Raw genomic sequence first — 224,338 nt, 5'->3', positions numbered from 1 at the left:
GCGGTCATCTAGAGTATTGATCCAGAGATGGACATTCAGTCCAAGGCCTTGAGGGAAGGGCTTCCCGTGGACGAGCCGGCTGACACCGCGGCAGCCTCCGCCGAGGCCGATGAGCATCTCGTCCGCGAGGCCGAGAAGATCGCCGTGGCGTTGGGCCGCATGTTCCCGGGACTGTGCGAGGTCGTGCTGCACGACCTGAGGGATCCGCGGCATGCGATCCGGGCGATCGAGAACAACCTCTCCGGACGCCAGGTGGGGGACTCCGCCACCGAGCTGGGACTGGCCCGCATCGAGGACCCCGACTACCCCAGCGTCATCCAGAACTACCCCAACCAGTTCCCCGACGGCCGCCCCGCCAAGAGCACCTCCATCGGCATCAAGAACGCCGCGGGACAGTACATCGCGGCCCTCTGCCTGAACCTGGACGTGTCCGTCCTGTCCCCGGTGACCCTCGCGTTGTCCAACCTGGTGGCCACCGGGGCCGAGCACGGCGAGCAGCCCCTGGAGACCCTCCGGGACCGCAACGCGCGCGCCCTGCGCCGGGCGGTGGAGGCCCACGCCGCGGAGCGCGCCGCGACTCCCAGGTCCCTGAGCCGGGAGGACAAGAAGGCACTCGTACGGCAGTTGCAGCGCGACGGCTACTTCGACTCCCGCGATGCCGCCCAGACCATCGCGGACCTGCTGGGCGTGTCCCGGGCCACTGTCTACAACTACGCCAAGTAGCGGAGGCAGTTCGACGGCCAGGAGCCCCGACCTCGCCGACATCACCCACGCCGTCGGCGTCGAGCCCCGCAAAACCGATGTCACCTGCGGGGACCGCTCCGGTAGCGTCGGCGTCGTGACTCCAACAGATCTCGCGGCCGTCATCTCCGACGGCATTCACACGGCCATCCAGTCCGGACACATCTCGGCACAGCTGCCCGACGAGATCCGCGTGGAGCGCCCCCGTCACCGTGGCCACGGCGACTACTCGACCAACGTCGCCCTGCAGCTCGCCAAGTCCGCGGACCTGCCCGCCCGCGCCGTCGCCGAGGTGCTGGCGCCGCTGGTGAGCGCGGCCCCCGGAGTCGCGAAGGCCGAGGTCGCGGGCCCCGGTTTCCTGAACATCACCCTGGAGAGCGCGGCCATCGGCGCGTTGGCCCGGGACATCGTCCTGGCCGGCGACGCCTACGGCCGCACCGACCGGCTGGGCGGCCTGCGGCTCAACCTGGAGTTCGTCTCCGCCAACCCCACCGGCCCGGTACACATCGGCGGGGCCCGCTGGGCGGTCGTGGGCGACGTCCTCGCCCGGCTGCTCGAGGCCGCGGGCGCGGACGTGTCGCGGGAGTACTACTTCAACGACGCCGGAGCGCAGATCGACCGCTTCGTCCGCTCACTGCTGGCCGCGGCGCACGGCTCGCCGGTGCCCGAGGACGGCTACAGCGGTGCGTACATCGGGGACATCGCGGCCGCCGTGCTGCGTCGGCGGCCCGACGCGCTGGACCTGCCGGAGACCGAGTCCTCCGCGGTGTTCCGGGCGGTCGGCACGGAGCTGATGTTCGCCGAGATCAAGACATCACTCGCCGCGTTCGGAACCCACTTCGACACCTACTTCAACGAGAAGGACCTGCACGACCGCGGAGACCTGGACGCGGCCGTCGCCCGGTTGCGCGAGGGCGGCCACGTCTTCGAGCACGAGGGCGCGCTCTGGCTGCGCACCACGGACTTCGGCGACGACAAGGACCGGGTGCTGGTCAAGAGCGACGGCTCCTGGACGTACTTCACCGCGGACTGCGCGTACTACCTGAACAAGCGGTCCCGGGGCTTCGAACGGGTCGTCATCATGCTCGGCGCCGACCACGCCGGCTATGTGGGCCGGATGCGGGCCATGGCGGCCTGTTTCGGTGACGACCCGGACAGGAACCTGGAGATCCTGATCGGCCAACTGGTCAACCTGGTCAAGGACGGCACACCGGTCCGGATGAGCAAACGGGCGGGTACGGTCCTCACGCTCGACGACCTGACCGAGGCGGTCGGCGTCGACGCCGCGCGGTACGCGCTGGCGCGGGCCAGCGTGGACACGATGATCGACCTCGACATCGACCTGCTGACCCGGCAGTCGAACGACAACCCGGTCTACTACGTCCAGTACGCGCACACCCGGCTGTGCTCCGTCCTGCGCAAGGCGAAGGAAGCCGGCATCGGCAAGGGCGACCCGGAGGACTTCGACCCCGCCCTGCTCACCCATGGGCGGGAGACGGACCTGCTGGCCACGCTGGCCGAGTTCCCGCAGGTCGTGGCCACCGCGGCCACACTGCGCGAGCCCCACCGGGTGGCCTACTACCTGGAGGCGCTGGCCGGCACGTACCACCGCTTCTACGACGCCTGCCGGATCCTGCCCAGGACCGGCGAGACCCCGGACGACCGTACCCGGGCCCGGCTGTGGCTGACGGATGCGAGCAGGCTGGTCCTGAGCAACGGACTGCGCCTGCTCGGCGTCTCCGCACCGCACCGCATGTAGGCGCCCGGGCCCGGCGCTACGGAACGGGTTGGAAGAGGCCCGCGACGGCATCGCACCCGGATGCCGCGCGGACCTCGACGAACCACTCACGGCCGAGCAGCCGACCGACGACAGGCAACGGGAGACGAACCAGCACCCTCATCACGGGAGCAAGCCGGCCCGTGCCCGACACCTGGGACCGGTGGGCGGCCAGAGCCGCCCGTTTCCGCGCGGCGAAGCGCCGGACATCGACGGAGTGGGTGATGGCCTCGCGCGGGGTGTAGGAGGTACGCACCGCGTCCGGGTCGAACCGCACGGGGATCCTCAGCACCCGCACCAGCCTCACCAGGCGCGCCACCACATCACGCGGCATGGTCGCCTCCAGCACGCGGGGCACCCCGGTGAGCTCGGCGGCACGCCTGCCGACCTCGTGCACCTTGACGTGGTCGCGGTGGCCGTATCCGCCGCGCGCGTCGTAGCTGAGGAGCACGCCCACGTCTTCCTCGCGCAGGACGGCGGCCAGCCGTTCGGCCGCTTCCTCCGTGTCCGCCCGCGCGAAGCGTGCCCGGTCCGGCGGATCCGGGCAGAGGATCGCGCCGTGGCCGCTGTTCGCGTACCCCAGATGCACCACGCGCTGCGCTCCCAACGCGGCAGCGTCGGCGCGGAGTTCGGCCAGGCGTGGCGGTCCGCCGTCCGGCGCGGCCTCCATGAGGCCGTCCGTGGCGACCACGATCACCACGCGGTGCCCCTCGGCCGCGGCCCGCGCGAGCGTGCCACCCGTGAGGAGCACCTCGTCGTCCGGGTGAGCGTGAAAGGCCGACACGGTTGTCATGAGCGGACTCCACTACCGTTCTGTCGCATGAACATGAGGATGCCGCTGCCGGCGGTCCCCAGACTGGCCTGCGCCGTGGTCGTCGGAGCGGCGGTCGGTGCGACCGTGGCCCTGGCGACGAGTCCCCCACTGGGGATCCTCGCCGGGACCGCGTCGACGGAAGCCTTCTTCGTCGTGGCGGGCTGGCTGGTGCTCTGGCCGATGGACGCCGAGACGACCCACCACAACGCCCTGCGCGAGGACCTGCGTCCCCTCCTCGAAGAACTGGTGGTGGTGGCCACCTCACTGTGCGGGCTGGTCGGCATCGTGCTGTTGCTCCTCCTGAACGGTTCCAGGACCGGCGATGCCGCTGCACTGACCGCGCTCGCCGGTGTGTTCCTCGCGTGGGCGTCGCTGCATCTGATGTACGCCACCCGCTACGCCCACCTCTACTACGACGTGTCCGCCGGCGGCATCGACTTCAACTCCCAGCAGCCGCCCGCCTACCGGGACTTCCTCTACTTCAGCTACAACCTCGGCATGACCTACCAGGTCTCCGACACCGCCGTCTCCAGCCCGCTGATCCGGGCGATGGTGCTACGGCACACGCTGTTGTCGTACGTCTTCAGCACCGGCATCCTGGCCACCACCCTCAACCTGGTCGCGGGCATGGTCACCAGCTGATCCGGCCGAGTAACGCCCGGACGCGGTGGTCACCGGCGTACGGAGCCGAAGTCCAGGAACGCGTGCCGGAGCGTATACGGGCGCCCGGCAGCGCGGGCGAGCTTCATCCGACCTGTCGGGCGATGGTCCGTGCGCACTCCATCGACTCCGCGACCGTCGTGTCCACTTCCAGGTCATAGGCCACGCCCTGGTGGACCAGTTCCGCCTGGGACGCGGCCATGCCGACGGTCCGATCGCCGCGCGCGACCTCACGGCCCGCTGCCACGGCGGCGTCACACCTGACGCCGACCCACAGCACCTGCAGGTCAGCCAGGGCTTTCTGCCATCGCTGCTGTGAGGAGGCCCCACCGAGGAAGACCTCGTCGACGATGACCCGGGCGCCCGCACGGGCCATCGCGGCGACCCCCTCGATCCATGCCGCTTCCATGGTCCGGAACTCCGGGCCGACGGTCACCTCTCCGTCGGCGGCGAACCCGATCCCGCCGTCCGAAGTCCGCAGGGACGGCGGCATCGCCTCGACCAGCGTGTCCGTCCCGAGAGCCAGCCACGCGTCCGGCAGGACCGCCTGCAGGCACCGCACGATCGCGGACTTCCCCGAGCTGGAACCACCGTTGACCACGATCACCTGAGTCGTCACCGCGCCACCGTAGAGGCACCCGGGCACCGCCCCCCACACATTTCTCCCGTTGACGCCCACGGTCATGTCCGAATCTGGCCAGCACCGGGACCGGCTGATCGCCTAGAACAGGGACATGACGACTTACTCGGCCGTGGTCACCACCGGTATCTACTGCCGGCCGGGCTGCGGGTCGAAGCCGCTGGCGGAGAATGTGCGCACGTTCGAGCTCCCGGCGGCGGCGGAGGCGAACGGCTTCCGGGCGTGTCTGCGGTGCCGGCCGTACCGGGTGGCCGGGCCGATCGCCGCGGACGTCCCCGAACTGCTCTGCAGGGCCGTGCAGTTGATCATCGCGGGAGCGCTGGACGCGGGTACCGAGGCCGCGCTCGGCGCCCGGCTCGCCGTGTCACCCCGGCACCTGCGGCGGCTGTTCACCCAGCACCTCGGGGTGACCCCGGACCAGCTCGCCCGCTCGCGCCGCGCGCACTTCGCCCGCCGCCTGCTGGACGACACGGACCTGCCGGTGGCCGATGTGGCGTTCGCGTCCGGATTCGGCAGCGTACGGCAGTTCAACCGGGACATGCGGCTGGTGTTCCGGGCCTCGCCGGTGGAACTGCGCGGCCGGCGCCGGCGGGCGGACCGGCTCGTGGCGGACGGCGGACTCGAGATGCGGTTGCCGTTCGCCCCGCCGCTGCACTGGCCGGCACTCCTGGCCTTCCTGGCCGAACGGGCCGTACCGGGCGTGGAGTCGGTGCGCGAGGGCGTGTACCGGCGCACGATCAGCCTGGACGGCGAGGCCGGGCTGCTGGAGGTGCGTGCCGGCGGCGAGGACCATCTGCTGCTGCGAGCCCATCTGCCGTTCTGGGAAGGGCTGATCCACGTCGTCGAACGCGTCGGCCGGATCTTCGGCGTGGACGCCCACATCGCCCCGGCACAGGCCGCCCTCGCCGGTGATCCGCTGCTCGGCCCGCTCATCGCGGCCCGGCCGGGGCTGCGGGTGCCCGGCGCCTGGGGAGCTTTCGAGATCGCTGTGGACGCCGTACTCGGCCAGTACGCCGAACGGCCGGGGGCGCGGCAGCGGATGGCCGCTCTGGTCGCGGCCGCCGGACAGCCGGTTCCCGGGCTCGGCCACGGCCTGACCCACCTCTTCCCGTCCGCCGAGACCGTGGCCGCGACCGACCTGAAGGGCGCCGGACTGCCGCGGGAGACGGCGGACACGCTCGGTGCCCTGGCCCGCGCCGCCGCACAGGACGACACGTTGTTCGACGGGGGCTCGCCCCTGGCGGACTTCGTGCGCGCCGTGGGAACCGTGCCCGGCGTCACCGAGGACACCGCACACCGCATCGCGCTGCGACTGGGCTACGACGACGCCTTCCCGGCCGTGGACCGCGCCGCTGCCCACACCGCGGACGCGGCCGGATGGCGCCCCTGGCGCGCCCTCGCCGCCACCCACCTGGCCGTGGCGGAACTCGCCACGGCGACGGCCTGACCCCTCTGCTCGACCGTCATCCGTACCGAAGGGATCGAACATGCGAACTGCCCGGCGAGAACTGGCCGACGCCCTGCGCGCGCTGCACACACCCTCCGACGGGCGTGCGCTGGTGCTGCCCAACGCGTGGGACGCCGCGAGCGCGGCGCTCATCGCGCGGGCGGGCGCCCGGGCGATCGCCACGACCAGTGGAGGTGTCGCCTGGTCGGCCGGCCGGCCCGACGGCCACGGCCTGACGCGGGGGGAGATGACCGCGGCCGTACGGCGGATCGCCGAAGCGGTCGACGTGCCGGTGAGCGCCGACATCGAAGGCGGCTACGGGCCCGGCGCCGACGACGTCGCCGCCACCGTTCGCGAGGTGATCGCGGCCGGCGCCGTCGGTGTCAACCTCGAGGACTCGCAGGCGCCGGGCGGGCCGCTCTACGACGTGCCCGCTCAGGCCGCACGGCTGCGCGCGGCCCGTTCCACCGCCGCGGAGACGGGGCTGCCCGGCCTGTGGATCAACGCGCGCACGGACGTGTTCCTGTTCGGCATCGGCGCTCCGCAGGGCCGCGTGGAGAACGTGCTGACCAGAGCGAAGGCCTACGCCGCAGCGGGCGCCGACAGCCTGTTCGTGCCCGGCCTCGTCGACCTGGACACGGTGGCCGAACTGGTCCGGCGCAGCCCGCTGCCGGTCAACGTCATGGCCGGTCCGGGCGCGCCGCCGGTGCCGGCGTTCGAGGCGGTCGGCGTCCGCCGCGTCAGCGTGGGCACGGCGCTCGCTCAGACCGCGTACGGCATCATCCAGCGTGCGGCCGCCGAACTGCTGGGCGCGGGGACCTACGACGCCATGACGGGCGCGGCCGACTTCGGCACCGTCAACGACGCCGTCACCACCGAACGCCCGGTGCGGTGACGCCTGACCCTCCGTCATCCCTCGGCATCCGGGACATCAACGGCATCGCATGTGAAAGTTAAGGATTCCTGCTGTATTCGTAATGCCATGCGCGCTTCCCGTACACAAGCGGGCAGAGGTTGCAGGGTGTGGGCGTGCGGCCGACCGGCCGCCGCCTGTGCGCAAACCTCGTGAAGGAGGACCTCGTGTCCGTTTCTTCTTCCGTCCGCCGTACGACCGCCGTCGTCGCCACCGCCGCCGCCCTGGTGGGTGCCGTGACGCTCCCGGCAGCGGCTGCCGGTCACCGGCCCGGCCGTCCGCACGCCATGGTGTTCATCAGCGGCGTGCGGCACGACCGGCTGGACGGGAACGGCCGTTCCCACCGCTCCCTGAACGAGCAGTGGGTCGACCTCACGAACGGCTCCCGCCGAGCCATGAACCTGGACAACTGGACCCTGTCCGACCGGGACGGCCACACCTACACCTTCCATCACGTGCGGCTCGAGGGCCGGGCCACGGTCCGCGTGCACACCGGTGCAGGCAAGGACACCAAGACCGACCTCTACCAGGACCGCCGCACACGCGTCTGGGACGTCAACACCGACACCGCGATCCTGCGCGACGCGCGCGGCCGCGTCGTCGACGTCGTCTCCTGGGGTCACGAAGGTGGTGCCGGCGCCCGCCGGCACCACATCGACGGCCACCACGGCCTGCACGGCGACCACGGCCTCCACGGCCGCGGCACCCGTCGCTGACGCCTCTTTCGACAGCGTACGGGTCCGGCCCCGGACGGCGTCCTCGCCGGCCGGGGCTGACTCGTTCCCCGCGTGCGGGGCCCGAGCTCACACCCGGCCGCGCCGGACTCGCGGGGCGAGGACACGACGAAGGTGCGGACGGTCTGCTCGTACTGCGGGGTGGGCTGCGAACTGGCGCAGTGGTCCTGGAGACGGCAGGCCGTCGACGTCGTCGCCGAGTTCGCTATCCGGGCCGGGGCACAGGAATGGGCGGACGTGCTGGGCCGCCTGCAACCCCGCCTGTACTCGATATCCTCGAGCCCTCTCACCGACCCGCACCTCGTGTCGCTGACGGTCTCCGTCGTCCGCTACGAGAAGCCGGCCGGCCGCGCCCGCCAGCGCGTGTGCTCCCCGTTCCTCGCCGACGCCGAACCGGACACGCCGGTGCCGGTCCGCGTCCAGCGGGCACCGCACTTCCGCCCGCCCGCCGACCCGGCCACACCGGCGGTGATGGTGGGCCCGGGCACGGGCGTCGCGCCCTTCATCGGCTTCCTTGCGGAGCGCCGGGCCCGCGGCCACCGCGCGCCGAACTGGCTGTTCTTCGGCGAACAGCACCGCGCGACGGACTTCTACCACGAGGAGGAACTGACCGCGTTCCTGTCCGGGGCACGCTCACCCGCCTGGACACCGCCTTCTCCCGCGACCAGCGCGCCAAGGTCTACGTCCAGGACCGGATGCGCGAACACGGTTCCCTGCTGTGGTCCTGGCTCCAGGACGGCGCCCACTTCTACGTCTGCGGCGACGCCACCCGCATGGCCAAGGACGTCGACCGGGCCCTGCGGGACATCGCCGTGATGCACGGCGGCCTGGACGAGCCGGAGGCGGCGGCCTACGTCAAGCAACTCGCCGCCGACAAGCGGCAGTGCGTGACGCGTACTGACTTGGCCGTACCACCGCGGAGTCAGGTCTGCCGGGCGTGTACCGGGTCGTGGGCGACTTCGTCGGGGCACTTCCGGTGCCGTGGGCGTGTCCGCCGGTCGCGGTGCCAGTCGAATGCCGCCAGAGCCAGTGACGCCCCCATGCCGACGAGGGCGGCAGCCAGCGCGGCGGCGAGGGTGCCCCGGTAGTCGTCGGTTCTGCCCAGCACCAGGTAGAAGAGGGCGGGCAGAGCGGCGGTCCCCACCGCGGCGCCGAGCCGCTGTCCGGTCTGCAGGGCGCCGCCCGCGGCCCCCGCCATGCGCACGGGCACGTCCCGCAGGGTCATGGTGATGTTGGGGGAGACCACGAAGCCGCCCCCGACGCCCCCCAGGAACAGCACCGGGGCGGCCACCCAGGGAGCGATACCGAGCGGGGCGAAGCGGAGCAGCAGCGCGGTTCCGCCGAGGCCCAGGATCACGCCCGCCAGACCGCACACGGTGAGCAGGCGGCCGAACCTGTCCACCAGCCGGCCGGCGACGACGGCCGCGCTCGCCGTGCCGAGGGCGAACGGGGTCACCGCCAGACCGGACCGGAGCGGGGAGAAGCCGAGACCGTGCTGGTAGAAGAGGGCGAAGACCAGCCAGACGCCGCTGAAGCCGATGAAGTACAGCGTGCCCACACCGGCTCCGACGGCATAGCCACGCACAGTGGTGAACAGGCGCGGGTCGAGCAGCGGCTGGGTGCCACGGGCGACGAGCCGGCGCTGCCACCGGGTGAACCCGGCGAGCACCGCGCCGCCCGCGAGGAACAGCCACCAGAGGCTGCCGATGCCGCCGGAGTCAGCCTGGACCAGCGGGTACATCAGCGCGAGCACGCCGAGGCCGAGGAGCAGCACGCCGGGCAGATCCACGTGGCCCCGCCCGGAACGCCGGGTGCGGGGCAGCAGACGGCGGCCGAGCAGCACGGCGAGGATGCCGATGGGCACGTTGACGTAGAAGATCCACCGCCAGCCCTGGTCGCCGGAGGCGAGGGCGAGGACGAGACCGCCGGTGAGGGGTCCGACGGCGGACGAGATACCCACCGTGGTGCCGAAGAGACCGAAGGCGCGGCCGCGTTCCGCGCCGCGGAACATCTGCTGGATCAGCGCGGAGTTCTGGGGTGCCATGAAACCCGCCGCCAGCCCCTGGGCGAGGCGGGCCATCACCAGCACGGTGATGTCGGGGGCCGCTCCGCACGCCGCGCTGAAGACCACGAAGCCGCTGAGGGCCAGCAGGAAGATACGGCGCCGGTCCAGGGCGTCGCCGAGACGGCCGGCGGTGACGAGGGCGAGGGCGAAGGCCGGGGCGTAACCGGAGACCACCCACTGGACCTGGGCAGGGGAGGCGTGCAGGTCCCGTTGGACGGTGGGCAGGGCGACCGCCACGATCGTCACGTCCAGCAGGCTCATGAAGCCGGCCACCAGGGTGACCCACAGGGCACGCCACCGGTGCGGATCCGGCTCGTACCCGTCCTGGGGGGCGCCCGTGTTCCGGCCGCTCTCGGCTGACGCTGTCACCGGGGCTCCTCTCCCCGGGCCGGCACCCGGCTCACCAGGACCGCACCCGGGCGAACCAAGTTCCCGCACCGCGGCGTGACCACACCTCCCGGACGGCTGCCGCACGTTTGAGCGGGCGAGAACTGTGCAGGCGTGCAGAACACGACCGGCGAAAGGAAACACCGTCATGGCGGCGACCGACCAGGACGAGTCGGTGGACCCCGCTGCGGTCAGGCGCCACCGGGTGCTGTTCCGCGCGATCGAGAAGCGACGCCACCCGAAGCTGCGCCGCAGCGACATCACCGTGACCGACGAGGCGGCGGTCAAACGCGCCACCAGGGCCGCCGCGCTCGGCAACGCGATGGAGTGGTACGACTTCGGCATCTACAGCTATCTCGCCTCGACCATCGGCAAGGTCTTCTTCCCTTCGGGGAACGACACCGCCCAGCTGCTCAGCTCGTTCGCGACCTTCGCGGTGGCCTTCCTGGTGCGTCCCGTCGGCGGCATGGTCTTCGGGCCGCTCGGCGACAAGGTCGGCCGCAAGGCCATCCTGTCCATCACCATGATCATGATGGCGGTGGGCACGTTCGCCATCGGCCTCATCCCCTCGCACACGGCCATCGGTCTCTGGGCCCCGGCCCTGTTGATCCTCTTCCGGCTGGTGCAGGGATTCTCGACCGGTGGGGAGTACGGAGGTGCGTCGACCTTCATCGCGGAGTACGCCCCCGACAAGCGGCGCGGCTTCTTCGGCAGCTTCCTGGAGATCGGCACGCTCGCGGGGTATGTCGCAGCCTCCGGCCTGGTCGTCACCCTGAGCAGCGTCCTCGGTGAGGACCAGATGCTGCACTGGGGCTGGCGCATCCCCTTCCTGGTCGCGGCACCGCTCGGCCTCATCGGCCTCTACCTGCGGCTCAAACTGGACGAGACGCCCGCCTTCCAGAAGCTGGAGGGCGGTCCCGTCAAGGCGAGTGAGGCCGCCGACACGGTGGAGACGTCGGCCGCCGCCGACCTCGGCGAGATTTTCACCCGCCACTGGCGGCCGCTGCTGCTGTGTCTCGCGCTGGTCGCGGCGTACAACATCACCGACTACATGCTGCTGTCGTACATGCCGACGTACCTGTCCGACGAACTGGGCTACGGGACCGACCACGGGCTGCTGATCCTGCTCGTCGTGATGGTCGTCCAGATGTGCGTCATCAACCAGGTCGGACGGCTGTCGGACCGGTACGGCCGCAAGCCGCTGCTGATGACGGGCATGCTCGGGTTCCTGCTCCTGTCCGTGCCGTCCTTCCTGCTCGTCCGGCAGGGCGACGTCCTCCTCATCACCCTCGGGCTGCTGCTGATGGGGCTCTCCCTGGTGGCGATGCTCGGCACGATGTCGGCGGCGCTCCCGGCGATCTTCCCCACCCACATCCGCTACGGCTCCCTCTCGGTCGCCTACAACCTCTCCACATCGGTCTTCGGCGGCACGACTCCGCTGGTGATCACCGCTCTGATCAGCGCCTTCGACACCAACCTCATGCCGGCCTACTACGCCACGGCCGCCGCGGTGGTCGGCGTCGTCGCCGTCCTGTGCATGAGGGAAACCGCCAACCGGCCGCTGGCCGGCTCCCCGCCCTCCGTCGAGACGGAGGAGGAGGCGGCCGAACTCGTCCAGGTCCAGTTCCCCGAGCCCAGGTTCTGATCAGTCCCGGCCGGCCGTTCCTCGGCACCGCACCGGTGCCGAGGAACCCCGCGGTGAACTCCGTCAGCCGTCCCCGCAGCTCCTCGCGGGGCAGTCCCCTGTCGCGGGCCAGGTGCTCGACGAGGCCGGCCCGCGTCGCGGCGAGCAGAACGGGAGCCGACACGAGGCGGCTGAGACAGGACGTACCCTGACCGCGCGATGAGGGAGGGCGCATGAGGGACGACACCTGCCCCGGTGCGGTACTGGTGGTCGACGACGACGCGGCGATCCGGCGGTCGCTCGAACGGGGCCTGCGGCTGAACGGCTTCGAGGTGCGGACCGCGGCCGACGGACCCGGAGCGCTCGCCGTGGTCGAGCAGGCGCCGCCGGACGTCGTCGTGCTCGACGTGTCGATGCCCGGCATGAGCGGCATCGAGGTGTGCACCCGGCTGCGCGACTCGGGCCGGGACCTGCCGGTGCTGATGCTCTCCGCCCTCGACGAGACCGCCGACCGTATCGCCGGACTCCAGGCGGGCGGCGACGACTACCTGGTCAAGCCGTTCGCCCTGCAGGAACTGGTGCTCCGGCTGCACGCGCTGCTGCGCCGCAGGCCGCCCGCCGACCGGACGGTGCTGCGGGTGGCGGGCCTGGTCGTCGATCCGGCGGCGCGCACCGCCGAGCGGGACGGCCGCCCGCTGGACCTGACCCGTCGAGAGTTCGAGCTCCTCGAGGTGCTGGCCCGCAACACGGGGCTCGTCATGACCCGCGACCAGCTCCTGGAACGCGTGTGGGGCTACGACTTCGACGTGCGCACCGACGCCGTCGACACCTTCGTCAGCTATCTGCGGCGCAAGCTCGAGGCGGACGGAGGCGCCCGGCTGATCCACACCGTGCGCGGAGTCGGCTTCGTGCTCAGGCAGGCCCGGGACACACCGTGAGACTCTCGACCCGCATCGGCATCGCCGTCGGCTGCACCGTCCCGCTGCTGGTCCTGGCCTCCGGCTGGCTACTCCTGCACCTGGTCGCACGTGACCTGCACCGCGCCGAGGACCAGCATCTGCGGCAGCGGGCCGCCGCCATCGCCCCGGACGCCCGGTCGCTGCTGCGGGCCTCGGAGAACGGCCGGCCCAGGGCCGCCGACACCAGGGAACGCAAGCTGTTCAGCGCGGCCCTCGACGTCGGCGTACGCGTCGTCGGACCGGGCGCCGACTTCAGCGGCGGCCCGCAGCCCGGCCCCAGCGTGGCCCTCCCGCCACGGACAACCGGCCCGGTCACCGTCCGCGACGGAGCCCGCAGCTGGCGGGCCCTGGCCCGGCCCGTCCGGGGCACCACCGGCGCCGGCACCCTGTGGGTCTTCTCGACCGACACTGCCGACCGCACCCAACTCCGGCTGGTGCGGCGCCGCGTGCTCCGCACCGCGCTCCTCGCCGCGCCCCTGTCCGGTCTGCTCGCCTGGGGGCTGGCCACCGGCGCGAGCACCCCGCTGCGTCGCCTCACCCGCCGCACCGCCGGTCTCGACCCACGCACCAGCAGCGCCCGCCCGGCCGACCGGCGCACCGGCGTGACCGAGGTGGACGAGCTGGCGGCCACCCTGCGGACCGTCCTGGCCCGCTACGACGAACAGGCCGCCCGCACCGCCGATGCCCTGGACACCGCCCGGTCGTTCTCCGCCGCCGCCGCGCACGAACTGCGGACCCCGCTGATGAGCATGGGCACCAACCTCGACATCCTCGCCGACCACCCGGGTCTGCCCGCACCCGACCGCGCCGAGATCCTCGCCGACCTGCGGCGCGAACACGCCCGGCTGTTCGGTCTGTTGGTGATGCTGCGCGAGCTGGGCCGCGGGGATCTGGTGGAGGCGGAGGCGTTCCGCCCGGTCGACCTCGCCGAAGTGGCGGACGCGGCCGTAGCCGAGGCCCGCCGCCGGGTCCCGGACGCCGAGATCACCCTGGACGCCGCTCCCGGGCTCACGGTGCACGCCTGGGAGCCGGGACTCAGGCTGCTGCTGGACAACCTGCTCGGCAACGCCCTGGCACACGGGCGGGACGCGACGGGGCGGCCGTGGGTCAGGGTGGGCGCGAGTGCGACCGCGGGCCGGGTCGTGGTCACCGTGGACGACCACGGGCCCGGCGTGCCGCCCGACGCCCGGGACCGGGTCTTCGAGCGGTTCCAGCGGGGCCCGGACAGCGCGGGCTCCGGGCTCGGGCTGACCCTCGTCGCCCAGCAGGCGGCGCTGCACCGGGGGAGTGTCACCGTGACGGACGGACCCGGCGGCGTCGGCGCCCGCTTCGCCGTACGACTGCCCTCAAGTGGCGGCGGGCTGCCGGCCCGGCGGGACTGGCTCATCGGCACAGCCGGGGCAAACCGGTCACAGAGTTTCCCCAAAGACGTTCCCTAGCCTCCCTCGCGACGGACGGACGACCTGGCCGTCCGCCGGAAGGGAACGGAGAGGCAGATGGACGTACGACGACGGACGCGCACGCTGCTCACGGGGCTCGCCGTGACGGCTGTCCTGGCGGGCACGGCGGGGGCGGCTTCCGCGGCCGACAGCACGCCCGCCGCGAAGCCGGCCGGTGACGGGGCTCGCGCCCTGTGCAAGCGGGTGCCGAAGATCGACCACCGGATCGAACGGGCCCTGAAGCGGCTCGACGCCGGAGCGGGAACGCGCGGGTCGGTGGCGCGGCTGCAGAAGCGGGTCGACAACGCGAAGAAGGCGGGCCACACCGAGATCGCCGGCTTCCTCCAGGACCGGCTGGACTTCCGCAAGTCGCTGCGGACCAACCTGGAGCAGCGTCAGAAGGATCTGGCGACCGTCAAGACGTGGTGTGCGGCGGACGGCAACGGGAAGGCGGCGAGCTGATGCGGGCCCGGCGCCGGGCCCTGACCCTGACGGCGGCCACCGCACTGGTGCTGGTGCTCGGCACGGGCTGCGCCCACCACGACAGCGCCTCGGGGAAGGCCACGCCCGACACCGCGCCCTCGCAACTGGCGCAGATGCAGAAAAAGGTGAACGACGCCGAGTCGGCGGCCGCCGCCGCCGACCGAGACGCCTCGAGCACCGCCGACCGCTGACACGGGAAGCACCGGGCACTGCCTCGCGCGGGGAGTACCAGGCACTGCCTCGCGCGGGGCGATCCGGGCGCTGACCGACGCGGGGACCGCAGAGCGCTGCCGGGGTGGGGACCTGCGGGGGCGGTGACCAGCAGGCGTGGTGATCTGCGAGTGTCGGCATGTGCGGAAGTGCCCAGCGGGTAGGGCCGCTCGGCGGTGGCCGCGCGGGGCGGCCGTCGGCTGTGCCTGCACGTCAGCCGTAGGTGCCCCGCAGGCCCCCACAGAGCGCCGTCCGCCCCGGCAGGGCTACGCCTGCGTGCCGTGCGCCCCCGCGCGCAGGCCGTCCATGACCAGGTCGAGGAGGCGGGTGGCGCGTGAGCGCCAGTCGTCGTGCGGGTCGAGTTGCCAGAGGCCCGCGATGGCGAGGAGGAAGTCGTCGGCGGTGACCCCGGGCCTGATGGTGCCGGCTTCCTCGTTGGCGCGGAGCAGGAGTTCCGCCGCGGCCGCCACCGGCGTGGGGGACGGCTTGCCGGGGCCTCCCGGTGCACTGGTGGCCTGCCGGATCGCCTCGGCCAGCCCGGCCTTGGTCATGGCGAACTCGGACAGCCGGTCCATCCAGGCACGCAGGGCCTCCTCGGGCGCCCGGGTCCGGAGCAGGTGGGCCGCGGCTTCGGCGACCTGCTGCATCTCGTGGCGGTAGATCTCCAGGACGAGCGATTCCCGGTTGGGGAAGTTCCGGTAGAAGGTGCCCTGTCCGACACCGGCCTTCTTGGCGATCGCACTGAGCGGGGCGTCCGCGCAGCGCGACAGTTCGGTGATCGCCACTTCCAGGATGCGCTCGCGGTTGCGCTGTGCGTCCGAGCGCCGGGGCGATTCCTTCTCCTGCGGCACTCGTCCTCCTCGGGGGGCTTGGCCGAACCTCGCCCTTGCTAAGCGGACAGCTGTCCGGTACGTTTTCCAGGTATCGGACAGCTGTCCGCTTATGTCCACCATAGCCGCGGACGCCGCCCCACGGCAGTCGCCGCCCACTGCGCCGCCCCGGCACCCCCGCGTTCGCTTCGCCGCCCACACCCCCCACCCGGCCCGGTACCCGAACCGTCCTGACCGTCCTGGAAACGCGAAAGAAGCAGCTCATGGCCTCATCGACGTCCAGTGTCATCACCTTGAAGATCAACGGCGAGAAGTACGCACTGCCCGTCGATCACCGCACCACCCTGCTCGACGCCCTGCGCGAGCGCCTCGATCTGACCGGCACGAAGAAGGGCTGTGACCAGGGACAATGCGGTGCCTGTACGGTCCTGTTGGACGGACGCCGGGCGGTCGCCTGTCTGCAGCTGGCCGTGGCGGCCGAGGGCCGTGAGATCACCACCATCGAAGGCGTGGCCGACGGTGAGACCCTGCACCCCGTGCAGCAGGCCTTCCTCGATCTGGACGGCTTCCAGTGCGGTTACTGCACGCCCGGACAGATCTGTTCGGCGATCGGGATGATCGAGGAACACGCGGCGGGCTGGCCCAGTGCCGTCACCGAGGACGTCCGCCCCGAAGCGGGACCACCACCCCTGACGGCCGGCGAGATCCGGGAGCGGATGAGCGGAAACCTGTGCCGCTGCGGCGCGTACGTCTCCATCGTCGAGGCGGTGGCCCGCGCGGCCGAAGCGGCGAGCGGTGCGGAGCGCACCGGCACGGTCGCGGCCCCGAAGGAGGCCGTGGCATGAGGGAGTTCGACTATCAGCGGGCGTCGGACGTCGCCGGCGCCGTGGCGCTGCTCGGCGCCGATCCGGACACCCGCTTCCTCGGCGGCGGCACCAACCTCGTCGACCTCATGAAGACCGGCGTCGAGCGCCCCACCCGGCTCATCGACATCCGCGAACTCCCGCTCGACGACATCGAGCCGACGTCACAGGGCGGTCTGCGCATCGGTGCCACCGTCACCAACGGCGACCTGGCCGCCCACCCCGAGGTCCGGCGCCGTTACCCGGCGCTCGCGCAGGCGGTGCTGGCCGGCGCGTCCGGGCAACTGCGCAACATGGCCACGGTCGGCGGGAACCTGCTGCAGCGCACCCGCTGCGGCTACTTCGCCGACGTCACCAAGGCGTGCAACAAGCGTGCCCCCGGCAGCGGTTGTCCCGCCATCGAGGGCGAGCACCACAACCACGCGATCCTGGGCGCGTCCGGTCACTGCGTCGCCGTACACCCCTCGGACATGGCCGTGGCCCTGACCGCCTGCGACGCCGTCGTCCACTTCGAAACGGCGGACGGCCCGGGGGAGTTGCCGCTGGCCGAGTTCTACCTGCCGGTCGGTGGGACCCCGCACCTCGAGACCGCCCTGCCGCCGGGCGCGCTGATCACCGGTGTCACCCTGCCGCCCGCCCCGGTCGCCGCCACCTCCCGCTACCGCAAGGTGCGCGAGCGCGCCTCGTACGCGTTCGCCATCGGCTCGGTCGCCGCCGCGCTCGACGTCCGTGACGGTGTGGTCCGCGACGCACGCCTGGCCTTCGGCGCCGTCGCCTCGCGTCCGTGGCGGGCCGTGGCCGCCGAACGTGTGCTGACCGGTGCGACGGCCGATGCCCGCACCTACGCCGCCGCGGCGGACGCCGAGCTGGCGGCGGCCCGGCCGCTGCCGCACAACGGATACAAGGTGGACCTCATGCGCAACCTCGTGGTGGCCGTCCTGTCCGAACTCGCCGAGGAGGGTGCGCGATGACCACCGTCACGACCGGAACCCACACCCACGCGCCCGCCGTCGGCACCGCCCACACGCGCGTGGAGGGCCGGGACAAGGTCACCGGAGCGGCGCGCTACGCGGGAGAGGTGCCCTTCGCCGACCTCGCGTACGGCTGGCTGGTGCTGTCCAGGGTCGCCCGTGGCCGTGTCCGTGCCCTCGACACCGAGCCCGTCCTCGCCATGCCCGGGGTCCTGGCCGTCCTGGACCACCGCAACGCCCCGCGCGTCGACACCGACTACACCGGCCTGATGGGCACGCGTCCGGACCCCACCTGCGCGGTCTTCCAGCACGACCGCGTGCCCCATCTCGGCTGGCCGGTGGCCCTGGTCGTGGCCGAGACGTCCGAGCAGGCCAGGGAGGCCGCCGAGGCTCTCGTGGTGCACTACGAACAGGAGCCCCACGACATCGACTTCACGGGCGAGCACCCGGACGCCCGTCCGGTGGACGGCCATATGCCCGCGGTGACCCAGAAGGGCGACCTCGACGCCGAACTGGCCGCCTCGGCCGTCGTCCTGGACGCCGAGTACACCACGCCCGAAGAGCACCACAACCCGATGGAGCCGCACGCGGCGACCGCGCGCTGGGACGGCGGCCGGCTCGAGGTGATCGACTCCAACCAGGGTGCCACCTGGGTCGTAGGCGAACTCGCGAACCTCTTCTCGCTGGACCCCGCCTCGGTGCGGGTACGCTCCGAACACGTCGGCGGCGGCTTCGGCAGCAAGGGTCCCCGCGCCCACCAGGTGGCCGCCGTGATGGCCGCGACCGTGCTGCAACGACCGGTGCGCGTCGTCCTGACCCGCCGTCAGATGTTCTCGCTGACCGGATACCGCAGCCCCACCGCCCAGCGCGTCAGGCTCGGTGCCGACGCCGACGGCCGGCTGCGCGCCCTGGAGCACCGTTCGGTCGGCCTCACCTCGACGGTGCACGAGTTCGTCGAACCGAGCGCCGGGGTGGCCCGGGTGATGTACGACGCCGACGCCCACCACACCGCCAACCTCGTCGTACCACTCGACGTGCCGACCCCGACATGGATGCGCGCGCCGGGCGAGGCACCGGGGTCGTTCGCGCTGGAGGCGGCGCTCGACGAACTCGCCGAGCGGTGCGGGATCGACCCGATCGAGCTGCGCCTGCGCAACGAACCCGACAAGGGCCCGGTGTCCGGCCTGCCCTTCGCCGGCCGCAATCTCGCCGTCTGCTTCCGGGAGGGCGCCCAGCGGTTCGGCTGGGCCGACCGGGACCCGCGCCCCGGGCTGCGCCGGGACGGCCGCTGGCTGCTCGGCACGGGCACGGCGGCGGCCTCCTTCCCCGCTGGTGCCGCACCGTCCACCGCGTCGGCGACCGCGCACCCGGACGGCACCTTCACCGTCCGGATCTCCGCGGCCGACATCGGCACCGGGGCCCGTACCGCACTCACCCTGGTGGCCGCGGACGCGCTCCAGGTGCCGCCGGAGCGTGTCCGGGTGCGCATCGGCGACAGCGACTTCGGCCCGGCGATGATCGCGGGCGGTTCCATGGGCACCCGCTCCTGGTCCTGGGCCGTCACGGCCGCGGCCCGCGAACTGCGCGAGCGGCTGGCCCTCGGTGCCGAGATCCCGGCCGAGGGCGTCACGGTTCGGTCCGACACCTCCGCGGCCATCGGTGCCCTCGCCCCGGCCGAACGGCACTCGTTCGGGGCGCAGTTCGCCGAGGTCGCCGTGGACACGGCCACCGGTGAGGTGCGGGTGCGGCGCATGCTCGGTGTCTTCGCGGCGGGCCGGATCGTCAACCCGCTCACCGCCCGCAACCAGCTCCGGGGCGGGATGATCTGGGGCATCTCCATGGCCCTGCACGAGGAGGCCGTACGGGACCGCGCCTCGGGCGGTCATGTCGGCGCCGACCTCGCGGGCTACCACGTGGCGACGCACGCCGACGTACCGCACATCGAGGCCGAGTGGATCGACGACACGGACCCGAACGACCCGGTGGGGATCAAGGGCATCGGTGAGATCGGCATCGTCGGCGCCGCGGCCGCCGTCGCCAACGCGGTCTGGCACGCGACCGGCGTACGCCACCGCAGCCTGCCCATCCGCCCCGACCGCGTGCTGTCGGTCGCCGCGGGGGCGCCGGATGCTTGACCTCGCCGACGAACTGCACCACTGGATGGAGGAGGGCCGGGAGTTCGCCGTGGCCACCGTGGTCGCCGTCGGCGGCAGTGCGCCACGCGGTCCCGGCGCGGCGCTCGCCGTCGACCGCGCGGGCACCGTCATCGGCTCGGTCTCCGGCGGCTGCGTCGAGGGGGCGGTGTACGACCTGTGCCTGGAGTCGCTCAGGACCGGACAGAGCGTGCTCGAACGGTTCGGTTACAGCGACGAGGACGCCTTCGCCGTGGGGCTGACCTGTGGCGGGACGATCGACGTGCTGATCACGCCCGTGGCCGGACGGTCCGGGACGGTCCTGGCGTCAGCGCTGTCGGCCGCCGCGCGCGGCGATGCGGCGGCCCTCGCCCGGGTCGCCCGCGGTCCGGCCGAACTCCTCGGCCGCGCCCTGCTGGTCCGGCCCGACGGCACCTGCGAGGGCGGCCTAGGCGGCCGTCCGGACCTGGACCGGACGGTGGCGGCCCAGGCCCTGGCCCTGCTGGAGGCAGGCCGCACCGGCACGGTGGACGTCCCGGCGAGCGAAGCGACTTGGGGGCTGCCCCGGGCGGAGTCCGGGGGCGGCTCCGACCGCCCCGGCGGTCTCACCCTGCTGGTCGAGTCGCACGTGCCGCCGCCGCGCATGGTCGTCTTCGGCGCCATCGACTTCGCGGCGGCGCTTGCGCGGGCGGGCAAGTTCCTCGGCTACCACGTGACCGTGTGCGACGCCCGGCCCGTCTTCGCCACCCGGGCCCGCTTCCCCGACGCCGACGAGGTCGTGGTCGACTGGCCGCACCGCTACCTGCGGCGCACCGGCACCGACGCCCGTACGGTCCTGTGCGTGCTCACCCACGACGCGAAGTTCGACGTGCCGCTGCTGAAGGAGGCCCTGCGCCGGCCCGCCGCGTTCGTGGGCGCGCTGGGCTCGCGCCGCACCCATGAGGACCGCAACCGGCGCCTGCGGGCGGAAGACGTGACCGAACGGGAACTGGCCCGGCTGCGCTCGCCGATCGGCCTCGATCTGGGCGCCCGTACCCCGGAGGAGACCGCCGTGTCGATCGTCGCGGAGATCGTCGCCGCCCGGCGGGGCGGCACGGGCGTTCCGCTGACCGATTCCGGGACGCCGATCCACCGCGCGGGAGTACACTATTCACCGAGCGATGAATTAATGCTGTCCTGAAGGGCAGGACCGTCATGGAACAGACCACCTGCTGTGTGGTGGGCGGCGGCCCCGCGGGCATGGTGCTCGCCCTGCTGCTGGCCCGGGCCGGCGTCGATGTGACGGTGCTGGAGAAGCACGGCGACTTCCTGCGCGACTTCCGCGGCGACACCGTCCACCCCTCCACCCTGGCGCTGCTGGACGACCTGGGCCTGGCCGAGCGTTTCGCCCGGTTGCCGCAGCGCCGCGTGCGCACCGTCCAACTGCCGGCCGGAGCCGGCCGGCCGGCGGTCACGGTCGCGGACCTCTCGGTGCTCCGGGGGCCCTACAACTACGTGGCGATGGTGCCCCAGTGGGACCTGCTGGACCTGCTCGCGGACGAGGCCCGGCGCGAGCCGTCCTTCCATCTGCGCATGAACACCGAGGCCACCGGCTTCGTGACCGAATCCGGACGGGTGACCGGAGTGCGCTACCGCACCTCCGACGGCCGTCCTGGCGAGTTGCGCGCCCTGCTCACCGTCGCCTGCGACGGCCGGGGATCGCTGGCCCGCTCCCGGCCGGAACTGGGACTGCGCCGCTTCACCTGCCCGATGGACGCCTGGTGGTTCCGGCTGCCGCGCCGGGAAGACGACCCGCAGGGACTCGTCGGTGCCGTAGGTGACCGCTTCCTGACCGCGATGATCGACCGCGGCGACTACTGGCAGTGCGCCGCCCTCATCCCCAAGGGTACGAACGCCCAGCGCCGCGCCGCCGGCCTCGACCGTTTCCTGGCCCAGTTCGCGGCCGCCGCTCCCTGGATGGCCGACCGGGTGCACGCCGTGCGCTCCTGGGACGAGGTCAAACTGCTCGACGTGCGCCTGGACCGGCTGCGCCGCTGGCACCGCCCCGGCCTGCTGTGCATCGGCGACGCCGCGCACGCGATGTCCCCGGTCTTCGGCATCGGCATCAACCTCGCGGTGCAGGACGCCGTGGCCGCCGCCCGCTGTCTCACCGAGCCGCTGCGCCGGGGAACCGTGGGCCTCGGCGACGTCCACCGTGTGCAGCGCCGCCGCCGTCCCACCGCGGTCGCCACCCAGGCCCTCCAGCGGACGGCCCACGCCCGCTTCATCGCCCCCGTCCTGCAGGGCCGGCCGCCCCTCGGGAGCGCGGACCGGGCCCGTCGCATGGCACGCCTGCTCGCGGAGTCACGCTGGGTCCGCCGGGTGCCCGCGTACTTCGTCGCCTACGGCGCCCTCCGGGAACGCCCGCCCGCGGCGGCCGTCCGCTAGCGGAGGCGCCACGATCCTCCGGCCTCCGGGTCACCGGAGGATACGAACCGAGCCGCTTCGGTGCCCGGTGGACCTGGGGCGCGCGTGCGCCGCGCCCGTCCCGCCGAGGCCCGTGTCATAATTGCCTTGACAAGAGTTGTCGTGACAACGATGCTGGATGTGTGAGTAAGCCAAGCGGACTCCACGACCACCTCGGCTACTGGCTCCGTCGGCTGTCCGACGAGGTCCACAGCCGGTTCGAGGCCGAACTCGCCCGGCATGACGTCACCGTCTCCCAGTGGGGGGTGATGGTCAGCGTGTTCCACGGGCACGACACCACCAAGGCCGTGGCCGCACACATGGACATCGATCCGGGAGCCGTCTCCCGGCTGGTCGACCGCCTCGCGGCCAAGGGGATCGTCCGCCGCGAACCCGACCCGGTCTCCCGGCGCACGGTCCGGCTCGTACTGACCGACCGGGGCCATGCCCTCGTACCGGAACTCGCCGAGCTGGCCGACCGCAACGACGCCCACTACTTCGGCTCCCTCGACGCAGGCCGGCGCCGGCAGCTGGAGGCATGGATCCGGCGTCTGGTGGGCGAGGCCCACCCCTCGGCACCGCCCGACACACCCTGAAAGAAGCGCACCATGAGCATCAGCCCCTCCGTCACCAAGACCATCGGCATCGAACGCCCCTCGGAGCAGGTCTTCGCCTTCCTCGCCGACCCCGCGAACTGGCCCCGGTGGGCCGTGGTGAACGTCCGGTCCATCGAACCCACCGACGACCCCGACTGGTGGCGCATGTCCACCCCGCTGGGCCCGGCAAGGCTGCGCCTGCACGCCGACGCCGCGTACGGCATCCTCGATCACGACTACGTCGACGACACCGCCTCCTGGCGGGTACCGGCCCGCGTGGTCCCCAACGGCGACGGCGCCGAGTTCATGATCACCTTCCATCGGCCGCCGTCGCTCACCGACGCCGACTTCAAGGCGCAGACCGACCTGGTCGACACCGAACTGGCCGCCCTCAAGAAGGTCCTCGAGACCGGCGGCCAGGACGACGTCACAGCATGACGTGCTTGACCTGCGTGTAGTCCAGCAGACCGGTGAGGGAGAGGTCGCTGCCGTACCCCGAGTGGCGTACACCGCCGTGCGGCATCTCCGAGACCGTCGTGCCGTGCGTGTTGACCCAGACGATGCCGGTGTGCAGCGCCCGGCTCGCGCGCATGGCCCGGTCGTGGTCGCGGGTCCAGACGCTCGCGGCCAGCCCCTGGGGAACCGCGTTCGCCATCCGCAACGCCTCGGCCTCGTCGGCGAAGGGCTGGACGGTGACGACCGGCCCGAACACCTCGCTCTGGACGATCTCGTCCTCCTGCCGGGCCCCGGCCACCACCGTGGCCTGATGGAAGTAGCCGGGGCGAGCCAGGGTCGTGCCACCGGTGACGATGTCCGCGTGCGCCGGCAGCCGCTCCAGCAGGCCCTGCACGGAGGCCAGTTGGGCGGCGTTGGCCAGCGGGCCGAAGCCGGCCCCCTCGTCGTCGGGAGGGCCGGGCACGCGCTGTGCGGCCCGCCGGGCGAACGCGTCCAGGAAGGCGTCGTACCTGCGCTGATGGACCAGGATCCTGGTGGCCGCCGTACAGTCCTGGCCCGCGTTGTAGAAGGACAGGTACGACAACTGCTCGACCGCCGCATCGAGATCGGCGTCCTCGTGGATCAGCACCGGTGCGTTGCCGCCGAGTTCGAGGTGCAGCCGCTTGAGGCCGGCCGCCGCGGCGGCCGCGATCTCCTGTCCGGCGCGCACGCTCCCGGTGACGGCGACCAGCCGGACGTCCGGGTGGGCGACGAGCGCACGCCCGGTGTCACGGTCGCCGCACACGACGTTGAGCACACCGGGCGGCAGGTGCTCGGCGGCCATCCGGGCGAGGAGCACGGCCGAGGAGGGCGTGGTGTCGGACGGTTTCAGGACGACCGTGTTCCCGGCGGCCAGCGCGGGGGCGACCTTCCAGACGGCCATCATCAGCGGGTAGTTCCACGGCGTGATCTGGGCGCAGACACCGACGGGCTCGCGGCGCAGGACCGACGTGCGCCCCGGTGTGTACTCGGCCGCCGCGGCGCCCGGCAGGTTCCGCGCGGCTCCCACGAAGTACCGCAACACGTCCACGATCGCGGGCAGTTCGTCCGCCAGGAACAGGGCCCGCGGCTTGCCCGTGTCGGCCACCTCGGCGCTCGCCACGGCAGCCGCCTCCCGTTCCAGGGCGTCGGCGATGCCCAGCACGGCGGCCTGCCGCTGCGCCGGAGTCGTGGCCGACCAGCCGGGAAAGGCCTCCCGCGCCGCCCGGCAGGCCGCGTCCACGTCCTCGGGTCCGCAGAGCGGGGCCGTACCGTGCGGGAGCGCGGTGGCCGGGTCGACCAAGGACAGCGTGGCCCCGCCGGCGGCGGCCACGTCCTTGCCGCCGATGTGGTTGAGGCGGTCGGTGTCAGCCACGGCGCAGTGCCTCCTCGGCGGCGGCGCGGCCGGTGCGGACGGCGCCCTCCATGTATCCGGCGACCCACTGGTCCGAGCCGCAGACGTAGAACGGTGGTTCGTGGGTGCCGTGCAGCGGGCCGACCGCCGTCACCTCGCCCGGCGGCCACTGCGTCACATATCCCTGGGTCCACGGGTCGGTTCCCCACAGCCGCAGATGACTGGCGGCCGGCCGCAGCGCCTCGTCACCGAACATGACGGCCATCTCGCCGAGCAGCTCGGGGACGCGCAGCTGGGGCGGGGTGCCCAGCAGGACGCCGTAGCGCTCGGGCGGCACCAGCGCCGACAGCACGCCCTCGTTCTGTGGCCAGGTACTGCCCAACACCCCTTCGGCCTCGGACAGTCCGCTCAGGCCGTCGGCGCGCCAGAAGGGACGCTCGTACACCGCGGCGAACTTGGCGGCCGTCGCCTGTCGTTGCCGGTGCAGCGAGGCCAGGCGGGCATCGCTCACACCGGTGACGGCGACCGCCCGCAGCGGACCCACAGGCAGGGCGCTCACCACGGCCGTCGCGGTGAGCACCTCGCCGGTGACCAGGCGCACGGCGCAGCGGCCGGGGCGTACGTCCAGCGCGGCGACGGGCGAGCCGAGGCGGATGCGCGGGCCCAGCTCGCGGCCCATCACCTCGGCGAGCGTGGCCGACCCTGCGGCCAGCCGCAGCCCCTCCCAGTCGTCGTAGTCGTAGTCGCCCGCACCGGGGACCGCCGCGCTCTTGCGGAGCGCGGCCAGGAGCGAGATCCGCTCGTACGATCCGCCCGCCAGGGCCAGTTGGCCGATGTCCCACAGCCGTACCACCGCGGGACCGGCGTGGCGGGAGCGCAGCCACTCGGCCACGGACAGCCGGTCCAGGGCGGCCGCTTCCGGGTGCGACCAGGGATCGCCGGGGTCGACCGTGGCGGCGAGTTCGCCGAACTCCTTGCTCAGCTGCTCGTGCCGCGCCATGTCACCGGGGCCGAACCAGTGCGGCGGATCGCCCGCCGAGAGACCCTCGGGTGTGGAACGGGTCATACGGCCGGGTTCGGCGACATAGCTGGGGACCAGCTCCAGGCCGAGTTCCCCGGCCAGTCGCAGGTACGCGGTGTGGGCACGGCCGACCACCTCGCCGCCCAGCTGGACGGTGCGGCCGTCGGGGGTGCGGGTCTGCTCGACCCGGCCCCCGACCCGGTCCCGGGCCTCCAGGACGAGCACGTCGGTGCCGGCGGCCGCCAGATCCCGGGCGGCGGCGAGCCCGGCCAGCCCGGCGCCGAGCACGATCACGTCGTGATGCATCGCATTCGCTTTCTCCAGGGGTGGGCTCAGGCCAGGACCAGGCAGTGCTCGGGCCGCCAGCCGAACTCCACCGTCTCGCCGCCGCTCCAGCGGTCCTCCATGCGCGCGCGGGACGTGTTCTGCTCCAGCACCGACAGCGTGACGCCCGGGGCGAGTTCGATCAGGTAGGTGGTGGTCGGACCGCTGTAGACGGTCTCGCGGATCACACCGCTCAGCATCGACATGCCCGGCTCGAAGTCCGACAGCCAGATCTTCTCCGGGCGCACGGAGACGCTGACGGCGGTGCCGTCCGCGATACCGGACCGTGCGCCGACCGGCAGGGCCGGGCCGCCGTCCAGGGCGACCTCGCCGCCCCGGTAGGTGCCGCTCATCAGGTTCGAGGTGCCCATGAAGGACGCCACGAACCGGCTGGCGGGATGCTCGTAGACGTCCTCGGGGGTGCCGCACTGCTCGATGCGCCCCTCGTGCATCACGGCGATCCGGTCCGACATCGTCAGCGCCTCGTCCTGGTCATGGGTGACGAAGACGAACGTGATGCCCACCTCGCGCTGGATCTGCTTCAGCTCCACCTGCATCTGCCGGCGCAGCTTCAGGTCCAGCGCGGCCAGCGGCTCGTCCAGGAGCAGCACGGCCGGACGGTTGACCAGCGCCCGGGCGAGCGCGACGCGCTGGCGCTGACCGCCGGAGAGGGTACGGGGCTTGCGGTCGGCGAGGCCGGCGAGCTGGACCAGCTCCAGCATCTCGCCGACACGCCGCCGGATCTCGGCCCTGGCGACGCCGTTGCGCTTGAGGCCGAAGCCGACGTTGTCGGCGACGCCCAGGTGGTCGAAGAGCGCGTAGCTCTGGAAGACGGTGTTGACGTTGCGCTTGTTGGGCGGGAGCGCGGTCACGTCCTCACCGGCCAGCAGCACCGCACCCTCGGTGGGATCGCTGAACCCGCCGATCATGCGCAGCGAGGTCGTCTTGCCGCAGCCGGAGGGCCCCAGCAGGGAGAAGAAGTGGCCGGCCTCGATGTCGAGGTCGAGACGGTGGACGGCGTAGGAGTCCCCGAACCGCTTGGAGACGCCGTCGAGCCGGACGGCGGGGGTCGCGTCCATGGATCACTCTCCGGAGAGGATGTCGAGGCCACCGCGGCGGCCGAAGAGGCGCGGGATGAACAGGGCCAGCGCGATGAGGGCGATGGACGCCGCGAGCATCAGCGTGCCGACGGCGTTGATGGTGGGCTGCAGCCCGAAGCGGATCGCCGAGTAGATCCGCACCGACAGCGGCTGGGGGTCGACGCCGGTGGTGAAGTAGGCGAGGACGAAGTCGTCGAAGACGAGCGCGAAGATGAGCACGGCCGAGGCGAGTACGGCGGGCAGCAGGGCCGGCAGGGTGACCAGGCGGACCGCCTGCCAGCGGGTGGCGCCCAGGTCCAGCGCGGCCTCCTCCACCTCGGGGTTCAGCGCCGCGACCCGGGAGCGGAGGATGACGGTGACGTAGGAGATGGAGAAGGTGATCTCCGAGAGCATCACCGTGCCCGTCGACAGGGCCACGCCCAGACCCTTGAACAGCAGCATCGAGGCCACGCCGGTGACGATCTCCGGCGTGATCAGCGGCACCAGCATGATCAGGCCGGCCAGCGAACCGAGCCGGGTACGGCAGCGCACCAGGCCGAGCGCCAGCGCCCCGCCGAGCACGACCGAACCGGCCGTCGCCACCAGGGAGATGCGCAGACTGGTCCCCAGCGAGGCGATCAGCACGTCGTCGTGGACGAAGGCGCGGTACCAGCGCAGACTGAAGCCGCCGAACACGGTCAGGGACTTCTTGGAGTTGAACGAGAACAGGGCCACCACGGCGATGGGCAGGTAGAGCACGGCGAAGAACAGCCCGGTGACGGCGATCAGGATCCGTGGCCTCCGGTCGGCGCGCCCGCGCCGGGCGCGGGCCCGGCCGGTGGCGCGGGCGGGTGCGGCGGCGGAGGGCAGACGCAGCAGGGTCATCGCCGGGCCTCCGCCTCGTCCTTGCGGGTGCGCCGCAGATACCCGAACATCCCGATCAGCAGCACCAGCATCAGCAGCATGGTGAGCGCGGAGCCCAGCGGCCAGTTCTGGCCCTGGAAGAACTTGTCCTGAATGAGGTTGCCGATCATGATCTGGTCCGGTCCTCCCATGAGCTGTGCGCTGACGAAGTCGCCCATGGCGGGCAGGAAGACCAGGACGAGCCCGGCCGCCGCGCCCTGCCGGGTGGCGGGCAGGGTGACGAAGAAGAAGGTGCGGACGGGGCCGCCGTACAGGTCGCGGCCGGCCTCGATGAGGGAGACGTCCAGGCGTTCCAGGGCCGCGTACAGCGGGATGATCATGAAGACGACGAAGCCGTAGACGAGCCCGGCGACCACGCCCACGCCGGTGTTGAGGATCTTCGTGTTCCCGTCGGCCAGCCCGACGGCACGCAGGGCGCGCAGCACCGGTCCGTCGTCGGAGAGGACCACCGACCAGCCGTACATGCGGACCAGGTAGTTGGCGAAGAACGGCACCACGATCGCGGCGATCAGCGCGTGTTTGCAGCGTCCGCCGTGCAGGGCGATGGTGTATGCCACCGGGTAGGCGATCAGCAGACAGATCGCGCAGGTCAGCAGGGCGTAGCCGAGCGAGCGGGCCAGGACCTCGGTGTAGGCCGGGTCGGCGAGGGCGCGGACACCGGACAGGTCGAAGCCGAAGCGCGGGTTGCCGAGGTCGTCGGTGGTGCCGACCGCGAGGACGGCGACGAGCGTCAGCGAGGCGATCAGGAACCCGGTCATCCACAGGGTGCCCGGCAGCATGAACCAGGTCCAGATGCGGGTGCCGGTGGCGCCTGGGCCCCGGCGGCGGGGGAGAAGTGCCATGTCAGCCCGCCTTCACATGGGTCCAGGCGGTGTCGCGGGCGTCCTCCGCCGCACGGCTGCCGTTGCGGAAGAACAGGTCCCCCTTCAGCTCGTCCTCGGTGACGAGGCACTCGGGGAAGGGTTTGACCAGCTCGGCATAGGTCTTCTCGGAGCCGGCCACCGGCATCGGATAGCCGATGTACTCGATGTTCTTCTTCACGTTCTCCGGTCGCAGCATGTAGTCGATGAACAGCATGGCGGTGCCGGGGTGCGGGGCGTTCCACGGGATGGCGTAGCAGTCGGAGTTGATCGGCGTGCCCTCCTTCGGGGCCTCGAAGCCGAACACCGAGGGGTCCTTGGCCTGGTTGAGCATCGCGGCCATGTCGCCGCTCCACGCCTGGGTCATGACGGCGTTGCCGTTGAGCAGGTTGTTGTAGCTGTCGCTGGAGAAGCCGCGCAGCCGCGGGCGGAGAGTGCTCAGCAGGGAGGTGATGCGGTCGAGGTCACCGGTGTCGCCGGTGCTGACGCCCAGGCCGAGTTCGAGAGCGCCCATGCCGAGCACCTCGTCGCGGTCGTCCAGCAGGAAGACCCTGCCCCTGGCCTTGTCGCTCCACAGGTCCCGCCAGGAACCGGTGAGTTCACCGATCCGGTCGCGGCGCCAGCCGATCCCGGTCTTGTACGCGGTGAAGGGGACGGTGTGCGCGGAGCCGGGGTCGTACCAGGGGTCGGCGAAGTAGGTGTACGTGCCGAATATCGCGCCGGCGTGGGCTAGCCGGGAGTGGTCGATCCGGCGCAGCCGGCCCGCGTGGGCCAGACGCTGGGCCCATTTGGCGGAGGGGAAGACGATGTCGTAGCGGTTGCCGGCGTTGAGCTTGGCGACCATGCCCTCCATCGAGTCGAAGTTCGACTGGATGACCTGGACGCCGTACTCCTTCTCGAAGCCCTTGAACACGGACGGGTCGACGTAGTCGGCCCAGTTGAAGTAGACGAGATCGCCGTCGACGCGCGGCTCGACCGGCGCGAGCGCCCGCGCGTCGGGTCTCTTGGCGGGCATGAACCCGCAGCCGCCTGCCGCGGCGCCGAGCAGTCCGCAGACACCGGTCCGCAGCACGGCGCGTCGGGTGGGTGGGGGTACCTCGGGGGACACGGAACGTCCTCTCCGTCGAGGAACGGCACAACTCCAGGGCTGGACCGGCGGGTCGGCTCACGGAGGCCCTGACTCCGTAGGAAGGACCGGTCTGGGGAGGGTGCGAGCGTGCGTCAGCGGGGGAGGGGTAAGTCCGTCCGGGGGCCCATGGCGTACGGCGTGGGGGAGGAGGTCACCGGGCGTCCCCCTCCAGGTCGTCCCGGCCCCGGGTGTGCCCTGCCAGGTCGTCCCGGACCCGGCGGGCGAACCAGCCCACGGCGGCCTCGCGCTGCGACAGCGGTCCCGGCTCGAAACCGGGTGTGGTCAGTCCGGCCTGCACGCGCTCCACCAGCTCGGCGTCCTCGTCGTTGGTGACCCAGCCGATGTGGATGTTCAGCCGCCGGGCCAGCCGGGTGCGGACGCTCTCGCCGTGCTTCGTGTAGAAGCCGCCGGGGATCGCCGCCCGGTCCTGGGCGGTGGGCAGGGCGGTCCACGCGAGCACGTGGTCAGGGTAGAAGTCGATGAGCGTGTTCGGATAGATCACGGCGTACCGCCACACACGCCGGTCGGCCTCGGCCAGCCCCGGCATCGGGGTCGCCAGGCGCTGGTAGAGCCGCTCGGTCCAGTTCGAGGAGGGCTTGTCGCGCAGCGGTGACTCGAACAGGACGTAGTTCTCCTGAACGTCCACCGTGTACGCCTGGTAGTCCAGCAGTCGCATCAGCGCGGGGTGCGCGACCGGGACGTGGTACCCCTCCAGGTAGTTGTCGACGATCACCTTCCAGTTGGCGTTCTGCTGCTCGCCGCCCGCCAGGTCGTGGATGCGGTGCCTGCCGACGGGTACGAGGCCGGGCCCGGCGTAGCGGCCGACGGCCTCGGCGAGCCCCGCGCAGCTCTCCGTCAGCGGGGTCGCCTCCATGTCGAGGTTGACGAAGACGAAGCCGAGGAACGACTCCACGTTGACCGGGTGCAGGCCGAGCCGGGGCTTGTCCAGGCAGGGGATACGGCGTGCCTCGGGGGCGCCGACGAGACGTCCGTCGAGCTTGTAGGTCCAGCCGTGGTACGGGCAGCGGATGGCCTTGCCGGACGGCTCGGGTTCCGTGACGAGACGGGTGCCGCGGTGCCGGCAGACATTGAGGTGGGCGGCGAGGCCGCCGTCCTCGGTCCGGACCACCAGCACCTCCCGGCCCGCGGCGGTCGCGGTCAGGCGGGCGCCGGGTCCGGGGAGGTCGGACTCGTGGCACACGAGCTGCCACGACGTGGCGAAGATGTGCTCGGTCTCGGCCTCCGCGATGGCCGGATCCGTGTAGTAGCGGGCCGGGAGGGCCTGCCCGGGGTGCTCCGGGGGCGGCGGCTTCGGCGGGGCGGGCGAGACGGCGGCTGCCCGGGTGGTCGAGGGGTGCACGGGAATCCTCCTCCGCGCCGCGGCGGCGGCGATGGGCGGTGAGGCGGCGCCGGGACATCGGGCAGGTTCGGCTTGCGACCTGCCGGGATCCGGCTGACTAATTGGTTAGTCAGAGTGCGACCGGGGCGGCGCCAAGTCAAGACTTGTGGGCTGACTAATTAGTTAGTTAGTGTCGTGGCAGGTGGACGGCCAGGCCCGCGGAGGGCTCCTCGGCCCTCTTCCACCGAGCCCGTGGATCCCGGTCCACGCCACCAAGGTGTCCGGCCGTGCGGCCGGCACCCGCGCCCGCCTCCCGCCCCACCCGGGCGCGGAGCACCCTCCCGTCCTCCCGCCCCACTCGGGCGCGGAGCACCCTCCCGTCCATGCCATCGCCGCGCCAGCCCGTTCCGGCCCGTCCGGACGCGGTGCGACCGAGGAGGCACGCATGAGCGCTCGCCGAAGTCTGGTATGGCTCGGCCTCACACCGGAGCCCGAACAGGAACTGCCCACCGCGGTGGCCGCCCTCCGGACGCCGGCGGCCGCCCGCCCGCCGTCGGCCCTGGTCGCCGCCGAGCGCCGACGCGTCCAGCGGCTGGTGCTGCGCGGCACCCAGGACAGCTGGCTGCGCTACCTCCGCGAGGTCACCGACCTGGTCGTCGAGGCCGCGGCGGGATCCCCGACCACCGACCCCCGTCCGGCGCTGGTGGCCGGCGAGGTCGTCCTCGACCACCACCGCATGCTGATCGGCCTGCCCGGCACCGCCTACGCGCGCACCGCAGCACAACGGCGGGACCTGGAAGCAGCACTGACCCGCCTGAAAGCCCGCAGCCGCCCCACCCCCTTCGGCCGCACCGAGCCCAGGAGCACCGCATGACCGGCGTCCACTGCCTCCTCCCCGAAGGACAGCCCGGCCTGCTCGTCTCGCCGGTGTTCGGCGCCGAGCCGTACCAAGGTGTCGAGGACCTCGCCCGGTATCTCGCCGTGGGCGGGTACGCGCCGCTGACCTCGCACGACCGGCTGCTCGACTGGATCGCCGACCTCGGACTGCGGGGCCGCGGGGGTGCCGGCTTCCCCGCCGCCGTGAAGCTGCGCGCGGTCCGCGACGCGCCCGGCCGGCCCGTCGTCGTCGCCAACGGGGAGGAGGGCGAGCCCGGCTCGGTCAAGGACCGGTGGCTGCTGTGCCACCGGCCGCATCTGGTCCTTGACGGGCTGCGGCTGGCCGCGGCCATGACCGGCGCCGGACACGGCTTCGTCTACCTCTCGGACCCCGTCGCCGAGCACGTCGTCCGGCACGCCCTCGCCGAGCGTCCCACCGGGCTGCGCATCGACGTCGTACGGACGCCGCACGCGTACGTCGCCGGTGAGGAAACCGCGGTCGTACGACGCATCGAGGGCGGTCCCGCGCTGCCCACGGCGAAACCCCCGCGCCCCTTCGAAGCGGGGGTCGGCGGCGCACCGACCCTGGTCGCCAACGTGGAGACACTGGCGCGGATCGCGCTGATGCACTCGTGCCCCGACGCCGCGGCGGCGGTCTCCGGTGCCCATCTGGTGACCCTCTCCGGATCAGGCGGCCGCGCCGCCGCGCTGGTCGAAGCACCCGTCGGCGCCCACCTGAAGCTCCTCGCCGACCTGTGCGGGCACGGCAGGGCGGAGGCGGTCCTGCTGGGCGGCCTGTTCGGCGGGCTGTACGGCCCCGGCTGGAGGGACCTGCCGCTCGACCACGACCGCCTGAAGGCCGTCGGCGGAGCGCTCGGCTGCGCGGCGCTGCACTTCCTGCACCCGGAGGACTGCCCGGTCGCCCTGGCCGCCGAGGCCACCGCCTACCTCGCGGCACAGAGCGCGCGGCAGTGCGGTGTGTGCGTCTCCGGAACCGGGGCGCTGGCCGGCACCCTCACGGCCGTCGCACGCGGCGCGGCCGGCGATGACACGGCCGGACAGCTGCACCGCTGGTCGCGGCAGCTGCCCGGCCGCGGGGCCTGCGGGCTCCTCGACGCGGCCGCCCGCATCGTCGCCACCCTCCTCGCCCACTTCCCCGCCCGGATCGACGCCCACCGCGGCTCCGGCTGCCCGGCGTGCACGGCCGTGACACCCGACGACGGCCGCCGGTTCACGGTGACCGTGCCCTGACCCGCTCCACGTCCCGCCCCAAGCCCAGCGCACCCGAAAGGACCCCGTCGTGAAACTCCTGCTGGACTCCACCCGCTGCCAGGGCTACGGCCTCTGCCAGGAACCCGCGCCCGAGCTGATCGAGCTCGACGAGTGGGGGTACGCCCAGGTCCGCGTCAGCGAAGTGGCTCCCGGTGACGCGGACGCCGCCGTCGCCGCCTGCCCCAACTCCGCGCTACGACTGGCGAAGTGACATGGGACGCGACCTGTCGGCACTCTTCGACCCCGTATCCGTCGCCGTCGTCGGAGCCAGCGACGACCCGGCCAAGTACGGCCACGCCATCGCCGCACAAGCCCTGCGCGCGAACGGCCGCCGCCCCCTCCACCTCGTCAACCGGCGCGGCGGCACGGTACTCGGCCGCACCGCCGCGCCCAGCCTCGGCGCGATCGGCGAACCCGTCGACCTGGCGGTGGTCTCCGTACCCGCCGCCGGATTCGAGGACGCCGTCGACGAGGCCCTCGCCTGCGGGGCCCGGGCCATCGTCGCCATCACCGCCGGCTTCGCGGAGACCGGCGACGCGGGACGAGCACGCCAGCGCGCCGTCGCCGAACGCGTACGCGCCGCCGGTGCCGTGATGGTCGGACCGAACTGCCTGGGGCTGGCCGACAACACCACGGACCTCTTCCTGGCCTCCGACACCTTCACCCCCGGCGGTGTCGCACTGCTCAGCCAGAGCGGGAACCTCGCCCTGGAACTCCAGCTCCGCTTCCGCCCGCACGGTCTGGGCTTCTCCCGGTTCGTCTCGCTGGGAAACCAGGCCGACGTCACCCTCGTCGACCTGCTCGCGGACTGCGCACGGCACGAGGGCACCCACGCCATCGCGGTCTACGCGGAGGACTTCGCCGACGGACGCGCCTTCGCCGAGGCGGCCGCCGACGCCGGGAAACCCGTGGTGCTGCTCACCGGCGGACGCGGTGACGCCTCCGCGCGCAGCGCCCAGTCGCACACCGGCGCGCTGACCACCTCGGCCGACGTGGTGACGGCGGCGTGCCGGGACGCCGGAGTGGAACTGGTCGCCACCCCGCGTGAACTCACCGTCGTCCTGGCCGCGCTGAACGGCACCCGGCGCGCGGCCGGACGCCGGGTCGCCGTCCTCACCGACGGCGGCGGCCACGGCGTCATCGCCGCCGACGCCGTCGAGACGGCCGGCCTGACCGTCCCCGAACTCCACCGCCCGACACAGGAATCGCTCCGGGACATCCTGTGGGAGCAGTCGGCCCTCGCCAATCCGGTGGACCTCGCCGGAATGGGCGAGCGGGACCCGGGTTCGTACGCCGGGACCGTCGCCGCGCTGCTGGCGGCCGAGGAGACCGACGCCGTGCTGATGACGGGCTACTTCGGCGGGTACGCGGCCGCCGACGGCGGGCTCGGCGGAGGCGGCACGGTCCTCGCGGACGGGGAACAGGCCGCCGCGCGCCTGATCGCCGCCCGTCACCGCGCCACCGCCAAACCGCTCGTGGTGCAGTCCATGTACCCCGCCTCGCCCAGCTGCCGTACCCTCGCCGCGGCCGGCATCCCGGTCTTCTCCGCCACCGAGGACGCCGCCCGCGCCCTCGCCGCCACGGCACCCCGCGCACCGCACACCGGCGTCACGCCCCTTCCCCGCCCCGAGGCACCGCTCGGCGAGAGTGGATACCTGGAGACCCGCAGGGCCCTCGAAGCCGCCGGACTGGCCTTCCCCGCCGCGCGGGAGGTGCACCACGAGACCGAACTGCTCGCCGTCACCGAGGAGTTCGCCGGGCCGTACGTGCTCAAGGCCCTCCACCTCCTGCACAAGTCCGACGCCGGCGGCGTGGCCCTGGGCCTGGCCGGCCCCGCCGAACTCCTCGCCGCCTTCCGCGAGATGCACGCCCGGCTCGGCGCCCGCGCCTACTCCGTCGAGGCCATGGCGGACCTGACCGACGGCGTCGAACTGATCGTCGGCGTCAACCGCGACCCCCGCTTCGGCCCCGTCGCCATGGTGGGTCTGGGCGGAGTGCTCGCCGAGGCCCTGCACGACATCGCCTTCACTCTCGCCCCCGTGACCGCCGACCGCGCCCTGCACCTGCTGCGCGGACTGCGCACCGCCGCCCTGCTCGACGGGGTGCGCGGCAGGCCCCCCGTCGACGTCACCGCGGCCGCGGCGGCCGTCGAGACGATCACCGCCTTCGCCGCGGCTCACCCGGAGATCGCCGAGATCGAGGTCAACCCGCTGCTCGTGAGCCCGCGCGGGGCCCTCGCCCTGGACTCCCGCGCCGTGCTCGCCTGACACATCCCCTTGTGCCCCGACCGAAGAGGCCCCCCCATGGACATGCGCTACACCCCCGAACAGGCCGACCTCAAGCGCCGCGCCGCCGGCTACGCGCGCCTGCTGATGCGGTACGAGGACCAGTCCGAGCAGGCCGGCGGCCCCCTGCCGCAGCAGCTCGTCGCCGAACTGACCCGGGCCGCCATGGACGCCGGCGTCTACGCCATCAACATGCCCGCCGAGTGGGGCGGCGCCGGTCTCAGCCTCCTCGACCAGGTGATCGTGGAGGAGGAGTTCGGCAAGGTGACCAACTGCCTGTGGGACATCCCCTGGCGCCCCGCCAACGTGCTCGCGCACGGCGACGAACGGCAGCGCGAGAAGTACCTGCTGCCCGTGATCCGCGGGGAGAGGTTCGACGCGTTCGCCGTCACCGAGCCGGGCGCGGGCTCGGACCCCTCCTCCGGCACCTCCTGCGCCACCCGCACCGAAGGCGGCTGGCTGCTCAATGGCGAGAAGTGGTTCGTGACCTGCGGTGACATCGCCGACTTTCTGCTGGTGCAGGCCGACGCCGGCCCGGACCGGCTGCCCACCCTCTTCTTCGTGGACAAGGCCGCACCCGGCGTCGAGATGACCCGCGTGCCGCGCTTCATGCACTCCGCGGTCAACGGGCACCCCGAGTTCACCTTCACCGACGTCTTCGTGGCCGACGAGGACGTGCTCGGCGGGGTCGGCAACGGCTACGAGCTGACCAAGGAATGGTTCACCGACGAACGCCTGATGATCGCCGCGCGCACCGTCGGCGCCGCCGAGCGCGCGCTGGAACTGGCCCGGGACTGGGCGGTGGAGCGGGAGCAGTTCGGGGCGCCGATCGCCTCCTACCAGCTGATCCAGGGCATGCTCGCGGACTGCGCCGTGGACATCGCCGTCAACCGCGCCTACACCCACCAGGTCGCCTGGGAGGCGGACCAGCCGGACACCGACCGCAAGACGCTGCACGCCAAGGCCTCCACCGCCAAGCTCGCGGCCAGTGAGGCCGCCGGCCGGGTCGCCGACCGCTGTCTGCAGATCTTCGGCGGCCGCGGCTACGACCGCACGTACCCCGTCGAGCGCATGTACCGCGAGCTGCGCGTGGACCGGATCTGGGAGGGGACCTCCGAGATCCAGCGGCTGATCATCGCCAACGAGCTGATCAAGCGCGGCACCCGCGCCCTGGCCCTGCCCACGCACTGAACCCACCCCTGCACCGAAAAGCGAGGACCTCCATGGACTTCCGTCTCACCCCGCGCCAGGCACAGCTCAAGGCCGACGCCCGCGCCCTCACCGACGTCATCGCCGCCTACGAGATCCAGTGCGAGGAGAACAACGGCCTGCCCGCCGACGTGCACGCCAAGATCCGCGACGCCGTCCTCGACGCGGGGCTCCAGGCAGTCAACATGCCGGCCGAATGGGGCGGCGCGGGCCTAACCATCGCCGAGCAGGCCACCGTGCAGGAGGAACTGGGACGGCTCACCGGCGCCCTGTGGGACATGGTGTGGCGGCCCGCCAACGCCCTCCGCTTCTGCACCCCGGAGCAGCGCGAGCGCTTCCTCATCCCGGTGATCAGGGGAGAGCGCCGCGACTGCTACGCCGTCACCGAGCCCGGCGCCGGCTCGGACCCGCAGAACCTGGCCACCACGGCGACGAAGAACGACCGGGGCTGGGTGCTCAACGGCGAGAAGTGGTTCGTCACCGTCGGCGACCACGCCGACTTCATGATCGTCCTCGCCGCCGCCGGGCCCGAGCGCGCGCCGACGCTGTTCCTCGTCGACAAGGACACCCCCGGCATCGAGATGACCCGCGTCCCGCGCTTCATGCACACCTTCGTCTACGAGCACCCCGAGTTCACGTTCACCGACGTCCAGGTGGGGGAGGACGCCGTGCTGGGCGGCATCGGCGAGGGGTACGACATCACCCGGTCGTGGTTCACCGAGGAACGGCTGATGATCGCGGCACGCACCGTCGGCGCCGCCGAGCGCGCGCTGGAACTGGCCCGGGACTGGGCGGTGGAGCGGGAGCAGTTCGGGGCGCCGATCGCCTCCTACCAGCTGATCCAGGGCATGCTCGCGGACTGCGCCGTGGACATCGCCGTCAACCGCGCCTACACCCACCAGGTCGCCTGGGAGGTCGACCAGGCATCGGCCGACGACCGCAAGACGCTCCACGCCAAGGCCGCCATCGCCAAGCTCTCGGCGAGCGAGGCCGCGGGCCGGGTGATCGACCGCTGCCTGCAGATCCACGGGGGCCGCGGCTACGACCGTACGTACGCCGTCGAGCGGCTCTACCGGGAACTGCGCGTGGACCGGATCTGGGAAGGCACCTCCGAGATCCAGCGGCTGATCATCGCAGGCGAACTCATCAAGCGCGGGCCGGGGGTCCTGGACCTGCCCACCGCCTGACCGGACGCCGGCACAACGGCCGGCACAGATCGAAGGGAAGCTCGGATGACCGACATCGAACGCGTCGGAGTCGTCGGCTGCGGACTGATGGGCGCGGGGATCGCGGAGGTCTGTGCGCGGGCCGGCCTGCCGGTGACCGTCGTGGAACGGGACGCGGAGGCGGCCCGGGCGGGCCTGGAACGCATCACCCGCTCGCTCGACCGGGCCGCGGCACACGGAAGGCTCGGCGCCGAGGGCCGCGAGGCCGCCTCGGCGCTGATCACCGTGGTCGACCAACTCGAGGCCCTGCGGGAGAGCGACCTGGTGATCGAGGCCGTGGCGGAGGACGAACGGCTCAAACTCGATGTCTTCACCCGCCTCGACTCCGTGGTCACGGGCGAGGACACCCTCCTCGCGACGAACACCTCCTCCATCCCCGTCATCCGGCTCGCCTCCGCGACCGGCCGCCCCGACCGCGTCATCGGCGTGCACTTCTTCAACCCCGTACCGGTCCTGAGCCTCGTCGAACTCGTCCCGTCGCTGCTCACCTCGCCCACCACCGCGGCGCGGGCCGAGACCTTCGTGACCGGCACCCTCGGCAAGGAGGTCGTGCGCACCCGGGACAGGGCCGGGTTCATCGTCAACGCCCTGCTCGTGCCGTATCTGCTGGCCGCCGTCCGCATGGTGGAGTCGGGCAGCGCGAGCGTGCAGGACGTCGACCGGGGCATGGTCCTCGGCTGCGCCCACCCGCTTGGCCCGCTGGCCCTGGCCGACCTGATCGGCCTGGACACCACGCGGGCCATCGCCGAGTCCCTGTACGCCGAGTTCCGCGAACCGCAGTACTCACCGCCGCCCCTGCTGTCCCGGATGGTGGAGGCCGGACTGCTGGGGCGCAAGTCCGGCCGCGGCTTCCACACGTACGACGGACCGCCGCGGCGTGAGACGGCGCTGCCGCGGTGAGCCAGGGGTGAGGGAAGATGGTCATGGCGTACGACCACCGAACGAGGGGAGTCGCAGGGTGTCCACCAAGGTGCGCACGGCAGACACGCGCGAGCGCATCCTGACCGCGGCGTGCGAGGCCATCGCCGAGATCGGATTCGAGAAGATCCGGATGCGCATGGTCGCCGAACGGGCCGGCGTGTCGACGGCGCTGCTGCACTACCACTTCGACACGCGCGAGAAGCTGTTCACCGAGGCGATGACCCACTCCTTCGCCAACACCGCCACCGACGTGGAACGCGACGCGGGGACGGCGTCGGCGGCGGTCATCCTGGCCCGCATCCTGCGCAACCTGCTGCCGACCGATCCCGAACTCCACCAGGACTGGCGGCTGTGGCAGGAACTGTGGGTCCGGGCCCTGCGCGACGAGGCCACCCGCGCCTACGCCGTGGACCTGTACGCACAGCTGCACACCTGGGTGGCCGACGCGGTACGGCGCGGCATCGCCTCCGGCGAGTTCGAGGCGACCGACGTCGACGAGCTCTGCACGCTCGTCCTGTCCCTGAGCGACGGCTACGGCATCCGCCTCATGCTCCGCGACCCGACGGTCACCCTGGACAGCGCGCTCGCATCCATCTGGCGCCATGTGGCCGCGGCCCTGGGCCTGCCCGCGACCGTGCCGGTGGAGTGACTCCCGACCCCGTTTCCGGGGCACCCCTGTCCTGTGGGCGCCGGCTTGTTCGTCGTGAAGGCAGAGAAGTCATGACGGCCGAGGAGGACACCATGAAGTACGTACTGCTGCTGACCCGTGGCGCCTGGCAGGAGGACGGCTCCGAACAGGAGCGCGCGCGGGTGTTCGGCGGAATCGTGGAATGGTTCACGAAGCACCGCGCCGACGGGACGATCGTCGAGGCCAACCAGCTGCGCGAACCCGGCACCGCGACCACGGTGGTGGTCGAGCAGGGCCGCGCCACCATGATCGACCGCCCGCTGCTGGAGGCGAAGGAGGCGATCGGCGGCTACGCGATCGTCGAGGTCCCGGACCTGGACGCCGCCCTGGCACTGGCGGCGAGCTTCCCGGTGCCCGACGGCAAGGTGGAGGTGCGTCCGGTTGTCGAGCACTGACCCGCTCGGCGCCCGGGACACCCGGTCGCTGATCGAACGGGTCTTCCGCGAGGAGGCGGGCCGGCTGACCGCCAGCCTGGTCCGCCTCCTGGGCGACTTCGACCTGGCCGAGGAAATGGTCAGCGAGGCCGTCGTCGAGGCACTGCGCAGCTGGCCGAGCACCGGCCCGCCCCGACGGCCCGGCGCCTGGCTGCTGACCTGCGCGCGCAACAGGGCCCTCGACCGCATCCGCCGTGAGGCCCGCTTCCAGGACCGGCTGCCGCAGCTCGCGGCCCGGATCGAGGCCCTGCCCGACTCGGTCGAACGGGAGCCCGACGACCGGCTGCGGCTGATCTTCACCTGCTGCCATCCGGCACTGGACCCCGACGCCCAGGTCGCGCTCACCCTGCGCGCCGTGGTGGGCCTGACCACAGCGGAGATCGCACGCGCGTTCCTGGTGCCCGAGGCCACCCTCGCCAAGCGGGTGACCAGGGCCAAGCAGAAGATCCAGGCGGCCGGCATCCCCTACCGCACGCCCGAGCCCGAGGAACGCGCCGAACGGCTGCCCCAGGTCATGCGCGTGGTGTACCTCCTCTTCAACGAGGGCTGCTTCACCACCGGAGGAGACCTCGGCACACGGCGTGAGCTGGTCGACGACGCCGAATGGCTCGCCGCCCTGCTGGCCGGCTCACTGCCCCGGGAGCCGGAACCCCTCGCCCTGCTCGCCCTGATCCGCCTGTACGTGGCCCGCTGGCCCGCCCGCCTGGACACCGATGGACGGCTCGTACCGCTCGCCGGCCAGGACCGTACGCGGTGGGACACCCGGCGCATCCGCAGCGCCGTCGCCCTCATCGAGCGGGCCGCCTCGCTCGGCAGGCCCGGCCCCTACCAGATCGAGGCCGCCATCGCCGCCGTGCACTGCGAGGCACCCAGCTGGAAGGAGACCGACTGGCCCCAACTCCTCCGGCTCTACGACATGTTGCTGGCCGTCGACCCCTCACCGGTCGTCCGCCTGAACCGTGCCGTCGTACTCAGCCACACCGCCGGCCCGGCCGCCGCGCTGGCCCAGGTCGAGGCGCTCGCCGGCCGGCTGAGCCGCTACCATCTCTTCCACGCCACCCGGGCCTCGCTGCTGCGCGACCTCGGCCGCGACGCGGAGGCCACCGAGGCCGACCGCGAAGCCCTCCACCTCACGGCCAACCCCGCCGAGCGCTCCCTGCTCACGGCCCGCCTGCGGGGCAACGACACACACCCCGGCGGGATGTGAGGCCGAGCGGCGCCTGCTTACGCCTCGTCGTGCCCAGGCTCGAACGGCTGAACGGTCACTCCTGGATCGTCAACCGGCCCCGCGGGCCAGAACGCGGCGGGCCGCCTCGGCCTCCGCCGCCGGAGGGGACAGCTCGTCGAGCGTGTCGAGCTCGTCGTCCGCCTCCAGTTCCCGTTCCCAGGCCGCCGCGAGCCTTTCCTGCTCATGGCGCGGCCTGGCGCCGATCGCCTCCCGGTGATCCGGGTCCAGGGCTGCCAGGAATCGTCCTACCGGATCCGTCGGCATACCGTGCTCCTTGTCGCATGGAGGGGTGCCACTCTGGGTCAGTATGGCCGAATACGCGCATACCGGCCGCCCGAAGGGGTGTCCCGGCGCCGGCTACTCGACGGCCGGGTCCTCCTGGGAGTGCCGCACGGCCTTCTTCACGGCCTGCTCGACCTCGAACCGGCTGGCCTCGGTGGCCGCGGCGTGCGCGGTGATGGCCGCCTGGACCGCCTCGGACGCCTCGCGCCAGCGGCGCAGCTGGGCTTCGTACTCCTCACCGGTCAGGCCCGCGAGCTTCGCGCGCTCCACCTCGGCGGATCGTTCCAGCTTGATCAACTCATCGGGAACCTCTGCCACGGGCACGGATCCTAGACGGTGGGTGGGCCGCGTCGACCATAGGACTTACCGGCCGAACGGGTGGAGCCGCTCATCGAACCCCCGCTCCACCGGCGATCGCCGTACAACCCTGCGACCACGTGGCGGGTCTTTATCACCGTACGAACTGATCCGCCCTTTCAGTGCGCCTTGTACCCATGGGGGACCGTATGAACTTCGTCCGTCAGCACACCCGCGGCGCCGTGACCGCAGCCTGCACCGTCCTCATGGCGGGCGTGCTCGGGGCCGCGGGCGCCGGAACGTCCAACGCCGGCACCGCGGCACCGCGGACCCGGGTGATCGCCTCCTCCGTCCTCGGGAGCGACTACAAGGTCACGCTGACCGCGGTGCGGTCGACCGAGGACCAGTACGCCGCCTCCGTGCGGCTGCAGGTCTACACGCACACCAAGGGAGCCTGGAAGGAGTCCGACTGGGTCACCGTGGGCGCCGTCGACGGGTGGTTCTGGTACCCGCTCACGGGCAGCGGTGCCGTCTGCGACTTCTCGACCGCGAGCACCGACCCCGCGCCGCTCACCGTGAGCCTGCTGATCACCCCGTCCATCGGCTGCTCCGAACCCGCGCACTACGTGGTGAAGCAGGGCAGGGTCTTCACCGGCTGACCGGCGAGCGGCCGCCGTGGCGACAGCGGGGCACACCCGGCTTCGCGATCACCCGATGGAACGAGAAGCGGCGGGAACGACAACCGGCGGCGTGACACGCCCCTGCCCGACGTCGTTGACCGGGCTATGAAGAAGATCAGTGCACTCGCCGCGCTCACCATGGCCGGTGTCGCCCTCGCCACCCCGGCCCACGCCGACACCGACGGCAATCACGGCAACCACGGCCGCATCAACGTCGCCGGGCGGCCACTGACCGCCGCCGGCCTCTGCAAGCAGGCTCTCGGGCTCGTCCCGTTCGCGGCCCCGTGGACCGGCTCCTCGGTGGACGACGCCTGCAACAACCGCGACCACACCCATCGCGTCCGCGACGGGCTCGAGCGGGAACACCAGGAATAACTGACCTGGAACAACTGCCTTTGAGACCAACGGGATTCGTCTCGACGCGCAAGGGCCACCGGGGCCGGCCCGCGTCTGTGGCCGGACCGGTGGGCTGCCCACGGCTGCTGCGCCGTCGACGGCCCACCGGACGTGCGAGCCGGGAGGTTCCGCCCCGGCAGCCGGAAAGGGGGCTGGATGTCTACCAGTAGTGCCGCCGGCCGGCGACCGCGTGCCCCATCGAGCCCAGGATCCAGAAGACCGCGCCGATGATCACGAGGATGATCCCTATGGTCCACAGGATGGAAAGCCCTGTGACGAAACCGACGACGAGCAGAATGATACCGAGGGCGATCATGACGCGCCTCCTGTTGGTGAATCGCTCCTACCAGTGCGGGTGCCCCGAAGCGGAAGATGTCATCGTCCGCGGGCCGAAAATCTGAGAAACCGGAAATCCGAGAAATCGGGACAGGGCGGCTGGCGGCGCCGGCTCAGAGGGAGTGGCCTCAGGAGGGGGCGCCGTTCGGCAGCTGCTGCTCCGCCCAGATGGTCTTGCCTGTGGCGGTGTACCGCGTGCCCCACCGCTGGGCGACCTGCGCGACCAGGAAGAGACCGCGCCCTCCCTCGTCGGTGCTGTGAGCACGGCGCAGATGGGGAGAGGTGTTGCTGGCGTCGGACACCTCGCAGATGAGCGCCCGTTCGTGGATCAGACGCACACTGATGGGCCCGCCGGCGTGCGTGATGGCGTTGGTGACGAGCTCGCTCACGATCAGCTCGGTGGTGAAGGCGATGTCCTCCAGGCCCCAGGCGGCCAGCCGTCGGGCGGTGTTGTCGCGGGCGTCGTGCACCGCCCGCGGATCCGCGGGCACTTCCCAGGAGGCCACGCGGTCGGGGGCGAGGGCCCGCGTCCGGGCGATGAGGAAGGCGACGTCGTCGTGCGGGTGGTCCGGCAGGAGGATGCGGACCATCGTGTCGCAGATCTCCTCAAGCGGCTGGTCGGGGTGGGCCAGGGCGAAGCAGAGCCGCTCGAAGCCGACGTCGACATCGCGGTCCGAGGCCTCGATCAGGCCGTCCGTGTAGAGGGCGACGACGCTGCCCTCCTCCAGCTCGATCTCGGCCGACTCGAAGGGCAGACCGCCCAGGCCCAGCGGGGGACCGGCGGGGATGTCGGGCAGTTCGACCGGTTCGCTGAGGTGGGCGATGGCGGGGGTGGGATGCCCGGCGCGTGCCACGCTGAGCTTCCGTGAGATCGGGTCGTAGACGGCGTAGACGCAGGTCGCGCCGATCACCACCGGTCCGTCCGTGGCCGCCTCCGCCTCGTCCGCCAGGCGCAGGACGAGATCGTCGAGGCGGGCGAGCAGCTCGTCGGGGGGCAGGTCCAGGTCGGCGAGCGTCTGCACGGCCGCACGCAGCCGGCCCATGCTGGCCGCCGCGTGGATGCCGTGGCCGACGACGTCCCCGACGACCAGGGCGACCCGGGCGCCGGACAACGGGATGACGTCGAACCAGTCACCGCCCACGCCGGCCTCGGCGTCGGTGGGCAGATAGCGGTAGGCGACGTCGACGGCACAGTGTTCGGGCAGATCGGGCGGAAGGAGACTGGTCTGCAGGGCGAGGGCCGCGTGGTGCTCGCGGACGAAACGCCGGGCGTTGTCCACGCACACCGCCGCACGGGCGACCAGTTCCTCCACGAGCAGCAGGTCGTCCTCGTCGAACGGGTTGGGGTTCTCCCAGCGCAGCAGCGTGACCACCCCCATGGTCACGCCTCGTGCCCGGAGCGGCACCACCAGGTGCGTGTGCACACCGAGAGCGAGGAGCTTGGCCAGCCGCTGCGGATCTCCGGCCAGCCACCAGGTCGTGGGTTCCAGTACCGGATCGAGGATCGGCCGGCCCGTGGCGAGGCACCGCCGTTGCGGGGACATGGACGGGTATCCGGTGGGCTCCCCGATCGGAACGATCGCCTCCGGCACCTCCTCGCGGATCGACAGGTGCACCGCCCGCTGGAGCGAGCCGCCGGTGATCGGCCCGGGGGTGAGGTCCCGGGCCGCGAGAACGCCCTGGAAGAGGTCGATCGCCACGAACTCGGCGAGCTGCGGCACCAGGACCTCCGCCAGTTCCCGCACCGTGCGGTCGAGGTCAAGGGTGGTGCCGATGCGCTGCGCCGCCTCGTTGAGCAGGGCGAGCCGCTCGCGTGCCCGGTCCTGGGCGGTGAAGTCGACGGCGGTGTGACACACCCCGAGCGTCCTGCCGCCGACGTCCCTCAGCGGGAAGGACGAGCGCAGCCTGAGGTGTCCCTGCGCGGTGCGGCGGGACCTGCCGTGCGGGGGTGGTACGTGCTCCACGGCGGGTGTCACCCGGCCCGACAGCAGCGCCTGACGCGCCTGCCAGTCCACGGCCGACGGCACCGGACCGGGCCCCGATCCGGATCCAGGGCCGCAGGACGTGGCTGCACGGCCGGCATCGAGGTGGGCCGGCAGGCCCTCCATGGCGACCAGCGCCTGGTTCACCCACTGGAAGCGCAGCTCGCTGTCGAGAACGGCGATACCGATCGGTGACTCCTCCAGGAGGCCGCGCACCACCGCCTGATCGAGCTCCCACCGGCGCGAGTCGGAGACCTCACAGGCCACGGCGAGCCAGGCGGAACCCTGCTCCGCGCTCAGCGGACACGCCCGCAGGGCCAGCTCGACGGGGTGGCCCGCACGGTGGCGCGCGGTGATCAGGCCCTCCCAGCCCTCGCCGACCCGTTGCGCCGCGGACAGCGTGGACGTCGGGGATCCCTCGGTCATGAGGACGGAGGTGGCGGGCCGTCCCAGCACGCTGGGCGCCGGATAGCCGAGGAGGTCCTCCGCCCGCTGACTCCAGTAGCGGATCAGGCCGTGCGCGTCCACGAGGGCGACGGCGGCAGAGGTGATGCCGAACGGATCGTCCTGCTGCTTGTTGTCCAGATCCCTCAGATCCATGGTGTCGGCCGCATCCGCAGGCAAGTTTTCCACCCACCACGGTCTCACATGGACCCGGGTGTGTCTTCGGGCCGACCCCACGCCCGCCCGGGGCGCGGGGCGGCATCCGGTGGCCGAGCGGGGCCGGACACTCCCGTGCCCGGCCCCGCTCCGCGAGCGTTACGCGCGCGGGCGCTCGAAGGTCAGCAGCAGCCCCTCCACCGCTCCGGGACCTATGCGGCCCTTGACGTCGGCGGAGGTGATGGCCTTGAGGCCCCAGCCGTCCTCGGCGTGCTTGTTCAGGACCTTCTCCAGCTTGTCGCTGTCCAGCGCGTCGCCGATCAGCGACTCCCGGAAGGTGACGACCTTGTACTCGTACGCGTAGCCGCTGCTCATGGTGCGGAGTCCTCCTGAACCCGGGCCGGGTGGTGGGGTGATGGCCGGGGCAAGCTAACCATCCCGGGGCCGCGCGGCAGAAGGCCGTGGCGAGGCCGACGGCCCGTGCGGGGACCCGCGACGGATCCCCGCGGTCGCCTTTGGTCCTACGCGGGCTGTGGCGCGGGTGTTGCCGGAGCGGTGGCCGCGACCTTGCGGGTCTCGCGCATGATCAGCAGGCCGTTGCCCACCATCAGGGTCGCGGTCAGGCCGTGTACGCCGAGGGCGGTGGCCACGGAGCCGTGGTGGGCCACCACGGTGGCCATGTCGCCGTACGCGGCGAGGGCCTCCACCAGCAGCACCCAGCCCAGCGCCCGGCGATGGCCCGTCACCAGCAGGATGCCCAGGACCAGGGCCAGGACGACGTCCCGGATTCCCTTGATGACCAGGAAGCCTCCGCCGTCGCCGGACGGCCAGCTCGGCAGGCCGAAGGTCGGCGCCGTCGTCTGCGGGCTCAGGATGAACTCTCCCCCGAACCAGAGGATGAAGAGGATGAAGGCGGCTGCCAGGACGGTGTTGATCTTCTTTAACGACATCGTTCTTCTCCTTGCGAGTGGCGAGTGGCGAGTGGCGAGTTGCGGGTCTTTCGCCGGCTCGGTGAGCATCGTGGAGCTTGCTGACTCGTGTGGGGCCCGAGCAGGCCGCGCGGAGGCTGCGGCCCACTGCATGTCGGGCGGCTTCGGGGTCAGACGAGGGCGGCGACGAGCAGGGTGAAGGCGGCGATGATGACGGCGACGCGGACGTAGTGGAAGCGGTCCCAGCGCTTCATCTGCTGCATCCAGTCGTCGGGCCGGTTGTCAGGGGTCCACGTCTTGCCCCGGTTGTTGATCGGGACGAGCAGCAGGAGCGACATGATCACGCTGACGATCAGCAGCGCGGCGGCGGTGACGACAAGGGCGGTGCCGTGGTGGTGCCGTCCGGCGACGGCCCAGATCGCGCTGAGGACGAGTGAGCCGATGTACCAGAACGGCATCACCGCGCCGAGCATCCGGCCCCCGTGGGAGTGGGCCATCTGGTTGCTGTCCTCCGGGAGGGCGTTGAAGATCGGGTTCATGACGAAGGCGACGGAGAACTCCACCCCCACCATCAGGCCGACGACCACGGTGGTGATGACCTCGAGTGCGCTGAGCATGGTGCCCCTCCCGGGATCTAGCGTTGCTAGCCGATGTGAGCAACGCTAGTACTGCTGCCGCTCGATTGTCTAGCGGTGCTAGGATCGAGTTATGTCGGTACAGGAACGCAAGCAGCGTGAACGGGCGGTCCGTGAGCGCCTCATCGTGGCCACGGCCCGCGAACTGGCGGAGCAGCAGGGGTGGGACGCGGTCACCACGCGCCGGCTGGCCGAGCGCATCGAATACAGCCAGCCCGTCCTCTACAGCCACTTCCGCGGCAAGCGCGAGATCATCGGCGCCGTCGCCCTCGAGGGCGCCGCCGAGATGGCCGTGGCGGTGCGGGCCGCGGCGTCCGCCGCGAACAGCCCGCGCGAGCGGGTCGCGGCCCTCGCCCGCGCCTACCTCGACTTCGCCGAGCGCAACCCGGCCGTCTACGACGCCTTGTTCCAGCTCGACGGCGGCCTGGCGTACGCGCAGGAGGACACCCCGGAGCCGCTGAAGGACGCCTTCGCCGCGTTGATGGAGAGCCTGGGCGAGGTCGCCGGGGACGGCGTCGACCCTGGGCTGTTCACCGAGGTGTTCTGGGCGTCCCTGCACGGACTCGCGACCCTGACCCGGGCGGGGCGGCTGCCACCGGAGTACACCGAGCAGAGGGTGGAACTGCTGGTGGACCGGCTCGCTGTGCTCTGACACGGCATCCCGGCGGGCACACGGCCGGGGCCCTCGGACCCCGCCGTTGCCTGCCCACGCCAACGCTTCGGGTCACTCGCACCCGCACGGCGCAGCCGCAGATCCGATGGGCGCCCTGACACCGCGTCATTCTCCGGTGCCCTCGTCGTCCTCGTCGAGGTGGACGGCAGGATCGCCGTGCTGGGTGGTGCCGGTGGCGCCGCCGTAGTCCGCGGCCGGGGCGCGACGGCAGGACGACTCGACCCAGTCGGTGATCCGTCCCTGGCCGTCGGCCCGCCGGCTCCGCCGAACGCCCCGCCCGTGCCACGGCCGGTACCGCCCAGCACCACGTACTCCAGCGCGCCGCCACCCGGTGTGGCCTCAGTGCGGAAGCACCGAGGCGTCGTTGAGGCGGACCGCACACTCCAGCAGGAGGGCGTGGACGAACGCCTGGGGCAGGTTGCCGCGCAGCTGCCGCTGCCGGACGTCGTACTCCTCCGCGAACAGTCCGGGCGGCCCGCACGCCGCCCGGGTCCGTTCGAACCAGCGCAGCGCGCCGGCGCGGTCACCGAGGTGGTCGGTGGCCAGCGCCATGGTGAACCCGCACAGCAGGAAGGCCCCTTCGGCCTCGCCCGGTGGGATCCCGTCATGAACGAAGCGATACAGGTACCCGTCCTCGGCCAGCTGTTCCTCGATGAAGCGGCGGGTGATCGCGTTGCTCGGGTCGTCCGCGGAAGGGAAACCGCGCGCCAGAGGCGTCAGCAGAGCGGCCTCCGGTCCGTCGTCGTCGGCGGCCCGCCGCCACCGGCCGTCCTCGCGCAGACAGCGGCGCCGGGTCTCCGCGAAGACGGCCTCGGCGAGGTCGGCGCAGCGCCGTCCCGTCCGTCCCGGCAGCACCTCGGCCACGCGTCGCAGCCCGCAGACCACGCTCAGCCGTGACTGGGTCCACCACCGTTCGTCCAACTCCCACAGACCCGCGTCGGGCCGCCGCCAGTTGTGCTCGACCGCCCGGACCGCGACCGTGACCGCCTGCTCGGCCTCGGGCGTGAGCCGGTCGTGGTGAGCGGCGGCGGCGAACAGCTGGAGCGCCTCCCCGAACGCGTCGAGCTGGAACTGCCCGGCCGCGCGGTTCCCGATCCGGTCATGGCCTCCCGGGTAGCCGGGCAGCGGAAGCCCTCGCTCCTCCGGTACGGGACCGCCGTCGACGGTGTACGCGGGGTGCAGGCCGTCTCCGTCGGCGAGAATGCGGTCGGTGGTGAAACGTACCGCGGTGTCGAGCAGCTCGTGCGGCCCGTGAGCGGCGACCGCGAGGCCCGCGTAGCTCTGATCGCGCAGCCAGGCGAAGCGGTAGTCGTAGTTGCGACCGGTGTTGGCGCGCTCCGGCAACGACGTGGTGACGGCCGCGACCATGCCGCCGGAGGCACTCGTCAGGCCGCGCAGGACGGCGTAGGCGTGCCGGGCGTCGCGCGGTGCGGCCAGCGCGGAGCAGTCGGGCACGGCCCGCCGCCAGGCCTCCTCCGTGCGTGCCCACAGGTGCTCGGGATCCAGCCGGTCCGTGCTCTCCTTCCGCGACAGCTCCAGGACAAGGTCGTGCCGCTCGCCCTCGCGCAGGCGGAACTCATCGCGCAGGCCGGATTCGGGGTGCCATGCCGCCCGGTGCGCTCCGAGGAGCCGAAGCCGCAGACCGTCGGCGTGCGCGGTCCACACGTCGTCCTCGAGGCGAGGATCGCGCATCCGTTCGGAGCCGAAGCCCGGCCGCGGATCGAGGGTCAGCCGCAGGCGGGCCTCCCCCCGCTCGACGCGCATCCGGCGCAGCAGCACCAGCCGGTCCGCGGAACCCGGCATCGCCAGGGCGTCGCGGCACTCGACCACGGCGTCGGCCGTCACCCAGCGGCTGACCCGGATCAGCGTGCCGTCCTCGTAGTAGCCACCCCACACGTGCCACCGGTCCTCCGGTTCGACGCCGAAGTACCCGCCGCCGCCGATCAGGGCGGAGAACACCGCCTCGCTGTGCCAGCGTGGGGCGCACAGCCACACGATGCGCCCGTCCGGGTCCACCACCGCGCCCCGTTCGCCGTCGGCGAGGATCGCGTACGCCCGCAGCGCCCATGGTGGACAGACGTCGTTCGGGACATGTGCCGGCTTGTCCGCTGTGTCACCCATGGCACTGCTGTTTTCCCGGCCGCCCCGCCGGGAAACGCCCGCTGCGCCGGCGGAGGGCACGGACGGCGTCCCAGGGCAGGTGGTCCGCCCGCCGCGCCCCGGTCGAGGTGGCCCGCGCACGGGGCCGGCCACGCGGCGCCGTAGCGGAGGAGAGGCCCGTCCTCGCACAGGTGCGTGCCGGGCGCCGCGCGAGGTCCTCGGCCCTGAACCTCAGGAGCCGATGACATCCGTGTAGCCGTGCCCGGTGATGGGCTGTCCTGCGAGCGTGCCGGTCACGTGGCAGGCGCCGGTGTAGGCGACTTCCGAGCCCGGCAGTCCGCGATGGCTGATGTCCAGGGACGCGTCGAGGGCGGGAACGGTCAGAACCCAGTGCCCTTCGTGGCCGGTTCGCTGAGCGTGGGTGATCAGGTGTGAGCCGTCGGGCCGGAGTTCCGTGAGCCAGGACGTGCCGTCTTCCTCGGTGTCCCAGACGCTCAGGTACCGGCCCGCGCCGAGGTCGAGTCCGAGCCATGTGAAGCGCGGCGGCTCGGTGGCCTCGGCAACCCACTGACGGTCGAGCCAGGTACGTCCGCCGACCCGATGGGTGACTCCCTCGATGGTGATGGTTCCCGACGTGGACAGGCCGGGCAGCGCGTACTGCCCCGTCGTGCCGCCGAAGAAGGGGAACACGCCGCTGCCGCCGCTGTAGAGGACAGGGTCCTCGCGCCGGAGGGCGAGCCGAACCGACGCGGTGTCCGTCGATCCCGAGATGTCGAGCCGGTCCAGGTCACCGCTCACGGCGAGGACGGAGGTCTGCACGTTCAGCGCATCAGCGGCCACCTTCACCTCGCCCATGGCTTCGACGGCCTGCTTGCCGCTGCTGTGGCCGTCTCCTTCCTGCAGCACGGCGACCGTGCTGTGACAGGCACCCTGCATCAGCATCGTGTGGATCTTCACCCAGAAGACCTTCTCGTCGTCGTGCAGCTTGGCGCAGAACCACCAGGAGTCCGCGCGGTCGGGTGACGTGGGGGCCAGACCCGTGGCGGCGTCGATCAATGTGGGGCGGCTCGTCGTCATCGAATCTCCTGTCACCGGGCGGCCGTTGCCGGACGAGGTCATGGAAGGACGCTGTCATTACTGATCAGTTGGCCAGTCTGCCAGCAGGTGGGCCGCACCAGCCTGCTGGGGTGGACCGGGCGAGGCGTCCGGAGGCGTTCGCGAGCGGGCGGTGCGGGCCGCGCGGCGTACCCCGTGCTCGTGTGAGCCCTGTACGCGCCCCCGCCCGGGCGGCAAGACTGCCTGGACGGCGGGTGGTTGGCCAGAGCATCACTCACCGCCAGTGGATCCGAGTTCTCCGGAAGGCAGGTCGGCTGCTGTGCTGTTGAGGCTGCCCACATCCGTGTCCGAAGCCCAGGAGTGCCTGGCCGAGGGAGCCGTGCCGATCGGCGGGGCGACCCTCGTCTGGGCCGACTGGCAGCGGGAGGGGTTCCCCGAACTGGCCATGTCCCTGCGCGAGTTGCCGGAGGCCAATGTACTGGGGCGGGAATCCGTGGGCGGTGCCGTGGTCCTGCACCGGATCGACGGCCGGGTGCCCGGCGTGCTCCGCCTGGCCGCCGCCCTGGTGGGGACCGGCGCCGTACGGCGCACGGCGACGGTCGGCGGCAACCTCGTCGGCAGTACGCTGCGCTGCCTGCTCCCCGCGGCGCTCGTCCTGGACGCCCGGGCGACGGTGCTGGAATCCGACGGCGTCCATGAGACGGACCTGGCCGAACTGGTGGCCAAGCGCCCCGTCCTCGTCAGCCTGCGCTGGCGCGCACCGATCGCCTCCGCGTACCGCAAGTCGGCCGGCGAGGCAGGCGGACCGCCACCACGCGTCGTCGCCTCCGCGGTGCATGCCGGCAACCGTGGCAACCGCCTGCGAGTCGCTGTCCGCGACGGCTACGACCTATTCAGTGGCAGCGCCCCGTGCGGCAGCGACGCCGGGGAAACCCTGCGCGCGCTGAGCGGGACGGACCTCGCGAACCTGCCGGACTCCGCGTGGGAAGGCGTCCACGCGCAGGTCACCGGCCTGCTGGGCGGCCTCGGCGCGAACTGAGGAGACGGATGGCCGACCGCTCGGTCCACCACCGTCCGCCTCGTCGTGGACACACACCTCAAGTGCCTGAGCGGGGCGGTGGACGGTTGGGCTGCCGGGACGGCGTAAACACCGGCGCGCACGCGCTGCCGGACGCGCCGTCCGCGCGCACTGACGGTGGCTTGGCAACCGCTTGTCGCCGTCTCGGCCGAAGACGCAGCATGGCGCTTCCCACCCGTGGTCCGGCAGGGAGCGGCCCATGCGCCCGAACTCGTCACTGCTGAGCGCACGACGCGCCAGAGCCCACGACGGGTGGATGCCGGTGTCCCGTGACTCCCGAAGGGGATGGACGTGCCAGAGCCGCTTGATGCCGTGACTCCTGTTGCCGCCGGCGAGCCCGGGTTCCCGCCGGAGTCGACCGCACCGCCGACGATGGGTGTGGAGGAGGAGTTCGTCCTGGCCGACCGGCACAGCAGGTCGGCCGTGTACAGATCCCTCTCCGTCGTACCCGCCGCCCGCGCTCACCTCGGCGCGCCGCACGCCACCCCCGAACTCTCGCAGTCCCAGGTCGAGACCGTCAGCGCGGTGTGTCGTACGGCCGCCGAACTGGAGGCGGAGATCCTTCGATTACGCGCGGGCGCGGCCGCCGCAGCCGCCGAGTACGACTGCCTGCTGGTGCCCAGCGGCACGGCGGTCCTCGGCCGCTCCGGGCCACCGCCCCTGCTCGACCAGCCGCGTTACCGCGCCCTCGCGAGCCGCTTCGGGCCCATGGTCCACGAGCAGGGCGTGAACGCCTGCCACGTCCACGTGGGCGTCACCGACCGGGAAGAGGCCGTCGAGGTGGTCAACCACCTGCGCGGCTGGATGCCCCTGCTGCTGGCCCTCACCGCCAACTCCCCGTACAGCGGCGGGACGGACACCGGATACGCGAGCTGGCGCTCCATGGTCTGGAGCCGGTGGCCCGCTGCGGGGCCACCGCCCTACCTGCGCGGTGCGGCCCACTACGAACGGGTCGTCGGCCAACTCGTGGCCACCGGAGCGGCGATGGACCCGGCCATGATCTACTGGCACGTCCGGCCCTCGGCACACCTCCCGACCATCGAGGTACGCATCGCGGACGTGATGCCCGAGGCCGGGACCACCACCGCTTACGCCCTGCTCGTCCGCGGCCTCGTCGGACACGCCATCGAGGCGGCACGTGCCGGTGAATACGCGCCCGAGGCCCCCGACCTGCTGTTGCGGGCGGCATGCTGGCAGGCCGCCCGGCACGGACCGACCGGCACCCTGCCCGCAACCCACACCCGTGACTGCGCCCCCACGCCCGTCGGCCGCCTGATCGAGGAACTGTGGAAACGGGCCGAACCGCACCTCAGCCGGTACGGCGACGACCCGTGCGTCGGCGACTGGCTGAGCGGCGTCCAGCTCACCGGGACGGGCTCCGCGCGCCAGCGGCGTGTCGCGGAACGGTACGGAGGTTTCCTGCAGGCGGTCGTGGACGACCTCGCCGTCGAGCCGGTCGGTCCACCGGAGCACGGTGGCGGGCCTCTCGGATGACACGCCCGGCGGTCCCCTGCGGGGTGGGGGCTGCGGTGCGGACCCACCAGCCGACGTCGCCGAGTCCGCACGTCGTGCCGGCATCGAGAGATGTGCGGCCGGGGGCGGTGTCACCGCTCCCGGCCGGCTCTCGGGTGCTACCGCGAGGGGTCCTCGTGGGACAGCTCGAGGTCGTGGTCGATGACGCCGCCTGCGTCCACGCGCACCGACGCGGCGACCGGGGCGTAGCCGCCGGCGATGACCGTGTACGCGCCGCCGGTGAGGTCGGTGAACCCGTAAGCGCCGTCGGGGCCGGTGACCGCGGTGCCGATCACGTTCCCCGCCCCGTCCAGCAGGGTGACCTTGGCGTCGGCGAGCGCCGTGCCGGTCGCGCCGGTCACGACGCCGTGGAGCCGGGCACCGGGTTCGAGGCGGACCTCGTGGGCCTCCGTGGCCCCCGGGGCGACCTCGACCGGGAGAGCGGCCGGGCGGTGCCCGGGCGCGTTCACCGCGAGCGTGTAGCTGCCGGGGACCAGATCCGTGAGCGCGAAGGCGCCGTCGGCGGCCGAGGTGCCGGAGGAGACGACCTCGCCGCGCACGTCGGTGGCGACGAGAAGGGCACCCGCCAGCGGGTGTCCGTCGACGGCGTCCCGGACGGATCCGGTGAGGGCGGCGGTGCCGCTCAGCGCCAGGTCGCACGCGGCCGGCTCGTCGCGGACCAGCACCGTGACCGCCTGCGGCCGGCGGGCACCGGCGGCGCCGATCAGCACATAGGTGCCGGGACGGGGAACGGCCACCGCGTAGGCACCGTCCTCGCCGCTGACGGCGCGGTCGAGCTGCCTGCCGTCCACATCGATCAGCGTGATCACCGCCTGCGGCACCGGGGCACCCACGCCGTCCAGCACCCGGCCGCGGACGCCGTACCGGAGGGCGCCGGGAACGGGCCCGGCCGGCTGGGCGGTCGGGCCGACGGCGGTGTTCTGCGTGGTCGGCTCGCCGGCAGTGGCCGGGGCCGGCTCGGGAGCCGGACCGGCGCTCTCCTCAGCGGCCCGCGCCTCCAGCCCGGAGACCTTGCGCAGCGGCACCTCCTTGGTCCACAGCGCGACGAGGAAGGCCAGGACCGTAACGGCCGCCGCGATGAGGAAGACGAGGTGCATCGAGTCGGTGAAGCCGACCTTGAACGGCTGGGCCAGGCGCGGGTCGAGCCGCTGGATGAACGAGGAGTCGTCCAGCACCCCTGAGCCGCTCCCGCCGCCCGCCCGGGGGTGCTTGAACATCTCCAGCACCGGTGCGTTCGCGGGGTCGGAACGTACGGCGGGGTCATGGAGCGCGGCCTGGAACGCGGGCGTCTCGTACGCGGCCCGGAACGCCGAGCTGATCTTGTCGCCGACGGTGCTGAACAGCACGGAGAGGAAGACGGCGGTACCGGCGGTGCCGCCCATCTGCCGGAAGAAGGTGGCCGACGCGGTCGCCACACCCATGTCCTTCGGCTCGACGGCGTTCTGCACGGCCAGGGTGAGGATCTGCATGCACCCGCTGAGGCCGATGCCGAACAGCGCCATGTAGGCCATGGTCTCCGGAAGCGGGCTGTTCCACTGCACCCGGTAGTGGAACAGCAGCATGGCGGCGATGATCAGGACGGTGCCGATGACCGGGAAGATCTTGTACTTGCCGGTCTGCTGGATGATGCGTCCGACCACGATGGTCCCGGCGATCATCCCGACCATCAGCGGCAGCATCAGCAGACCGGACCTGGTGGGGCTGACCCCCTTCACGATCTGCAGGTACAGCGGGACCATCATCAGCCCGCCGAACATGCCCATACCGATGAGCACGGACAGCACACTCATCTTGCTGAACACCGCGCTGCGGAACAGCCGCATCGGGATCAGGGCCTCCTCGCCCATGGCCCGCTCGACGAACACCCACGCCACCAGGCCGACCACGCCGACCGCGTAGCAGACGCAGGCCTTCGTCGAAGTCCAGCCCCAGTCCTGGCCCTGCTCGGCCACGAGCAGCAGCGGCACCACGCCGAGGGCGATGGTGAACGCGCCCCACCAGTCGATACGGTGCTCGCGCCGGGCGTGCGGGAGGTTCAGCACCTTGGCGACGACGAACAGGGCGATGACGCCGACCGGCACGTTGACCAGGAACACCCAGCGCCAGCCGGCGATGGCCAGGATGCTGCTCCGGCCCGCGAGGAAACCGCCGATCAAGGGGCCGAGCACGCTCGAGGAGCCGAACATCGCGAGCATGTAGCCCTGGTAGCGGGCCCGCTCGCGGGGCGGCACGATGTCACCGATGATCGCCAGGGCGAGTGACATCAGACCGCCCGCACCGATGCCCTGGAACGCGCGGAACGCGGACAGCTCCGTCATCGAGGTGGCGAACGAACAGGCCGCCGAGCCGGCGATGAAGATCGTGATGGCCGCCAGGAAGTAGGGCTTGCGGCCGTGGAGATCGGACAGCTTGCCGTACAGCGGTGTACTGATGGTGGAGGTGATCAGGTACGCGGTGGTGACCCACGCCTGAGAGCTGAGTCCGTGCAGATCATCGGCGATGGTGCGGATCGAGGTGCTGACGATCGTCTGGTCGAGCGCCGCGAGGAACATCCCCAGCATCAGACCGCTGAGGATCGTCATGATCTGGCGGTGCGAGAGCCTGCCGGCCGGTGGGGCCGACGGGGCTATCGCTGCGGTTCCCCCGCGGGGCGGGGACGCGGGCGTGGTCATCCGTGCAGTTCTCCTTGCCTCGCCTCGCCACCCGGGCGCTGCCCGGCTGCGAGGCCCGTGTGCGTGCGATCCGCGGGGCGTCGTTGCGGCGCTTCGGCAGCGGTGCGAGGAGTGGCCGGTCGCCGGACGGCCGCGGAGCCAGGCGCGTCGGCTCCGCCGCACGCCCGCGCACGAAGTGCCCGCACGCTGGACGCCCGGCTTCGGCGGCGCCCGGCAGCGAGACCCGGCTCCGGCTGCCCGTGTCGATCATCGCTCACTTTCCGTTGCTTGCGGCTACCAAGTGAGTCTAGATCCCGGAAGGAGGGGGCCGCATCACCTCTGTGCGGGTGCGCCCGGTGTCGCCGCGGCCTCCCGCACGGCCGATGCCGGACTCCACGCCGGGCGTCCGCGCAGCGCGGTCGCCACCAGCAGCGCCGAGAACAGCGCGGCCGCGCCGCACACCACGAAACCGATCGCGTAGCCGTGGCCGAGGGCGTTCAAGGCGTACGCGCGGGCCGCGCCCGGTGGGGCGGTGGCGGGGACGGAGTTCAGCGCGAGGGGGCCGCCTTCCCGCAGCACCTCGTGCGCCGCCGTCCTCGACTCCGCGCTCAGGGACGCCGAGGTGGCCAGTGAGGAGGTCACCCGGGACGCCGCCTGGCTCAGCGCGACCGCGCCGATGACCGCGGGGCCGAGAGTGAAGCCGAAGGCCCGCAACAGGTTGGTGGCGGCGCTGGCCATGCCCGCGAGCGGCAGCGGCACCGTGTTGACGGCGGTCGCGGTGATCGACGACACCGTGAACGCGAAGCCCACGCCGACGAGCCCGAGCGGCAGGATCAGCGAGGTCAGGTCGCGGTCGCCGGCGTCCAGCCCGGCGGCCAGGAAGTCTCCCGCGGCGATCAGCGCCAGACCGGCGGTGAGCAGCGCCCGTGCGGGCAGCCGGTGCAGCAGCCGGGAGGTCAGCGGCGTGAGGACCGGGGTGATGCCGTTGAGCAGCAGGAACGCGAAGGCGGCGCGCATCGGGCTCTGGTGCTGGATGGGGCCGAGCCGGATGCTCGCCGCGTAGGCGGTACCCAGGAAACTGAACATGCCCACGACCGCGACGACCGACGCGATCGCGAAGGCACGGTTGTGGAACAGGTCCAGGCGCAGCAGAGGGGAGCGCGCCCGGCTCTCGGCGGCGACGAACAGGCCCAGGAAGACGGCGGCGAGCACGAACGCCACGACCACCGGGGTGGATCCCCAGCCGTCCGCCGGTCCCTGGATGACGGCGTAGAGCAGGGCGAACAGGCCGACGCCGATGCTGATCTGGCCGCCGATGTCCAGTGAACGCCCTTCCGGCGCCCGGGAGTTGGTGGCCAGCCACCCGCTCACCAGCGCACTGACCGCGGCCAGCGCGGCGACCACCGCGAACGCCGAGCGCCATGAGCCGTAGGTGCCGGTGACACCGCCGAGCAGCGGGGCGAGGAAGCCGCCCGCGGACAGGCTGGAGGCCCATACGGCGATGGCGCGGGCACGCTCGGCGCCGGTGTGGGTGCCGGCCGCGATCATGGCGAGCGAGGTGGGGAAGAGCGCCGCGGCGCCGAGACCGGCCAGTGCCTGGCCCGCCCACAGCTGGTGGATGCCTGCGGCGCTCGCGGCGACGACCTCGCCCGCGCACAGCAGCGCGGCGCCGCCGACGAGGAGCCGTTTGCGGCCGAAGAGGTCGCCCAGCACGCCGAAGGAGAGTTCGAGCACGGCCACGGGCAGCAGGAACGCGTCGGAGATCCAGGTAAGTTGGGAGCCGACTGGGTGGAGGTGTTCCTGGAACAGGCCGTTGAGCGTGGCCGGTATCGCGAGCCCGATCTGGGCGAGGCAGACGGCGAGACAGCCGGCGACGAGCGTGCCGAGAGGAAGGGAACTGCGCGGGGCAGGAGATGCGTCGGACATGACCGGGTCCCAACGTCAGGGGTTGATGAGGTGCGCCGGGCGGTCACGGCCGACCGTCAGGCGTGCGGGGCGGTACGCGACGTACGCCGCCCCGTCCAGTCCGAGCGCGGTGGCCGACCGCTGGAGCGCGGCCGGGGTGGCGGTGTCGTCCCAGCGGCCGGTGCCGACGCGGTGTTCGAGCGCGTGCAGGGCGGCCACGGTCTCGGCGGTGGTGAACGCGCAGTGTCCCTGGCGCTCGACGTAGGCCTGGCGCAGCAGAGCACCGCCCCCGGCGGCGCGCACCCGGTCGCCGAACCGCCGTTCCTGTTCGACCGGGACCAGGTTGTCGGCGATCGTGTGCACGTCCAGCAGCGGCACGCCAAGGCCCTGACCCGCGGAGGAGGTGCGCTGCGCGGTGCGGACGGCGGCGGGGTCGGCGGTGACAGGGGCGGCCCGGGTCAGGGACGCGAGGTCGGCGCCCAGGTCCAGTCCGGCCGTCCGGTACAGGGCGCGGACCTGCGGGGCGTGCACGGAGCCGGCGAGCAGGCGGGCGTAGTCGACGCCCCGGTTCCAGGAGTTGTCGCCGCCGACGGACTGCTCCATGGCGTACCGGCCGCCCTCGACGAACGCCAGGATGCCCTGCGCGAACCACGTGTACTGCTGCTCCTCCTGCCCCGCCCAGTCGGCCGGGGCGGGCCGGTCCTGCCCGGGCGCCCAGGCGGGCAGGTTGAGGAAGGCCGCGGCCAGCGCGATCCGGGCACGGCCCTTGGGGGTGGCCTGGGCGGCGGTGACGGCGTCGGTGAGCCTCTTGGCGGTGGTGGCGGCGTCTGCGGCGGAGCCGAAGCGGACCAGGCCGACGTCCTGCCCGGGCAGCAGCAGCCGGGCGAGGGCGTACTCGGCGTCGAGTTGGTAGTTGTCCAGGTCGGTGCCGCCCGCCACCAGGCCGCACAGGCCGAGCGCGCCGTCGACGCGGCCGGCACCGTCGCGGGCGATCTGCGCGTTGACGAGCCCGCCCATCGACTGGCCGACGGCCAGGGTGCGTCCAGGCGTGCCGATCTTCGCGATGACGGCGTCGAGCGTGGCGAACTGGTCGCGTTCGGCGCTGTTCAGCGCCCACATCGAGCCATGGGGGTCGTACGACGACCCGGCCAGCGCATACCCCTCGGCGAGCAGCTCGGTGCGCACGGCGTCGGACGGAGCGTCCTTGGCGACGGTGGGGCCGAAGCCGTGGCTGAACAGCAGCAGGGTGCCGTTCCAGTCGGCGGGGACGTCCGCGATCCAGGTCGCACCGTCGGAGAGGGTGCCCGTGAGAGGGCCTGTGGCCGGCGTGGCCGCCTGGGCGGCCGGTGCCGGGCAGGTGGCGAGGGCCGCGGCCGCGAGCGTGGCCAGGGTGGCCAGGGCAGTGCGCAGGCGGGTGCGGGAAGGACGGGGGAGGGTGCGGGCGCGCATGGCGTCGGCTCCTTCTTGCGGCTGCGGAGCGGAACTTGGAAAGTTGCTCAGTGCACTGAACGAAGGTGCGCCAGGAATGTAGGGCTCTTTTCTTGCAGCCGTCAATGCGGTGCACAACATCGCTTCGGGTGGGAGCGCGTGGCCGCGTCACACGACTGAAGGGGCTACGCCGTCGGAATCGTCTCGATCAGCCGGCGCGCCGCGTCCCGGGCCGGGGCCTCCAGCAGGGCATGGACCGCGCGGAACGTCTGCTCCGCCGCGGCCGCGGGCCAGTCCGCCGGCAGATGCCGCACGGGCAGCCGGGGGTCGCTGCGGATGACCTGGAGCCACTCCGCGGTCAGCCGCAGGCGCAGTGCGAGGGCGTCCTCCGTGGCCGGGTCCACGCCGCCCGAGGCGTACGGCCGCCAGGAGCAGTCGAAGTCGCGGTAGCGCGCGGCGAGTCCGGGCAGGTCCCAGGTGTCGTCGATCGTCTCGGCGATGTCCATGCCGGCGTCCGCGTGGGCACGGAAGACCTTCACATGCGCCGACAGGCCCAGTTCGGCGACGATCCCGGAGACGTCGACCTCGCCCGGCGCGATCCACAGCCCGCTGAACAGTGCGCCGAACCCCGCCCAGGTCAACTGCGAGCGCAGATCGTGCCGTTGGCGCTGCCATGACTCCGGGAGCGAGAAGCCGAGCAGGGTCCAGGTGCCGTCCCACTCCCGGTTGACCGCGCCGGTCTTCCAGATGCGCCGCTCGCCGTCGCGCAGGATCGCCTCCGAGCGTTCGGTGAGGCCGACATACGTCCGCCGGCCCTCGCGCCGGCGGCTCAGCAGACCGCGGCCGGCCATCCGGGTGAGAGTGGACCGGGTGGCCTGCTCGCCGACTCCGGCGCGCCGGAACACCTCGATGACGCTCCCGGTGTACACGCACACCCCCCGGCCCAGCACCTCGTCACCGAGGAAGCTGAGCAGGAGGGACTGGGGGCGGGGGACGGCACCGGTCACGTGGACACATTACGAGCCCGGGCGTTCCCCTGACACGTGGGTCCGCAGCCGGTGCGCGCCTTCGTCCGTCAACCAGTCGGCGCCTGCGGCACCTTGGACGCCCGGTTCCCGGTGCGTGGCCGGGCGTCAGGTGAGTCCGTTCCCGGCGACGCGCAGCAGGAGGGTGTGCAGGGTCTCCCGCTCGGCGGGGGTGAGCGGGGTGAGCAGTTCGTCGGTGACGCGCCGGCCCGCCTGGTCGGTGTCGCGCAGGAACGCGCGGCCGTCCTCGGTGAGGGCGACGATGCGGCTGCGGCGGTCGTCGGGGGCGGGGCGGCGCTCGGCGAAGCCCAGTTTCTCCAGGTCGTCCACCAGGCCGACGATCGCGCTCGGGTCGTAACCGAGCCGGGCGCTCAGCTCGCGCTGGAGTGCGCCCTCGCAGGTGGCGAGGAATCGCAGCACGGCGTAGTGCCGCAGCCGTAGCCCCGACTCCTGCAGGAACGTGTTGAACAACTGACCGGAGCGCAGGCCCAGGCGGTACAGCAGATAGCCCGTGTCCGCGTGCAGCGCCCGCATCCACGGCTCGTCGGCGTCGATGGCGGTCGGGTGGCCGGTGTGCTGGCGAGCGATGGCGGGCTCCCTGGTCTGGGTCGTCGCGGTGGTGCTCCCCAGCATGCCGCATTCCGGGGATCACAACAACTATTGACGACAACAATTATTGCTCCTAGCTTCGATCTCATGCCTCCCATCGATCTCACCGGCAAGACCGCCGTCGTCACCGGCAGCGGCCGGGGCCTCGGCCTCGCCTATGCGCACGCCCTCGCCGCCCACGGCGCGTCCGTGGTCGTCAACGACGTCGACGAAGCCGTGGCCGAACAGGCCGTCAAGTCCCTCACCGCGGCCGGCGGCACCGCCGTGGCCGAGGTCGTCCCGGTGGGCACCGCCGAGGCCGCCGACCGGCTGGTGCGGCGCGCCGTCGAGGAGTTCGGCCGACTCGACGTCCTCGTCACCAACGCGGGCATCCTGCGCGACAAGGTGCTGTGGAAGATGACCGACGACGACTTCGACGCGGTGCTCACCACCCATCTCAGGGGCACCTTCACCTGTGCCCGCGCCGCCGCCCTGCGCATGCGCGAGCAGGGCAAGGGCGGCACGCTCGTCCTCGTCGGCTCCCCGGCCGGCCAGCGCGGCAACTTCGGCCAGACCAACTACGCCGCCGCCAAGGCCGGTATCGCCGCGATGGCCCGCACCTGGTCCATGGAACTGGCCCGCGCGCACATCACCGTCAACGCCATCGTGCCGGTCGCCGCCACCGCGATGACCGAGACCATCCCCGCCTTCGCCCCGTACGTCGAGGCCCTGAGGAACGGCGCACCGCTGCCCGGATTCCTGCGCAAGCAGGAGGGCTTCGGCACCCCCGAGGACTGCGCCGCCCTCGTCCCCTTCCTGGCCTCCGAGGCCGCCCGCGGCATCACCGGCCAGTGCATCGGCATCGGCGGCGACAAGGTGGCCCTGTGGTCGCATCCGCAGGAGACACGCACCGCCTACGCCGACGGCGGCTGGACCCCCGACACCCTGGCCGAGGCCTGGCCCACCTCCATCGGCGCCGAACCGCAGACCGTCGGGATCCCCGCACCGAAGATCCCGGAGGCGTGACCATGCCGACCCTCAACGTCGAAGAACTCCTTGCCATCGACGTCCACACCCACGCGGAGGTGTCCTCCCGGGGCCACTCCTCCCTGGACGACGACCTGCACGACGCCTCGTCCGCCTACTTCCGGGTCGAGGGCAAGCGCAAGCCCACCCTGGAGGAGACCGCCGCCTACTACCGCGAGCGGCGGATGGCCGCCGTGATCTTCACGGTGGACGCCGAGTCCGCCACCGGTACCGCTCCCGTCCCCAACGAGGAGGTCGCCGAGACCGCCGCCGCCCACGCGGACGTCCTCATCCCCTTCGCCTCCATCGACCCCTTCCGCGGAAGGGCGGGCGTGCGGCAGGCCCGCCGGCTGGTCGAGGAGTACGGGGTGAAGGGCTTCAAGTTCCACCCCAGCATCCAGGGCTTCTTCCCCAACGACCGCTCGGTGGCGTACGACCTGTACGAGGTGATCGAGGAGACCGGCACCATCGCGCTCTTCCACACCGGCCAGACCGGAATCGGCGCCGGAGTGCCCGGTGGGGGCGGCATCCGCCTGAAGTACTCCAACCCGCTCCACGTGGACGACGTCGCCGCCGACTTCCCCCATCTGAAGATCATCCTGGCCCACCCGTCCTTCCCCTGGCAGGACGAGGCCCTCGCGGTGGCCACCCACAAGCCAGGCGTGCACATCGACCTCTCCGGCTGGTCGCCGAAGTACTTCCCGCCGCAGCTGGTCCAGTACGCCAACACACTGCTGAAGGACAAGGTCCTGTTCGGCTCCGACTTCCCGGTCCTCACCCCGGACCGGTGGCTGGCCGACTTCGCGAAGCTCACCGTCAAGGACGAGGTCAAGCCGAAGATCCTGAAGGAGAACGCGGCCCGCCTCCTGGGGCTCGGCTGAGGGGCGGCACCGATGCGCAACGAGGGACTGGGGTCCTGGCCCGCACGCCGGGCCCGCAAGACCCCGAACCGTACGGCCCTGATCCACGGGGAGCGGACCACCGACTACCGCACCCTGCACCTGCGTGTCACCCGTCTCGCCCACGCCCTGCGCGCCCGGGGCGTCCGGCGCGGCGACCGCATCGCCCACCTCGGCCCCAATCACCCCGCCTACCTGGAGACCCTGTTCGCCGCCGGTACCCTCGGCGCCGTCTTCGTCCCCCTCAACACCCGCCTCGCCGGCCCCGAGATCGCCTACCAGCTCACCGACTCCGGCACCCGGGCCCTCGTCCACGCGCCCGCGCACGCCAGGATCGTCGCGGAGCTGCGGGCAACCACGGACGTCCGGACCCACCTCGAGATCGGCGAGGAGTACGAACAGGCACTGGCGTCCGCCCCCGACGAGCCGATCGACGAACCGGTCACCCTCGACGACCTCTGCATCATCATGTACACCTCGGGGACGACCGGCCGGCCCAAGGGGGCCATGCTCACCCACGGCAACCTCACCTGGAACGCCGTCAACGTCCTGGTCGACCACGACCTGATCACCGGCGAACGCGCCCTGGTGTCCGCCCCGTTGTTCCACACCGCGGGCCTGAACATGCTGACGCTGCCGGTGCTGCTCAAGGGCGGCACCTGTGTCCTGGTGGAGGCCTTCGACCCGGAGACGACCCTCGACCTGATCGAACGGCACCGGATCACCTTCATGTTCGGGGTGCCGACGATGTTCGACCAGGTCGCCCGGCAGCCACGCTGGGCGGACGCCGACCTGTCCTCGCTGCGCATCCTCAACTGCGGCGGATCACCCGTGCCGACCCCGCTCATCGCCGCCTACCAGGAACGCGGCCTCACCTTCCTCCAGGGCTACGGCATGACCGAGGCAGCGCCCGGCACGCTCTTCCTCGACGCCGAGCACGCGGTCGGCAAGGCGGGTTCGGCGGGCGTTCCGCACTTCTTCAGCGACGTGCGGGTCGTACGGCCCGACCTGACCCCGGTCGACGCCGGCGAGACCGGCGAGGTCGTGGTGCGCGGACCGCACGTCATGCCCGGCTACTGGCAGCTGCCCGCGCAGACGGAGGCCGCCTTCGCGGACGGCTGGTTCCGCAGCGGGGACGCGGCCCGGGTCGACGAGGACGGTTATGTGTACATCGTCGACCGGATCAAGGACATGATCATCTCCGGCGGCGAGAACGTCTACCCCGCCGAGGTGGAGGACCTCCTCCTCGCTCACCCCGGCATCGCCGAGTGCGCGGTCATCGGGGTCCCCGACGACCGGTGGGGCGAGGTGCCCCGCGCGGTCGTCGTCCCGGCCGCGGATGCCGACCTGGACCCGCGGGAGGTACTGGCCGCGCTGGCCGGGCGGCTCGCCAAGTACAAGATCCCCAAGTCGGTGGTGATCGCGGACGAGCTCCCGCGCACCGCCTCCGGAAAACTCCTCAAGTCCCGGGTGCGCCGGCGCTACGGCACTCCTACTTCCCCAACAGAGAGGTGACCCGTGGTCATCACCGTCAACGGCCTGGACGAACTGAAGAAGCTCGCCGGCAGCGACCTCGGCACCAGTGAGTGGATCGAGGTCACCCAGGAACGCATCGACACCTTCGCCGACGCGACCGGCGATCACCAGTGGATCCACACCGACCCGGAGCGGGCGGCCCGGGGCCCCTTCGGCGCGCCGATCGCGCACGGCTACCTCACCCTGTCCCTGTTCATCCCTCTCTTCACCCGGCTCCTGGAGGTGCGGGGTGTGACCACCAAGGTGAACTACGGCCTGAACAAAGTGCGCTTCCCCGCCCCGGTGAGGGCCGGATCCCGTATCCGGCTCGTCGCCCGGCTCGCCTCGGCCGAGGACGTGCCCGGCGGCGTCCAGATCACTGTTGACGGCACGATCGAGGTGGACGGTGGGACGAAACCCGCCGCCGTCCTGCAGAGTCTGTCCCGTTTCTACGCCTGAACCACCGGGCGGACGGTGATCCGCCCGCTCGGGTTCTCATCCGTACGTCTCTTTCTGTGTCCGCCGGGAGTCGTAGCAAGTCTGCCCCGCAGAGGGATTCGTGGGCCCCCGCCCCCACGAAATGGTCGTTCCGACCCGGCAGTTGACGGAAAGGAACGGCCATCGTGCGGACAGGACGCATGGCGCCCGTGCTCACCGTGGGGATCACCGCGGCCACGCTGATCCCCGCCCTCGCACCGGCGGCACAGGCATCCGCGGCGGAACCACTGAAGAGATTCGAGAGCCAGACGCTCACCTGGCACCGCTGCGACGCGTCGCAGCCCGCCGCCTTCCAGTGCGCGACCATCAAGGTGCCGCTGGACTACGGCCGCCCCGACGGCAGGACGATCAAGCTCGCCGTCTCCCGTCTGAAGACCGCTGTCCCCGGCAAGCGGCACGGCGCGATCCTCTTCAACCCCGGCGGTCCGGGCGGCGAGGGGCTGGACATGCCCGTCATGATGAAGGACGCGCTGCCCGGGAAGGTCCGTGAGCAGTTCGACCTCATCGGGTTCGACCCGCGCGGCGTGGGCCGCAGCACCCCGCTCAGCTGCGGTCTCACGCCCACGGAACAGAACTTCGAACACGCCTACAAGCCGGAGACGTTCAGCCGGGACGTCAAGTGGGCCCGCACCGTCGCCGACAAGTGCCGTGCCAGGAACGGCGACAGGCTGGCGTACTTCACCACCCGCAACACCGCCCGGGACATGGACGTCATCCGCGCCGTTCTGGGCGAGAAGAAGATCTCCTACCTGGGCTACTCCTACGGCACCTACCTGGGTGCCGTCTACGCGCAGATGTTCCCCGCACGAACCGACCGCTTCGTCCTGGACAGCGCGGTCGACCCGGCACGGGTGTGGCGCGGCATGATCCAGATCTGGGCCGAGGGCACCGAGCCGGCGTTCACCCGCTGGACGAAGTGGACCGCCCAGCGCGACCACACCTACGAACTGGGCGCCACCCCGGCCGAGGTGAGGAAGACGTTCTGGGACCTGATCGCCCGGGCCGACCGCACTCCGATCGACGACGGTGGCCAGAAACTCACCGGGGACGACATCCGGGCCATGCTGCGCGCCCAGTTCTTCAGCCCCAAGTCCGCGGCCGAGGCGGTCGTCGACCTCAAGAAGGCCGCCGACGGCCATGCGTCCGCGCGCCGTTCCCCCGCGCCGGACCAGCAGCCGCGCTTCGCGAAGGCCCCCGCCGCACAGGCACCGGCCGACAACGAGTCCGTGGCCTTCTGGACCGTGGTCTGCGGCGACACTGCGGCCTGGCCCCGCGACCCCGGGCAGTACCGGCGAGACGCCGTCCGGGACAAGGCCAAGTACCCCCTCTACGGCGACTTCGCCTCCAACATCACTCCCTGCGCGTTCTGGGCGAAGCCGGCCGAGCCCGTCACCGCGGTGCACAACGACGTCGGCATCCTCACCGTCCAGAACCAGTGGGACTCCCAGACACCGCTGGCCAGCGGCCTCGGCATGCATCACGCCCTGAAGGGCTCACGCATGGTGTACGTCAAGGGCGGCGAGGGCCACGGCGTGTACTCCGAGGACCGACGCTCCTGTGCCGACCGCACCGTCAACGCCTACCTGAGCAGCGGCAGGCTTCCGGCACGGGACGTCACCTGCAAGCCGTCCGGCCGCCAGGGACCCGGCGTGGGTCCCCGCATCGTCCCGGCGCCGCAGAACACCCCGCGATCGCCCCGTTTCTGACGCGGGTGCCTGGGCCGGCTGCGTGGCCGGCCCAGGCCGTGGTCGTCACAGAATGCCCTGCTCGCAGACCCGGCGGGCGACTTCCCGCAGCTTGACGTTGTTCTCCTGCGAATAGCGGCGCAGGACGTCGAACGCCTGCTGTTCGGTGAGGTGATGGCTGCCCATGAGGATGCCCATCGCCTCACCGATCATGTGCCGGGTGGCGACGGCGTGTTCCATCTGGGAGTGCGTACGGGCGCTGGAGAAGGCGACCGCCGCATGCGAGGCCAGCAGCCAGCCGGCCAGTTCACCGGCCTCGGTGAAGGCGCCCGGTCTGCGCGAGTAGAGGTTCAGCGCGCCCAGTTCCTCGTCCTCGGTGTACAGCAGGAACCCCATCATGCTGCCCACGCCCAGCTGGTGGGCCTGGGGGGCGAAGGCGGGCCAGCGAGGCTGCTCCAGGGTGAAGTCGGCGATGCGAAACAGCCGGTGCCCCGCCGCCGTGCGCGCCGCGTCGAAGCACGGCCCCTGACCCAGGCGCTCCTGCAGCCGGTCACTGTCGATGACGATCTGCTCGGTGGGCGCCAGGCTCTGCACCTTCGTGCCGTGCAGCACCAGAATGCCGGCCGCGTCGCAGCCCTCGACCAGTTCGGTGGCCGAGCCGGTGATCCGTTCGAGGGTGGCGGCGACCGACTCCTGCGCCAGGAGATCCCGCGCCATCGACGCCATCTGCTGCGCGAACCGAGCCCAGTCCATCGTGTCCTCCACCTCGCGGTCCGTCCCGGCCGAGCCGTCTTCCCAGGATCCCACGCCAGCCTGACAGCGCGGGCGCGGGAGAACCCGGTTCCCCGGGCCCGTCCGGCCGGCAATCGGCGGAACGGCTCACTGCCCCAGGGGCACGGTCCAGGTTCGGTCCGCGGTCGGTCCGGGTTCACTCGCGGGGACCGATCACCCTTCCCTCCGCGTCCCGGACGGTGATGGCCAGCACCGGGCAGACGTCGGCGGCATCGAGAGCGCGGTCGTCGTGGTCCGGGACACGCTCACTCACGGGACGCGCGTGATCGTCGTCAAGGGTGAAGAGATCCGGTGCGGCCCCGGCACACATCCCGGAGCCGATACAGCGGTCGGAGGCGACGTGCAGCTGCCGGCTCATGGGCGCCTCACCAGCCCACCGGCATGCTGCGCGGGCCGCGTACCAGCATCTCGGTCTTCCACGTGATGTCACCGGCGACGTACAGCCGGGGGAACCGGGCCACCAGCGCCCCGATGGCCTCCTGCAGTTCGAGACGGGCCAGGGGAGCGCCGAGGCAGTGGTGGACACCGTGTCCGAAGCCCAGATGGGCGTTGCCGCTCCTCGCGATGTCGAGCGTGCCGGCCGTGGTGAAGCGCAGTGCGTCCCGGTTGGCGGCGCCGATGGCGACCAGGACCGGTTCCCCGGCCCGTACCAGGGTGCCGCCGACCTCGATGTCCTCCTTGGCGTAGCGCGGCTGACCGGCTCCGCTGCCCAGCGGCACGAACCGCAGCAGCTCCTCGATCGCGCTGGTGATCAGCGCGGGCTCGGCGCGCAGCCGGGCGAGCGCCTGCGGATGGTCGAGAAGGGTGAGGACGAAGTTGGGGATCTGGGTGGCGGTGGTCTCGTGTCCGGCGACGAGGATGCCGACACACAGGTCGACGAGTTCCAGCTCGGTCAGCCGGTCATCGTGATCGCGCGCCTCGATCAGCGCCGTCATCAGGTCGTCCCGGGGCTCCTCGCGGTGGGCGGTGATCAGCCGGGCCATGTACGCCCGCAGCTCTTCACGGTTGCGGTCGAACTCCTCGGCGGTGAGCGAGCTGGTGGACAGCGCCGCGTCGCTCCACCTGCGAAAGCGCGGGCGGTCCTGCTCCGGCACTCCGAGGAGCCGGCAGATCACCGCGACCGGAATGGGCAGGGCATAGCGGTCGACCAGGTCGACCGGCGGCCCTGCCGCTTCCATCTCGTCCAGCAGCGTGGACGTCAGCTCCCTGACCCGAGGGCGGAGTTTCTCGACCTGGCGGACGGTGAAGGCCTTGGCGACCAGGGAGCGCAGCCGGGTGTGGTCGGGCGGATCCATGCTGAGGATGCCGCTGACCAGCCTGCCCTCGGAGGTGCGCGGCTCGTCGTGTGCGAGCCCCAGGGCCCGGCTGAAGCGCTGGTCACCGAGGACCAGCCGGGCGTCCGCGTAGCGGGTGGCGAGCCAGGCCGGCTCCCCGTACGGCAGCTGGACGCGTAGCAGACCCGGGGTGTCACGGGCCCGTTCGTATGCGTCGGACAGGGCCAGGTCCCGGCTGGAGTTGAAGGGATAGGCGAGGGGTGTGTGGTCCGTTGCCGTCACTGCTGCCTCCCTTGTGTAAGCATGCGCTTACAACGCTAGGAGGCGCCCATCGGGCGGTCAACGACGCTAATCAGCCGTTACCCTGACGGCTCCTCGGCAGGCGCGGGCGGGCTCATGGCGGCAGAAGGAGCAGAGAGTGGACACCAGCGAGCACACGCGGCATCAGGACGGGCCCGGCGGCGGCCCGGCGAGCGAGGACGCGCCGCACCGCCCACGTGACGCCCGCGGGACCCGGCTGCGCATCCTGCAGGCGGCCGGAGCGCTCTTCGCCGAGCGGGGGTACGACGCCGCCACCGTCCGTGACATCGCAGGACGCGCCGGAGTGAACCAGGCCCTCATATTCCGCTATTTCGGCTCCAAGAACGCGCTGCTCACCGAGGTCGTGGCCCAGGGAGGAAAGGAGCAGCTGAGCAACACGCCGGCCGATCGGCTGTTCGAGACCGCGCTGCGCGGTGTCCTCGCCGAGGGCGGCATCCCGGAAGCGGACCAGATGCTGACCGTCTACCTGCGCTCGATCGGCAACGCCGACGCCGCCCCCGACACCGTCCGCGCGCTCGGGGAGGACTACGCCGCCGCCCTGGCCGCCCTCTCCTCGGCCGACGACAGCAAGCTGCGCGCACAGCTCGCCATGGCCTGGCTGCTCGGCATCGGCCTGATGCGGGTCGTGGTCGGGCAGGAGCCGCTGGCGAGCGCGGAACCGGACGAGATCTGCGGCCACGTTCTCACGGCGATCGAGGGCCTCCTGGGCGACGAGCCGGTTCCCGGGGGCCGAGCAGGGGCCCGGCGCCCGGAGTGACCCTGTCGCCTGGACGCGTTGTGCGAGGGTGGTCGCATGGCAGACGAGGCCGAGTTCGCACCCGGTCTGTACCGGGGCACGGCCGGACACTACGACCGGTTCCGGCTCGCGTACCCCGACGCGATGATCGCCGATGTCGCGTGCCGGGCGGCACCATCGGGGTACGGACGCCTGCTCGACCTCGCCTGCGGCACCGGACAGCTCGCCTTCCCGCTGCGCGGATGGTTCGCGGACGTATGGGCCGTGGACGCCGAACCCGGCATGACCGAGGTGGTCGGCGCCAAGGCGGCGACCACTGCCGACGCGGCCCACATCCGCACCGTCACCGCCCGCGCCGAGGACCTGCAGGCCGATCCGGACAGCTTCGAGCTGATCGTCATCGGCAACGCGTTCCACCGGCTGTCCCGCACCCTGGTCGCCGAGCGCGCCCACATGTGGCTCAGGCCCGGTGGCTGCCTCGCGCTGTGCTGGTCGAGCAGTCCGTGGACGGGCCCCCGGAAGTGGCAGCGGGCGCTCGACCACCTGCTGCACTCATGGCAGAGCGCCCTCGGCGCGGCCGGCCGCGTCCCCTCCGGCTGGGACCGCGCCCGGCGGCGGGACCCCGACCGCGACGTCCTGTCCCGTGCCGGGCTCGAGCCTGCCGGGCGGCAGGAGTTCCCAGTCGAGCACCACTGGACGATCCGTGAACTCGCCGGCCACATCCGGTCGACGTCGTTCCTGCCCCCCTCGGTGCTCGCGGAGCGCGCCGACGAGTTCGATGCCGAACTCACCGCCGGACTCAGCCCCCACACGGCCGAAGGGCGCCTCACCGAAACGGTCGGTTTCGCCTGCGAACTGGCGCGCAAGCCGGCCCGGGCGACGGCGTGGAAGACGTGCCGGGATTGGTGACTGCGGCAGGCCGGCGCGTAGGGTGCCGGGGTGATCACGATGCCGGAGGAGTTCGCACGGAGCACCGTCGAACGCGAGGGGGAGGCCGGGGCGGCGTGGCTCGCAGAGGTGCCCCGGATCGTGGAGGAACTCCTGGGGCGCTGGGGGTGCGTGCCGGATGGAGACGTCATGTACGGCGGCGTCGGGGTCGTCGTTCCGGTGCAGCGGCGAGCCGAGGGGAGCGCCGTGCTGAAGGTGTCATTTCCCCATCCCGGCAACGTACATGAGCCCGATGCGTTCGTTGCCTGGGGCGGGCGCGGTGCCGTCCTGCTGCACGAGCGCGACGACGAGCGGTTCGCGATGCTGCTGGAACGGGTCCAGCCGTCGACCCTGGCGGAGGTCGCGGACGGCGACGAGGCGGTGACGGTCGCCGGGCGGCTCAATCGCCGCCTGGCCATCGCCGCACCGCCGGGCCTGCCGCGGCTGCGTGCACAGGCCGACGCCTGGGAGGAGCAGCTGTACAAGGACGCCGAGGAACTGGCGCACGCGCTGCCACGCCAGGTGCTGGACGCCGCCATGGCGACCGTTCGGGACCTGGGCCGGGTCCAGCCGGACACCCTCGTCCACGGCGACCTCCATGCCGGGAACATCCTGCGTGCCGGCCGAGAGCCGTGGCTGGCTGTCGATCCCAAGGGGTACGTGGGAGACCCTGCCTACGACGGCGGGACACTGCTGAAGTCCCGGGCGCTGGCGCTCCTCCAGGCGGATGACTTGCGCAGGGCTGTCCACCGCGTCCTGGACGTCTTCGCCGAGGCCGCGGAACTCGACCGTGAACGCGTCCGGCGGTGGGCCCAGTTCCATGCGGTCCAGGCGGCGTTCTGGGGCCGCCGCCACGGTTTCCGTCGGGCCCGCAGCGGACCTCGGCTGGACTGGCTCACCGAATTCGCCGACGGCTTGGCGGAGTTGCTCACCGAACGCTCGTAGTGCGTGACTGATGCCCGAGTGTGGGCAGGAGGAGCAGCCCCAGGGCGAGCGCGATCGTCGCGATGCTCAGCAGGTACAGCAGAAGCAGCAGGCACAGCAGGCACAGCGCTCGATGACGGCGGCATCGGCCCGCTCAGTACGGTCGGGTCGTTCGGTCCAGGCGGACGACGACGATGGCGATGTCGTCGCCTGCGCCGCTGGCGACGTTGAGACGGGCGAGGAGGGCGTCGGCGAGGTGTTCCGCACTGAACCCGGTGCAGGTGGCGAGCGTGGAGGTGAGGCGGGTCAGGCCGGTGTCGATGTCCTCACCGCGGCGTTCGATCAGGCCGTCGGTGTAGAGGATGAGGGTGTCGCCGGGAGCGTAGGCAGCGTTGGCCTGGGGGCGGGGGACGTGTTCCGGTCGGGCGCCCAGCGGTGGGTCGGTGGCCTGGTCGAGCAGCTCGCAGGTGCCGTCCGGATGCAGCAGGACGGGCGGGGGGTGGCCGGCGCTGCTGTAGATGAGCAGATGGCTGTGGCAGTCGACGAGGACCTGGACGGCGGTGGCGGCCAGGGCTCCCTCGACCGAGCGGGCGTACAGCCCCAGGACCTCCAGTGCCTGGGCGGGGCCGTGGACCGTGCGGGTGGCGGCGCTCAGCGCGCTGCGGAGCCTGCCCATGACGGTGGCGGCCGCCAGCCCGTGGCCGACCACGTCGCCGACCGCGACGGTGAAGCGGTCCGCGGGCAGGTCGACCGCGTCGTACCAGTCGCCGCACACGTTCAGTGATCCGGTCGCGGGCAGGTAGCGCACGGCGATGTTCGGATGCCGTGCCAGGTCCGGGGAGTGGAGCATGGCTTCTTGGAGGGCGACGGCGACGCGCCGTTCACGAGCGTGAGCCTGCCGCAGTTCCTCGTTCAGCTGCTGCAGCTGCCGCGCCCGGGCGTACAGTTCGGCTTCCATGGCCGCTTCCCGGCCGGGTCTGACCGACGGCAGCTGCGCCGTGCGGCGGGAGCGGACGACGTCGGTCATGTCCTCGGACCGGTGGATGATCCAGGCGACGTTTCCGTCCGGGCCGAGGACGGGCACGTTGATCGCGGTCCACCACCGCTCCTTGAACACCTCGGGGTTGCCGGGGACCGGGATGTCGTACTTCTGCAACGCCATGTGATCCGTCTGGCGGGAGGACAGGACACGGTGCAACGAGGCTTTCAGCGTCGAGGCCCCGTCGGCCTCCGTGTCGGCGGGGTTGTCCGGGAAGGCGTCGAAGAGGTATTGCCCGAGCAGCTCGGCATGGCTTCGTCCGGTCACCTCGCTGAAGGCCGCGTTGGCGTCAGCGATCACCAGGTCCGTGCTGAGTACCAGGCACGGGCTCGGAAGGGCGGCGAACACCCCTGTGTAGTCGATCTCCGGTGTCACACGCGTTTACCTGCCAGTCGCTCGCTCCTCAATCTACGAAAGGTTCCGCTCCCGTGCCCGCCGAGTTCGCTCCTGGGCAGCGGATTGCACCCTCCTCTCGCGGCGGGACACCGGCCCGACGAGGCGCCGGCGCCCTTCAACGGATCACGGCGCGTTGCGGTGGGTCTCGCGGCTCACCGCGTGTGCGGGGACACGGGGCCCGTGGAAACCTCCTTCGGCCGTGTCAGGTGGGCGACGAGGAAGAGCAGTACGCCACAGGCGGCGACCAGGATCCAGCCAGGGCGGGACGCGTGGGCGAGCCCCGCCGGACGGGTGGCCGTGACCAGGCCGCCGGCGAGAGCGATGCCGACGGCGGAGCCGAGCTGCCGTGCGGTGGAGGTGATCGCCCCGGCCACGCCGGCACGGGCGGGTGGCAGCCCATTGACCGCGGTGTTGGTGATCGGGGCGTTGGCGAAGCCGAATCCGATGCCGATGAGCGAGTATGCGGCCAGAAGCACGAGCACGCTCGTGTGCGGGGTGAGCCGGACCAGGCAGAGCCCGCCGACCGTGAGGAAACCGCCGGCCAGGAGCAGCGGGAGCCGCGGTCCCGCGCGGCCGACCATACGGCCGGACCAGGGGGCGCAGACGGTCGCTCCGGCGGCCAGGGGCAAGGTCGCCACGCCGGCGGCCAGCGGCGTCCATTCCCGGGTGTGCTGCAGATAGAGGGTGTTCAGCAGTAGTGTCATGTTCAGGGCGACGAAGACCGCCACCGCGCCCACGACGGCACCGCTGAAGACCGGGCGCGCGAAGAGCGGCAGATCCATCAGCGGATCACGTCGGCGGGACTCGACCCACACGAATCCGGCTGTCGCCACGCCGGCCCCCGCGTATCCCGCGAGTGCCACAGGGGACGTCCAGCCGATGCGCGGCCCTTCGATCAGGACGCCGACCACGACCGCGAGGACCATGGTCAGCAGGACCTGGCCGGGCACGTCGAGCCGCCGGGCCCGCTGAGCCCGGGACTCCGGCACGAACACCGCACTGAGCAGCAGAGCGGCCGCGATGACGGGTGCGTTGATCCAGAACAGCGCCCGCCAGTCGAGCCCCGCGAGCAGCGCGCCGCCCGTGACGGGTCCGGCGGCCATGCTCAGTCCGAACACCGACGCCCAGATGCCGATCGCCTGCGCCCGTTCCTTCGGGTCCGGCATCGCGTTCACCACGATGGCGAGCGCCACGGGACTGAGCATCGAGGCGCCGATGCCCTGCAGGGCGCGTGCCGCGATGAGTACGCCCGCCGACGGGGCGAGCGCACAGAGCACTGAGGCCGCGCCGAACACGGCCAGCCCGCACTGGAACACCCGGCGGCGTCCGAAGCGATCCGCCAGTGCGCCGGAGGAGATCAGGAGACTGGCCAGGACGAGGGTGTAGGCGTCCACGGTCCATTCGAGACCGCGCGTGCCGACATCCAGGCCGCGCCCGATGGAGGGCAGGCCCACATTGACGATGGTGGTGTCCAGGCCCACCAGGAACATGCTCAGGCAGCAGACGGCCAGTACCGTCCAGCGTCTGCGCGCGCTCAGCACGGGTGGCACGGGGTGTGTCGTCGCGGTCATGGTCTCCCTCTGATGTCCGGGAACAGTGCCCGGCAAGGCTCGGCCCGGGCGAGGGCCGCCGCCCATCAATTTTGCGAACCCTGCAAAACTGGATCCATGAACACAGGATCCCGGGACGCGGAGCTGGAGCAGATCCTCGATGGCATCGGGCCCCGGCTGCGCAGGCTGCGCCGGGAACGGGGACTCACGCTCGAGGCACTCGCGGCCATGACCGGGATCTCGGTCAGCACACTGTCCCGGGTCGAGTCGGGCAAGCGGCACCCGACGCTGGACCTGCTCATCCCGCTGGCACGGGCGCACCGCGTCGCACTCGACCAGCTGGTGGCGGCGCCGGCCAGCGGTGACCCTCGGGTGCACCTCCGGCCCCTGCGCAAGGAGCGCGGGAGCGTCCTCGTGCCCCTGACGCAGTACCCGGGCCGAGTGCAGGTCTTCAAGCAGGTACTGGCACCCCGCCAGCCGGAACTGGTCACCCACGAGGGCTACGAATGGCTCTACGTGCTCGCCGGTCGGCTCCGCCTCATCCTCGGGGCGCAGGACTTCACGCTGCGGCCCGGCGAAGTGGCCGAGTTCGACACCACCGAGCCCCACTGGTTCGGCCCCGCGGACACGAGCGCCGTGGAGATCCTGCACCTGTTCGGCCCACGAGGAGACCAGGCCGTCGTCCGCGCCAGACCGTCCAGAACCGAGCCCTGAGAGGCCGGCCGCACACCTCCAACCGCTATTCGGACAGTTGCGTCGGGCCGCCCCACCGTGTCCCGCTCGTCCGGCGCCGCGATCAAGCCCTGCCCTGTGGTCCTGAACGGCGGGGACGGCCAGGAAATTGAATTCCTTACGACGTCCGAAAAATGCCCGCGGTGGGCGCACCGGAGGTTTTGACCGGTCATGCTGTGAAACATTCGGGCGAGATCGAATAACGCGCTCAGGTCGCGCAACCCCCTTTGAAAGGGAAACGAGTTGGCCCTGCACGTCCTCACAGCGTCCAGCGACCATTCCCTGATCACCGAATGGGCCGGTGGAAAAGGAAAGAACCTCCACACCCTGACCACGTCCGGTTTTCACGTACCGCGCTGGTCCGTCCTCGGCCGGGACGTGTTCGAGGAATTCTGCCGCGGCAGCGGACTGGACGGGCATCTGGCACGGCTGCTCGCCGACGGTCCGCAGTCGCGGGCCCCGCAGATCGCCGCGCAGATCGCCCGTCTGATCGAGGCCGCGCCGCTCGGCGCGCGTGTGAGCGAGGCCATCGCCCTGGCCTACCGGCAGGCCGGCGGCGGCACGGTCGCCGTCCGCTCGTCCGGCGCGCAGGAGGACGGTGCACGGCACTCCTTCGCCGGCCAGTTCGACAGCTTCCTCAACGTACGGGGCCTGGACGAGGTCACCGCCCACGTCCGCCGCTGCTGGGCCTCCGGCTTTTCCGAACGCTCCCTGCGCTACCGCGCCCAGCGCCGGCTGCCGCCCGGCACCGGTGGCGTCGCCGTCATCGTCCAGCGCATGGTGCCGGCCGAGCGCAGCGGCGTGCTGTTCACCGCCGACCCGGCCACCGGCCGTACGGACCGCCATGTCGTCAGCGCCGTCCACGGGCTGGGGGAGGGGCTGGTCTCGGGAGCGGTGGACGCGGACACCGTGGTCCTGGACGCCGCCACCGGCGCGCCGCTCACCACGGTCATCGGGGACAAGCAGGAGCGCTACGACGCCGGGTCCGGACCCGGCTGTCAGGTGTCATCCGTCGCCGACGAGGACCGCGCCGCACCGGCCCTGACCGCCGCCGACCTGGTCCGCCTGCACGAGGCCGGGCTCCGCGTCACCGCCCGCTACGGCGCCCCGCAGGACATCGAGTGGGCCATCGCCGAGGACACCGTGTGGATCCTGCAGAGCCGCCCGGTCACCACCGCCGGTACCGCTCCCTCGCCCGAGGGGGAGCTGCGGATCTGGGACAACTCCAACATCATCGAGAGTTTCAGCGGCGTCGTCTCCCCGCTCACCTTCAGCTTCGCCGCCGACACCTACGCCAAGGTGTACGACGGCTACGCCCGGTCCCTCGGCGTCCGCGGCGAGCAGCTGCGCGAGGTCCGGGAGTGGACCCCGCACCTGCTCGGACACATCCACGGACGGGTCTACTACAACCTGTTCCATTGGTACCGCATGGTGCGGCTGGCACCGCTGTACCGGCTCAACCGGCGCGTACTGGAGAAGTCGCTCGGGGTCGCCGAGAGCATTCCCGACGAGACCGCCGACACCCTCCATCCGTTCACCCCCCGGTCCGGGCCGCGCGGCCGGTTGTCGGACCTGCTCCGTACGGTCGTCTTCGCCCGGAGATTCCTCACCATCGGCACCTCCGTGGAGACCTTCCACCGGGATTTCCAGCGGGCCTATGCGATCTTCAACCATGTCGATTACGACGCCCTGCCCGGTGACGAGACCTATCGCCGATTCCGCCGGCTGCAGCGCGACCTCATCGGGAAATGGGGCCCGATGCAGGCCCTGGACGCCACCATCCTGCTCTCCGTGGGACTGCTGGCCCTGCTCACCCGCAGCTGGCTGCCGGGCGCGCCCGAGTGGTTCATCTGGGCCGCGGCCGCCCCGGGCGCCGCCGTGGAGTCCGCCGAACCGGTGCGCGCCCTGCGCGAGCTGGCGGCCCGGGCACGCACCGACCCCGAGATCCTGCACCTGCTGCACCACACCCCCGACTCCGAGACCCACCAGGCGTTACTCGAGGCCGGCCACACCCGGTTCCTGGCCGCCGTCGACGCGTACATCGCCGACTACGGCTACCGCAGCCCCGACGAACTCAAGCTGGAGGTCCCGGACCTGCGCGAGAACCCGGCGGGACTGTTCGCGCTGCTGCGCGACGCGTTGCCGGACACCGGGGACGTTGCGGCGCCGGACCGGGCCGGGGAGGCCGACGCCTACCTCGACGAGCACCTGCGCGGGCCGCGCCGCCTGCTGTACGAGCGGGTGCGGGGCAAGGCGCGGGCGGCACTCGCCGACCGCGAACGGCTCAGGTTCTGCCGCACCCGTGCCTTCGGGGCGGCCAAGCGCATGCTGCGCGCCCTGGGCCGGGACCTGGCCCGCGCCGGGGCCATCGACGCCTGGGACGACGTGTTCATGCTGCGTCTGGAGGAGATCACAGGCGCCTACGAGGGCATGCTCGTCCACACCGAGCTGCGCGAGCTGGTCGCGCTGCGCCGCAGGCAACTCGCCGCCGACACCGCTCTGCACGCCCCGTCCCGCTTCACCACACGCGGCGCCCCCTACTGGTCGGGCAACCTGGAGCGGGCCGGCTGGGCCGCGGGCCCGGCCGCCCGCAGCGGCGCCCGCGAGCTGCGCGGCACCCCCTGCGGCCCCGGCGTCGCCGAAGGGCCCGCCGTGGTCACCGACCACCCGCACGACATCGGCGGCGGCATCCTGGTCACCTATCGCACCGACCCGGGCTGGGTCGCCGCACTGCCCTCGGCAGCCGCCCTCGTCATCGAACGCGGCAGCCCCCTCACCCATGTCGCCGTCGTGGCCCGCGAGTTGGGCATCCCGACCGTCGTCCAGGTCAAGGACGCCACCACCGAGATCCGCCCCGGCACCCGGCTGCGCGTCGACGGCGCCGCCGGGACGGTCACCGTACGCGCCGACCCGCCCCACGACGGCGCGCCCGCCACCCAGGACGGCCTCCGAACGGAGACACATCCGTGATCCTCACCGAGGACCAGCTGCAGGATCTGGTCGACAAGACCCTCGCCGAACTTCCCTACGGCGCCGAGTGGGCCGTGACCCTCGAAGGGTCCATCGCGGAAGGGTTCGGCAACCCGTCCTCCGACATCGACTTCCTCTTCGTCGGCCGCTGCGACGACGACCTGCCGACCATGCCGTCGCTGCTCTTCGTGGACGGCCGGCGGGTGGAGGTCCGCACCCGGTCGGTGCGGCAACTCGCCGAGCAGTTCCGCACGGTCGGGGAGCGCGCCACACGGCCCGGCCGGCTCTCCGAGGACCTCCTCAACCGCTGCCAACGGCTGCTGCACAGCCACCCGCTGCGCGGCCACGCCCTCATCGGGGAGGTGAAGGCGTTGCTGCCCGTCGAGCGGTTCCGCCGGATCACCGCCGACTGGTGGGCGCACCGGGCCCACCAGTCCCTGCGGCAGGCGACGGCGCTGCTGTGCCTCGGCGAGGGCGACGAGGCGGTCGACTGGACCCGCGCCGCACTCCTCCAGGCCGTCAAGTCCTGGGCGGCCCGCCTGGGCGAGACCTACCTCGAACCCAAGTGGCTCTCCCTGCAACTGGACCGGGCCGGCCACCCGGACGTACGCGACCGCTACTGGGAGCTTGCGGGTGCCGCTCCCGCGCCCGGCGACACCGACGCCGCCCGCGGCCACCTGACCGCCTGCCTCGCCTTCGCCACGGACCTCGGTCTCACCGGCGCGCCACCCCGGCCCGAGCGTCTCGGCGTGGAACGCGTCGCCGGGGTGACCACCTGGCAGACCGGCGAACGGGTGCACGTCATCCGCCGCCGGCGCGAGGTGTTCGCCCTGGGCGACGACGCCGGTGCCGTCTGGCGCTCCCTCGTCCCGAGCCGCCCCCTGCCCCACGTGCTGGCCACGGCCGCGGACACCGGCGTGGCCGACCCCGGCCCGCTGCTGGCCGCCTTCCTGCGCTACGGGCTGATCCGCCTCACCTGGAAGGGCGGCGGCACCGTCACCCCCGCGCTGCCGCTCGCCGCTCCACCCGGCCCCGTCACCCCTCCGCCCTCCACCGCACAGCCGCTGCTGTCGGTACGCGGTGCGGCCGTCAGCAGCCCCCGTGCCGTGGACCTGATGCCGCTGCCCGCCGACCGGTTCGCCGCCGCGGCCATGGCACTGGTGTGGTCCAACGTGGTGGTCGAGAACGCCGTCGAGGACCTGACCGGTGCCCTGCGGCGCGGCCAGTGGCGGGTGGCCGGACTCGCCGTGCGCCGCGCCGTGCACGCCGCCCTGCGCGGACTGTTCAGCGCCCACGGCGTCCATCCGCTGCCGGCCGACCCCGACCTGGTACGCCGCCTGGACCTGCTGCCGCCCGCCACCCGGCCGCTCGGGGCACGCGCCGCAGAGCTGCTGCGGCGCAGCGTCGACCCGGCGTCAGGCGGCGACGCCCTGCTCACGGAGCTGCGCGCCTGCATCGTCCTCGTCCGCACCGGCATGGGCGCCGAGTCCTTCCCGCTCGCCTTCGACTCCGCGGACACCTGGCGGGCCACCCTGCAACTCGGCCACGACTGGCTGCGCATCGGCGCCCACCTCGACGCGGAACTCCCCATCGAAGAGGCCCGCGACGTGCTCACCGGCAACGGCGTCCAGCCCCACCAGACCCGGTGACCGCACCCGCGTCCGACCTTCCGCCCTGCCATCCGGAGGAGCCATGTCCGACCCGATGACGGTGCTGGTGACCGGCGCCGGCGGCCACGTCGGCGCGGAGGTGACCGCCCGGCTCACCGCCGCGGGCCACACCGTGCTGGCGCTGCTGCACCGCACCCCCGAGATCGTCCGCAACAACGGAAGAAAACTCACCCCCGGCCCCGGCACCCTGACCCGCATCACCGGCGACATCACCCGCCCCGGCCTCGGGATGACCGACGACGACCGGCGGCTCGCCGCCATCGCCGACCGGATCGTGCACTGCGCGGCCGTCACCGACTTCGGGCTGCCGGACGAACGCTACGACCGCATCAACGTCGTGGGCACCCGGCACGTCCTGGACCTCGCCCTCGCCGTCCGCACCCCGCTGGTGCACCTCAGCACCGCCTATGTGTGCGGGGAACGCGACGGCACCGCCCGCGAGGACGAACTCGACGTCGGCCAACTCCCCGGCAACGGCTACGAGAGGAGCAAACTCGCCGCCGAGATCATGGTCCGCGAAGCCGCGTCGGAAGGCCTGCCGGTGACCGTGGTGCGCCCGAGCATCATCACCGGCGCCACCCGCACCGGCCGCGTCCGCGACTTCAGGACCATCTACCCGGTGCTCCGGATCCTCACCCGGGGCCTGGTGCGCACCGTGCCCGGTCACCACGACGCCGTCCTCGACCTGGTCCCGGTCGACCGCGTCGCCGACCTGGTCACCGAGGTCACCAGGCGCGCGCAGGACGCCGGGGGCCGCACCCTGCACGCCGTCGGGCACGAGCTGACCCTGCGGGACTTCTCCGACGTCCTCGCCGAATACCCGTGCTTCCGGGTGCCGCGGTTCGTCCCGCCGACCGCGTTCTCCGCCCAGGCCCTGCCGGACCGCGAACGCCCCTACTACGACCGCGTCATCTCCCTGTACGAGACCTACTTCCGGCGGCGCGTCCACTTCGACGACACCCAGGCCGCGGCCTTCAGCAGGCGCCTGTCGGCCACGGGCGCGCGGCCGTACCTGCGCCGCCTCCTCGACCACTGCCTGGCGGCCGGCTACCTCGGCCCGGCTCCGCGCCGGGCGCCGGCCGCCGCAGTCCGACCCGACGGGAGCACTCACCGATGACCCCCGCCCACTTCGCCGGCCCCCCGCACGGCATACCCGTGTCCCCGCTGCTGACCTGCCACCCCGCAAAACAGCGGCTGTACGGCGCCGACACCTACTTCCAGGAGGGTCACGACCAGCTCGCCGCCCTCACGGACGACGTCACCGGGTTCGCCCACCGGCACGCCCTGCTGCTGCTCAAGCCCGACGCCGTGGTGGCCCGCAGGCTGGAGGCGGCCGTGGACTGGCTGACCGGGCGGCACTTCAGGATCGTCGCAGCGTCGGTCACCCGGCTGACCCGCACCATGATCCGCGCTCTGTGGTACTTCCAGTGGAACCTCGCCACCCCCCACCGCAGGAGGCTCGCCGCCCTGTTCCTGGAGGACGCCGACGCCCTCGTGCTCCTCGTCCGCCCCGAGCACGCCCCGGACATCCCGGCATCCGTCGAACTCACCCGGCTCAAGGGCCCCACGGACCCCGACGCCCGCCGCCCCGGCCAGCTGCGCCACGTCCTCGGCCGCCACAGCTACCTGCTGAACCTGGTCCACACCCCTGACGAACCCGCGGACGTGCTGCGGGAGTTGGCCGTCCACTTCGACGACGCCGCCCGCGACGGTCTCTTCCGCGCAGCCCTGGCCGGCGAGGACCGCACCGCCGACGCCCTGGAGCTGACCGGCCGGCTGTACGCGGCCACCAAACCCCGGGACCTCGACTTCGACCCCGCCGTCGAGCGGCTCCGCGACGCCCTGTCCCGGCACGTGGGCGCCGCCCCGACGGCCACCCCGCGGCTGCTGCTGGAGACCGCGTGGGCGGACGGGGTCGAACTCGACCCGTGGGACGCCGTCATCGTCGGCTCCACGGTGCTCCCCATGCGAGAGCCCGGCCGGGTACCCGTGCTGGACGGGGCCGACGCCGGCACCTGGCGACGCCATCTGGACACCCTGAAGTGAGGAGCGGCCCATGCGGTTCACCCGGACACTCTCCCGGGAACTGGTGCACCGCTCAGCGGTCTCCGAGGTCTTCCTGACCGACGCAGAGCGCCCGAGCGAGGACGACGTGCTGCTGGCCGCGCAGTTTCCCCGCCGCCACGCCTTCTACCACGACACCCTCGGCCCCCCTGCCCACCACGATCCGCTGTTGCTGCTGGAAGCGTGCAGGCAGGGCATCTTCGTCGTGGCCCACCGCTACCTCGACGTCCCGCTCGGGCACAAGTTCCTGCTGCGCACAGTGGAGTTCGAGGTGCCGGACCCGGCGGTGCTCAGCTGCCGCGATCTGCCCACCGAGGCCGTCATCGCCGTCCGGATCGAGCACCGGTTCCGCACCCGGGCCGCGGTGACGGGCCTGCGGCTGCGCTTCACCCTCACCATCGGCACGCAGGAGGCACTGCTGGCCCGCATCGGCTACTCCTGGATGCCCCCGCGCGACTGGACGCGTCTGCGGGCCCGCCGGCGCGGTGCGCTCCGCCTGCCCGAGGAGCCCGTCGCCGTACCCGGTCCGCGCGCCGATCCCGCCCTCGTCGGGCGGCGTGACCCGGCCAACACGGTCATCTCACCGCCCCGCACCGCCGGCGACGGCACGCGCACCGCCGGCCTGGTCGTCGACACCGCGCATCCGACCCTGTACGACCACTGGGTCGACCACGTGCCCGGCATGCTGGAGCTGGAGGCCTTCCGCCAGCTCGCCCTGACCGCGGCCGTCGCCGCCGGCACCGTCCGCACCCCCATGGCGCTGCCGGTCGGACTGACCGTGCGGTTCCGCTGCTTCGCCGAGATGGACCTGCCGCTCGAGTGCCGGACCGCGCCGGTGCTGCCCGGCGCCGACCTCGCGTGCACCCTGCACCAGCTGGGCACCGACGCCGCCGAGGCCCGGATCCGGCTCGCCGATCCGGACCGGACCGGCCGCGCCGGCGTCCTCGCGGGCCGGACAGCCCACGAAGCCGCATGACGCCGTCACCGCCGCCCCGGACCCGTACCCGATCAGGGGAGACCCGCAGTGACCACCGTGACTGCCCCTCATGCACCGGCCAGACTGGGCCGTTTCGTGCTGTGCAGGTTCCCGCCCCACCTCTACGCCGGCTACGGACTGCTGTGGGTCCTCGCCCTGGAGGGTACGGCGGTCACCGCCTGCGGCACGGCGTGGCGGCCCTCCGGCGCCACCTGGGTGCGGGTCGCCAGCGTCGTACTCACGCTGCTGTTCCTGCGGATGCTGGACGAGCAGAAGGACCTCGCCCACGACCGCGTGCACCATCCGGACCGGCCCCTCGTCACCGGTGCGGTCACCGCGGTCGAACTGCGGTGCGCGATGACGGCGATCGCCGTCGTGGCGACGGCCCTGAACGCCGCCGTCCTTACGGCCCCGGCGGCCCTGCTGCTCCTCGCGGCCCTCGGCTACGGACTGCTTCTCGCACCCCTGGAGCGGCTGTCACCCGGGCTACGCGACCGGCAGCTGCTCGACCTGGCGGTCGCCTACCCGGTCCAGGTGCTCCTCGGCGCCTACGTGTACGGGTCGCTCATGGCCGCCGGGACCGTCACCGCCGACTGGCGCGGCGCGGTGCTGCTCGCCCTGAGCGCCTGTGTGTTCCTGCACTTCGAGTTCGCCCGCAAGACGGCCTGGGAGGCGGCGCCCGGCGCCCGCCTGTACTCGGCGGCTCTCGGCGCGCGCCGTAGCGCGGCGGTGACCGCGGGGCTCGCGGCCGGTGCGGTCGCCTGCCAGGTGCTGCTCTTCGCGCCGGAGGGCCCGCTCGGACTGCTGCCCGCTCTGGCGGCGGCCCTGCCCGCCTGGGGCACCCGGCGCTTCCTGGCCGCGGGGCGGGGCGGCTGGCCGATGCCGACCGCGATCGGCTTCGTCGTGGCCACGTACCTCGGACTGGTCATCCGGGCGGTGCTACCACCATGACCGCGGAACTTCCTTTGTCGTGCGAGGAGTTGCTGACCACCACGCGGTGCGTGCGGCACGGTCTCGATCTGGACCGGCCGGTGGATCCGGCGCTCGTCGAGGACTGCCTGCGCATCGCCCTGCAGGCGCCCAACGGCAACAACCGGCAGAGCTGGCGCTGGATCCTGCTCACCGACCCGCGGGTGCGCGCGGACGTGGCGGAGGTGTACCGGGCCGCCTTCTACGACCGCAACGCCGCCGCGCTGGACCGGCCGGGGCGGCTGCCGGAGGCCACACGGTCCGTGCTGACCGCGGCACGGTCGCTGGCCGACCGGCTGCACCGGGTGCCCGTCCTGGTCATCCCGTGTCTCGAACTGGCCGACGGGCGGCTGCCGGCCGGGAACCAGGCCGGTCTGTGGGGGTCACTGCTGCCCGCCGCCTGGAGCTATGCGCTGGCCGCCCGCAGCCGTGGTCTGGTCACCGCCTGGACGGCGGTCCACCTGGACCGTGAGCAGGAGATCGCCGGCCTGCTGGGCCTGCCGCCCACCGTGCGTCAGGGCGCACTGCTGCCGACGGCGTACCCGCTGCGCGGCACCTTCCGGCCGGGGCCGCGACTGCCGCTGGAACAGGTGTTGCACCGCGACGGCTGGCAGGGCACCTGACCGGCACGCGGCGGGGCGATGCCGAGTGCGGCAGGCACTCACGGGGAGGTCCGCGTCGCCTCCTCGTCCTGCTGGGGCGTCGCCCGTGGGGCGGTGGTGGCCCGCGGGATCAGCTGGGTGGGCAGGATGACGTGCCGGGTGTGGTCGGCCGAGGTGTCGTCGATGAGCCGCAGGGCCAGTTCTCCGGCGAGCCGGCCCATGTCGGAAGGTGACTGGGCGACCGTGGACAGGTCGAACCACTGGGCCACCTGGTGGTCGTCGAAGCCGATGACGGACATCCGGTCCGGTACCTGGATCCCGGCCCGGCGCAGGGTGTGGATGACGGCCACCGCCAGCTCGTCCTGTTCGGCGAAGACAGCGGTGGGCGGCTCGCGCAGGCTCAGCAGCTGTCCGATGCCGGTGACGAGGCTGCGCGTGTCGTCGGCCGCCATGGTGACCACGAGGTCGTCGTCGACCGGGATGTCCGCCTCGGTCAGCGCCTGTTGGTAGCCGAGCAGGCGTTCGCGCGAGCTGAAGCTGAAGCCGGTGGCCCCCGTGGTCGGCGCGAACGCGATCCGGCGGTGTCCCAGGTTGAGCAGGTGCCGGGTGGCCTTCAGGGCACCGGCGACGTCGTCGACGTACACGCTCGGCCGGCCCTCGGCGTGCTGGCTGACGTAGATGACCGGCATCCCGAGGTCGTCCAGGCGTGCGGTCTCCTCGTCGGTGAGGTCGAAGCCGAACACCAGGAGGGCGTCGGCGTTCCGGCGGGCCGGGAGACGCTCGAAGAACGACGTGCGCTCGGTCATGTCCGGGATGACGTAGACGTTCAGTTCCCGCCCGGCCGCGCGCAGCAGGGGGCCCAGGCTGGACAGTGCCGATCCCATGAACCACGAGTTGAGTGTCGGCACGAGCACCGCCACGACCCCGGTCCTTCCCGTGACGAGGCTCGCCGCCTGGCGGGAGACCGCGAAGTTCAGCTCCCGGGCGGCCTGTTCGACCCGGGCGCGGACCTCCGGCGAGACGGTCGGGAGGCCGCGCAGGGTACGGGAGACGGTGGACGGGGAGACGCCGGCCCGTTCGGCGACGTCGGACATCGTGGGATGCCGTTGAGCGGGTGACATGAGCGGAAGTTAGCACAGGGGCGGGACGCGTTGTCCATCCCTCGTGACAGCGCTGTCACGCCACACGGTGAGGCGAGGGTATGCCCCGTTTTGTCAGGTAAAAGGCTGCGCACCGCATGCAAATCCGTTCGGGATACCGGTGAGTTACGGATTGACTTCACCCAGGTGCACTCCTAGCGTGCAAGCGTTGTCACGGCGAGGTCGACGCCATCGTCATGAAGCCCTCATTCAAGGCCTTGACCTGTGTCTTCAACGCGCAGAGTGCCGTGACAGCACAGTCTCACACGGGCGATCAGTCACGCCTTCGGTTCCGCACGACCAGGAGAGAGACAGTGAAGACCCAGACCACCAGAGCCGTTCAGTGCTCGTCGGCGCTCATCGCCGCCGCGCTTCTCCTCACCGCCTGCGGCTCCGGCGGTGGCAGTGGCTCCGGGGAGCAGGCCGAGAGCATGTCCTTCAAGGGGCGTGGCCCCATCACGTACGTGGCGGGCAAGGACACCTCCGGCGTCGTGCAGAAGGTCATCGACCGCTGGAACACCCTGCACCCGAAGGAGAAGGTCACCTTCGTGCAGTTGCCGACGGACGCGGACTCGCAGCGACAGCAGATGATCCAGAACGCGGAGACGAAGTCCGATGCCTACACGGTGCTCTCCCTGGACGTCGTGTGGACGTCGGAGTTCGCCGCCCACCAGTGGATCGACCGACTGCCCGAGCAGCAGTTCCCGCTGCGGCGCATGCTCAAGCCCGTGGTGGAGACGGCGAAGTACCGCGGCGGCCTGTACGCCGCCCCGGCCAGCTCGGACGGCGGCCTGCTGTACTACCGCACCGACCTGCTGAAGAAGGCCGGCATCGCCGAGCCCCCCACCACCTGGTCCCGGATGACGGCCGACTGCGCCAAGGTCAAGAAGCTGCCCGAGGCCAGGGGCATGTCCTGTTACGCCGGTCAGTTCCAGAAGTACGAGGGCCTGACGGTCAACTTCGCCGAGGCCGTGAACTCCGCGGGCGGTGTCGTCACCGACGCGAGCGGCAGGCCGGACGTCGACACGCCGAGCGCCCGCAAGGGCCTGGACTTCCTCGTCGGCGCCGTCAAGGACGGCACGATCCCCAAGGAGGCCATCACCTACCAGGAGGAGGACGGCCGCCAGGCGTTCGAGTCCGGCAAACTGGTCTTCCTGCGCAACTGGCCCTACATGTACGCGCTGACCCAGAAGAGCAAGCAGGCCGGCAGGTTCGCGGTCGCGCCGCTGCCCGGCCTGAACGGACCCGGCTCCTCCAGCCTGGGCGGCCACAATCTCGCCCTGTCGTCCTTCGCCAGGAACAAGGCCACGGCCCTGGACTTCATGAAGTTCTTCAGCAGCGAGGACAGCACCGACACCTTCCTGAAGGACGCCTCCCTCGCCCCGCCGTACGCGACGTCGTACGACGATCCCTCGCTGGTCAAGCGGTATCCGTACCTGCCCGTCCTCAAGCAGTCCATCCTGCACGCCGTGCCCAGGCCGCGGGTCGTGCAGTACGGCGACGCCACCTCGGCGGTCCAGCAGGAGGCCTACGCCGCGCTGACCGGCGACAAGAGCAGTGCCCAGGCGCTCAAGGACCTGCAGAGCGCGCTGCAGAAGTCCACGGCGCAGTGAGGAGCGGGCGATGACGGACACGACGATCCCGCCCGGCACCACGCTGCACGAACGCGGCGGCCCCTCCCGGCACTCCGCCACGCCGACGCGCACCCGGCGCCGCACGCGCGCCCGGGCCACGGCCGGTTCGGCCCGGATGGCGGCCCTGCTGGTCTCCCCGACGCTCCTCGTGCTGACCGTCGTGGTGCTCTATCCGACCCTCATGGCGCTGCACGAGTCGCTCTACGGACCCAAGGGCCTCGACCCCAGGACCGGCTTCATCCGCACCACCGAGCCCTTCGTCGGCCTGCACAACTACGCCGGCATCCTCGGCGCCGACGGCGCACGGTTCTGGAACGCCTTCGGGAACACCACGTTCTTCACCGTCGTCACCGTGGGACTGGAGACGGTGATCGGTGTGGCCATGGCACTGATCATGCACCAGGCCTTCCGGGGCCGCGCCCTGGTACGGGCGGGCATCCTCGTGCCCTGGGCGGTGCCCACGGCGATCTCCGGCCTGCTGTGGCGATGGATCTTCAACAGCAACGGCGTGGCCAACGCGATCCTCGGACGCCAGATCCTGTGGACCACCGAGGGCTTCCACGCCAAGGTCGCGGTCATCGTCGCCGAGGTGTGGAAGACCGCCCCCTTCATCGGCCTGCTGGTCCTGGCCGGCCTGCAGGTGATCCCGAAGGAGGTCCACGAGGCCGCCCGCATCGACGGCGCCGGCGCCCTGCGGCGGTTCTGGCACGTCACCCTGCCCCTGGTGAAGCCCGCCCTGCTGGTGGCGGTGCTGTTCCGCTGCCTGGACGCACTGCGGATGTTCGACCTGCCCTACATCCTCGTCGGCGCGCAGAAGAACTCGGTGGAAACCCTGTCCATGCTCGCGCAGAACGAGGCCTCCAACGTCCGCTTCGGACCGGCCTCCGCCTACGCGGTGATCCTCTTCCTCTACGTCCTGCTCATCGCGCTCGCCTTCGTCCGGCTCCTCGGCGCCGATCTCGTCGGTGACAGCGAGGGCCGGAAGGCGAACCGGAGGAGGCCGCGGGGCATCCTGGCCCGGCGCCGGACGGGGGTGGCGGCATGACGCGCACAGCGACCTGGCGCACCCGGCTGCTGTACGTGGGAGTCGCCGCGGTGGTGGCCTACTGCCTGGCCCCCTTCTACTGGATGCTGGTCTCCAGCCTCCGGCGCACCTCCGACATCTTCGACACCTCGCTGCTGCCCGCCCCGGTGTCGTTCGAGAACTACCGCGCGGTGTTCGACCCGTCGCAGGGATTCACGCGAGCGTTGCTCAACAGCCTGATCGTGGCGGGCATCACCACCGCTCTGGCGCTGCTGCTGGCCACGTTCACCGCCTACGCGATGGCGAGGCTGGAGTTCCGGTTCAAGCGGCTGATCCTCACGCTGATCATCGCCACGTCGATGTTCCCGGTGGTGTCGATCGTGGTGCCGCTGCTGAAGCTGTTCACCGACATCGGCTGGATCAACACCTACCAGGCGATGATCGTGCCGAGCATGTCGTTCGCGCTGCCCCTGGCGGTGTGGAACCTCACCACGTTCTTCCGGCAGATGCCGGACGAACTGGAACACGCGGCGATGATCGACGGCTGCACCCGCGGCCAGGCGTTCCGCAAGGTCATCGTCCCGCTCGCCGCTCCGGGCATCTTCACCACCGCGATCATCACGTTCATCGCCGCCTGGAACGAGTTCCTCATCGCCCTGTCGATGACGAACAAGTCCGCCATGCAGACGGCACCGGTCGCCATCTCCAAGTTCGCCGGCGCGACCCAGTTCGAGACGCCGTTCGGCAGCCAGATGGCGGCGGGCGTCCTGGTCACCGTCCCCCTGGTGGTGATGGTGCTGCTCTTCCAGCGTCGCATCGTCGCCGGACTCACCGCCGGCGCAGCCAAGTAGCCCCTGTCCCGTACTCCCGAAGGGCCCACTCCACATCATGCCCAGCACCGCACCGTGGTGGCGCAGCGCCGTCATCTACCAGGTCTACATCCGCAGTTTCGCGGACGCCGACGGTGACGGCGTCGGTGACATCGCCGGCATCCGCTCCCGTCTGCCGTATCTGAAGTCGCTCGGCATCGACGCCATCTGGATCAACCCCTGGTACAAGTCACCGATGGCGGACCACGGTTACGACGTCGCGGACTACCGCGCGATCGACCCGTTGTTCGGCACCGTGGCCGAGGCCGAGGAACTCATCGCCGAGGCACACCGGCACGGCATCCGCGTCATCCCCGACATCGTGCCCAACCACACCTCCGACCAGCACGTCTGGTTCCAGGCAGCCCTGGCGGCCGGGCCCGGCAGCCCGGAGCGCGAGCGCTACGTCTTCCGGCCCGGCCGTGGCACCGACGGCGCCGAACCGCCCAACGACTGGGTCTCCTGCTTCGGCGGCCCCGCCTGGACCCGGCTGCCCGACGGCGACTGGTACCTGCACCTGTTCGCCCCGCAGCAGCCCGACCTCAACTGGGAACACCCCGAGGTCCACGCGGAGTTCGAGTCGATCCTGCGCTTCTGGTTCAGCCGGGGCGTGGACGGCTTCCGCATCGACGTCGCCCACGGACTCGTCAAGCACCCCGAGCTGCCCGACCTGCCACCCCGTCAGGAGCCGGCGGTGCTGGGCCCGCTCGCCCCCCGCGAGGCATCGGACGCGCGGCCCCGGCAGCACGTCGACCACCCCCACTGGGACCGCGACGAGGTCCACGACATCTACCGTGCCTGGCGCAAGGTCGCCGACGAGTTCCCCGGCGACCGCTCGTTCGTCGCCGAGGCCTGGGCCGACACCCCCGAACGGCTCGCCGCCTACGTCCGCCGGGACGGACTGCACACCGCGTTCAACTTCGACTTCCTGATGTCCGGTTGGAGTGCGAAGGACCTGCGCGCCGTCATCGACGACTCCCTCGCCATGCTCGGCGCGGTGGGCGCGCCGGCCACCTGGGTGCTGTCCAACCACGACGTCATGCGCCACCCGAGCCGCTACGGCCGCAGGACGGTCAGGCGGTGGACGGCCAACGAGCCGTACCGTCCCGAAGGCCCCGCGGACCTTGCGCTGGGCACCCGGCGCGCCCGCGCGGCGGCCCTGCTCATGCTCGCCCTGCCCGGCGGCGCCTACGTCTACCAGGGCGAGGAGCTGGGCCTGCCCGAGGTCGAGGACCTGCCCGAGCACGTGCTCCAGGACCCCGTCTGGGAGCGGTCCGGACACACCGACCGGGGCCGCGACGGATGCCGCGTGCCCATCCCGTGGTCCGGCAACACGGCACCGTACGGCTTCAGCCCCGAGGACGCGTCCGCCGCACCCTGGCTGCCCCAGCCGGCCGCGTGGGCCGAGCTGAGCGTCGAGGCCCAGACCGGCGACGCCACATCGATGCTGGAGCTCTACCGCGCCGCCCTGCGCCTGCGCCGCGACCACCCCGCGCTCGGCGACGGCACCCTCACCTGGCTGGACGCCCCGGAGGGCGTCCTGTCCTTCACCCGTGACCCCGGTTTCGCCTGCGTGGTCAACCTCTCGCCCGCGGCCTGCCGGCTGCCCGCCCACACCTCGGTCCTGCTGGCCGGCGCGCCCCTCGAAAACGGCCTGCTCGAACCCGACCAAGCGGCCTGGCTGGCGCTGTAGGGCGGATCGCTGGGCCCGCCGCCCCCCGCGGCGCGCCTGCGGCCCACGGCGACCGGAGGTGCGCCCGCCGCCTGGCACGGCTGACGATCTCAGCCGTGACAGGCGGCGGTCGCCAGCTGGACGAAGGAGCGGAGCAGCGGATCGGTGTCGCCCTCGTTCCACGCCACCACCAACGGACTGCGCGCCATGTCGACCAGCGGCACCACGGCAAGGCCCTCGCCCGGCTCGTGGTCCAGAGGAGTCACGCCGACCGTGCCGTTCCAGAGAACGGCCTGCCGGCATTCCTGGATGGCGCGCACCACCGGGCCCTCGCGGGGTTCTCCGCCGTTCCAGTACGACTGCCAGAGGGCATCGGTGCCTTCCGGGAACAGGAACCAGCGGCGGTCGGCCAGGTCGGCCAGCTTCAGACGGGCCCGGCCGGCCAGGGGATCGTCGGCACGCAGGAGCGCGCCCACCGGATCGGTACGCAGCTCGCACACGGTCAGACCGGTCTCGTCGAACGGTCCACGGGTCAGTGCCACGTCGACCAGTCCGGTGCGCAGCCCGCACGTGGGGTCGGTCAGGTCGGTCTCGCGGACGCGGACCTCGACCTGCGGATGCCGTCGGCGGTAGGCGTCGGCCAGCCGCCGTACGCCCGGGTCGGTGCTCTCACCGAGGATCCCGACCGTGATCGCCGCTGAGCCGGCCGCCGCGGTGACGCGGGTGCGCACCCGGTCGGCGTGCTGAAGCAGGGCGCGCGCCTCGTCGAGCAACACCGTCCCCACCGGAGTCAGCGCGACGCCGGCCGAGGACCGCTCGAACAGCGCGGCCCCGACCTCGGCCTCCAACCGCTTGACCGCCCGGCTCAGCGGCGGCTGGCTCATGTGCAGTCGGACGGCGGCCCGGCCGAAGTGGAGTTCCTCGGCGACCGCCACGAAGTACCGCAGCGTGCGCAGCTCCATGCTGCGACGATACCCATACGGTATCGACAGCGCGGAAGAGGTCTTGGACAGGCGCGGTGCCCCGGCCGTGGAATCGACACATGACCGACGAACCGCGGACCAGTGAGCCGACCTCCGACCCCGCCGTATCGGTGGTCGGTCCGGACGACGGCGAGACCATCCTCCTCGGCACCACACGCATGCGCGTCCTCGAGGACGGCAGCACCACCGGGCACCGCCTCGGGATCGCCGAGTCGGTCCTCGCGCCGCACACGGCCGGACCGCCGCAGCACCGCCACGCCCGGCACGACGAGGGTTTCTACATCATCTCCGGCACCGTGCGGTTCACCGTCGGGGACAAGGACTACGACGCCACCGCGGGCACGCTCGTGATGGTCCCGCCCGGCGCCCCGCACACCTTCGCCAACCCGACCGACCGGCCGGCCGTCATGCTCAGCACGTTCACGCCCGACCTGTACGTGCAGTACTTCCGGGACCTGCAGGACATGATGGCCGGCGGCCGGACACCGACGCCGCAGGAGTACGCCCGGACGATGAGCCGCTACGCCACCGAACCCGCCACCGACTTCACCCGACCCCCGGAAACGACGGCTTGTCCGCCCCGTTGAGCCGATACCGCCGTACGGTCTCCGGACTGACTCTCAGCAGGCGCGCGGGAACCCTAGGGGGTCGGGTGCGGCTTCCGGTGCGGTCAGGCGGGGGCGGCGTGCGGGTTGTGGGCACGTACCGCGGCGGCGATCATGCGGTCACCGGCCCGGTCGCGGGCTTCGAGACCCTCGACGACTCCCTCGACGTTCTCCCGCGGCTGGTTCTGGCTGAGTTTGAACTTGCCCTCGACGCGGCTGATGAGCAGTTCGACCCCGACGACGGCACGCAGCTGGTGCTCGATGAACTTCGCGGGGGCCTGGTCGACGGACCAGGGGTCGTCGAAGCCGGCCTCGTGCCGGTCGGTCAGCCGGCGCATCTGCGCTTCGATCCACGCCGGGTCGTCGTGCACGACCAGGTGTCCGTAGACGTGCGCGGTCATGTAGTTCCACGTCGGCACGACGCGATGGTGCTCGCGCTTGGTCGCGTACCAGGTCGGCGTTATGTACGCGTCGGGCCCGCGGACGATGACCATGGCCTCGCCCTGCACCGGTTCGCGCCACTGGTCGTTGGCCCGGGCCATGTGCCCGATCAGGGCGCCGTGCTCTCCGGCGTCCGGGTCGTACTCGAAGGGCAGCAGCGTGGCCAGCAGGCCCTGCGGGGTCATGGTGATCAGGTCGGCGGCTCCGTGGCCGGCCAGCAGGTCACGGACGGCGGCCTCGTCGGGGGCGAAGTGTTTGGGCACGTACATCGTCGATCTCCGTCATTCCTTACAGGGGGTTCTCGCGCAGCCAGGTCAGGACCTGGTGGGCGTGCTCGTCCGGCGGGAAGACCGGGTGGAAGGCGTGCTCGATCACGCTGTCGCGGACGACGAGCGTCAGTCGCCTGAACAGCCTCGTCCCGTCGGCCTCGAAGGTGGGCAGGCCGAGGGCGTCGGCGAGGGCGAGTGCGGGGTCGGAGAGCATGTCGAAGGGCAGGCCCAGCCGCTCCACGACCTCGTTCTGATAGTCGGTGTCCTGGCTGGACAGCCCGTACACCCGGCCCGCGCCGGCTTCCAGGAGGTCCTGGAAGTGGTCGCGGAAGCCGCATGACTCGGGGGTGCAGCCGCGGGCACCGGGGATGGAGTTCCAGCCTTCGGGAAGGTCGGTGCCGGGGCGGCCGGTGAGGGGGTAGACGTAGATCACCGTTCGGCGGGGCCCGAGTGCGTGCAGGCGGACCGCTCTGCCCGCGGTGTCCGGCAGCGCGAGGGGCGGCATCGTCGTACCGGGCAGGTGGGCGGCGGCGCCGTCGTCCGCGGGGACGGGCAGGTCCGCGGGCAGGGTCAGGTGGCCGTCGCCGGCGGCCCCGGCCTCCTTGAGCGGCACGACCGTGCTGCCCCGGTGGGCCGCGACCCGCAGGTTGGTGATCAGTGTCGCCCGGCGCGCCCTCAGCGCCTCGATGCGCTCGGTGAGTTCGTCGATGGCCGCCCGGTAGGTGGCCAGCGAGGAGGGACAGTCGTCCGCGTGCAGGCTGCCCGCGGCCAGACACTCCAGGAAGGGCCTGGTGCGCTCGACGGGGAGGCCGAGGTCGTTCAGGGCCCTGATCTCCCGCACGAGGCGTACGTCGTCCTCGGTGTAGTCGCGGTAGCCGTTGGCGAGGCGCTCGGGTGTGATCAACCCCAGCGATTCGTAGTACCGCACTGCTTTCGTCGTCACGCCGGCCTGACGTGCGAGCTCACTGATCCTCATGCCTCTCACCTCGCTGCCCACACGCTAGACCTTGCCCCCGGGGGCAAGGTCAAGCTCCGGTCCGGTGCGCTGTCCCGGTTGGTCCGGCCGTCGGCGCTCCGTCACCGACGCCGAGACCGCGAGCGCGGACAGCGCCGAGACCGTGCCGCCCAGGACCAGGCTGGAGCGGACACCGAAGGTGTCGGAGACCAGGCCGACCGCGGGAGCGCCGAGGGGCGTGCCGCCGAGCAGGACGAGGAAGTAGACGGACAGCACGCGGCCGCGCAGGTGCGGGGCCGCATGGAGTTGGGTCAGGGCGTTGGCGGTGGTCGTGACGGTGACCGCGGCGTAGCCGGTGGGGATCAGCAACGCCATGAAGGTGACGTAGCCGGGCATCAGGCCCAGCGTGGCCTCCAGCACTCCGAAGACGACCGTTGCCGTGACCAGGCCCCGGGGGGTGGGCAGGCGCCCGCCGTGGGCCGTGAGGACCGCGCCGGCGAGGCTGCCCGCGGCGTAGGCCGCCGAGAGACAGCCGAAGGCGGCGGCGCCGGAGTGGAAGACCTTGACCGCCACGAGGGAGATGGTGACCTGGAAGTTGAGCCCGAACGTGCCGACGACGGCGACGAGAGTCATCGTCAGCAGCAGTTCCGGAGTGGCGGTGATGTGGCGGAACGCCTCGGTCAGGCGGGGCCCGCCGCGCCGGGGCCCGCCGTGCTCGCGCGGCGCGGCGGCCGGAACGGTGATCAGTCCGTACAGGACCGCGGCGTACGAGACCGCGTTGATGAGGAAGACCGGGCCGGTGCCCGCGACGGCGACGGTCAGGCCCGCCGCGGCGGGGCCGAGGATCCGGGCGACGTTGAACTGTGCGGAGTTCAGGCGCACCGCGGCGGGCACCCGGTCCCGGCTGACCAGTTCGAAGACGAAGGCGTTGCGGGCGGGGCCGTCCACGGCGGTGGCGGTGCCGAGGGCGAGGGCCAGCGCGCACACGGACCACGGGCGCACCGCCCCGGTGACGGTCAGCAGCCCCAGCAGCAGGGACTGCACCGCCATGACGGTCTGCGTGACCAGCAGCAGGCGGCGTCGGGGGAACCGGTCGGCGAGGACGCCCCCGGTCAGGCCGAACAGGGTCTGCGGCAGGAACTGCAGCGCGGTGACCGCGCCGACCGCGCCGCCGCTGTTCCCGGTGAGGTGGAGGACCAGCAGATCCTGGGCGGCGCGCTGCATCCAGGTGCCGATGTTGGAGGTCAGCTGGCCCAGCAGAAAGCGGCGGAAGGGCCGCACGGTGAGCGTGTCCAGCGCCGCGCTCGCAGTCCTGCCTCCGCCGCGTCCGCCGACCCGGCGGTCCGTGGTCACGCCGTGCGGCCGGCGAGGGCGTCCCCGACCGGCGCGTCGACGTCGTCGACGTGATGGAAGGTCGGGTGGGGGTGCATCAGGAACTCGTGGTGGGAGATGTTCCATGCGTAGGCGCCCGCCATGGCGAAGGCGATCCGGTCGCCCACGCGCAGCCGGGCGACCATGGCGCGGCGGGCCAGGACGTCCTTGGGCGTGCACAGCTGTCCGACCAGGGTCACCGGCTCGTCGCGGGCCTCCGGACGGTCCCAGGGCCGCCGCCAGGTGTCGTCGGGGACGACCTCGAAGGGCTGGTCGTGCTGCTTCGCGGCGGGGGTCCGCAGGTGATGGGTGCCGCCGCGCAGCACGGCGAAGGCCTCGCCGCGGCTGAACCTGACGTCCAGGACCTCGGTGACGTACCAGCCGCAGTAGGCGGTGACCGAACGGCCCGGTTCGATCCGCAGCGTCAGGCCGGGGTGGCGCTCCAGCGTCCGGCGCAGTCCGACACCGAAGGCCGGCCAGTCGAAGACGGCACCGGGGCGCACGTAGTCGACGCTCATGCCACCGCCGATGTTGACCTCGGACAGCGTGACCCCCTGTCGGTGTGCCCAGCGGTTCGCCCAGCCCATGATCTGTTCGACGAGGGCCAGATGGGCGCGCGCGTCCAGGCCGCTGGCCAGGTGGGCGTGCAGCCCGTGCAGCCGGACCCGCCCGTCGGCGGCGATGATCCGCAGGCATCGGTCCAGCTGGGAGGGGTCGAGGCCGAAGGGACTGGGCCCGCCGCCCATGGCCAGCGCGACCGAGCGGAGCGCCACGGGAACGTTGACGCGCAGCAGGACGTCCGCGGTGCGGTGGCCCAGTACGGTCGTCAGGGTGCGCAGCTCGTGTTCGCTCTCGATGTGCAGGCGCTGCACCCCCGCCTCCAGGGCCTGGGCCAGTTCGGCCGCTGTCTTGCCGGGCCCGCCGAAGGCGATGGGCGCGTCGGGGAAGAGGCCTCGGAGGTGGCGGAGTTCGCCGCCCGAGGCCACCTCGAACCCGTTCACATGCTCGGCGAGGGCACACAGCAGGCGGGGATCGGAGTTGGCCTTCGCCGCGTACAGCAGCTCGACGCGCCGCGGCAGCGCCGCCCGGATCGCGCAGGCGTGTTCACGCAGTCCGGGCAGGTCGTAGACGTAGGCGGGCAGGTCGTCGTCAGCGACCTGCCGGACGTGGTGCAGCAGGGCAGCTCTCACAGGGTCACCTCGCGGGGGAAGTCCACGCCGAGCGGGCTGGTCAGGGGGACATAGGTGGCGTGCCGGTCGGCTTTGCGGGCCCAGCGCAGCAGGAGGTTGGCCTTGGCGGGCAGCGGCACCCCGGAGAGCAGGGCGCGCAGGCGTGGCGGCCCGCCGGCGCTGCGGGCGCAGGCGTCGAGATGGTCGCGGACCACGCCCCACAGCGCCGGCTCCCGTGCCGGGTCGAGGTCGGCGAGGGCGCCGAGTACCTCGGCGACGTGGTTGACCAGGAGACAGTAGGCGACCCGGTTCCAGCCGCGTTCGGCGTCGTAGGTGAGGGGGCCGCGGACGTCCTCGGGCAGGGCGGCCAGCAGGGGCGCGTGGTGGCGGGGGAGGAGCTTGGTGCCCTCCAGGTCGCGGAAGAGCATCTGCGCGGGTGTGCCGTCGGCGTGCACCGCGACGACGACGTTCTGCAGGTGCGGTTCCAGGACCACCCCGTGGTCGAAGTAGGCGGCCAGCACCGGCGGCAGCAGCAGCCGCACATAGCTGTCCCACCACGCCAGTACGTCCCCGGTGCCGCGGGCCAGCAGGTGGGAGACGTGGGCGGCGCTGGTGGGGTACTCGTCCGCGACCGCGGCGGCGAGCAGGGGCGTCACTCCGGGGCGCAGGTGGGTGCGCAGACCGGAGCGGACGACGACACCGAGGCCTTCCAGCAGCGCCGTGTCGCCGTCGGCGGCGAGGGTGCGGTAGCCGGGCTCCGCGAGCAGTGCGCAGCCGGGGAAGCGTTCGGCGAGCCGGGCCATGACGGGCCCCAGCAGGCCGTTCAGGGCGACGGCGCCGGACAGTTCGTAACCGGCGTGCCTGCGGACGCAGTTGGTCAGGCGGACGTTCAGGCTGAACTTCAGGAACGTGTCGGCGTCGGGCTGGTAGAGGGTGCGTACCGATGCCGTGGGCACCCACTCGGGCCCGCTCACGCCCATGTCCTCGACGTCCCCCGCGGCCATCGCCGCACGCAGCCGGTCGTGCCGGCTCAGCAGCCGGAACTGCCAGGGGTGCACGGGCAGCGTCACGAATTCCGGGCCGCCCGGCGGGCACAGCGCCTCGAGTTCGCCCAGATCGCCCTCCTCCTGCACCAGGTGACGGCGAACGGCCAGATGACGCAGGCGGAAGCGGGCGCCGGTCTCCGGCCCGTACGCCAGCCAGTCCACCGGGTCACCGGTGCGGGCCTTCGGCGTGGGATGGAAGCGGTGGCCGAAGACCAGGGACTGTTCCGACGCCACATAGGGGTCCTGCCGCGGCAGCCCGTGGGCGCGGTGCTCCAGGGCGGTGCGGATGGTCTCGCGGCTGTCGGCCACCTGGTCCAGGAACTCTCCGTTCGCCACGCCGGTGCGCAGCTCGAGTTCCCGGTGGACGTGGCCGGCCAGTTCCCGCCAGCCCACCGTGACCCAGGCGCTGTCGTCGCCGAGCCGCTCGACGGGGCCCTGGAAGCGGTGGGCGCCGATCATCGAGACACGACGCAGCCGTGCCCGCAGCAACAGGTCGCGACGGGGCAGCCGCAGCAGGAGGTGGTCGCCGTCGACCGTCACCTGGTGCTCCGGGGCGGACACCTCGCGGATCAGGCAGTTCAGCAGGGTGTGGGCGGTGACGGTGTCCGCGGTGTGCGCCCCGGTGGCGTCGACGGTGTCGGGGGCGGCGGCGGGAAGGGTCATGCGGGAGCTCCAGTGCGTCGTAAGGGGTGCACGAGTCGTCCTTCAGGTCGCCCGTGGAGGTCAGCGGTGACGTGCGAGGGGGTTGGGTACGGCGGTCCACTGCGCCCTGCCGGGGTCGTCCGCCAGACGCATCGCGATGGTCGCCTTCAGCGGCAGGGTGTCGCCGAAGAAGGCCGAGGCGCCCCCGGCGTCCGGCAGTTCGGCGTACACGCGGCGCCCGGCCCGGGCCACCGGTTCCCACAGCGCGGCGGGATCGACCGACCGGGTGCGGGCGAGGACGTCGACCAGCTCGCTGAACACCCCGCTGAGCAGTCCTCCGAACAGCTTGGTGCGCAAGGCGTCGATGTCGTCGCCGGCACGGGTGCCGGCCAGGGGCGGCAGGGTGAATCCACGGGCGGCGAGCCTGCGGGGACTGATGCGCACCCCGTCCAGGTCCCGGTACAGCACCCGCACCGGCCGCCCCTCGCGCAGCACCACCAGGGTGTTCTGGCCGTGGGCCTCCAGCGCCACGCCCATGGACAGCAGCGTCAGCGCGGGTGGCAGCACGAGTTCGGCGAAGTCCGCCAGCCAGCGCACGGGATCGACCGTCACCCCGGCGGCCCCGGTGGCGTGCAGGGCCGTCAGCGGAACGGCGATCTCTCCGGTGCCGAGGTGGGAATCGGTGGATTCCCTGAGCATCGCGGCCAGGCTCGCACACGCCTGCCCGGCCACGCGGACGGCCGCGCCGCCGAGTTCGCGCAGGACCCGCAGCCCGTCGCCGTACCCGGCCTTGTCCACCACCGCGGAGACCAGCTCGGACAGCGGTGGGCCGTCGGCCACCTCCACCGGTGAGATGGTCCGCCGGTAGTTGGTGACCTGGACGTCGAGGGCGGTCTTGATGTGGCAGCCCGCAAGGCCGGCCACGGGCGCCAGGGTGCGCAACGACAGCAGTGGCCGGGCCGGGATCGTCCGCCGGAGCGTGGCGAGCTCCGGGTGGCGCACCAGGACGTGGTCGCGCTGCCAGGGGTGGACCGGGAGCAGAGGTGTGTCGCCGTCCCGCAGTTCCTCGGGCCATGTGCCGGTGCCCTGCCAGCGGTCGGCGGGCACGGGCAGCAGCGCCAGCTGGACCACCGGACGGTGCTCGGGCGCGTAGGCGAGCACCTCGGCGACGGACATGCCCGTACGGGTACGGCAGCACGGGTGCTGAGGGTGGCCGTCGACCACCGCCTGTTCGGCATCGACCGCGTCACGCGGCGCGGCGGCGCCCCGGCCGTTCGCCGCGCGGGCGAGGGCGAGGTTCACGACGCTGTTGTCGAGCTCCGCCGCGAGCCGCTGTGCGGCGGACGTGTGCAGCCCCAACTGCGCGAGCAGCGCCGCCGGTTCACGCAACGGACCGTCCGGTCCGGACACGGCGAAGTCCTCGGGCACCGCGGCGAACCGCTGGGCACAGGTGTCGGCCGCGGCCAGCCGTACGCCGTCGCGAAGCGTCACGATCAGCGTCCCCGCCTCTCGCCGGCGGGCGGTCACGCCGGTGAGGGGTTCCCGCGCGAGGGCGCCCCAGAGCCGGCCGAGCACGGTGGCCCGCGCTCCCGGCAGCGCTGCGGCGAAGGGCTCCACGAGTTCCGGGCGCACCCGGCGCAGCTCGTCGATCGTCGTGTCGAGGGCCTGGGTCGGCATGGCGCATTCCCGGATGTCGGTGGAATTTCCTTCTTCGGACCCTAGAAGACCTCGGGTAAACGAGAATCCAGCGCGCATCAAGGGGCTGCCGCAAAGGGGTGCGGTCGAATTCCGGGAAATGGGTCATCCGTCGATCCGTGTCCCCGGGCGCCGAAGCCCCGGCACGATCAGGGAAGATTCCCAGCCCTTAACCCTCTCCTCACCGCACCCTGTCAATGCGCTGTATGTCTGCGGTCATTCATACAGCAAGACGGAAATTCACCGGGATGGGCGAACACTCCGGCGATTGCGGCGCACGCCCCGGCGGTCGTTTGTGAGCCTGGCGGTATGCACGTCTTGCTGATCGAGGACGACGACCGGGTGGCCGAACCGCTGGCGGAAGGTCTGCGTCGCTTCGGGTTCACCGTGGAACACGCACGAACCGGCGCCGGTGGCCTGGCCGCCGCGGAGCCGGGGATGGTCCTGCTGGACCTGGGGCTGCCCGACATGGACGGCATCGACGTCTGCCGGGCACTGCGCGCTCGTTCGTCGGTGCCGATCATCATGATCACCGCCCGGGACTCCGAGACCGACCGGGTACTCGGCCTCGAACTGGGCGCGGACGACTACGTGTCCAAGCCGTTCGGGGTCCGCGAGCTGGTGGCGAGGATCCGGGCCGTCACCCGCCGGGCCCGGACCGTGCCCCTCGACGGCGGGGACTCCGTCACGGCGTCGTCCGCGGGAGGCGTTCCCGGAGTCCGCGCCGCCCAGCGGATCGGCCCCCTGAGCATCGACCGCAGGACCCGGCAGGTACGGGTGCACGAGGTGCCGATCGCCCTGGCGCCGAAGGAGTTCGACCTGCTGGTCTGCCTCGCCGAGGATCCCGGTGCCGTCTGCTCGCGCCAGCAGATCCTCGACACGGTCTGGGAGCCGGACTACTTCGGTCCCACGAAGACGCTCGACGTCCACATCGCCGCGCTGCGCCGCAAACTCGGCGACCCCTCCTGGATCGAGAACATCCGCGGCATCGGATTTCGTCTGACCCCACCGGCCGGCCCACGCACCGACTCCCCGGCACCGTGTGAGCCATGGCGGGGAGCCCGGTGATCCGCCGCCTGCTGTTCAGCTACCTCAGCCTGATGCTCCTCGTGCTGCTCGCCCTCGAAGTGCCGTTCGGCTTCGTCTACGCCCGCAGTGAGCTGAACCGCTTCTCCAACACGGCGCAACTGGGCGCCGTCACGCTCGCCGGCGTGTGCGAGGAGAAACTCGAGCACGGACTGGTGTCGGACCTGCCCGACCTCGCCCGCGGCTACGCGCTCCGCACGGGCAGCAGCGTCGTCGTGACCGACCGCAAGGGCACCGTCCTCACGGACACCGCGGACGCGTCGGCCGTGGGAACGAACCTCGCCTCCGCACCGGACATCGCCACCGCACTGGGCGACCGGCCCGCCACCGGGATCAGCGAAGACCTCGTCCCCGGCAGGAAGGTCCTGTACGCGACCGTCCCCGGCACGTCGAACGACGGCGCCCCCTGCGTCGTACGGTCGCTGTACTCGATGGCTCCGCTCGCGCGGAAGGTCCACGCCACATGGGTGGTGCTCGCGCTCGTCGCGCTGGGCGCCCTGGCCGTGGCCGCCCTGATCGGCTTCGCGTTCGCCCGCTGGATCACCCGGCCCCTGCGGGACCTGGAACAGGCCACCGCGCAACTTGCCGACGGCCGCCTCAGCAACCCGCCCGCGGCCGACCGCGGGCCGCCGGAACTGCGTCGGCTCGTCGCCTCCTTCACCCGCACCGCGACCCGGCTGCAGCACCTGCTCCACGCCCAGGAGGCGTTCGCCTCCGAGGCGTCGCACCAGTTGAAGACGCCGCTGACCTCGTTGCGGCTGCGCCTGGAGAACTTCGAGCCCCACCTCGCGCCCCGCGCCCAGGCCAGCCTGAACGAAGCGATCGGTGAGGTGGGCCGGCTCAGCCGCATGGTCCAGGGACTGCTCGCCCTTGCCCGGCTGGAGAACGCGGCGACCACACCGGAGACCGTCGACCTCGACGCCGTCGTCGCCGAACGTGCGGCGATCTGGAGCGCGTTCGCCGGTGACCAGCACGTCGGCATCACCGTCGGCGGCACGAGAGTAGGGACGGTGTGGGCGGTCGCGGGTGCACTGGAGCAGATCATCGACAACCTTCTCTCCAACGCGCTGGGAGTGTCCCCTCCCGGCACCGTCATCACCCTGCGGACCGTCATGGCACCGGCCGAGGGCGGCCGTACGGCGCCGCTGGTCGAGCTGCATGTGATCGATCAGGGGCCAGGCATGAGCGAGACCGACCGAAAGCGTGCCTTCGACCGGTTCTGGCGTGCCGCCGACGCCCACCACGACGGCACCGGCCTGGGCCTGCCCATGGTCCAGCGCCTCACCCACGCAAGCGGCGGCGAGGTCAGGCTGGAAGCCACTCCCGGCGGCGGACTGGACGCCGTCGTCCGGCTGCGCGCCGCCCCGCCCGCCCGCACCCGCTCCACCGCCCACCGCAGGATTCCTCCGCTGCGTGGCCATGGGGCGACCGGAAGCCTGGGACCCGTCTAGCCGGTCGAGCCGAAACGGGTCAGGACGGTCAGCGTCGGGCGCATGTTGCGCACCCCCGGCAGGCCGAAGCACGGGCCACACCACGCCGAAGTACACGCCGCGTCCCCGGGGCAGCGGCAGTTCCCGCACCTCGGTGACGGCCGGGTGCGCCGTGCCGGCCCTGTGCAGTTCCCCGGCGTCGAGCGCCCAGGGCATGGGCGGAGTGACGTACCCCTGTGCCGCCTTCATCGCGCCGCGCAGGGTGCGCTCGCTGAACCACCGCGGCACCACGTCGAAGGCCAGCGATCCGCCGGGGAACGCTTCCGCGCAGCCGGCGATCAGCGGCCGCACCTCGGCCGGGCGCAGGTACATCAGCAGACCCTGGGCGGTGACGAGCACGCCGTGCGACGGGTCCACCTCGTCCCGCCAGGACAGAGCCAGTGCGCACGTCCGTTGTCGACCCGCCAGAACTGCCTCTCCAGCCCTTCGGCGAGCGTGACCACCGTGCCGCAGGAGAGGCCCGCTGGTGGAGACTCCACAACAGCGTCTCGGGAACGCCCCCCAGCTCGATACGCTGCCGCCCGTCCCGGTCCATCGCGCCTCCCCCCTGACTGGCCGCGGACAACGTGTTCCCCGCCGTGCTACTCGAGCGTCTCAGCCCGGTCCTGCTCCCCGACGGGCAGGCTCACCGGACGGCGGCCCAGCGGCTGTTGCGGCTCCGGGCGCGCGGGCGCGGGGGGCACCGGGCGCTCGACCGGTTCGTCGGTGGTCAGGGTCGTGGGCTCCCCGTGATGCAGCACGACGAGCGGCTCGCCCTCCACCAGGTGGTACCGCGCGCGGGTCTGGCTGACGTCGACCTTCAGCCTGCGTCCGCGCACCAGCACGGTGAACGCCACCCTGGCCAGCGCTTCCGGCAGGCGCGGTGTGAACGCCAGCTGGTCCGGCTTCCCCTCCTCGCCGATGTACCGCCGCATCCCCCCGAACCCCGCGACCAGCGCGATCCAGGTTCCGGCGAGGGAGGCGATGTGCAGCCCGTCACGGGTGTTGTGCTCCAGATCGTCCAGGTCCATCAGTGCGGCCTCACCGAGGTAGGCGTAGGCCAGCCGCAGATGGCCGGTCTCGGCGGCGAGCACCGCCTGGAAGCACGCCGACAGGGAGGAGTCGCGGACGGTCAGCGCTTCGTAGTAGGCGAAATTGCGGGCCTTCTGCTCCTCGGTGAAGATGTCCGGGCACTCCATCATCGCCAGCACCAGGTCGGCCTGCTTCACGACCTGCTTGCGGTACAGGTCGAAGTAGGGGTAGTGCAGCAGCAGCGGGTAGTGCTCGGGCGGGGTCGACTCGAACTCCCAGCGCTGGAAGGTCGTGAAACCGGCCGACTGTTCGTGGACGCCGAGGGACGCGTTGTACGGCACCGCCATGCGGGCCGCCGCGTCCCGCCACGCCGCGGCCTCCTCGTCGTCGACGCCGAGTTCCGCGGCTCGCTCGGGGTGACGCACCACCACATTGGCCGCGGCCACCAGGTTCTGCCGGGCCATCAGGTTGGTGTACAGGTTGTCCCGGGCGAAGGCGCTGTACTCGTCGGGGCCGGTGACCCCGTCGATGTGGAAGACGCCTTCCGCGTCATGGTGACCGAGGGAGCGCCACAGCCGGGCGGTGTCCACGAGGAGGTCGAGCCCCTCGGTACGCTCGAAGTCCTCGTCTCCGGTCACCGTGACGTACCGTACGACGGCGATGGCGATGTCGGCGTTGACGTGGAAGGCGGCCGTGCCGGCGGGCCAGTAGGCGGAGCACTCGGCGCCGTCGATGGTCCGCCACGGGAACGTCGCTCCGGCCAGCCCGAGTTGGCGCGCGCGCTCCCGTGCCGCCGGCAGCGTCCGGTGCCGCCATCGAAGCGCCGACGCCACGGTCTCCGGCGCGGTGAACGTCAGCACGGGCAGCACATAGGACTCGGTGTCCCAGAAGGAGTGCCCGTCGTACCCGGTACCGGTCAGGCCCTTCGCGGGAATCGCCCGGTTCTCACCGCGGGCCGCCGCCTGGAGCACATGGAAGAGGGCGAACCGCACCGCCTGCTGGATCTGCGCGTCGCCCTCCACCTCGACGTCCGCACCGGCCCAGAACCGGTCCAGGTACGCCCGCTGGGCGGCGACCAGCCCGTCCCAGCCGGTGCTGACGGCGGCCGCCACCGCCCCGTCCACCTGATCGTGCACGGCCGGCAGCGAACGCTCCCCGGACCAGCCGTAGGCCACGAACTTGACCAGCCGCAGCGGCTGTCCGGGCACCAGGTCCGCGGTCACCGTCAGCCGGCTGACGTCGGGTTCGCTCTGTGCGGTCCAGCGCGTGCTCCCGGGTCCCTCGACGATGTGGTCGGCCGCCGCTCCCACCCGCAGCGCGCTGCGGTCGGTGCGGTGCACGAGCCGCAGCCGGGTCTCCTGCGCGAAGTGCTCCTCGGAGACCAGCGGGGACTCGGTCGCCGCGGCGACGCGCGGGTCGCCCTCGAAGTGGGGCAGCTGCGCGTTGGCGACGAGTTCGGACTGCACGGCCACCGTGGTCGGCCCGTCGACCGGCTCCACCTCGTACACCACCGCGGCCACCGCTCGCTGCGTGAAGGACACGAGCCGGCGGGAGGTGATCCGGACGGTGCGGCCGCCGGGCGAGGTCCACCGCGCGGTCCGGCTGAGCACACCGGAGCGGAAGTCGAGAACCCGCTCGTGCGCCAGCAGCCGGCCGTAGCGCAGATCGCACGGATGGTCGTCGACGAGCAGCCGGATGATCTTGCCGTCGGTGATGTTGATCATCGTCTGGCCGGACTCGGGATACCCGTAGCCCGCTTCCGCGTACGGCAGCGGATGCCGTTCGTGGACGCCGTTGAGGTAGGCGCCGGGCAGTCCGTGCGGTTCCCCCTCGTCGAGGTTCCCGCGCCACCCGACGTGCCCGTTGGACAGCGCGAAGACCGATTCGCTCTGGGCGAGCACATCGAGATTCAGCTCGGTCTCGCGCAGGCACCACGGCTCGACCGTATAGCTGGGATGAGTGATCACCGGGACTCCAGAAGCTCAGCCAGGTCCCGGACCACCACATCCGCCCCGTGCGCCCGCAGCTGTTCCGCCTGGCCCACCCGGTCGACCCCGACGACCACGCCGAACCGTCCCGCCCGGCCCGCCTCGACGCCGGCCAGGGCGTCCTCGAACACGGCCGCCTCGTCCGGGGCCATGCCCAGCACGCGCGCCGCCTCCAGATAGGTGTCCGGGGCGGGCTTGCCGCGCAGCTGACGCTCGCGTGCCACCACCCCGTCGATCCGCTCGTCGAGCAGGTCCTCGATCCCGGCCGCCACCAGGACGTCCCGGCAGTTGGCGCTGGACGACACCACCGCGCAGCGCAGGCCGGCTTCCCGCACCGCGTGAACGAAGCGGACCGAGCCCTCGTACGGTTCCACGCCGTCCTCGCGGATCCGCCGCAGCACCAGGTTGTTCTTCCGGTTGCCCAGCCCGTTCACGGTCTCCGCCTCCGGCGGGTCGTCCGGCGACCCCTCGGGCAGGTGCACACCACGCGCCGCGAGGAACGTGCGCACCCCGTCCTCACGGGGGCGCCCGTCCACGTACTCGTCGTAGTCGTCGACCGCGTCGAACGGTACGAACGCGGTCCCCTCACGGGCCGCGCGCTCACGGAGATAGCCGTCGAACATCTCCTTCCAGGCGGCCGCGTGCACTTTCGCGGTCTGGGTGAGCACCCCGTCGAGGTCGAACAGGCAGGCACGGACGTGAGCAGGAAGCCCCAGCATGCCGCCGAGGTTAGAAGGCGGCCGCGGTCCCCGGCGGCAGGACACCGCCCGGCGGGCCGGAAGACACCCGGTCGGTGGAGAGCCGCTGCCTCTGAGGTTCCTCAAGTGATGTGGCGGACGGAGAAGGCGGCAGGCACAGTGATCCACATGAAGGCATTCACGGGGCTGACCAAGAAGCACGACGCCGTACTGCTCATCCGGGACTCCGACCTCGTCGCGGCGACCCTGCGCCAGGCGCTGACCGAGGCGTCCCCCGAGGAGCGACCGGGCCTGGAACGCGCCGCCGCGCTCGTCGAGTCCACGGCCGCCGCCACGGACACGCAGCTGCGTGCCCGCTGGGTCCGCTCCCGGCTGGACGCCGTCGGCTTCACCGGGGACATCGCCTCGATCGCGGCGCTGAAGGAGCTGCGCCAGGCCGAGCCGGCACTGAGCCTCCTGGCGGCCGTGCAGCTGCAGAAGGACGCCGTGGCCCACCCTGAGTGATCCGGTACGCGTCGGCGGGGCGCGCACCGGTGGTGCGGGAACGGACACGTTTTTGGCCGTGGTGCGTCAGCCCCGCACCGCCCCGTACGCCGGAGCCGTCCTCGGGGCCCGGCGGGAACGACGCTCCGGGCGCCACGTGGCGACGAGGGCGGCCGCGAGGAGGAGTTCGGCGATGTCACCGCCGTAGTACATGATCTCCGCGCCGCCCTGGACCTGAGGGATGGGGGCACGGATGTCGACCCAGAACCCGCCGTACATGAGCTGGGCGATGACCGCGTGCACGGCGATGGCACAGCCGAGGCAGACCAGCCGGGCCCGTACGCCGAGGCGGCCCGGAGCGGGGTCGGGACCCGCGATGGCGTGCGCGAACAGGCAGCCGGACAGCAGGAAGTGCGCGTGCAGCAGCCAGTGCCCGGCCGGATGGACCATGGCGGTGTTGTAGAGCGGCGTGAAGTACAGCACCGCGAGACTGCCGGTGGACAGCAGCAGGGCCACGACGGGGTGGGCGAGCAGACGGGCCGGACCACTGCGCAGGAACACGGCGAGGCCCCGGGCGCGCGGTGCGGGCAGGGCACGCAGCAGGAGCGTCACCGGGGCACCGAGCACGAGGGCGAGCGGGGCGTACATGCCGATGAGCAGGTGCTGGGCCATGTGACCGCGGAAGTCGCCGTGGGCCAGGGGAGCGAGGGGCGGCAGCAGGGCGATGGCCGACAGGGCGAGCCCCGTGGCGAAACTGACGGAGCGCCAGGCGCTCCAGCTTCGTGCGGGGTTGCGGCGCCGCGCCCTGCGGACCAGGCACAGATAGAGGACGCCGCACACCAGCAGGCCCAGCAACGGCAGCAGGACCTCCACCGCACCGCTGCCCTCCGCGTGCCGCATGTGCTGGCTGCCGTGGCCCATCAGCCGGCCCGTCCTGCCCGCCCGGTACCGGCGGCCAGTGGCTCGAAAGGCCGTCCACCGCGCTGGAGCAGCCAGCCGCCGGCGACCAGCAGCGCTCCCAGGGCGAGGAAGCCCATGTCCCACCAGAGCTGGTGCGGCCCGCCGCGGACGTGGTGGATGCCCAGGATCTGGTGGTCGATGATCCCCTCGACGAGGTTGAAGATGCCCCAACCGGCCAGAATCCAGCCCCACAGGACCCGTGAGGCCCACACCTGGCGCCGGCCGGACGTCACCCGCGCGTAAAGGACGGCGAGGCCGGTGAGCACCGCGACCCAGCACACGGTGTGGAAGATTCCGTCCCACACGGTGTTCATCTCCAGTCCGGAGACGGTGTGCGGGTCGTAGTACTTCACACCGATGTGGTCGTGGTTGGTGCTGGTCAGCATGTGGTGCCACTGCAGCAGCTGGTGCAGCAGGATGCCGTCGACGAACCCGCCCAGCCCCACCCCCAGCACGATCCCCGGCAGCTGAAGGCTCGGCGGCGTGGCATCGGCTTGGGTTCCGTCCACGGTGGTGGCCATGGGCTTCCTTCCTTCGGCGTCCGCTGTCCCTCCCATGAGCTATCAGCTCCCCGGCCACCGTGGCCCCACCACCGTCAGCCATTCGCAGACGAGACCGTCCCCCGGCGAGGAATTCGGCCAGCGCTGCTCAGAAGGTCCAACGGGTATGGGTGTAGACGCCCTCGCGCCGGCCGAAGCCGTACGCCGTCGCGGGGGCCACCGCGAACACGACGACGTCCCCCGTCCGGAACGCGTCACCGATCCCGTGGAAGGTGCCTTCGGGCGAGGTGATGTGCGCCCCGTACTTCGCCTCGTAGGCCGCGACGACCTCCTCCAGCACGGCAGGATCGGTCACCGGTACGGCCTTGCCCTCGACCACGAGGTCGAGCCCCTCGCTGAGTGAGTTCCCGCCGGTGGTCAGCGCACAGTGGCCGTCATGGGCGAGGTTCCTCGCCTTCTGCTCGCTCTTGCCGGTGGAGAAGTACAGCAGCCCGTCGTGCCAGGCGGCGATCACCGGCGTGACGTGCAGCCGGCCGTCGGGCCGCACCGTGGACAGCCAGAAGATCTCGGCGGCGCCCATCTGCCGTTCGGCCTCGGCCCAGTCGGTGGCGGTGACGTCCGCGGCACCCGGGCGGGGATTGAGCGCGGAACTGTAGCGGGCGTCCAGCTCGGCCGTGGGCTGCTGGGCGGGGCCCTGTGACGTCATGGCGGAACTCCTTCCTCCCTCCATGAAAGCCGACCGCTCGGAAGGAGGGGGCCGCCACGCCGACGGGCCGGAAAAGCTGCCGTGGGCCCTCGTGGCGGGGGCGACGGTGCACGCGTGGCCGCCGTCAGCGTCCGGCTGCGGTCGGACGATGCGGGGTCGTGGTCGCGGGTGCGGTCGTGCCCGTGGGCATGGGTTCCTCCGTCAGTCGTTCCTTTTCTGCCTTGAGTTTGCGCCACACCGTGGAGAGGGATTCGATGTCGCGCTCGTCGAGGAGATCGGTGAAGACCGGGGCCAGGGCCTCGCGCCGGGTGGCGTCGGCCTCCGCGAAGACGCGGTGGCCCTCGTCGGTGAGCGAGACCTCGACCGACCGTGCGTCGCGCGCGGAGGGCGTGCGGGTCACCAGGCCCCGGGCCTGGAGGGCGTCCACGACCCGGGAGACCTGGCTGCGGCTGAGCATGGTGCTGTTGCCGAGGACGGAGGCGGGAACGGGCTCGGGGCTGGACGCCAGCCACAGCATGACCTCGAACCAGGACACGGGAAGGTCGTGCGCCTTGGTCAGGGCCCGGTCGACACGTTCTGTCAGTACGGTCCCGGCCCAGACCAGCCCGTAGAAGGCGTGGTCGGCGGCGGGCATCTCGGCCTGGGGCAGCTTCTTCGGCATGATCCCCAGTATAGGCGGAGTTGCGTGTGCACACACATAAAGCCATGTTGTGTGTGCACGCACATAAATGGTTCGAAAGGCTCCGCCATGTCCACCACCCCCCGCACCGTCCTCATCACCGGCACCTCCTCCGGCATCGGCCTGGCCGCCGCCATCGCCGCGGCCCGGGCCGGCTGGCGTACGGTCGCCACCCTCCGCGACACCGCCCGCGCCGGGGCACTGCGCAAGGCCGCCGCCGAAGCCGGCGTCGAGCTCGACATCCGTCAGCTCGACGTGACCGATGAGGCGTCCGTCGCGGCCGCCGTCGACGGCGTGATCGCCGACTACGGCCGGCTCGACGCCGTCATCAACAACGCGGGCGCCGGCCACCTGGGCACCTTGGAGAACGACTCCGTCGCCGACGTCCGTGCGGTGATGGAGGTCAACTTCTTCGGCGTACTTCACGTCTCCAAGGCCGCGCTGCCGCACCTGCGGGCCACCAGCGGGCGCCTGATCACCGTCACCAGCGTGGGCGGCGTCATCGGTCAGCCGTTCAACGAGGCGTACTGCGCCGCCAAGTTCGCGGTCGAGGGCTACATGGAGAGCCTCGCCCCGGTTGCGCGGACCCTGGGTGTGAGCGTGTCCGTCGTCGAACCCGGCGCCGTGGCCACCGAGTTCGTGAACAACATCGGCTTCGATCTCGAAGCCGGCATCGACGCCGGCCCGTACTCCGACGCACTGCGCCACTACATCGACCGCACCGTCGAGCAGTTCCTGGACGGTACCGCCCAGACCCCGGCCGAGGCGGCGGAAGCGGTCATGGAGGCGCTCAACGCCGACCGGCCCGGGTTCCGGATCCAGACCTCCGACTGGGCCCGCACCTTCGTCGGCACCAAGCTGGCCGACGCCGACGGCTCCGCCGTCCAGGACCTCACCGCGACCTGGGTCGACTGACCGGCGCCGCCGCCGGCAGCGAGTCGCGCCGAGAGGGAGCTGAGCCGGAACGGATTCATGTTCAGTGGCCCAGGAGCAGACCCGCCCCCACCACGTCGGCGCGGATGCCGTCCTTGTCCACCGTCACGCGCTGCAGGTGCAGGGCGCCGCCCGGTGGCTTCGGGAGCTGGAAGGCGAAGGAGAAGCGGTCGGCGATCTGGGGGCGGGTGAGCTTGGTCAGCGCGGTGAGCAAGGACGGGTCCAGGCCCAGTCTCCTGAGGAGCGCCGGATGGGCGAGTGCGGCGTCCACGAGGTTGACGCGGGTCAGCTCGTGCAAGAAGCGCGGTGCGCCCGTGAGCTGATGGAGCTTCTCCTCGTCGTGGAGCGCCGCGCGCACCGCGCTGTCGGGGACGCCCAGGCGGTGCACGATCTCCGGGAGCGCCAGGAAGGCCTTGATCTTCGCCGCCTCCCGGGTGAGCCGGCGCGCTGACGCGGGGGTGAGGTGGAGGCCCTCGGCGGGCCGGGTGCCGGGCCGGTACGTCGCGAGGTCGTCGATGTCGAGCCGTATGCCGTCCACGGACGTGGCGATGCCGCGGTCCCCGGCGCGCCGGATGAGCGCGTCGGCCCGCACGGTCAGGTCACGGCCCGCCATGTGCAGGGAACCGTGGGCCCGGACACGGCTCGGTCCGTGGGCCGTGAACGTCACCTGCGATGCGCCGAGTTCGCGGTTCATGTCGGCGAAGGACAGCAGCACCTGACCGCGCACCTGTCGGACCAGTGCGCCCCGCACCGCGGTGGGTCCGTCGCCGTCCATGCGGATGTCACGGGCGGTGGCGGTGACCTGGGTGAGGGTGACCCGGTGGGCCGGGATGTCGGGGACGGTGATCCGCACAGAGTCCAGACGCTGGGCGGCCAGCTGGGTGAGGAAGGGGAAGCCACCGATCCGTACCTCGGGAGCGGCGGCGATATGCAGCTCGTCCCTGAGCCGTTCGGAGGCCTTGTGCTCGGCGTACAGCAGGGCCCAGCGGTCGGCCAGGACGACGAGGCAGGCGAGGGTGAGCACCCAGGCGAGGAACCGGACCAGGGTGGGCAGGCCGGTGGCGCGGTTCCGGCGGCGGCTGCCGCGCCGGTGGTTGGGGGGTGTCCAGGGCTCCTCGGCGTCGTCGTCCCGCGGGGTCGGCGTGCCGTCCTCGGTGAGGAGCTCGTCCAGCGGATCGTCGGCCAGCGACGCAAGTTCGTCGTATGGATTGCGGCGGGGCGGAACCCTTTCGGTGCAAGGGCCGTCCGACTGAGCAGGCTGATGCGTCTGTATGTGGGGGGTACGCATCGGTAGATTTGATCACATAGTCGTACCCAACTCGCAAATCCTACCTGAAGTAAGGCGCGAAATGAGTCAGAACTTCACCGTGCGGGCTCAGTGCGGGCCCGGTCCGGCCGACCGTGGCGGCCGGGCCCATCCCAGGGAGCGTTCGACGGCCCGCTGCCAGTTGTCGTACTCCGACTCCCGCAGTTCGGGATCCATGGCCGGCAGCCATTGCGCTGCCCGGTGCCAGTTGCGGCGGAGCACTTCCAGGTCCGGCCAGTAACCGGAAGCGAGTCCGGCCGCGTAGGCGGCGCCGAGGGAGACGGTCTCGGCGACCAGGGGCCGTACGACGGGTACGTCGAGCACGTCGGCGACGAACTGCATGAGCAGGTTGTCGGCGGTCATGCCCCCGTCCACCTTGAGTTGTTGCAGGGAGACCGAGGAGTCGGCGTTCATGGCGTCGACGACCTCGCGGGTCTGCCACCCGGTGGCCTCCAGAACGGCGCGCGCCAGGTGCCCCTTGGTGATGTAGGAGGTGAGGCCGACGATGACCCCCCGTGCGTCGCTGCGCCAGCGGGGGGCGAACAGACCGGAGAAGGCGGGGACGATGTAGCAGCCCCCGTTGTCCTCGACCGTGCGGGCGAGGGTCTCGATCTCCGGGGCGCTGCTGATCAGGCCCAGGCGGTCACGGAACCACTGGACGAGTGCGCCGGTGACGGCTATGGACCCTTCCAGGGCGTAGGCCGGCTGCTGGTCCCCGATCTTGTAGGCGACGGTGGTGAGGAGTCCGTGCCGGGACCGGACGACGTCGCCGCCGGTGTTGAGCAGCAGGAAGCTCCCCGTTCCGTACGTGCATTTCGCTTCGCCCGGGGAGAAGCAGGTCTGTCCGAAGAGCGCGGCCTGCTGGTCGCCGAGGGCGGCCGTGATGGCGACGCCGGGCAGCAGCGAGCGGGCGTCGCCGTACGTCTCGGCGGACGACCTGATCTCGGGCAGCATCGCGCGGGGTACCCCGAAGAAGGCCAGCAGCTCCTCGTCCCAGGTGAGCGTGCGGATGTTCATCAGCATCGTGCGGCTGGCGTTGGTGGCGTCGGTAATGTGCAGGCCGCCGTCGGTGCCTCCGGTGAGGTTCCAGACCAGCCAGCTCTCGATCGTCCCGAACAGCACCTCGCCGTCGGCGGCACGCTGCTGGAGGCCCTTGACGTGGTCGAACAGCCAGCGGATCCGCAGGGCCGAGAAGTAGGTCGAGGGCGGCAGACAGCACCGTTGGAGGAAGAACTCGTCGCCGGGGTCTTTTCTGAGGTCCTCGACGAGCGGCGCCGTGCGGGTGTCCTGCCACACGATCGCCCGGCCCAGCGGGAGGCCGGTCCGCCGGTCCCAGAGCACCGTTGTCTCGCGCTGGTTGGCCACGCCGATGGCGGCGAGCTGTCCGGTGTCGACACCGGCGTCGGACAGGGCCTCGGGCACGACGCGTCGCAGGTTCTGCCAGATCTCGACGGCGTCGTGCTCGACCCAGCCCGGCCTGGGGAAGTGCTGCTGGTGCTCCTTCTGCGCGACCGATACCAGCCGCCCACGGTGGTCGAACAGAATGCATCGGGTCGAGTTGGTGCCCTGATCGATGGACATTACATACCGTTCAGCCATGATCGGGTCTGCCTTCCGACGGATCGAGGGGCGGCTGTCCTGGCCTACCAGCGGGCGGCTCCCAGGTCTCTGGAGATCGCGCGCGCGGCTTCACGGATCAGGGTGATCAGATGCGGGCGGGGGTGGCCCTGGCTGTCGCAGACCCGCTCGACCGGCCCGGACAGACCGATGGCACCGACGACGAGGCCGCCGTGTCCCCGGATCGGCGCGGCGAGCCCTGCCTCGCCCATGCTCATTTCCTGGACCTCGGCCGCCCACCCGAGGTCGCGGACCCCGGCGAGGGCCCGGCCGAGCTGCTCGCGATCGACCAGCGTGTGCCGGGTGTACGCCTCCAGTCCCGGCTCGTCGCCGTGCTCGATCGCGGCCGTCCCGTAGGCCAGCAGCACCTTGCCGAGCGAGGAGGCGTGCAGGGGCAGCAGCGAGCCCACGTCCAGGGTCTGGAAGGTGTCGTCCGGCCGGAACACATGGTGGACGATGAGCACGCTGCCCTCCAGGGGAGTGCCCAGGCGCACCGCCTCCCCGCTGCGGGCGGCGAGGGCGTCGGCCCAGTTGAGGGAGCGCGAGCGGAGCTCGTTGACGTCCAGGTAGCTGGTGCCGAGGTGCAGCAGGGCGGCTCCGAGCTGGTACTTCCCGGTCGCGGCGTCCTGCTCCACGAAGTCCACGTGCTGGAGTGTGCGCAGGATGCCGTGGGCGGTGCCCTTCGCCAGCCCGAGCGAGGCCGCCACCTCGCCGAGCCCGAGTCGGCGGGGCCCGCCGGCGAGCAGGCGCAGAATCGCCGCCGCCCGTTCGATGGACTGGACTGGGCCGGCCATGAACCGAGCCTATTACCGCCGCGGAGGCTTCGCTCCGCGGCGGACGGCGAGCGGCGGGACGCAGGGAGAACGGGGCGTTCGGTAATGCCGACCACTGTTCATTGACGTGCCTGTTTTGTCTCCCTAGCGTGCTACGAGGCCGGAATGCTCGGAGACACGGCGCGGACCGGCAGCACACACCACCGGGAGAGACCATGGCGGCTCAGCTCAACACCCTGCTTCGGGCGGATCACGAACACGTGTGTCCGGTGCCGCCCGTCGCCGGCGCCGTTTCGGGCGTGCGCCGAAGTGTGGCGGCGGCCCTGACCGACTGGGGTGTGCCTGCGGAGATGCTCCAGGACTCACTGCTCGTGGTGTCGGAGCTGGTCACCAACGCGATCATCCACGCCTGCCCCCCTGCCGTACTCCGGGTGTCCTGGATGCCGGGTGACGGCGCCTGCAGCCTGCGCGTCGAGGTCACCGACGCGGGACCCGCGGGTCCGGTGGGCCGCTCCTGCTCCGGGATCGACCCGGACGAGCACGGCCGCGGCGAGACGATCGTCCATGCCCTGGCGGTCCGTCACGGCATCCACGTCCACGCGGGCGGATTCACCCGCTGGGCCGATCTCGTCGCCGTCCAGAACGCGTCGGGAGCTGGTCCGGAGCTGGTCTAGAGCGCGGCCTGGGCCCGGGGCCGCACGGGGGCCTGCCCGTTCGCGGTCTGCTTGCGGAGCAGAAGCAGGGCGGCGTCGTCGTGCAGCCGACCGCCCACATGCGCCAGCAGCTCGTCATGCAGCGCGGTGAGCGTGCGGGCCGGCTCGTCGGAGGCATGGCGGGCCACCCCGTCGGCCAGCGGATAGAACTCACGCGCGTGATCGCGGGCCTCGGTGACCCCGTCGGTGTAGAGCAGCAGCTGCTCACCCGCCTCGAAGGGCAGCCGCTGCAGGCGAGGGGCCTGGCCGGAGAGGGCACGCAACCCGAGCGGGGGCGTGGGACGGGTGGGCTCCACCGACCTGACGTCTCCGGACGCGGAGATCAGCAACGGGGGCGCGTGTCCGCAGTTGACGACCTCCAGATGCCCTGCGTGGGGGAGCCCGGCGACCACGGCGGTGACGAAGTCGTCCGGGCCGAGATTGCGGGCCAGGCTGCGCTCGATCCGGCCCACGACGTCGAGCAGGTCGGGCTCGTCGTGGGCGGCCTCGCGGAACACCCCGAGCACGAGTGCGGCGGTCCCCACGGCGGGCAGCCCCTTGCCGCGCACGTCGCCGACGATCAGCCGGACCCCGTGCGGGGTGGGCACCAGGGCGTAGAGGTCCCCGCCGATCCGGGCCTCGGCCGCGGCGGCGCTGTAGCGGACGGCCACCTGGAACGGGCCGACCGTCTCCGGGACCGGCTGGAGCACCGCGTGCTGGGCGGCCTCGGCCACCGAGCGGACGGCCGCGAGGACCCGCTCACGCCGGCCGTGCAGCGCGCCGGCCAGGCCGCTCGCCGCGGAGACGGCCAGCAGGGCGAACAGCACGGCCACCAGCTCACCCGGGGGCATGCCGTGCCGGACGCCCAGCGCCGCGGCCATCGCCGTGGCGAGGACACCGGCGCAGAGCACACCACGCGGCCCGTTGGTGGCGGCGGCCAGCGCGGGCCCGGCCGCCAGGAGCGGCAGCCATGCGATCCCCGCCCCTCCGGCGAGGTCCACGACCACGACGACGGCGAGGAACAGAACCGGCAGCACGGGCATCCTGGGGGTCAGGTGCCCGGCGGCACGCCGGAGCACCGAGCCCGCGGCTCGGGCCGCACGGTTGTCGAACAGCCTCCTCGGCTCGTGGTCGCCGCCATGGTGTCTGGCCTGACTCATGTGTCGTCCGCAGTCCTTGCCTGTACGGGGTTCACACCCGGAACATCCCTTTCGTACCAGCAAACGGTCTCGACGTGGGCAGCCACAAGGCGCGGAATTTCAGATAGTGAGCGAGAGGCTCCGGGTCACCCGGCTCGCGATCGTCAGCAGACGTGCCCGGATCTCCTCGAGCCGGTCCCGCCGTTCCACCGGCAGGGACACACCGAGCGCGCCGAGCGTGCCACCGCGGTAGACGGGGACGGCGACGCACACCGTGCCGAGTGCGTACTCCTCGAGGTCCGTGACGGCCGGCGCCAGGGGCGGCGCCTCGATCCTGCGCAGCAGCTCAGGGAGACTGGTGATCGTCCGGGGCGTGAGGTCGGCGAGCCGGTGCCTGGCCAGGTAGTCCCGGCGGCCCTCCTCGTCCATCTCACGCAGCACGGACTTGCCCAGGGCGGTGGCATGCCCGGCGTCCTCGAACCCCACCCAGAGATCCGCCCGCGGCGTACGGGGCCCGTCGACGATCTCGGCGACCCTGATCTCGCCGTCCTCGTAGAACGTGAGGTAGGTGGCGGCGGACAGCTCGTCCCGCAGGGCGGCGAGCGTCGGGCGGACGCGGCTGAGCAGCGTCTGCGTGCGGCCCTCCGAGTGCAGGGAGTTCAGCCTGTCGCCCAGGATGAAGCCGCCGTCGTCCAGCTTCCGCACGTATCCGTCGTGCACCAGGGTGCGCAGCAGGTGATAGGCCGTGGCCAGGGGCAGCTCGGTCTCCCGTGCCAGCTGTTTCGCCGGCGCGCCGTTCTCGTGCGCGCTCACCGCCTCCAGCAGACGGAAGGCCCGCTGCACGGACGTGATGAGCGTGGGGCCGTCCTGAGCGCCCATGGGTCCAGATTGCGCCCGGGCGCCCCGCACGGGCAAGGCAGGAGTCACCGAGCCCGGGCGGGGCCGGTACGGCGGTCCGGTGCCCCTGGTGTACGAGGCGGGCGTCACCGGCGGAGCGCCTGAGCGTTGACACGGCGACCCTCACCTCGGATCGGTGTGTGTCATGTCGGGAGTACACGAAACGCTTCGAAGGATCGCAATGATCAAGTCTCTCCGGATTGCGGCTGTCACTCTTCTCGCCGTCGGCGGCCTCGCTGTGTGCACGGCCCCTGCTTCGGCAGCCGTCCCTCAAGCCGGCGCCGCGCCGGTCGCCGGCCTGGTTTCGGGCCCTACGCCGTTCCCGGTGCCGCTCACCGGTGACAACCCTGACCGGACGCCCATCGGCTTCGGCCCGCTCAACGTCGCGGTCCCCGCGCTCGGCGTGCTGTAGCGGACGCCCGGGGGTCAGCAGGCCGCGCCGGTCAGCGCGAGGAACTCGCTTCGGGAACGGGCGCCGGGCCGCAGCAGGCCGAGCAGGGTGGAGGTCAGCGTGCTGGAACCGGTGGCCTGGACGCCGCGCAGGGTCATGCAGGAGCGCTCGGCCTCGATGACCACGCCGACGCCCTTGGGCTCCAGGCGCGTCTGCAGCCGGCCGGCGACCTGCTTGGTCAGACGTTCCTGGACCTGTGGGCGGCAGGCGAAGCGCTCGACGACCCGGGCCGGCTTGGACAGGCCCAGGACACGGGCGCCGGGCAGGCAGCCGACGTGGGCGGTGCCGACGAACGGCAGCAGATGCTGCTCGCCCACGGAGCGGACGCGGATGCGGCGGGCCGGGACGAGTTCGTCGTAGCCCTCGTCGTTGGGGAAGGTGGTCAGGTCGAAGGGGCGCGGGCCATCCGCCCCGGTGTGCCGCGCAGGCTCTCCGCTACCGCCCACCGCACCGTGGGCCCCAGCCCCAGATGCACGGCCCCGCCCTCAGCGGAAGGATCGGGGGAGGACACGCTCCGCGACGTTGCGCGGGGCCCGCCCACCACCGGTTGCTCGGCATCCGTCCGAGCTGGGGAAAACGCCCGTTCTGGCGTTCCGACCGGAGCATTGCCATGTCGACCAAGCGCATCCTCAGCCGTTCTGCTCGTTCCACGGAACGGGTGGCACACCCCACCACCGCGTCCATGGCGACCGCCGCCGACGCCGGCCTGCTGCTCATCAGGCTGACGTTCGGCCTGCTGATGGCCGCCCATGGAGCTCAGAAGGTCTTCGGACTGTTCGGGGGCCCGGGCCTGACCGCGACCGGCAAGGGGTTCGCGGCCCTGGGCTACCACCCGGGAAAGCTCTTCGCGGCGATCGGGGGTCTGTCCGAGCTGCTCGGTGGTCTCGGCCTCGCCCTCGGGCTGTTCACGCCGCTGGCGGCCGCCGCCCTGATCGGCGTCTTGATCAACGCGATGGCCACGGTCACCGGCGCCCACGGCCTGTGGGACGCCGACGGCGGCGTGGAATACAGCGTGTGCATCGCCGTCGTAGCGCTGGCCGTCGCCGCCATCGGCCCCGGCCGGCTGGCCGTCGACCACTTCTTCCGCTGGGGCAAGGGCGGCTGGAAAGAGGCGGCCTTCGCCCTCGGCCTCGGCGGCGCCGCAGCGGCGATCACTCTCGGCCTCTGAACGCCACGTCCACCGCTCGGCAGGCCGGACGCCCGGTTCTGGCATCTCTCTTGCGCGGAGGCACAACCCTCTGGGGACCTCGCGGGTCACACCAGGCAGGAGCAACCGTCTCCAACAGTTGCAAGGGGGAAATATGCGATTCAGTCGTTCCGTCCTGGCCGCCACAGCACTGGCAGCCCTGTCGGTGGGAGCCACGACCGCCTTGGCGGCGCCTGCCTCCGCCGCGGCCAACACGACACCGCAGAAGGTCTGCGGGAGCGGCTACAAGACCGTGAACTCGGCGCCCGTCGGCTCGCTGGGAACCGTCTACCTGACGTACAACTCCGCGAACGGCAAGAACTGCGTCGCGACCATCCGCAACAACCCCGGCACCGCCGTGGCCATGTCCGCCTGGGTCTACGTCTCCGCCACCGACCAGGGGGACGAGGACTACGGGCAGTACACGTCGTACGCGGGCCCGACCCACGTCTACGGCAAGTCCCACTGCGTCGACTGGGGCGGCAACATCCGCAACGTGTACGTACAGGTGACCGGCTCCAACTGCGGCGCCCTGAAGGAACAGCGGGTCACCTTCACCCGCTGACCCACCCGCCCTGGCGGAACGCTCCCGGTTCCGCCGGGGCAACGAAAGCAGGCCGGTGCCGGACATCCGTCCCCGCGCCATGTCTCAGGCGGGGACGGAGATCCCTGACCCCGATGCGCCCTCGGCCACCGACCCGAAGCCCGGATTCTTCGCCGGCCACGGACAGCCGACCGGCGCCCTCCCCTGAGACCCGAGACCCTACGAGCGGATGTGCGTGCGGGCCTGCTCGATCCAGCCCGACACGGCCTTGGCGCCGCAGCTCTCGGCGACCGACTGGGCCTCGTCGAGGTGGTGCAGCGCCGCCGCCGGGTCGCCGGTCTCGGCCGCGAGGTAGGCCAGCGCCACCAGGCCGGCCGCCTCCCCGGGCCTGAAACCGATCTCCCGGCGCAGCGTCACCGATTCGGTTGCAGCACCCTGCCCCGCGCCACGGCAAGCGGCGCCTCGATCGCGTCCAGCAGGTCATCGGACCGCTGCAGCGCGGACGTGCCCCCGCCGAACATCGCCTCTTCGAACAGCTCTCCCGCACGCCCGGTCCAGTCCTGCCCCCGCATGCCCTACCCCTCCCCGCCGGACGATGACAGCGCTGAGGCTGTCCCCACACCACCGGCGGCAGCGGGGAATATCCGGGCCCCCGGCAGGGCCGCCGTGTAGTCCCCGAGTACATGACCGCCCGTCCACCCCTGGGACCGGGCCCTGGACACGTCCAGGACAACGGAGTTGGCCAGCTGGTCGACCGCGTAGTGGGTGAGGAACGGCTCCGTGCGCGGACGCAGTCGGGCCAGCATCTGGGCGGTACTCGCCGCGGTGTGGGCGACCGCCGGCGGAACGTGGCGGATCCGCGCCCGTACGCCGTGCGCCCGCAGTACCGCCGCTACGGCCCGGTCCCGGTCGTACGGTGCTGGGTCGGCGATGTTGTAGCCGCCGGGCGGCCAGCCGGCGGCGGCGAGGCACGCCTCGGTGAGGTTCTCCACGGCCGTCAGGCTGAGCAGGACGCTCGGCCCGGGCAGCAGAAGCAGACCACGGCGGACGCGGGACAACAGCCGCGGCACCAGATGGGGATCCCCGGTGCCGTAGACCGCCCGGGGGCGCAGCACCACGGCACCCGCGGCGAGCGCCAGCGCCTCACCGGCGGCCTTGGTGCGGCCGTAGGCGTTCAGCTGGGCGCGGACCGGGTGGTCCTCGGTGATCCGGGTCCGGCCGGGGCCGGGCGCATAGACACTGGCGCTGCTCACCCAGACCACCGGACGGCCGGCGGCCGCTCGAAGGAGCCGCGCCGTGCCGTCGACGTTGACGGCGCGCATCGCGGCCTCGGCGGGGGAGCCGGGCACCGGGTCGCCGACCGCCGCCGCGCAGTGCACCACGACGTCGGCGCCGGCGAGGTCCGGCACCTCACGGGCGGCGTCCCACGGGATGTGCCGGCCGACCGGACCGGGGCGGCGCCCCACACAGAGCACCTCGGCACCCCGGGCGGCTGCCGTGGCCGCGACATGCGAGCCGCAGAAGCCGCTCGCCCCCGTGACGGCGATCGTGGTCATCGGTTCTCCCGGGGGCTGCCGGTGGAGCGGACGGTGAGGGAACGCCAGCCGGGCAGGGCCGCGGTCCGGTCGCCGCGGGCCCGCACGACGGCGGGGCGATGGGGCGCGAGTGCGGCAAGGGTGTCGTCGAGCTGTGCGCGGGCCAGGCGTGCGCCGGGGCAGGCGTGCTTGCCGGCGCCGAAGACGAGCTGGGCGACGTCGGGCGGCGCGGGGTTGCGGGCGTCCGGGGGATCGGCGTGGGCCCGGGCGGCGTGCCGCGCCACCAGGATCAGGCGGTCCCCTGCCCGTACCGGACATCCGTCGAGGGCGGCGTCCGCTGCTGCCGCGCGAGGCAGCAGCGGCGAGGGAGCGGTCACCCGCAGCAGTTCGCCCACCAGGTCCGGTCGAAGAAGGTCGTCGGCCGCCTGGTCCCACAACCCCGCGTCGGCACACCAGGCGACGGCACGCGGGAGGGCTGCCACGGTGGTGTTGACGGCGGCGACCGCAAGCATCGCGCGCAGGGCGGTCTCCCCGCTCGCCACGATCTCGCCGGTCATCGCGTCCCGGGTGAGCAGGGCTTCCAGACGGGCCGTCGCCGTGGCCGCCGCCCGGGCGGTGCCGGGCAACCGGGGCCCGGGCAGGTGGTCGCGCACGGCCGCGGCCGCCGCGCGCGCGGCCGCCTCGGCGACCCCCTCCGGATCCCCTTCCGTACCGAGCAGCGCACAGACGGTGGCCCCGGCCAGTTCGCGTGCCAGCGGAACCAGGTCGACGGTGCGGCCCCTGGACAGGGGAGCGAGGCGACGGTCCAGGACCTCCCGCCAGACCGGGCGCAGCCGCTCCACTCCGGCCGCGCCGAGGTCTTCGGCGACCGCTCGGCGGGTGGCGCGGTGACCGGTGCCCTCCTGGTCGAACAGCGTTCCGCCGGCGGACAGCTCCCGCGCGGCGCCGCCGGTGGTGCCGGCCGCGGTGCGGTCCAGCGGAACACGCGTGAGGGCGTGCCGGTACGCATCGCCGCCGTGCACCAGCAGTGCGCCGCCGATCCGGGTCACGTTCTTGCGGCGGGTGGCGGCGAGCAGGGCGAACAGCACGGGATGGGAGCGGGTGTACACGCGCCGGTCGCGGCGGCGCGCCGCCCGGACGGCGCAAGCGACGGGCATGGCGGTCATCGGACGTGCACATCTCTCGCGTCGGCGGGGCGGTAGCGCCGGTTCCAGCACCACAGCAGGGTCCGGCGCGCGCCCCACGCCCGCAGTCGGCGCAGGCTGCTGTGGACGACCATCCGCTCGGCCCGCACGATCCGGTCGCTGTGCTCGCGCGCCCGGTTGAGGAAGACCACGTCCTCCGGCGGCCCCTGCAGCGGGACGCGCGGCGTGCCCCCGCAGCGCAGGTACAGGGCGGCCGTGACGGCGAGGTTGTGGCCGTGGCACAGCACGTACGGCGCCCGGTAGCGCGGGTGGCGGTGCGCCTTGCGGTACCGGCCGTACAGCGCGGTCGCCCGCGTCACCGCCGGCAGCAGGTACCGCTCGGCGAGCGAGGGGTCCTCGTCCCGGCGGGGGAGGCTTCGCCCGCAGGCGAGTTCCGTGCCCCGCCCGAACTCCGTGCGCACCGGCGCGATCCAGTCCGCCGCGGGCAGACAGTCCGCGTCGGTGCGTGCGAGCAGCGCGGCGCCCTGCCCGATGGCGTACCGGAACCCGGTGTCGACGGCGGCCCCGGCGCCCGGCTCGTCCTCGCGCACGAGGTGTACGGGGAAGGGCGCGGCGGTGGCGAAGCGGCGGACGGCCTCCGCGGTCGCGTCCGTGGAGGCGTTGTCGACGACGACCAGCGTGAAGCCGGTGTCGGTCCGGGCGGCGAGCGCGGCGAGGGTGGCCCTGATCCCGGCCTGCTCGTTGTAGGCCGGTACGACCGCCCACAGCGGCCCGTTCATGCCCGGGCCCTCTCCGCGAGGCGCGCGGCGGCCAGGCGTGCGGTGGCGGCGCGGTCCGGTTTGCGGGAGCGTCCGGACAGCGGGATGTCGGCCAGCAGCACCGCATCCGGCCGTGCGGACCCCATGCGCTCCAGAGGGCCGGTCAGCGCGGCGCGCAGCGCCTCGCGGTCGGCACCCCGGCCCGGCTGCACCACGGCCACCAGGTGCTCGTCGCCGTCACCGGCCGGCACCCCGACCAGCAGGGCCAGTTCGACGCCGGGCACGTGCAGCGCGGGCTCGTACAACCCCGGGTAGATGTTCTCCGCGTGCCGGAGCACCATGTCCTTCAGGCGGCCCTGCAGCACGATCCGGCCGCCGTCGAGGTGCGCACGGTCACCGGTGGCCACCCACGGGTCCGGTTCCTCACCGAGACAGCGGTCCCGGGCCGCCGGGCCGGACAGCAGCAGTTGACCGGAGGCGTCCGTCCTGGCCGCCACCCCGGGCAGTGGTGCGCCCACCAGATCGCCCCCGCCGGAGAAGGCGGCCTTGTCGGCCTGTTCCACCGCGGCGGCGGGAAACAGCTCGGTCAGCGCGTACACACCCCACGCCTCCCGCGCACCCGCCTGCTTGACGCGGGTGAGCAGATCGGCACTCGCCGGGGCCGACCCCGTCCAGACCCGCCCCGTGAACCGCGCCCCCGCCGAGAGCAGCATCCGCAGCTGAGGGGGTGTCAGATAGGTGGCCTGCGGCCCGAGTCGGCTCAGCTGCCGGACCAGGAGGCGCGGCGAGCGGGCGGGCAGCGCGACCGGCGCACCGCTCGCCAGGGACGGCACCAGGACGAAGAACGTCCCGCCCAGGACCGGCCGCTCGGCCTCCACCCGGACCAGACCGGCCACCGTGGCCATCCCGGCGGCCACCGAGGACCGCGTGTGCACCACCGCGCGCGGCCGTGACGTGGTGCCCGAGGTGAAGACGATGACCGCATCGCCGTCCTCGTCCACCGGACGCGGCAGAACCACCGACCGTACGTCGGTGTCCAAACCCGGGGCGCAGCCGGGCAGTTGGGGCCCGACCGTGGCCACCGGCCCCAGGGTCGCGAGGTCCGGCAGGGCCAGGCGCGCCCGCCGGGCGAGCGGACGGGCCCACCCCGCGACCGCCTGGGCGGCGGCGTCGGCGAGGACGACATCGGGCCGGGCCAGCGCGAGCCGGGCGCGCAGCACGTCCGGTCCCGCGCCCGGATCGAGCACCGCGGCCCGCGCACCGAGCCGGTGCACGGCGAGCATCACGGCCAGCGCCCGGGGGCCGGGCCGTACCGCGACCCCGACGGTGCCGCCGCGCGCGACGCCCCGCGCGTGCAGGGCGGCGGCGTACCGGTCGCCGAGGTCGGCGAGATCTCCGCAGGTGGCCCTGACGCGTACGGCCCCGTTCCGGGCGGCGCCGAGGACTGCGGGCCGGTCGGGGCTCTTGCGCAGGGCGTGGGTGAGTGTGTCGAGCATCAGCGCGGGTCCTCCGTGTGACGGCCCGGACCCCGGTCCAGGTACCAGCGGGCCGTACCGGCCAGCCCGTAGGCGCGCAGCCGCCGGGTGGAGTTCTCGACGACCATGGCGCGGGCATGGACGATGGCGGTGGTACGGCGCCTGACCCGGTTGAGGAAGAGGCGGTCGGTGGGGGAGGGACGGCGTGGCATACCGCCCACGGCCTCGTACAGTGCGGCCGTGACGGCCATGTTGTTGCCGGCGTGCATCCGGTACGGCGTGAGGTAACCGTGCCGACGCCGGTGCGCGGGGCGTACCCGTCCGAAGAACGCGGCGACGCGGACCAGGGAGCGGAAGGCGGCCCGCCCCAGCGGCCCGTGCTCGTCGCGACGTGCGTCGAGGCGACCGCACACCAGTCCCGCGCCCCGCTGCAGGGCGGCGCGGGCGGCGGCCGTCCAGCCGGGGCGCGGCAGGCAGTCGGCGTCGGTGCGGGCCAGCATCGTCGCGCCGTTGCCGATGGCGTACCGGAAGCCGGTGTCCACCGCGCAGCCGACGCCCTTCTCCGGCTCGCTGAGCACATGGACCGGGAAGGGCGCCCGGCGGGCGAAGTCGTTGGCGATCGCCGCCGTGGCGTCGGTGGAGGCGTTGTCCACGACGACGAGCGTGAAGTCACGGTCCCGCTGGGCCGCGAGCGCGTCCAGCGTGGCGCCGATCCGCGTGGCCTCCTGGTGCGCGGTGGCACCACCACCCACAGGGCACTCACGCCTTCTCCCACACCAACGTCATGATGCTCACGCCACCGCCCAGGCCCACGAACAGCACCCGGTCGCCGGGAAGCAGCCGCTCGTGGACGAGGTCGAGCTGTACCCCCAGCGTGGCGCTGGCCATGTTGCCGAGCTCGGGGACCGTGACGACGAGCCGGTCCCGGGGGACACCCGTGAGTTCCACGAACCGCTCCAGGTACGGCACGGTGACCTGGTGCACCAGGACGTACCGGAAGTCGGTCCAGGCCAGGCCCGTGCGCTGTCTCATCCGGTCCAGCACGGACGTGCCGATCTTCTCGAACACCTCGCGCAGCTCCGTCCCGTCACCGCTGAAGTAGGTGTGCTCGTCCCCGCGGGGATGACGCGAACCGCCACCGAAGATCCCGCCGACCTGCCAGTGCTCGGAGTGCGTCTCGGTGTCCACGTCGAGGATGCCGCCCATTTCCACGGCCTCCACCACGACCGCGGCTCCCGCGTCACCGAAGGTGTAGCCGGCGAAGCCGTCCCGCAGCTGGCCGGGGCCGGAAGGGGCGTGCCGCACCGCCCGGCTCGGGGTTTCCCCGGTGACCACCAGGGCACGGCGGGCCCGGCCCGACAGGATCATCGCCCGTGCCATGTCGATGCCGTTGACGAAGCTGTTGCACGCGTTCGTCACATCCAGCGCGTGCGCCCGGGACCCCAGCTCGGCCTGGACGACGTGGGCGGTCGCCGGTTCGACCATGTCCCGCGTGGCCGAGGCGAAGACCATCAGATCCACGTCGTACGGCGCGAGCCCCGCCCGGGCCAGCGCGGTGCGTGCCGCCCGCACCGCGAGCGTCGAGGCGTACTCGCCCTCCGCCACGGCACGGCGCGAGGCGATCCCGGTGACCCGTTCGAGTATCCGCTTCGGCAACGGCAGCCCGGAGGCCCGGGAGATCTGCTCCTGCAAGTGCTGGGAGGTCACCTCGGACTCCGGCAGGCAGGACGCCACTGACGTGATGCCCACCCGGAGCACCGGACCTCGTGCAGCATGGTCTGTGTGCATGTCAGGGACGCTATGAGCGGACCCGGACGGCCTGCCTGAGCACGCGTACTCAACCGGCATGGGTAGCGGACCGCTGCGGCGGCCCCGCGTACGGGCTCCGGCCGCGCGAGCGCACCGCCTCCGAGCAGCGGTTCCGTCGGGAGACCGCCATCGCACACCTGTGCAAGGATCTTCGGATGAACGATCTACACTTCCGGCCGGCCACCCAGGCGGATCTGGCCACTCTCGTCCGACTCCGCGACGATGCGGCCCGCTGGATGCTGTCCCGCGGGGTCACCGAGCAGTGGCGGCCGGGGGAGCTGGACGAGGACCATTTCCGCCGGGTCATGGCGCACGGCGAGGTCTGGCTCGCGGAGGCCGGCGGGCACGTCGCCGGTGCCTGGGAGCTGTGGTGGCAGGACGAAGCCGCCTGGGGTCCGCAGCCGCCGGTGGCCGGCTACGTGCACCGGCTCATGGTGGACCGGGGCACGGCCGCGCCCGGGACGGGGCGACAGCTGCTGACAGCTGCGGAGCGCCGGGTCGCCGCGGTGGGACGGACCTGCGTGCGCCTGGACTGCCTGGCCGACAACGAACACCTCAACGCCTACTACCGGCAGGCCGGTTACCGCGTCGTGGGCCACAAGAAGGGCAAACCGCAGCCGGGCGGGGCGCCCAAGTCCTTCACACTGCTGGAGAAGGAGCTCCGGTCCTTCCCGTCGTCTCATGGCTGATCTGCAGGTGAGGGGGTGAACCGCCCGTGGACGGTTCACCCGTTGATCACTAGCGGACCACGATCACGATCACTCCGTTGTCGAACCGGTCGTCGAACCGGTGGTCGAAGCGATGGTCGAAACAGAACCCGTGGCGGCCGAAGCAGGAATCCCGGTGGTCGAACCGGAACCCGTGGTCGAAGCGGAACCCGTGGTCGAACCGGAACCCGTGGTCGAACCGGAACCCGCCGTGGTCGAAGCAGCGCCAGTCGTCATGGAAGCACTGGTCGGTGACCACACCGCCGTGTACGGCAGGGGCTGCTGCGGCGGCTGTGCCTGCTGCGCCGATCGCAGCGCCGCCCGCCATCAGAAGGCCGGCCGCGGACGCCGCGACGAGACGCCTCGCGCCTGGTACTCGCATGATGCATGCACCCTCTTCTCTCCCTCGTCTCGCGCTACTTTCGGGGGCACGAGATGGACGGCCGCAGCCGCGGGGAGGGAACGGCGGTTGTCCGCGTCGCCCCGTGCGTGCCCCACGCTGCGGCCCTACCTCACATACGTCCGCGGTGCCCCTTTGGATTGCGCCGTGGCCCTGAAAGAGGCCTGTGCTTGATCGCGTTGTCAGTCCCTGCTGCCATCATCCCGCCATGCTCTACGACGCCTTGATGGCCGAATCCCGCAGGAGCGACTCGCTGGACGACGTGCGGTGCGCCGCGCTCGACCGGGTCCGCTGGCTCGTCGACCTCCTGGAACGTCAGCGAGCCCAGTTCCGTCGGTCCACAGGGCCCGGGTACCAGCGATCCGAGGCGGAGGCCGCGGCGACCCGGGCCGAGATCGACGGGCGGCTCGCCGCCTGCGCGGACGGGGACGGCAGGGCCGCGGTCCTGTGCCTGATGCTGGCCGCCGACTTCGGCGACACGCTGTGGCAGTACGACGCCGAGGTGGGGCGCCTGATCTCGCGCGTGGGCGGCTGGACGCCCGACGAGGTCGCGGTGATGCTGCTCCGCGCCACCGAGTACGACATGGGCTTCTGGTTCGCCGATGCGCTGGGACTGGCGCTGAACGCCGCCGACCAGCTCGACGCCGACGGCCGCCGTGCCGTGCTGCCCTGGCTGCGGTACGCACACACGGAGCTCATGGACACCTCCGTCCAGGCACGCGGGCGCGCGTCGCTCGCCCAGCGCCTGCGCGCGCTGCTCGCGAGCGTGGACGAGGCACACGTCCCCGAGGGGCTGATCCCCGCCCACGCCCCCTGGGCGGCCCCTCTGCGCGACCATGCCACGACCTCACCGACGCCGGAATTCGCGGGCTTGGTACGGCACTTGGCGAGCCTGTCGGCGCCGCGTCCCGCGCAGAAGTGGCGGCGGACGTGCCTCGAACTCGTGGACGCGGCGTCGGCACGGGACGTCGTCGCCGACGTCCTGCGGGCGCTGGCCGAGGACGATCCGCTGTGCAGCAGGGACAGCGGCGCGCACGCCGGCTGGCTCCCAGGCGACTACCACTACCACTACCTCGTCCACCAGAACGACGGGGACCTGGCGCGCGGCGTCGTCTGGGCGGCCGCGCTGAACGGCGGCCCGGCCGCGGTGCGGCACCTGCAGACGCTGGCCCTGCGCACCGGCGGCCGGGGAACCGGTGTGACCGACGACCTCAAGCTCGCGGGAGCGGCGATCAACGCGCTGGCCGAGACAGGCGATACGGCCTCCCTGGAAGCCCTGTGGCGGCTGCAGTCCCGGATCAAGCACCGCGCCCTGCGCAAGCAGCTCGACACCGCGCTGGTGACGGCGGCCGGCAAGCAGGGCATCACGGCGCAGCAGCTGATCGAGCGCAGCGTACCGGACCACGGCCTGGCGCCGGACGGTTCGCTGGAACGGGAGTTGGGCGGCCACCGGGTGCGGGTGGCGATCGAGGAAGCGGCCACGGTGCGGCTCATCTACACACGCCCCGACGGAGGGACCTCCCGCACACCTCCGGCCGCACTGAAGGACGGATTCCCGGACGAGCTGCGGGAGTTGAAGGCCCTGGCCAAACAGGTGCGGGGCACACTGTCCGGAGAGCGGGCCCGCGTCGAGGCGCTGATGTCGGCAGGGCGCGAATGGCCGTACGACGAGTGGTGCCGCCACTACCGCGACCATCCGGTCACCGGGACCCTCGTCCGGGGCCTGATCTGGGAGTTCCAGAACGCCGGGGACGCCGACGGCGAGTGGCGTGCGGTGGCGCCGACGGCCGAGCCGCCCGGCCGGCCCGAGCGGGTCCGGTTGTGGCACCCCGTCCGGGCGTCGACGGACGAGATCAGGACGTGGCGGGAGCAACTGGTCGCCGCGCGGCTGCGGCAGCCGTTCAAGCAGGCCTTCCGGGAGATCTACCTGCTCACCCCGGCGGAGCGGGAGACGGGCGGCTACTCCAACCGGTTCGCCGCCCACATCGTCCACTACCGGCAGCTGTACGCGCTGTTCAAGGAACGCGGCTGGCAGGCCAACTTCCTCGGCCGGTACGACGGCGGCCACGACGGGACGGCGCGGGCGGAGTTCGGCGACGGGAAGTGGCGGGCCTGCTTCCACCACGAGCCCGCGGCGGACGACGGCAGCTACGCCCCGGAGCACGCCGCGACCGACCAGGTCCGCTTCGAACGGCGCGACGGCCGGCGCTGGCACGAGGTGCCCCTGGCCGAGGTGCCCCCACTGGTGTTCAGCGAGGCGATGCGGGACGTCGACCTGTTCGTGGGCGTGACCTCCATCGCGGCCGACCCGGACTGGACCGACCGGGGCGAGGACCGCCACGCCGCGTACTGGCGGACGGCCACCTTCGGTGAGTTGACGGAGAGCGCCGTGGTCCGCCGCGAGGCGCTGGAACGGATCCTGCCGCGTCTGAAGATCGCCGACCGGTGCGCGCTCGACGGGCGTTTCCTGGTCGTCCGCGGCGATCTGCGCACGTACAGGATCCATCTGGGCTCGGCCAACATCCTGATGGAACCGGACGACAGCTACCTGTGCATCGTCCCGGCTCGCGCCAAGGACGGCGGCAAGGTCTTCCTGCCGTTCGAGGACGACCGCCTCTCCCTGGTCCTGAGCAAGGCGTTCCTGCTCGCCGCCGACACGAAGATCACCGACCACACCATCCTCCACCAGATCAAGAGGGGCGCCTGATGGACCTCGCAGCCCGGCTGATGCGCGCGTTGACCGACCCGGACTTCATCGTGGACGACGGGGACCGGCACCCGGATCTCTCACAGGTCTCCGACGAGGAGCTCGGCAGCCTCCTCGTGGCGGCCCACCGAGTGGGCGACGCGGCCACACGCGCCATGACGAGCGTCCGTTACGCGGTCGAGGAGGCGGCCAGGGAACGGCGCCCGCGCTATACGCCCGACGCCTGCCGCCACATGTTCGAGGCACTCGTCGAGAAGTACGAGGACCGCGGCTGGGCCGACCTCACCCTGGGCGCGGAAGCGCTGGAGCGCTGCACGGGGCCACTGCCCGACGTCTCCGGCTCGGCCCACGCACTGGTCCGGCTCTGGCTGGAGAAGGACACCGTGCGCCAGCCGTACGCGCTGCTCGCGATCGCCGGGCTCGCCGGCGAGGGGACACTGCGCGCGGCCGTGGAGCGCCTCACGCGCGATGTGGGCCCCATCGTCGCCGACGAGATCACCGTCATCGCCGGCCTCACCCAGGCGGAACAGAAGCAGCTCTCCGAGATCGACCGGGATCACAGATTCGTCGCACCGCTCGGCCACGCCTCATGGCGCAGGTCGGCCGACAACCCCGCCTATGTGGCGTTCGCCCGCCGCGCACTGGAAGCGGCCGCCGACCGCACCGACGCCATCCGGGCGGGGGAGATCCCCTATCAGGCGGACAAGGCGTTCACCGACCGGGAGGTCACGGTGCTCGGACAGGCTCTGCGGGTGGCACTTCTGCGCGACGAACCGTGGCTCCCCGAGTTGTTCGAGCGGCTGCTGCCCGGCGTCGCCCTCGCCCCGACGGCGGCGAAGACCCTCCCTTCCCAGGCCCTGCTGTACGAGGTTGTCCGCGCCGCGCAGGACTACCCCACGCCCGAGCTGGTGACCGCCATCCGCACCGTGCGCCGGACCGTCCGGCACGCCGGGGTGCCCAAGCAGCTCGACAAGATGCTCAAGAAGGTCGACATCGCGCTGGCCGAGCGCACCGAGGTGGCCCTCCGGTTGCCGAGGCTGGAGTTCGAGACGGCGTTCGTCAACGGCTCGGCCGCCGGCGGCGTCCTGCGTCGGACGGCCGGCGAGTACCAGGCCGTCGTCACGGTCACCGAGACCGCCACGCTGACCTGGGAGAAGGAGGGCCGCCCGCTGCGCGGCGTCCCGGCGCCGGTCCGCCGCGACCACGCCGGCCTGGTCAGGGAGCTGCGTGACCTGGTGAAGCGAGTGAACGCCCAACTCGCCACGCTTGTACGAGCGTTGGAGGGAGGCTTCACCGTCGACGCCGTCCACCCGTACGGCTGGTGGCGCACCGAACTGGCCGGCCACCCCCTCGCCCGGACCCTCGTACGCCGGCTGATCTGGGAGATCGAGGTCGCCCCCGGCGCATGGCGGGCCGTACTGCCCGAGACGGACGAGGACCTTCCCGACGCTCCCGACGACGTCTCCGTACGGCTGTGGCACCCGCTCCGATCCGAGCCCCCTGCCGTACGGGCCTGGCGGGACCTGCTCACCGAGCAGCGCATACGGCAGCCCTTCAAGCAGGCGTTCCGGGAGATCTACCTCCTCACCCCGGCCGAGGAACAGACCCGCCTCTACTCCAACCGGTTCGCCGCGCACCTCGTCCACTACCGCAGGATGTTCGCCCTGTTCCGGGCGCGGGGATGGAAGAGCGACCTGCTCGGCCCCTGGGACGGCGGTGACGGCGACCAGGCCGAACGCACCCTCGCGGCGGGGGAGTGGCGAGCCCGCTTCCTCCACAGCTGGGCCGACTGGTCCGGGGAGGACGAACTGGCCTCGACCGACCAGGTGCGGTTCGACCGGCGGGTGGCGGACGCCTGGCGCGAGGCACCGCTCGCCGACGTCCCCCCACTGATCTTCAGCGAGGCGATGCGCGACGTGGATCTCTTCGTCGGTGTGACCTCGATCGCCGCCGACCCCGACTGGACCGACGGCGGCCCCACACGCACCTACTGGGAGCGGGCCTCCTTCGCCGAGCTGACGGAGAGCGCCGAGGCGCGCCGCGACGCCCTGCAACGGATCCTGCCGCGTCTGAAGATCGCCGACCGGTGCGCGCTCGACGGGCGTTTCCTGGTCGTCCGCGGCGATCTGCGCACGTACAGGATCCATCTGGGCTCGTCCAACATCCTGATGGAACCGGATGACAGCTACCTGTGCATCGTCCCCTCACGCGGCACCGGCAACGACAGGGTCTTCCTGCCGTTCGAGGACGCCCGCCTCTCCCTGATCCTCAGCAAGGCGTTCCTGCTCGCCGCCGACACGAAGATCACCGACCACACCATCCTCCACCAGATCAAGAGGGGCGCCTGATGGCCACCGTGACGTTCCGGGACGAGACCGCGACGGGCAAACCGGTCACCGAGTGGGAGGTCGCCGGGCTGCCGGAACGGATGACCGTGCGGGAGCTGATCAGGCTCCGGGTGCGGGAGGAGGTCGCCCGGTTCAACGCCCGTCCGAGCGGCCGTTTCAACGGCCTTGTCCGTCCCGACGACGCCGAGACGGAGCTGAACGGCTACCGGCTCCGTGAACCGCGCCGCATCGACTGGGAACGCCAGGCCGAGATCGCCGAACGTGCCTTCCTGGCCAACGGGTTCTTCCTGCTGGCCGGTGATCGCCAGGTCGAGGACCTCGACGACATCGTGGATCTCACCGCCGGCTGCGACCTGGTCTTCATCAAGCTCGTCGCTCTCGCCGGCGGCTGAGACTCCCGGGTACGGCAGCCGGCCCATACGGCTGAACGGGCGCGGCTCGTCGTGGCCGCGCGCGATAGTAGCCATGTACATAATAGCCATGTATAGTTCTTGGCATGAGTTCAGCAGCGGAGAACGCCACGGCCGGGTTCCTGGTCTGGCGCTTGTCGACGAAGTGGCGGGTGGCCGTCGACCGGGCGGTCGCGCCGCTGGGTCTGACCCACGCCCAGTACGCGCTGATGGCCTCGCTGTACGGCATGCGGCGCTCCGGGCTCCGGCCCAGCCAGCGTCGGCTCGCCGACCACACGGGGCTCGAACCGCTGTACGTCTCCAAACTCGCCCGCGCGCTGGAGGCCGCCGGACTCGTCGCCCGTACCCGGGACCCGAACGACCCGCGCGCCATGCAGCTGTCGCTCACCGAACAGGGCCGCGACGTCACAGGCCGCGCGATCAAGGTCGTCCAAGGTCTGCTGGACCAGTTGCTGGAGCCGCTCGGGGGGCAGGCCAGCCCGCGCGCACAGCAGTTCACCCGCGAGCTGGCGACCCTGCTCGACGCACCTCTTGATCCCTGTACCGAGAACGAGAAGGAGCAGCAATGACCACCACCGCACCCACGGTGAACGGCCGCGTCATCGCCCTGGCGCACTATGCCGGGCGCGCCCTTCTGGAGGGTGTGCTGGCCCGCCACGGCGCCACCTTCCACCAGAGCGTGACGCTCCGGGCCGTCCTGGCCGCGGGCGGGTCCATCGGCCGCGACGAGCTCGTCGCCGACGTCACCGGCTCACTGAAGACCGACGAGCCGGTCGTGCGCGGCGTGATCGAGGAGCTGACGGCCGGAAAGCTGCTGGAAGAGGACCCGGCCGACGCGTCCCGGATACGGTTCACGGACGCCGGACGGGAGCTTTACGAGAGCAGCACCGCCGAGACCGCCGACATCTCCGCCCGGCTGTACGCCGGGATTCCGGCCGAGGATCTGGCGATCGCGGGTCGCGTGCTGGCGCTGGTCACGGAGCGGGCGAACGCCGAGTTGACCGGAGCCTGAGCTTGTCTCGCCCCTCCCTACAGGCCGGGGGCGCGGAAGGACACCTGCCGGCGCGCGGCCTCGTCGATGTCGTCGAGGGTGAGCAGCGGCGTGGCCCGGGTGGTGAGGGCGCCGCTGGCCTTCACGGTGAGACTGGCGGCGGCCATGGAGACCGGGTCGGGGAAGTCGACGATGAGCACGATGTCGTCCTCCCCGAAGGCGAAGTACATCGCCTCGACCTGCCCGCCGAGACCGGCGACGACCCGGTCCACGGCGGCGCGGCGGCCACTCGCCCCTTCCTTGAGCACCCCCTTCGTGCCCTCGGGTGTGTAGGTGGCCTGGATGAGGAACTTCGGCATGGGGACGCTCCCTGACCGTCGGTCTGTCCGGTACGCAGAGGGGCTTCCCGCTGCCGCCTCGGCCTCCACTCTGCGAAGGTCCGCTTTCACCCGTTGGCAGGCGCCGCGGAGGAACAGAACCGTGCTGTGCCGGACTCGGTACCGGGTGGACCTAGACGCCCTTGCGGCGGAACCAGCCGCGTCGGGGTGCGGGCGGGGCGGCCGGGCCGGGGTACGGCGGGGCGGCCTGGCCCGGGTACGGCGGGGGAGTGGGACCGGGGTGCGGGGTGGGGGCCGGGGCGGGGTGCGTGGGAGAGCCCGGAGTGCCGTAGGGCATCGGAGGCGGGCCGGAGTGGCCGTGGGGTGGCGTCGGGCCGGGGAACGGCGGCAGGCTCTTGAACTGGTCGTGCAGGGCGATGGTCGGCGTGATGCGGTGGAGGGCGGCGCGTACCAGGGTGAGCGGGTGGTCCGGGAACCGGGAGTCCCACTGCTCCAGGTCGGCCACGTGGTACGGCAGACCGCCGAACTGCCCGCCGCCGGCGTACGGATGGGGTCGGAAGTAGTCCGTCGGGCCGACCTGCGCCATCACCGTGGCCTCCCGGGAGCCGGTCACCGCTCCCTCCGCGGCCTGGACCTTCACCACGGTGCTGCAGCGGTCCTTCGGCAACGTCCAGCTGCCGATGAAGGCCTGCCCGCGCCTACTCTGCAGCGGCATCTTGATCAGCTGGCGCAGGGCCGGTGTACCGTCCACGTGCCCCACCGCCGCCTCGACGAGGCCACCGCCGGAATGCGCCGCGACCTGCGCGCACCCGAAGCGCAGCCGCTCGAGTTCGTCGAGTGGGGCCGCCAGGTCCGGGATCAGGGGGAAGAAGTGGACCGACAGGACGAGTCCCGCCGCGTCGGTCCACAGACCAGGCTCACGTTCGGTGAATCCGGTGAGGTCAAGGCCGGTGATCGGAGTCTGGGCGATCGAAGTCATGCTGATCATCATGCCGGGTCGGTCAGGGCGTGTGACCGCCGGGAGGGCTCAGGCTCAGGCCCCGCGCCCTCGGTGTGAGCATGTGGAAGTTTGGCCCCCGCTGGTCCGCCGCCCCGGGAGTGGCGGACCAGCGTCTGGACGACGCCGTCGCGGGGTAAATGGAACCTACGCTTCCAGGGGCCGCGGCGGAAGCCCTGCCGGCGTGTGGTCCAGGTCATATCGGCCCGGGCGGTCCGTACTGCGTGTGCGGCGCACCGGCGTACCGGCTAGCTGACCCGCTCACCGGGTCAGGCCGGCAGGTTGAGCTGCCAGGAGACACCGAATCGGTCGTTGACCCAGCCGAACTTCGCGCTGAACCCGTGGTCTCCCAGCGGCATGAGTTCCGCGCCCCGCTCGGCCAGGGCGGCGTAGAGGCGGTCGATCTCGGGCTCGCTCTCGCACTGCACGAAGAGCGAGACCGCGGGCGTGAACGTGAAGCCGTGCTTCGCGGGGCTGTCGATGCACATGAACTGCTGGCCTGCGAGTGAGAACGTCGCGTGTCGCACGCTTCCGTGCTCGCCCGGGCCCTCGGCGCCGTAACGGGTGACGCTGACGACCTCGGCGTCGTCGAAGAGGGAGACATAGAAGGTCATCGCCTCCTCGGCTGCGCCCTCGAACATCAAGAACGTGGTGATCTTCTGTGAGGTCGTGATCTCCATGCCGCTTGCTCCTTCGGTGTTCTCAGGCGGCATCGGGCCACCTTGGCTGACATCAACAGCAGGACATCGATTCCCCGGTTCCGCAACGTCGCACGCCCGGCATCCGTGCCTCGGCCGGCGGCTGGAGCTTGCTACAACCGGTGTCGCGAAATCACCGTCCTGCTCTGGTCGTTACGTTCATGGCCCCTGACCTGGCGGGTGCGGTCTACTGCGCGGAGTTGCCACGAACCCGCTGTGCAGAAGTGAGGTGACATGCAGCGCATCGCCTTCCTCCGGTCCGTCGACATCCAGCGCGCCGACCCGTACATCCACGGCATCGCCCCCGCACTGGCACAACTCGGTGCCGAGGCCCGCCTCTTCCACACCCACGGCGACTGCGGCCCGGACCTGTTCCCGGGCACCAGCGAGCGGCTCGACCCCGCCGCGACGCCGGACGAGTTCGTCGAGCGGGTGCGCGCCTGGGGGGCCGACGGCGCCGTGGCGATCTCGCTGCCGGACGAGAACGCCCTGCGCGACGCCGTGGTCAAGGCCAAGCTCGAAGCCCTCGGCATCCGCACCGTCATGACTCCCCTCGCGGCCACGCGCGTCCTGTGCGACAAGTGGGAGACCAAGAAGGCCCTCGAGGCACACGGCATCACCACCCCGCCGGCCGTCCTGGTCGACAGTGACCTCCTCAACGACCGGGCGCTGCCCGTCCCGGCCTACCCGGACGCCGTCCGCCTCGCCGCTCAGGACATCGGGTACCCCCTCATGGCCAAGCCGTTGTGGGACTCCACCAGCATGGGCATCGAGTTCATCGCGGATCCGGCCGCCCTCGACCGCTACCTGGCCGCGCGCCCGGCGGCGCACGCGGTCCTGGAGAAGTGCGTCAGCGGACGTCTCTGCTCGGTCGACATCGTCGGCGCCGGCGGCCACTACACCGCCATGCCGCTCATCTGGACGGGCACCGCAGGGGGCCCTCCCGCCTTCACGTTCGAAGACCTGCGCTACGCCGGCCCCGCCGCCGACGACGACTTCGGGCCCACCGCGCGGCGCCTCGTGGAGCTGTGTACGGCGCTCGGCGTCGAAGGATCCGTCAACATCGACATGATCCACGCCGACGGCGTCTACCACGTCCTGGAGATCAACCCGCGGATCGGCGGCGCCACCACCCTGTCCATCGCCGCGAGTGGACTCAACACCTTTGCCGCCCTGCTCGACATCCTCAGCGGTGCCTGGCCGAGGCGGACCGGTGCTCCGGCCGAACGGTTCGCGATCGAGTGCCTCACCGCGAACCCCACGCCCGAACTGCTCATCGACCTCCGTGCCCGCATCGACCTCGTCACCTGCCACGACCTGATCATCGACGGCCACAACCACGGCGGCATCCTCACGTTCACGGTGGACCCCGGCGACGAACAGCGGGCGGTGAAGGACCTCACCGCCCTGTGCACGCGGACCGGCTTCATTCCGGCCCCCATGCTCGACAAGATCCGCCGGCTCCTGACCCCCACGGGTCCGGGCACCGTGGCGTGATCTCCCCGTTCCAGCCCGATTCCCTGCGCGGTGAACAAGCGCTTAGTAAGATGCGCGCAAGATGCCGCGCGGCAGGAAGGGGCAGTTGTGTCGACGTCGCACGCCGAGGCCTTCTACGAGCGAGAGGCGGAGGGCCGTTTCCTGCCCACCGCCTACACCCGCGGGCCCTGGGACGCCGGCTCCCAGCACGCCGGTCCGCCGGCCGCGCTGCTCGCCCTCGCCGTCGAGCAGCGGCCGGGCGGACGGCCGGACATGCGGGTCGCCCGGCTCACCTACGAGATCATGCGCCCGGTCCCGATCCGGCCGCTGACCGTGGCCACGCGCGTGCTGCGTGCAGGGCGCAGCGTGGAACTCGTGGAGGCCGTTCTCACGCCCGACGGCGGTCAGGACGTCATGCGGGCGACGGCCCTGCTGATGAAGACCGTGCCCGATTCCGTACCGCAGGTGTCGCCGGGCCGACAGGTGCCCGGCCCGTCGACGGCACCCGTGAAATCGTTCTTCCCGGTCCCGTGGGACCAGGGCTATCACACGGCCATGGACGTACGTTTCGCCGCTGGTTCCTTCCTCGAGCCCGGTCCGGCGGTCGCGTGGATGCGGATGAGGGTGCCCCTGGTGGCGGGGGAGGAGATCGCACCGCTCAGCCGGGTGCTGACGGCTGCCGACTCGGGCAACGGCATCAGCGCCGAGCTGGACTTCCATCGCTATGTCTTCATCAATGCCGACCTCACCGTCAGCCTGCACCGCCACCCCGTGGGCGAGTGGGTGTGCCTGGATGCCCGGACGATGGTGGACGGCGCGGGCGTCGGTCTGGCCGAGTCCGCGCTGCACGACGAGAAGGGGCCGCTCGGCCGCAGCACCCAGAGCCTGTACGTGGCCGCGCGCGGCTGAGCCGGTCGGGCGCGGCCGACGGTGAAGGGGTGCGCGCGGGGGCGAGAGGGGGGTGCCCGGAGGGTGCCGGCGGGTGACGGCCCCCACGAGAGGCAGATCACGTCCTATCGCGGATCGTAGCCTGATCTCGCCTCAAGCAGGAAAGAAACCCGCCAGAATGGCAAATTCTGGACATTTCTACGTAGTCAGGTAGTACGTCACATTCTTGCCACGGTTCCTGCGCCCCGCTAACCATGTCTCTCGTTGCCGGAAGCGGCGGGACGCACCGGGCCCACACCAACGGGCCTGCCCGCCGCGCCCTGCAGCACGGGGCCTCGCCCCGACGCCCGACAGGCCGTGACCGACACCCGGCCGACGCCTCTACGACGTCCCCACAGGAGAGACCCCTTCATGACCGCGATCACCGCTTCCCGCCGCCTTGCCCGCCTGCGCACCATCGCCCTGACCGGCCTCGCCACCACCGGCGCCGCGACCGTGGCGCTGACCCTGATGCCGGCCTCCGCTCAGGCCGCCGAGGCACCGCAGGCGACCACCGCCCACACGGCCACGGCCCCCGCCGGCGGCAGCCACGCCGACCCCAAGGGCACTGGCACCGCGGGCAACCTCGACGGCTGGATCAAGCAGTCCCTGGCCATCATGAAGGCCAAGGGCATCCCCGGGAGCTACGAGGGCCTCAAGCGCAACATCATGCGTGAGTCCGGTGGCAACCCCAACGCCCAGAACAACTGGGACGTCAACGCGAAGCAGGGCACCCCGTCCAAGGGTCTGCTGCAGGTGATCGACCCCACGTTCAACGCCTACCACGTCGCCGGCACCGCCAAGAGCACCACCGACCCGGTGGCGAACATCACCGCGGCGGCCAACTACGCCGCTCACCGCTACGGTTCCATCGACAACGTCAACTCCGCGTACTGATCCCGCAGATGGGCGTGCCCGCTCCTCAATCTCCTTGAGATGCAGCGGCGGTGGCTGTCGACCGGCCACGCTCGGCGGCGCCGGGAGCGGCCAGGGCGAGCCTTCGGTGGACGCGGCGGAGCATGGTGCGGGCCATGAAGGGGTGGACGCGTTTGACCGCGGCCCAGTACAGCCTGCCGCGCCAGTTGTGGATCCGTACGACCGTGCCGAGCGTCACCTGACGGTCGTCCACGTGGATCGAGGCGCGGAAGTCGAGGTGGCCGGCGTCCTCGCCGAGCAGCACCTCGCCGCCCTCGCGGCCCACCACCGGGAATGCGGCCCCGCGCAGGACACCCCGCCAGGACTCGGGGTCCCGGGGCATCCCGGGACGCATCGGCATCCGCCACGCGTCGGTGTAGTGGGTCCGCTCGAAGGCGGCACGCACCAGCCCGGCGCCAGTCGGGAGGTCGCCGGCCGTGGCCCTCGGCCAGGTGAGCCGGTGCAGCAGCCGGACCCACGGTGACCGGTGAACGGGGCTGGTTGCCGTCCCGGTGGTGGCCCGTTCCACGTTGTCGAAGACCTCTTCGACCACCGAGTCGTGCATCCAGCGCACTGCCAGGGGCCATGCCAGCGCCGTTCCGCCGCGGCGTTTCAGCTCCAGGGTGTGCAGCAGGCGGCAGCGCTCCCCGCCGAGCGGTTCGACGACGAACTCATGGTGTCCGCTCGCGGGTGGAGTGAAGTCGAAGCGGACGCGGCGCCCGGGCTCGTACGCGGTGACGTGATAGCGGACGAAGCCGTGGCCGCCGTCCGCGCCGACGCCGAGGGGGCGGTCGAAGCGCATCGGGGGCCAGGCCGGAGATGGCCAGATCGGGTCGTCCGGCGAGGACAAGCGGTCGAGCAGGGCCCCGACGGCCTCGGCGGGAGCCTCGATGGTGCGCTCGTGGACATTGCGGATCGTGCGGAATCTGTGCATGGCACGCCTCCATACGCTGCCGTATGTTGTTGACCGTACGGTAGCGTATGGTCATGGTGCAACGACGTGACGGGGTCGCTCGCGAGGGTGGCCGGAAGCGGCTGACGGCGCAGGACTGGGCGGACGCGGCCCTGTCGGCCATGGGCGAAGGCGGTCTCGCGGCGGTCGCCGTCGAGCCGCTCGCCGCTCGCCTGGGCACCACCAAAGGCAGCTTCTACTGGCATTTCGCCAACCGTGAGGCGCTGATCGAGGCCGCGCTCGACCGCTGGGAGGACAAGTCCACCGAGGCGATCATCGCCGGGCTGGCGTCCGAGCCCGATCCGGCGATGCGGCTGCGCAGACTCTTCTCCGAGGCATCCGAACTCGCCGCCCACGACCCGCTGGAGGTGTCCCTGCCGGCCTCGGCCGGACACCCGCGAGTCGCCGCCGTACTGCGCCGGGTGACGGAGCGCCGAGTGGGCTACCTGGCGCAGCTCTTCGCCGAACTTGGCTTCCCTCCGGACGAGGCGGGCCGCCGCGCACTGCTGGCGTACACCGGCTACCTGGGGCACACGCAGCTGACGCACGCGGTGCCGGAGACGCTTCCGGCCGGTGAGGCCGGCAGGTGCTATCTGGACTCGGTGCTCGACACGCTGATGACGGCCGCTCAGGGGTCCTAGCGCCGCTCCGCGCCCCGGGCCCCGCGCCGTTGAGCCGGTGATCCGTCATCCCGGCGCGTGCCCGGCCTTGGTCCGTGCGGCCACCCACAGGGCGATCTGCGTGCGGGACCGCAAACCCAGCTTGTCGCGCACCTTGTCCAGGTGCGTGGCGACCGTATGGGCCGACAGCCCGAGCCGCTCCGCGATCTGCCGGTTGGTCAGTCCGTCGGCGACGAGTTCGGCCACCATGAACTCCCTTCCGGTGAGCGTGGATCGGTCGTCGACGGCCCCCTCGGCGTCCGTCGACGTACGGTGGTCGTCGCTCCTCGTCCGTAGCGCGTACGCCACAAGCCGATTCCCGCGCAGCCGACGGCCGCCGCTGACGGCCGCGTCCCTCGCGGCTGCCGGCAGGCCTGTCCTGGCACGGTCCACCGTCCGTTCCACCTGGCGTCGCCACGGAGCTTCGGACACCGTGTCGAGTCGGCGGCGTGCCTGGGCGCTCGCCTCGTACAGCAGGATGGCTCGCCGCATGTCGCCGCTCGCGGCGGCCACGAGGGCCAGGCCCTCCACCGGGTAGAGCGCGTGGAAACTTGCTTCGGGGACGATCCGCAGCACCTCGCCGAACAGCGCCTCGGCACTTTCCAGTTGACCCAGAGCCAGCCGCACAGCGCCCGCTGTGTGCAGGGCGGCCGCTGTGCGGCTCCAGGGAGCCTGGTCCCTGAGCACGGGCAGGCAGCGGGACATGAGGGTGTCGGCCTCCCGTGCGCCGCCCGCTTGGAGCAGCGCCCAGGCCAGGTGATGGGTGCACCACGCGGTGTCCTCGGGCCTGCCCAGCATGGTGACGACATCCAGGCACTCACGGAGATCTGCGACGGCCGCGCCGAATTCCCCGCGGCACAGCCGTGCCGCGGCCCGCGCGTCCAGGGCGTTGGCGAGTCCGGCGGGGTGAGGGCGCGCACGTTCCATGGCCACCGCCTGCTCGCCCAGACGCAGTGCCTCCGCCGGGTCGGCGCGCTGGCACGCCACGCGCGCGGCAAGCGCCGGTACCGCCCCGCCGAGCGCCCGGCCGCCGGCGTCCCGCAGCAGTCCCCTCAGCAGCGCCCGGGCGGCTGACGGCTGCTCCTGCTCGTAGTGCACACGCGCCAGTTCCAGCTCCAGCCGTGGGTGCGAGACACCGTCACGGCCGGCGGTGCCGGCCAGAGCCGCCACGAGATTGTCCCGCTCCACGGCCAGCGGGCTGCCGGCCTGGTCGGGGAACACCTCCACGTCGGCCCGGTCCGTCAGCCGGTTCAGCCACGTGAGGACCCGGCGCCTGGTGGTGTGCAGCTCGCCGGATGCCAGCAGGCACTCCAGGGCGTAGGCGCGGATCGCGCTCAGCTGTCTGAACCGTGCGGTCTCCGCGTCCGCGGAGAGTCGTGCGATCAGGGACTTTGCCTCCAGGGCGCACAGGAGGCCGAGTATCTGTGCAGGTGCGATCCCGTCACCGGCGCAGACCGCTCGCGCCGCGGCCGTGTCGAACCCGCCGACGAGGACCGCGAGGCGCCGGAAGACCGCCTGTTCGGCCGGATCGAGCAGCCGGTGGCTCCAGTCGATCGCGGCGGCCAGTCCGCTGTGACGCCCGGGTCCCGTCCTGTGTCCGCCCGTCAGGAGGGACAGCTGGGACATCTGGTCGTCCAGTCCTGTCAGGATGTCACTCGGCGGAAGGGTCCCGGCGCGGCGGGCCGCCAGCTCGACGGCGAGCGTCAGACCGTCGAGTCTGCGGCAGATCTCGGCAACCGCCCTGCCGTTTCCGTGATGGAGCGTGAACCCTGGTGAGCAGCTCGCGGCACGTTCGACGAACAGCCGGACGGCGTCGGCCCGCAGTAGGACCGCCGGGTCGTCTCCGGCGTCGGCCGGCGGCAGGGACAGTTCACCGACCCGGAGCACGGTCTCCCCGGGTACCCGCAGGGCCTCCCGGCTGGTGGCCAGGATCCGTAAGCGGGGGCAGTGACTCAGCAAGGCCGCGACCAGCCGGGCGCAGGGTTCCGCCAGATGCTCGCAGTTGTCCAGGATCAGCAGCCGACGGGCGTCGCCGATCGCGTGGACCAGGACCTCGACACCGGACCGTCCTGCCCGTTCGCCCACGGCCAGCGCGGCGGCGACGGACTGCGCGAGCGCAGCGCCGTCGTGCAGCGCGTCGAGTCCGACCAGGTCGACCCGCCCGTGGCGGCCGGGCAGGCCGCTGGCGAACTCGAGCGCCAACCGCGTCTTGCCGACGCCGCCGGCACCGGTCAGGGTCAGGAGCCGCGACGTCCTCAGCAGGGTGCGCAGCCGCGACAGCTCCACCCGTCGGCCCACGAAGGAGTCCAGAGCCCGGGGCAGGTCGCGGCCCTGCGGAATCGGGGAGGAGGCGCCCTGTGGGGGCGTTGACACGGCCGTCCGTGTCCGGCGGGAATCCCGGCGTGCCGAGCGTTGCCTGAACGCCCTTTGTCTGCATGCGCCGGAGCAGTAGCGAGCCGGCCGACCGCTGAGCGGTCGGCCGGTCAGCGGCGCGCCACATGACTCACATGTCATGCTCCGGTCATCCCCGATTCCCGGGCGCCCATTCCCGGGATCACGTCATCGAGTGCTCGGGCGGGCGTGTCAGGGGACGGCGGCGGGATCGATGCCGAGCACAACCGTGCCGGTCACTCCCTTGCCGAGGTCACTGCCGTTCTGCGTGAGGGTCAGCAGGGTGGAGGACCCGCCGTTGCGGTAGATGCCGTCCCTGGCGTTGAGCGTGCGAGTGGTCGTGTTGCTCCGGTAGGGGGCCAGCGTGGCGACCCTGCTGTTGTACGTCTCCGGGAAGTAGAGCTGGCCGGTGTGGGAGACGTGACCTCCGTGGTACTTGCCGCCGCTGACCGTCCCGCCGACATGTGTCTTGACGTGGATGTGGAGGGCACGGCCGACGTACCAGCCGGGGTAGATGGTGGTGAATTCCGCGACGCCGGTGGAGTCGGTCAGTTGCACGCCACGCAGGAAGGTCGTGTCCGGGGTGGAGCCGCCCGCCACGTATCCGGAGTAGACGCCCAGGGCGTCGCAGTGCCAGATGTCGACCGCCGTGCCGGGCAGTGCCGAGCAGGTGGTGGTGTCGATCACCCTGACGCGCAGGGTGAGGGGCACGCCGGGCCTGGCCTCGGTGATGTCCTTGCGGACCGTCTCCAGGTCCAGGTAGTAGGGTCCCTCGGTCTGCTCGGGCGTGAGAACGCAGTCGGCGGCCGGCCGGGCCGGGGGCTGGGCGGCGCTGTTCCGGTCGGCGGCCGCGGTCGCCTGCCCGGACGTGAGACCCAGAGCGGCCGCTCCGAGGGTCGCACCGCCCAGGGCGGCTATGACGGTTCTGCGGGTGGCGCCGCCCAGGCCGTCGGCCGGCCCGGGGGCGCGCTCGGGTTCTGCGGAAGAGGGGCGGGGGGTGTCATCCATGCGGTGAGGATGGCGCGCGTGGCAGTCCGTGGGATCGGTCGGACGACCGGTGAATCGGGCGCGTTACGAAACGCAGCCGACCGGTCCGGGCACGAGGTGCCCGGATGTCCGGACTCGCCCGCCGACGCTCACACCGGCGCGGGGCCCCGTCCGCCCTGCCAGCGCACTGCGACCGCACCGGCGAAGTCCCCCGCGTGAGCGAACCCCCCGAGCACCACCAGGTCGCCGTCCTCGACCTGCCGCGAGCGGACGGCGCGGTCCAGGGTGATCGGGATCGCCGCTCCGAACAGGTTCCCGTACTCCTCGAAGGTGTTCAGGTGCCGTTCGGCCGGCAGTTGCAGCGCCTCTCGCCAGTTGCGCAGGAAGGTGCGGTTGGGCTGGTTGGTGATGAGGACGTCGATGGCGGTGGTCGCCACCCCGAGGCGCCGGCACAGGTCCGTGACCACTTCGGGGACGAGGCGGTTCCCCCGTGCCAGAACCTTGGCGACGGCGGCCTCGGTGAACCCGATCCGCAGCTGGGACTCGCCCGGCTCCCAGTACTTGCGTCCGTCGTCGACCGCCAGGGTCATGTCCCCGGCGTACGCGCCGATGTGCCGGGTCTCCACGTCGAGGACCGGCGCGCCGGCCGAGGTCGTCACGTACCCCACGCCGCAGCCGTCACCCGGGATCGCCGCCTGGGCGAGCCTGCGCACCTCGGACTGGGTGAACCACTGACCCGCGGCGCTCTGGGCGTTGCAGATCAGCGCCGTCTTCGCATCGGTCGTGGTGAGGATCTGCCGGGCCAGCTTCAGCATGTACACGAAGGAGGCACAGCCCGCGGTGGCCACGTCGACGAGCCACTCCGGGTTCAGCCCCAGCCGGCGTGCCACCTCGGTGCCGGCGCCCGTGAACGGCAGGTCCGGCAGCTGGCTGTGCACCAACAGCACGTCGACCCCGCGTATCTCGTCCCTGCCGTGCCGCTCGATCAGGGGCTGCACGGCCCGCTCGACCATGTCCGCGTTGGTCTCGTCCGCGGCCACGTGGTGCCGTGACCGCGGGACCTTGAACATGGGGTGGTCGCGCAGCTTGTCCTCGGCTCCGGGGTACTCGGTGTAGAACTCGGCCGGGACCGGTTCGCCGGGGAGGTAGCTTGCCACGTCCGTGAGGCTGACCGTGGTCACCGCGCCACCGCCTTCGCCGGGGCCACACCGATCGGCAGGCCGTTGCGGTGGCGGTACTCCAGGATCGCCTTGAGGTTGTTCATCTCGATGGTGTGCCCCGCGTAGAAGAGGTCCCAGTAGTCACCCACCCAGGGGCGGTCCGGGCGGGGGGCCTTGTCGGCGTCCGGGTTGGCGTCGTAGTAGGGGTGCCGGCAGTTGGTCCAGGTGATCACCGATCCCGGCTTGTCGAGCACCAGGCGGGCCGGTACGACGCGCATCAGATAGATCATCCACAGCTTCTCGCCCTGGTCCCAGGAGCAGTGGTAGTCCACGGTCATGGCATCGGGGTTGGCGACGACCCTGCAGTAGATCCTGGTGTCCTCCTCGAGCCGGTCGTACCCGACCCACAGCCCCGGGGTGCCGGCCGGTGTGAAGTCCCGCAGGCTGCAGGTCCACTCCTCCAGGTGGTGGCCCTGGCGCAGGTAGTCGTAGACCTGCTCGGGGGGACAGTCGACGTACTCGTGGATGGTGCAGTACTGCCCGTAGACCTGGTGGTGGGGATAGACGGCATGGGTGAGCTCCATGCAGTGGGCGGCCAGCTCCTCCTTGCCGCGGTTCTCGATCCGCATCAGGCCGGGGACGTCAGCCGACATGGACGACTCCTCGCTCATCTGAACTCTCCTTGCCCTTGGGGTGTTCGGTGCTGTCGGTGGCTCGGGCGAAGGACTGGAAGGGGAGGAACGGAGGGATCTCCCCCGGGTCGCAGTCCAGCGCGACGAACGCCGGGCCGCCGCTCGCGTTGCTGCGCAGCAGCGCCCTGCGCAACTGCGCCGCGTCGTCGGCTCCGGTGACATCGAGGGTCGGGAAGGCGGCGGCCACCCCGGCGGCGAGGTCGGTCCGGCCGAACAGGTCGTCGCTGCGGACGCCGCCCTGGAGGAACTCCTCGCGCAGCGCACACATCGCGTGGGCGTTGTTGTTGAAGACGACGAAGGTCACGGGGGCGGCGTACTCCACGGCGGTGTGCACCTCCATCCCGTGCATGAAGAAGGCTCCGTCGCCGGCGAGTACATAGGTGCGTCGCCCGGTGGCGAGCGCGGGGCCGATCCCGGCGCCGAAGGTGTAGCCCATGCCGCCCATACCGACCGCGACCACGAAGCGGCCGTGACGCGGTGCCGGGAGGAGGTGGATCGCGCTGGCACCCGTGTTGCCGGCGTCCACGAAGACGTGCGCGTCCTCGGGAAGTGCCGCCTCCACCGCGGCGATCGCCTGGGGGTAGGGCACGGTCCGCCCACGGGCCCCGGAAACCGGGCTCGGCAGGGGGGCGGGGAGGGGACCTGCGTGCTGGGGGCAGGCACGGGAGCGCCGCGGGAGTCGGCCGGAGACCGCGCGCAGCGCGTCCCGCACGTTCCCGCCCAGTGCGGTGGCCGGCACGAACGGTGGTTCGGGACCGAGGGACACGACCTCGGTGGTGGCGAGGGCCCGGTCGAGGCCGCCGCTTGCCAGGAGCGGCAGCCGGGTACCGACGAGCATGCACACGTCGGCCCGCCGCAGACAGGTCTCGACGTTGGCATGGCCCATCACCCCGGCCACGCCGGCGAACCGGGGATCACGGTTGTCGAAGACGTCCTTGGCGTCGGGGGTGACAGCCACCCATGCCCCGAGCGTGCGGGCCAGTTCGGCCAGTTCCGCGCGTGCGTCCGCGGCGGCGACGTCTTCACCGGCGATGACGAGGACGCGGCCGGCCTCACGCAGGGTGTCCGACACGGCGGTGAGGGCCGCGCTGTCGAGCCCTGCCCTCGTCGCTGTCGTCGGCGGTTCCGGCTCCGCAATCCGTGGTGGCACACCCGGTGTCGGTGCCGCGCCACGGCCGGACGGCCGCAGCTGTGCCTGCTGCACGTCCTTGGGCAGCAGCAGCACCGCCGGCCCGCGCGGATCGGACTGTGCCGCCGCCACCGCGCGGGGCAGCAACTCCCTGAGGGAGTCCGCGTCCTCGATCCGGGCGCAGAACCGGGAGACCGGCGCGAAGACCGCCCGGGCGTCGAAGGAGCCACCTTTTCCGCTGGAGTCCTGGAACGCCCCGTGACCCTCCTGGCCGGTCGGTGGCTGGCCCACCAGGGCCAGCACGGGCACACGGGAGGCGTAGGCCTCCGCCAGGCCCGGTAGGAGATTCATCGCACCGCCGCCCGAGGTGGCGGCGACCACGCCGAGGCGCCCGGTGGTCCGGGCGTATCCGTCGGCCATCGTGACGGCCGAGAACTCGTGCTTGGCGACGACGCCGTGGACAGCGCCCGCGCGGTGAACGGCGTCGTACAGGTCCTCGATGTTCGCGCCGCCCACGCCGAAGACGTGGGTGACGCCGGCCCTGGCGAGTTCCCCGGCCAGGTGGTCGACCAGGCGTGACGCTCCTGCTCCGGGTGTGTCCGAGGTGGTGATGGTCATGCGGGGCTCCTGCCTGTCTCGTGCCGGCGGTCGATGAGGCCGGAGGGCGCGATGACCTGAAAGCGGTGCCGGTACTCCTTCGGGGTCAGTCCCAGGGTTCGTCCGAAGGAGCGGAAGAACGTCTCGGGGGCGGCGAATCCGCAGCGGGCCGCTACCTGGCTGATCGTCAGGTCGGTGGTCTCCAGCAGCTCGCGCGCGCGGGCGATACGCGTCCGCTCGACGTACTGGCCGGGGGTCGTGCCCACCTCGCGCCTGAAGACCCGGGCGAAGTTGCGCAGGCTCATGTTGGCCCGCCGGGCGATCTCGGCCACGGGTAACGGATTGTGCAGGTTTTCCAGGATCCATTCCTGCGCGGTCCGGATCGGTGGATGGTCGGCCAACTGGGCGTCCAGGACGGCGCTGAACTGGGACTGCCCTCCGTGCCGCTTGAGGAAGAGGACCAGGAACCGTGCCGTCTCCAGCGCGAGTGCCGCGCCGTGATCGGCCTCCACCAGGGCGAGCGCCATGTCGATCCCGGTCGACACGCCCGCCGAGGTCACGAAGGGACCGTCCCAGACGAAGATCGGCTCGGAGTCCACCGTCACGTCCGGATAGCGGCAGGCCATCGCCTCGCTGTACGCCCAGTGCGTGGTGGCGCGCCTGCCGTCGAGAAGGCCCGCCTCGGCCAGCAGAAAGGATCCGCCGCAGACGGAGGTGACCCTGCGCGACCGGGCCGCCGCCCGCCCGATCCAGGAGACCAGGGCCCGGTCCCGGAGCGCGTCGCCGAGACTCCACCCGCCCGGCACGAGGAGCGTGTCGATCGGCCCCTGCCCCGTCTCCAGGGGCGAGGCCTCCACGCTCAGTCCTGAACTCGTGCGCACCAGAGGTGCGTCGGCGGAGACCAGCTCGATCCGGTAGGGGACGCCCGACGGGGCGAGGAGCCGGTTGGCGGTATCGAACACTTCCATCGGTCCGGTGATGTCCAGCGCCATCGCGCCCGCGTACACCACCACCACAACACGTCGCTCTAACACGGTCACAGCCTGTATCGGCCGCCGCACTGGCTGCAATGACAGATTATTGACGTATCCGGCCAACAGGCAGCCGTCGACCACCGGGGAGAGGCGTCTGGCCAGGTGGTTTGTGTGCGGGAACCGACAGTGGTGGGTGAGGCAGCTCACAGCTGTGGCACGGGCGGCGGAGACGGGCGCCGGTGTGGGAGGCCCAGGCCGGGGCACGTGGAATGCCGAGGGGTTCCGCTGACGTGCGGACTCGCACCCGAGGGTGTGGGAGGGCACATGGACGTGCTGGCCCGGCTGGACCGATATCAGAGACGGCACCGGTGGGCGGGAATGCCGCTGGCCGTCGTGTACAAGTTCTTCGACGACCAGGCCACCTACCTGGCCGCGCTGATGGCCTACTACGGCTTCGTCTCCCTCTTCCCGCTGCTGCTGTTCCTGGTCGCGATCCTGAGCTCGGCCCTGCACGGCAGTCCGCAGCTGCAGCACTCGATGCTGCACTCGGCACTGAGCGAGTTCCCCGTGATCGGCGACCAGCTCGGCCACAACATCCACTCGTTCCACGGCAGCGGCGCCGCCATCGCGGTAGGCGTCACCGGCAGCGTGTACGGCGCCCTCGGCATCGCCCAGGCGGTCCAGCACGCACTGAACAAGATCTTCGCGGTGCCGAGGCACGCCCGTCCGGACCCGCTGCGCTCACGGGCGAGGGGCCTGTACTTCCTGCTCCTGCTCGCGGCCGGCCTGTGCCTGACGACGGCACTGGCCACTGCTGAGTCCGCTGCCACCCTCTTCGGAACCCGCCTGGCCATCGGCATGAGGGTCGCCGTCGGGGGCGCGGGGGTCGCCCTCAACGCCGCCCTCCTCCTGCTGAGTTACCGGCTCATGACCCGGCGCAAGCTGCCACTTCGCGTGACGTACGGGCCGGCCCTGGGCGCCGCCTGCGCCTGGCAGGCACTGCAGTGGGGCGGCTCCTACTACGTCGGGCATGTGCTGCGGGGCGCCACGGCGACCTACGGGATGTTCGGCATCGTGCTCGGCCTGCTCGCCTGGATCTATCTCGCCGCCACGGTGTACCTCGCCACGGCGGAGGTCATCGCCGTGCGCTGCCTGCGGCTGTGGCCGCGCAGTCTGCTGACGCCCTTCACCGACCGCGTCCACCTCGCCACGGGCGACCTGCGGGCCTACCGCTCCTACGCCACCACGGAGTCCTTCAAGGGCTTCGAGAAGATCTCCGTCCGCTTCGGCGAGCCTCCGCCGCCGGCCCTGGGTGACAAGGGACCGCCCTGATCCGTCCGGCCCGGGAGATACGCGGCGATTTCGCGTGCTCCGACGGGCTACAGCGGTGCGGGGGAGGCCGCGCCCGGGATCAGCAGGCGGGGGGCTCCCGTGCCGTCCGCAGGTACGCTCCACAGGTCGCTGCTGCCGACCTCGCCGTTGGTGGGGAGCGCGTAGGCGACGGTGCGGTTGTCGAGCCAGGTGGCCTGGTCGTCGACGCTGTGGCGCTCCGCGAGCGCGGTCTCGTGCCCGGTGCTCAGGTCGAGGACGTACTCGTGCCAGAGGTCGGTGCGGGACAGGATCCGCTTCTTGAAGGCGATGCGGGTTCCGTCGGGGGACAGCGAGGGACACTCCACGTTCTCGGTCAGGGTGGTGACCGTACGGCGGGACAACGAACCCCGGACCAGATAGGTCCTGTTGGCGGTGTTGAGGGTGGCGTAGAAGGTCTCGTCGTCCGAAGCGAAGGTGACGCCCCAGAAGTTGATGTCCGAGGCGTGGTAGGGCTTGCCGTCCTTGACGACGGAGAACGTCTCCAGACTGGGAGTCAGCCGCATCGTCCGGGTGTCCAGGAGCGACGTCCGGGTGGAGAAGAAGGCGGACGAATAGGACTCGCCGGAGACGAAGACCGTCCAGGCGACGAAGCGACCGCTGGGTGAGACCCGGGCCCGGCTGGGAGTGCCCGCGAGCGGGAAGACGCGGCGGGTGCGGAGAGAGGCGTCCAGGAGCAGGGCACGGTTGCTCTGCCTGAGGACACCGGGGTTGGACTGCAGGCAGATGCCGGTGCCGGCCGCCGCGTAGAAGCGCGCGCACTTCCGGCTCGAGGCGACCCGCCCGCCCCTCGGTTCGATGGACGGTACGGAGGCGACGGCGGTGCGGTGCGGGCCGGCGGCCGCGTTGAGGAACGTCAGGCGGCCCTTCCGGTCCAGCGTCACCTTGCCCGCGCTGACGGTGGGGCCTCCCGACTGCGGCCGGCCGGCCCGATCCGCGCGGGCGGCGGCGTGCAGGACCACGCCGGTGGCCAGGCCGGCGAGGAGCAGCACCGCCGTGAGGAGGAGGAGCAGGCGGCGGCGCATCGATGTCATCCGGATCCTTGTGGTCCTCGGTGCCGTGGGGGTCATCGGGTTCCTCCCGCCGGCCGCAGCACCATGCTCGCCACGGCCGCGCAGCACAGCAGGCCGACCGCCGAGCCTGCCAGCGCAGGACCGTCCCCCCACAGCGTCCAGGCGGCGCCGAAGGCCAGTGAGCAGCAGAACCGGGCCAGCGCCTGGCTGGTACCGACGATGGCGAGACCGGTGGCACGCAGCCGCTCCGGCACGATGCCGGCGAGGGCGGCCGGGAGCACGCCGTCGGTGGCCGCGTAGAACGTGCCGTGCAGGGCGAGGACGAGAGGGGACAGGGCAGGTGTGGCCGGGGCCCACAGGAGGAGGGCGTACGCGGTGAGCAGACCCAGGTGTCCGGCGAGGAACACGGTGCGCCGTCCGATCCGGTCGGCCAGCGCGCCGACAGGCACGGCCAGCAGCAGGAACACGACGGCTGTGCCCAGCGGAAGCATCGGGAACCAATCCTCGCCGACCCCCGCGCGCCGTTGCAGAAGCAGGTAGACGAAGGCGTCGCTGACGGTGGTCAGGCCCAGCAGCGCGGCACACCCGGCGAGCGCCCGCAGCCGCGGCACGCGCAGCAGCGCCAGCGCGTCGCTGATGCGGACGGGCGCCTTGCCGCGCGCCGCACCCACCCCGTCCGTCCGTCCGCGCTGCCGCCTGCCCGGTGCCGGCGTGTGTGCCGTGGCTGTCTGGTCGGGGTGCCGGTGCTGTTGGGCGTCGGGTGCGGGTGCGTGCGGGGCGCCTGTTTGGTCGGCGGGCCGGCGTTGTCGGTCGTCGGGTGCCGGCGTGTCCGGGGCGCCCGTCTCGTCGGCTGGCTCCTGTTGCCGTTCGCTGGGCACGCGCGTGTGCGCCGCATCCGTCTCGTCCGTCCGCTGCTGTTGCCGTTCGCTGGGCACGCGCGTGTGCGCCGCACCCCTCTCGTCCGCCCGCCGGCGCTGCCGTCTGCCCGGTACCGGCTCCTCGCACGGCCTGCTGCCCGAGCCCGGCACATGCGGGGTGCCCGCCTCGCCGTTCTGTGCGCCTCGTCGGCCGCCCGGCAGGGGCACGCTCGTGGTGCCCTCGCCATCCGTCCGCGTGCCGTGCCCTCTGCCCGGAACGAACAGCGCCAGGACGAGCACGCCGAGGGCGGCGACGCATGCGCTGACGCCGAACACGGCGTCGTAGCCGTCGGCGGCCGCGCGCAGGATGAGGAAGGCCGCCAGCGGGCCGAGCATCGCGCCGGTCGTGTCCATAGCCCGGTGGACGCCGAAGGCACGGCCCTGGGTCTCGGCCGGCGTGGCGAGGGAGATCATCGCGTCGCGCGGGGCGGTGCGCAGACCCTTGCCGGTCCGCTCCAGGGCGAGGACGGTGCCGAGCGTGCCGAGGCTGCTCGCGAGCAGCAGCAGCGGCTTGCACACCGCGGACAGGCCGTAGCCGAGCCCGGCCAGCAGTTTGTGGTTGCGCACCCGGTCGGCGAGGTGCCCGCCGGTCAGCTGGACCAGCGCGCTGACGCCGTTGTAGACCCCGTCGAGGGTGCCGAATCCCAGCGGGCTGAACCCGAGCGTCGTGACGAGGTAGAGCGGCAGCACGGCGGTGACCATCTCCGAGGAGATGTCGGTGATCAGGCTGACCGCGCCCAGCACGAGCACGACCGGGGCGACCCTGGGCCCCGCACCGCGTCTTCGGCGCTGCTCGGTGTCCGCGCTCGGCGGCGTGGAGCGGTCGGTGAGATACACGATCGAGGACTCCAGGTGGGGTGCGATCAGTTCTGCCGGCTGCTCTCGTCCCGAAGCCAGGTGCCGAAGTCCTGCGCCCGGATGGCCTTTCCCGCCGCCCGTCGGGCGATCACCGCTGCCGCGACGAAGACGGCGACCCCCGGGAGCAGCTTCGGCTCCCCGCGGAGCACGGCGAGCAGATCCGCCTTGCTCGTGCGCGCCGAAGCCTCTTGCGGTCCCTGATGCTGTTCGACCTGGGCGGTGGACACCGCGGCCCTGATCCGCCGCTTGATCAAGTCCCGCCACGTGCGCGGTGGTTGGACCACGACACCGGCCGCCCCGACCACGAGCCGTTCCCCGGGGGCGAACGCCAGGGACGCGGCCAGATCGTCCGCCATCAGCGGCGGCAGCGCGGCGATCCGGGCGTGCCCGGCCTTGGAGACGGCGATGACGCCCCGGCCGAACAAGCCCTCCCGCACGGCCGGCAGTTGCTGCCACACCTGGTAGTAGGCACGCACCCGCCAGGCGCAGCCGGTCATCGGAATGTGCCGTTCGGGGGCGGTGGCGAGGATGCCCGCCGTGCCGTCTTCCAGCGGCTCGGTCAGCGCCCGTACGTCAGCGCTCGTGATCACGACGTCGGCGTCCACGTAGAGGCGCGGGAATCCGCGCGCGTGATCGTCGCCCGTCCGTAGAGCGACGTGCTTGGAGGGGACGGGGATCTCGACCACCCGGACGCGCGGGCCGCGCGCGGCCGCGATCCGCGCGGTGTCGTCCGTACAGCCGTTGCACACGACCACGATGTCCGTCTCGTCCTCCGCGGAGCCGGCCAGCAGGGAATCGAGGAGCCGGCCGATGACTCGTGCCTCGTTGTGAGCCGGGATCACGATGCTCGTCACGGGGGCAGTATGCAGCCAATGTCCCTTACACGATGCGCGTTTCGTCCAACTGTTCCCGCGACTGCGGCTGGTGGTCTAGATTGAGCTCCGCCGGACCGGTTTGGGTGGGGACTTGTTCTTGACCGGGTGTCACGGTGCGGCGATGTCAACCGGTGTGAAACGTCAGTACCAACATGCTGGGAGCAAGGGGCGGTTGGGGAACCGCTGAAGCTCCCTCGCTTTCCAGTGCCGCTGTGTCGAGGGCACTTCGGTCAGGGTAGCCGTGCATGTGGGGGGGTGGCATGACCATTGAGGTCACGCATGAGCAAGTGGTTGTGGAACACAGACATCCACAAGGTCGTCGAAGACGTTGGGAGCAGAGGTACCGGATCGTCCTGCTGGTCGCGGACGGTTTAGCGGCCGCCGCCGCGGCCTTCTTGATCCATGCGGCCTACGGCCGCTGGGCGGTGGCTCTGGTGCTGCCCCCGGCCTGGATCGTCGTCATGTTCGCCCATCGCTCCTACGACCGCAGCACCCTGGGCCTGGGAGCCGAGGAATACCGGCGGGTACTTCGGGGCGCCGTCGCACTGCCGGCGCTGGCCGCGGTCGCCTACTGGGTGTTCACGCACGATTCGGGGCTCCTTCATGACATGAGCATGGCCGCGTTGCCCGCTGCCGCGATCGCCCTGCCGGTCAGGTACGCGCTGCGCCGCCGGCTGCACAGGCGCTGGGCGCGGAGCCGGGACGGGAGTGCCACGCTCCTGGTCGGGCCGTCACGCGGCATCGTGGAACTGGTCGCGGTGCTGCGGCGCGGCGGCGTACCGGAACTGAGGGCCGCCGGAGTGTGCCTGACCGATCCGGAAAACGCCGCCGACGTAAGGAAGTTGGGGCTCCCGCTCGTCGGCGGCGTCGGTGACATGGACGACGTCATCCGGGCCCTGGGCATCACCACTTTGGTGACACTGCCCGCGCCCGAGCTGGACGCCTCGGTGCTGCGCCGGATGTCCTGGACGGCAGCCGTGCACGGCGTGGACTTCCTGCTGGCCCCCGTGCTGACCGACGTGTCCGCCTCCCGGCTCGCCATACGCCCCACAGGCGGGGTGCCGCTGATGCGGATACAGGCACCGAACCTCTCAAGGATCTCCCGGCTGCCCAAGGAACTGCTGGACCGGACGCTCGCGGCGGCGCTCCTCGCGCTGCTCGCCCTGCCCATGCTGCTGATCGCCCTGATCGTCCGGCTGGACAGCTCCGGGTCGGCCCTGTTCAGACAACAGCGCGTGGGCCGGTACGGCGACCACTTCACCATGCTGAAGTTCCGCACGATGCGGGAGGACTCCGAGGCCCTGCGGGCGGAACTGGCACACCTCAACCAGAACAGCGACGGCCTGCTGTTCAAGGTGAAGGAGGACCCACGGATCACCCGGGTCGGCTCGGTGCTGCGCCGCAGCTCGCTCGACGAACTGCCCCAGCTGATCAACGTGGTCAGGGGCCACATGTCGCTCGTGGGCCCCCGCCCGCCGTTGCCCGCGGAGGTGGAGGAGTACACCCCGGACATCAAGCGCAGGCTGCTCGTCAAGCCCGGCCTCACCGGACTGTGGCAGGTCAGCGGCCGCTCCGACCTGCCCTGGGACGAGGCGGTCCGGCTCGATCTCGCATACGTCGACAACTGGTCGACGAGCCTCGACCTGTCGATCCTGCTGCGCACCGGGACCGCGGTGGTGCGAGGAACGGGGGCCTACTGATGAACCGCCCACTGAAGAACCGCCCACCGATGGACCGAGGGAAGAGGTACCAAGTGACGCAGACCAGCGAGCCGTTGGGGGTCGCGGTCGTCGGGGCCGGCTACTGGGGACCCAACCTCGTACGCAACTTCCAGGCCGGTGAGCAGTTCCGGCTGCGCTGGCTGTGCGACCTCGACGTGGACCGGGCCCAGCGGGTCCTCGGCGGCTACTCGACGGTCCAGGCCACCTCGGACTACGCGGCCGTCCTCGCCGACCCGTCGGTCGACGCCGTCGCCGTGGCCACGCCCGCCGGAACCCACCTCGACATCGCCCTGGCCGCCCTGCGCGCCGGCAAGCACGTCCTGGTGGAGAAGCCGCTCGCGGCGACGTACGCCGACGGGGTGCGCCTGGTGACCGAGGCGGAAGAGCGCGGCCTCACCCTGATGTGCGATCACACCTACTGCTACACACCCGCCGTCGGCCGCATCAGGGAGTCGGTCCGCTCCGGCGAACTCGGTGAGATCCACTTCGTCGACTCGGTCCGGATCAACCTCGGACTCGTCCAGAAGGACATCGACGTCCTGTGGGACCTGGCCCCGCACGACCTGTCGATCCTGGACTTCATCCTCCCCGACACCGTCGAGCCGGTCGCTGTCGCCGCCCACGGGGCCGACCCGATCGGCGCGGGACAGGCCTGCGTGGCCTATCTGACGCTCCAGCTCAACACCGGGGCCATCGCCCACGTGCACGTCAACTGGCTGTCGCCGACCAAGGTACGGACCACCATGGTGGGCGGCGCCAAACGCACCCTGATCTGGGACGACCTCAACCCCCTGCAGAGAGTGGCCGTCTACGACCGGGGCGTGGACCTGGCCGCGCCCCAGGAGATCGGCGCGGACGAGCGCCGCGAGATGCTCGTCTCGTACCGCTCCGGGGACATGGTCGCGCCCGCGATCGGCGAGAAGGAAGCGCTGCGCAGCATGGTCGACGAGTTCGCCGACGCGATCAGGCAGCGCCGGGCGCCGCTGACCGACGGCCGGGCCGGGCTGCGGGTGCTGGACATCCTCGAGGCGGCGTCCCGGAGCCTGGAGTTCCGGGGCGCGGTCGTCGGCCTGCGCGCCGGGCGCTGACGGATCCAACCCACCGAGAGGGCAACGCAGTTGAGCAGCGTACGAGGCAAGAAGATCCTGGTCACCGGGGGAGCGGGCACCATCGGCTCCCACCTCGTCGACCTCCTGGCCGAGGGCGGCGCCCGCGAGATCGTCGTACTCGACAACTTCGTGCGCGGGCGGCGGGCCAACCTCGCGAAGGCCCTGCCCAGCGGCGTCGTGGAGGTCGTCGAGGGCGACGTCCGGGACGCCGGCACCGTACGGAAGGTCACCGAGGGCGCCGACCTGGTGTTCCATCTCGCCGCCATCCGCATCACCCAGTGCGCGGAGGAGCCCCGGCTCGCCAACGAGGTCCTGGTCGACGGCACCTTCAACGTCCTGGAGGCGGCGGCCGAGGCACAGGTGGCCAAGGTGATCGCCTCCTCCTCCGCATCCGTCTACGGCATGGCCGAGACCTTTCCGACCACCGAGCGCCACCACCCGTACAACAACGACACCTTCTACGGCGCGGCGAAGGCCTTCAACGAGGGCATGCTGCGCAGCTTCCACGCCATGTACGGACTGGACTACGTGGCGCTGCGCTACTTCAACGTCTACGGCCCCCGGATGGACATCCACGGCCTCTACACCGAGGTGCTGATCCGCTGGATGGAGCGCATCGAGGCGGGCGAGCCGCCGCTGATCCTCGGCGACGGCACGCAGACCATGGACTTCGTCGACGTCCGCGACATAGCCAGGGCCAATGTGCTGGCCGCCGAGTCGGAACTCACCGACGAGGTGTTCAACATCGCCAGCGGCACGGAGACGTCGCTGAAGGAGCTCGCCGAGGGCCTGCTGGAGGCCATGGGGGCGACCGGCCTGAAGCCGGTGCACGGGCCCGCCCGCGCGGTGAACGGGGTGACCCGGCGCCTCGCGGACACCTCACGGGCGGCCGACCGGCTCGGGTTCACGGCGAGGACCGACCTGCGCACGGGGCTCAGGGACCTGGTCGAGTGGTGGCGTGCGGAGCGGGAGGCGGCCAAGTGAGCACCGACCGCATCCCGGTGATGATCCCCTGGCTCGGCGAGGAGGAGGCCCAGGCCGCCTCCGCCGCGGTGCTGTCCGGCTGGGTCGCCCAGGGCCCCCGGGTCGCCGCCTTCGAGCGGGCCTTCGCCGAACGGGTCGGCGCCGAGCACGGCATCGCGGTCAGCTCCTGCACCACCGCCCTGCACCTGTCCCTCGTCGCCCTCGGTCTCGGTCCCGGCGATGAGGTCGTGGTGCCGTCACTGTCGTTCATCGCCACCGCCAACGCCGTCCGCTACGTGGGAGCCCAGCCGGTGTTCGCCGATGCCGACCCCGCCACCGGCAACCTCACCACGGCCACCGTGGACGCCGTCCGCACCCCCCGCACCAGGGCCGTCCTCGCCGTCCACCAGGGCGGCGTCCCGGCCGATGTGCACGCACTGCGCGCCGCCTGCGCGGACTGGGACCTGCCCCTGGTCGAGGACGCCGCCTGCGCCGTCGGCTCGACCGTCGGCGGCAAGCCCGTGGGGCACGGCGCGCTGCTCGCCGCCTGGTCCTTCCACCCCCGCAAGCTCGTCACCACCGGCGAGGGGGGCATGATCACCACCGACGACGCCGCATGGGCGGCACGCCTGCGCCGGCTGCGCGAGCACGGCATGAACGCCTCGGCGGCAACACGGCATGCGAGCGGCAAGCCCGTCCTGGAGAGCTACCTCGAGGTCGGCTTCAACTACCGGATGACCGACATCCAGGCCGCCGTCGGCCTGGTCCAGCTCACAAAGCTCGACGCGATGATCGCCCGCCGCCGTGAGCTGGCGGCCCGCTACGACGCGCTGCTGGACGACATCCAGGGCCTCACCCCCGTACGCGACCCCCGGCACGGGCAGAGCAACTTCCAGTCCTACTGGGTGCTGCTGGCCGAGGACTTCCCGGTGCGCCGGGACGACCTGCTCGCCCATCTCGCCGAGGCCGGCGTCTCCGCCCGGCGCGGAATCATGGCCGCACACCTCGAACCGGCCTACGCGGACCACCCCTGCGCGCCGCTGCCGGTCACCGAGCGGATCAGCCGCGACTCGCTGATCCTGCCGCTGTTCCACACCATGACCGAAACCCAGCAGGACCGCGTCGTCGCGGCGCTGCGCGAACAGGCCCGAAGATGAACGGGCTGCTGATCATCGGCGCGGGCGGATTCGCCCGGGAGACCGCGCAGGCCGTACGGGACGCGGGTGACCTCGAGCTGCTCGGGCACCTGGACGACAACCCCGCCCTGCACGGCACCGCGGTGGACGGCGTGCCCGTCCTCGGCGGCTGCGACCTGGTCCACGACCTGCCCGACGCACGCGTGGTGATCTGCGTGGGCAATCCCCGGGACTACGCGGCCCGCGCCCGGCTGGTCCGCCGGCTCGACCTGCCCACGGACCGCTACGCCACGGTCGTCCACCCGACGGCGGCGGTGTCGGCGACCTCCGAGGTCGGCCCCGGCTCGGTCCTGCTCGCACACTGCGTGCTGACCGCCGCCGTGCGGGTGGGTGCGCACGTCGCGGTGATGCCGCAGGTCGTCCTCACCCACGACGACGTGGTCGAGGACTGCGCCACGCTCGCCTCCGGCGTCCGCCTCGGCGGGACGGTGCGGCTGGAGCGCGGTGCCTATGTGGGCTCGGGGGCCCTGGTCCGGGAGGGCACGACGGTCGGCGCCTGGTCGCTGATCGGGCTGGGCAGCACCGTGCTCGGCGACGTTCCGCCGGGCGAGGTGTGGCTGGGCAGCCCGGCCCGGCGGCTGCGCGAGGCGGCCGCCCCCGCGCTCGACGAACTCGCGACCCGACCCATGGGGGGACCCGTCAGATGAACCACATTCCGCTCGTGGACCTCAAGGCGGCCCACGAGGAGGTCGCCGACGACGTACGGGCCGGCTTCGAACGCGTCCTGGCCGGCACCGCCTTCATCGGCGGCGAGGAGGTCCGCCGGTTCGAGCACGAATACGCCGGCTTCGGCGGTGTCGCGCACTGCGTGGGCGTCGCCAACGGCACCGATGCGGTGGAACTCGCCCTGCGGGCCGTGGGAGTCGGTCCCGGCGACGAGGTCGTCGTACCCGCCAACACCTTCATCGCCACCGTGGGCGCGGTGACCAGGACCGGCGCGCGCCCGGTGCTCGCCGACTGCCTGCCCGGCACCCACCTCCTCGACCCCCGGGCCGCGCTGGCCGCGGTCGGCCCCGCCACCCGCGCGGTGGTACCGGTCCACCTGTACGGGCAGATGGCCGACCTGACGACGCCGGCCGGCCGACTGCCCGACGCGGTACGGGTCGTCGAGGACGCCGCGCAGTGCCAGGGCGCCACCCGCGACGGCCGGCCGCCGGGCGCCGGGGGGATCGCGGCGACGAGCTTCTACCCGGGCAAGAACCTGGGGGCCTACGGCGACGCCGGCGCGGTCCTGACCGACGACGAGGAACTGGCGGGACGGGTACGGGCGATCGCGAACCACGGCGGCGTCGCCAAGTACCGCCACGACATCCCGGGCTTCAACAGCCGTCTGGACGGGCTGCAGGCCGTCGTGCTGCGGGCGAAGCTGGCGCGGCTCGCGGACGGCAACGCGGCCCGGCGGGCGGCGGCGGCCCGTTACGACGCGTTGCTCGCCGACCTGGCGACCGCCGGCAGGATCGTGCTCCCGACGACCGCGCCCGGCAACGTCCACGTCTGGCACCTGTACGTCGTCCAGGTGCTCGGGGCGGACCGCGACGACATCGTCGGCAAGCTCAACGCCGAGGGCGTCGGCGCCGGGGTGCACTATCCCGTCCCGGTCCATCTCACCCCCGCGTACCGCCATCTCGGTCACAGCCGGGGCGACTTCCCGAACGCCGAGAGGGCGGCCGAACGCATCCTCTCCCTTCCGCTCTACCCGCAGATCACCGCCGACCAGCAACAGCGCGTCGCCGACACGCTCACCGACGCGCTCCGCGGCTGATCGGCCGCAGTCCCACGCTCCACCCGACCGCACCGGTCGGCCCTGCACAGCACCGCTGAGAGGTACGACATGAACAGATGGAGCAGACGGATCCGGGGCGTGCGCCTCGCCGTCGTAGCGGCACTGGTATGGGCGGTGCTCCCGCAGGCTGTGCCCGCCCAGGCGGCCTCCGATCCGTGCGGAGCGGGATCGAACCCCGTCGTCTGCGAGAACTCCAAGCCGGGCAGCCCGAAGACCGACTGGTTCTCGCCCAACGCCTACGGAGACATCAAGGGGTTCTCCACCAGACAGAGCGTCCAGGCCGGTGACACCGTCCAGTTCAAGGTCCAGTCGAAGGTCTCGTACCACATCGAGATCTACCGCCTGGGCTGGTACGGCGGTGACGGCGCACGCGAGATGTCCACCGCCGCCCAGGCGGCCGTCACCTATCCGGCCAACTACGCGACCAGGCCCGCCAGTTGCACCACCAAGAGCAGCACCGGCCTGGTCGACTGCGGCAACTGGCCCGTGACCGCCGGCTGGACGGTGCCCGGCGACGCCGTGTCCGGCCTGTACATCGCGAACCTCACACAGACCGACGGCGACGGCATGATGCCGTACCCGTTCGTCGTCCGCAACGACTCCAGCACCTCGGGCATCGTCGTGCAGACCAGCGACCAGACCTGGCAGGCCTACAACGACTACGGAGGCCAGGACCTCTACGGCGGCGCCGGGCCCGCACCGGACGGCCGGGCCTACGAGGTCAGCTACAACCGGCCGCTGGACATCGGCGGCGACAACGGCATCTACGGCTCCGAGTACATGATGCTGTCCTGGCTGGAGCGCAACGGCTACGACGTCAGCTACACGTCCGGCGTGGACGTGTCGTCGGCGAACGGCGCCACCCTGCTGAAGAGGCACAAGGTGTACATGTCGTCCGGCCATGACGAGTACTGGACGCAGAGCCAGTACTCCAACGTCCTGGCCGCCCGGAAGGCCGGCGTCCGGGAGGCCTTCTTCAGCGGCAACGAGGTCTTCTGGAAGACGCGGCTCGCCCCGAGCATCGACGGCGCGAACACGGCCGACCGCACCCTGGTCTGCTACAAGATGACCAAGATGGCGCAGAACAACGGCGTCGCCGACCCCAGCGGCACCTGGACCGGTACCTGGATGGACCCGGCCAGTACGAACTACGGCCAGACCTACCAGCCGCCGAACATCCTCACCGGCTCCATGTTCACGGTGAACGGCTACCGCAGCGACGCCATCACCGTCCCCGGCTCGTACGGCAGGAACCGGATCTGGCGCAGCACCTCCATCGCGAACCTGACGTCGGGCCAGACCGCCACCTTCCCGACGGGCACCCTCGGCTACGAGTGGGACAGCGACCTCGACAACAGCACCCGGCCCGCGGGAGCCATCGACGTGTCGTCCACGACGGTGGACATCAACGACGGCAAGCTCCGCATGGACTGGGGCAACGTCTACGGCAACGGCACGGCGACGCACTCTCTCGTCGAGTTCCGCGACCAGGACTCCGGGGCCCTGGTGTTCGGGTCGGGCACCGTCCAGTGGTCCTGGGGCCTGACCAACGTGCCGACGTACAACCCCGACGACACGGTGGTCACCGAGGACTCCCGGATGCAGCAGGCGACACTGAACGTCCTCGCCGACATGGGTGTCCAGCCGCTGACCCGGCAGAGCGACCTCGTCGCCGCGTCCGCCTCCACCGACACCGCCGGCCCGACCGTCACCGTGACGAGCCCGGCCTCCGGCGTCACGGTCCCGGCGCTGAAGCCGGTCACCATCAAGGGCACCGCCACCGACTCGGGCGGGGGAGTGGTGGCCCGGGTGGAGGTCTCCACGGACGGCGGCACCACCTGGAAGGCCGCCGACGGCCTGACGTCCTGGAGCTACAGCTGGACCCCGACGGCCCCGGGCGCGGCGTCCCTCAAGGTCCGCGCGGTCGACGACAGCGTCAACATCGGCACGGTCACCACCGTCCCGGTGACCGTCGGTCCACAGGCCTGCCCCTGCACCGTCTGGCCGGCCTCGGCCGTACCCGGCACCGTCAACGCGGGCGACGGCAGCTCCGTGGAACTGGGCGTCAAGTTCCGTACCACCGCGGCCGGTTCGATCACCGGAGTCCGCTTCTACAAGTCACCCGCCAACACCGGAACCCACACCGGCAGCCTGTGGACCGCCTCCGGTACCCGCCTGGCCACCGGCACCTTCACCAATGAGACGGCCTCCGGCTGGCAGCAACTGAACTTCGCCACCCCGGTGAGCGTCAAGGCCAACACCACCTACGTCGCCTCCTACTTCGCCCCCAACGGCGGATACTCCTACGACGGTGGCTACTTCTCCGGCAGCGACGCCGGCCTGGCCCCGCTCACAGCGCTGAAGTCCGGCACCGACGGCGGCAACGGCGTCTACCACTACGGCTCGACCAGCGCCTTCCCGTCCTCGCCGTCCTCCGGCAGCAACTACTGGGTCGACGTGGTGCTGGACACCTCCACGGCCAGCACCACCCCGCCCACGGTCACCTCGACCTCCCCGACGTCCGGCGCGACCGGCGTGTCGATCACGGCACCGGTGTCGGCCGTCTTCAGCTCGGCCGTCGACGCCGACAGCCTGGCGTTCACCCTGAAGGGCCCGGACGGCACCACCGTGCCGGGGACCACGACGCTCTCCGCGTCCAACAAGGCGACCTTCACCCCGTCGACGCAGCTGGAACTGCACACCTCGTACACCGCCTCCGTCCAGGCCTCCGACCTGTGGGGCAACGCCATGGCGGACCCGGTGACCTGGTCCTTCACCACCAGTTCCACCCCGCCCGCGGTGACCTGCCCCTGCACGCTGTGGAACTCCTCCGCCGTACCGGCCACCGCCGACATGACCGGCGACACCAACTCGGTCGAGCTGGGCACCCGGTTCACCTCCTCGGCGGACGGCTGGGTCACCGGCGTCACCTTCTACAAGGGCACCGGCAACACCGGAACGCACACCGGCAGCCTGTGGTCCGACGACGGGACACTGCTCGCCACCGGCACCTTCACCGGCGAGACGGCCTCGGGCTGGCAACAGCTGACCTTCACCACTCCGGTGGCGATCACCGCGGGCACCCCGTACGTCGTGTCCTACCACGCGCCGCACGGCAACTACGCCGTGGACGGCGGCTACTTCGCGGCAGCCCACCAGTCCTATCCGCTGACTGCCACCGCCGACACCACCACACACCACAACGGGCTCTACCGCTACGGCACCGATCCGGCCTTCCCCAACGGTTCCTACGGCTCCGCGAACTACTGGGTCGGGCCCGTCTTCACCGCCGACAACCCCGGCGCGTCCCTGACGACGGCCAAGGCCTCGGAGGTGACCGCGTCCTCGGTGACGCACACCGCGGACGCGGCGAGCGCCCTCGTCACGACCGTGCCCGCCTCGGCCGAACCGTCGTCCGTCCGGGCGACCGTGACCGTCCTGCCGGGCCCCGGGGCGGCCGCCGCCAGGAAGCTCCACGTCACGGCCGTCACCTCCTACGACCGCGCCACCCACAGGATGTCCGTCCACCTGTCCGCCCCGTTGCCGGACGGCACACGGTTCGAGGTCACGGTCACGGCCCGGGACAAGCACGGCCACACCGTGAAGTCCCGCAGCTGGACCCTGACCGGCAAGACCGTCCGCAAGAAGAAGAACTGAGGGCCTCCGCATCGATGAGCAGCGTCAGTGTTGTCATCCCCTGCTACAAGTACGGCCATTTCCTCGCCGACTGCGTGAGCAGCGTCCTGGACGAGCAGGACGGCGTCGATGTGCGGGTCCTCGTCATCGACGACGCCTCGCCCGACGACTCGGCGGACATAGCGCACAAGCTGGCCGCCGCCGACCCGCGGATCGAGGTCCGCGTCCACGAGACCAACAAGGGGCACATCGCCACCTACAACGAGGGCCTCCTGGAATGGGCCGACGGCGACTACGTCGCCCTGCTCTCCGCCGACGACCGGTTGGTCCCGGGCGCGCTGGTGCGGGCCGCATCGCTGCTGGACGCGCATCCCGAGGTGGGGTTCGCCTACGGGCGTCCGCTGCGCTTCCAGCACGGCGGACCGCTGCCACGGGCCCGTACGCGGAGCACCGGCTCGGTCGTCTACCCCGGGCAGTGGTGGCTGGAACGGCGTTTCCGCGAGGGCACCGGCTGCATCACCTCGCCGGAGGTCGTCGTCCGCACCAGCCTCCAGCGCACGGTCGGCGGCTACGACCCGGCCCTTCCGCACGCCGGCGACATCGAGATGTGGATGCGGCTGGCCGCACACGCCGACGTCGGCTACGTACGCGGTGCCGACCAGGCCTTCTATCGCGTCCACGGCAAGAACATGTCCACCACCGACTTCGGCGGTCAGCTCGACGACCTGCGCCAGCGCCTGGTGGCGTTCGATTCTGTGCTGGCCAAGTGCGCGGACCGGCTGCCCCATGCCGACCGCCTGGCCGACCAGGTCCACACCCGGCTCGCCCGTTTCGCACTGCGCCGGGCCTACCGTGCCTACGACCGAGGACGTACCGGCGTCGTTCCGGTCGACGCGTGCGTGGCGTTCGCCGAGCAGTGCCTGCCGGGTTACCGGGCGCTGCCCGAGTACCGCGCACTGCGGCTGCGCAGGCGGATCGGTGCGAAGGCGATGCCGTATCTGCAGCCGCTGGTGTGGTCGGCGGTGGCCGAGCGCGGGCGTGAGCGGCTGTGGTGGGAGTCGTGGAAGCGCCGCGGTGTGTGATGCGCCATCCGTACCCCTCAGTCGGCCACGGGCAGCGGGCCGGAGGAGTGCCGGCGGCGGCCCGCGGGGGTGTTCCGGCGGCTCATGGCGTACCGGTCGAGCCACAACGCGCCGAGCACGCCGCCGGCCGTGCCGAGCAGGGCCGTGCCCGCCAGGCCCCTGCTCTTGTCGCCCTGCACCTCGGCGGCGCTCGGAGAGGTCAGGACGGAGGCGGTGATCCGCGACCCCGCCGGGACCTTCTGGGCCGACTGCAACTGGTCGACGTGCCGCGTGTAGACGTGGATGATGCGGCGCACCGCCGCCGTGGCGGCGTCGGCGCCGGGCGCCTGCGACTGCACCTGCAGGGAGGGGATCAGATACCGGGGTGTCGCGCTGGTCCCGCTGTTGCGCGGCACGAGGTGGTAGGTCCCGCGCACACCTGCCGCGGCCAACTCCTCGGCGCCGGAAGGAGATTGCAGCTGCTGGACGACCGCGTAGGAGACCACGGCGAGCGGCGGCTGCAGGTTGGTGAGCTGATTGGGCTGGTTCCGCGTCACCGGCGGCTTGAGGACGACCACCGCGGAGCCGACGAACCGAGGGGCGGGGCGCGCCACGTGGTACACCCCGGCGGCCGTCAGCAGCAGCGCGGCCAGCACGACGTACCAGCGGCGGAGCAGCGCGTCGGCGACGTTCCCGGGCGACATGTGAGTTCCTTCCGTCGCCCCCGATACTGGCAGGGCGCGCGGCGGCATGCCACCGAATGGAGGGATGGTTCGTGAGCCTCGGTGAGATATGGGCCATTCTGCGCAGACGTTGGTATTTCATGGTGCCCTTCACCCTGCTCAGCCTGCTCGGCGGCGCCTATCTGTACGAGACCGTCCCGGTCTCCTACCAGTCCCAGAGCTCGGTCGCGCTGCTCGACTCCTCGGCCGTCGCCCGGCTGGCCCCCACGTTCGGCAATCCGATCTCGAACGCGGGCGGTTCGCTCATCGTCACGGCCGACGTACTGATCAGAACCCTCGAATCGAGCGACGCCGCCAAGGAGTTGCACGAGCGGGGCGTCAGCGACCCGTACACGGCCGGGTTCGCGCCGCAGACCGACAGTCCGCTGCTCGTGCTCAGCGTCACCGGAACCGACCGGGCACAGGTGCTCAAGGAGACCGACACCCTGACCGCGTTCGCCGGTGAGCAACTGGACGCCCTGCAGGCTGCCGCCAAGGTCCCGCCCGCCTACCTCGTGCAGACGGCCCCCGTCGTACTGCCGCAAACCCCGGTGGCGAAGTCGAAGAGCCGTTACCAGGACATCGCGGCCGTCGTCATCCTCGGCGTCGTCAGCGCGTTTCTGCTGTCCATCCTGATGGAGGGCGTCGCGGTGGTCCGCCGCCGGCACGGTGGCAGGAGCGCCGCCCCACGGCCGAAGCGGGCCCGCACGGCGAACCGGGGGCGAGCGGGCGTGCTGAGCCGACGGGTCGACGCCACCGCGATCCTCACCGTCTACCTGGCGCTGGCCTTCTTCATCCCCTCCAACCTGGCCCTGCCCGCGCTCGGCGGTGTCGGCACCCCGGCCAACGTCTTCGCCCTGCTCGGACTGCTGTGGTACCTCGCGACCTGGCTCGGCGGCCGTATCCTTCCCGCGCCGGGAACCAGGCTCGCGCGGGTCGCGATGTGCGTGCTCGGGCTGGCCGTCCTGGCGGCGTACGTCGCGGACGCGGCACGCGAGAGCTCGCACGAGGAGGTCCTCGGGGCCGACCGCGGGCTCATCGGCTTCCTGGTGTGGGTGTCGCTGGTCGTCCTGACGTCGGCGGGTGTGCAGGACCGCGCACGGCTCGACGTTCTGATGCGCCGGGTAGTGGTGCTGGCGTCCGTCGTCGCCGCGATCGGCTTCTACGACTTCTTCGCCGCCACCAACATCGCCGACTCCATGCACATCCCCGGCCTGCAGACCAGCGTGGCGCAGGTGAACGTCATGGACCGCGGCGCCTTCACGCGGCCCCGGGCCACCACGGCCCAGCCGCTGGAGTTCGCCGGCATGCTCGCGATCCTCCTGCCCTTCGCGATCCAGCAGGCCCTCGACCCGGTACGCCGTCACCGCCACGCCCTGCGCCGCTGGGGACCGGTGGTGCTCATGGCCGGTGCCCTGCCCCTGAGTGTGTCGCGGACCTCGATCATCGGCCTGCTGCTGGTCGCCCTGGTGATGGTGCCGCGCTGGCGGCCGGCCCGGCGCTGGGCCGCGATCGGCCTGATGACGGCGTCCCTGGCCGTCTTCAAGGTGCTCGTCCCCGGGCTGATCGGCACGATCACGGGCCTGTTCGCGTCCGCCCTGTCCAACTCCGACAGCAGCACACAGGCCCGGACGGTCAAGTACAGCGCGATCGTGCCCTATCTGAAGGAGCATCCGCTGTTCGGACGGGGCTTCGGCACCTTCACTCCGGACCTGTACTTCTTCACCGACAACCAGTACATGCTGACCCTGGCCGAGATGGGCGTGCTCGGGCTCGTCGCGCTGCTCACCCTGTTCGTCACCGGAATCCACCACGGCGGCGCGATCCGGCGGCTGGCCCGCACCGACTCCGACCGCGAACTGGGTCAGGCGTTCTTCGCCTCGTCGGCGGTGGCCCTGGTCATCAGCGCCACCTTCGACTCGCTGAGCTTCCCGATGTTCGCCGGCATGTTCTTCCTGATGCTGGGGGCGGGGTGCAGCCATCTGGGCTTCGTCCGGCGCGAGGCGGCCGCCACCGCCGTCCCGGCCGCCCCCCGCACCACCTCCGAAGACCGGCTTCCCCAACTCGTGGAGTCCCGTTGAGCCTTGTCGCCGTCATCGTCGTCACCTGGAACAGCGCCCCCGTACTCCCCGGGTTCCTCGCCGCGCTCGAGGACGGCATGGCCGGCCTCGACTGGCGGCTCGTCGTCGCCGACAACGACTCCGGCGACGACACCGTCGAGGTCCTGCGGGCGCTGGCCCCCGGCGCCACGCTCGTCCAGACCGGCCGCAACGCCGGGTACGCCGCCGGGATCAACGCGGCGCTGGCCGCCGCCCACGGATACGCGGCCGTGGTGATCTGCAACCCCGACATCCGGATGCGGCGGGGGTGCGCCAAACGTCTCGTCGACAGCCTCGGCGACGGAGTCGGGATCGCCGTACCCCTCCTGTACGAGGAGGGCCGGGACACGCCCCACCACTCGCTGCGCCGGGAATCGAGCGTGCTGAGGGCTCTCGGTGAGGCGGTCATCGGCAACCGGCGGGCGGGACGCTTCCCGCCGCTGAGCGAACTCGTCACCGACACCGCCGCGTACCGACGGCCGACCCGCGCGGACTGGGCGACCGGGGCGCTGATGGCCATCTCGGACGACTGCCTGACGGCGTGCGGCCGGTGGGACGAGTCCTTCTTCCTCTACTCGGAGGAGACCGAGTACTGCCTGCGTGCGCGGGATCTGGGATACGCCACGCAGTTGGAGCCGACCGCCGAGGCGGTGCATCTGGGAGGCGACTCCCAGGTCTCGCCCCGGCTGTGGACGCTGCTCACCCTCAACCGCGTGCGGCTGTACGGACGGCGCCACGGGGCCTGGGCAACGGCGTGCTTCAGAGGTGCCGTGTTCCTGCGCGAGGCGTCGCGGGCCGCACTCGGCAGGCGGGCCAGCCGGGCGGCGGCGGCCCAACTGCTCAAGCCGGGCGCGCTGCGGGCCACGCCGGGGCCGTGACGCTCAGCGGGTCCACGTCGTGTAGAAGCTCTCGGGGTTGACCAGATACCGCACCGTGGCGTGCGGCACGTGACGCACGATGTGGCTGCGGCTGTACCGGTGGACGAGCTCCCAGTCCTCACGCGGAAGCACCCGCGGTGTACGCCGCAGCCGGCTGAAGTGCAGAGCCCGGCCGCGCCGCGCGACGAACGCGTTGGTGTCCAGGAAGGACTCCCGGGCCGCCCGGCGGCGGTCGAACGGCACCGACAGGACGTCCCGCTCGGTCCCGTCCGGCAGGACGCGGCGCAACGCCGTGTACACGCCGTCGGGCCCGTGCGGGGACTCCAGGACCGCCAGCGCCCGCTCCAGATGGTCGGCCTCCCACAGGTTGTCGTCGTCCAGGAACGCCACGTAGCGCGAGCGGGTGAGGCGGATGCCCACATTGCGCACGACGCCGGCCACGCCGGTGTTGCGGGCCAGCGAAACGGCGAACAGCCTTGGATCGTCCGGGAGTTCGGGCAGACCGGCGCCGTCGTCGACGACCACGACGACCTGGTCGCGCACGGTCTGGGCGAGAGCTGAACGGACCGCTGCCCGTAGCGCGTCGGGCCGGCGGTGGGTGGCGATGACCGTGGCGACGAGGGCGGAGGGACGGGGGGCGGCGGCAGCCGCGAGCCGACGTGCCTCGGTGGTCTCGAAGCGGCGCAGCCCCAGGGCGGAGGGGAAGAGAAGGACCTTGTTGCGCAGCTCGAACAGGACGAGCCAGCCGAAGGCGCGCTTGAGGAGTTCCCAGGGGGCACGGGCGATGCTGCGCATGATCCTCTTCCTCAGCCGGCCGGCTCGGGGCTGATCGGGGTGCCGTTGGAGAACCGGTTGCCGCGCCAGACGTTCCCGGCGCCGCCGGCGTTCCAGGCGGTGACGGCGCCGTAGACGCCGCAGTTGCGGTGGTAGCGGGTGGAGAAGACGTTGTTCGTGACCTTGATCCCGGTGGCGCCGGCGCCACCCCCGTAGAGGCAGTACGCGCCTCCGGCCAGCAGGTTGTGGTCGATGACGGTGTCGGAGACGGGGCCGGAGTCGGCGAACAGCCCCAGACTGGCGGAGGCCCCCCGGCCGACGGCGACGGGGTTGAGGAGCGTGTTGTGACGGATGATCAGCATGCCCTTGTTGCTCCCGCCGCTGATCACCGCGTCGGTGTGCTGCCACTCGCCCCCGGCGTTGTGGAAGGGGACGAGGTCGTGGACGTAGGTGTCGTGGATGTGACCCTGGCCCATGGACAGCGCGTTGCCGAAGACGGAGATGTCGCTCCAGCCGACCTCGATGGAGCTGCCCCCCATGTTGGAGACGGCGTAGTCCACGCCGCCGTTGTCGGGGCCCTTGCCGGGAACGGCGGTGATGGTGGTGTGGAGGACGCGGAGTCCGCTGTAGCCGGCGCGCAGGTTGACCCCCCACCAGTTGGCGGAGGTGATCTTGGTGTCGACGATGGTCACGTCGTTCGCGTAGATGTCGAGTGAGCCGGTGATGTCCCACCCGCTGATGACCGTCCCGTCGGCTCTGACGGTCATGTTCCCTGTGGAGTGCGGGGTGAGCGGGATGCGGGGGCCGGTGGTACGGGCGTCGGGGAAGCCGGCTGACCGGGGTGCCGCGGCGCTGGCGTGCGGGGTGCCCTTGGCTCCGGTGCCGGGCGAGAGGCCGGCGCCGCCGGCGCATGCGGTGGCCAGCGTGAGCGTCACCACGGCGAGCAGCCGGCGGAGCCTGGTCATGCGGCCTCCGGTGTCCGGGAGCCGAGGAGGAAACGGCGACTGGGCAGGACGCACCCCGCATAGCAGGCCAGGGCGGCGGTGCCGACGGCGACGAGGGCAGGGGTGCCGTCGCCGAGGACCCGCCTCGCGGCGAGGAGCACCAGGGTCATCACGGTCCCTCCGAGGAAGGGCCAGGCGCAGGCTCTCGCGAGGTGCGGGAGGCTGATCCCGGCCCGGCCGAGGGCGTGGAGGAACGCGGGGACGACGAGAAGGGCGGCGACCAGGACGTGGCCCTGGGAGACGCCGACGATCCCGCCCAGTCGGGCGCCGACGACGAGGACCGGGACGAGGGCCACGACCCAGAGCCCCTGGACGAACAGGAGAGCGCGGCGCTGGCCGGTGGCGACGAGGCAGTCGTAGGCGAGTTCGCAGCCGATGCGGACCAGGCCGAGGGCCATCAGCCAGGGCAGCGCCGCGGCGGCGGCCAGCCACCGGCTCCCGTACACGAGGTGCACGACGGGGGCGGCGAGGCAGCCGAGCAGCACACAGAGGGGGACGGTGCCGGTGACCAGCACCCCCAGGGCACGGCTGAAACCCTGGGCGAGGGCCTGCGGGGAGTCGGCGAGGCGGGAGAAGCCGGCGAAGGAGACACGGCGGGCCGCCTCCGAGATGATGCGGACCGGCCAGCCGGACATGTTGAACGCCAGGACGTAGAAGCCGAGGGAGACCTGACCGAGGGTCGAGCCGACGACCATGGTGTCCACGTTGACGACGGCCAGGGCGAGCAGGCTCGCGCCGGCCAGCGGGAGCCCGAACTTCAGCAGCGCACGGGCCTGTTCGGGGTCCCAGCCGAACCGCAGGGTGCCGGGGGCGGCCAGGGCACAGCCGACGAGGGCGGCGAGGTTGCCCGCGACCGCACCCCAGGCGAAACTCATCGCGCCCCAGCCGGCGAAGGCCAGCACCAGGGTCACCGTGGTACTGAGGACGAAGTTGGCCGCGTCGATGAGCATCCGCCTGCCCTGGGCGAACTCCCGGGTCAGGAAGCCGGCGGGCACCTGGGCCACCCCGTCGATCACCAGACACAGGCACATCACGCGCAGCACGCCCGAGGCCCCGGGCGAGTCGAGCAGCCCGGCCACCGTCGGTGCCGACACGAAGAGGGCGGCATAGAGCAGGCCGCTGGACGCGGTGGCCAGGGTCAGCACCGTCGGTGCGAAGCGGCGCGGGTCGCCGTCCCAGCGGACGACGGCCAGGCTGACGCCCAGTTCGTTCGCGGAGAGCAGCACCAGGAGCACGGTCTGGGCGATGCCGTAGACGCCCCACTCGGCCGGGCCGAGGGCGAAGCGCGCCAGCAGGATGCCGGTGGCGAAGTTGCCGAGGCGCATGACGACGGTGTTGATCAGGCTCCAGCGGGCCGCGGAACGGACCTTACGGCCGAGGGAGGGAGGATCTGGGGTGTCGCTCGGCTCAGCGGTCTCGCTGTCCGGTGTGCGAACGCTGTCCATGAGTCGACTCCTCGTCGAGCGGCTCGGCGGCGGGTGCCACGGCCATGGCGGGCTGCCCGGCCCTCGGCTCCGCGGCGGCCCTGGCCCCGGCGGACCGTGACCAACTGGGCGACGGCCGCAGGGGCATCGTCTCGTCCGCGGCCGGATCCCCGGCCGCGGACGTGGGGGCGGTGTCCGGCTCCGCCGAGGGATGCGGCCGGCGGCGTGCCTCCACGTAGAAGACGGCGACCATGCTCAGTACCAGGCCCAGGCACCCGGCCATGACCAGGTACTCGAGCCGGGTCTTCGTCTGCGCCGCCGGGTTCTGCGGAGGCACGATGGTCGCCATGCGGATCATGGCCTTCGGGGCGACCGACTGCTGCTTCTGGAACTGCTCCAGCCGTTCCTTGGCATAGGCGGTCAGGATGCGGTCCGACGCCAGGACGGCGGCCTTGTCGGTCCCGGTGACGGTGAGCCACATCAGCGGTCCTTGGGCGTTGTCGGCGAGCTTGGCCTCGAACGTGCCGGTGAGCCCGCGGGACTTCAGCTCACGGACCGAGACGTCGGAGTTGAGGTTGCGGGCCAGGCTGTCGGCCATGCCGGTCAGCGAGGTCTGGGCGCTGAGGAAGGGGTTGCCGTCGTAGGCGACGGTGGCCTTCTGGGAGTTCAGGAGGACCACCGTGCTCTGCGACTGGTAGCCGACGGGAACCACCACGGCCACGGCGACCGTCAGCGCGGCGGTCAGCAGCAGTCCGGGCAGCAGGACGTACCAGCGCCTGCGCATGACCCGGAAGATCTCGGCGAGATCCATGGCGTTCCCCCCTGGCGACCTGACGTTCGACGAGCATATGCGGCAAGCGGATCATATGGGGAACGTTCGGTCGGTGGGTCTCGGCCGTGTGCGCGCCGTTCCTCCCTCCAGCAGCACCTCGGCGATGCGGTCGCTCGCGCGGCCGTCCCACAGGTCGGGCCGGCGCGGTGCGGGCGGATCGTCCAGCACCCGGTTCACCACGGACACGATCCGTGCGGGGTCCCGGCCGGCCAGCACGTTGGTGCCCTGCTCGACGGTGATGGGCCGCTCGGTGTTGTCCCGCAGGGTCACGCACGGCACGCCCAGCGCGGTGGTCTCCTCCTGGATGCCGCCCGAGTCGGTCAGCACCAGGCGGGCGGAGTCCTGCAGGGCGATGAAGTCCAGGTACCCGGCGGGCGGCACGAGCCGGATGCCTCCGGGGACGCCGATGCCGGCCAGCCGTCCGGCCGCGCGCGGGTGCACGGGCAGCAGGAGCGGACAGCGGCCGGCGATCTCGCCCAGGGCCTTCAGGAGGGCGGAGAGGACCTCGGGATCGTCCACGTTGGCCGGGCGGTGCAGGGTGACCAGACCGTACTCGCCCCTGGCCAGGCCGTGTCGGCTGAGCACGTCCGAGGCCCTGGCCCGTTCCAGGTTGGCCAGCAGCGTGTCGATCATGACGTTGCCGACGAGGTGGATCTGGTCGTCCCGGTACCCCTCCGCGCGCAGGTTCTCGACGGCATCGGGCGAGGGCGCCAGCAGGTAGTCGCTGACGCGGTCGGTGACGACGCGGTTGACCTCCTCCGGCATGCTCCAGTCGCGACTGCGCAGGCCCGCCTCGACATGGGCCAGCAGCGGTCCGGCCTTGGCGGTGACCAGGGCGCAGGCCAGCGTGGAGTTGATGTCGCCGACCACGACGACGAGGTCCGGGGACACCTCGCCGAGAAGCGGCTCGAACGCGCTCATCACGCGCCCGGTCTGCCCGGCGTGCGTGCCGGAGCCGACCCCCAGGAAGCGGTCGGGCGGGCGGATGCCGAGGTCGGCGAAGAACACGTCGTTCATGGCCGGGTCGTAGTGCTGACCGGTGTGGACGAGGACCACCTCGGCACCCCGGCGCTCCAGCGCGTCCATCACCGGTTTGATCTTCATGTAGTTGGGGCGCGCCCCGGCGACGCAGACGATGCGTGGCATGGTTCAGAGCACCTCGATCGTGGGTCCGGACGGCAGCCGTCTTCGGCAGTCGAGGACGAACGGGGCGTGCCCCGCGACGAGTTCGTAGTCGAAGCTGTCATGGTCGGTGAGCAGGACCACCACGTCGGAGTCGGCCAGCTCCTGCTCCGTCAGCTCGACCCGCACCAGCCGTGTGTCCATCGGCAGGCTCTCGACGACGTGCGGGTCGGCCGCCTTGACGTGCGCCCCCAGGTCGAGCAGCAGCCGGGAGATGCGCAGGGCGGGCGACTCGCGGGCGTCGCCGGTGTTCTTCTTGTACGCCAGACCGAGCAGCAGGACGCGCGAGCCGTTCACGGAGCGACGTCTCGCGTTGAACAGGTCGGTGATGCGACGCGTCACGTACTCGGGCATGTGGTTGTTGATGTCGTTGGCCAGTTCCACGAAGCGGAAACTCTGGCCGAGTTCCTGTTGCACCCGCCAGGACAGGTACGAGGGGTCGATCGGCAGACAGTGACCGCCGACGCCCGGTCCGGGCGTGAACTTCATGAAGCCGAAGGGCTTGGTGGACGCTGCGTCCACGGCCTGCCAGACGTCGATGTCCAGGTGGTGCGCGAACATCGCGATCTCGTTGACCAGCGCGATGTTCACATGGCGGAAGGTGTTCTCCAGCAGCTTGGCGAGTTCGGCCTCCTTGGGCGAGCTCACCGGCACCGTGGTGTCGACGAGCCCGGCGTAGAAGTCCTGAACGGCCTTCAGGGAGGCCTCGTTGACGCCGGACACGACCTTCGGGGTCTGCTGGAAGCCCCAGACGGCGTTACCCGGGTCGATCCGCTCGGGGCTGTAGCCGAGGTGGAAGTCGGTGCCCGCGGTCAGGCCGGAGCCCTCCTCCAGGATCGGGGCGAACAGCTCCTGGGTGGTGCCCGGGTAGGTGGTCGACTCCAGGACGACGGTGGCTCCGGGGCGCAGGTAGCGGGCCAGGGTGACCGCCGATTCCCTGATGTAACGCAGGTCGGGGGTGCCCTCGTGCAACGGGGTGGGGACGGTGACGACGGCGATGTCGAAACCGCCGCAGTCACGGGCCGACTCGCTCGGACGGTAGGCGCCGCTGTCCAGCGCCGCGCGGATCCGCTCGGCGGAGACGTCCTCGACGAAGGACTCACCGGCGGCGAGGGTCTTGATCCGCCGGGAGTCGACGTCGTGGCCGATCACCTCGTGTCCGACCTCGGCGGCGCGGATGGCCAGTGGCAGGCCGACGTATCCCTGTCCGACCACGACGACGCGCATCAGTGACTCCTGTTCGCGGAAGCGGGCGACGGGGCGAGCCGGATGAACTCGCGCGCCGTCATGAGGACGAAGGCGGCGTTCGTGGTGAGATAGCGCCTGCCCAGGCGGCGCGGCTCCTGCAGGACGCGGTAGAGCCACTCGATGCCCCACCGCTGCCACGACTCCGGTGCCCGTTTGGTGATTCCGGCCAGGATGTCGAAGGAGCCGCCGACTCCGTGCACGACGCGGGCGCCGGTGCGTGCGCCGTAGGCGGCGGTGAAGATCTCCTTCTTCGGCGAGGTCATGCCGAGGAACAGCATCTGGGCGCCGCTGCGCGCGATGGTGTCCGCTATGCCCTGCTGCTCGGAGTCCTCGAAGTAGCCGTCGCGGCTGCCGGCCACCCTCAGAGCAGGGAAGCGGTCGGCCACCCGGCGCAGCATCTGTTCCAGCACGTCCTGTCTGGCGCCGAGGAAGTACACGGACATGCCCGCCGACTCCGCCTCGGCCAGCAGCCGCAGGAACAGATCGATACCGGCCACCCGTTCCGGCAGGGGCGCCCGTAAGACCCGGCCGGCCCAGACCACGGCCTGCCCGTCGGCGAGGACGAGATCGCAGCCGGACACGGCCTGGGCGAGCCGCCGGTCCCGCCGCATGTTCACCAGCTTCGCGGCGTTGACCACCCCGATCTCGAGCTGTCTGCCCTCCCGGACCGCCTGGAGGCAGCGCTGTACGGTCTCGTCCATCGTCAGCGGGTCCAGCTCGACCCCGAACAGGGACTGACGCTCTGTCATATCCGGCCTCCCTGCCAGGCGTGGAGCATCCAGCCGAACTCGTACGGCCGGCATTCGCGGTCCACGGAGACAGCCGGGTACACCCGGTCCAGGGACTTCAGCCGGAGCGCGGGGACGACCCGGGTGCCGAGTCCCCGGGCGGCGCGCACGGCCTTCCTCGGGTCGCCCCGGTACACCTTGCGCCAGGTGACGCCGAGCTCGTCGAGGATCAACGGCTCCTGCTTCTCCGGACGGGCGGCCAGTTCGGGCACACCCGTCATCCAGCGCAAGCCCCTGCGGATCGACCCGCCGCAGTCGGTGCCGCCGGCGTCGGCGAGATCGAAGAGCGCAGTCGGCGCCATCGCGTGCTGGTGGACGCTGTAGACCGGGTAGCCCTCCACGACACCGCCGGTACGCGCGTCGTAGTGCCACCACCACTGCCCGCCGTCGCCCTGCAGCTCGCAGATGCGCGCCGCGCACGCATCGGCCGCGGCCAGCGCCTCCGGGTCGCCGCCTCCGTCACCGCCGGCGTGCGTGCGGGCCAGGGCCTGGAGCGGGTACGTCTGGTCGGCGAAGCAGCTCACGTGCGCCCGGTACCAGGGCACCAGGCCGGGTCCGGTCGCGTGCGGGAACAGCGGGCTGTCCCCGATCCGGGCCCGCAGCAGACGGTCACGGGCGACGGTCAGACGACGGTCCACGTCCACCGTGCTCCGGGCCGCCGCGAGGGCGGACAGCACCCATGCCGCCTCGACCGTGTACTGCGGCCGGCCGTCCTCGTCCAGGGCCTCCACCCGTGCGACGGCGTCGGACAGTTTGGGATGCCCGGTCTCGGCGGCGGCCCAGGCGATGAGCGCCGCGTCGCCGAGGTTGGTCACCGCGGGCAGCGACTCCACCAGCAGACCCGTGAACTCCTCGGCGGTACGCCCCCCGAGCACCGTGCGCTGGCGCTCCTCGGGGAGGAACCGGGCCCCCAGCGCGGTGATGGCGGCGTACCGGGTGCTGGTCCCGCGCCGTTCCAGGGTCCAGGAACCGTCGGGTGCCTTCCGTCCGGCCATGGTGAAGGCGAAGGCCTCGCCGCCGGGGAGCAGCATCGACGGAAGCCCCGACTCGGCGACCGCGAGCAGTCGTTGGGCGAGGGCGTGCAACTGCGGCTCCTCACGACCGAGCGCCGCCATACGTGTGATGGTCATCGTCCGGACACACCGACCCCCCTGTAGGTCCTTTTTCGCGCAGGCTTGTGATCGCCGCGGCGCGGATGGCGACGCGGCGGCAGGAAGAACCTCAGACGTCAGGCGTCGGAGCGGTCGTCACTCCTCGCTTCGGACACAGCTGTCCCCACCCGGTAACCCCCCTGGGCACTGGTTTGTGTGCTCACTGTGCCCGGTCTGCACAGTTCGCACACATGTTATGTCTGCGCGTGTTCGATGACTGGGTTTTCGCAGAATCGGCACTCATGGGCGTTCGACGAGTTCGCCGTCCTTCTCGTCGTACAGCGCGCCCGTCTCGGGGCACTCCCAGCCACCCGGCTCGCCTTCCCGCTCGACCAGCCGGCAGCCGGCCCGGCCGACCCAGCCGATCCGGCGCGCCGGAACCCCCGCCACGAGCGCGAAGTCCGGGACGTCCCGGGTCACCACGGCACCCGCCGCGACCAGCGCCCAACGACCGACGCGGACCGGCGCCACACACACCGAACGGGCCCCCAGCGACGCCCCCTCGCCGACCACCACGGCCACGGCCTCCCAGTCGCCGCCGCGCTTCAGCCGGCCCTGCGGGTCCACCGACCGGGGGAAGTAGTCGTTGGTGAGCACGGCCGCCGGGCCGACGAACACCCCGTCACCGAGTACGGCGGGTTCGTAGACCAGCGCGTAGTTCTGGAGCTTCACTCGGGCACCGATCCGCACTCCCGGGCCGACGTACGCTCCCCGGCCCACGATGCACCCGCTGCCCAGCCGGGCCTCCTCCCGTATCTGGGCGAGGTCCCAGACCGTCGTCCCGTCACCGATCGTGGCCGTCTCGTCGACCTGGGCGGTCGGCTGGATCCTGAAGTTCACCGGGCTGAACCCTTCTTCTCGTCGAGGAGAGCCGGAAACGCCGCCCGCAGGGCCTCGCGCCAGGGACGGATCGGTGTGGTCGTGGTCGGCCGGACGCGTCCGGGGTCCGCGCCGAGCAGCCGGAAGATCTCCCGCGCCAGGCCGAACCAGGTCGTCTCCCCGCCGCTGGTGCCGCGGTGGACCCCGGCGGGCGCCGTACCCGTGCGAGCGGCCCGTCCGAGCCGCACCAGCCGGTCCGCGAGGTCCGCCGTCCAGGTGGGCTGTCCGCGCTGGTCGTCGACCACGCCGACGGTGTCCTTCACCGGCTCGAACCCGGTCGTCGTGGCGATGACGTTCCCGCCGCCCGCCCCGTACAGCCAGGCCGTACGCACGACGTACCCGGCGTCCGGGAGCGCCGTCAGTACCGCCCGTTCCCCGGCCGGCTTCGTCCGCCCGTACGCGCTGCGCGGTGCCGTCGGCACGTCCTCCGCGCAGGGACAGGTGCCGTCGCCCGCGAACACGTGGTCCGTCGACACCTGGATCAGCCCGGCCCCCGTCCTCGCGCACGCCTCGGCGAGGTGCCGGGGCCCGGCACCGTTGACCCGCAGGGCGTCCGCCTCACGGGCCCCGGCGTCGTCAACCGCCGGCCACGCGGCGCAGTCGACCACGATCCGCGGCCGGTGCGCGGCGACCACGTCGTGCACCGCCTCGGCATCCGTGATGCCGAGGCTGCCACGCGCCAGGCCGACGGCTCTCTCGCCGTCCTGGCGAAGCCGCGCCAGAACCTCCCGCCCGAGCATTCCGGTGGCGCCGGTGATCAGCCAAGTGGTGGTCATGGTCACCCGTTCGTCGGCAAAAGCGGGGATGCGGCACTAGAGCGCCGCGCGCTCCTTCAGCGGCTCCCACCAGGCCCGGTTCTCGCGGTACCAGGCGACCGTCTCCGCGAGACCGGTGGCGAAGTCCTTGCGGGGCTCGTAGCCCAGTTCCGTACGTGCCTTGGCGCAGTCCACCGAGTAGCGGCGGTCGTGGCCCTTGCGGTCGGCGACGAACTCGACATGGGTCTGCCAGTCGGCGCCGCAGGCCTCCAGCAGCAGAGCGGTCAGCTCCTTGTTGGACAACTCGGTACCGCCGCCGATGTTGTAGACCTCACCGGCGCGCCCCTTGGTGCGCACCAGCTCGATGCCCTGGACGTGGTCGTCGATGTGCAGCCAGTCGCGGACGTTGCCGCCGTCGCCGTAGAGCGGAACCCTCTTGCCGTCCAGCAGGTTCGTGATGAACAGCGGGATGAGCTTCTCGGGGAAGTGGTGATGTCCGTAGTTGTTGGAACAGCGGGTCACCCGCACGTCCAGGCCGTGGGTGCGGTGGTAGGAGAGGGCGATCAGGTCGCCGGCCGCCTTGGAGGCGGCGTACGGGGAGTTGGGGCGCAGCGGGTCCGTCTCCGGCCAGGAGCCGGAGTCGATGGAGCCGTACACCTCGTCGGTGGAGATGTGCACGAACGTCTTCGGTCTCGGGTGCCGCAGCGCCGCGTCCAGCAGGGTCTGTGTGCCCAGGACGTTGGTCCGGACGAACTCGGTGGCGCCGAGGATCGACCGGTCCACATGCGACTCGGCGGCGAAGTGGATCACCTCGTCGTGACCGGCGACCAGCTCGTCGACCAGCGCGGCATCGCAGATGTCGCCCTTGACGAAGGCGAATCCCGGGTGGTCGCGCACCTCGTCGAGGTTGGCCGGGTTGCCCGCGTAGGTGAGCTTGTCCAGCACCGTGACCGCCACGTCACCCGGGCCGGCCGGACCGAGGAGCGTGCGGACGTGGTGCGAGCCGATGAAACCGGCGCCGCCGGTCACCAAGATCCTGGTGGTCATGACGAGATCTGCACCTTGCTGTGGTCGCCGAGGACGAAACGGTGGGCGGCGGGCTTGCGGGCCGCGGGAGTGACCTCGACCCCGCGGCCGATGAGGGAGGCCTCCACCCGCCGGACGCCGCTCAACGAGGAGTCGCGCAGCACGATCGAGTACTCGATCTCACTGTCCTCGATCCGGCAGTCCTCGGATATCGAGGTGAAGGGGCCGACGTACGAGTCGGCGATCACGGTGTTCGCGCCGACCACCACCGGGCCCACGATCCGGCTGCCGGTCACCTTGGCCCCGGGATCGATGCGCACCCGGCCGATGATCTCGCTGTCGGCGTCGACCGTGCCGTCGATCCGGCTCTCCAGGCCCTCCAGTACCGAGCGGTTGACCTCGAGCATGTCGGTGACGTTGCCGGTGTCCTTCCAGTACCCGGAGATCGTGGTGGACCGGACGTCGCGTCCGGTGTCTATCAGCCACTGGATGGCGTGCGTGATCTCCAACTCGCCCCGCCAGGACGGCTGGATCGAGCGCACCGCCTCATGGACGGCCGAGGAGAACAGATACACACCCACCAGCGCGAGTTCGCTCTTGGGGTGCCGGGGTTTCTCCTCCAGGCCGATCACCTGCCCGGCCGCGTCCAGTTCGGCCACGCCGAACGCGGTCGGGTTCGGTACCTTCGTCAACAGGATCTGTGCCTCCGGCCTTTCGGCACGGAAGGCGTCCACCAGCTCCGTGATGCCACCGACGACGAAGTTGTCGCCGAGGTACATCACGAAGTCGTCCTCGCCGAGGAAGTCCTGGGCGATCAGCACCGCATGGGCCAGCCCCAGAGGCGCCGCCTGCTGGATGTAGGTGACGTCGACACCGAACGCGGAACCGTCGCCGACCGCCTCCCGGATCTCCTCGGCGGTGTCCCCGACGATGATCCCGACCTCGGTGATGCCCGCCTCGGCGATCGCCTCCAGACCGTAGAACAGCACGGGTTTGTTCGCGACCGGTACGAGCTGCTTCGCCGATGTGTACGTGATGGGGCGCAATCGGGTACCTGAGCCACCAGACAGCAGAAGTGCCTTCATGTGCGTCACCCTACTTACCGCGGACTCGTCGACGAAGGGATTCCGCACACCCCGAGGACGGGCGGCAGCGGGGCGGGATCAGCCGTCGGCCTGCCGCGCCACGCGCTCCAGTCGGCGCCGGTGGCCCTCCCACCACGCCTGATCCTCCGGTGGCAGACAGTCCTTCCCCTGCGAATGTCCGACGGAGCCGTCGATGAGCTCGCGCACGATGTCGGCGTGACCGGCGTGCCGCTGGGTATCGGAGATCACGCGCACCAGGACGTGGTTCAGCGTCACCTCCCGGCGCTCCTCCGGCCACCACGGGACGTGACCGATCGCGTCGAGCGACAGCGTCGCGATCGTGCTGTCGGAGTGCTCCCACGCCTGGCGGTACAGCCCGACGATCTGTTCCCGTGATTCGTCCGCGGTGGCCCACATGTCCGAGTTGGGCTCCGACTCCTCGGTGTACCACCAGGACGGTGGCTCCGCGTCGAAGAACGGCCGCCCGAACGTGTCGCCGAAGTACCCCAGCTCCACGCCGGCGACATGCTTGACCAGCCCCAACAGGTTCGTGCCCGTGGGGGTCAGCGGCCGTCGGACGTCGTACTCCGAGAGGCCGTCGAGCTTCCACACCAGGGCGTCACGCGCCTCCTGCAGGTACCGGAGGAGGTCCGCTTTCGGGTTCGGTTCGATCATGCCGGGCAGTCTTCCACCCGGCACTGACAGCCCGGGTGACGTCAGACGAAGCCGAACCGGCCCAGGACGGCCCGGACGAGCAGGATCCCCCTCAGACAGCCGGGGCAGGGCGTGGCTCGCCGTGGAAGACCTGACGGGCGTGCCAGTCGCGGTGCGCGGCGGCAACAGGGCGTGCGCCCGGCTGCGGGCCGAGGAGTGGGCGGCCCGCGAGCGCTGTGACGTGCTCGCGGGCGGCTGGGCTGTGACCGACGAAGCGCTGTGAGACCAGGACGCGGTGACCGTCTCCCACACCGAGGACGCCCTTGTCGAAGAGCTTGTGGTGCAGCGAGCACAGGCACAGCCCGTTCTCGACGTCGTCGGGGCCGCCGAACGCCCACCAGCGCACGTGGGCCGCCTCCAGCCCGACCGGTACGGCGCCGATCCTGCCGTCGTAACCGCAAAAGGCACACCGGTGTTCGTAGGCGGTCAGCACCAGCTCCCGCATCCGCCGGTCCCGCTGCCCGCGCGCCGCCGAGAGCCGCACGGGCTCCGACGGCTCCAGTTCCAGGCCGACGGCTTCGCACAAGTCACCGTGGAGCGAGGGCGGGAAGTGCAGATCGAGCAGCAACCGCGCCATCCTCACCAGCAGTTGAGGCTCGCGGCGCAGTGCGGCCCTCAGGTCGGGTGCGAGCTGCCCGGTGGCCCCCGAATCCCGCAGATCCCGCACCCCGCTTCCGGGACTGCCGGGCCCGCGATCGGTGCGCACTTCCCACACGCCGTCGCTGACCAGGTGGTGGAAGGGGTAGGCGGGCGTCGTCCTGTTCGGCGGCCCGTACTCGGCCAGCAGCCGCTGCAGGTCCTGCTCCACCACGCTGTAGCGCAGGCCGCCCTGGGCATCCTCCTGGAACCGGCCGAGGGCGTACAGGAGCAGCAACGGCTTGTGCGGAGCGCGGGTTCCGCTCCTGGTCCACTGTCTCAGCTTCGCGGTCCGCTCCACCCAGTCCATGGCGGATGATCGTAGACGGCCCTCCCGGGCACATGACGCGGGCGGGACCCCAGGGCCCCGCCCGCAGCGGCGATCGAAAGCGGCGCGGTGCCCTCTACAGGGTGGCCGGCAGCACGTGGTCGCCGATCTTGTCCGTGCTCAGGCAGAGGGAGCAGACGACCGCGTCGTGGGTGGCGCAGGCGGTCAGGTCCGGGCGTTCGTACGGCTGGCGGCAGACGTGGCAGTCGAGGGTGACCGCGCTCGGGTTGCCCGCCGCGTCCGACAGCGGCTCGGCGATGCCGTCGTCGGTGCGGCGGAGGTAGTACCTGCCCTTGGTGAGGACCGCCATCAGCGGGGTCAGGACGAAGGCGATGACGGCCGCGGCGACGGGGGAGTACGGCTGGAGGGTGTCGCCCAGCAGATGGAAGTACATGGCGATCGACAGGCCGGAGGCGGCGACGAAGGCCACCACACCCACCGGGTTGACCGCATGCAGCATGCCGCGGCGGAACTCGGGCTGGAGCGGGGACAGCTTGAGCACGTACTTGTTGATGCCGATGTCGGTGGCGACGGTGACGACCCAGGCGATCGCGCAGTTCGAGTAGAAGCCCAGGATGCCGTTGAGGAAGCTGAACATTTCGGCCTCCATCAGCGCCAGCGCGAAGCCCAGGTTGACCAGGACGAAGACCATGCGCCCGGGGTAGTGCCTGGTGACCCGCGTGAAGGAGTTCGTCCACGCCAGCGAGCCGGAGTACGCGTTCGTCACGTTGATCTTGATCTGGCTGATGACCACCAGCGCCACGGCCAGGGGGACGACCATCCAGGACGGCATCATCGCGTCGAAGGCGCCCCGGAACTGCTGGATGGGCTCGGTCGCGGCGGCCGGTCCGACCCTCGCGAGGATGTAGACGGCGAGGAAGACGCCGATGGCCTGCTTCAGCGCGCCGAGCACCACCCACCCGGGACCGGCCATGACCACGGCGGTCCACCAGGTGCGCTTGTTCGCCTCGGTCTTGGGCGGCATGAAGCGCAGGTAGTCGATCTGCTCGCCGATCTGGGCGATCAGCGACAGACACACGCCCGCACCCAGCAGCACGGACGCGGTGTTGACGCCACCGGCACCGTCCGTACCGGCGTAGGACAGGAACCGGTCGACCGTGCCTGGGTCGGTCGCGATCAGATAGACCAGCGGGCCGATCATCAGCAGCAGCCAGATCGGCGTCGTCCACACCTGCAGTTTGCTGAGCGCCTTCATGCCGTAGATCACCAGCGGGATGACCATCAGCGTGGAGACCAGGTAACCCAGCCAAAGGGGCAGTCCGACGCCGAGCTTGAGGCCCTGCGCCATGATCGAACCCTCGAGGGCGAAGAAGATGAAGGTGAAGCTCGCGAAGATGACGCTGGTCAGCACCGAGCCGTAGTAGCCGAAGCCGGAGCCTCGCGTGATCAGGTCGAGGTCGATGTTGTAGCGGGCGCCGTAGTAGGCGAGCGGGAAGCCGGTGACGAAGATGACGACGGCGGCCACCGCGATGGCCACGAGCGCGTTGCCGGTGCCGTGTGTCAGGCCGATGCCGGCGCCGATGGAGAAGTCGGCCATGTAGGCGATGCCGCCGAGCGCGGTCGTCGCCACCACCATCGGGGTCCAGCGGCGGTAACTGCGGGGAGCGAAGCGGAGGGTGTAGTCCTCCAGCGTCTCCTTGACCGCCGCGCCGGCCGCGGCCTCCGTAGCGCCTGCCGTTGGCGGCCGTGACTCGGTGGTGCTCATCTCACGCCTCCCGAGGGTGCTGTTGCGGGTGTTTCGGTGAAGGGAAGAGCCCCGCTCGGCGTCATCGGCAGGACGGGGAACGGTCACGCTAGGAAGGGGTTGTTACCGTCCGTTCCCGTCGTGGTGACCGCGCTGTTGCCGAGAACTCACATGCCGGGCGTGGTGTCCGGTGCCGCGTGGCCGAGGGGGCCGACGGGCCGGCGGACACGTCCAGGGGTGCCGGTTCGGCTTCGGCTCGTACGAGGAGGCCGCCGACCGCCACGGTCATCGCGCCGCGCCGTCTTCGTGTCCTGCCCCGTCGCCGAACCTGTGTCAGTGTGGGAGAGGGCCGACGGCAACGTCGAGGAGTACCTGCGGGTGTTCGGTCGTCCCGAGCAGCTCGCGGCCTGGCGGGAGAACCGCCCCTGCGTCGCCGAGGGCACCGCGTGACCGAGCCGAAGGAGAGCCGCTCATGACCACCTTCCCCACCGGGCGAGCCGTGCGGACCACACCGGAGGGCCTCCTGTGGGAGCCCAGTGAGCGCTGGGTACGCGGCCGCAAGGGCGACGTCACCGTCGTCGACAGCCGGCACCCCGTCCTCGTCTGGGAGCCCGGTGTCCCCGTCCCGCTGTACGCGTTCCCCCGCACGGAGGTCCACGAGGACCTGCTCCGCCCCGCGAAGAACCCGCCGACGGGCACCCACACCGGATCGCAGGTCTTCTACGACCTCGCAGTGGACGGCGGACTCCTGGAGAACGCCGCCTGGACCTTCCCGTCCGCCGACCTGGCCGATCACATCGCCTTCGAGTGGTTCCGGCGCAGCGGCAAGGGGCTCGACCACTGGTACGAGGAGGAGGAAGAGATCTTCATCCACCCCCGCGACCCGCACAAACGCGTCGACGCCATCCCCAGCAGCCGCCACGTCCTGGTCGAGATCGACGGCACGGTCGTCGCCGACACCCGCCGCCCGGTGCTGCTCTTCGAGACCGGTCTGCCCACGCGGTACTACGTCCCACGTGAGGACGTCCGGCTCGACCTGCTCGTACCCACCGACCACCGCACCGGCTGCCCCTACAAGGGCACCGCCGCGTACTGGTCGTGGCGCGGCGAGGCCGGCATCCCGCCGAACGTCGTCTGGAGCTACCCGGAACCGCTGCCCGCGGTGGGCCCGATCAAGGGGCTCCTCGCCTTCTACAACGAGGCGGTCGACATCACCGTGGACGGGGAACGCCTGGAACGCCCCGTCACCCACTTCACCAAGACGCTCCGCTGAGAACCCACCACTACGCCCTGAACGCGACGGGCCCGGCCACGACACGTTCCACGTTTCCGCAATGTGAGACCTGTCCGGAACCTATTGACCGACAGGGTGGGCCTCTGCTCAACTCACGTTCCATGACCCCGCGCGTGGATTTGACCCGGCGGCGCCACATCGACCTGGCGCACGTCTCCAGCGCGTTCTGTTGTCGTTGATCCGGAAAGCGCGTCGCTGATCCGCAGGGTGGCCCTCGGCAGCGGCTGGTGCGCGCCGGTGACGTATCCCCCGAAGAGCGCGGTACCCACGGCCTGACCGCCTTCTTCCGGCGTTCCTCCGTTCTCCCCTCCTTCCTTCTCCGGCTCCCGGCAGCCGGAGTTGCGCCCACATCCTTGAGAGGGACCTCCCATGTCTCCGTCCATCCGCATGCTCACGGGCCGCATCGGCGCGCTCGTCAAGGCCGTCGACCCGGCGGCACGCCCCGGCCCCCCGCAGCTCACCGCGCTCCGGTCCCTCGTGACCACGCCGTACGGCGGCGCGCGGGTGCATCCGCTGACGGGCGAACGCGCGCTGTTCACCGGCGGGTTCGCCAAGCGGATCGCCGCTCGCGCGAACACCGAGTCGGCCGGTCGTGTGCCGTTCGGCGCCGACGACCGGCGCAGCGAGCCGCTCGTCGGTGACGCCGTGCACCACAGCAGCGTCCTGGAGGTGGCGGCGTGACCGAGGTCAGCCTCAAGGCGCCGGCTGTGGAGCCGGCTGCCGGGACGCCGCGCGCGACAGGTGGGCGTGAGGTCTTCCTGCCGCGCGACGCCCGCCGCCCCACGGTGTTCAGCACGCTCCGCGAGCGGCTGCGCTGGCCCCTGGGCATCTACACCACTCCGATCGTGGTCCTCATCGCCTGGGAGATCCTCGCCAGGGCCGGAGTGCTGGCGAAGACCTACGCTCCGGCCCCGACCTCCATCGTGAGGTCCGCCGTTGACCTGTGGCAGCAGGGCGTCCTCGGGCCGGACCTGGCGATCTCGCTGCAACGGGCCGGCATCGGTCTCCTGATCGGTCTGACGGTGGGCATCGTCGCCGGGGTGCTCGGCGGTCTGCTGCGCAGCGGCGAGTACCTGTTCAACGGCGTCGTGCAGGTGCTCAACACGATCCCGCTGCTGGCGGTGCTGCCGCTGATGATCGTGTGGTTCGGCATCGACGAGCTCACGAAGGTGCTCCTGATCTCGTTCGGTGCGGGCGTTCCGATGTACCTCAACCTGTTCGCCGCGATCCGGGGTGTCGATCAGCGTCTGATCGAGATGGCGCGGACGACGGGTGCGGGCACCTGGCGCCTGGTGAGCCGCGTCCTGGTGCCCGGAGCCCTGCCGGGCTTCCTGGTCGGACTCCGGTTCTCCCTCGCGTACAGCGTCCTGGGCCTCGTCGCCGCCGAGACGGTCAACGCGGACAAGGGCCTCGGCTTCCTCATCACGCAAGGACAGACCTACCTGCAGACCAACCAGGTGTTCGTGGGGCTGGTCATCTACTCGCTCCTCGGCCTGCTCGCCGACCAGTTCGTCCGGGCTCTCGAGCGGGTGCTGCTGCGGTGGCGCCCCAGTTATGAGGCAGCATGAGCACCACGGTTGCCACACACGGCACACAGCCCCACCGGCAGACCGGCGCCGTCGTCGAGAAGGTGGTCCGGCGGTTCGGGGACCGGGTCGTCCTCGACCACCTGGACCTCACCATCGCCGACGAGGAACTGGTCGTCCTGCTGGGCCCCTCCGGCTGCGGCAAGAGCACCCTCCTCAGGCTGCTCGCCGGTCTGGACCGACCCGACGGCGGGCGGGTGGAGGTCCCGGCCAAGCGCGCGATCGTGTTCCAGGCCGACCGTCTGCTGCCGTGGCAGCGGGTGCTGCGCAACGTCACCCTCGGCCTGCACGGAGCCGACGCCGACCAGCGGGCCCTCGACGTGCTCGCCGAGGTCGGACTCCCGGGCCGCGAGAAGGCCTGGCCCAAGGAGCTGTCCGGCGGCGAGGCCCAGCGGGTGTCGCTGGCCCGCGCGCTGGTGTCGGAGCCCGAACTCGTGCTGCTCGACGAGCCGTTCGCGGCGCTCGACGCGATCACGCGGCTGCGGATGCACGACCTCGTGCGCGCCCTGCGGAGCAAGCACCACGCGGCCATGCTCCTCGTCACCCACGACGTCGACGAGGCGATCGCGCTGGCGGACCGCGTCGTCGTCATGAGCAACGGACGCATCGGCACATCACACCTCGTCCAGCTCTCGGCCGCCGACCGCGAGGCGAGCCTCGCCCGAGAGGAACTGCGCTCCGCGCTCCTGGAAGACCTCGGGCTCGCCAACCAGCACTGACCTCCCCGCCCCACCCACCGACCTGTCCCACCACAGCACAGAAGGCGCGTGAGAAACCCATGTCCAGAAGAACCTCCCGGCCCGTTGCCGCCGTCGGCCTGCTCGCACTGGGGAGCACGCTCGTGGCCTGCGCATCGACGTCGGAGGCCGCCGCACCCCTGAGCAGGTCGAGCGGATCGAGTGCCCACAGCCACCCCGAGTGGAGCAGGTACACCTTCACCATCGGCGACAACGGCGGTGACGGCAGCCAGGAGCTGGCGAAGATCACCGGCGTGTTCGACGACGCGCCCTACAAGGTGAGGTTCGCCCGCTTCACCTACGGCCCGCCGCTCGTACAGGCCGCCGCGTCGGGCGACATCGACCTGGGAGCCGTCGGTGACGTACCGCCGATCACGGGCGCCGCGAAGGAGTACGGCTTCAAGGTCGTGGCCGTCAACCGGTCGCTCACGCCCACCCAGTCGAACGAGAACATCATCGTGCCCAAGGACTCGGGGCTGAGGACGCTCGCGGACCTCAAGGGCAAGAAGATCGCCGTCCCGCAGGGCAGTTCGGCCCACGGGCTGGCCCTGAACGCGCTGAACAGCGTAGGCCTCAGCCCCAAGGACGTACACCTGGTCTTCCTCGACCCGGCGGCCGGAGCCACCGCGTTCAACACCGGCAAGGTGGACGCCTGGTCGATCTGGAACCCGCAGTCGGCGATCGCGGTCAAGAACGGCGCTCGGATCCTGGCGAAGGGCCTCCCGCCGATCGACCAGACGAGCAGTTACTACGTCGCGACGGAGAAATCGCTGAACGACAGGACGAAGCGGGCGGCTCTCACCGACGTCCTGCAGCGGCTGGCCCATGAGTTCGCCTGGGCGACCAGGCACGAGGACAGGTACGCGCAGGCGCTCGCCACGGAGGAGGGCATTCCCCTGGACGATGCCAAGGCGTCCCTGAAGACCTTCGAGACGCGGGTGACCCCGGTGGAGAAGCCGGACATCGCGGCGGAGCAGAAGCTCGCCGACGCCTTCCTGGAGGCGGGCCAGATCACCAAGAAGGTCGATGTCCCGTCGATCACCGACAACCTGCTCCCGGCCGGCTACGACAGCTCGAAGCCGCAGGCCGGCTGAGCTGGCCGGACACGGAAAGGAGAGTACGCGTGAGCGAGACAGGACGCCGGCTGCACCTCAACGCCTTCCTCATGGAGGCGGGTCACCATGAGGCGTCGTGGCGGCTCCCGGACAGCGATCCACGGGCCGACTTCGACCTGCGGCACTGGATCAGGCTTGCCCGGCTGGCCGAGAGCGCCAAGTTCGACGCGCTGTTCCTCGCGGACGGCCCGGCGATCAACGGCACCGGCGAGTTCCGGCCACCGGGCCAGCTCGAACCGCTGACGCTGCTGACCGCGCTGTCCCAGGCGACCAGCAGGATCGGACTCATCGCGACGGTGTCGTCGACGTACAACGAGCCCTACAACCTGGCGCGGCGGCTCGCCTCGGTCGACCATGTCAGCGGCGGCCGCGCGGGCTGGAACATCGTCACCTCGGCGGGCGCCCACGAAGCGGCCAACTTCGGCCTCGACAACCGCCCCGGCCACGCCGAACGCTACGCCCGTGCCGACGAGTTCCTGCACATCGCCAAGGCCCTCTGGGACAGCTGGGAGTCCGAGGCCGTCGTCGCGGACAAGGTCACAGGACGCTACGCGGACCCCGCGCGGATCCACAAACCGGCCCACCGGGGCACCTACTTCTCCGTGGCCGGCCCGCTCAACGTCGAGCGTCCACCGCAGGGCTACCCGCTGCTCGTCCAGGCCGGCTCCTCCGAGGACGGCAAGGACTTCGCGGCACGGCACGCCGAGGCGATCTTCACCGCACACCGGACGTACGAGCGCGCGGCCGAGTTCTACAGCGACATCAAGGCGCGCACCAGGGCCGCGGGACGCGACCCGGGCGCAGTGATCGTCCTGCCGGGAATCGTCCCGTACATCGGGTCCACCGAGGAGGAGGCCCGCGCGCTGGCGAAGCAGCTCGACGACCTGCGCATTCCGGAGTACGGACTGCGCCAGCTGGCCGCGGTCTTCGAAACCGAGCCGTCGGTGTTCGAACTCGACGAACCCTTGCCGGACTTCATCCTCGCGCGGCCGAAGCTCGAGGGATCACAGAGCCGCTCCGACCTGATCATCGAGCTCGCCCTGCGCGAGAGGCTGACGGTGCGTCAGGTGATCTCGCGGCTGGGAGGTGGCCGCGGACACTTCGAGTTCATCGGCACGCCCGAGCAGGTGGCGGACGCGATCATCACCTGGTTCGAGGGCGGTGCTGCGGACGGCTTCAACATCATGGCGCCCGCCCTGCCCTCGGGTCTGGAGACCTTCATCGACCAGGTACTGCCGATCCTGCGCGGCAAGGGCCTCTTCCGCGAGGAGTACGAAGGCGCGACACTGCGCGAGCACTACGGCCTGCCGGTACCGGCCAACCAGTTCCGTCAGGCGGGGGCGGAGGTGCCCGGCGCCTGAGCCGACGGGTGCTCCTCGGGCCCGTCCCCCGACAGATCAGAATGGTTATCACTTCAGTTTGTGCCGTTTCCCGTCGCACGCACGCGATCACCCCTGGCCGGCCGGTGTGTCAACCCGTCGGTCCAGGTGTGTGCCGCCCCGGCCTGGACGACCATGGAGGGAGTCGGATCGCCCGCCGGTACGGCATGAGCCGCGGCGCCGAGCGGGAGGGAAAATGAGGCATGGGCACGATGGACTCCCCGCGAGCAGGCGACAGCCGGCCAGTGGCGGGTTCTGCCGCCCCGCCCAGCGGCCTGCTGGACCTGCTCAGCGTCGCCGCGGTGGTGCTGAACGCGAGCGGCCAGGTGGTCTTCTGGAGCCCGAAAGCCGAGGAACTGTTCGGCTACACCGCGGCGGAGGCGCTGGGGCAGTCCGCGGCTCAGCTGACGGTCCACGAGGAGCACCGCAGCCAGGTGATCAAGCTGTTCGCCGAGGTCATGGAGTCCGGCGCCGACTGGGCCGGGGCCTTCCCGATCCGGCACAAGGACGGCAGCACCCGTCTCGTGGAGTTCCGCAACATGCGACTGCTCGACGACCTCGGTGACACCTACGTCCTGGGCCTTGCCGCGGACCAGGCCACCGTGGAGCGGGTCGAGCGCGACGCCGCCCTGGCCATGCGCCTGGTCTCCCAGTCCCCGGTCGGGCTGGCCATCCTGGACCCGGACCTGCGGTATCTCGCCGTGAACCCTGCTCTCGAACGCATCACCGGTCAGTCCGCCGCCGAGCGTCTCGGCCGGCCGGTCGGCGAGGTCCTGAACTTCCTGGACACGGACCCCGAGGCACGTCTGCGCCGTGTCCTCGAGACCGGCGAATCGGTGGTCGACCGGAACATCATCTGCCGTCCCCCCAACGACCCGGACCACGATCACGCCTGGTCCGTCTCGTACTACCGGCTGGAGGACTCCGGCGGGCGCGTACTGGGCCTGGCCTATTCCGTGATCGACGTCACCGAACGTCATCGAGCCGCCACGGAGGCGGCCCGGGCCCGGCAGCGGCTGGCGCTGATCGCCGAGGCTTCCGCCCGCGTGGGCACCACCCTCGACCTGGAGAGGACGGCGCGCGAGCTCGCCGACGCCGTCGTACCGGTCCTGGCCGATGTGGCCGCCGTGGACCTGCTCGACAGCGCCCTCGCCGGTCGCACCGCGGCTGACGAGGGCCCGGCCCACTTCCGCAGCCTCGCCGTCAGCGCGGTCTCCTCCGCCGACACGGTCCGCGCGGCCGATCCGTCCGAGACACTCGTCACGTACGACCCCGACCGCCTGATCACCCGGTGCGTGCGTACCCGCCAGGCGGTTCTGGTGCCCCGCACCACCCAGCGGGATCTGGAGCGCATCGCCCGCCGTGGTCCGCCTGCCTCCCCCTTCGAGGCCACCGACGTGCACTCCTACCTGGCCGTGCCGCTCATGGCCCGGGGTGAAGTCCTGGGCGTGCTGGACCTCACCCGCATCCGCAACCCCGCGCCGTTCGACGACGACGACGCGTTCCTCGCCCTGGAGCTGGCCGCCCGGGCCGCGGTCTGCATCGACAACGCCCGCGGGTACCAGGCCCAACGCCACGCGGCCCTCACCCTCCAGCGCAGTCTGCTTCCCGAACTCCCCTCGCACCTGCCGGGCCTGGAGGTGGCCTGCCGCTACCAGCCCGCCGGTGCCACGAGCGAGATCGGCGGCGACTGGTACGACGCCATACCCCTCCAGGGGGACAAAACCGCCCTGGTCGTCGGGGACGTCATGGGCAGCGGCATCAACGCCGCCGCCACCATGGGGCAACTCCGCAGCGCTGCCCGCGCCTTCGCCGAACTCGACCTCGCCCCCGCAGAGGCCCTCCATCACCTGGACCACCTGACCGAAGGTGTCGAGCAGACCATCACCACCTGCATCTACTGCGTCTACGACCCTCACGAAGGGCAGTGCGAGATCTGTCTCGCGGGCCACCTGCCGCCGGCCCTGATGCGAGTCGGTCATGCGGCACAGCTGCTCGACCTTCCCCCCGGCGCACCGCTGGGCGTCGGCGGGGTACCTTTCGAGGCCACCACCATCGCCTTGCGTCCCGGCGACGAACTGGCCCTCTACACCGACGGCCTGGTGGAGACCCGGAGCGAACCCATCGACGCTCGTCTGGACACCCTCCTGGGTGCCTTCACCGCGACACTCGGCCACGAGCTGGAAGACACCTGCGACCGCATCCTGGACGTTCTGCGGTCGCCCGGTGACGAGGACGACGTCGCACTGCTCATCGCCCGAGCCCGCTCCCAGGGTCTGTCCGGCGGATCAGGCCGGCTCCAGGCGACGGCGTCACACCGCCGAGACCAGCGTCCATAACCCGATGTTCTGGGGAACTGAGAGCTGGCTGTGACGCCCGGCCGCCCACAACCTTGAGCCGAGACAGTGATATGTCACATCGCATAGGGAGCCATCGTGAGAGCACGCCGTTCCGGGATGGTCATGGCCGCCGCCCTCGGACTCGTCACCGTCGCCGGCTGCGGGGGAGCTGGCGACGGCGGCCAGGGCGGGGCCGCGAGCAGGGGAGGCACGCTGCACGTGCTCTCCAGCCTCGACCTGGAGCACCTCGACCCGGCCCGCAACTACGTCACCTCCTCCGAGGACGTCGGCCGTCTCATCTACCGGACGCTGACGACGTACGCGGCGGCACCCGGCCCCGCCGGGGGAAAGATCGTGCCGGATCTGGCGACGGACACCGGCCGCCCCAGCGACGGCGCCCGGACCTGGACCTTCACGCTCAAGGCGGGGGTGAGGTTCGAGGACGGCCGGCCCATCACCAGCCGGGACGTCAAGTACGGCGTCGAGCGGACGTTCGCCGCGGAACTCCCCGAAGGGCCGCCGTACGCACGGATGTGGCTTGCGGGAGGCAGTGGTTACCACGGCCCCTACAAGGACAAGCACGGGCTCGCATCGATCGGGACGCCCGACGACAGGACGGTCGTCTTCAGACTCAACCGTCCGGTGGCCGACTTCGGTTCCGCGGTGTCGCTGCCCATCTTCGCCCCGGTTCCGCAGGACAAGGACTCCGGGGTCCGCTACGACAGCAGACCCTTCTCCTCCGGCCCCTACAAGATCGGATCCTTCGAGCCCAAGAAGCGGCTCACACTGGTCCGCAACACCCACTGGAGTCCGGCCACCGACTCGGTGCGCAAGGGCCTGCCGGACAAGATCGTGCTCGATCTCAACCTCGACGCGGCCGTCGTCGACCAGCGGCTCATCGCCGCCCAGGGACAGGACGCGGACGCGGTCGCCTTCCAGCCGGTCGGCCCCGCCTCGGTCGGGCCGGTGATGGCCAACCCCGCGGTACGCGGGCGACTGGTCACCGGCGAGTCGATCAACACGCGGTACCTGAGCATCAACACCCGGCACAAGCCGCTCGACGACGTCCGGGTACGGCGCGCGATCGCCTACGCGCTCGACAAGGACGCCCTGCGCACCGCCCGGGGCGGCCCGATCGCCGGTCGGCTGGCCACCACCCTGCTGCCGCCGTCGCTGCCCGGTTCCGTCCCCGACGACCCCTTCCCGAGCCCGGGCGGCAAGGGCGATCCGGCCAAGGCCAAGGCGCTGCTCGCCCAGGCGGGCCACGCCTCGGGCCTGACCCTCACGCTCGACACCCCGGCCACCGCGGCCGGCCAGACACAGGGCGAGGCCGTACAGGCGTCCCTGGCCAAAGCCGGAATCAAGGTGACCATCAACGCGATCAGCTCGTCGGCGTTCTACAGCACCGTGGGCAACACCTCCCAGGAGCACGACCTGGTGATCGACGGCTGGACACCCGACTGGCCCGGCGCCTCCACGTATCTGCCGCTCGTGTTCGACGGCCGGCTGATCACCCCCGAGGGCAACAACGACCACGCCCAGTACAACTCGGCCGAGGTGAACGCCCGTATCGACCAGATAGCCAGGATGAAGGCCCCGGCGGCCGCCGCGACCGCCTACGGCCGGCTGGCCGGGCAGATCATGCGGGACGCGCCGGTCGTGCCGTTCCTGTGGGACAAGGCGGCCGTCCTGATCGGCACTCATGTCACCGGCGCCTACGGGCACATCGCCTACGTCGGCGAGCTGGACCTGGTCTCCCTGGGGCTGCGCAAGTGACCGCCACGCTCCCGGCCCCCGTACCGGCCGACGCGCCGCCCCGCGTCACACCACATGAGGCATCCCTGCTGCGCCGCCTGCTGGCCCAGCGCTCCGCGACGATCGCCCTGACCGTGGTCCTCCTCCTGGTGCTGACCGCCCTCGCCGCCCCGCTGATCACCTGGGCCGCCGGCACGTCCCCGACCGAGTTCCACTCCGAAGCGGTCGACCCGGCGCTCGGCGGACTGCCGCGCGGCACCGGCGGCGGCATCAGCGCCGGCCACTGGCTGGGCGTCGAGCCCGGCAGCGGCCGGGACATCCTCGCCCGCGTCGTCCACGGCGCCCGCGTCTCCCTGCTCATCGCCCTGCTCGCCACGGCCCTGTCCGTGGCGCTCGGTACGGTGCTCGGGCTGGCCGCCGGATTCTTCGGCGGCTGGACCGACACGGTCGTCGGCAGGCTGATGGACCTGCTGATGTCCTTTCCCGCCCTCATCTTCATGATCGCGCTGATCTCTGCGGCACCGGGCGTGAACCGGCAGCTTCTCCTGGTCGTCGTGCTCGGCTTCTTCGGCTGGCCGTACGTCGGGCGGATCGTGCGCGGGCAGGCGATGGTGCTGGCCCGTAGCGAGTTCGTGGCCGCGGCCCGGGTGCTGGGCGCCTCCCGGCGCGCCCTGCTGGTGCGAGAGGTACTGCCCAACCTGAGCGGCCCGGTCCTCGTGGTGGCCACGATGTCGATCCCCGGCTACATCGCCACCGAGGCGGGCCTGTCCTTCCTCGGCATCGGAGTGCGTCCGCCGACCCCCTCATGGGGCCAGATGATCGCCGCCGCGGTGCCGTGGTACGCCGCCGACCCCGTCTACTTCCTCGTCCCGGGCACCTTCCTGTTCGTCACCGTGCTCGCCTTCAACATCCTCGGCGACGCGGTGCGGGACGCGCTCGACCCCCGGAGCCGCCGACGATGATCCTCTACGTCCTGCGCAGGCTGGCCGCGACGGCAGCGATCCTGCTGGTAATCTGCGCCGCCACCTTCGCGATCTTCTATCTGATGCCGGCCGACCCGGCCCAGGGAGCCTGCGGCAAGGCATGCAGCCCCCAGCGGATCGCCGAGATCCGCACCACGCTCGGCCTGGACCACTCGGTGTTCGTGCAGTTCCGCGACTATCTCGTGGGCATCGTGGGCGGCCGCAGCTACGGCACGGGCGCCCAGGCCGTGCACTGCCCCGCTCCATGCCTGGGATTCAGCTTCCAGACCGATCAACCGGTGTGGCTGATGCTCACGGACCGGCTGCCGGTCAGCATCTCCATCGCCGTGGGGGCGGCGGTGCTGTGGCTGCTCGTCGGCGTCACGGCCGGGGTGATCTCCGCGCTGCGCCGCGGCAGCCTGTGGGACCGGGCGGCGATGACGGCCGCGCTCGGCGGTGTGTCGCTCCCGGTGTACTTCACCGCCCTGGTGCTGCAGTACCTGCTCGTCGTCAAACTCGGTCTGCTGCCCTACCCCCAGGCGATCCCGCTCACCGCGGACCCCGTCGGCTGGGCCCAGTCCATGGTCATGCCGTGGATCACGCTGGCGATGCTCTACGCCGGCATCTACGCCCGGATCACCCGCGGCGAGATGCTCGACAGCCTCGGCCAGAACTTCGTCCGCACCGCCCGCGCCAAGGGTCTGCCCGAGCCGACCGTGCTGCGCCGTCATGCGCTGCGGCCGGCACTGATGCCCATCGTGACGATCTTCGGCATGGACCTCGGCGCGCTGCTCGGCGGCGCCCTCATCACCGAGTCGGTCTTCGGCCTGCCCGGCGTGGGCAAGCTCGCGGCCGACGCGATCAACAGCGCCGACCAGCCGGTGATCCTCGGGGTGACGCTCTTCGCCGCGGGATTCGTCGTCGTCGCCAACGTCGCGGTGGACCTGGTCTACGCGCTCCTGGACCCGAGAGTGAGGGCCGTGGGATGACCCTGCTGACCGTACGAGACCTGACCGTGGACTTCGCGGGCGGCGTACGCGCCGTCGACGGACTCGATCTGGACCTTGCCGCCGGGGCGGTGCTCGGCGTGGTGGGCGAGTCGGGCAGCGGCAAGTCCGTGACGAGCCTGGCCGTCATGGGCCTGCTGCCCGACGCCCGGATCACGGGTGAAGTCCGGTTCGACGGCCAGCGGTTGACCGGCCTGGACCGGCGGACGCTGCGCCGGCTGCGCGGAGACCGCATCGCGATGATCTTCCAGGACCCGCTGTCCTGTCTGAACCCCTACTACCCGGTGGGCTTCCAGATCGCCGAGGCCTACCGCGCACACCGCCGCGCCGGACGCCGCGAGGGACAGCGGGTCGCCGTACGGATGCTGGACCGCGTCGGCATCCCCGAGCCCGAGCGGCGCGCCCGCGCGTACCCGCACGAGTTCTCCGGCGGCATGCGCCAGCGCGTGATGATCGCGATGGCCCTGTGCCTGGAACCCGACCTGCTCATCGCCGACGAACCGACCACCGCGCTCGACATGACCGTACAGGCCCAGATCCTGGACCTGCTGCGGGAACTGCGGGAGCGGTCCGGCACCGCCGTCATGCTCATCACCCACGACATGGGCGTGGTCGCCGGACTGGCCGACGAGGTCGTCGTGATGTACGGCGGCCGCGCGGTCGAGCGGGGCACCGTCCGCGAGGTGTTCTACCGGCCGCGCGACACCTACACCAAAGGCCTGCTCGCCTGCGTGCCCCGCGTCGACGGACCGTTGCCCGACCGGCTGCCCACCCTCGCGGCACCGGAGGTGACCGCGTGAACGCGCCCCTGCTCGAAGCCCGTGACCTGGTCAAGCGGTTCCCCGTACGGCACGGCCTGACCCGGCGGCTCGCCGGACACGTCAGAGCGGTCGACGGCGTGTCGCTGCGGGTGGCCGCGGGGGAGACGCTGGGTCTGGTCGGCGAGTCCGGCTGCGGCAAGTCCACCGTCGCCCGGCTGCTGACCCGGCTGATCGAGCCCACCTCGGGCACGGTCTGTGTGGCCGGACGGGAACTGACCACGCTGGACGAGCAGATGATGCGGCCCCTGCGACGCGACCTGCAGATGATCTTCCAGGATCCGTACTCCTCGCTCAACCCCCGCCAGACCGTCCGGCAGATCCTGACGGCCCCGTACCGCTACCAGGGGCTGACCCCCGGCGAACCGGTCGAACAGTTGCTGGAGCGGGTGGGCCTGCTGCCGGAGCACGCCGCCCGCTACCCCCATGAGTTCTCCGGCGGTCAGGCCCAGCGCATCGGGATCGCCCGGGCACTGGCGCTGCGGCCGAGACTGCTGGTGTGCGACGAGCCCGTCTCGGCGCTCGACGTGTCGGTCCAGGCACAGATCCTCAACCTGCTCAAGGACCTGCAGCAGGAGTACGGGCTCGCCTACGTGTTCATCGCGCACGACCTGGGCGCGGTCCGCCAGATCAGCACGCGCGTCGTCGTGATGTACCTGGGCACGGTCGTCGAGACGGCCGACCGGGACACCCTCTACGGCGGTGCCGCGCACCCCTACACCCACGCCCTGCTCTCCGCCGTACCGCTGCCCGACCCCGACGCCGAACGGACCCGCGAGCGCATCGTGCTGAGCGGCGACCTGCCCAGTCCACTCGATCCGCCCAGCGGCTGCCCGTTCCGCACCCGCTGCCCCAGGGCGGCCGGCCGCTGCGCCGCCGAACGGCCCGTGCTGCGCGCGATCGCCTCCGGGCACGAGGTCGCCTGCCACTACCCCGAACCGCTGACCCAGCCCGTCCCCGAGCCGTCAGCCCAGGAGAGGCCCGCATGAGCCGCACCCACCACCTGCCCGGACTCACCGTGACCGACCACGAGTTCACGGCACCCCTCGATCACGCCGACCCCGCCGGAGCCTCGATCCAGGTGTTCGCCCGGGAGGTGTCCGACCCGGCCCGGGCCGGCGAGCCACTGCCCTGGCTGCTGTTCCTGCAGGGCGGCCCCGGAGGCAAGTCGCCTCGCCCGCTGAACGCCACCTCCGGATGGCTCGCCCGCGCCCTCAGGACCCACCGGGTGCTGCTGCTGGACCAACGCGGCACCGGCCGCAGCACCCCGGTCACGGCCCGGTCGGCCGAGCGCTTCCCCGGCCCCCGGGCGCTGGCCGACCACCTCGCCCTCTTCCGCGCCGACTCGATCGTCGCCGACGCCGAGCTGATCCGGCGTCAGCTCGCCGGTGACGAGCCCTGGGAGACGCTCGGCCAGAGCTACGGCGGCTTCATCACCCTCACCTACCTCTCCCAGGCCCCCGAAGGCCTGCGCGCCTGCTACGTCACGGGCGGCCTGCCCGGCCTGGACGCCACCGCCGACGACGTGTACGCGGCCACGTACCCGCGCGTCACGGAGAAGGTGACCGCGTTCTACGCCCGTTACCCCGCCGACCGCGACCTGGTCCGGCGGATCGCCGACGTGCTCCACCGCCGGACGGTCCGGCTGCCCGACGGGGACCGGCTCACCGTCCGGCGGCTGCGCACGCTCGGCCTGATGCTGGGGATGGGCGACGGAGCCGAGCGCCTGCACTGGCTGCTGGACGAAGCCCTCGACGCCCACGGCGACCTCTCGGCGACCTTCCTGCACCAGGCGATGCACCTGACCGGGCTCGTCGACAACCCGCTCTTCGCCGTGCTCCAGGAAGCCTGCTTCGCGCAGGGCGGCAAGCCCACCGACTGGGCCGCGGCCCGCGCCGTCGCGGGCCGCCCCGAGTTCGCCGAGGACGCCGACCCGCTGCTGTTCACGGGCGAGATGTTCTATCCCTGGATGTACGAGGAGATCGCCGGTCTGCGGCCGTTCCGCGCCGCCGCCGGGCTGCTGGCCGAGCGCGCCGACTGGCCCGCGCTGTACTCACCGTCGCGGCTGGCGGCCAACCAGGTGCCGGTGGCCGCCGCGATCTACCACGACGACATGTACGTCCCCACGGAACTGTCCCTGCCGACCGCGCGTTCGGTCGGTGCCCTGCGCGCCTGGGTCACCAACGAATGGGAGCACGACGGGGTGACCGCGTCCGGCGAAGGCGTGCTGTCCCGCCTGATGGACATGGCCGCCGGACGGGTCTGACCTCCCCGCGCCAACCCGAAGGAGAGACGAGGAGACATGCCCCGAAACCCCCACGGACGCAGAGCCCTTGCCACGGGTGCCGCCGCGGCGGCGTTCCTGTCGCTCGGTGCGTCCACTTCTGCCGCGACCGCCGCACCGGCGCACGGCACGGCTCCCGCCACCGACTGTGCCCTCCCCGGCACGACCGGCTGGACCGACGAGGGGCACACCACCGACCCCACCCGGTTCCAGCAGCCCCTCGGCACCAAGCACGTGCTCATGCTGTTCGTCGACTTCCCCGACGCCCAGGCCTCCGGACCCACGTCCGCCTCCCACCGGCAACTCGCCCCCGCGGCCGACTGGATGAAACGAGACTCCTACGGCCGGACCGCACTGGACATCACCCCGCTGGACCGATGGATTCGGCTGCCACAGGACTCCACCAGCTACGGCTTCCAGCGCGGGATCACCTTCGAGCAGCACGAGGCGTACGTCCGGCAGGCGGTGGCGGCCGCGGACCCGTACGCCGACTTCTCCCGCTACGACATGGTCTACATCGTCCCGGCCCCGTCGGCCGCCGCCATCAGCTTCTCGCCGACGTACCTGTACGACCCGGCCACAGCGGGCGTCACCGCCGACGGCCGGCGCGTCAAGTGGGCCGTGACCTTCGGGCAGGACATGTGGCACTGGGGCTTCAAGGTCGCCGACCACGAGACCAGCCACACCTTCGGCCTGCCCGACCTCTACGCGTTCACCGGCATGGACCACCACCGCTTCGTCGGCGGCTGGGACCTCATGGGCGACATCGCCGGGGCCGCCCCGCAGCACGTCGGCTGGGAGCGGTGGAAGCTCGGCTGGATCGACGACAGCCAGGTCGCCTGCCTCCCCGCGACCGGAAGCCGCACCGTCCGCCTGAAAGCCGTGGAACGCGCGGGCGGTACGAAGATCGCGGTGATCCGAACCGGCGAGACCACCGCCTACGTCGCCGAGTCCCGCAGGGCCGTCGGCGCGGACGGCCACGCCTGCTCCACCGGCGTGCTCGTCTACAAGGTGGACAGCGCCGCCCAGACCGGCGACGGCCCCCTCCAGGTCGTGAACGGCAACCCCGACGCAACGCCCCCCTCGGGCTGCCGGGCACTGGACATGGCGGCCTTCCACTCCGGCCAGACCTTCACCGACCCCGCCACAGGAGTTCGGATCGAGGTCGACAGCAGCACCCCCCAGCACGACGGGATCTCGATCACCAGGCAGTAGGAGCCGGTCCTCGCCGCACGGCGGTGGCTCACCCGGACAGGTGCGGCGGCTTCGGACGGCACCGGCGCCACCGCGCGTAGGCCGGAGCGGCGGCACCGGTGGCGAGATAGCCCTCGGCCACCCTGCGGACGATCTCGTCACCGTGCGCGGCCAGCGGACCATCGCGCCGCAGGCCGAGCACGTGGCGGTACCAGAAGGGATCGCCGGCGATCGGCAGCACGGTGACGCCCGGCACCTCGATGAAGGTCGCCTGGCAGAGACTGACGGCGAGCCCGGCCCGTACGAGGTCGATCAGCTGGCGGCCTTCCGCCTCGTAGGGGGCGCGCGGCTGACGGCCCGTCCGGGAGAAGACGGACGCCCAGTACTCCCGGGTGCGGTCACTGTCCGGGTGCGGCATGGCCCAGTCCTCCCCGACGAGGTCCTCCAGACTCACCTCATCGTGACCGGCCAGGGGGTGGGCGGACGGCAGCAGTGCGAAGACGGGCTCACTGACCACCGGGCGCAGGACGACTCCCTCGCGCGGCGCGAGTTCGTGCCCGGGGCTGTCCCCGAGCACCGCCGCCTCCAGGCGTCCCGCCGAGAGGTCGTCCACCAGGGGGCCGGGGGAGTACCGGCACCGGGTCGTCACATCCGATCCGGGGATCAACTCCCGTGCCACCAGCACGAGATCGGCAAGCAGCGGAGCGCCCACGGATCCCAGACGAAGGCGCCCGGGGACTGCTCCACAGCGAGCCGCGCGGGCGGTGTCGGAGAGCAGACCGTCGATGCCCGGCAGGATCGCCCGGGCCCGGGGCAGCACCAGCTCACCCAGCGCGGTGGGCACGGCACCGGCCTGTCCCCGCTCGAAGATCGGTCCGCCCAGCATGGCCTCGATCCGCCGCAGTTGGGCGCTCATCCCCGGCTGGGTCATGCACAGCGACGCGGCGGCACGGGTCAGGCTTCCGGCCTCCGCGATCGCGCAGATCACTCGCAAGTGCCGTACCTCTAGATCCATGGCGGGATGCTAGGCAGCCGCGGGAGTCTCCCGGCAGGGGCCGGACCGGCCCAGCCCCATATGCAATGTCACACTCCACAAAGATGCTATGGGCGCGGGAACCGTGACGGGGGCCGGCACACCAGGACGGCGGAGCAGCCGGCACAGCGGATCACGGCCACGGCGGCCTCCTGCGCGTGGGGAGTCCGGGCAGGAGAGCAGTCACCCCACTAGGCCGGCCAGTGGGCGGGCCTGCTGAGCGAGACAGGCAGCTCGGTGGCCGCGTCGCCCTTGGCGGCGTTCAGCTGTGCCTGGGTGAGGAACAGGGCGCCGGTGAGGTCCGCGCCGCGCAGGTCGGCGTCGCGCAGGTCGGCGCCGATCAGATCGGCGTCGCGCAGATCCGCCCCGCTGAGATCGGCGGCGATGAGAAGGGCGCCGCGCAGGCTCGCCCCTCGCAGGTCGGCGCCGGACAGCCGCACGCCGATCAGATCGGTGCCGCGGTGGTTCTTCCTCGGGCCCGGGACCTGGGCTCGGGCGAGCTCGCTGGCCCGCAGCAGCAGCGCGTTGACCTCGCCGCGCAGCGCGTTCACGTCCAGCTCGCTGATCGACTCGGCACTGCCGCGGGTCAGCTCGTCGAGCTGGGCCAGCGCCCGCCGCAGCTCCTTGTGGACCGGCCGGGCCGCTGCGAGATCGAGGGCCTCGGTGACGTACCAGAGCAGCTCGTGCAGCTGCCTCATGACGGGGAAGACCTCGAACATGGCACGCGCCGACTTCGGAGCCCGACGCCAGTCGGTGCCGCCGAAGGTGATCTGGGACACCTTCTGTCCGGCGCCGAAGCAGTCGAAGACGGTACAGCCGGGGAAGCCCTTGTCACGCAGCTGCGCGTGGATGCCGCAACGGAAGTCCGCCTGAAGATTCGAGCACGCCTGCCCGGCGGGCTTGTTCACGGCGAAGTCGGCCGAGCGGGCGAAGGGAAGGGCCACGCAGCACAGACCGAAGCAGTTGGCGCAGTCGGCCTGCAGGTCCGTGCGGTCGCGGGGCGCCTTGTGGTCGGGCTGCGGCGTGCGGTTCGGGGGCGCGTTGCGGTCGCGCGGGGACCTGCGGTCCTCGGATGCCGTGCGACCGCGCACTGGCTTGCGGTCCTGGGACGTCTTGCGGTCCCGCTGCGACGTGCGGTCCCGGGACGTCATGCGCTCGTCGGACGCGTCGCGCTCCTGAGCGGCGCCGGTGCGCTCACCGCCCCGGCGCGCGGACGCGGCACGCCCGCGCCCCTGCTGGTCCTGCTGGTCTTGCGCCGAGGACGGGCGCCCCTGCCCGTTCGCGGCGGCGGACCGCTTGCGCCCTCCGCCGGAGGAGGACTGCTTGCGGCCCCCGCCCTGGGCGGGGCGCTTGCTCTCCCCGGCGGAAGAAGGGGCTCCGTGCTGTGACGACACCGTGCATGCTCCTGTTGGGCGACGAGCACCGCGGCCCGCGACGCTCCGAGAACGGCCCCATTCTCGCAGACCACCGGCGCGGTGCCCGTACGGCTGCGGGGGTGCATGTGGCCGAGGGTGCGGCGGACGGGCCCGGCCGGAGTGGCGGGATCCCCACCACCTCTCCGGTGCGCTCGGGCCACGCGGCAGTGAGGGCCCGCGGGCGACACCGCGACGCGGCCAGGAGCGCGCGCTCCGGCCTCGGCGAGCGATGGGTTCGCGCCGGGGGAACCGTCCTCGCAGCCGTCCACTGCCACCCGGCCGAAACGGCGGAACGTGCGGCGGGAAGTCAGCGCACCGATGTCTAGACTCACCGGATGAGCAACTACACCTGCACCCATTGCGGCACCGTCGGGCTGGAGGAAGGCTTCATCGAGGATGCCGGTGAGCACTCCCGTGGCTACGCGCGCTGGATCGAGGGGGCGTTGGAGCGGGGCATCTTCGGAGGTGCCAAGCGAATGGGCCGGCCCCGGCGGCAGATAGAGGCGTTCCGGTGCCCCAAGTGCGGGCACTTGGAGCTGTTCGCCACGGGCGAGGTGTAGTCGGGCCTCACTGTCCTTGGACGTCCCCGACAGGCGGCGTGCGTAGCCGCGGGGCCGCCGACAGCTGGGGTGTGGGGGCAACCCGCGGACAGGTGAACAGAAGGGGCGCAACAGCCCCGGGCAGCCAACGGCTGTTCGGGGTCTCTTCATTGCCAGGCACCTGAAGGCAGCGACGGCGCACCTCTAGTCTCCTACCGCCTGATCAGAAAGGGCCTGATCAGTGGAGAACCTCCCCGCTCACCGCTCACACAGGAGGTCCACCGTGTCCATGCTGTCCCGCATCAAGCGCTCGCGCCGGACGCTCTCCCTCGTCCCCGCCCTCTCCGCCGCCCTGGTCGGAACATGGTCCGCTGCCCCGGCCGCGCAGGCCGCCGCTCTGCCCACCCCCGACCACGTGGTCGTCGTCGTGTTCGAGAACCACTCCTACGACCAGGTCATCGGCAGCTCCAGCGCCCCGTACCTCAACAACACGCTGAAGGCCGGCGGCGGCAACCTCACCAACTCGTTCGCCATCACCCACCCCAGCCAGCCGAACTACCTGGACCTGTTCTCCGGGAACAACCAGGGCATCACCAACGACAACTGCTACACCCCGCAGTTCAGCAGCGCCGCCAGCCTCGGCTCCGAGCTCATCGCCGCGGGAAAGACCTGGGGCAGCTACAACGAAGGCCTGCCCTCCCAGGGCTCCACGGTGTGCACCAACTCCGCCACCAAGTACGCCCGGAAGCACAACCCGTGGTTCGCCTTCAGCAACGTCCCGCTGAACACGGCGCACACCTTCACGCAGTTCCCGACGGACTACACCACCCTGCCCAAGGTCTCCTTCGTCGTCCCGAACCTGTGCAACGACATGCACGACTGCTCCGTCACGACGGGCGACACCTGGCTGAAGAACAACCTCGGCGCCTACGCCACCTGGGCCACGACGCACAACAGCATCCTGGCCGTCACCTTCGACGAGGACGACAGCTCGCACAGCAACCACATCGCCACCGTGCTCTACGGTGCGCACGTCGCGCAGGGCAGCTCCACCTCGACGCAGTACAACCACTACAACACGCTGCGCACCCTCGAGGACCTGGCCGGGCTGACGACCCACGCCGGGGCCGCGGCCAGCGCCTCCGACATCACCGGCATCTGGAACTGACCACGCGGCAGGCCCCGCGCACAGCCGGCCCGCTGCGGTGAACCAGCGGCAGGACCGCCGCCTCGCCCGAGGCGGCGGTCCCGGTGCCCGCTGCACCGCACGGGGAACCCGCCAGAAACCGAACGCCCATCCCCGAAGTCCGGGGGCAGTAAACCGCGGTGACGCCTCACCACCGTCACACCATCCCCCGGGCCGCCCCCTCACCGTCCACGGTGATGCCCAAGCGGTCCGTCACGGCGGTGAGGGCTGTCCCCAGGGAGAGAGCGACACGGGTGACGGCGTGCCGGTCGCCACGGGTCGGGTCCCGGTTGACGATCAACACGGGCTTCCCGGCCAGGGCCGCCTGGCGGACGAACCGGAGACCGGACATCACCGTCAGGGAGGAGCCCAGGACAAGCAGCGAGGCCGCCTCACGGACCAGCTCGCGGCAGCGCTCCACCCGCTGCGGCGGAACGGCTTCGCCGAAGAACACCACGTCCGGCTTGAGGATGCCCCCGCAGATCGTGCAGGGCAGCACGTGGAAGTCGCCGACCTGTTCGTCGGTGAGGTCGGCGTCACCGTCCGGATTGATACCGGCGGCCACCGGGTCGAAGCCAGGATTGGCCTCCTCCAGCCGCCGGGCGAGTTCGCGGCGCGGGCTGAAGGCGCCGCAGGAAAGGCAGACGACCCGGTGCAGACTTCCGTGGAGTTCCACGACGCCCTCGCTGCCGGCAGCCTGATGCAGGCCGTCGACGTTCTGGGTGATCACACCGGACAGCAGACCGTGCCTCCCGAACGCGGCCACGGCCCGGTGCCCGGCGTTGGGGCCGGCGCGACGGAAGGTGCGCCAGCCGAGATGGCTGCGCGCCCAGTAGCGGCGCCGGGCCTGCGCGCCGGCGGTGAAGTCCTGGTAGGTCATCGGGGTGTGCCGGCTCAGGCTCCCGCCGACGCCCCGGTAGTCGGGGATGCCCGATTCCGTGGAGATGCCCGCCCCGCTGAGCACCAGCACACCACCGGTGCTCAGCGCATCGGTGACCGGCCCCAGATCCGTGGTGCCCGGCGGCACCTCCCCGGCAGGGGTCCAGCTCAGAGTGGGGCGCATACGCATACCGCCAGGGTACGGAACAGGCCGCCCGCAGTCGTTCCCCGGCGTGGCCCGCACGGCCATCCACCCGAACAGACCGGACCGTCCGCGCCAGTTGCGTCAGGTACTCCCCTGAGGGGGCTGTGCACCGATCCGCCGGGCCCCGGAAACGCCGGCCGGCAGCCGCGCGCCGGTGCCGGGAACACCCGGCTGCGAACTTCGCGCCCAGAAACCTGCGTTGGCCTCGTTGACACGCCGTGACCCCACGCGTTTCACTCGACACTCGTGTATGGCAACGTTGTCAGGCCGTTTCCGCAACGGCCTGACAACGTTGCCTGCCCTGCCCGTCCTTCGGCACGTCAGCACCTGTGCGAAGCACGAACCGCTGCGGAGGCAACCGATGGTCCGACCCCGACGTTCAGCTGCGCCTCGTAACCGAAAAAGACTCCGTCAACGCCTGGCCGTGATCTGCGTCCTGGGAATCGCCGGGCTCCCGCTCCCGGCGATCGGGAACGCCGATGCCGCGAGCGCCGCGACACCCCCCTTGGTGAAGGACCCCGCGTCCCTCGTCAACCCCTTCATCGGCACCTCGGGCGAGGTGGACACCTTCCCGGGCCCCGACATGCCGGCCGGCATGGTGCAGTGGAGCCCCGACACGACGCCCCACCGCCCTGACGGCGGCGGCTACGAGTACAACGACAAGAAGATCTCCGGCTTCAGCGTCACCCACGTGTCGGGCCCCGGCTGCCCCGTCTCAGGTGACCTGCCGATCCTTCCGGTGACCGGCGCCCTCTCGGGCAACCTCGCCAACACGTCCGTCGGCTTCAGCCACGACGACGAGAAGGCGGGCACCGGGTACTACAAGGTCACCGATGCGAACGGCGTCACGACCCGGCTGACCGACACCACCCGCGCCGGGATGGGCACGTTCACCTTCCCGTCGGACCGGCAGGCCAACCTGCTGCTCAAGCTCAGCGGCGGCGCTACCCAGGTGGACGGCACCCGCGTTCAGGTGGTGAACAGCAAAGAGGTCATCGGGTCGATCGACAGCGGGCACTTCTGCGGTGCGAGCAACAGGTACACGCTGCACTTCGACATCAAGTTCGACCAGCCGTTCACCCAGAGCGGCACCTGGGTCGGCGGCACCATCAACGCCAACGCGAGGTCGCTGAAGGCGGGCAAGGTCCGGCAGACCCCGCAGGCGTCCCGGTCGGCCCCGCTGGAGGAGAAGCACTTCACCGTCCCGGCGAAGCCGTCCCCGACGATCCACGGAAGCGGCGGCAAGGCCCCCGGTACCCCGTCGCCGTCGCCGAGTGCCGGCGGCGCACCGAGGCCGGGAGCGAACACTCCCGCCACGGGCAAGGCCGTCCAGCCACCCACGACCGGTGCGAACGGCATGTACCTCACCTTCGACACCTCCTCGAACCCGACGGTGAGCGCGAAGGTCGGCATCTCCTACACCAGCGACGCGGGCGCGGCGGACAACCTCGCCACCGAGATCAAGAACTGGAACTTCGACGCAGTCCAGCAGGCGAACCACGACGCCTGGAACGCGGCTCTGAACAGGATCCGGATCGGCGGCGGTTCCTCGGACCAGCAGGTGCAGTTCTACACCGCGCTCTACCACGCGCTGCTGCACCCGAACGTCTTCTCGGACGACAACGGCCAGTACGTGGGCATGGACAACCAGATCCACAAGCTGGCCAAGGGCCAGCAGGCCCAGTACGCCAACTACTCCGGCTGGGACACCTACCGCTCCCAGACGCAGCTGATGGCGATGGTCGAGCCCAAGATCACCAGCGACGTCGTCACCTCGATGCTCAACGGCTACGACCAGACGGGCCTGCTGCCCAAGTGGGCCTCGAACAACGGCGAGAGCTACGTCATGGTCGGTGACCCGGCCGCCGGCATCATCACCGACGCGTACGCCTTCGGCGCCCGGAGCTTCGACACGGACAAGGCGCTGGCCGCCCTCCAGCACGAGGCCACCCTCCCGAACAACGACCGCCCCGGCGAGTCCGTGCGGGACACCAAGGGCTACCTCCCGCTGGACGAGAACGACTACGGCTGCTGCAACTTCTACGGCCCGGTCTCCACGCAGCTCGAGTACGACTCCGCCGACTACGCCCTCGCCGCCTTCGCGAAGTCACTGGGCAAGACGGACGTCTACCAGAAGTTCGCCACCCGCGCCCAGGACTGGATGAACGTCTTCAACCCGCAGACCGGCTACATGCAGGCGAAGAACAAGGACGGCCAGTTCGCGGGCGGTTTCACCCCGGGTACCTCCAACGGCTTCGTGGAGGGCACGTCGGCCCAGTACACGCCGATGGTCCCGTTCAACCTGCAGCAGCTCATCCAGGCGCGCGGCGGTGACCAGGCGTACTCGTCCTTCCTGGACAGCCTCCTCGACAACATCACCGACCCCGGCGACACCAACGCCAACCTGAGCAACGAGCCGAGCGTGGAGATCCCCTGGGAGTACGACTACACGGGCCGGCCCTGGAAGACCCAGGAGGCCGTCCGAGCGGCCCAGCAGAAGCTGTACTTCAACGCCCCGGTCGGCTCGTTCGGCAACGACGACCTCGGCGCCATGAGCTCCTGGTACGTCTGGTCCGAGCTGGGCATGTACCCCGAGACCCCGGGCACGGACACCCTGGCGCTCGGCAGTCCCCCGTTCCCGGTGGCCGAGGTGACCTTCGCCGGCGGCAGGACAGTGCAGATCAACGCGCCACAGGCGGCACCCGACGCCCCGTACGTGCAGTCCCTCGACGTCAAGGGCAAGGAGTGGAAGACCTCCTGGCTGACGTACCAGCAGTTCAAGGGGGCGGGCACGATCGACTTCACCCTCGGCACCCAGCCCGACAAGTCCTGGGCGTCCGACCCGTCGGCCGCACCCCCGTCGGACACCACGGGCGGCGACCGGATCCTGGCCGCGACCGGCCCCTCCAGCGACGGCCTGGTGCTGCAGCCTGGCGCATCCGGTGACGCCACGCTCGACCTCACCAACCTGGGCAGCAAGGACGTCACCGTCGACTGGAAGGCGACGGCGCCCTCCGGCGTCACGCTCGATCCCGCCTCCGGCTCGGTGAAGGTGCCCGCCTCGGGCAGCGCCGAGGCGAAAATCCACGTGACGGCGGGCGCGAGCGAAGGAACGTTTCCGGTCACCTTCGCGCTGACCGACCACAGCACCGGAACGACTCTCAGCGGGGCGGCCCTCCGCGTGGCCGTGGCCAAGGCCGGTGAACTGTGGCCGTACGACACCAACGAGGGCGTCTACCCCGACGGCACGAAATTCTCGGGCGGCTTCGACGGCGGTGGCTGGGCCTTCTCGCAGAACGCGCTGTCCGCGGCCGGCGTCACGAGCGGCTCGACCGTCACGGTCGACGGCATCTCCTACACCTGGCCGGCAGTGACGTCCGGTCAGCTGGACAACCTGGAGATGGCCGGCCAGACCATCCCGATGCCGGCCGGTACGTCGGGGGCGTCGCTGGGCCTGCTGGGCACGGCGGCCAACGCACCGACCGACGGCAGCGGGGTCTCGGGCACGGTGAGCGTCACCTACACCGACGGCACCACCTCGAAGGCGACGGTCGGCTTCTCCGACTGGACCCTCAACGCCGGTTCGAGCAAGCCGCTCCCGGGTGACACGACGGCCGTCACGACGGGCTACCGGAACACCGGGAGCGGGGGCCGGGACGGCGTGAAGACGTACGTCTTCGCCACGAAGGTTCCCCTTGACGCGTCCAAGCAGGTGGCGTCGATCACCCTGCCGGTGACGGGCTCGACGGGCACCGACCATCTGTTCGCCTACGGCTTCGGCCACTGAGACCCACCGGACTCTGACGACGACGGGCCGGTTCCGGGGACACGACCCCCGGAACCGGCCCCTCTCGTCCACGCCGTCCGCGTCCGGTTCGGCACCCCACTGCGGGAGTCGTACGGTACCCGGCCGGGAACGGTGTGGGCCGGCACCGAGCTGGTGGCCGAGCACGACGCAGGCAGACAACGGACCGTCCGGCTCCAGTGCGGGCACCCGACAAGGAACGTGGCGGGGATGCATCACCCTGGACCGGTACGTGGGAGGTCCAGAGGCGACTTCGTCGGTGAGGCCGACACGGCCGAAGCAGCCGTGGCGATGGCGGCCGACCATCTACCGGCAGGCTGCGGACCCGTGGTCGTCGGCAACCGAGGCGCCCTCGCGGCGGCAGAGCACGAGCACTGACCGGTTGACGCCCTGACACACTGCGACCCGCACCCCACCGGCGGGCCGCCGCGAGCGGAGCCGCGCCGTGGGAGCCGACCGAGGAGTGACCCTGCGCCGGTTGGAGGGGTTCCGGGGAGACAGTGACCTCCCTGCCCCGCAGAGTGCTCTGTCACCGGCACCTGACAGCATGACTGCTCATGAAGGTTGAACCGTCAGACCGCTCCTGGCTCCGAGACTTCCAAGGGGGCTTCCTCCTCGAGGGGTACACCCTGACCCTGGTGCGTGGACTCTCGCCGCGAACGTTCCTCGACCGCCTCGGCGCGGCCCCCCAAGGAGACGTCGCCGGCTTCGACGCGTTCGTTGCCCAAGACCGTGCGTTCCAAGATGATCAGGAGGAATGGGGCGACTACATGTTCGTAGGCGCCACCCTCGTCCAGGGCAAGGATGCCGACTGGGTCCTGGCCTTGGAGATCAACGGCGGCATCGAGATCCAGACCGACGCCATGAAGCGCGCCACCCTCGGTACCAGGGGCGTCTCACATTTCCGCAGCCCCAACGCCATGAGCCTCTTCTCCTGGTGGGAAGACGGCGAACTGCGCACCCGATTCGAGGGCCCACTCCACCGCGACGGCAGCACCCCGGACGGACTCGTCGACCTCATGCACCACGTGGGGTTCGACTTCGAAAACGGCAGCTGCGATCTTGAGGACTACATCGCACTTGCCGAAGAGCTCACCGGAGTACGGGTGACCCAGGACATGGTGGAAAACAGCACCTACTCCACCGGCATTGTCGAGATTCCCACGGACGACCGGACGAGCGTCGTCATCGACGTCACTGATACCCATGGGACGCGCACCCACGTCGAACTCCCCGATCCCACCCAGCGGCAGAACTGAACCGCAGCGGCGAAGCAGTAGAGGGCTGCACAAAAGCCGCGCCACCGGATCATCGGGGAGACGAGCAGCGGTTCCCGGGCGATGGATCGACCAGTCACCGCCTGTGCTGAACCTGGTGCCGCATCACCCCGTCCGGGAAAGACGCTGGATCGTTGGGCGGATCCCGCCTTACGGTGACGACATGAGCGATCACTCGGAAGCGCCTGTCGCGCCCGTCGAGGCGTATGAACCCCCCTACTACGTGGCGGTCTTCACTACGGTGCGAACCCAGGACCAGAGCGGCTACAGCGAGACCAACACACGCATGGAAGACCTGGTGAAGGACGTCCCCGGGTTCCTGGGGATGGACCACGCGCAGACTCCTGGCGGGCTGGGCATCACTGTCGGATACTTCCGTGACGCCGACGCCCTGGCGGAGTGGCGGAGCAACGCCGAGCACCGCGCGGCACAAAAGCGTGGACGAGCCGAGTGGTACCAGAGCTACACGCTGCATGTGGCGAAAGTGGAGCGGAGCCACGGGTTCACGCGAGCGTAGGTCCGGCAGAGCCCGACAGCAGACTGACCAACCGAAGTCACCTCCTGGTCCGGCAAACGCCCTCCCGCCAGGCTGTCCGGGTGGTGGAACGAGTACGCGAGGACTGGCGGCCAGTGGTCGAGCACCGGGCAGCCGGGTCTCGAGCTGGCCCAGTGGGGCGTCGGCACCTGAAGAATTTTGTGTGGACATCCCCGTCGACGTCCTATGGACAGCCGGAAAGCTGATGTGGACGAGCCTGGTGGACCCGTTCGTGGGTGTCCTGTCCTTCTTTGCCGACACCGCGTTGCATGCCGAGCCGAGCCGCATACACGGACAAGCCGGAGCGTGCTGGTCCTAACCGTCGACGAACGTGACGGTCTCGTCGAGTGGCGCCCGGCCCGTACGCCTGTAGCCCACCGTGACGTCCTCGAACCCGATCGACATGCCGCAGAAGAGGATGAGCTCGTCCGGGGGTGACACGATCTCCGCGACGGTCTTGCGATACACCGACCACGCCATCTGCGGGCAACTGTGCAGGCCTTCGGAGCGGAGCAGCAGCATGACGGTCTGCAGATACATGCCGACGTCGGACCATTGGGGCCGGCCCATGTCGCGGTCGATGTAGCAGAACAGGGCAGCGGGCGCGCCGAAACAGTCCCAGTTCGCCGAAGCGGCCCGCTGGCGCGCCTCCCAGTCCTCACGCGCGATGCCCAGTGCGCTGTAGCGCTCGTGGCCGAAGGCGGATCGGCGCTCATGGTAAGGGGACTTCAGTGCGGCCGGGTACATCTCGTACTCCCGCTCGTCCCAGGGGTCGCCTGTGGCCACGCGCTCGCCGGCGCGCCTCTTGAGCTCGGCCAGCGGCCGGCCGGTCAGCACGTAGATACGCCACGGCTGGAGGTTCGACCCGGACGGCGCCCAGGCCGCGGCGGAGAGCACGCGCTCCAGCACCGCCCTCGGTACTGGCCGGCTGGTGAATCCGCGAACCGCTCGTCGGCTCGTGACCGCCTCATAGACGTCCAGGATCAGCTACCCCTCAGAGCGGTGAGCGGCTCAGGAGAGCCAGTCGGTGTAGCGGGTGGGGGCGAGGTGGGCGTGCTCGTCGGTGAGGACGTCGCCCTTGACGGCGGCGAACATGCCGGCGGTGGGGTCGGTGACGACCGTGCGGTTGTCACCCTTGTGGGACAGGGTGATGCGGCCCAGCTCGTCCAGGGAGAAGATCTCGGGGCCGGCGATGTTGCGAATGCCGTTCAGCGGGGCGCCTGCGGCGATCTGTGCCACCGCGTCGGCCACGTCCCTGGCGGCGATCGGCTGGATCGGCGTGGCGGGCAACCGGACGGTGTCGCCGTCGGCGGTCCAGGACATGACGGCGTCCATGAACTCCATGAACTGTGTCGCCCGGACGATCGAGTAGGGAACCGGCCCGGCCGCGAGGATCTGCTCCTGGAGCACCTTGGCCTTGTAGTAGTCCAGCTCCGGCACCTGGTCCGCCCCTACGATCGAGAGGATGACGAAGTGACCGACGCCGCCCTTGTGGGCCGCGGCCAGGAGGTTGTCCATCGAGGTCTGGAAGAAGGCCGGGGAGGCTTCGTCGAAAGTCGGGGAGTTCGTCAGGTTGACGACGACGTCGGCTTCCGCCACCGCCTCGTCCAGTCCCTTTCCGCTGATGACGTCGATTCCGGTGGACTTCGAGTGGGGTACCGCCTCGTGCCCGGCGGCGTTCAGGTCATTGACGACCTGCGATCCGATCAGCCCGGTACCGCCGATGACTGCGATCTTCATAGCGTGCCCTTCCTCGAAATTATGTGGGCAAATATTGCATATCGGGCACCTTGGGGGTGCGGCAACATGCGCCTCAATCGACTGAGGGGGCGACGTCAGAGGCCGTCGACGAAGGTGACCGTCTCGTCGAGCGGGGCCCGGCCCGTACGGCCGTCACGTGCCGTGGTGTCTTCGAACCCGATCGACATGCCGCAGAAGAGGATGAGCTCGTCCGGGGGTGACAGGACCTCCGCGACGGTCCTCCGAAACTTCGCCCAGGCCATCTGCGTACAGCTGTGCAGGCCTTCGGAGCGGAGCAGCAGCATGACGGTCTGCAGATACATGCCGACGTCGGACCATTGGGGCCGGCCCATGTCGCGGTCGATGTAGCAGAACAGGGCAGCGGGCGCGCCGAAACAGTCCCAGTTCGCCGAAGCGGCCCGCTGGCGTGCCTCTATGTCCTCGCGAGCGATACCGAGTGTGCCGTAGCGCTGCTCGCCGAAGGCGGATCGCCGCTCACGGTAGGGGGATTTCAGTGCGGGTGGGTACTGCTCGTACTCCGGCTCGTCCCAGGGGTCGCCTGTGGCAAGGCGCTCGCCGGCCCGCTTCTTGATCTCTGCCAGTGGCCGGCCGGTCACCGCGTAGGTGTGCCACGGCTGGAGGTTCGACCCGGACGGTGCCCGGGCCGCGGCGAAGAGCACGCGCTCCAGCACCTCCCTCGGGACCTCACGGTCGGTGAATGCGCGCACCGCCCGTCGGCTCGCGACCGCCTCGTAGACGTCCATGATCGTCCGACTCCTCGCCTGCTCGCCCCCCATCCGCTACAAGCGAGATGGTATCACTTAATACAATCTCATGTTCAACTATCGTCGGACATGACTCCCCAGCCCTTGGTGCCCCGCCCGGGGGCTGCATTTTGGAGACGGTCCATGGTCACGCCGCTACGAAAAGCTCCCGGAGCGCACGCTGATCTACCGCGACCTCGCCGCCGATGAACGGGTTCGTCTCTTCGAGGGCGCGCGCTGCGGGGGTGAACGGCAGACCGCCGGCCATACAGGCAGATGTACCGCGCGACGGCGGTGCGAACGGTGAGCGGCGCGCTTACGCCTCGCCGCCTGCGGGATAGGCGATCCGGGTCAGCAGATCTGTCAGCTTCTCGGGCTCGCCGGGACTCAGGTCGGCAACCAGGCGCTCAGCCAGCGGCTCCGCCGTCACATGGGCTGCCTCGAAAATTTCCAGGCCCTGAGGCGTGATTTCCACCGCCCGCGCACGCCGGTCCCCTGGAACGCTCTTGCGTACAGCCAGCCCCCTGCGCTCCAGATCGTCCACAATCCTCATGATGGCCGCCTTGTCAGACCCTGTCGCGGCCGCCAAGTCCCGCTGCACCGTGGGCCCGCGGTCGACAAGCACGATCAGCACGGCAAAGTGCCGCAACTCGATGCCGAGCGGCCGAAGCGCTTCCTCCATCACGGCGGCCGCGCGCCAGTGCGCCCGGCGCAGCAGCAAGCCGAGAGCGAACGGCGAGGTGTCCCCGGGTCGGTCGGTCACGCGCGAGGGGGTGGCTCTGGGAGGGACGTCGGCGGCCATGAGGCCAACAGTACGCCATCCGCTCATTCGATATGGTATCGCCTGAAACCAAATGGCTCCGACTGGTAGGACCTCGTCGACCTGCCGGGCGGCTCCGACGTGACGCAGGTCGGTCCCGCGGGTCAGCCGCCTTCGGAGGGACGCGGGGCGCGCAGGTGCGCCCGTGCCTTCAGCTCCTCCTCGTCGACCACCCTGAGCATCGGCTGACCCGGCGCGCACACCATGGTCACGACGAACTTGGTCGATGCGTCCGACAGGGCGTTGCCGGGGTGACCGGGAGGCCACTCGACGAGAATGGTCAGTGCCGAACCACCTTCGGGAAAGAAGGGTGGAGTGACCTCCTGCAGCAACTTGACTTCGGGCGGCAAGGAGACCTCGTTGGCGGTCCCGTGCTCTGGGTTCTTCTCCGACATGCACCACACCTCCGTAAGCCAGCGGCATCGAGAGCGCATCGCACCTCCCATCGGCAGGCGTTCCATGTCGCACACCGCAACGTTTCCCCCGCTCTGATGTGACGCGCCGCTGGGGTGCTGGTGCAGGCGGTGCGTCGCCGTGAGTCCGTCCGGGTGGCAGAGCGTGTGCGGGTACGTGAGATCGATGACGATGCAGGCCGGGGCTTGCCGCGCATCATCCGCAGAGGCACCGGCTCGGTCGTGACACAGCGGTAGGCCCTGATGGTGCTCCTGTCAGCACCGGGCATGGCGGTGGCGAAGATCGCCGAGCTATGGGTCCACTGCAGCGGCGACGGCCCAGCCGCTGGGAGGGCTCGATGCCTTTGCGGGCGACGCACGGATGACGGGGCCCTGCTCCACCCGGTGAGCCGGCAGGGTCGCCGGTCCTCGGGTGCCGGGCGCGGCATCTGCTGCCGCGTCCATCCCGTTGTGGCTGCGAGCACGAACGCGGCCAGCCCCTCCCGATCGCCGAGAGGGGCGCGTCGGCCGCACCCGCCACGCGAGCCGCCTGCCTCTGCTGGCTGTACCGTCTTCGGAGACGATCACCGGGGAGGGAGCGGGATGACTCATGGTCTCCGGTTCAGCTGGGAACTGACGGGCAGCGGCTGGGCGAGGTGCCTCATCAAGGACGGCTCTTCGGAGCAGAAGGACATCGTCAGCTACTGCACGGATGCTCTTGCCGACGTGCTTCACGGTGTGGCGGGTCTGTACGGCCCCATACCTGTCCAGCGCTTCTCCTTCGACCTTGAACCGGCTGAGTCGAGGTGGGTCCTGAGAGGCAGGGGTTCGGACGTTGATCTGGCGATCTACCGCTTCCCTGACATGTCCGCGAGCTTCGACGCGCCCGACCAGGAAGGCACACTCGTCTGGGGCTCCACGCAGCCGCGAGGTCTTCTCGGACACGTCGTCATCGAGGCCGCCCACTCCGTACTGCAGGTCCACGGCGAGGACGGCTATCTGACGAAGTGGGTTCAGCACCCCTTTCCGGTCGCGGCGCTGCAAGACCTCCGCCGGCTGCACCTTCAGCACGACGGGTGTGAACTGCAGCATGGCGCTGCCCTTTCCTAGGATTTTGGACGCTTGTCAGGGCAGATCTGCACGGCAACAGTGCCCCGCCGCGCGAAGACCTCTGTCGGCCGCAGCGCAATACGCCGAGCTGCCGGTGAGCGATCAGGCAGCAGGCGAGCTTGAGGAAGGCTTCGGAGATGTCGGCTCGCCGTTCCCAGGATGCGTTGACGACGGAAGCATCCGACGCGATCCACGGCACCATCCCCGCGCCGGACCGAACGCTCAACCCCCGTACGCTCAACTCCCGTACGAGACACGACCACGGGTGCCGGGACTGGCGTTGATCTCGCTGACCCATGCCTTGGCGTTGTCGTTCGCGAAGCAGGAGGCGGCCGGGAGGCGTCGAGACGCAGAGCGCAGACTTGAGTCTCCCGCAGGGGGAGACAGCAAGGTGGGCGCATGGACGGCGGCACTCTCTACTCGATCGGTGAACTGGCCCAGCGCACGGGGCTGACAGTCAAAACGATCCGGTTCTACTCCGATCGCGGCATCGTGGCGCCTGTTGGCCGCACCCACGCCGGCTACCGCCGCTATGCCCCCGAGGCCGTCACTCGCCTCGCCTTCGTGCGGACGCTGCGGGACCTGGGACTCGGCCTCGACACGATCCGGCGGGTCGTGGACCAGGAACTCACCCTCGGCGAAGTCGCCGCGGAGCATGCCGCCGCGCTGGACGTGCAGATCAGCATCCTGCGTCGGCGACGTGCGGTGCTGACGGCCGCCGCCAGACGCGAGCCCACCCCCAAGGAAATGGAACGCATGCACCATCTGGCCACGCTGTCCGAAGCCGAGCGCCGACGCTTGATCGGCGACTTCCTCGATGCCGTCTTCGACGGGTTGCCGAGCGCCTTGCGCCACGCAGCAGCTCGGCGCTCCATGACGCCCGAGCTGCCCGACAGCCCCACAGACGAGCAGGTCAGGGCATGGGTGGACTTGGCCGAACTGTCCCTGGACCCGGAATTCCGCGCCACTGAGCGGCGCCTGGCCGAAGAACATGTGGCCGGCCTGCCCGACAGCGCCACCACGCCACCGCGCCCGGACCTGGTCGCCATCACCCGTGATCTCGTCGGACCAGCCGTGACGTCGGGCATCAGCCCGGATTCGCCCCAGGCCGATCCTGTCGTCAAGGCGCTGACCGCCCACTGCGCGCTCGCCCACGGCCGCCCCGACGACCCCGCACTGCGCCGGTGGCTGCTGCACCGTCTGAAAACCGCGAGCGATCCGCGCAGGGACCGCTACTTCCAGCTGCTCGCGCTGGTCAACGGCTGGCCGGCACCGGAACGCCTCGCCCCGGTGGTCGACTGGTCCGTGACAGCTCTGCGGATACGGGCAGCTCGATGACACAACAGTCCCACAGCCGTGCCGCGCAGCCGGACGAAGCACTCAAAGACCCTACGCCCGCATACTCTCGACCGATGGACGAGACGGCCGTACGCCTGGAGGCGGACGCCACACCGTCGGCCCCCGCCCTCATACTGCGTCCCTGGAACCCGGCGGACTGTGCCGATCTGGTCGGCCTGTACGGGGATGACACACTGCGCCGCTGGACGAGCTCAGCCGTGAACGACGAAGCGAGCGCGGCACGGTGGGTTCGGGAACAGCAACAGGGACGGGAGACGGGCGACCGCTGCGGCTTCGCCGTCGTGGAAGCCCAAGCCGAAGGTGGCAAGGAGCAGTTGGCGGGTCACGTGGTCCTCAAGCGCATCACCCCGGCAGCTTCGTCCGCCGAGGTCGGCTACTGGACCGCGGCGCACGCGCGCGGCAGGGGAGTGGCACCCAGAGCGCTGCAGACGCTCACAGACTGGGCTTTCACCACCTTCCCCGGCGGCCGACTGACCCGCCTTGAACTCCTGCACCAGGTGGACAACACAGCGTCATGCCGCGTCGCACAGAAGAGCCGCTACGAACTGACCACACTCCTGCCCGCGGCACCGCCCGCATACCCCCTTGCCGGTCACCTGCACATACGGATGCGCGACCACTGACCTGTGCAGCTTGCTGGGCGTCGCCGCGGTGCTGCCGGCGCCGGTGGCAGCCGGACGTCCGCGTTACTCGGTGTGGTCGGGTTGGCCTGCACCGAGTGGCTGAACTCCGGCTTGCTGCCGCGCCGCTCCGCGTCCAGGGACGGACGAGCCCGATCAGGTACTGCCGCGCTTCACCCGTCGTGGCTCCAAGCACCCTCCGCCTCCAGACCGTGGAGAACTGGAAAGGCGCGAACACCGTGTTGCACTACGGCAAGGACGGCGTCCTGACCGTCCCGGACAAGGAGAACGCCGGGACGCTGCCGTTCCTCAGGAGGCCTTGGGTGAGCCGCCTGTGTGTGGTCCGAGCGCGGTCACCACGGGGATGCCGCCCATCTCCAAGTCGGCCAGGACTTCAGTGCCGGGCGGCATCAGCGGGGCCATCTGACGGGCGATCTCATCGAGCAGGATCGGGGCGCCCTCGCATCGGTACTTATCGAAGTATTCGGGGGCAATGCGTCCGGGCCGAAGTGTGACGTGCCCGGTCAGATGAGAGGCAGCATGGATACGGCGAGCGGCGATGGAGCGCCTGTTCACCGGCCGGCCCACCCGCACCGACGGCAAGCTGACCAAGAACGACCTTTGGCGAGAGGCCGGCGTCAGCCGAGCCACGATGAACCGTGCCACCGCACAGGTGCTCCGAGCCTCAGAAAGGACATGAGGCCTCTCCGGGCACTCCGGCCCTTTCTGAGTACGAGAACTGAGTAGGGCGACGCTGCCGTCGGCCTGGGTGGTGGTGTTCGGATGGCTGCATGACACCGACTCCTTCCGCCGCGCCCGCGGCGTCCGCTTTCCGCCGCCGGTTCAGGGTCTTGGGGCTGTCCGTTGCCGGGCCCGTTGCGGTGTCCCTGCTCGTGGGATGCACCGCCATGGCGGGTGGTCCAGTCCGTACCGAGGCGCAGTTCCTGGAGCACGTACACGACACGCAGGCCGCAGGCGAGGACACGGTTCTCTTCCTGGGTTCGGATCCGGCCTCCGTGATCCTGGGAAAGTCCACGGACAGCGCATCATGCGTGGACGACCTCGGCGTCGACCGGGATGACACCCACCGGGACCAGCCGTCCGTCTCCTGGGCTCCGGACTTCAAGCACGGTGACGCCGGCTATCGTGCGGCGGTCGCCGCCCTTCGCAGGCGGTGGTCCGAGCGGGGATGGAAGGTGACGGCGGAGCCGGGGACCGACCCGGTCACCGGCAAGGCGGCCGGCCTGCAGGAGATCCACACCACCGATGACCACGGCGTCGCGCTGTCGCTGAGCCCCGGCCGGCGTACCGGCGAGGGACTGGTCGTCGCCGACGGTGGCTGCGTCCGCCACGACGGCTACTGGGACGCCTACGCATGGAGCAGCTCCTGATGGACCCGACCGCTCCGGCGACGTGTACGTCGCCGTCTTCTCGCCGAACTGAGCACACGAGTCGGCAGCTGCGCACTTCGGTTGGCGCCTTGGCTCTGTGCATCAGTCGCTACAGCAGGTATTCACGGCTTCGGGAGGCACTGTCGCCGAGCAGTGTTCGATGCTCATGACAGTGGGCAGCACCAAGGCGAGGAGACCCAGAGATCGGCGCCCGGAGCACGTGCCGCGCGGGAGTTTGGCCCGCGCGGCACAGGTCGGGTCAGATACCGAACGCAGCGGCGTAGTGGACGGTCCCGCTGGGGAGCGGATGGCCGGCGTCGAGGCTGAGTGCCATCAGGGCGTCGTCGGGGATATCGATGGTCAGGCCGATGCCGTGGTCCGAGGCACGGGTGAACCCGAACCGGTAGTAGTAGGCCGGATGCCCGAGGACGACCACGTGGCGCTCACCCAGGGATCGGGCTGCGGCCAGGGCGGCACGGATCGCCGCGGTACCAGCACCGGTCCGTTGCCGCTCCGGTCGGACGGCGCACGGGGCCAGGCACAGGGCCGGCGTGGTGTCGATGTGGCAGCGGGTCAGCAGTGCGTGGCCCACCGGGCGGCCGGTCCCGTCCGCTGCGACGAGGGAGAGGCCCTCGACCCAGGCGGTCGGGTCGGCGCGCAGGCTGTCGACGAGGTCAGCCTCGGCAGGAGTTGGGAAAGCGGCAAGGTGGATGTCGCGGATGGCGGGGATGTCGGCGCTGGTTTCGGCGCGCGAGAGCCAATTGTTGCCCATGACGATGGAAGATCCGTTTCGGGATAGGTTCGTGTGGTGGCCCCGCGAGCTCACGCTCTCAGCGAGGGCGGGACAGGAAGTCAGGCCACGGCCCGGGACGTGAGGGAGACCCGGACACTACGCACGGTGGCCATGAGCGCGGTCATCAACCTCACCTCCCCTCCTGATCAAGCACGAACCCAGCAACCATACACGGCCGAGGTGAGGGCGAAGTGCTGTCCATTCTCGCGGTGAGAACCAGCGCCTGGAGCAGTCGAGAGTGAGTACGTCTGCGCGCTTGGTTGACTAGAGCGCCTCATGAAGTGCACGCGGGCTGCCGACGATCATCGGCTCATGAATCCTCAGACTTACGCGAGGCTCTACGGCCCGCGGAAGCCGAGCGAGCCCTTCGTCCACAGCCCGTCCAGGGGTCACGTTGCTGACGGCTCTGCTCGGCGTTGCCACGGCCCTGTCGATGGCATGGCTGACCTTCCTGGTCGGCATGGTCGCACTAACGACATCGGCTGGACCGTGTCGGTGGGCTCCACCGTCTGCCGCGCCCATCAACATGCCGCTGGAGCCGGGAAGAAGGGGCTTCGGACCGCGCCGAACCAGACGATCACGGGCTCGGACGCTCCCGCGGCGGCCTGAGCACGAAAGTCCATCTTGCCAGCGACAGCCGTGCACGACCCCTGGCCCTCCACGTCACCGCAGGCCAGGCGGGCGACACACCGGCCTTCGACGCCGTCATGGCCGGCATCCGCGTTCCGAGAAGCGGACGTGGCAGACCGAGAACCCGCCCGCAGGCCGTCCTGGCAGAGCGCGCGAATTCGTCCCGCGCGATCCGTGGGCCACTGCGCCGGCGAGGGATCCGTGCCGTCATCCCGCAGCCGTCCGAACAGGTTGGGCACCGTCTGCGGCGAGGTCGCGCCGGCGGTCTTCCGCCGGTCTTCGACGCCGAGGCGTACAAGCAGCGCAACGCGGTCGAGCGATGCATCAACCGGTTCAAGCAGTGGCGCCGCCCGGCCCTGCGGACAGGCAAGCTCGCCATCGCTTACCAGGCCGCACTCCACCTCGCGGCCATCCTCATCTGGGCCCGCCGGTGACCCAGCTCCGTAGCTGAACTGATGGCGGTGACCCCACCCGATGGCCCTTGCTCCTGCGCGAAGATCAACCCATGGACGACCTCGTGAAATTCCTTCGGGACCGCAACATGGAGGACGACCACGCCTATGCCGAGGTGGCCCACCGCTTCGGCGCCAACGCCCTCCTCGATAGCCACCTGCCGATGCTCGACCTGGTCGACATGCTGGCCAGGGACTATCAGGCAATGGACCTGGCGGATTCACGTCACGCGGGGCTCGCGTACGCGCTCAAAATGCTGGCGCAGTCGTACGCGGAGCACCCCCAGTACCGCCAGGAGTGGCGTCCGTAGGCCGACCAAAGAGACATCCCCTAGGCCACCCCAGCGGCCGGGAGGCCCGTCAAAGTCGATCACGAGTGAGGAGCCGTCCGGGTCCATCAACAGATGGCCCAGGCCGCGCCCGCCGTCCTTCTTCGCCCGCACGAAGGTGCCCGTGCACGAGAGCGTCCCGCACGCGGCGGTCATCACGGCCACGGTGAGTGTCGCGGCCGCTGTCCATCGCGCCTTGCGCACAACACCATCCGTACTTCTTCGCGCCTATACGATGCCCGCAAACGCAACAAGTGCCCACGGGCGAGCCGAGCTTGCTCTTCGCTGACTCTGGCCCATCAAGGTCACGCCGGGCCGTCGAGATCCGGAGCTCCGGGTGGGGTGGATGATGCCGGCCGGGCCGTCGTGCGACAGTGGTCTCAGCCCTGTTGGCGGAAGTCCAGCATGTAGAAGACCTTGTCGTAGCGGTGTTCGCCGACTGCGACGAAGCTGGGCAGACGGCCGTATTCGGTGAAGCCCAGCGACCGGTAGAGGTGCAGGGCATTGGCGTTGTCGCCACGGGCATCCAGGGTGAGGACCTCGATGCCCGCCTCCCGGGCGTCAGCGATCAAGGCAGCGGTCAGCGCCCGTCCCACACCACGACCATGGGCAGCAGCATCCACCGCGATCTTCTCCAGATCGGCGTGTGGCCGATGGGTGGGCCGGGCGTAGCGCAGCCAGTACCCGAACCCGACAAGCTGACGGCCGAGATAGGCGGCCCGCAGGGCCGCGTCCCCGGCCCGCGTCGCAGCCACCACATGATCGAGAAGGTCCGCCACCTCATCCCGCGACGGTGGTTCGACCCAGCCCAACGCGGCACCTCCACCAACCAGGTCCGCCAGGATCCGGTGGGCCGACTCCGCAAACCGGACCTCCAGCTCCGGATCGGCAGCCAGCTCCATGGCGTCAAGAATGGTGGGCTCAGTGGTCACACCGCTGGTCATCCCCGTATGCATGACCGAAAGCCTAGATGATCGATTCCAAGGGTTGGGGGGCATAGCGATTCCGGACCGGCGGGGTGGCACGGCCCATAGGCTGAGCCCTCTGTCCGCACTGTCTGGGGGAGTAATGACCAGTAGGTTCACCGAGTTGGTTGTCGACTGCCACGATCCGGAGGGGCTCGCGGCCTTCTGGTGCGCGGTCCTGGGCTTCAAGGTGATCGACCGCAGCGAGGGCAAGGTCGAGATCGGTTCCTGGGAGCCGACCGTCGAGGAGGTCCGGGCCCGCCAGATGCCGCCCACCCTGCTCTTTATCCGGGTGCCCGAGGGCAAGACTGTGAAGAACCGGCTCCACCTCGACGTCAGCCCGATCGACGGAAGTACCGACGACGAGGTGGCCAGGCTGCTCGGCCTCGGTGGTGCCAAGGTGGACGTGGGCCAGGACCCCGGCCGGAGCTGGGTGGTCATGGCCGACCCCGAGGGCAACGAGTTCGACGTCCTGCGCACCCTGGCACCGTCCAACTACGTGAACGGTCCCAAGGACAGGCCCTGACCCGAAGGCTGCTGTGGCATGTGGAACAAGACGAAACCGATGTGACCGTCGCGGCCTCGGCCCTGGACGAAGGCGACTTTCCGTGGGAGCTCGCTCCGGGACTCGTCCCCGTCTTCGGCGAAGACCACAGCCAGAACGAGGATCAGTACTGGGAAGCGCTCGACGAGTTCAACCTCAGAACACCGCCAGATGAGGGACGCGACATCCTGGGGTCAACTTCACCTGTCTCGCCTTCGTCTATCTCATCGTCCACGAACTGACACACATCGTCGTCCGACATGACCACGTGCTGCGGCTGACCCGCGCTGGCGAGCCACGCATCCCCCGACATCTGAGCATGAACCAACTGCGCCGTGGGATGGAGATTCAAGCCGACGTGGTGGCCGGTGAGAATTTCACCAGGTTCCTCCTGAGTGACCCGGCGACCCTCC

209 protein-coding genes and 3 pseudogenes (1 of these 212 only partly in view) are annotated in these 224,338 nt (G+C 71.5%); 113 read left to right on the top strand and 99 right to left on the bottom strand.

Going from position 1 to position 224,338, the window contains the following annotated elements; translation table 11 throughout:
* Window positions 1-66: 66 nt before the first annotated feature.
* Window positions 67-723 (top strand): helix-turn-helix transcriptional regulator, encoded by a 657-nt coding sequence (locus tag ACZ7HQ_RS12015; RefSeq protein ID WP_470987523.1) that lies wholly within the window; start codon window positions 67-69, stop codon window positions 721-723.
* 115 nt (window positions 724-838) lie between these two features.
* Complete coding sequence (gene argS / locus ACZ7HQ_RS12010) at window positions 839-2,500, top strand: arginine--tRNA ligase (protein ID WP_470987521.1); 1,662 nt, start codon at window positions 839-841, stop codon at window positions 2,498-2,500.
* A gap of 16 nt (window positions 2,501-2,516) precedes the next feature.
* Here argS and ACZ7HQ_RS12005 read toward each other — a convergent pair whose 3' ends face one another.
* Window positions 2,517-3,311: a PIG-L deacetylase family protein gene (locus ACZ7HQ_RS12005; protein ID WP_470987519.1), complete on the bottom strand. Its 795-nt coding sequence runs from the start codon at window positions 3,309-3,311 to the stop codon at window positions 2,517-2,519.
* 27 nt (window positions 3,312-3,338) lie between these two features.
* On the opposite strand from ACZ7HQ_RS12005, the gene ACZ7HQ_RS12000 reads away from it, so the two are divergent.
* A complete protein-coding gene (locus ACZ7HQ_RS12000; RefSeq protein WP_470987517.1) occupies window positions 3,339-3,974 on the top strand; it encodes a DUF1345 domain-containing protein in 636 nt (211 codons plus the stop codon).
* A gap of 103 nt (window positions 3,975-4,077) precedes the next feature.
* Here ACZ7HQ_RS12000 and cpt read toward each other — a convergent pair whose 3' ends face one another.
* Window positions 4,078-4,611: a chloramphenicol phosphotransferase CPT gene (cpt, locus tag ACZ7HQ_RS11995; RefSeq protein ID WP_470987516.1), complete on the bottom strand. Its 534-nt coding sequence runs from the start codon at window positions 4,609-4,611 to the stop codon at window positions 4,078-4,080.
* Between the two features lie 115 nt (window positions 4,612-4,726).
* Between cpt and ACZ7HQ_RS11990 the strand changes: the two genes are divergently transcribed.
* The 4 genes and pseudogenes from ACZ7HQ_RS11990 to ACZ7HQ_RS11975 form a co-directional block, all read left to right on the top strand.
* Complete coding sequence (locus ACZ7HQ_RS11990) at window positions 4,727-6,079, top strand: bifunctional transcriptional activator/DNA repair enzyme AdaA (protein ID WP_470987515.1); 1,353 nt, start codon at window positions 4,727-4,729, stop codon at window positions 6,077-6,079.
* Window positions 6,080-6,119: 40 nt separating this feature from the next.
* The gene (locus tag ACZ7HQ_RS11985) at window positions 6,120-6,974 is read left to right on the top strand and encodes an isocitrate lyase/PEP mutase family protein (protein ID WP_470987513.1); all 855 of its coding nucleotides are present in this window, start codon (window positions 6,120-6,122) and stop codon (window positions 6,972-6,974) included.
* A 185-nt stretch (window positions 6,975-7,159) separates the two neighbouring features.
* Window positions 7,160-7,708, top strand: coding sequence for a lamin tail domain-containing protein (locus tag ACZ7HQ_RS11980; RefSeq protein WP_470987511.1), 549 nt, complete (start codon window positions 7,160-7,162; stop codon window positions 7,706-7,708).
* Window positions 7,709-7,876: 168 nt separating this feature from the next.
* Window positions 7,877-8,627 (top strand): annotated as a pseudogene (locus tag ACZ7HQ_RS11975) (flavodoxin domain-containing protein); the annotation flags it as partial.
* A gap of 21 nt (window positions 8,628-8,648) precedes the next feature.
* Here the strand turns inward: ACZ7HQ_RS11975 and ACZ7HQ_RS11970 are convergent.
* Window positions 8,649-10,160 carry an MFS transporter gene (locus tag ACZ7HQ_RS11970; RefSeq protein WP_470987509.1) on the bottom strand — a complete coding sequence of 504 codons (1,512 nt, stop codon included), beginning with the start codon at window positions 10,158-10,160 and terminating at the stop codon, window positions 8,649-8,651.
* A 166-nt stretch (window positions 10,161-10,326) separates the two neighbouring features.
* Between ACZ7HQ_RS11970 and proP the strand changes: the two genes are divergently transcribed.
* The 5 genes from proP to ACZ7HQ_RS11945 all read left to right on the top strand — a co-directional run bounded on the left by proP (window position 10,327) and on the right by ACZ7HQ_RS11945 (window position 14,874).
* The gene (gene proP, locus ACZ7HQ_RS11965; protein ID WP_470987507.1) at window positions 10,327-11,823 is read left to right on the top strand and encodes a glycine betaine/L-proline transporter ProP; all 1,497 of its coding nucleotides are present in this window, start codon (window positions 10,327-10,329) and stop codon (window positions 11,821-11,823) included.
* 212 nt (window positions 11,824-12,035) lie between these two features.
* Complete coding sequence (locus ACZ7HQ_RS11960; RefSeq protein ID WP_470987505.1) at window positions 12,036-12,740, top strand: response regulator transcription factor; 705 nt, start codon at window positions 12,036-12,038, stop codon at window positions 12,738-12,740.
* A complete protein-coding gene (locus ACZ7HQ_RS11955) occupies window positions 12,737-14,200 on the top strand; it encodes an ATP-binding protein (protein ID WP_470987503.1) in 1,464 nt (487 codons plus the stop codon). The genes ACZ7HQ_RS11960 and ACZ7HQ_RS11955 overlap by 4 nt, the downstream gene beginning before the upstream one ends.
* A gap of 57 nt (window positions 14,201-14,257) precedes the next feature.
* On the top strand, window positions 14,258-14,662 hold the full coding sequence (locus tag ACZ7HQ_RS11950) for a hypothetical protein (RefSeq protein WP_470987501.1): 405 nt from the start codon (window positions 14,258-14,260) through the stop codon (window positions 14,660-14,662).
* The gene (locus tag ACZ7HQ_RS11945; protein WP_470987499.1) at window positions 14,662-14,874 is read left to right on the top strand and encodes a hypothetical protein; all 213 of its coding nucleotides are present in this window, start codon (window positions 14,662-14,664) and stop codon (window positions 14,872-14,874) included. Before ACZ7HQ_RS11950 ends, ACZ7HQ_RS11945 begins: the two co-directional genes overlap by 1 nt.
* A gap of 285 nt (window positions 14,875-15,159) precedes the next feature.
* On the opposite strand, the gene ACZ7HQ_RS11940 is transcribed toward ACZ7HQ_RS11945, so the two are convergent.
* A complete protein-coding gene (locus ACZ7HQ_RS11940) occupies window positions 15,160-15,744 on the bottom strand; it encodes a TetR/AcrR family transcriptional regulator (RefSeq protein WP_470987497.1) in 585 nt (194 codons plus the stop codon).
* 242 nt (window positions 15,745-15,986) lie between these two features.
* Between ACZ7HQ_RS11940 and ACZ7HQ_RS11935 the strand changes: the two genes are divergently transcribed.
* The 7 genes from ACZ7HQ_RS11935 (at window position 15,987) to ACZ7HQ_RS11905 (ending at window position 23,168) form a co-directional block, all read left to right on the top strand.
* Window positions 15,987-16,568 carry a (2Fe-2S)-binding protein gene (locus tag ACZ7HQ_RS11935; RefSeq protein ID WP_470987495.1) on the top strand — a complete coding sequence of 194 codons (582 nt, stop codon included), beginning with the start codon at window positions 15,987-15,989 and terminating at the stop codon, window positions 16,566-16,568.
* The gene (locus tag ACZ7HQ_RS11930) at window positions 16,565-17,557 is read left to right on the top strand and encodes an FAD binding domain-containing protein (protein ID WP_470987494.1); all 993 of its coding nucleotides are present in this window, start codon (window positions 16,565-16,567) and stop codon (window positions 17,555-17,557) included. Before ACZ7HQ_RS11935 ends, ACZ7HQ_RS11930 begins: the two co-directional genes overlap by 4 nt.
* Window positions 17,554-19,692: a xanthine dehydrogenase family protein molybdopterin-binding subunit gene (locus ACZ7HQ_RS11925; RefSeq protein WP_470987493.1), complete on the top strand. Its 2,139-nt coding sequence runs from the start codon at window positions 17,554-17,556 to the stop codon at window positions 19,690-19,692. Before ACZ7HQ_RS11930 ends, ACZ7HQ_RS11925 begins: the two co-directional genes overlap by 4 nt.
* Window positions 19,685-20,869 (top strand): XdhC family protein, encoded by a 1,185-nt coding sequence (locus ACZ7HQ_RS11920; RefSeq protein WP_470987492.1) that lies wholly within the window; start codon window positions 19,685-19,687, stop codon window positions 20,867-20,869. The genes ACZ7HQ_RS11925 and ACZ7HQ_RS11920 overlap by 8 nt, the downstream gene beginning before the upstream one ends.
* Before the next feature lie 14 nt (window positions 20,870-20,883).
* Window positions 20,884-22,116, top strand: coding sequence for an FAD-dependent oxidoreductase (locus ACZ7HQ_RS11915; protein ID WP_470987491.1), 1,233 nt, complete (start codon window positions 20,884-20,886; stop codon window positions 22,114-22,116).
* Between the two features lie 161 nt (window positions 22,117-22,277).
* A complete protein-coding gene (locus ACZ7HQ_RS11910) occupies window positions 22,278-22,730 on the top strand; it encodes a MarR family winged helix-turn-helix transcriptional regulator (RefSeq protein ID WP_470987490.1) in 453 nt (150 codons plus the stop codon).
* A 12-nt stretch (window positions 22,731-22,742) separates the two neighbouring features.
* Entirely contained in the window at window positions 22,743-23,168 is a 426-nt protein-coding gene (locus ACZ7HQ_RS11905) for an SRPBCC family protein (RefSeq protein WP_470987489.1), read from the top strand.
* On the opposite strand, the gene ACZ7HQ_RS11900 is transcribed toward ACZ7HQ_RS11905, so the two are convergent.
* The 7 genes from ACZ7HQ_RS11900 to ACZ7HQ_RS11870 form a co-directional block, all read right to left on the bottom strand.
* A complete protein-coding gene (locus tag ACZ7HQ_RS11900) occupies window positions 23,158-24,579 on the bottom strand; it encodes an aminobutyraldehyde dehydrogenase (protein ID WP_470987488.1) in 1,422 nt (473 codons plus the stop codon). The genes ACZ7HQ_RS11905 and ACZ7HQ_RS11900 overlap by 11 nt on opposite strands.
* On the bottom strand, window positions 24,572-25,885 hold the full coding sequence (locus ACZ7HQ_RS11895; protein WP_470987487.1) for a flavin monoamine oxidase family protein: 1,314 nt from the start codon (window positions 25,883-25,885) through the stop codon (window positions 24,572-24,574). Before ACZ7HQ_RS11895 ends, ACZ7HQ_RS11900 begins: the two co-directional genes overlap by 8 nt.
* A 26-nt stretch (window positions 25,886-25,911) precedes the next feature.
* Window positions 25,912-26,982 carry an ABC transporter ATP-binding protein gene (locus ACZ7HQ_RS11890; RefSeq protein WP_470987484.1) on the bottom strand — a complete coding sequence of 357 codons (1,071 nt, stop codon included), beginning with the start codon at window positions 26,980-26,982 and terminating at the stop codon, window positions 25,912-25,914.
* A gap of 3 nt (window positions 26,983-26,985) precedes the next feature.
* Entirely contained in the window at window positions 26,986-27,867 is an 882-nt protein-coding gene (locus ACZ7HQ_RS11885) for an ABC transporter permease (protein ID WP_470987481.1), read from the bottom strand.
* Window positions 27,864-28,748: an ABC transporter permease gene (locus ACZ7HQ_RS11880; protein ID WP_470987479.1), complete on the bottom strand. Its 885-nt coding sequence runs from the start codon at window positions 28,746-28,748 to the stop codon at window positions 27,864-27,866. Before ACZ7HQ_RS11880 ends, ACZ7HQ_RS11885 begins: the two co-directional genes overlap by 4 nt.
* 1 nt (window position 28,749) lies before the next feature.
* Window positions 28,750-29,874 carry a polyamine ABC transporter substrate-binding protein gene (locus ACZ7HQ_RS11875; RefSeq protein WP_470987477.1) on the bottom strand — a complete coding sequence of 375 codons (1,125 nt, stop codon included), beginning with the start codon at window positions 29,872-29,874 and terminating at the stop codon, window positions 28,750-28,752.
* Window positions 29,875-30,046: 172 nt separating this feature from the next.
* The gene (locus ACZ7HQ_RS11870; protein ID WP_470987475.1) at window positions 30,047-31,255 is read right to left on the bottom strand and encodes an aromatic ring-hydroxylating oxygenase subunit alpha; all 1,209 of its coding nucleotides are present in this window, start codon (window positions 31,253-31,255) and stop codon (window positions 30,047-30,049) included.
* A gap of 424 nt (window positions 31,256-31,679) precedes the next feature.
* Here ACZ7HQ_RS11870 and ACZ7HQ_RS11865 point away from each other — a divergent pair, with 424 nt between their 5' ends.
* The 10 genes from ACZ7HQ_RS11865 to ACZ7HQ_RS11820 all read left to right on the top strand — a co-directional run bounded on the left by ACZ7HQ_RS11865 (window position 31,680) and on the right by ACZ7HQ_RS11820 (window position 41,352).
* Window positions 31,680-32,108 carry a hypothetical protein gene (locus ACZ7HQ_RS11865; protein ID WP_470987473.1) on the top strand — a complete coding sequence of 143 codons (429 nt, stop codon included), beginning with the start codon at window positions 31,680-31,682 and terminating at the stop codon, window positions 32,106-32,108.
* Complete coding sequence (locus ACZ7HQ_RS11860) at window positions 32,105-33,361, top strand: NADH-ubiquinone oxidoreductase-F iron-sulfur binding region domain-containing protein (protein WP_470987472.1); 1,257 nt, start codon at window positions 32,105-32,107, stop codon at window positions 33,359-33,361. Before ACZ7HQ_RS11865 ends, ACZ7HQ_RS11860 begins: the two co-directional genes overlap by 4 nt.
* A gap of 49 nt (window positions 33,362-33,410) precedes the next feature.
* Entirely contained in the window at window positions 33,411-33,593 is a 183-nt protein-coding gene (locus ACZ7HQ_RS11855; protein ID WP_470987471.1) for a ferredoxin, read from the top strand.
* 1 nt (window position 33,594) lies between these two features.
* Window positions 33,595-35,649, top strand: coding sequence for an acetate--CoA ligase family protein (locus ACZ7HQ_RS11850; RefSeq protein WP_470987470.1), 2,055 nt, complete (start codon window positions 33,595-33,597; stop codon window positions 35,647-35,649).
* Window positions 35,650-35,685: 36 nt separating this feature from the next.
* Window positions 35,686-36,858: an acyl-CoA dehydrogenase family protein gene (locus ACZ7HQ_RS11845; protein WP_470987469.1), complete on the top strand. Its 1,173-nt coding sequence runs from the start codon at window positions 35,686-35,688 to the stop codon at window positions 36,856-36,858.
* 32 nt (window positions 36,859-36,890) lie between these two features.
* The gene (locus ACZ7HQ_RS11840; protein WP_470987467.1) at window positions 36,891-38,063 is read left to right on the top strand and encodes an acyl-CoA dehydrogenase family protein; all 1,173 of its coding nucleotides are present in this window, start codon (window positions 36,891-36,893) and stop codon (window positions 38,061-38,063) included.
* Window positions 38,064-38,108: 45 nt separating this feature from the next.
* On the top strand, window positions 38,109-39,002 hold the full coding sequence (locus ACZ7HQ_RS11835) for a 3-hydroxybutyryl-CoA dehydrogenase (protein ID WP_470987466.1): 894 nt from the start codon (window positions 38,109-38,111) through the stop codon (window positions 39,000-39,002).
* A gap of 58 nt (window positions 39,003-39,060) precedes the next feature.
* Window positions 39,061-39,672 (top strand): TetR/AcrR family transcriptional regulator, encoded by a 612-nt coding sequence (locus tag ACZ7HQ_RS11830; RefSeq protein WP_470987465.1) that lies wholly within the window; start codon window positions 39,061-39,063, stop codon window positions 39,670-39,672.
* Between the two features lie 71 nt (window positions 39,673-39,743).
* Window positions 39,744-40,106, top strand: coding sequence for a YciI family protein (locus ACZ7HQ_RS11825; RefSeq protein WP_470987463.1), 363 nt, complete (start codon window positions 39,744-39,746; stop codon window positions 40,104-40,106).
* Complete coding sequence (locus tag ACZ7HQ_RS11820) at window positions 40,093-41,352, top strand: RNA polymerase sigma factor (protein ID WP_470987461.1); 1,260 nt, start codon at window positions 40,093-40,095, stop codon at window positions 41,350-41,352. Before ACZ7HQ_RS11825 ends, ACZ7HQ_RS11820 begins: the two co-directional genes overlap by 14 nt.
* Before the next feature lie 69 nt (window positions 41,353-41,421).
* Here the strand turns inward: ACZ7HQ_RS11820 and ACZ7HQ_RS11815 are convergent, their stop codons facing one another.
* Both ACZ7HQ_RS11815 and ACZ7HQ_RS11810 read right to left on the bottom strand, forming a co-directional pair.
* The gene (locus ACZ7HQ_RS11815) at window positions 41,422-41,637 is read right to left on the bottom strand and encodes a hypothetical protein (protein WP_470987460.1); all 216 of its coding nucleotides are present in this window, start codon (window positions 41,635-41,637) and stop codon (window positions 41,422-41,424) included.
* A 93-nt stretch (window positions 41,638-41,730) separates the two neighbouring features.
* On the bottom strand, window positions 41,731-41,973 hold the full coding sequence (locus ACZ7HQ_RS11810) for a hypothetical protein (RefSeq protein WP_470987458.1): 243 nt from the start codon (window positions 41,971-41,973) through the stop codon (window positions 41,731-41,733).
* Window positions 41,974-42,161: 188 nt separating this feature from the next.
* On the opposite strand from ACZ7HQ_RS11810, the gene ACZ7HQ_RS11805 reads away from it, so the two are divergent.
* Both ACZ7HQ_RS11805 and ACZ7HQ_RS11800 read left to right on the top strand, forming a co-directional pair.
* Entirely contained in the window at window positions 42,162-42,611 is a 450-nt protein-coding gene (locus tag ACZ7HQ_RS11805; RefSeq protein ID WP_470987456.1) for a hypothetical protein, read from the top strand.
* A gap of 126 nt (window positions 42,612-42,737) precedes the next feature.
* Window positions 42,738-43,007, top strand: a complete 270-nt coding sequence (locus ACZ7HQ_RS11800) for a hypothetical protein (RefSeq protein ID WP_470987455.1) — start codon at window positions 42,738-42,740, stop codon at window positions 43,005-43,007.
* 181 nt (window positions 43,008-43,188) lie between these two features.
* Here the strand turns inward: ACZ7HQ_RS11800 and ACZ7HQ_RS11795 are convergent, their stop codons facing one another.
* The 5 genes from ACZ7HQ_RS11795 to ACZ7HQ_RS11775 form a co-directional block, all read right to left on the bottom strand.
* Window positions 43,189-43,344 (bottom strand): DUF6131 family protein, encoded by a 156-nt coding sequence (locus ACZ7HQ_RS11795; RefSeq protein WP_450797115.1) that lies wholly within the window; start codon window positions 43,342-43,344, stop codon window positions 43,189-43,191.
* 148 nt (window positions 43,345-43,492) lie between these two features.
* A complete protein-coding gene (locus ACZ7HQ_RS11790) occupies window positions 43,493-45,979 on the bottom strand; it encodes a SpoIIE family protein phosphatase (protein WP_470987454.1) in 2,487 nt (828 codons plus the stop codon).
* Between the two features lie 126 nt (window positions 45,980-46,105).
* The gene (locus ACZ7HQ_RS11785; protein WP_470987453.1) at window positions 46,106-46,321 is read right to left on the bottom strand and encodes a DUF4177 domain-containing protein; all 216 of its coding nucleotides are present in this window, start codon (window positions 46,319-46,321) and stop codon (window positions 46,106-46,108) included.
* 146 nt (window positions 46,322-46,467) lie between these two features.
* Window positions 46,468-46,896 (bottom strand): DUF4267 domain-containing protein, encoded by a 429-nt coding sequence (locus tag ACZ7HQ_RS11780; protein WP_470987452.1) that lies wholly within the window; start codon window positions 46,894-46,896, stop codon window positions 46,468-46,470.
* Window positions 46,897-47,045: 149 nt separating this feature from the next.
* Window positions 47,046-47,492 (bottom strand): anthrone oxygenase family protein, encoded by a 447-nt coding sequence (locus tag ACZ7HQ_RS11775; protein WP_470987451.1) that lies wholly within the window; start codon window positions 47,490-47,492, stop codon window positions 47,046-47,048.
* A gap of 91 nt (window positions 47,493-47,583) precedes the next feature.
* Here ACZ7HQ_RS11775 and ACZ7HQ_RS11770 point away from each other — a divergent pair, with 91 nt between their 5' ends.
* Window positions 47,584-48,162 carry a TetR/AcrR family transcriptional regulator gene (locus tag ACZ7HQ_RS11770; protein ID WP_470987450.1) on the top strand — a complete coding sequence of 193 codons (579 nt, stop codon included), beginning with the start codon at window positions 47,584-47,586 and terminating at the stop codon, window positions 48,160-48,162.
* A 360-nt stretch (window positions 48,163-48,522) separates the two neighbouring features.
* Here ACZ7HQ_RS11770 and ACZ7HQ_RS11765 read toward each other — a convergent pair whose 3' ends face one another.
* Window positions 48,523-50,304 (bottom strand): glycoside hydrolase family 15 protein, encoded by a 1,782-nt coding sequence (locus ACZ7HQ_RS11765; protein WP_470987448.1) that lies wholly within the window; start codon window positions 50,302-50,304, stop codon window positions 48,523-48,525.
* Window positions 50,305-50,514: 210 nt separating this feature from the next.
* Complete coding sequence (locus ACZ7HQ_RS11760; RefSeq protein WP_470987446.1) at window positions 50,515-51,360, bottom strand: lipocalin-like domain-containing protein; 846 nt, start codon at window positions 51,358-51,360, stop codon at window positions 50,515-50,517.
* Window positions 51,361-51,658: 298 nt separating this feature from the next.
* Between ACZ7HQ_RS11760 and ACZ7HQ_RS11755 the strand changes: the two genes are divergently transcribed.
* Together ACZ7HQ_RS11755 and ACZ7HQ_RS11750 are read left to right on the top strand one after the other, a co-directional pair.
* The gene (locus tag ACZ7HQ_RS11755) at window positions 51,659-52,378 is read left to right on the top strand and encodes an FAD binding domain-containing protein (protein WP_470987445.1); all 720 of its coding nucleotides are present in this window, start codon (window positions 51,659-51,661) and stop codon (window positions 52,376-52,378) included.
* Window positions 52,379-52,729: 351 nt separating this feature from the next.
* Complete coding sequence (locus tag ACZ7HQ_RS11750) at window positions 52,730-53,911, top strand: carboxylate-amine ligase (RefSeq protein ID WP_470987444.1); 1,182 nt, start codon at window positions 52,730-52,732, stop codon at window positions 53,909-53,911.
* Between the two features lie 137 nt (window positions 53,912-54,048).
* Here the strand turns inward: ACZ7HQ_RS11750 and ACZ7HQ_RS11745 are convergent, their stop codons facing one another.
* The 5 genes from ACZ7HQ_RS11745 to ACZ7HQ_RS11725 form a co-directional block, all read right to left on the bottom strand.
* Window positions 54,049-56,622 (bottom strand): MFS transporter, encoded by a 2,574-nt coding sequence (locus ACZ7HQ_RS11745; protein WP_470987443.1) that lies wholly within the window; start codon window positions 56,620-56,622, stop codon window positions 54,049-54,051.
* A gap of 312 nt (window positions 56,623-56,934) precedes the next feature.
* Window positions 56,935-58,527, bottom strand: coding sequence for an MFS transporter (locus tag ACZ7HQ_RS11740; RefSeq protein ID WP_470987441.1), 1,593 nt, complete (start codon window positions 58,525-58,527; stop codon window positions 56,935-56,937).
* A gap of 15 nt (window positions 58,528-58,542) precedes the next feature.
* Window positions 58,543-59,955, bottom strand: a complete 1,413-nt coding sequence (locus tag ACZ7HQ_RS11735; RefSeq protein WP_470987439.1) for an alpha/beta hydrolase — start codon at window positions 59,953-59,955, stop codon at window positions 58,543-58,545.
* Window positions 59,956-60,119: 164 nt separating this feature from the next.
* Window positions 60,120-60,941 carry a PaaX family transcriptional regulator gene (locus ACZ7HQ_RS11730; protein ID WP_470987438.1) on the bottom strand — a complete coding sequence of 274 codons (822 nt, stop codon included), beginning with the start codon at window positions 60,939-60,941 and terminating at the stop codon, window positions 60,120-60,122.
* Window positions 60,942-61,067: 126 nt separating this feature from the next.
* The gene (locus tag ACZ7HQ_RS11725) at window positions 61,068-61,592 is read right to left on the bottom strand and encodes a MarR family winged helix-turn-helix transcriptional regulator (protein ID WP_470987436.1); all 525 of its coding nucleotides are present in this window, start codon (window positions 61,590-61,592) and stop codon (window positions 61,068-61,070) included.
* Between the two features lie 63 nt (window positions 61,593-61,655).
* Between ACZ7HQ_RS11725 and ACZ7HQ_RS11720 the strand changes: the two genes are divergently transcribed.
* The 5 genes from ACZ7HQ_RS11720 to ACZ7HQ_RS11700 all read left to right on the top strand — a co-directional run bounded on the left by ACZ7HQ_RS11720 (window position 61,656) and on the right by ACZ7HQ_RS11700 (window position 67,191).
* A complete protein-coding gene (locus tag ACZ7HQ_RS11720; RefSeq protein WP_470987435.1) occupies window positions 61,656-62,573 on the top strand; it encodes an SDR family NAD(P)-dependent oxidoreductase in 918 nt (305 codons plus the stop codon).
* A 2-nt stretch (window positions 62,574-62,575) separates the two neighbouring features.
* The gene (locus tag ACZ7HQ_RS11715; protein WP_470987433.1) at window positions 62,576-63,454 is read left to right on the top strand and encodes an amidohydrolase family protein; all 879 of its coding nucleotides are present in this window, start codon (window positions 62,576-62,578) and stop codon (window positions 63,452-63,454) included.
* 12 nt (window positions 63,455-63,466) lie between these two features.
* On the top strand, window positions 63,467-64,987 hold the full coding sequence (gene menE, locus ACZ7HQ_RS11710) for an o-succinylbenzoate--CoA ligase (RefSeq protein ID WP_470987431.1): 1,521 nt from the start codon (window positions 63,467-63,469) through the stop codon (window positions 64,985-64,987).
* A gap of 3 nt (window positions 64,988-64,990) precedes the next feature.
* Window positions 64,991-65,446: a MaoC family dehydratase gene (locus ACZ7HQ_RS11705; protein WP_470987429.1), complete on the top strand. Its 456-nt coding sequence runs from the start codon at window positions 64,991-64,993 to the stop codon at window positions 65,444-65,446.
* A 164-nt stretch (window positions 65,447-65,610) separates the two neighbouring features.
* Entirely contained in the window at window positions 65,611-67,191 is a 1,581-nt protein-coding gene (locus ACZ7HQ_RS11700) for an alpha/beta hydrolase (protein WP_470987428.1), read from the top strand.
* A gap of 45 nt (window positions 67,192-67,236) precedes the next feature.
* Here ACZ7HQ_RS11700 and ACZ7HQ_RS11695 read toward each other — a convergent pair whose 3' ends face one another.
* The 3 genes from ACZ7HQ_RS11695 to ACZ7HQ_RS11685 form a co-directional block, all read right to left on the bottom strand.
* Window positions 67,237-67,923 (bottom strand): GAF and ANTAR domain-containing protein, encoded by a 687-nt coding sequence (locus tag ACZ7HQ_RS11695; protein ID WP_470988896.1) that lies wholly within the window; start codon window positions 67,921-67,923, stop codon window positions 67,237-67,239.
* Between the two features lie 175 nt (window positions 67,924-68,098).
* Window positions 68,099-68,320, bottom strand: coding sequence for a ferredoxin (locus ACZ7HQ_RS11690; RefSeq protein ID WP_470987426.1), 222 nt, complete (start codon window positions 68,318-68,320; stop codon window positions 68,099-68,101).
* 7 nt (window positions 68,321-68,327) lie between these two features.
* Window positions 68,328-69,518: a cytochrome P450 gene (locus ACZ7HQ_RS11685; RefSeq protein WP_470987424.1), complete on the bottom strand. Its 1,191-nt coding sequence runs from the start codon at window positions 69,516-69,518 to the stop codon at window positions 68,328-68,330.
* 136 nt (window positions 69,519-69,654) lie between these two features.
* On the opposite strand from ACZ7HQ_RS11685, the gene ACZ7HQ_RS11680 reads away from it, so the two are divergent.
* From ACZ7HQ_RS11680 to ACZ7HQ_RS11670, 3 genes are read left to right on the top strand one after another with little or no spacing between them, the layout of a single operon-like run.
* Complete coding sequence (locus tag ACZ7HQ_RS11680) at window positions 69,655-70,314, top strand: TetR/AcrR family transcriptional regulator (protein WP_470987422.1); 660 nt, start codon at window positions 69,655-69,657, stop codon at window positions 70,312-70,314.
* Between the two features lie 36 nt (window positions 70,315-70,350).
* On the top strand, window positions 70,351-71,202 hold the full coding sequence (locus tag ACZ7HQ_RS11675; protein WP_470987420.1) for a class I SAM-dependent methyltransferase: 852 nt from the start codon (window positions 70,351-70,353) through the stop codon (window positions 71,200-71,202).
* Between the two features lie 30 nt (window positions 71,203-71,232).
* A complete protein-coding gene (locus ACZ7HQ_RS11670) occupies window positions 71,233-72,165 on the top strand; it encodes an aminoglycoside phosphotransferase family protein (protein ID WP_470987418.1) in 933 nt (310 codons plus the stop codon).
* 133 nt (window positions 72,166-72,298) lie between these two features.
* Here the strand turns inward: ACZ7HQ_RS11670 and ACZ7HQ_RS11665 are convergent, their stop codons facing one another.
* Window positions 72,299-73,558: a PP2C family protein-serine/threonine phosphatase gene (locus ACZ7HQ_RS11665; RefSeq protein ID WP_470987416.1), complete on the bottom strand. Its 1,260-nt coding sequence runs from the start codon at window positions 73,556-73,558 to the stop codon at window positions 72,299-72,301.
* A gap of 173 nt (window positions 73,559-73,731) precedes the next feature.
* Window positions 73,732-75,150, bottom strand: a complete 1,419-nt coding sequence (locus ACZ7HQ_RS11660) for an MFS transporter (protein ID WP_470987414.1) — start codon at window positions 75,148-75,150, stop codon at window positions 73,732-73,734.
* Between the two features lie 96 nt (window positions 75,151-75,246).
* On the opposite strand from ACZ7HQ_RS11660, the gene ACZ7HQ_RS11655 reads away from it, so the two are divergent.
* From ACZ7HQ_RS11655 to ACZ7HQ_RS11620, 8 genes are all read left to right on the top strand, one after another.
* Window positions 75,247-75,843: a helix-turn-helix domain-containing protein gene (locus ACZ7HQ_RS11655; protein WP_470987413.1), complete on the top strand. Its 597-nt coding sequence runs from the start codon at window positions 75,247-75,249 to the stop codon at window positions 75,841-75,843.
* Between the two features lie 261 nt (window positions 75,844-76,104).
* Window positions 76,105-78,831 carry a phosphoenolpyruvate synthase gene (locus tag ACZ7HQ_RS11650; protein ID WP_470987411.1) on the top strand — a complete coding sequence of 909 codons (2,727 nt, stop codon included), beginning with the start codon at window positions 76,105-76,107 and terminating at the stop codon, window positions 78,829-78,831.
* Window positions 78,828-80,480, top strand: a complete 1,653-nt coding sequence (locus ACZ7HQ_RS11645; protein ID WP_470987410.1) for a hypothetical protein — start codon at window positions 78,828-78,830, stop codon at window positions 80,478-80,480. Before ACZ7HQ_RS11650 ends, ACZ7HQ_RS11645 begins: the two co-directional genes overlap by 4 nt.
* Window positions 80,481-80,523: 43 nt before the next feature.
* Window positions 80,524-81,618, top strand: coding sequence for an SDR family oxidoreductase (locus ACZ7HQ_RS11640; protein ID WP_470987409.1), 1,095 nt, complete (start codon window positions 80,524-80,526; stop codon window positions 81,616-81,618).
* Entirely contained in the window at window positions 81,615-82,547 is a 933-nt protein-coding gene (locus tag ACZ7HQ_RS11635) for a nucleoside-diphosphate kinase (protein WP_470987407.1), read from the top strand. The genes ACZ7HQ_RS11640 and ACZ7HQ_RS11635 overlap by 4 nt, the downstream gene beginning before the upstream one ends.
* Window positions 82,548-82,557: 10 nt before the next feature.
* Window positions 82,558-83,541 (top strand): ScbA/BarX family gamma-butyrolactone biosynthesis protein, encoded by a 984-nt coding sequence (locus ACZ7HQ_RS11630; RefSeq protein WP_470987406.1) that lies wholly within the window; start codon window positions 82,558-82,560, stop codon window positions 83,539-83,541.
* Window positions 83,542-83,589: 48 nt separating this feature from the next.
* The gene (locus ACZ7HQ_RS11625; RefSeq protein ID WP_470987404.1) at window positions 83,590-84,492 is read left to right on the top strand and encodes a hypothetical protein; all 903 of its coding nucleotides are present in this window, start codon (window positions 83,590-83,592) and stop codon (window positions 84,490-84,492) included.
* On the top strand, window positions 84,489-85,133 hold the full coding sequence (locus ACZ7HQ_RS11620; protein WP_470987403.1) for a nitroreductase family protein: 645 nt from the start codon (window positions 84,489-84,491) through the stop codon (window positions 85,131-85,133). The genes ACZ7HQ_RS11625 and ACZ7HQ_RS11620 overlap by 4 nt, the downstream gene beginning before the upstream one ends.
* A 38-nt stretch (window positions 85,134-85,171) precedes the next feature.
* Here the strand turns inward: ACZ7HQ_RS11620 and ACZ7HQ_RS11615 are convergent, their stop codons facing one another.
* Window positions 85,172-86,233, bottom strand: coding sequence for a LacI family DNA-binding transcriptional regulator (locus ACZ7HQ_RS11615; RefSeq protein WP_470987401.1), 1,062 nt, complete (start codon window positions 86,231-86,233; stop codon window positions 85,172-85,174).
* Between the two features lie 332 nt (window positions 86,234-86,565).
* Between ACZ7HQ_RS11615 and ACZ7HQ_RS11610 the strand changes: the two genes are divergently transcribed.
* The 4 genes from ACZ7HQ_RS11610 to ACZ7HQ_RS11595 are packed head-to-tail and all read left to right on the top strand — an operon-like array spanning window position 86,566 to window position 91,471.
* Complete coding sequence (locus tag ACZ7HQ_RS11610; protein ID WP_470987399.1) at window positions 86,566-87,864, top strand: ABC transporter substrate-binding protein; 1,299 nt, start codon at window positions 86,566-86,568, stop codon at window positions 87,862-87,864.
* A 10-nt stretch (window positions 87,865-87,874) separates the two neighbouring features.
* A complete protein-coding gene (locus ACZ7HQ_RS11605; RefSeq protein WP_470987397.1) occupies window positions 87,875-88,930 on the top strand; it encodes a carbohydrate ABC transporter permease in 1,056 nt (351 codons plus the stop codon).
* The gene (locus ACZ7HQ_RS11600; RefSeq protein ID WP_470987395.1) at window positions 88,927-89,760 is read left to right on the top strand and encodes a carbohydrate ABC transporter permease; all 834 of its coding nucleotides are present in this window, start codon (window positions 88,927-88,929) and stop codon (window positions 89,758-89,760) included. Before ACZ7HQ_RS11605 ends, ACZ7HQ_RS11600 begins: the two co-directional genes overlap by 4 nt.
* 37 nt (window positions 89,761-89,797) lie before the next feature.
* Entirely contained in the window at window positions 89,798-91,471 is a 1,674-nt protein-coding gene (locus ACZ7HQ_RS11595; RefSeq protein ID WP_470987394.1) for a glycoside hydrolase family 13 protein, read from the top strand.
* Between the two features lie 89 nt (window positions 91,472-91,560).
* Here the strand turns inward: ACZ7HQ_RS11595 and ACZ7HQ_RS11590 are convergent, their stop codons facing one another.
* Window positions 91,561-92,412 carry a LysR family transcriptional regulator gene (locus tag ACZ7HQ_RS11590; protein ID WP_470987393.1) on the bottom strand — a complete coding sequence of 284 codons (852 nt, stop codon included), beginning with the start codon at window positions 92,410-92,412 and terminating at the stop codon, window positions 91,561-91,563.
* Window positions 92,413-92,492: 80 nt separating this feature from the next.
* Here ACZ7HQ_RS11590 and ACZ7HQ_RS11585 point away from each other — a divergent pair, with 80 nt between their 5' ends.
* Complete coding sequence (locus tag ACZ7HQ_RS11585) at window positions 92,493-93,020, top strand: cupin domain-containing protein (protein ID WP_470987391.1); 528 nt, start codon at window positions 92,493-92,495, stop codon at window positions 93,018-93,020.
* A gap of 83 nt (window positions 93,021-93,103) precedes the next feature.
* Here the strand turns inward: ACZ7HQ_RS11585 and ACZ7HQ_RS11580 are convergent, their stop codons facing one another.
* From ACZ7HQ_RS11580 to ACZ7HQ_RS11555, 6 genes are read right to left on the bottom strand one after another with little or no spacing between them, the layout of a single operon-like run.
* Window positions 93,104-93,748, bottom strand: a complete 645-nt coding sequence (locus tag ACZ7HQ_RS11580; RefSeq protein WP_470987390.1) for an FMN-binding negative transcriptional regulator — start codon at window positions 93,746-93,748, stop codon at window positions 93,104-93,106.
* Window positions 93,749-93,767: 19 nt separating this feature from the next.
* On the bottom strand, window positions 93,768-94,724 hold the full coding sequence (locus ACZ7HQ_RS11575; RefSeq protein ID WP_470987389.1) for a MerR family transcriptional regulator: 957 nt from the start codon (window positions 94,722-94,724) through the stop codon (window positions 93,768-93,770).
* A gap of 24 nt (window positions 94,725-94,748) precedes the next feature.
* Window positions 94,749-96,056 (bottom strand): MFS transporter, encoded by a 1,308-nt coding sequence (locus ACZ7HQ_RS11570; RefSeq protein ID WP_470987387.1) that lies wholly within the window; start codon window positions 96,054-96,056, stop codon window positions 94,749-94,751.
* Window positions 96,053-97,264, bottom strand: a complete 1,212-nt coding sequence (locus tag ACZ7HQ_RS11565) for a type III PLP-dependent enzyme (protein ID WP_470987385.1) — start codon at window positions 97,262-97,264, stop codon at window positions 96,053-96,055. Before ACZ7HQ_RS11565 ends, ACZ7HQ_RS11570 begins: the two co-directional genes overlap by 4 nt.
* A complete protein-coding gene (locus ACZ7HQ_RS11560; RefSeq protein WP_470987384.1) occupies window positions 97,261-98,952 on the bottom strand; it encodes an IucA/IucC family protein in 1,692 nt (563 codons plus the stop codon). The genes ACZ7HQ_RS11565 and ACZ7HQ_RS11560 overlap by 4 nt, the downstream gene beginning before the upstream one ends.
* A gap of 60 nt (window positions 98,953-99,012) precedes the next feature.
* Window positions 99,013-100,608: an IucA/IucC family protein gene (locus tag ACZ7HQ_RS11555; protein ID WP_470987382.1), complete on the bottom strand. Its 1,596-nt coding sequence runs from the start codon at window positions 100,606-100,608 to the stop codon at window positions 99,013-99,015.
* A 327-nt stretch (window positions 100,609-100,935) separates the two neighbouring features.
* Here ACZ7HQ_RS11555 and ACZ7HQ_RS11550 point away from each other — a divergent pair, with 327 nt between their 5' ends.
* A complete protein-coding gene (locus ACZ7HQ_RS11550; protein WP_470987381.1) occupies window positions 100,936-101,694 on the top strand; it encodes a response regulator transcription factor in 759 nt (252 codons plus the stop codon).
* Window positions 101,676-103,163, top strand: a complete 1,488-nt coding sequence (locus tag ACZ7HQ_RS11545) for a sensor histidine kinase (RefSeq protein ID WP_470987379.1) — start codon at window positions 101,676-101,678, stop codon at window positions 103,161-103,163. Before ACZ7HQ_RS11550 ends, ACZ7HQ_RS11545 begins: the two co-directional genes overlap by 19 nt.
* Window positions 103,164-103,783: 620 nt before the next feature.
* Here ACZ7HQ_RS11545 and ACZ7HQ_RS11540 read toward each other — a convergent pair.
* Together ACZ7HQ_RS11540 and ACZ7HQ_RS11535 are read right to left on the bottom strand one after the other, a co-directional pair.
* Entirely contained in the window at window positions 103,784-106,180 is a 2,397-nt protein-coding gene (locus ACZ7HQ_RS11540) for a glycoside hydrolase family 65 protein (RefSeq protein WP_470987377.1), read from the bottom strand.
* A complete protein-coding gene (locus tag ACZ7HQ_RS11535; RefSeq protein WP_470987375.1) occupies window positions 106,177-106,920 on the bottom strand; it encodes an HAD family hydrolase in 744 nt (247 codons plus the stop codon). Before ACZ7HQ_RS11535 ends, ACZ7HQ_RS11540 begins: the two co-directional genes overlap by 4 nt.
* A 147-nt stretch (window positions 106,921-107,067) precedes the next feature.
* Here ACZ7HQ_RS11535 and ACZ7HQ_RS11530 point away from each other — a divergent pair, with 147 nt between their 5' ends.
* Entirely contained in the window at window positions 107,068-107,403 is a 336-nt protein-coding gene (locus ACZ7HQ_RS11530) for a hypothetical protein (RefSeq protein WP_470987373.1), read from the top strand.
* A 66-nt stretch (window positions 107,404-107,469) separates the two neighbouring features.
* Here ACZ7HQ_RS11530 and ACZ7HQ_RS11525 read toward each other — a convergent pair whose 3' ends face one another.
* The 4 genes from ACZ7HQ_RS11525 to ACZ7HQ_RS11510 form a co-directional block, all read right to left on the bottom strand.
* Window positions 107,470-108,303: a cytochrome c oxidase assembly protein gene (locus tag ACZ7HQ_RS11525; RefSeq protein WP_470987371.1), complete on the bottom strand. Its 834-nt coding sequence runs from the start codon at window positions 108,301-108,303 to the stop codon at window positions 107,470-107,472.
* Window positions 108,303-108,863, bottom strand: coding sequence for a DUF2243 domain-containing protein (locus ACZ7HQ_RS11520; protein WP_470987369.1), 561 nt, complete (start codon window positions 108,861-108,863; stop codon window positions 108,303-108,305). The genes ACZ7HQ_RS11525 and ACZ7HQ_RS11520 overlap by 1 nt, the downstream gene beginning before the upstream one ends.
* A gap of 127 nt (window positions 108,864-108,990) precedes the next feature.
* Window positions 108,991-109,548, bottom strand: a complete 558-nt coding sequence (locus tag ACZ7HQ_RS11515) for a pyridoxamine 5'-phosphate oxidase family protein (protein ID WP_470987367.1) — start codon at window positions 109,546-109,548, stop codon at window positions 108,991-108,993.
* Window positions 109,549-109,672: 124 nt separating this feature from the next.
* Window positions 109,673-110,209 (bottom strand): MarR family winged helix-turn-helix transcriptional regulator, encoded by a 537-nt coding sequence (locus ACZ7HQ_RS11510; protein WP_470987365.1) that lies wholly within the window; start codon window positions 110,207-110,209, stop codon window positions 109,673-109,675.
* Window positions 110,210-110,272: 63 nt separating this feature from the next.
* Between ACZ7HQ_RS11510 and ACZ7HQ_RS11505 the strand changes: the two genes are divergently transcribed.
* A complete protein-coding gene (locus tag ACZ7HQ_RS11505) occupies window positions 110,273-111,142 on the top strand; it encodes an SDR family NAD(P)-dependent oxidoreductase (RefSeq protein WP_470988892.1) in 870 nt (289 codons plus the stop codon).
* Window positions 111,143-111,203: 61 nt separating this feature from the next.
* Here ACZ7HQ_RS11505 and ACZ7HQ_RS11500 read toward each other — a convergent pair whose 3' ends face one another.
* The 3 genes from ACZ7HQ_RS11500 to ACZ7HQ_RS11490 all read right to left on the bottom strand — a co-directional run bounded on the left by ACZ7HQ_RS11500 (window position 111,204) and on the right by ACZ7HQ_RS11490 (window position 114,877).
* On the bottom strand, window positions 111,204-112,448 hold the full coding sequence (locus tag ACZ7HQ_RS11500) for an LmeA family phospholipid-binding protein (RefSeq protein ID WP_470987364.1): 1,245 nt from the start codon (window positions 112,446-112,448) through the stop codon (window positions 111,204-111,206).
* A gap of 87 nt (window positions 112,449-112,535) precedes the next feature.
* Window positions 112,536-114,065, bottom strand: a complete 1,530-nt coding sequence (gene glpK / locus ACZ7HQ_RS11495) for a glycerol kinase GlpK (protein WP_470987362.1) — start codon at window positions 114,063-114,065, stop codon at window positions 112,536-112,538.
* Between the two features lie 44 nt (window positions 114,066-114,109).
* The gene (locus tag ACZ7HQ_RS11490) at window positions 114,110-114,877 is read right to left on the bottom strand and encodes an IclR family transcriptional regulator (protein WP_470987361.1); all 768 of its coding nucleotides are present in this window, start codon (window positions 114,875-114,877) and stop codon (window positions 114,110-114,112) included.
* A gap of 194 nt (window positions 114,878-115,071) precedes the next feature.
* Between ACZ7HQ_RS11490 and ACZ7HQ_RS11485 the strand changes: the two genes are divergently transcribed.
* Complete coding sequence (locus ACZ7HQ_RS11485) at window positions 115,072-115,530, top strand: ATP-binding protein (protein WP_470987359.1); 459 nt, start codon at window positions 115,072-115,074, stop codon at window positions 115,528-115,530.
* Here ACZ7HQ_RS11485 and ACZ7HQ_RS11480 read toward each other — a convergent pair.
* Both ACZ7HQ_RS11480 and ACZ7HQ_RS11475 read right to left on the bottom strand, forming a co-directional pair.
* A complete protein-coding gene (locus tag ACZ7HQ_RS11480; RefSeq protein WP_470987358.1) occupies window positions 115,527-116,708 on the bottom strand; it encodes a PP2C family protein-serine/threonine phosphatase in 1,182 nt (393 codons plus the stop codon). The genes ACZ7HQ_RS11485 and ACZ7HQ_RS11480 overlap by 4 nt on opposite strands.
* A 99-nt stretch (window positions 116,709-116,807) precedes the next feature.
* Window positions 116,808-117,566 carry an IclR family transcriptional regulator gene (locus ACZ7HQ_RS11475; RefSeq protein WP_470987356.1) on the bottom strand — a complete coding sequence of 253 codons (759 nt, stop codon included), beginning with the start codon at window positions 117,564-117,566 and terminating at the stop codon, window positions 116,808-116,810.
* A 199-nt stretch (window positions 117,567-117,765) separates the two neighbouring features.
* On the opposite strand from ACZ7HQ_RS11475, the gene ACZ7HQ_RS11470 reads away from it, so the two are divergent.
* Window positions 117,766-117,996, top strand: a complete 231-nt coding sequence (locus ACZ7HQ_RS11470; protein WP_470987354.1) for a hypothetical protein — start codon at window positions 117,766-117,768, stop codon at window positions 117,994-117,996.
* Window positions 117,997-118,010: 14 nt separating this feature from the next.
* Here ACZ7HQ_RS11470 and ACZ7HQ_RS11465 read toward each other — a convergent pair.
* Window positions 118,011-118,436, bottom strand: a pseudogene (locus ACZ7HQ_RS11465) (GTP cyclohydrolase I); the annotation flags it as partial.
* 209 nt (window positions 118,437-118,645) lie between these two features.
* Between ACZ7HQ_RS11465 and ACZ7HQ_RS11460 the strand changes: the two are divergent.
* Both ACZ7HQ_RS11460 and ACZ7HQ_RS11455 read left to right on the top strand, forming a co-directional pair.
* Entirely contained in the window at window positions 118,646-119,203 is a 558-nt protein-coding gene (locus tag ACZ7HQ_RS11460) for a DoxX family protein (RefSeq protein ID WP_470987352.1), read from the top strand.
* A 133-nt stretch (window positions 119,204-119,336) separates the two neighbouring features.
* Window positions 119,337-119,786, top strand: coding sequence for a spore-associated protein (locus ACZ7HQ_RS11455; RefSeq protein ID WP_470987350.1), 450 nt, complete (start codon window positions 119,337-119,339; stop codon window positions 119,784-119,786).
* Between the two features lie 198 nt (window positions 119,787-119,984).
* Here ACZ7HQ_RS11455 and ACZ7HQ_RS11450 read toward each other — a convergent pair whose 3' ends face one another.
* Genes ACZ7HQ_RS11450 through ACZ7HQ_RS11415 form a run of 8 tightly spaced genes read right to left on the bottom strand, consistent with a single transcriptional unit; the run spans window position 119,985 to window position 126,427 of the window.
* Entirely contained in the window at window positions 119,985-120,182 is a 198-nt protein-coding gene (locus ACZ7HQ_RS11450) for a hypothetical protein (RefSeq protein ID WP_470987348.1), read from the bottom strand.
* Entirely contained in the window at window positions 120,179-120,337 is a 159-nt protein-coding gene (locus ACZ7HQ_RS11445; RefSeq protein ID WP_470987347.1) for a hypothetical protein, read from the bottom strand. The genes ACZ7HQ_RS11450 and ACZ7HQ_RS11445 overlap by 4 nt, the downstream gene beginning before the upstream one ends.
* A 3-nt stretch (window positions 120,338-120,340) precedes the next feature.
* Window positions 120,341-121,321, bottom strand: coding sequence for an NAD-dependent epimerase/dehydratase family protein (locus ACZ7HQ_RS11440; RefSeq protein ID WP_470987346.1), 981 nt, complete (start codon window positions 121,319-121,321; stop codon window positions 120,341-120,343).
* A complete protein-coding gene (locus tag ACZ7HQ_RS11435) occupies window positions 121,318-122,457 on the bottom strand; it encodes a cytochrome P450 (protein ID WP_470987345.1) in 1,140 nt (379 codons plus the stop codon). The genes ACZ7HQ_RS11440 and ACZ7HQ_RS11435 overlap by 4 nt, the downstream gene beginning before the upstream one ends.
* Window positions 122,458-122,462: 5 nt before the next feature.
* Entirely contained in the window at window positions 122,463-123,224 is a 762-nt protein-coding gene (locus ACZ7HQ_RS11430; RefSeq protein ID WP_470987343.1) for a glycosyltransferase family 2 protein, read from the bottom strand.
* Complete coding sequence (locus ACZ7HQ_RS11425) at window positions 123,221-124,699, bottom strand: class I adenylate-forming enzyme family protein (RefSeq protein ID WP_470987341.1); 1,479 nt, start codon at window positions 124,697-124,699, stop codon at window positions 123,221-123,223. Before ACZ7HQ_RS11425 ends, ACZ7HQ_RS11430 begins: the two co-directional genes overlap by 4 nt.
* Entirely contained in the window at window positions 124,699-125,430 is a 732-nt protein-coding gene (locus ACZ7HQ_RS11420; RefSeq protein WP_470987339.1) for a glycosyltransferase family 2 protein, read from the bottom strand. Before ACZ7HQ_RS11420 ends, ACZ7HQ_RS11425 begins: the two co-directional genes overlap by 1 nt.
* Window positions 125,431-125,437: 7 nt before the next feature.
* Window positions 125,438-126,427: a 3-oxoacyl-ACP synthase III family protein gene (locus tag ACZ7HQ_RS11415; RefSeq protein ID WP_470987337.1), complete on the bottom strand. Its 990-nt coding sequence runs from the start codon at window positions 126,425-126,427 to the stop codon at window positions 125,438-125,440.
* 215 nt (window positions 126,428-126,642) lie between these two features.
* Here ACZ7HQ_RS11415 and ACZ7HQ_RS11410 point away from each other — a divergent pair, with 215 nt between their 5' ends.
* On the top strand, window positions 126,643-127,176 hold the full coding sequence (locus ACZ7HQ_RS11410; RefSeq protein WP_470987335.1) for a GNAT family N-acetyltransferase: 534 nt from the start codon (window positions 126,643-126,645) through the stop codon (window positions 127,174-127,176).
* Between the two features lie 49 nt (window positions 127,177-127,225).
* Here ACZ7HQ_RS11410 and ACZ7HQ_RS11405 read toward each other — a convergent pair whose 3' ends face one another.
* A complete protein-coding gene (locus ACZ7HQ_RS11405) occupies window positions 127,226-127,576 on the bottom strand; it encodes a hypothetical protein (RefSeq protein WP_470987334.1) in 351 nt (116 codons plus the stop codon).
* Between the two features lie 226 nt (window positions 127,577-127,802).
* Here ACZ7HQ_RS11405 and ACZ7HQ_RS11400 point away from each other — a divergent pair, with 226 nt between their 5' ends.
* The 5 genes from ACZ7HQ_RS11400 to ACZ7HQ_RS11380 all read left to right on the top strand — a co-directional run bounded on the left by ACZ7HQ_RS11400 (window position 127,803) and on the right by ACZ7HQ_RS11380 (window position 134,071).
* Window positions 127,803-130,301 carry a DUF4132 domain-containing protein gene (locus tag ACZ7HQ_RS11400; RefSeq protein WP_470987332.1) on the top strand — a complete coding sequence of 833 codons (2,499 nt, stop codon included), beginning with the start codon at window positions 127,803-127,805 and terminating at the stop codon, window positions 130,299-130,301.
* On the top strand, window positions 130,301-132,649 hold the full coding sequence (locus tag ACZ7HQ_RS11395; RefSeq protein WP_470987331.1) for a DUF4132 domain-containing protein: 2,349 nt from the start codon (window positions 130,301-130,303) through the stop codon (window positions 132,647-132,649). Before ACZ7HQ_RS11400 ends, ACZ7HQ_RS11395 begins: the two co-directional genes overlap by 1 nt.
* The gene (locus ACZ7HQ_RS11390) at window positions 132,649-133,041 is read left to right on the top strand and encodes a hypothetical protein (protein WP_470987329.1); all 393 of its coding nucleotides are present in this window, start codon (window positions 132,649-132,651) and stop codon (window positions 133,039-133,041) included. Before ACZ7HQ_RS11395 ends, ACZ7HQ_RS11390 begins: the two co-directional genes overlap by 1 nt.
* A gap of 104 nt (window positions 133,042-133,145) precedes the next feature.
* A complete protein-coding gene (locus tag ACZ7HQ_RS11385) occupies window positions 133,146-133,628 on the top strand; it encodes a MarR family winged helix-turn-helix transcriptional regulator (RefSeq protein WP_470987328.1) in 483 nt (160 codons plus the stop codon).
* Window positions 133,625-134,071 (top strand): MarR family transcriptional regulator, encoded by a 447-nt coding sequence (locus tag ACZ7HQ_RS11380; RefSeq protein ID WP_470987326.1) that lies wholly within the window; start codon window positions 133,625-133,627, stop codon window positions 134,069-134,071. Before ACZ7HQ_RS11385 ends, ACZ7HQ_RS11380 begins: the two co-directional genes overlap by 4 nt.
* A 17-nt stretch (window positions 134,072-134,088) precedes the next feature.
* On the opposite strand, the gene ACZ7HQ_RS11375 is transcribed toward ACZ7HQ_RS11380, so the two are convergent.
* The 3 genes from ACZ7HQ_RS11375 to ACZ7HQ_RS11365 form a co-directional block, all read right to left on the bottom strand.
* Window positions 134,089-134,409 carry a GYD domain-containing protein gene (locus ACZ7HQ_RS11375; RefSeq protein WP_470987325.1) on the bottom strand — a complete coding sequence of 107 codons (321 nt, stop codon included), beginning with the start codon at window positions 134,407-134,409 and terminating at the stop codon, window positions 134,089-134,091.
* A gap of 151 nt (window positions 134,410-134,560) precedes the next feature.
* Entirely contained in the window at window positions 134,561-135,367 is an 807-nt protein-coding gene (locus ACZ7HQ_RS11370; protein WP_470987324.1) for a hypothetical protein, read from the bottom strand.
* Between the two features lie 287 nt (window positions 135,368-135,654).
* Complete coding sequence (locus tag ACZ7HQ_RS11365) at window positions 135,655-136,065, bottom strand: VOC family protein (RefSeq protein ID WP_470987322.1); 411 nt, start codon at window positions 136,063-136,065, stop codon at window positions 135,655-135,657.
* A gap of 252 nt (window positions 136,066-136,317) precedes the next feature.
* Here ACZ7HQ_RS11365 and ACZ7HQ_RS11360 point away from each other — a divergent pair, with 252 nt between their 5' ends.
* From ACZ7HQ_RS11360 to ACZ7HQ_RS11350, 3 genes are all read left to right on the top strand, one after another.
* Window positions 136,318-137,580, top strand: coding sequence for an ATP-grasp domain-containing protein (locus ACZ7HQ_RS11360; RefSeq protein ID WP_470987320.1), 1,263 nt, complete (start codon window positions 136,318-136,320; stop codon window positions 137,578-137,580).
* Between the two features lie 87 nt (window positions 137,581-137,667).
* On the top strand, window positions 137,668-138,468 hold the full coding sequence (locus ACZ7HQ_RS11355; protein WP_470987319.1) for a thioesterase family protein: 801 nt from the start codon (window positions 137,668-137,670) through the stop codon (window positions 138,466-138,468).
* 390 nt (window positions 138,469-138,858) lie between these two features.
* Complete coding sequence (locus ACZ7HQ_RS11350; RefSeq protein WP_470987318.1) at window positions 138,859-139,383, top strand: transglycosylase SLT domain-containing protein; 525 nt, start codon at window positions 138,859-138,861, stop codon at window positions 139,381-139,383.
* 25 nt (window positions 139,384-139,408) lie between these two features.
* On the opposite strand, the gene ACZ7HQ_RS11345 is transcribed toward ACZ7HQ_RS11350, so the two are convergent.
* On the bottom strand, window positions 139,409-140,335 hold the full coding sequence (locus ACZ7HQ_RS11345; protein WP_470987316.1) for a DUF2867 domain-containing protein: 927 nt from the start codon (window positions 140,333-140,335) through the stop codon (window positions 139,409-139,411).
* Between the two features lie 47 nt (window positions 140,336-140,382).
* Here ACZ7HQ_RS11345 and ACZ7HQ_RS11340 point away from each other — a divergent pair, with 47 nt between their 5' ends.
* On the top strand, window positions 140,383-140,994 hold the full coding sequence (locus ACZ7HQ_RS11340; RefSeq protein WP_470987315.1) for a TetR/AcrR family transcriptional regulator: 612 nt from the start codon (window positions 140,383-140,385) through the stop codon (window positions 140,992-140,994).
* Between the two features lie 45 nt (window positions 140,995-141,039).
* Here the strand turns inward: ACZ7HQ_RS11340 and ACZ7HQ_RS11335 are convergent, their stop codons facing one another.
* From ACZ7HQ_RS11335 to ACZ7HQ_RS11310, 6 genes are all read right to left on the bottom strand, one after another.
* A complete protein-coding gene (locus ACZ7HQ_RS11335; RefSeq protein WP_470987313.1) occupies window positions 141,040-143,385 on the bottom strand; it encodes an ATP-binding protein in 2,346 nt (781 codons plus the stop codon).
* A 210-nt stretch (window positions 143,386-143,595) separates the two neighbouring features.
* Complete coding sequence (locus ACZ7HQ_RS11330; protein WP_470987312.1) at window positions 143,596-144,411, bottom strand: intradiol ring-cleavage dioxygenase; 816 nt, start codon at window positions 144,409-144,411, stop codon at window positions 143,596-143,598.
* A 128-nt stretch (window positions 144,412-144,539) separates the two neighbouring features.
* Window positions 144,540-145,571, bottom strand: a complete 1,032-nt coding sequence (locus ACZ7HQ_RS11325; protein ID WP_470987311.1) for a 3-oxoacyl-ACP synthase III family protein — start codon at window positions 145,569-145,571, stop codon at window positions 144,540-144,542.
* The gene (locus ACZ7HQ_RS11320; protein WP_470987309.1) at window positions 145,568-146,221 is read right to left on the bottom strand and encodes an SRPBCC family protein; all 654 of its coding nucleotides are present in this window, start codon (window positions 146,219-146,221) and stop codon (window positions 145,568-145,570) included. The genes ACZ7HQ_RS11325 and ACZ7HQ_RS11320 overlap by 4 nt, the downstream gene beginning before the upstream one ends.
* Entirely contained in the window at window positions 146,193-147,989 is a 1,797-nt protein-coding gene (locus tag ACZ7HQ_RS11315; protein ID WP_470987307.1) for a thiamine pyrophosphate-binding protein, read from the bottom strand. Before ACZ7HQ_RS11315 ends, ACZ7HQ_RS11320 begins: the two co-directional genes overlap by 29 nt.
* Entirely contained in the window at window positions 147,986-149,002 is a 1,017-nt protein-coding gene (locus ACZ7HQ_RS11310; protein WP_470987305.1) for a GlxA family transcriptional regulator, read from the bottom strand. Before ACZ7HQ_RS11310 ends, ACZ7HQ_RS11315 begins: the two co-directional genes overlap by 4 nt.
* Window positions 149,003-149,266: 264 nt before the next feature.
* On the opposite strand from ACZ7HQ_RS11310, the gene ACZ7HQ_RS11305 reads away from it, so the two are divergent.
* Window positions 149,267-150,274 (top strand): YihY/virulence factor BrkB family protein, encoded by a 1,008-nt coding sequence (locus ACZ7HQ_RS11305; protein WP_470987304.1) that lies wholly within the window; start codon window positions 149,267-149,269, stop codon window positions 150,272-150,274.
* A 47-nt stretch (window positions 150,275-150,321) separates the two neighbouring features.
* Here ACZ7HQ_RS11305 and ACZ7HQ_RS11300 read toward each other — a convergent pair whose 3' ends face one another.
* From ACZ7HQ_RS11300 to ACZ7HQ_RS11290, 3 genes are read right to left on the bottom strand one after another with little or no spacing between them, the layout of a single operon-like run.
* On the bottom strand, window positions 150,322-151,344 hold the full coding sequence (locus ACZ7HQ_RS11300; RefSeq protein ID WP_470987302.1) for a TolB family protein: 1,023 nt from the start codon (window positions 151,342-151,344) through the stop codon (window positions 150,322-150,324).
* A 32-nt stretch (window positions 151,345-151,376) separates the two neighbouring features.
* Window positions 151,377-153,077, bottom strand: coding sequence for an MFS transporter (locus tag ACZ7HQ_RS11295; RefSeq protein WP_470987301.1), 1,701 nt, complete (start codon window positions 153,075-153,077; stop codon window positions 151,377-151,379).
* 26 nt (window positions 153,078-153,103) lie between these two features.
* Window positions 153,104-153,952 carry a glycosyltransferase family 2 protein gene (locus ACZ7HQ_RS11290; protein WP_470987299.1) on the bottom strand — a complete coding sequence of 283 codons (849 nt, stop codon included), beginning with the start codon at window positions 153,950-153,952 and terminating at the stop codon, window positions 153,104-153,106.
* 416 nt (window positions 153,953-154,368) lie between these two features.
* Between ACZ7HQ_RS11290 and ACZ7HQ_RS11285 the strand changes: the two genes are divergently transcribed.
* The 8 genes from ACZ7HQ_RS11285 (at window position 154,369) to ACZ7HQ_RS11250 (ending at window position 165,463) form a co-directional block, all read left to right on the top strand.
* Window positions 154,369-155,673: an exopolysaccharide biosynthesis polyprenyl glycosylphosphotransferase gene (locus tag ACZ7HQ_RS11285; RefSeq protein WP_470987297.1), complete on the top strand. Its 1,305-nt coding sequence runs from the start codon at window positions 154,369-154,371 to the stop codon at window positions 155,671-155,673.
* A 53-nt stretch (window positions 155,674-155,726) separates the two neighbouring features.
* Window positions 155,727-156,782 (top strand): Gfo/Idh/MocA family protein, encoded by a 1,056-nt coding sequence (locus ACZ7HQ_RS11280; protein WP_470987296.1) that lies wholly within the window; start codon window positions 155,727-155,729, stop codon window positions 156,780-156,782.
* 30 nt (window positions 156,783-156,812) lie between these two features.
* Entirely contained in the window at window positions 156,813-157,787 is a 975-nt protein-coding gene (locus ACZ7HQ_RS11275) for an NAD-dependent epimerase/dehydratase family protein (RefSeq protein WP_470987294.1), read from the top strand.
* Window positions 157,784-158,923 carry a DegT/DnrJ/EryC1/StrS family aminotransferase gene (locus tag ACZ7HQ_RS11270; RefSeq protein WP_470987292.1) on the top strand — a complete coding sequence of 380 codons (1,140 nt, stop codon included), beginning with the start codon at window positions 157,784-157,786 and terminating at the stop codon, window positions 158,921-158,923. The genes ACZ7HQ_RS11275 and ACZ7HQ_RS11270 overlap by 4 nt, the downstream gene beginning before the upstream one ends.
* Complete coding sequence (locus ACZ7HQ_RS11265) at window positions 158,920-159,609, top strand: acetyltransferase (RefSeq protein ID WP_470987290.1); 690 nt, start codon at window positions 158,920-158,922, stop codon at window positions 159,607-159,609. Before ACZ7HQ_RS11270 ends, ACZ7HQ_RS11265 begins: the two co-directional genes overlap by 4 nt.
* Window positions 159,606-160,724, top strand: coding sequence for a DegT/DnrJ/EryC1/StrS family aminotransferase (locus ACZ7HQ_RS11260; RefSeq protein WP_470987289.1), 1,119 nt, complete (start codon window positions 159,606-159,608; stop codon window positions 160,722-160,724). The genes ACZ7HQ_RS11265 and ACZ7HQ_RS11260 overlap by 4 nt, the downstream gene beginning before the upstream one ends.
* 69 nt (window positions 160,725-160,793) lie before the next feature.
* Window positions 160,794-164,402, top strand: a complete 3,609-nt coding sequence (locus ACZ7HQ_RS11255; protein WP_470987287.1) for a DUF4082 domain-containing protein — start codon at window positions 160,794-160,796, stop codon at window positions 164,400-164,402.
* Window positions 164,403-164,416: 14 nt separating this feature from the next.
* On the top strand, window positions 164,417-165,463 hold the full coding sequence (locus ACZ7HQ_RS11250; protein ID WP_470987285.1) for a glycosyltransferase: 1,047 nt from the start codon (window positions 164,417-164,419) through the stop codon (window positions 165,461-165,463).
* A gap of 17 nt (window positions 165,464-165,480) precedes the next feature.
* Here the strand turns inward: ACZ7HQ_RS11250 and ACZ7HQ_RS11245 are convergent, their stop codons facing one another.
* On the bottom strand, window positions 165,481-166,146 hold the full coding sequence (locus ACZ7HQ_RS11245; protein ID WP_470987283.1) for a hypothetical protein: 666 nt from the start codon (window positions 166,144-166,146) through the stop codon (window positions 165,481-165,483).
* A 119-nt stretch (window positions 166,147-166,265) separates the two neighbouring features.
* On the opposite strand from ACZ7HQ_RS11245, the gene ACZ7HQ_RS11240 reads away from it, so the two are divergent.
* Window positions 166,266-168,245 (top strand): O-antigen ligase family protein, encoded by a 1,980-nt coding sequence (locus ACZ7HQ_RS11240; protein ID WP_470987281.1) that lies wholly within the window; start codon window positions 166,266-166,268, stop codon window positions 168,243-168,245.
* The gene (locus tag ACZ7HQ_RS11235; protein WP_470987279.1) at window positions 168,242-169,141 is read left to right on the top strand and encodes a glycosyltransferase family 2 protein; all 900 of its coding nucleotides are present in this window, start codon (window positions 168,242-168,244) and stop codon (window positions 169,139-169,141) included. Before ACZ7HQ_RS11240 ends, ACZ7HQ_RS11235 begins: the two co-directional genes overlap by 4 nt.
* 3 nt (window positions 169,142-169,144) lie before the next feature.
* Here the strand turns inward: ACZ7HQ_RS11235 and ACZ7HQ_RS11230 are convergent, their stop codons facing one another.
* From ACZ7HQ_RS11230 to ACZ7HQ_RS11160, 15 genes are all read right to left on the bottom strand, one after another.
* A complete protein-coding gene (locus ACZ7HQ_RS11230; RefSeq protein WP_470987278.1) occupies window positions 169,145-169,936 on the bottom strand; it encodes a glycosyltransferase family 2 protein in 792 nt (263 codons plus the stop codon).
* 11 nt (window positions 169,937-169,947) lie between these two features.
* Complete coding sequence (locus ACZ7HQ_RS11225; RefSeq protein ID WP_470987276.1) at window positions 169,948-170,880, bottom strand: right-handed parallel beta-helix repeat-containing protein; 933 nt, start codon at window positions 170,878-170,880, stop codon at window positions 169,948-169,950.
* Complete coding sequence (locus ACZ7HQ_RS11220; RefSeq protein ID WP_470987274.1) at window positions 170,877-172,364, bottom strand: oligosaccharide flippase family protein; 1,488 nt, start codon at window positions 172,362-172,364, stop codon at window positions 170,877-170,879. The genes ACZ7HQ_RS11225 and ACZ7HQ_RS11220 overlap by 4 nt, the downstream gene beginning before the upstream one ends.
* Entirely contained in the window at window positions 172,327-173,154 is an 828-nt protein-coding gene (locus tag ACZ7HQ_RS11215; protein ID WP_470987273.1) for a Wzz/FepE/Etk N-terminal domain-containing protein, read from the bottom strand. The genes ACZ7HQ_RS11220 and ACZ7HQ_RS11215 overlap by 38 nt, the downstream gene beginning before the upstream one ends.
* 51 nt (window positions 173,155-173,205) lie before the next feature.
* Window positions 173,206-174,321, bottom strand: coding sequence for a non-hydrolyzing UDP-N-acetylglucosamine 2-epimerase (gene wecB, locus ACZ7HQ_RS11210; protein WP_470987272.1), 1,116 nt, complete (start codon window positions 174,319-174,321; stop codon window positions 173,206-173,208).
* A 3-nt stretch (window positions 174,322-174,324) separates the two neighbouring features.
* Window positions 174,325-175,584 carry a nucleotide sugar dehydrogenase gene (locus tag ACZ7HQ_RS11205; RefSeq protein ID WP_470987271.1) on the bottom strand — a complete coding sequence of 420 codons (1,260 nt, stop codon included), beginning with the start codon at window positions 175,582-175,584 and terminating at the stop codon, window positions 174,325-174,327.
* Complete coding sequence (locus tag ACZ7HQ_RS11200) at window positions 175,584-176,354, bottom strand: WecB/TagA/CpsF family glycosyltransferase (protein ID WP_470987270.1); 771 nt, start codon at window positions 176,352-176,354, stop codon at window positions 175,584-175,586. Before ACZ7HQ_RS11200 ends, ACZ7HQ_RS11205 begins: the two co-directional genes overlap by 1 nt.
* Complete coding sequence (locus ACZ7HQ_RS11195) at window positions 176,351-177,523, bottom strand: hypothetical protein (protein WP_470987268.1); 1,173 nt, start codon at window positions 177,521-177,523, stop codon at window positions 176,351-176,353. The genes ACZ7HQ_RS11200 and ACZ7HQ_RS11195 overlap by 4 nt, the downstream gene beginning before the upstream one ends.
* A gap of 261 nt (window positions 177,524-177,784) precedes the next feature.
* The gene (locus ACZ7HQ_RS11190; RefSeq protein WP_470987267.1) at window positions 177,785-178,384 is read right to left on the bottom strand and encodes an acyltransferase; all 600 of its coding nucleotides are present in this window, start codon (window positions 178,382-178,384) and stop codon (window positions 177,785-177,787) included.
* Window positions 178,381-179,199: an SDR family oxidoreductase gene (locus ACZ7HQ_RS11185; protein ID WP_470987265.1), complete on the bottom strand. Its 819-nt coding sequence runs from the start codon at window positions 179,197-179,199 to the stop codon at window positions 178,381-178,383. The genes ACZ7HQ_RS11190 and ACZ7HQ_RS11185 overlap by 4 nt, the downstream gene beginning before the upstream one ends.
* A gap of 36 nt (window positions 179,200-179,235) precedes the next feature.
* The gene (rfbB, locus tag ACZ7HQ_RS11180; RefSeq protein WP_470987263.1) at window positions 179,236-180,225 is read right to left on the bottom strand and encodes a dTDP-glucose 4,6-dehydratase; all 990 of its coding nucleotides are present in this window, start codon (window positions 180,223-180,225) and stop codon (window positions 179,236-179,238) included.
* Window positions 180,222-181,289 (bottom strand): glucose-1-phosphate thymidylyltransferase, encoded by a 1,068-nt coding sequence (locus tag ACZ7HQ_RS11175; protein ID WP_470987262.1) that lies wholly within the window; start codon window positions 181,287-181,289, stop codon window positions 180,222-180,224. The genes rfbB and ACZ7HQ_RS11175 overlap by 4 nt, the downstream gene beginning before the upstream one ends.
* Before the next feature lie 78 nt (window positions 181,290-181,367).
* Window positions 181,368-181,964, bottom strand: a complete 597-nt coding sequence (locus tag ACZ7HQ_RS11170) for a DinB family protein (protein WP_470987260.1) — start codon at window positions 181,962-181,964, stop codon at window positions 181,368-181,370.
* A 91-nt stretch (window positions 181,965-182,055) separates the two neighbouring features.
* Window positions 182,056-182,949, bottom strand: a complete 894-nt coding sequence (locus ACZ7HQ_RS11165; RefSeq protein WP_470987258.1) for a phosphorothioated DNA-binding restriction endonuclease — start codon at window positions 182,947-182,949, stop codon at window positions 182,056-182,058.
* 94 nt (window positions 182,950-183,043) lie between these two features.
* Window positions 183,044-184,693, bottom strand: a complete 1,650-nt coding sequence (locus ACZ7HQ_RS11160; RefSeq protein WP_470987257.1) for a purine-cytosine permease family protein — start codon at window positions 184,691-184,693, stop codon at window positions 183,044-183,046.
* Window positions 184,694-185,144: 451 nt separating this feature from the next.
* On the opposite strand from ACZ7HQ_RS11160, the gene ACZ7HQ_RS11155 reads away from it, so the two are divergent.
* From ACZ7HQ_RS11155 to ACZ7HQ_RS11090, 14 genes are all read left to right on the top strand, one after another.
* Window positions 185,145-185,945: a DUF427 domain-containing protein gene (locus tag ACZ7HQ_RS11155; protein WP_470987256.1), complete on the top strand. Its 801-nt coding sequence runs from the start codon at window positions 185,145-185,147 to the stop codon at window positions 185,943-185,945.
* 390 nt (window positions 185,946-186,335) lie between these two features.
* Window positions 186,336-186,647, top strand: a complete 312-nt coding sequence (locus ACZ7HQ_RS11150; protein ID WP_470987255.1) for a hypothetical protein — start codon at window positions 186,336-186,338, stop codon at window positions 186,645-186,647.
* Window positions 186,644-187,534, top strand: coding sequence for an ABC transporter permease (locus tag ACZ7HQ_RS11145; RefSeq protein ID WP_470987253.1), 891 nt, complete (start codon window positions 186,644-186,646; stop codon window positions 187,532-187,534). Before ACZ7HQ_RS11150 ends, ACZ7HQ_RS11145 begins: the two co-directional genes overlap by 4 nt.
* Complete coding sequence (locus ACZ7HQ_RS11140) at window positions 187,531-188,271, top strand: ABC transporter ATP-binding protein (protein ID WP_470987251.1); 741 nt, start codon at window positions 187,531-187,533, stop codon at window positions 188,269-188,271. The genes ACZ7HQ_RS11145 and ACZ7HQ_RS11140 overlap by 4 nt, the downstream gene beginning before the upstream one ends.
* Before the next feature lie 59 nt (window positions 188,272-188,330).
* The gene (locus ACZ7HQ_RS11135; protein WP_470987250.1) at window positions 188,331-189,383 is read left to right on the top strand and encodes an aliphatic sulfonate ABC transporter substrate-binding protein; all 1,053 of its coding nucleotides are present in this window, start codon (window positions 188,331-188,333) and stop codon (window positions 189,381-189,383) included.
* Between the two features lie 29 nt (window positions 189,384-189,412).
* Window positions 189,413-190,765, top strand: coding sequence for an LLM class flavin-dependent oxidoreductase (locus ACZ7HQ_RS11130; protein WP_470987249.1), 1,353 nt, complete (start codon window positions 189,413-189,415; stop codon window positions 190,763-190,765).
* Window positions 190,766-190,986: 221 nt separating this feature from the next.
* A complete protein-coding gene (locus tag ACZ7HQ_RS11125; RefSeq protein WP_470987248.1) occupies window positions 190,987-193,122 on the top strand; it encodes a SpoIIE family protein phosphatase in 2,136 nt (711 codons plus the stop codon).
* 96 nt (window positions 193,123-193,218) lie between these two features.
* Entirely contained in the window at window positions 193,219-194,898 is a 1,680-nt protein-coding gene (locus tag ACZ7HQ_RS11120; RefSeq protein WP_470987246.1) for an ABC transporter substrate-binding protein, read from the top strand.
* Complete coding sequence (locus tag ACZ7HQ_RS11115; protein WP_470987245.1) at window positions 194,895-195,839, top strand: ABC transporter permease; 945 nt, start codon at window positions 194,895-194,897, stop codon at window positions 195,837-195,839. Before ACZ7HQ_RS11120 ends, ACZ7HQ_RS11115 begins: the two co-directional genes overlap by 4 nt.
* Window positions 195,836-196,828: an ABC transporter permease gene (locus ACZ7HQ_RS11110; protein WP_470987244.1), complete on the top strand. Its 993-nt coding sequence runs from the start codon at window positions 195,836-195,838 to the stop codon at window positions 196,826-196,828. Before ACZ7HQ_RS11115 ends, ACZ7HQ_RS11110 begins: the two co-directional genes overlap by 4 nt.
* Window positions 196,825-197,646 (top strand): ABC transporter ATP-binding protein, encoded by an 822-nt coding sequence (locus ACZ7HQ_RS11105; RefSeq protein ID WP_470987243.1) that lies wholly within the window; start codon window positions 196,825-196,827, stop codon window positions 197,644-197,646. The genes ACZ7HQ_RS11110 and ACZ7HQ_RS11105 overlap by 4 nt, the downstream gene beginning before the upstream one ends.
* On the top strand, window positions 197,643-198,653 hold the full coding sequence (locus tag ACZ7HQ_RS11100) for an ABC transporter ATP-binding protein (protein ID WP_470987242.1): 1,011 nt from the start codon (window positions 197,643-197,645) through the stop codon (window positions 198,651-198,653). The genes ACZ7HQ_RS11105 and ACZ7HQ_RS11100 overlap by 4 nt, the downstream gene beginning before the upstream one ends.
* Window positions 198,650-199,930: an alpha/beta fold hydrolase gene (locus ACZ7HQ_RS11095; RefSeq protein ID WP_470987241.1), complete on the top strand. Its 1,281-nt coding sequence runs from the start codon at window positions 198,650-198,652 to the stop codon at window positions 199,928-199,930. Before ACZ7HQ_RS11100 ends, ACZ7HQ_RS11095 begins: the two co-directional genes overlap by 4 nt.
* A gap of 36 nt (window positions 199,931-199,966) precedes the next feature.
* Window positions 199,967-201,163 carry a M6 family metalloprotease domain-containing protein gene (locus ACZ7HQ_RS11090; protein ID WP_470987240.1) on the top strand — a complete coding sequence of 399 codons (1,197 nt, stop codon included), beginning with the start codon at window positions 199,967-199,969 and terminating at the stop codon, window positions 201,161-201,163.
* Window positions 201,164-201,191: 28 nt separating this feature from the next.
* Here the strand turns inward: ACZ7HQ_RS11090 and ACZ7HQ_RS11085 are convergent, their stop codons facing one another.
* Both ACZ7HQ_RS11085 and ACZ7HQ_RS11080 read right to left on the bottom strand, forming a co-directional pair.
* Complete coding sequence (locus ACZ7HQ_RS11085; RefSeq protein WP_470987239.1) at window positions 201,192-202,157, bottom strand: LysR family transcriptional regulator; 966 nt, start codon at window positions 202,155-202,157, stop codon at window positions 201,192-201,194.
* Between the two features lie 209 nt (window positions 202,158-202,366).
* Window positions 202,367-203,326, bottom strand: coding sequence for a pentapeptide repeat-containing protein (locus ACZ7HQ_RS11080; protein ID WP_470988889.1), 960 nt, complete (start codon window positions 203,324-203,326; stop codon window positions 202,367-202,369).
* A gap of 599 nt (window positions 203,327-203,925) precedes the next feature.
* Here ACZ7HQ_RS11080 and ACZ7HQ_RS11075 point away from each other — a divergent pair.
* Complete coding sequence (locus tag ACZ7HQ_RS11075) at window positions 203,926-204,150, top strand: hypothetical protein (RefSeq protein ID WP_470987238.1); 225 nt, start codon at window positions 203,926-203,928, stop codon at window positions 204,148-204,150.
* A gap of 268 nt (window positions 204,151-204,418) precedes the next feature.
* Window positions 204,419-205,297: an alkaline phosphatase family protein gene (locus ACZ7HQ_RS11070; protein WP_470988884.1), complete on the top strand. Its 879-nt coding sequence runs from the start codon at window positions 204,419-204,421 to the stop codon at window positions 205,295-205,297.
* Window positions 205,298-205,472: 175 nt separating this feature from the next.
* On the opposite strand, the gene ACZ7HQ_RS11065 is transcribed toward ACZ7HQ_RS11070, so the two are convergent.
* Window positions 205,473-206,384 (bottom strand): NAD-dependent protein deacetylase, encoded by a 912-nt coding sequence (locus ACZ7HQ_RS11065; RefSeq protein ID WP_470987237.1) that lies wholly within the window; start codon window positions 206,382-206,384, stop codon window positions 205,473-205,475.
* 523 nt (window positions 206,385-206,907) lie between these two features.
* Here ACZ7HQ_RS11065 and ACZ7HQ_RS11060 point away from each other — a divergent pair.
* From ACZ7HQ_RS11060 to ACZ7HQ_RS11045, 4 genes are all read left to right on the top strand, one after another.
* Window positions 206,908-210,186: a GH92 family glycosyl hydrolase gene (locus tag ACZ7HQ_RS11060; RefSeq protein WP_470987235.1), complete on the top strand. Its 3,279-nt coding sequence runs from the start codon at window positions 206,908-206,910 to the stop codon at window positions 210,184-210,186.
* A gap of 228 nt (window positions 210,187-210,414) precedes the next feature.
* Complete coding sequence (locus tag ACZ7HQ_RS11055; RefSeq protein WP_470987234.1) at window positions 210,415-210,582, top strand: DUF6193 family natural product biosynthesis protein; 168 nt, start codon at window positions 210,415-210,417, stop codon at window positions 210,580-210,582.
* Window positions 210,583-210,761: 179 nt separating this feature from the next.
* Window positions 210,762-211,463 carry a DUF6461 domain-containing protein gene (locus tag ACZ7HQ_RS11050; protein ID WP_470987233.1) on the top strand — a complete coding sequence of 234 codons (702 nt, stop codon included), beginning with the start codon at window positions 210,762-210,764 and terminating at the stop codon, window positions 211,461-211,463.
* Window positions 211,464-211,644: 181 nt separating this feature from the next.
* Entirely contained in the window at window positions 211,645-211,998 is a 354-nt protein-coding gene (locus ACZ7HQ_RS11045; RefSeq protein ID WP_470987232.1) for an antibiotic biosynthesis monooxygenase family protein, read from the top strand.
* A gap of 333 nt (window positions 211,999-212,331) precedes the next feature.
* Here the strand turns inward: ACZ7HQ_RS11045 and ACZ7HQ_RS11040 are convergent, their stop codons facing one another.
* From ACZ7HQ_RS11040 to ACZ7HQ_RS11020, 5 genes are all read right to left on the bottom strand, one after another.
* Entirely contained in the window at window positions 212,332-212,997 is a 666-nt protein-coding gene (locus ACZ7HQ_RS11040; protein WP_470988881.1) for a nitroreductase, read from the bottom strand.
* A gap of 30 nt (window positions 212,998-213,027) precedes the next feature.
* Window positions 213,028-213,756, bottom strand: coding sequence for an SDR family oxidoreductase (locus tag ACZ7HQ_RS11035; protein WP_470987231.1), 729 nt, complete (start codon window positions 213,754-213,756; stop codon window positions 213,028-213,030).
* Between the two features lie 95 nt (window positions 213,757-213,851).
* Window positions 213,852-214,520 (bottom strand): nitroreductase, encoded by a 669-nt coding sequence (locus ACZ7HQ_RS11030; protein ID WP_470987229.1) that lies wholly within the window; start codon window positions 214,518-214,520, stop codon window positions 213,852-213,854.
* A gap of 316 nt (window positions 214,521-214,836) precedes the next feature.
* Entirely contained in the window at window positions 214,837-215,322 is a 486-nt protein-coding gene (locus ACZ7HQ_RS11025) for a MarR family winged helix-turn-helix transcriptional regulator (protein ID WP_470987228.1), read from the bottom strand.
* 122 nt (window positions 215,323-215,444) lie between these two features.
* Entirely contained in the window at window positions 215,445-215,735 is a 291-nt protein-coding gene (locus ACZ7HQ_RS11020) for a cupin domain-containing protein (RefSeq protein ID WP_470987226.1), read from the bottom strand.
* Window positions 215,736-216,335: 600 nt separating this feature from the next.
* On the opposite strand from ACZ7HQ_RS11020, the gene ACZ7HQ_RS11015 reads away from it, so the two are divergent.
* From ACZ7HQ_RS11015 to ACZ7HQ_RS11005, 3 genes are all read left to right on the top strand, one after another.
* Complete coding sequence (locus ACZ7HQ_RS11015) at window positions 216,336-216,842, top strand: hypothetical protein (protein WP_470987225.1); 507 nt, start codon at window positions 216,336-216,338, stop codon at window positions 216,840-216,842.
* Window positions 216,843-217,241: 399 nt separating this feature from the next.
* Complete coding sequence (locus ACZ7HQ_RS11010; protein ID WP_470987224.1) at window positions 217,242-218,180, top strand: MerR family transcriptional regulator; 939 nt, start codon at window positions 217,242-217,244, stop codon at window positions 218,178-218,180.
* A 74-nt stretch (window positions 218,181-218,254) separates the two neighbouring features.
* Window positions 218,255-218,824, top strand: a complete 570-nt coding sequence (locus ACZ7HQ_RS11005; protein WP_470987223.1) for a GNAT family N-acetyltransferase — start codon at window positions 218,255-218,257, stop codon at window positions 218,822-218,824.
* 306 nt (window positions 218,825-219,130) lie between these two features.
* Here ACZ7HQ_RS11005 and ACZ7HQ_RS11000 read toward each other — a convergent pair whose 3' ends face one another.
* Window positions 219,131-219,487 carry a hypothetical protein gene (locus ACZ7HQ_RS11000; RefSeq protein ID WP_470987222.1) on the bottom strand — a complete coding sequence of 119 codons (357 nt, stop codon included), beginning with the start codon at window positions 219,485-219,487 and terminating at the stop codon, window positions 219,131-219,133.
* 242 nt (window positions 219,488-219,729) lie between these two features.
* Between ACZ7HQ_RS11000 and ACZ7HQ_RS10995 the strand changes: the two genes are divergently transcribed.
* A complete protein-coding gene (locus tag ACZ7HQ_RS10995; RefSeq protein WP_470987220.1) occupies window positions 219,730-220,212 on the top strand; it encodes a hypothetical protein in 483 nt (160 codons plus the stop codon).
* Window positions 220,213-220,471: 259 nt separating this feature from the next.
* On the opposite strand, the gene ACZ7HQ_RS10990 is transcribed toward ACZ7HQ_RS10995, so the two are convergent.
* The gene (locus ACZ7HQ_RS10990) at window positions 220,472-220,984 is read right to left on the bottom strand and encodes a GNAT family N-acetyltransferase (RefSeq protein ID WP_470987218.1); all 513 of its coding nucleotides are present in this window, start codon (window positions 220,982-220,984) and stop codon (window positions 220,472-220,474) included.
* A gap of 417 nt (window positions 220,985-221,401) precedes the next feature.
* On the opposite strand from ACZ7HQ_RS10990, the pseudogene ACZ7HQ_RS10985 reads away from it, so the two are divergent.
* Window positions 221,402-222,069, top strand: a pseudogene (locus ACZ7HQ_RS10985) (IS5 family transposase); the annotation flags it as partial.
* 71 nt (window positions 222,070-222,140) lie between these two features.
* Complete coding sequence (locus tag ACZ7HQ_RS10980) at window positions 222,141-222,398, top strand: DUF6221 family protein (protein ID WP_470987217.1); 258 nt, start codon at window positions 222,141-222,143, stop codon at window positions 222,396-222,398.
* Between the two features lie 398 nt (window positions 222,399-222,796).
* Here ACZ7HQ_RS10980 and ACZ7HQ_RS10975 read toward each other — a convergent pair whose 3' ends face one another.
* A complete protein-coding gene (locus tag ACZ7HQ_RS10975; protein WP_470988879.1) occupies window positions 222,797-223,360 on the bottom strand; it encodes a GNAT family N-acetyltransferase in 564 nt (187 codons plus the stop codon).
* 124 nt (window positions 223,361-223,484) lie between these two features.
* On the opposite strand from ACZ7HQ_RS10975, the gene ACZ7HQ_RS10970 reads away from it, so the two are divergent.
* The 3 genes in view from ACZ7HQ_RS10970 to ACZ7HQ_RS10960 are tightly spaced (at most 26 nt apart) and all read left to right on the top strand, a layout consistent with a single transcriptional unit that may run on beyond the window.
* Entirely contained in the window at window positions 223,485-223,907 is a 423-nt protein-coding gene (locus ACZ7HQ_RS10970) for a VOC family protein (RefSeq protein ID WP_470987216.1), read from the top strand.
* Between the two features lie 20 nt (window positions 223,908-223,927).
* Window positions 223,928-224,167, top strand: a complete 240-nt coding sequence (locus ACZ7HQ_RS10965) for a hypothetical protein (RefSeq protein WP_470987215.1) — start codon at window positions 223,928-223,930, stop codon at window positions 224,165-224,167.
* 26 nt (window positions 224,168-224,193) lie between these two features.
* On the top strand, window positions 224,194-224,338 hold the 5' end (the start) of the coding sequence (locus ACZ7HQ_RS10960; protein ID WP_470987214.1) for a hypothetical protein. The gene runs 209 nt beyond the window's last position; only the first 145 of its 354 coding nucleotides appear in the window; its start codon is at window positions 224,194-224,196; its stop codon lies off the right edge, out of view.

The organism is Streptomyces sp. NPDC037290, from assembly GCF_055603245.1.
Note: the sequence above shows the minus strand (reverse complement) of the source record. Positions and strands in the feature narration are given on the sequence as shown.

Excerpts from the sequence above, each read along its gene's own strand:
- ACZ7HQ_RS12005 (WP_470987519.1), bottom strand. The coding sequence starts at position 3,311 with ATGACAACCGTGTCGGCCTTTCACGCTCACCCGGACGACGAGGTGCTC.
- ACZ7HQ_RS12000 (WP_470987517.1), top strand. The coding sequence starts at position 3,339 with ATGAACATGAGGATGCCGCTGCCGGCGGTCCCCAGACTGGCCTGCGCC.
- ACZ7HQ_RS11990 (WP_470987515.1), top strand. The coding sequence starts at position 4,727 with ATGACGACTTACTCGGCCGTGGTCACCACCGGTATCTACTGCCGGCCG.
- ACZ7HQ_RS11985 (WP_470987513.1), top strand. The coding sequence starts at position 6,120 with ATGCGAACTGCCCGGCGAGAACTGGCCGACGCCCTGCGCGCGCTGCAC.
- proP (WP_470987507.1), top strand. The coding sequence starts at position 10,327 with ATGGCGGCGACCGACCAGGACGAGTCGGTGGACCCCGCTGCGGTCAGG.
- ACZ7HQ_RS11960 (WP_470987505.1), top strand. The coding sequence starts at position 12,036 with ATGAGGGACGACACCTGCCCCGGTGCGGTACTGGTGGTCGACGACGAC.
- ACZ7HQ_RS11950 (WP_470987501.1), top strand. The coding sequence starts at position 14,258 with ATGGACGTACGACGACGGACGCGCACGCTGCTCACGGGGCTCGCCGTG.
- ACZ7HQ_RS11945 (WP_470987499.1), top strand. The coding sequence starts at position 14,662 with ATGCGGGCCCGGCGCCGGGCCCTGACCCTGACGGCGGCCACCGCACTG.
- ACZ7HQ_RS11935 (WP_470987495.1), top strand. The coding sequence starts at position 15,987 with ATGGCCTCATCGACGTCCAGTGTCATCACCTTGAAGATCAACGGCGAG.
- ACZ7HQ_RS11930 (WP_470987494.1), top strand. The coding sequence starts at position 16,565 with ATGAGGGAGTTCGACTATCAGCGGGCGTCGGACGTCGCCGGCGCCGTG.
- ACZ7HQ_RS11925 (WP_470987493.1), top strand. The coding sequence starts at position 17,554 with ATGACCACCGTCACGACCGGAACCCACACCCACGCGCCCGCCGTCGGC.
- ACZ7HQ_RS11920 (WP_470987492.1), top strand. The coding sequence starts at position 19,685 with ATGCTTGACCTCGCCGACGAACTGCACCACTGGATGGAGGAGGGCCGG.
- ACZ7HQ_RS11915 (WP_470987491.1), top strand. The coding sequence starts at position 20,884 with ATGGAACAGACCACCTGCTGTGTGGTGGGCGGCGGCCCCGCGGGCATG.
- ACZ7HQ_RS11905 (WP_470987489.1), top strand. The coding sequence starts at position 22,743 with ATGAGCATCAGCCCCTCCGTCACCAAGACCATCGGCATCGAACGCCCC.
- ACZ7HQ_RS11895 (WP_470987487.1), bottom strand. The coding sequence starts at position 25,885 with ATGCATCACGACGTGATCGTGCTCGGCGCCGGGCTGGCCGGGCTCGCC.
- ACZ7HQ_RS11890 (WP_470987484.1), bottom strand. The coding sequence starts at position 26,982 with ATGGACGCGACCCCCGCCGTCCGGCTCGACGGCGTCTCCAAGCGGTTC.
- ACZ7HQ_RS11885 (WP_470987481.1), bottom strand. The coding sequence starts at position 27,867 with ATGACCCTGCTGCGTCTGCCCTCCGCCGCCGCACCCGCCCGCGCCACC.
- ACZ7HQ_RS11880 (WP_470987479.1), bottom strand. The coding sequence starts at position 28,748 with ATGGCACTTCTCCCCCGCCGCCGGGGCCCAGGCGCCACCGGCACCCGC.
- ACZ7HQ_RS11865 (WP_470987473.1), top strand. The coding sequence starts at position 31,680 with ATGAGCGCTCGCCGAAGTCTGGTATGGCTCGGCCTCACACCGGAGCCC.
- ACZ7HQ_RS11860 (WP_470987472.1), top strand. The coding sequence starts at position 32,105 with ATGACCGGCGTCCACTGCCTCCTCCCCGAAGGACAGCCCGGCCTGCTC.
- ACZ7HQ_RS11850 (WP_470987470.1), top strand. The coding sequence starts at position 33,595 with ATGGGACGCGACCTGTCGGCACTCTTCGACCCCGTATCCGTCGCCGTC.
- ACZ7HQ_RS11845 (WP_470987469.1), top strand. The coding sequence starts at position 35,686 with ATGGACATGCGCTACACCCCCGAACAGGCCGACCTCAAGCGCCGCGCC.
- ACZ7HQ_RS11840 (WP_470987467.1), top strand. The coding sequence starts at position 36,891 with ATGGACTTCCGTCTCACCCCGCGCCAGGCACAGCTCAAGGCCGACGCC.
- ACZ7HQ_RS11835 (WP_470987466.1), top strand. The coding sequence starts at position 38,109 with ATGACCGACATCGAACGCGTCGGAGTCGTCGGCTGCGGACTGATGGGC.
- ACZ7HQ_RS11825 (WP_470987463.1), top strand. The coding sequence starts at position 39,744 with ATGACGGCCGAGGAGGACACCATGAAGTACGTACTGCTGCTGACCCGT.
- ACZ7HQ_RS11815 (WP_470987460.1), bottom strand. The coding sequence starts at position 41,637 with ATGCCGACGGATCCGGTAGGACGATTCCTGGCAGCCCTGGACCCGGAT.
- ACZ7HQ_RS11805 (WP_470987456.1), top strand. The coding sequence starts at position 42,162 with ATGAACTTCGTCCGTCAGCACACCCGCGGCGCCGTGACCGCAGCCTGC.
- ACZ7HQ_RS11800 (WP_470987455.1), top strand. The coding sequence starts at position 42,738 with ATGAAGAAGATCAGTGCACTCGCCGCGCTCACCATGGCCGGTGTCGCC.
- ACZ7HQ_RS11795 (WP_450797115.1), bottom strand. The coding sequence starts at position 43,344 with ATGATCGCCCTCGGTATCATTCTGCTCGTCGTCGGTTTCGTCACAGGG.
- ACZ7HQ_RS11785 (WP_470987453.1), bottom strand. The coding sequence starts at position 46,321 with ATGAGCAGCGGCTACGCGTACGAGTACAAGGTCGTCACCTTCCGGGAG.
- ACZ7HQ_RS11780 (WP_470987452.1), bottom strand. The coding sequence starts at position 46,896 with ATGTCGTTAAAGAAGATCAACACCGTCCTGGCAGCCGCCTTCATCCTC.
- ACZ7HQ_RS11775 (WP_470987451.1), bottom strand. The coding sequence starts at position 47,492 with ATGCTCAGCGCACTCGAGGTCATCACCACCGTGGTCGTCGGCCTGATG.
- ACZ7HQ_RS11770 (WP_470987450.1), top strand. The coding sequence starts at position 47,584 with ATGTCGGTACAGGAACGCAAGCAGCGTGAACGGGCGGTCCGTGAGCGC.
- ACZ7HQ_RS11765 (WP_470987448.1), bottom strand. The coding sequence starts at position 50,304 with ATGGGTGACACAGCGGACAAGCCGGCACATGTCCCGAACGACGTCTGT.
- ACZ7HQ_RS11760 (WP_470987446.1), bottom strand. The coding sequence starts at position 51,360 with ATGACGACGAGCCGCCCCACATTGATCGACGCCGCCACGGGTCTGGCC.
- ACZ7HQ_RS11745 (WP_470987443.1), bottom strand. The coding sequence starts at position 56,622 with ATGACCACGCCCGCGTCCCCGCCCCGCGGGGGAACCGCAGCGATAGCC.
- ACZ7HQ_RS11740 (WP_470987441.1), bottom strand. The coding sequence starts at position 58,527 with ATGTCCGACGCATCTCCTGCCCCGCGCAGTTCCCTTCCTCTCGGCACG.
- ACZ7HQ_RS11735 (WP_470987439.1), bottom strand. The coding sequence starts at position 59,955 with ATGCGCGCCCGCACCCTCCCCCGTCCTTCCCGCACCCGCCTGCGCACT.
- ACZ7HQ_RS11725 (WP_470987436.1), bottom strand. The coding sequence starts at position 61,592 with ATGCTGGGGAGCACCACCGCGACGACCCAGACCAGGGAGCCCGCCATC.
- ACZ7HQ_RS11720 (WP_470987435.1), top strand. The coding sequence starts at position 61,656 with ATGCCTCCCATCGATCTCACCGGCAAGACCGCCGTCGTCACCGGCAGC.
- ACZ7HQ_RS11715 (WP_470987433.1), top strand. The coding sequence starts at position 62,576 with ATGCCGACCCTCAACGTCGAAGAACTCCTTGCCATCGACGTCCACACC.
- menE (WP_470987431.1), top strand. The coding sequence starts at position 63,467 with ATGCGCAACGAGGGACTGGGGTCCTGGCCCGCACGCCGGGCCCGCAAG.
- ACZ7HQ_RS11695 (WP_470988896.1), bottom strand. The coding sequence starts at position 67,923 with ATGGACTGGGCTCGGTTCGCGCAGCAGATGGCGTCGATGGCGCGGGAT.
- ACZ7HQ_RS11690 (WP_470987426.1), bottom strand. The coding sequence starts at position 68,320 with ATGAGCCGGCAGCTGCACGTCGCCTCCGACCGCTGTATCGGCTCCGGG.
- ACZ7HQ_RS11675 (WP_470987420.1), top strand. The coding sequence starts at position 70,351 with ATGGCAGACGAGGCCGAGTTCGCACCCGGTCTGTACCGGGGCACGGCC.
- ACZ7HQ_RS11660 (WP_470987414.1), bottom strand. The coding sequence starts at position 75,150 with ATGACCGCGACGACACACCCCGTGCCACCCGTGCTGAGCGCGCGCAGA.
- ACZ7HQ_RS11655 (WP_470987413.1), top strand. The coding sequence starts at position 75,247 with ATGAACACAGGATCCCGGGACGCGGAGCTGGAGCAGATCCTCGATGGC.
- ACZ7HQ_RS11640 (WP_470987409.1), top strand. The coding sequence starts at position 80,524 with ATGTCCGACCCGATGACGGTGCTGGTGACCGGCGCCGGCGGCCACGTC.
- ACZ7HQ_RS11635 (WP_470987407.1), top strand. The coding sequence starts at position 81,615 with ATGACCCCCGCCCACTTCGCCGGCCCCCCGCACGGCATACCCGTGTCC.
- ACZ7HQ_RS11630 (WP_470987406.1), top strand. The coding sequence starts at position 82,558 with ATGCGGTTCACCCGGACACTCTCCCGGGAACTGGTGCACCGCTCAGCG.
- ACZ7HQ_RS11620 (WP_470987403.1), top strand. The coding sequence starts at position 84,489 with ATGACCGCGGAACTTCCTTTGTCGTGCGAGGAGTTGCTGACCACCACG.
- ACZ7HQ_RS11615 (WP_470987401.1), bottom strand. The coding sequence starts at position 86,233 with ATGTCACCCGCTCAACGGCATCCCACGATGTCCGACGTCGCCGAACGG.
- ACZ7HQ_RS11605 (WP_470987397.1), top strand. The coding sequence starts at position 87,875 with ATGACGGACACGACGATCCCGCCCGGCACCACGCTGCACGAACGCGGC.
- ACZ7HQ_RS11600 (WP_470987395.1), top strand. The coding sequence starts at position 88,927 with ATGACGCGCACAGCGACCTGGCGCACCCGGCTGCTGTACGTGGGAGTC.
- ACZ7HQ_RS11595 (WP_470987394.1), top strand. The coding sequence starts at position 89,798 with ATGCCCAGCACCGCACCGTGGTGGCGCAGCGCCGTCATCTACCAGGTC.
- ACZ7HQ_RS11590 (WP_470987393.1), bottom strand. The coding sequence starts at position 92,412 with ATGGAGCTGCGCACGCTGCGGTACTTCGTGGCGGTCGCCGAGGAACTC.
- ACZ7HQ_RS11585 (WP_470987391.1), top strand. The coding sequence starts at position 92,493 with ATGACCGACGAACCGCGGACCAGTGAGCCGACCTCCGACCCCGCCGTA.
- ACZ7HQ_RS11580 (WP_470987390.1), bottom strand. The coding sequence starts at position 93,748 with ATGTACGTGCCCAAACACTTCGCCCCCGACGAGGCCGCCGTCCGTGAC.
- ACZ7HQ_RS11575 (WP_470987389.1), bottom strand. The coding sequence starts at position 94,724 with ATGAGGATCAGTGAGCTCGCACGTCAGGCCGGCGTGACGACGAAAGCA.
- ACZ7HQ_RS11560 (WP_470987384.1), bottom strand. The coding sequence starts at position 98,952 with ATGACCCTTCCCGCCGCCGCCCCCGACACCGTCGACGCCACCGGGGCG.
- ACZ7HQ_RS11555 (WP_470987382.1), bottom strand. The coding sequence starts at position 100,608 with ATGCCGACCCAGGCCCTCGACACGACGATCGACGAGCTGCGCCGGGTG.
- ACZ7HQ_RS11550 (WP_470987381.1), top strand. The coding sequence starts at position 100,936 with ATGCACGTCTTGCTGATCGAGGACGACGACCGGGTGGCCGAACCGCTG.
- ACZ7HQ_RS11545 (WP_470987379.1), top strand. The coding sequence starts at position 101,676 with ATGGCGGGGAGCCCGGTGATCCGCCGCCTGCTGTTCAGCTACCTCAGC.
- ACZ7HQ_RS11535 (WP_470987375.1), bottom strand. The coding sequence starts at position 106,920 with ATGCTGGGGCTTCCTGCTCACGTCCGTGCCTGCCTGTTCGACCTCGAC.
- ACZ7HQ_RS11530 (WP_470987373.1), top strand. The coding sequence starts at position 107,068 with ATGAAGGCATTCACGGGGCTGACCAAGAAGCACGACGCCGTACTGCTC.
- ACZ7HQ_RS11525 (WP_470987371.1), bottom strand. The coding sequence starts at position 108,303 with ATGGGCCACGGCAGCCAGCACATGCGGCACGCGGAGGGCAGCGGTGCG.
- ACZ7HQ_RS11520 (WP_470987369.1), bottom strand. The coding sequence starts at position 108,863 with ATGGCCACCACCGTGGACGGAACCCAAGCCGATGCCACGCCGCCGAGC.
- ACZ7HQ_RS11515 (WP_470987367.1), bottom strand. The coding sequence starts at position 109,548 with ATGACGTCACAGGGCCCCGCCCAGCAGCCCACGGCCGAGCTGGACGCC.
- ACZ7HQ_RS11510 (WP_470987365.1), bottom strand. The coding sequence starts at position 110,209 with ATGCCGAAGAAGCTGCCCCAGGCCGAGATGCCCGCCGCCGACCACGCC.
- ACZ7HQ_RS11500 (WP_470987364.1), bottom strand. The coding sequence starts at position 112,448 with ATGCGTACCCCCCACATACAGACGCATCAGCCTGCTCAGTCGGACGGC.
- glpK (WP_470987362.1), bottom strand. The coding sequence starts at position 114,065 with ATGGCTGAACGGTATGTAATGTCCATCGATCAGGGCACCAACTCGACC.
- ACZ7HQ_RS11490 (WP_470987361.1), bottom strand. The coding sequence starts at position 114,877 with ATGGCCGGCCCAGTCCAGTCCATCGAACGGGCGGCGGCGATTCTGCGC.
- ACZ7HQ_RS11485 (WP_470987359.1), top strand. The coding sequence starts at position 115,072 with ATGGCGGCTCAGCTCAACACCCTGCTTCGGGCGGATCACGAACACGTG.
- ACZ7HQ_RS11480 (WP_470987358.1), bottom strand. The coding sequence starts at position 116,708 with ATGAGTCAGGCCAGACACCATGGCGGCGACCACGAGCCGAGGAGGCTG.
- ACZ7HQ_RS11475 (WP_470987356.1), bottom strand. The coding sequence starts at position 117,566 with ATGGGCGCTCAGGACGGCCCCACGCTCATCACGTCCGTGCAGCGGGCC.
- ACZ7HQ_RS11470 (WP_470987354.1), top strand. The coding sequence starts at position 117,766 with ATGATCAAGTCTCTCCGGATTGCGGCTGTCACTCTTCTCGCCGTCGGC.
- ACZ7HQ_RS11460 (WP_470987352.1), top strand. The coding sequence starts at position 118,646 with ATGTCGACCAAGCGCATCCTCAGCCGTTCTGCTCGTTCCACGGAACGG.
- ACZ7HQ_RS11455 (WP_470987350.1), top strand. The coding sequence starts at position 119,337 with ATGCGATTCAGTCGTTCCGTCCTGGCCGCCACAGCACTGGCAGCCCTG.
- ACZ7HQ_RS11445 (WP_470987347.1), bottom strand. The coding sequence starts at position 120,337 with ATGCGGGGGCAGGACTGGACCGGGCGTGCGGGAGAGCTGTTCGAAGAG.
- ACZ7HQ_RS11440 (WP_470987346.1), bottom strand. The coding sequence starts at position 121,321 with ATGACCACGATCGCCGTCACGGGGGCGAGCGGCTTCTGCGGCTCGCAT.
- ACZ7HQ_RS11435 (WP_470987345.1), bottom strand. The coding sequence starts at position 122,457 with ATGCCCGTCGCTTGCGCCGTCCGGGCGGCGCGCCGCCGCGACCGGCGC.
- ACZ7HQ_RS11430 (WP_470987343.1), bottom strand. The coding sequence starts at position 123,224 with ATGAACGGGCCGCTGTGGGCGGTCGTACCGGCCTACAACGAGCAGGCC.
- ACZ7HQ_RS11425 (WP_470987341.1), bottom strand. The coding sequence starts at position 124,699 with ATGCTCGACACACTCACCCACGCCCTGCGCAAGAGCCCCGACCGGCCC.
- ACZ7HQ_RS11410 (WP_470987335.1), top strand. The coding sequence starts at position 126,643 with ATGAACGATCTACACTTCCGGCCGGCCACCCAGGCGGATCTGGCCACT.
- ACZ7HQ_RS11405 (WP_470987334.1), bottom strand. The coding sequence starts at position 127,576 with ATGCGAGTACCAGGCGCGAGGCGTCTCGTCGCGGCGTCCGCGGCCGGC.
- ACZ7HQ_RS11400 (WP_470987332.1), top strand. The coding sequence starts at position 127,803 with ATGCTCTACGACGCCTTGATGGCCGAATCCCGCAGGAGCGACTCGCTG.
- ACZ7HQ_RS11395 (WP_470987331.1), top strand. The coding sequence starts at position 130,301 with ATGGACCTCGCAGCCCGGCTGATGCGCGCGTTGACCGACCCGGACTTC.
- ACZ7HQ_RS11390 (WP_470987329.1), top strand. The coding sequence starts at position 132,649 with ATGGCCACCGTGACGTTCCGGGACGAGACCGCGACGGGCAAACCGGTC.
- ACZ7HQ_RS11385 (WP_470987328.1), top strand. The coding sequence starts at position 133,146 with ATGAGTTCAGCAGCGGAGAACGCCACGGCCGGGTTCCTGGTCTGGCGC.
- ACZ7HQ_RS11380 (WP_470987326.1), top strand. The coding sequence starts at position 133,625 with ATGACCACCACCGCACCCACGGTGAACGGCCGCGTCATCGCCCTGGCG.
- ACZ7HQ_RS11375 (WP_470987325.1), bottom strand. The coding sequence starts at position 134,409 with ATGCCGAAGTTCCTCATCCAGGCCACCTACACACCCGAGGGCACGAAG.
- ACZ7HQ_RS11370 (WP_470987324.1), bottom strand. The coding sequence starts at position 135,367 with ATGACTTCGATCGCCCAGACTCCGATCACCGGCCTTGACCTCACCGGA.
- ACZ7HQ_RS11365 (WP_470987322.1), bottom strand. The coding sequence starts at position 136,065 with ATGGAGATCACGACCTCACAGAAGATCACCACGTTCTTGATGTTCGAG.
- ACZ7HQ_RS11360 (WP_470987320.1), top strand. The coding sequence starts at position 136,318 with ATGCAGCGCATCGCCTTCCTCCGGTCCGTCGACATCCAGCGCGCCGAC.
- ACZ7HQ_RS11350 (WP_470987318.1), top strand. The coding sequence starts at position 138,859 with ATGACCGCGATCACCGCTTCCCGCCGCCTTGCCCGCCTGCGCACCATC.
- ACZ7HQ_RS11345 (WP_470987316.1), bottom strand. The coding sequence starts at position 140,335 with ATGCACAGATTCCGCACGATCCGCAATGTCCACGAGCGCACCATCGAG.
- ACZ7HQ_RS11340 (WP_470987315.1), top strand. The coding sequence starts at position 140,383 with ATGGTCATGGTGCAACGACGTGACGGGGTCGCTCGCGAGGGTGGCCGG.
- ACZ7HQ_RS11330 (WP_470987312.1), bottom strand. The coding sequence starts at position 144,411 with ATGGATGACACCCCCCGCCCCTCTTCCGCAGAACCCGAGCGCGCCCCC.
- ACZ7HQ_RS11320 (WP_470987309.1), bottom strand. The coding sequence starts at position 146,221 with ATGAGCGAGGAGTCGTCCATGTCGGCTGACGTCCCCGGCCTGATGCGG.
- ACZ7HQ_RS11315 (WP_470987307.1), bottom strand. The coding sequence starts at position 147,989 with ATGACCATCACCACCTCGGACACACCCGGAGCAGGAGCGTCACGCCTG.
- ACZ7HQ_RS11305 (WP_470987304.1), top strand. The coding sequence starts at position 149,267 with ATGGACGTGCTGGCCCGGCTGGACCGATATCAGAGACGGCACCGGTGG.
- ACZ7HQ_RS11300 (WP_470987302.1), bottom strand. The coding sequence starts at position 151,344 with ATGACATCGATGCGCCGCCGCCTGCTCCTCCTCCTCACGGCGGTGCTG.
- ACZ7HQ_RS11265 (WP_470987290.1), top strand. The coding sequence starts at position 158,920 with ATGAACGGGCTGCTGATCATCGGCGCGGGCGGATTCGCCCGGGAGACC.
- ACZ7HQ_RS11260 (WP_470987289.1), top strand. The coding sequence starts at position 159,606 with ATGAACCACATTCCGCTCGTGGACCTCAAGGCGGCCCACGAGGAGGTC.
- ACZ7HQ_RS11255 (WP_470987287.1), top strand. The coding sequence starts at position 160,794 with ATGAACAGATGGAGCAGACGGATCCGGGGCGTGCGCCTCGCCGTCGTA.
- ACZ7HQ_RS11250 (WP_470987285.1), top strand. The coding sequence starts at position 164,417 with ATGAGCAGCGTCAGTGTTGTCATCCCCTGCTACAAGTACGGCCATTTC.
- ACZ7HQ_RS11245 (WP_470987283.1), bottom strand. The coding sequence starts at position 166,146 with ATGTCGCCCGGGAACGTCGCCGACGCGCTGCTCCGCCGCTGGTACGTC.
- ACZ7HQ_RS11240 (WP_470987281.1), top strand. The coding sequence starts at position 166,266 with ATGGTGCCCTTCACCCTGCTCAGCCTGCTCGGCGGCGCCTATCTGTAC.
- ACZ7HQ_RS11230 (WP_470987278.1), bottom strand. The coding sequence starts at position 169,936 with ATGCGCAGCATCGCCCGTGCCCCCTGGGAACTCCTCAAGCGCGCCTTC.
- ACZ7HQ_RS11225 (WP_470987276.1), bottom strand. The coding sequence starts at position 170,880 with ATGACCAGGCTCCGCCGGCTGCTCGCCGTGGTGACGCTCACGCTGGCC.
- ACZ7HQ_RS11220 (WP_470987274.1), bottom strand. The coding sequence starts at position 172,364 with ATGGACAGCGTTCGCACACCGGACAGCGAGACCGCTGAGCCGAGCGAC.
- ACZ7HQ_RS11215 (WP_470987273.1), bottom strand. The coding sequence starts at position 173,154 with ATGGATCTCGCCGAGATCTTCCGGGTCATGCGCAGGCGCTGGTACGTC.
- wecB (WP_470987272.1), bottom strand. The coding sequence starts at position 174,321 with ATGCCACGCATCGTCTGCGTCGCCGGGGCGCGCCCCAACTACATGAAG.
- ACZ7HQ_RS11205 (WP_470987271.1), bottom strand. The coding sequence starts at position 175,584 with ATGCGCGTCGTCGTGGTCGGACAGGGATACGTCGGCCTGCCACTGGCC.
- ACZ7HQ_RS11200 (WP_470987270.1), bottom strand. The coding sequence starts at position 176,354 with ATGACAGAGCGTCAGTCCCTGTTCGGGGTCGAGCTGGACCCGCTGACG.
- ACZ7HQ_RS11195 (WP_470987268.1), bottom strand. The coding sequence starts at position 177,523 with ATGACCATCACACGTATGGCGGCGCTCGGTCGTGAGGAGCCGCAGTTG.
- ACZ7HQ_RS11185 (WP_470987265.1), bottom strand. The coding sequence starts at position 179,199 with ATGACCACCACTTGGCTGATCACCGGCGCCACCGGAATGCTCGGGCGG.
- rfbB (WP_470987263.1), bottom strand. The coding sequence starts at position 180,225 with ATGACCACCAGGATCTTGGTGACCGGCGGCGCCGGTTTCATCGGCTCG.
- ACZ7HQ_RS11175 (WP_470987262.1), bottom strand. The coding sequence starts at position 181,289 with ATGAAGGCACTTCTGCTGTCTGGTGGCTCAGGTACCCGATTGCGCCCC.
- ACZ7HQ_RS11170 (WP_470987260.1), bottom strand. The coding sequence starts at position 181,964 with ATGATCGAACCGAACCCGAAAGCGGACCTCCTCCGGTACCTGCAGGAG.
- ACZ7HQ_RS11165 (WP_470987258.1), bottom strand. The coding sequence starts at position 182,949 with ATGGACTGGGTGGAGCGGACCGCGAAGCTGAGACAGTGGACCAGGAGC.
- ACZ7HQ_RS11160 (WP_470987257.1), bottom strand. The coding sequence starts at position 184,693 with ATGAGCACCACCGAGTCACGGCCGCCAACGGCAGGCGCTACGGAGGCC.
- ACZ7HQ_RS11155 (WP_470987256.1), top strand. The coding sequence starts at position 185,145 with ATGACCACCTTCCCCACCGGGCGAGCCGTGCGGACCACACCGGAGGGC.
- ACZ7HQ_RS11150 (WP_470987255.1), top strand. The coding sequence starts at position 186,336 with ATGTCTCCGTCCATCCGCATGCTCACGGGCCGCATCGGCGCGCTCGTC.
- ACZ7HQ_RS11140 (WP_470987251.1), top strand. The coding sequence starts at position 187,531 with ATGAGCACCACGGTTGCCACACACGGCACACAGCCCCACCGGCAGACC.
- ACZ7HQ_RS11135 (WP_470987250.1), top strand. The coding sequence starts at position 188,331 with ATGTCCAGAAGAACCTCCCGGCCCGTTGCCGCCGTCGGCCTGCTCGCA.
- ACZ7HQ_RS11125 (WP_470987248.1), top strand. The coding sequence starts at position 190,987 with ATGGGCACGATGGACTCCCCGCGAGCAGGCGACAGCCGGCCAGTGGCG.
- ACZ7HQ_RS11110 (WP_470987244.1), top strand. The coding sequence starts at position 195,836 with ATGATCCTCTACGTCCTGCGCAGGCTGGCCGCGACGGCAGCGATCCTG.
- ACZ7HQ_RS11105 (WP_470987243.1), top strand. The coding sequence starts at position 196,825 with ATGACCCTGCTGACCGTACGAGACCTGACCGTGGACTTCGCGGGCGGC.
- ACZ7HQ_RS11095 (WP_470987241.1), top strand. The coding sequence starts at position 198,650 with ATGAGCCGCACCCACCACCTGCCCGGACTCACCGTGACCGACCACGAG.
- ACZ7HQ_RS11090 (WP_470987240.1), top strand. The coding sequence starts at position 199,967 with ATGCCCCGAAACCCCCACGGACGCAGAGCCCTTGCCACGGGTGCCGCC.
- ACZ7HQ_RS11085 (WP_470987239.1), bottom strand. The coding sequence starts at position 202,157 with ATGGATCTAGAGGTACGGCACTTGCGAGTGATCTGCGCGATCGCGGAG.
- ACZ7HQ_RS11080 (WP_470988889.1), bottom strand. The coding sequence starts at position 203,326 with ATGACGTCCCGGGACCGCACGTCGCAGCGGGACCGCAAGACGTCCCAG.
- ACZ7HQ_RS11075 (WP_470987238.1), top strand. The coding sequence starts at position 203,926 with ATGAGCAACTACACCTGCACCCATTGCGGCACCGTCGGGCTGGAGGAA.
- ACZ7HQ_RS11070 (WP_470988884.1), top strand. The coding sequence starts at position 204,419 with ATGCTGTCCCGCATCAAGCGCTCGCGCCGGACGCTCTCCCTCGTCCCC.
- ACZ7HQ_RS11065 (WP_470987237.1), bottom strand. The coding sequence starts at position 206,384 with ATGCGTATGCGCCCCACTCTGAGCTGGACCCCTGCCGGGGAGGTGCCG.
- ACZ7HQ_RS11055 (WP_470987234.1), top strand. The coding sequence starts at position 210,415 with ATGCATCACCCTGGACCGGTACGTGGGAGGTCCAGAGGCGACTTCGTC.
- ACZ7HQ_RS11050 (WP_470987233.1), top strand. The coding sequence starts at position 210,762 with ATGAAGGTTGAACCGTCAGACCGCTCCTGGCTCCGAGACTTCCAAGGG.
- ACZ7HQ_RS11045 (WP_470987232.1), top strand. The coding sequence starts at position 211,645 with ATGAGCGATCACTCGGAAGCGCCTGTCGCGCCCGTCGAGGCGTATGAA.
- ACZ7HQ_RS11035 (WP_470987231.1), bottom strand. The coding sequence starts at position 213,756 with ATGAAGATCGCAGTCATCGGCGGTACCGGGCTGATCGGATCGCAGGTC.
- ACZ7HQ_RS11030 (WP_470987229.1), bottom strand. The coding sequence starts at position 214,520 with ATGGACGTCTACGAGGCGGTCGCGAGCCGACGGGCGGTGCGCGCATTC.
- ACZ7HQ_RS11025 (WP_470987228.1), bottom strand. The coding sequence starts at position 215,322 with ATGGCCGCCGACGTCCCTCCCAGAGCCACCCCCTCGCGCGTGACCGAC.
- ACZ7HQ_RS11020 (WP_470987226.1), bottom strand. The coding sequence starts at position 215,735 with ATGTCGGAGAAGAACCCAGAGCACGGGACCGCCAACGAGGTCTCCTTG.
- ACZ7HQ_RS11015 (WP_470987225.1), top strand. The coding sequence starts at position 216,336 with ATGACTCATGGTCTCCGGTTCAGCTGGGAACTGACGGGCAGCGGCTGG.
- ACZ7HQ_RS11010 (WP_470987224.1), top strand. The coding sequence starts at position 217,242 with ATGGACGGCGGCACTCTCTACTCGATCGGTGAACTGGCCCAGCGCACG.
- ACZ7HQ_RS11005 (WP_470987223.1), top strand. The coding sequence starts at position 218,255 with ATGGACGAGACGGCCGTACGCCTGGAGGCGGACGCCACACCGTCGGCC.
- ACZ7HQ_RS10995 (WP_470987220.1), top strand. The coding sequence starts at position 219,730 with ATGGCGGGTGGTCCAGTCCGTACCGAGGCGCAGTTCCTGGAGCACGTA.
- ACZ7HQ_RS10990 (WP_470987218.1), bottom strand. The coding sequence starts at position 220,984 with ATGGGCAACAATTGGCTCTCGCGCGCCGAAACCAGCGCCGACATCCCC.
- ACZ7HQ_RS10980 (WP_470987217.1), top strand. The coding sequence starts at position 222,141 with ATGGACGACCTCGTGAAATTCCTTCGGGACCGCAACATGGAGGACGAC.
- ACZ7HQ_RS10975 (WP_470988879.1), bottom strand. The coding sequence starts at position 223,360 with ATGACCAGCGGTGTGACCACTGAGCCCACCATTCTTGACGCCATGGAG.
- ACZ7HQ_RS10970 (WP_470987216.1), top strand. The coding sequence starts at position 223,485 with ATGACCAGTAGGTTCACCGAGTTGGTTGTCGACTGCCACGATCCGGAG.